The organism is Pseudomonas sp. GW823-FHT02C02, from assembly GCF_058797635.1.
Window position 1 is genome coordinate 1 of record NZ_JBXAJV010000017.1, and the last position, 164,035, is coordinate 164,035.

The window sequence follows — 164,035 nt, forward strand, 5'->3', positions numbered from 1 at the left end:
CCGGATTGGCAAGGTGGTTATTGCTTCTTCGAACATATCGCGAAGGCCCTTGCGGGAGGATCCGGGAATCCCGGTACACCAAAACAGTTCGCGACCCATCCCTGACTATCTGCACTATCTATCGGGGCCGACATGTGGATATAACCGCGGGTGGGATCAGAACAGTCTGCTCCTCCTCCTAGGACAATCTCGTCTGAGTTACAAAAAGCGACGCCTCCGTCTCCTCCGATGTTCCCGAAAGTCCCGTAAACTACTCTAGGACGCTCCAATTTGAATCCTTTTGCCCACACACCGGATTGGCAAGAGGGTCAATACGCACAGTTTAACTTATTGGCGCTAGACCAGGCAGTGGTTGGCGGACTTACCTCTGACACCCATCCCATTTTGAATCCGCGCTGAATACACGCTCGATCGCCACACACTGCTTTCCAATCCGCTGAATTGATGGCGTGGTTATCCACGCATGCGCCGACTCCTCCATCTCCAACAGCAAGACTAACATCCGCATTCGTTAGATAAAGAATCTCGATGCGTTTTGTCGAGGCTTCCTTCCACACACCGGATTGGCAATGAGGTTATAAACCTTCACCGTATGCCGTCCATTGAACCGTGGTGGTTCCCGCATAATTATCACCTCCACCACAATAGCCGAATATTGGTGAGGCCCACCCCCAGATAACAGCACCATAAGAAGTCACATTACCTGATCCTGTGGAGAATCCTCTTGCAGAGTTTCCCATGCAAGGGGATTCCGGGCCGACAGCTGTTACTGATGTGACAATTCTCGGAGCCGTAGCGAAAACTTTCTCGAAGTTGACCACCGCGAATTGAGAGTCTTTGCAAATCTTGTTACCGGGGTCAACCCAGATAGTAGAGCATTGATTGGGGACCACATACCCAGTAAGTATCAACGTCTTCCCTAATTTGGCCCACACACCGGATTGGCAAAGCAGTCAGAACTGACAACAAAATATCGTCGCGTAATCGTTCTGGCCAATGATGACACCGGCCGTACTACTGTTCCGCCATCCTGATCCAGTTGTGTCCCAGCCGACTTTCGCATAACCAAACGGGCAGGCATATGTGGTTACATCGTTTGTTGAATAGCCTGGTATGGTAATCGCTATGCATGACGCCGGACGGCTGTTTGATTTCCAAACACCGGATTGGCAAGACTACTGCAGCACGCTCAGTGAATAAAGTACATTCCAATTTGCCACTTGCTTTCCCCAAACACATAGTTTGATGGGAACGAATCCCTGCGCGGCGGATTCCGAGACGGATGACGAGACAGAAAACCCGCCTCCGGACTGAATCGCAACTTGATAATCAAGTCCGACTGTTCGATTGTTTATTACAATTTCTGTCGACAGTTGAGATACATTTTGATTTTGCGAGATTGCACTCGTTTGTATATTTGCAATTATTAATGCATCAGATTTCAAAGTTTGATTGTACAACTTGCAATACACATCTCCGTTAGGCGATGGATACATAAAGCTCATAACGCCAATTACTGGTCCAGTCTGTACGTCTTTCCCGGTCAACTCTAAACTAACTTTCGACCACACACCGGATTGGCAAGCTAGTCAATACATGTAACCCATAAATCCATTGTTGCGCCATAGCCTTTGTAATAGGCCTGAAAGAAATAGCGGCCTTGTGCGTCGGGTGGCAAATTGGACCTAAAAACATACCCGTGGGGCCGCTCACCGCCTAGTCCAGAGATTGAACAGAATTTATAATAACCAAGATCAATTGACCCCTCGCCACCTGCAATGTTCACCACCTGACGTTCTTCAAATTTAAAACCTCCGAATTGCTGGGCCCACACACCGGATTGGCAAGGCACGCGCTTCGTACGATACCTTTGACACGATTTCTATCGAGCAATTGTTGATGCCTTTTTTCGCGGCTTAGCCAAGCAGGCCGGGCGTCTCGTCAGTTATCTAGGTCAATATTCCTAATACTTTATTGAAAATTTTGGTTGTTCAAGCAGCCGCTAAAGGATCAATCATCACTACGCTTGTTTCCTCAATCAATTCCAGGTACTGATCTGGTGCCGGTATGGGTGTAGCGTCCCTGAGTGCCGTCATCAGTCGTCGAAGTAGCCTGTCCTGGGCGAGCGCGAGCGTGGAATCTCTGCAGGATCCCGTGATCAGGAGCTCATCAAAGTCCAGGAACCGAACCGTTACGTGATTCTCCGTCTGCAGGAGAATGGCGGGGTAGGGGATCAGGTGATTGATTACGACCTGTCGACCCTTGCTCTTTCCGCCCTCAAGTTTCTTGACCAGGCGCTGTGCCTTCAAGTGCGTGTAGCGCTTAAGCATGCTGAGCGACTTGTGGCCACTGATGGCTGCAACTTCCATCATGTCCAGCGTGCCCAGTTCAAACAGCCTGCTGATGGCTTCATGGCGTAAGTCATGGAAATGGAGGTCCACGATCGCCAGGCGCTGCAGCATCACGCGCCAGGTCGATTTGAGGCCCTGCGATCCATACTTGAAGACCTGCCCGGTGTTTTCGACACCCATCCTGATGATGGCATCACGCGCCTTCAACGAGAGCGGCACGTCGCGACGCGTGCCGTTTTTGGTGTCTGGCAGATGCGCCACTCGCGCCTTGAGGTTGATGTTCTCCCAGCGCAGGCCGAGGATCTCGCCCTGGCGCATTGCTGTCTCAAGCGCAACGACGATGATCGAATAGAGAGATTCGTTACCGTGGTTGTGGGCATATCGCAAAATCAGGCGCTCTTCGCGCGCAGTGAGTCTTCGCTCGCGCCCAGGGGGACTTTTTGGCTTCCGAACTTTCAGGACAGGGTTGTCGTCACAAATCCCCCATTCAATACGACCGAGCTCGAACAGATTCGATAGCAACGACATTTCAAGCCTGACTGTCGCGGGAGACAGAAGCTTGCCGGTTTTCTGGTTTTTCTGGAGGAGGCGCTCATCACGATAGGTCGCGATGTCTACTGAGGTGACAGCCCGGGCGGTCATTGGGCCTAAGAACGATCTGGACAACTGCTCGACGCGATAACACTCTTGAACGTAGCCTTTTTTGAGGATCGAAACCCTTGTCTTGTAGTGATCAAGGGCCTGGGCCATGGTCATTTCGGTCATTTTGAGATTCGTCCAGATCTTGCGCTCTAACGGCCAACTCGACCAACGAGATGCCAAGTACTTCGCAGAGGGAAATTAGCGTGTCGATCGTTGGGGAACGCCGGCCGAGTTCCAGGACGGAAATGTAGGTGCGATCCAAGCCGGCCTCGAACGCGAGAGTTTCCTGCGTGAGGCACCTTTTTTTCCTGAACTCACGAAGAGCCTTTCCGAAGGCCTGGTTGTGCGTGCGGATGATTTTGCGTTCCCGGCTTGATCATTTGAAGGGCCGGGATTTTCAGCGGTTCCGACTATAGTCGTCTTCCGTTTAAAAGCGGAATTGAGGAGCAACGGCAAATCCTATGCCGACATCGAAGGCTCTATCTCAGGGTTCCCGGAGGGGGCAGCAGGGTATATGAATCAGCTGTTTTTTTCAGTCGTGGCGAAAGGCAAACTGCCATCACAAGTTGCCGGTTGTAGGCACAAGTGCCTATAATCGGTGATCAGACTAGCAGTGGCCGTACCGAACGACAGGCAATGAGCTAAGACTGGAAGGTTTCCTTGAGAGAGGAATGTACGAATGGAGAAGCTGGGTTAGAATAGGCACAAGTGCATTATGAGGTGTTGAATGTCGAACCAAGAAACATTGCGATCCTTGATCGATCGTGCCTCGATAACCCAGGGAGAGGCCGCTGCTCTCATCGCTGAGGAGACAAAGCGTCCCTGCAGCATTCGGAGTATCAGATCGTGGTTAGCGGCAAGCGTCCTCAAGAGCGCCCGACCATGTCCGAAATGGGCACTGGATGCTCTGGAGGCTATCCTCAGGCGACAAAACAAGATCCAGTAGCTCCGACAGCGTGAGCCTGGGGCAACACAACTACGCTCAGTGCTGGGTGCTGCTCAATCAGATCTAGCAGCAGTTCCCGAATTGTGAACATACCGGCGGACGGGTCTTCTCCGACGCGTAACCGGTCAAGGGTCTCCAATACCGGCGCGGGGACAACTGTGTTTTTGGTGGCTCCAGTACCATCACTCCATGCAGATCCCACGGTCAGCGCCCGCTCGATCACTGCCAAGTAGGGGGAGGAATAGGTCAACTCAGTCATGTCTCGTTCCTTTCACTTGCTCGCTATGGTTCAGGCCCATACATACCTCCGCAACCGATATGCTTGAGAACCCTGGTGCACATCTCCAAGGTTGGTACACCGCTAAACCCACCTGGTACGCCATACGGATTGTCCATCCAGGTGATGCCATCAGCTTTGTCGTAACTGAATGAATGCCCGTCCACATCAACACTTTCGCCTGCAGTCAGTTGCTGCAGGAATTCATCAGGGCTCGGCAGGTTGAGTTCACCCCATCGCCCAGCTTCCATGGAAACTAAAGCCTGCGTGCGCCTGGCTTGGCGTTGTTGCTCATTGGCTGCTTCTAATCTTTCTTCCTCCCATCGCGCCTCTTCTTCAGCATTCAGTTGCTCAGCGAGCTCCCGTTCCTGGACGAACGCGGAGAGGTAGTGGTCAGCCAGTTCTGGGGCGTCCACGAGAAGAGGCGGGAGGTGCTCCCCATAGACGGGGTTGCACCGATTTGCCTCTAGCTCAGCAAGACAGGCCACTATTTCAAATGCGCGCAGCCTGGCCGCGGCGACGGTTTTCTCACCCCCGGTGATTGAGCGCCAGACAACCACATCGATCCATTGAAGTCTTGCGGAAAGGCATAGTTCGAAGGACTGGTTCATGCGGGCCAATGCTCCTCGTTTGAATGGTGTGCGTATCTAATCACAATTGCGATAGTATCACCGTGATCAAATTCTATAAGGACTTGCTCGCATGCTCAGGCGACGCAGCTCACCAGATGTAAATGCAGAGCTTCTTAAATGCGCAGTGTTCGACGGCTTCGACTATGGATTGTCGTTTGCTTATGTCGAGGGATTGGGCCGGGTGCTGAGCAGCCTCAAAGCTCGTTGCTTCAGAAAACCCGGGCACCCGCTTCACAACACTTGGCGCATCGCGAAGAATCTTGTTCACGAGGAAACCCAAGAATTTTTTGCGACCCTCAAAGCGGCCGCGGGTGAAGCGTTCGTAGAAACCTACGAAACCTTTACACGCAAGCTCGACGTTTCCCGGGCGAAGCCATTACTGGCGGCGTACACGACCGATATCCAGGTCAGAATCGCAGTGATGGCCGACGGAAAGGTTCTCGCACGGGGTGATTACCACCCTGGATTGATAGCGATCTACCGGCGAATGGGTGGGGTATATCTGGGACCCAGCAAAGCCTGGAAAATCGTCTGCACTGCCGAAGCGTTGCGCAGCAATCTCATTGACGGACTGGGACTCAGCGAAGAGCAGGTGCAGATTCTCGAAGGTCAGCACGAGCTGCTTGAAGATGGCGCCTTGGTGCAGGCTCGCGAATGGGAGAGCATCGCCGTAGGTGGTGAACGTCCGGACCCTACGGGGGAAAGCGAGGATTCTGTAAACGAGGTGTACCTGGCCAGCATTCCCCAGATTACCCCGATCTCTTGGACTCCACAGGCACTTGAGGAGGCTCTCAACCAGTACCAGCTCTATGACTATCAGCGCGCCGGAGTTGCTCACCTGGTGCAGCGCAGCAGCGCTTTGCTGGCTGACGATATGGGCCTCGGCAAAACACGGCAGTCGATCGTTGCTGCACACATCCAGGCGAAGGGGCGGCCGATCCTGATTATTTGCCTGGCCAGCCTCATCATCAACTGGAGCCGCGAGATCCAGGCGGTGTGCCCGGATGCAAAAATTTCGATGCAGGCCGCTGACCCTTCGGCCCAATGGGTGATCATCAATTACGAAAGGCTGGGACAATTTGTCACGACGGCGTCCCTGTACAACGTCATGGTGATCGATGAGGCGCACCGTCTCAAAGAGCCAACGGCGGAATGGACGCGTCACGCGTTCGACATCGCCTCAAAAGTCCCCAATCGATATCTGCTGACCGGGACGCCTGTGCTGAACCGGGAAAGCGAACTGCACACGCTGCTTCGTCTGTCGGGCCATCCGATTGGCCTCATGTCCCTCAAGGCGTTTTGTGAGCAATTCGCTGGAAGTAGCGAGTTCCGTGCGTCGCTTCGGACTCTTCTCTCAGACTGGATGCTTCGCCGTACCAAAGACGTCCTGGTCAATTTGAAGGGTAAGCAACGCCAGACCTTCGCCTCGCAGATGTCGCCGGCAGAACGTCGGCAGTACCAGGAGGTGTTTTACAGCGACAGGTCCCCTCTGGCCCGAATTGGCGTCCTGCGTTCGATGCTGGAGCGCTTTAAGGCCAGGACCATTGTCGATATGGTCAGAGAGCTCGACACCCAGGATAAAGTGATTATCTTTTGCGAGTTCATTGAGACGGTCGAGTGGCTCAACAGCGAGCTGGCCAACGAGGGCATCAATTGTGTGACGTTGACTGGTAAGCACTCAGGCGCCCGGCGGCAGAAGGCCGTCGATCAGTTCCAAGAGGACGAAAATATTCGTGCATTTATTGGCACCACTGCAGCGGCGGGGACAGGTATCAATCTGACAGCTGCTAATTACGTGTTTTTCGCCAGTCTACCTTGGACACCGGCCCTGCAGGATCAAGCGGAAGATCGTGCATACCGCAATGGTCAGCTGCGCTTGGTGATCGTAAAAATCCCGCTTATTGACGACTCCATCGACCAAGGATTGTGGAGCATGCTCGCAGCGAAGCGGGCAGTAGCTCGCGATTTGATTGAGCCTGAAGACGCATCGGAAAAAGCGCAACTGGAGCTGGCTTCGTTACTGTTACAAGCGGCTTAATTTGAACCGCGCTATTGGTGAATAGCGCGGTTTGATGTCCAACTCTAATAACTATTCGTCATCGAAGTTGTAACTGCCTGGTGCGAGGTTTTCGAATCGGGTGTATTTACCGATAAACGCCAATCGCGATGTACCAATCGGGCCGTTTCGCTGTTTTCCGATGATAATCTCAGCGATGCCTTTGTGTTCGGTTTCAGGGTGGTACACCTCGTCGCGGTACACGAACATGATGACGTCGGCATCCTGCTCGATCGCTCCGGACTCTCGCAAGTCGGAGTTTACCGGTCGCTTGTTTGGACGCTGCTCCAGAGAACGGTTGAGCTGTGACAGCGCGACCACTGGGCAATTGAACTCCTTGGCCAGCGCCTTCAGAGAGCGCGAGATCTCCGAGATCTCATTGGTTCGGTTATCGCCTCCAGAGCCTGGAATCTGCATTAGCTGCAGGTAGTCGATCATGATCAGCCCAATGTCACCGTGTTCACGGACCAGGCGCCGGGTGCGGGCGCGCATTTCTGACGGGCTGATGCCGGCGGTATCGTCGATGAACAGTTTGCGATCGTTGAGCAAGTTGACAGCGGCAGTCAGCCGCGGCCAGTCATCGTCTTCCAAGCGGCCAGCACGTACCTTGGTTTGGTCAATGCGGCCCAGGGAAGACAGCATACGCATGATCAATGATTCGCCGGGCATCTCCAACGAGTAAACCAGAACCGCTTTGTCGCTACGCAGGACAGCGTTCTCTACCAGGTTCATCGCAAAGGTGGTTTTGCCCATAGATGGGCGGCCGGCGACGATGATCAGATCTGAGGGCTGAAGGCCGCTGGTCTTCTCGTCGAGGTCGGTGTAGCCGGTGGACAAGCCGGTGATGGCATTGTCAGTGTTGAACAAGGTATCGATACGGTCGATGGCCTTGGTCAACAGGTCGTTCACGCTCACCGCGCCCCCCGTCTTCGGCCGCGCCTCGGCGATCTGGAAGATCTGGCGCTCCGCTTCGTCGAGAATCTCATTGGCAGTGCGACCTTCAGGATTGAAGGCGCTGTCGGCGATCTCGGTGCTGATGCCGATCAACTGGCGCAGAGTGGCTCGTTCACGGACGATCTGGGCGTAGGCCTTGATGTTGGCCACCGACGGTGTATTTTTCGCCAGCTCGCCCAGGTACGCCAAACCACCGACTTGGGTTGTTTGGCCCTCTTTATCCAACTGTTCTGCCAGTGTCACGACGTCGATCGGTGAGTTCTGGTCAGCGAGCCGGGCGATCGCACGGAAGATGAGGCGGTGGTCGTGTCGGTAGAAATCGCCATCGGATACCTGATCAAGTACACGCTCCCACGCGTTATTGTCCAGCATCAGTCCTCCCAACACCGCCTGCTCTGCTTCAATCGAGTGCGGTGGCACCTTCAGGGAAGCGGTTTGCAGGTCGTACTGTTCGGGAGCGGCGAAATCGTTCATGTCTTCTTCCTCGGCCGGAATGGGCCTTTGGCATAGTTTTTAGTCTGCGGGTCGTATTTACGAAATTTTTCGATGTGCACCAGCTCCGATGCGATGGCTCTCCCAACCCGCGGATCTTTGGGTTTGGGGACGTTGCCAAGCTCCGAATCGGAGAAAGCATGTGCACCTGGTACGAGGTTTTCAAAGCGGGTCAATCGGTCGACAAAAGCAAGTCTTGAAAAGCCGGTTTCACCCTCTCGCTGTTTGCCAATGATGATCTCTGCAGTTCCTTTGAAGCGGGAATCGGGGTAATAGATTTCGTCGCGATAGACAAACATGATCACGTCCGCGTCCTGCTCGATCGCGCCGGACTCGCGGAGATCCGAATTCAATGGCCGTTTGTTTGGGCGCTGCTCAACGGTTCGATTGAGCTGTGACAATGCGATCACTGGGCAATTGAATTCCTTGGCCAAGGCCTTCAGAGAGCGCGAAATTTCGGAGATTTCGTTGGTCCGATTCTTGCCGCTGGCCCCCGGGATCTGCATTAACTGCAGGTAGTCGACCATGATCAAGGCAAGCGGCCCGTGCTGCCGAACTACTCGGCGAGTCCTCGATCGCATCTCCGACGGACTGATGCCGGCGGTGTCATCGATGAACAGCTTGCGGTCGGTAAGGCGTCTGACGGCGTTAGTCAGCTTTGGCCAGTCCTCATTCAACAGGCGTCCTGAGCGGATCTTGCTGTGGTCGATACTCCCAAGAGACGACAGCATTCTCATGATGAGCGACTCGCCTGGCATCTCAAGTGAGTAGACCAGCACCGCCTTCTCGCTATGCAGGACGGCGTTCTCGACCATGTTCATGGCGAACGTTGTTTTACCCATCGACGGCCGTCCTGCGACGATGATCAGGTCTGCCGGGCGCAGTCCATCCAGTTTCTGGTCTAGATCGGCATAACCAGTTGATAGTCCGGTCACCAGATCGCCGGACTTTGACCGCGCACCGATTTTTTCGGTGGCCTTGGTTAACAGCGTGCTGATGCCAACTGGGCCACCGGCCTTCGGCCGAGCGGAGGAGAGGATCAGTATTTGGCGTTCCGCGTCCTCGATCAGATCCTCTGCCGACATTCCGGCAGGGCTTTGTGCCTGGTCATTGATACTGATGCAGGTGGAGATGATCTTTCTCAACTGAGAGCGTTCGCGAACCACCCGGGCGTACGCTTCAATGTTCGCAGTCGACGGCGTATTTTTCGCGAGCTCGCTTACATAGCCCTGGGTGAACCCCACGAGTTCGCTTTCTCCTGAGAGATTCAACACTTCCTGCAGCGTCACGGCGTCAAACGGTTTCTGGCGCTCGGCCAGTTCAAGAATGGCTCGGAAGATCGAGCGGTGTTCTTGCAGGAAAAAATCATCGGGGGAGAGCAGGTACTGGAGTGAATCCAGGGTGGCGTTGTCCAGCATCAAACCACCGAGCACGCCCTGCTCAGCCTCTACCGAATGGGGAGGGACGCGAGGCGCTGCAGTTCCTGCAGCACCTTCTTCCGCGGCGGCGATCGTACTCAAAGCGTTAGTAATCCGCAGCGAAGCGGGCTTCTTGGAAGCGCGATGTCCGACCAGTCGTGCTGCGTCGTTTTTGTAGAGATCAAATACACCTGCAGTTCTCCAATAAATTACTGATCCAAGGCTAGGCACATGTGCCTATCTAGTCAAGCATTTTTGCTACCCATCCCTCAGTCCCTCCCTGCCATCCAAATCCGTCGCTGAATCGGCCAGCGTCCACTGGCCGATCGGAGCGTCGCTCAGGTTAACGAGCGCTCTCGGATCTGCAAGGCGTCGAGGCTGTCTGTCCGCGCGTTTCGCACACTTCAACCCTAGCTACTGCTGAGCGAGAGGCGCCCTACTCTGGCTTAATGCTGATCGCTGATAACTAAGGTTATCAGCGATAAACGACATTCTATCATTGCATATGTAACAGGTATCCTCATTGCATATGTTCGCGAGCTGCAGATAAACCTCAGTAAATGCCGTTGCATACTGCAATTCATCGTGAGTGAGCCAAGGTGGGTGTGTTGCAGTTGTCGTTATCGACGATCGTCAACACTGCGCGAGCGGCACACGGCGAGCGCTTCAGGGGGGGGGATCTGCGAGACGCCCAACGCGAGGTGGCGGCAGCGGTTCGCAAGCCGGCATCCGCCAGGCAAAATTTCCTTGGAGCAGCCTTGCGTGACGATTGACGGCGCATAAGGCCTGTTGCTTAATGTTGTTCTATTGAATCTACATTAGGATGTGATACATGGAGCGATTTAAGGACCGGCTTTCTCGCCTGGAAAAATGCGCAGCGGCCGTTGCAAACAGCAAGGAGACTGACGCGGCAAAAACCGAAGTTGCCGGTCAGGTGGCGGTGTATGCCGCAATCCTTCTGGATCTGGGCGCTACGCCACGGTCAAACGAGAGCGAGGTTCTGGGACCTATCGACCAGTTTTGCGTGCTGGTGGAAAGGACGTTTCCGCAAGCCATAGGAGTCGCGCAATGAGCATTCCAGCAGCACCTGGTGAAAGTCTGTTTCAACAACTATCGCGCAACATCTACACCAAGTGTACGGACGCGCTGCGGCGCATCGGGGCCAACGAACTCTTCGGTCTTGCCTCATTCGTTCCTGCTGCAATGACAATGATTGGAGCGGCATCTGGCGCCTCGTACGGCGCCGATATGGCGCATCAAGGCCATGCGGTCTACCAGGCATATCTTGACGCAACCAGGGTCGATAGCTTGGGTGAGGGTGTTGCCAGAGCGCTTACCGGTGGATTCGAAAGCACCGGTGTCGCGGCATTTTGGGCTGGGAGTGCGGGCATGATCGCATTCCCTTCGCTTGCGATGGCTGCCAAAGCCGTCGTTCATGCTTTTGACCTCGGAAAGCCCAAGCCGGATCGCGACGTCAACATACAGATTGAGCACGAACATTCTGGGCCATCGATGTAGCGCCGTATTTGGCACCGATATCAGAAGACTGCTGGTCCGTAGTGATGCGCCCATAACCAGATGAGCGCATCACCTCCCCCGCTCCTCCCTCCATCGTCCCTCCCTGTCCGACTCTCGGCCTGCCCTCCAGCACCTCACTTAAAGGTTCTTGCTCGAAGCGAAATCTTGTGTTGACAGAAAAAATATCAAGTTATAGTTTGGCGATTACAAAAGCACGTCGCGAGGCTATTATGCGCTCTCCTAAAATGTCTACTCCAAGCTCGCCCGCTGAGCATCGCAGCAATCTCGTCAAGCTCTTGCGGGCTAATGCGGGGCGACACAACCTTTGGGACGTGTTCGGCGACTTCATTGAGATGTCCGCTCTGGCCATTGCCAACAAAGTGGACCTTGCCCAATTTGAGGAGCGCGAAAAGCGCTATCTATCGATCGTCCGGCGCTATGAGCCACACGAAGTGGCACGCTTTCCTCAGATGTATGCAGAACTTGTGAATGCTCTGGAGTACGGGCCTGACGACGTTTTGGGGAAAGTGTTCAGCGAATTGGAGCTGCACAACGCTTCCCGCGGCCAGTTTTTCACCCCCTATTCCTTGTGCACGCTCATGGCCAACATGCAGGTCCAGGACGGGAGCGGTTTTCGAGAGAAAATCGAACAACGCGGATTTGTTAGTGTGAGCGAACCTGCCTGTGGTGCCGGTGCGATGGTTATTGCAACCGCCGAAGCCATGCTCGGCGCCGGCATCAACTATCAGCAACATCTGCACGTCATCGCCCAAGACATCGACTCCAGGGCAGTACATATGGCTTTCATTCAGCTGAGCCTTCTCCACATCCCTGCGGTCGTGATTCTCGGCAACACCCTGATGATGGAGGAGCGGGAGCACTGGTACACGCCGGCGCACGTCTTAGGCGGGTGGCAGCGTAAGTTGGACCGCGGATACGCCTTGGGCAGCAGCATCGATCCTCATCGCGACAACGAACGAGATCAAATGACCTCTGCAGAACCTTATCAGGAAGAGACTCTGCCGCGGGAGCTCGTCGCATGAATGACCATCATGACTCATCAGCTCAGCGAGCTCTGGCTCGACTATGCGACTTTTGCTCGAAGCAGCGCTTGAACATGGCGCTTGAAAAAAGGGCGCAGGCGGATCTCGAAACAGCCTTGGACGAGGCTGGCTTCGAGTTCAAGCGGGAGCAGGAACTTTCGAAACGTGACATTCCAGACTTTGTGGTGACTATCGACGGTCACGCCATTGTTCTGGAGCTAAAGACCCGCGCACAGCGCAAGGCAATTTATAGGCAGCTGGAGCGTTACGCCGAGCATGAATCGGTTGATGGTTTGCTGCTAATGACGGGCACGGCCATGGGACTTCCATCTCACATTAACAACAAGCCTTCACGGGTGGTATCAATGGGCGGGGGCTGGTTATGAGCACTCGATACGGGCAATTGAGCCTGGAAAACGGCACCCAGTGGGTAATGCGCAATATCGCGCCTCACATCGCGATCCGACTCAAGCAGATATTCCCGCGGGTGCCGAAGTGGCAGACCGACGAGTACGTCTTTCCAAACGACCTTGCGCACTGCGCTGACATCGCCTGGTTCACCTCTCGCTATCCCCTGGCCATCACTCCGACCGACGCGCAGGCCCTTGATTGGGGTCGTCAAAGCTTCGAGCGCGAACAGTCGCGGATGGAAGAAATTCTTCGTCCGGAGTACACCCCGCTGGCCGCCATCGGCCTGAAACCAGGCTGTGTCATTCGTCACTATCAAAGCCAGGCTGTTGACCTGACACTGGCGCGGCGATCGTTGCTTTTGGGCGATGATGTCGGTTTGGGCAAGACCTACACCGCCGCTGCTTTGATCCTGCACATGCAAACACGGCCGGCGGCCATTGTTGTGCAAACCCATCTGCAGCAGCAGTGGTTTGAAAAGCTTAGCGAATTCACGGACCTGAAGCTTCACTGCATCAAGGGCACCCGGCCTTACGAGTTGCCGCCGGCTGATGCGTACATCTTCAAATACAGCCAACTGCTTGGCTGGATCGATACTTTTAGCGATGGCTTTTTCAAGGCAGCAATCTTTGACGAAGTTCAGGAACTGCGCACCGGCACCGACAGCGGTAAGGGGAAAGCAGCCCAGGCGTTGGCCAGCAAAGCAGATTACCGTCTGGGCTTGAGTGCGACGCCCATTTATAACTACGGCATCGAGATTTGGAACATTGTCGAAGTCATCGAACCAGGGCTCTTGGGCAGTCACGGGGACTTCCTCAGGGAATGGACCGATGGCGACAAAAAAGTCACCGATCCTCAGGCTCTAGGAACCTTTCTGCGGGAGCAGATGGTGTTCCTGCGCAGGACTAAACGTGACGTTGGGCAGCAGATGCCGCCGCTGAACGTCATTGTTGAGGAGGTGGGTTCAGATGACGAAACACTCCGCTCTGTAGAACTGCTCGCTAGACAGCTGGCTATCCGAACCACCGAAGGGACGTTCATGGAGCGCGGTCGCGCCGGGCGCGAGTTGGATCTGTTGATGCGTCGTATCACCGGCGTGGCCAAGGCACGCTTTGTTGCCCAGTACGCACGCCTTCTGCTTGAAGCCGACATTCCGATCATATTGATGGGCTGGCACCGGGATGTGTATGACATCTGGCTAAAGGAGTTGGCGGACTACAATCCTGCGATGTACACCGGGTCAGAAGGCGACAAGCAGAAGATTGATTCAAAAGAAGCGTTTATTTCCGGGAAGACGAATCTTTTCATCATGAGCCTGCGCTCTGGTGCGGGACTGGATGGCCTACAGCACCGCTGTTCTACCGTCATTTTCGGTGAGCTCGATTGGTCTCCGAAGATCCATGAACAGGTCATCGGCCGCCTTGAACGCGAGGGTCAGGAGGAACAAGTTACAGCGATCTACCTGAACAGCGACGATGGCAGCGATCCACCGATGGTCGAACTACTCGGACTCAAAGCATCGCAGGCCCTTGGCATCATCGATCCGAATGCCCCGCTCACGCAGCGGCACTCCGATAAATCGCGGATCCAGGCACTGGCTGCGCAGTTCCTGAAACGAAAGGCTGCGGCTTAGTGGCGCTCAATTCAATTTTTGCAATCCAAGGGCAAGCCAATGACTGATCGACTGAGCGCACTGATTGCCCTGGGGTGGCTACCAGGAGTTGGGGCTGCAACGCTTCGAAAAGCTGCAGTCCATGATGAGCTTGAGCACATGTCCACGGAGGACCTCGGCGCTATTGACTCTCGTATCTCAAGGGCGCTTGCGGAAGCAGGTGCCTGGGATGCCGCGCTGCGAGCCGCCGACGCCGATCGCGAGCAGGCTCTGAAAGCTGGGGTGCACCTCTTCATCCATGGCGACCCTGGCTTCCCGAGGATTTTGGCGCGGGCGTCAGAGGTGCCATTCTTCCTGTATGTCAAAGGGACACTGCAGGAGCAGAACACCTTGGCAGTGGTTGGGACCCGGGCGCCGACGCCCCGCGGAGCAGTTGTGGCCACCAAGATCGCGACGCACTTCGCAGCCTCAGGCGTTTCGATCGTCGGGGGGTTGGCGTTTGGCATCGACGCGGCCGCGCACGTCGCTGCACTCGACGCCGGCGGCCACACGGTAGCGGTGCTGGGCCACGGCTTACAAACCATCTACCCCAGAGAACACGCCGCACTAGCTGGACGCATTCTCGACCAGGGCGGAGCTCTGGTAAGCGAGTACCCTTTTGGAACACCGCTTGTTCCGGCCCGCCTGATCGAGAGAGATCGCATCCAGGCCGGCCTGAGTCAGGCTGTGATCATGGTTCAGAGTAAATCCGATGGTGGCAGCATGCATGCCGCCAAGGCGGCGTTGCGTTACGGTCGCCGGCTGTATGTACCAGCACCTCTTGACGCCGATCTGGCCGGCGACAATCCCGCCATCGAAGTTCCTCGAATGCTTACCCAGGCTTCTGCAGAGGAGATCTGCGCACTTTTTCGTTGTGACGAAGAAAAGTTGGCCGAGATTCAGATGATATCTGGACGGGATGATTATCTGGGGGTGACTCAGTACCTGCAGGGCAGTGCTCTTTCGACAGCAACCCCTATTCTGCAAACGCAACTGCAGGAGACAGCCTTCATGCCCGACAGTCACGCCTCCGCGCCTGATCCCGTGTGGATTAACCCTGGTCCTACTAAAGCTCTGCAAACGGAGTCACAGTCACCAGAGCTGGAGATAAAAATTTCTCTACTCCAGGAACAATCGCAGCAACCTCAGGACCTGGATGCGCTTGCTGAAATTCACTGCTTCCACGATGAAATCACCGGGCTGGAAAAAGTCCTGGATGAGATGCGCCGTGGAAACAGAGCATATAGCCTGGCTCGCAAGCACATTGTTCAGTACTACGGGTTTGACGGTACGACCCATGAGCAGGACATGCTTCAGGTAATCCTTGATGGCATGGACGCTAGCCCGGTCTACCGGCGTACGATCAACGAGGAGGCAACCAGCGATCTTGACTTTGCACTGCTGGCTGCAGCGGTGGTGCGCGATCGGGCGATCGTTGCAAAAGAGATGGGGCAAGATGCGGACATGCATCTCTCTGACGCAGAACCGGCGCCGGAATACGAGTTCCAATTCTAACCGTCTGAGGTTTCTGACCAGGCCCCGTCGCCTTACGGAGCTGATCGCGCGACGAACTGCGCCCTTGCACGAATAGGCACATGTGCCTATTATGCTGAACATCACCAAGGAGCCTCCTATGAATCACCCCATTCAGCCCCTGGAAGCGGATGAGCAACATTCGTTTCGTTTCAAGCAAAACAAAATCGTTACGCACCTGCTGGACAACGGCGGCATCGACATGAACGCTCTTGCGATGCTCGATTTTAGCGTGGAAGATCGCGAGCAATTTGCGCAGCTCATTGGTTACAGCCTGGCTGGTTTTGGTGAGCTGAGCTACGTGCGCGCCGACACCTATGCAGTCGCGGCAACCATGGCAGGCACCGGCCAAACGGAGGTCGAAAGCCGTATCGCCTATCTTGAGGCGGAATTGAAAGCACTAAGAGCTGCCCTGCTTGAACCCGTTTCAAGGCTGTACGGTATTCACCCCGATGACCTCACATCTTCGATCTGATGTACACCTCCTCGCCGCCTGTAAGGGCCGCACTGTGAATCGCCTACAGGGATAAAGTTTGGAGCATCCTCAATGATTAAGCCTTACAGCCAGCAGACTTACGCCGCGGTGATGGATCTCCTGCGTGCTGGCCAGACCCCATCATGGAGGCGAGTGCGCGAGATTACCGGCACAGGATCAAGCAACGACCTACTGCGTGAAATTCGGCAGATCGTGATAGAGGTCGCCGAACGTGCGTCCGCCGGCGACTACCCCAAACAGGCTCAGGACGCTTTCTGGTCGCTTTGGATGGAACTTAAAGGCATCGCGTCCCGTGAGCTGGATACGATGCGCGAGCAATTGTTGGAACAGAACCGTCTGGCACAGCATGCCGCAACGGACGCGCAGATAGATGCCGCCCAGGCGAAGCAACAACTTGCGGAGCGTGAGCGCCAGGTTCAATTGCTGGAAAATCAGCTTAGCCTGGCTGGAGCGCGTGAGCAGAAACTGAGTGACAATATCGAAGAACTCAACGGCCGGATCGTCCAAGAACAGGAAAAATTGGCCGTTTTGCATCAGGCTCATCAATCAGCGATCGAGGCGAAGGATCAGGATATCCGCACCTGGCAAGGCAAACTGGAAACTGAAACGCAACTCCGTCACCAGGTGCTGGCCGAGACAGTTTCAGAGCATCAGGCCAAAGTGTCGCGCCTTGAGCAGGAAATCAAAAACGAGCTGGACCGCTATGACAAGGACACCGCGAAGCTGATGCGTCAACTGGATGCGGATAGAACCGAGCATCGCAAAGAGCAGCTGGTCGTCAATGGCGAGCTCAAGCTCGTCCGCGAGCAGTTGGCAGATTCACGACAGCAGAGCGCTGCTGTTGCCGGCGAGAACTCCGCACTGCTCCGACAAATCGGCGACCTGACAAGCCAGAGGCAAGCGCTTGAACAGCGCAATCAGGCGCTCCAGGATGAAACCCGGGCATTGTCCAGCCAGGTTGCTGAGCTCTCTGGAACGTTGAGGTCCTTGGAAAAATTGAACTTAGATGCCGATCGCAAAACGGAGTGAGCATCTAATCAAATGCGCTTCCATTCGGTCGCCGCGGACTTAATGGCGATTCATCGGTGGCTGACCCTGAATACGCAAGCAAGCCGTAATCCCGAAGTGGAGAGATTGGGTAGCCGTTAGACTGGACAAAACATGTGCACCTGGTAATGCGCATCAACGATGCCGTGCTGGGTTTGCAACCCTGTCAGGTCATCCACCAGTGGCTCGCCCCCCCATCTCCCCCCATCTCCCCCTACCTCCCCCTTGAGAGTGAGCCGCGCGCGTGGCTCGCAATTTCATGTCAGCTATCACTCTCCCCAGTTTTCTCGATCTCTGCCGTTCACCACAACTCATGCTGATCTGGCTATTATTTTGTCGTTGACACGAAATTCACATAAGTATAATTTCGAGACTACGAAACAAAACTTACAAGGATCATTGCATGTTCAACCAACCCTTCAATGGCGTTTCCAGTGCGCTGCGTCGCGTGTTTAAACATTTCCACTTCTGCTGCGGGCTGGGTAGCGGCGCTGCAGGGTTCAACGATTCAAAGGCCGTGGTCTCTGGAGTGCAGGCTGAATGGGAATGCCTCGGTGGGATCGATGTTGACCCAGCAGGCCTTCGCGACTTTGAAATGCTCACCGGTGTGAAAGGCACGCTGATGGACCTTTTCACGCGTGAGCAGTACACAGCGTTCCACGGCAAGGAGCCGCCCTCGGGGTGGCGTGAGGCGACACCCGATGATGTGCGCCGGGCTGCTCGCAACGAAAATCCTGATGCGGTGTTCATCAGCAGTCCGTGTAAAGGTGCCTCTGGACTGCTGTCTGAAACCATGAGCCAGACACCGAAGTACCAGGCTCTCAATGAGTTGACGTTGCGCTGCGTTTGGCTGATGTGTGAGGCCTGGAAGCACAAGCCTGTGAAGCTCATCGTATTTGAGAACGTGCCACGTCTTGCGAGTCGTGGTCGCCACCTGCTTGATCAGATCAACAAGCTACTCACCTACTATGGTTACGCAGTTGCCGAAACCACTCACGACTGCGGCGAAATCGGCGGCCTGGCCCAGAGCCGGAAACGTTTCCTGTTGGTGGCCCGGCACGTTGAGCAAGTGCCCGCGTTTCTTTATGAGCCTGAAAAACGCAGTTTACGCGCGGTTGGGGACGTGCTGAGTCGCATGCCGTTGGCGGGCGATATCGAACAAGCCGGCCCTATGCACCGGGTTCCTGCCTGTCAATGGAAAACCTGGGTACGCCTTGCCCTGGTAGAGGCAGGGAAAGACTGGCGCAGCCTGAGTCGCTTTGCGATCGAGGATGGTCATCTGCGCGATTTTGTAATCGTGCCAGAGTACCGGGCCGGCTACCTGGGAGTTCATCAATGGCAGGACACTGCCGGCACGGTTGCAGGACGATCGACTCCCACGAACGGCAAGTTTTCAGTAGCCGATCCACGACCAACCAGTAACGCCGAATATACCCAGTATGGCGTGCTGCCTTATGACCGCCATTGTGGTGTGGTCACCGGACAACGGAGTCCTGGCCAAGGGACGTTTAGCGTTGCTGATCCGCGCATGTCTGGTGAACGACACAAGAATGTCTTTCGCGTAGTGCCAATGGAGCAGGCCGCGGGCACCGTTACTTCTGGGCACGGCCCAAGCTCTGGCGGGCAGTCTGTGGCCGACCCTCGCCAGCCAACAAAGGGCTTTGGCAAATACCTTGTCACCGACTATTCCAAACCAGCAGGGACAGTGATCGCGGGTAGCACCACCGGGCAAGGCGCATTCGCGGTAGCTGATCCGGCGTACAAGAACTGGCATCCCAGCGCGAGTACTCAGAAGTTGCGTATCACGCCGTGGAGCGATCCGGCAGGAACTGTGACAGGGTCCCAACAAGTCGCAAGCGGCGCCCTGTCGATCGCCGATCCTCGTACTGGCATGTCGCGGAAAAAAGGAGACGCCTATCTCACCGGTGGCCATTACGGGGTGGTTAATTGGAATGAACCGGCCGGGGCTGTTTCTGCCAGTGCCTGCCACGACAACGGCCGCTGGTCCATCGCCGATCAAAGGATGCCGGCTCCCAATGACCGCCTCACTTGCATGATCACCAGCCTGGACGGCACCTGGCACCGTCCCTTCACGACACTGGAATTGGCCGCCCTGCAGTCGTTGTTCGATCCGGACGAAATGTGGTCGAGCGACCCGAAAACAGCACTGGAAATCCAGAAAGAGCAGCACATGCGGAAATTGGAACAGGCGCGGTACTTTCAGTTGGACGGCATCAACGACGGTTACCACCGCGAGCGTATCGGAAATGCTGTTCCTCGCGCTGCAGCCAGAGCGATGGCCGACGTGTTTGCCACAACACTTCTCCTGGCTGAAGCCGGTGAAACATTCATGCTCAGCAGCGTACCGGTTTGGGTGCAGCCAGTGGCCATTGCACTGAGCGTCTCACAATTGAGCAGCGCCGATTAATCACTCTACCCAACCGCCGGATACAGCTACACAGGAGTCAGCATGTCGCACCAAGAAGAGAAGCATCCACTGGACCTGGCCATCCCTGATCGTTCGAAAGTCACAACGGCTGCCTCTCCAACCGCGGGGAATAGCCCTGTGTCCACGGAGCCCCATATCGACTGCCCAGCACTGCGCAAGCGCAGCAGTAGCTACCCGTTTGGCGACCGAGTGCCGCGCGCGGTCCGAATGCTCAAAACCGTCACCGCCGATCCTATGCCAGGCATAGGGCTCGCCTACATCAAGGGTGATGCACCGGTGGCAAAAGCTGGCCAGACGTATCTGGCGTGGACGAATAGTCACGGCGCCGTCGCAGCGGTGATGCCAGACGGTAGCCACCTTGGCCTGCGCCCTGCCGAGTTCGAGGTCGACGCCTGGCACGACCTCTCGCCGGCTCCAGGAGGATCAGGAACGGCGCTGCATACTGAGCGCTCGACCGTGACAAAGCTGGTAATCACGGGCGCGCCGAGGCTCGACCCGATCACCGTTTTCCTTGAGGACTTCGGCCGCCGCGCCGTCCCAACCGACGACAACCCGAACTACGAAACTGCCCAGGGCAAGATCACCATCAACTGCTGGGACAAGAGTTGGAGCGCGTACTGGGGTGGCATGGGGCCGCGCACCGTGGCGGAGTTTGTCGCCGACTGCGGCTGGGACTACGTCCTCAACTGCCTGGATCGGGGCATCAGTCCCACGGTATTCAGTGGCAACGCGCTGCACGCCCTTGCAAAGAAGTGCATCGTTCAGCGTCGGCGGCAACAGACCGGACGCCACGATTGGGAACTTGGCGATCTGAGCAAAAGCGAAGCCCGACAGCTTTGGGATGACATCGACGTTCTGCTCAGCATCGAAAGCCCAAGCGAGTGCTGGCATCAGAGCGCGCTGCTGACCTTGCTGTTCGGGGACGAATGGCATTATCCCCTCGACGGGAAGGCCGTCGAGGAGAACCACGATTACACCTACCTGCGCCTGATTGTTGAAGCTGTGCAGCAAGCACTGCGCCAACAAAAAGCGGCGCCGGCATTCGAGCCTAGTTACCAGCGCATGTTCATGACGGCAATTGAGAGCCTGGCTGTGATCGACAAAGCCCTGGGCATCTCCGAGGAAACGCACATCGTAGGCGGAGCGGGCCCGGCGCTGCACGAAATCAAGAAGTTGAAGGACGAAAACCAGCGACTCACGGGCGAGCGCGACGCCCTGCAGCAGCGCCTGAACGCAGCGGATCAGCGGGTTGATGAGTTGGGGTCCCAACCGCTCGAAAGCCGCAAGATCACGCTGTCAGGTTGTGAGTTCAGCGAGCATGAGTTGGTCGGTCAAGCTGTTAGAGCTGCGACCGGAACTCACCGGCGCGGCACTCAGCGCTGGGTAGCGATAATGGACGCTTTCTGTTGCGGGTCTGGAGTCGCGCATGCACTCTGCCGTCGATTCGGATTCGATCCTGACGAAATGGTGAAGCCATGATCGATCTCAACAGTCTGTCGCCCGCCGCGCGCTCTGCGGCGATGCGCGGCGGAACCTCTGGCTGGGGTCAGGTTGGCGGTCTCCCTGAACAGGTACGGTACATGGAGCTGCGGCCAAGACGCCCGGGGCGAAAGCCGAAATGCCATTGCGGCTGCGGTACGCCGAAAACGCACCTCGGCATGGCCAATGGTGTCTGCTTAACGAGCGGCTGCGAGCTATCCATTCGACGCTGGATCAAGACGGGCGAACGCCGGGCGGTGACGCCATGATCGCCCTCCCCGCCGCAAGACAACGATCCGAGGGCGGCCGATGAAGCCGCTCGAACTCCTTCAAAGTCAGCCGCTACAGCGGCAAAGGAACAGTCATGCCTGAAATTAAGGATCGGCCGATATTGTTCTCGGCCCCGATGGTGCGCGCCATCCTGGAAGGGCGGAAGACGGTCACGCGGCGGACGGTGAAAGTGCAACCCTTCGACCTGACCTGGTCGAGTCGCGATCATCGCTTCGAGTACGTGTCTGGTCGCAATGAAAACGGCGATGAGGTTGATGGGTTTCACGCCTACACCACCCGCAACGGCGGTGAGTGGAGTGCGAAATGTCCATACGGCCAGCCCGGCGACCGACTTTGGGTGCGCGAAAGCTGGTGGCAGGCCGGCGACTGGCAGGCCACCTACCCAGAGGACGACACGGGCGCCTGGTTCGGCAGTCGGCGGGTTGTTTACTCGGCTGACGGCACACCGCCGAACGAGCCCAATACCAGTTACCCGAACGGATTGCGCAATGGCGCTTACTCTGCAGCAGCACCGAACAAGATATGGCGCCATCGGCCGAGCATCCACATGAACCGCTGGGCCAGCCGCATCTTGCTGGAGATCACCGACGTGCGCATCGAGCGGTTGCAGGAAATCAGCGAGGAGCAGGCCGCGGCCGAAGGCGTAAGTGATCAGGTCGTCGAATCGTTCCGCGTCACCGGCGTTGACCAACCCGCCGGTTTCGCTTTCCGGGATATCTGGACTTCGATCAACGGTGACGAGAGTTGGTCAGCGAACCCATGGGTTTGGGTGATTCAGTTCAAGCAGGTTGCAAGCACTGTCTCTGTCCCAAATCGGCCAACCCTGTTAAAAGCTGAAGTCGCGTAACAGGGCGAGCAAACCCAGGTGCATGGGGTAAAAAAGATACCCCCAGCGGCCAACAGGTTTGATGGTCAAGGTCAGCTTTTTGCTGACCAACCAAAACCCAGCCGCTGGTGCAAAAAAAGCAGCGACGGCGACAAATACCGCTCCGATATCTCCCGACAGCAACACCGTCCTGACCTCCGGGACAAGCATGTTGGCCAGGCAGCACAGCGCACAGCTTGCTGCGACCCAGGCCCAATGTGTGGTTCCCTTACTTCGCAATGCCAGCACCATCACAGCAGGGATCAGTACCCCGACTGCGTGATAGCCGAGCTGGTCATGAAACACGATGGCGAGCGCAGCCCCAAGCGCTCCCAAAAGCAGCGCGGCAGGTGTGCGGTGGTGCACTGCGAGGGCAATGGCCAACGCCGATGACAGCAGCCAGAAAATGTTGAGGTCCTGCCCAAACACTGCGTAGAACATCGGCTGGCTGATCACCCCAAAAAACAGCAGTGACCCCAGATACCTAACGTTGCCCGGGCTATTTAAGGAACCGCGTTGCTGACGAGCAACGTTGCATGCCATCACCAGGCAGAACAGGGGGAACGCCAATCGCCCTGGAATGGTTAGCACCTGCAGTGACGGCCAGATGGCTCGCGAGTGGTCCATGACCATCGTCGCGATCGCCAGCCACTTGATGAGGTCCAGTATAGGAATACGCTTACCGATCGCCTGTGTCTCGGCCGCGATTTGACTCTCGGATCGATCGGATTTTGTGAGGGAGGTATGGTGCATGCGCGTGCCAGTCACCGATGAGTGAGAATCTTGACCACTGGTATTGCAGTAGAATAGCAAGTCATCTATAGCCAGACTAACTTTACCGTGTTGGCCTTGCTCGCTGTAGAGCGGATTGGCCCTATTACCACCGGATCTCCGACGAGATCGAGAGGAGCTTCAGTATGTTGTTACAACTCGCACGCCCGACAAGAATCGTCATGTGGCATGGCGGCCGTCAATGGGACGGGGCGTCGGAAATTCGCCCAGGGCGCAAAGGAGGAACAGAACAGGGCCCAGGCATCTACTGCACGAACCACTATCTCGCAGCCAGAAGATATGCCAAGGAAGAAGGCCAGGTTCGCAAGCTTGAGCTTGAGCCTCGCTTACTGCTCGAATCTGCAGCGTTACCTTTGCAAACCGTTGAAAGATTTGTCCGGGACAACACGCCCAAACGCGTGCACAAGCAGCTGCTCGGTGAGTTGCGCAAAGCAAGTTCAGAAACCGATCTAAGCAAGCGCATTTTGATTGGAGACGCGCCGCACTGCCCTGCCGAGTCAATTTTGAATCTTTGTGTGGCGGCGGAGCTTGCGCACGGAGCACGAGGGCTCGCACTGGCTACTCTTTTCATCGTGAACGGAATTGACGCCAGTCTGCAGCGCATAAACGGTAATGAGGTATGGGGCGTGATTTTCAATCCGGCCTGTATCAAGAGCAACACGCCGGCGGATCCCGATCAAGTCGATGCAGAACAGTATCAGTTGCCGGATCCCTTGCAGTCGCTGGAACAAGGCGCCTGACTGCATGTTGATTTTTGGCATTGCAAACGCATATAGTTCGCCGAGGACCAATTGGAAATCTTGATGAAAGTCGATTTAGCGCAATGCGAACGAGTGCGTGTTACAGCCGATGGCCAGAACGTCCTTGCCTTTATGGACCGGTGCGGCCCCGCCTGCGTAGAGCTTACTTTGGTTGACCAGGATACGCGCAAAGCCTGGTACGCCAAATTCGTTAGTAACTACTCCCCTCGGCTCTATTTTGCCGCGCAGTCGGCCAACTTTATTGCGGAACAGTTCTCCATCAGTGGGGAAGCTGATCGGGTACTGATATCCCGTGTAGCTCAACAACAAACCATTGCGCAACGCAGGGTGAGAGCCTTGAGCCAGGAGAAAGCACGGGCGTTGTTCGACGCGGCATCCACCATTCCAGACATCGAACTGGAAGATGATTGGCCTGAAGCAGTTCTTGAACTGGCCTACGGAGTTGACTGGAGAGCGCGCTATCCAAAACTTCGCGATCCTGCGTTTGAGACACTGCTTCGGCATGTGAAATTACTTCAGCAAGCGCTTGATGCTTGTCCTACCTAATGCCGTGGAACCACCGCCTGGCACCTCGGCATCAGGCGAGTCGAAGGTTCGCCCGGGCGCCCATCACACGCAGGCCCCTTCCTGCCCCGAGCGACAAAACGATCTCTCGCATCCGGCGCTCCAGTCTTTCAACGAATTGAAGGTTATCGATTTCAAACAGCCGCGACACACTGCGGGCGTTCTGATGAGACCACCACTCGTTGCGCACCAGGTTCACGCTCAGCAGATGCACGGGAGCACTTTCCGAATGGATCGCGTGCACCACTGTGACACGCTCGCCAAAGGTAAATGCTTCCGGTGCAACAGGCAACGCAATCACGCACTCCTTGCCGGTTTCGTCATCCAGGAGCTTGACGCCGATGCCGTGTTCGTCTGGTTTAGAAACCCAGATGATCACCCCAGTAATAGCGGCAAACCGAATGACGGTTTCACCATCGTGAAGCGACCGGTCGACAGGTGAGGAGTGGAATTGCAGAACATTGCCGCACGCATTGATTGATGCGTTTGCGGGCGCCGAACCGACCCAATGATTCTTAGACGTTACGCGTGCAGCGCAGAGATGATTGGAGGTGAAATGCGTTTTAGCTGTATTTCGCCAAGCCCTGGTGCTCACCGGTAGAACTTTATCCATAAAGAGGCGCTTTAACTGCTGGTAGCGGAAGAATGATGGCTCGTTGCCATCTGTGAACTGTCGCACAGTTTACGCATCGGAGGAATCAAATATTTCGATGGATAGCGAACTTTTGACGTTAGAAAATTGTCATATCACGCCTTGAAATTTGGATCCAACGAAATTTTCCGCTTATAGTCAGAGAAAGATAGCGATTTTCAATCTAATAGATCGGTCTATCTGATGGAGCTGTGAATGGCTTGAGTTTCCAACAATGGTGCCTCGGCGTACTTTACGTCCGATCGGCGCCGCCGCTTGGCGTGGCCGGAGTTTGACAGAGGGGGAATGTCCGGACCTTCACCGCAGATGAATAAAGGCAGGGATGTCTTCACCTTAAGCCTCGCTCCGTCGTTCCACGCCAGGTTGACATGGTAGATGTACCCGCCGCGGTAGATGTATGCCAAATCTGGGACAGGGCTCAAACGCATGAGCGAGGAGAGTCTCGATATGTCACGTTGCGCCGCGGCGTGCCGCTCCCCCTCATCCTCCATAATTTTTCCAAGGGCCTCGATCAGGATTGAAGGGTGGCGCTTTTTCACGATGTGCTGGATGGTTTTGCAGAAGGAGATCTTGCGAGGCGGACTTCCCTGGGCGCCCTCAAGCATTAGGGGGCGAACGGCGTACCGAATGCGAATGCGTGGTTCCCCTAGTGTCGCTGAAACGGCGTTCCAGATACCGTCTTTAGGGCGAAGGGATTTCCAGTGTACGAGCTGGCCACCTCCCAACTCCATACCAGTCGGCAGTCTCGACAAATCCGCGCGCTTCAGTTTCCGCAATGGCAGGCTGACGGCATCAAGCTGCGCCCGGGCGGCCTGCGCCGCGGAAACGATTGAAGCGGCTTCCGCCGGCAAGAAAATGGCTCCGGTCACGCGAAATGCGGCTTCATCCTCAACGTCCAGGGAGCACAACGCGCGCCGGAGTTCGGTTGGGGGCTCTGAACTTCGCTGAAAAGTCTTAAGGCCGAATTCGCCAAAGAGCCAGCCGCCCGCATGATGCTCTTCGCAACATTTCAGCAAGGCTTCCTGGGCGCCTTTCCACTGGTCAAGTGCAGCGCGCAGATCACCGATCTGAGCCAGCAAGAGTGAAATGGCGATCGAGGTTCCGGAACTATTGTCGGCCATTTTGCTTTCATTCTTCGTCCTAGGCGATCTGAGGCAGATTACATGCGAACGAAGAACCAGGCCACTTTGACCTGGTTCGAGCGCCGATCCCGAACTCTGTTCGACAATCAGGACGCCAGTGAGGACTGGCAGATTTCTGCCACCCAGCAGACTGGGTCAAAATCCCAGGGCGCCCCGGGGTAGCGTTGATTCCAGTGAAAGGCATATTCCGTCCAGTTCTCGTAGCCTTCGGCACGGATAGTGGTGTCCGAAATCAACTCAAGAGGCTCGACTTTAACGGCTGCAATTCGAGCCTTGCCCACTGGTTTCGAGCGACTGAAGCCCTGCAGCAGATTCACGTCGACACAATCGCCAGCCTGGCCAATCGGGCATTGCGCAACCAATTCCTGCGATGTGACGAAGACCCCAGATCCTGCAGGCCATTCGTAGCCTCTTTCGGTTGGTGCCAGGTCAAACAGCGACTGCTGTTCCCCGCGGGCCACCATTTGACGCTGCGCAAGGCCCACGCCGATTGGAATCCGCAGAATGATGCGACCAGCGCTGTCTAACTGTCGGGCACGTTGCTCGTCCAAAACAACAGGCAGGCTCACGATACTGCCTCCCCTGCGACCAGCCGGCGGCTGCCGTCAGTGTGCATCTTGCTGACGACACCACGCAGTTCCAATTCCTCAAGGATACGGGCAGCCCTGTTGTAGGCAATTTTAAAGTGCCGCTGTAGCGCACTTGTGCTCGGACGATCCTGGCTGCGTACAAACTCCACCGCGGCCGGGTAGAGCTCGTCGCTTTCGTCAGAAGCGGCGCCAAAATCGGTATCGACACCAACATCGACATTTGTTGCCGGATCCATCGCCTCCTGCGGAAGCTCCTCCCCCCCCAAGGCGCCGAGGAGCAGCGGCAGAAAATCGCTCAAGGTCAGCATCATCAATGCAAAACTTGCCGCCAACTGGCCCAGCGCGTCATCACCGCCATCCTGCTCAGCCTGATCCTGAAGCAAGTCTTCAAACTTCAGACGCTTGATCACCATTTTGTCGTCGAGGACAAAAGACAACTTGTCCTGCCATGCCACAGCCAGCTGAGTGACGACCTTGCCGGTGTTCAGGTGCATCTGCAGCTCTTCGCTCGTCAGGTCCTGGCGTTTGCACCGGACGATCCCACCATCCTCGTGCGTATCGCGCAATTCGCATTCATCGAGCACGAAAAAGTCTTCGGCGGCCTTCTGGGTCTTTAACCAGTCGGTCATGGTTGCTGAGGGCGAAATCTTCACTGTCGCCGGCCGCACCGGCAGCGTGCCCAAGACCTCACGAAGTGTGGACAGCAGGTCCTCGGCACGTTTCGGGCTTGGCGAATTGACCAGGATCAGACCCAGCTTGGGTGCGATCGCGGCGAACGTTGACGATCGGCGAATAAAGGCGCGAGGAAGAAACGCTTGCACGATCTCGTCTTTGATTTGGTCGCGCTCCTTTTTGTAGACCTTTCGCATCTGCTCCGTCTCGATCTCCTCTACCTTTTCGGCCACCGCGTCACGGACCACACTACCGGGGAGAATGCGCTCCTCTTTGCGCGCACCCACCAGCAGAAAGTCGCCACCGACATGCACGAGAGGGGCATCGGCGCCTTTCCCGAAGGGGGCAACGAAACCGTAGGTTGTCAGCTCCTGGCTTTCGCATGCGCGGGCGCGTTTGGAGGCGAGCGCCTGTTCCAGCGTCTCGGCGTCGAAAGCCAGGTTTTGGGTGAGGCGGTAAATGAGGAGATTTTTAAACCACATGGCCATGTCCTGAGTTGGTAAGTTTGCTAACGCAATATCAATAGCAAAACATTAGACTAAATAGCAAGCCAAGAGTAAATTTGCTGTTATCCCCTCCCTGAGAGCGTTCACATGCGATCACCCAATCAAAACGCAGGCCACCAGCCACAAAAATGGCTTGATCAACTCCCGCATGACTTTCTGACCCACCGCAACGCCTGGCGCCAGGCGTTTGAACGCCTGATCGAACTGGAGCCGGAAAGTCATCTGCCTGACCAGGATGAAAAAGGGTTCTGGAAACACGAGTTGAACGCGCTCGATATCGCCTATCGAGAGCTAGATCTTCTCGCCGAAGAGGTGCAGGCCGATGGAGCCTGGGTTGAACGGTTGCCCCATGATTTCTTGAGCCACCGCAATACTTGGCGCCAGGGGCTGGAGCGCCTTATAGAACTCGAACCCGAAAGCCACCGACCTGACGAGGATGAAAAGGGGTTCTGGAAGCACGAGCTCAACGCGTTTGATGTCGCGTATCAGGAGCTCGATTGCGTCTTGGCCGAGCCAATTGGCATGGCGCCCTCACCCGCTATTCCCCAGTAGCCTTTCCTGAAGCGTGGAGATCGCACCATGAAGAAGCTCATTCCCCCGGCCCTGATCCTGACGATTCTCACCGGGTGTTCCAGCATTCCGCCGCAATACCAATACACGACCCGATACGGTGGCGTGGGCGCGCTAGCAGGCGCGGCCGCCGGAGCAGTCATCAACCATGATAATCGCGGGCAAGGCGCAATCGTTGGCGGTGCGCTCGGCGCCGCCGGCGGCGCCGGATACGGTTATTACGTTGATCAGCAGGAATCAGAACTGCGATCGAAGATGCTGGGCAGCGGCATCACGGTTAAACGCGACGGTGACAAAATCAATCTCATCCTGCCTGAGAACATAGCGTTCCAACCTGGTGGCTACCGCCTCACCGCCCAAGCCCAGCGCGCACTTGATGAGGTGGCCACATCGCTCCAACGCTACCCGGGTAGCTCCCTGGTCGTCACCAGTTCGACAAACGCAAGCAAACCGCATGCAGGTGCAGATCAACTGTTCGGGCAACGTGCCGCTGCACTCACAAGCTACCTGATGGCCAAGGGGGTTGAGCCATCCCGGGTCAGCATTCAAGCGAGTGTTGAGCACGAGACAAGCCGCACGATCGCTCGCAACTCAACATACCAGGTGCAGCCGGCTAACATTCAGCAACAGGTGCAGATGCAGCAGGCCCAACTGGCGCAACAGCGGCGCCAGTATCAGTACACGCCGACGCCGGTGTACCAGGCCCCCTATACCGCAAGCGCGTCGACGCGCGTTTTAAGCAACACCATCATGCAAGGCATCTCGCAGGCCATTTCGAATGGACCGGCCGCAGGATTGAGATCCGGTGCGGCCACCGCGGCTCGCGGCGCAAGCCAGGAGCTCAACCGCGGAATCAACGGCGCTGTTCGTGACTTCCAGTACAACAGTTTCGATCGTTAACCCCTCGCCCCTGCCGGGGCGGCGCGCGGCCGCGTCCGGCATAGTTATGCCAAACAATGCCTGTCCTCTCCAAAGTATGGGTAATTACCACTAATCCAGATTCCGCCTGTTGACCTAATCACCCTCCTGCGCGAGGTTCATGGGTGGACAGGAGCACGAGAATTTATGGGTTAGTGGTAATTGAAACTCCGCGCACACCAGGCTTTATAATTTGATTGTCAATTATTTACGCTGCTATATTATCGCAATGATGTTGTTAAATTTATTTGCGTAAGGTGTGCCATGAGACAACCCAACTTCCAAGGGAATGCGCGCCCTGACGCGCTTGATCTGACTTCACTCTATGAATTCGATGAACTGGTCATCATCGGCGATAACGACCAGGTCATCGGGCTTCAACTCGCCCCTGAGGCAGTCGCCCACGGCATCGACCCGATCACCCTGTCTGGACGGTTCATCTATGCCGACCTCAAAAACAATCGTGCGTACCCAATCACCATGGGGCCCCTGCCAGAATTTGTAGTCCAACTGCCGACCTACGAGGTTCACGAGATTTCGTACTGTCTCGCCGGCAAGACGCACGCCAACAGCGAGCTGTCCCTGGGCAGTTACCACTCGCCGGCAGCAAGACACCAGGTTTCGAATGCACTACGTGCCGTCAATCAACCTAGCCAACCGCAACTATCAAGTGCCCTCGCCTCCGTTTTCCGAACACGCCATGGTGACCGTGTACTCACCGAGTTGACCTCTGACCTCGCGGAGGGTCTGCCTGGCTCTACCGCCTCCGGTCGAGTTCGCCACCTCGTGGTTTCTGCCCTGGAAAGCCTGTGCTCCCATCTGGATGCGATCACCCCACTGGCTCCACGGCTTGCCGCGGCGAATATCGAAGATGCAGACCATTACCCACAAACCGGCCCCGGCCACTGACCAGGAGCATCAGATGCAAATTCAACCATCTGCTGCCGGCGCTGATGCCGGCACTGCCGTCATCACAACGGAACAACTCCTCGGCATGCCTGAGGACCAGTACATGTCCATTCCACAGTTGCAGTTTTTCGAATCGCTCCTGCAACGCGAGCTCGGCGAGGCCCGCGAACGCCACGGCCAAGCACGTCAAACCATTCAAGACAGACCTGCGATCAGTGACGTTTCTGACTGGGCCAGCGCTGAAGAAGAGCGAGCGTCCGCATTGAGCCATGCCGAACGAAATCAGCAGCTGTGCCGCAAAATCGCCAGGGCACTTGAGCGTATCCGCGAAGGCTCGTACGGCTGGTGTGAAGTAACTGGCGAGCCGATCGGACTCAAACGCTTGTTGCTGCGTCCCACCGCTTCACTGTGCATTGAAGAGAAGCAGCGCCAGGAAGCCAAAGAGCAGCATCACTACAAGGCACGCGGTGCCGCTTAACCATCCCCCAACCGCATGGAGCACGTCATGCTTATCGAAACCAGCAATCGCTTGCAGCGCCTTGAGCGCTGCGCCCAGGCTCTTCAACTCAGTCCTGAACCCGACGAGTCAAAGGCCGAACTTTTGACTCACATTGCCGGCTACACCACGGTACTGAAGGGTGTGGAAGCCGAGCAGACCACAATCGGAAATGCGGACGTCGTTGCCGCCGTCGTTACCATCGACGAGTTCTGCGAACTCGTCGAAAAACACACGCAGCCGGAGGCCTGAAATGTCGGTTTCTAAAACAGTTCTTCAAGGCGGTGCCCGGGCGCTTTTCAAAAAGGTGACCGACCTGTTTCACGGCAGTAGCACCCTGCAGGGTGTGGTGAGCAGCGGCGCCAAGTCGCTCAGCAAAGACTCCCCCGACAAGGCATCTACCGTCGGCGCCCTGGTCGACATGTTCAAGGACAAAGGCATCGCAATGGTCCAGGACAAACTCCTCGGCGAAACGAAATCGGGACTGTTGCGTTCCCTGCTCTCCTCAAGCTCAACCTCCGGCGGAATGTTCAGCAAAGTGGTAGGCCCGGCGCTGGCCGGCGCCGTCGCACTTCTGACCAAGGTGACGTCAGTGCTGCAGGGCCTGGGTTCAACGCCGGAGCAGAAAGCCCAGGGCACACCTCTCGCCTCGCTAATTCAACCTGCCACGGCGCCGATGCCAGTGCCTGCAGCGGGCACGCCCTTGACCGGATTGATCACTGCGGGATCAACCGTGACCATGCCTGCGGTTGACCCTGCATACACAGCCTGGGCTAAACGCGATCGACAATCTTTGTCGGAATTCACCCACACCGAAACCCAGCTACGCGAAAAAACCAACGTGATGCGCCTGCTCGAAACAGATGTGCGCAACGACCCCCACAATGCCGAGGCGAAACGATTGCTTGACGTCGTGTCGCGAGACGTCACCAAGGCGCAGGAGATGCATCACAAATCGATCGATGATCGAGTGGCCGTCGAACAGGCAGGCAAACAGTTCAATCTTCCCGAGCGCTCCGCGCAGCTCTCCTCGCCAATTCCAGCCGACTGGAACCGGCCGAAGGAGGATGCCTATATCCCTCCGTCCTGGGATCAAAACGACGGCCCTGGCCGCTAATCAGGTTGGATCGCGCGGTGGCAGCACCGCGCGTCAAACCCAAGCATCAAGTGGAGGAAGCATCGTGCGCAAGGACCCTTTAGAACACGTCAATGAAGGCGTAGAACACCAACAGGAGCCTGAGTTTGCCCCGGAAGTGGTGGCATTGCTGGAACAGGATAAGGCCCTTAATGCTGGCCAGCACTCGATCATGGACACATGGCTGGCATTAAAGGCCGAAGCCGAGCGCCATGGGTATGTCGCCCGACTCGTCCTGCCGTATGACATGGACAATCTGGAGATTGAATACACCGACCCGCAAGGCGTGCGGACCAACATATTTTCGATGCTGTTCGCCGCAGGAGAAGTGCGTACCACTCAGGATGGACTCGTGCTTTTTAACATGCCTGACGACCTCCCTGACGACATCGAAGATCCGCTGAGCTTGGTGCCCGACAGGGACACATCTAACAACATGAAAGACCAGACCGCTTTTCTACGAAGCTCAATTGAGTGGCACAAAAGAAAAGGGGAAAGACTTGGCAATGAACAGGATTTCCAAAGTGAAGATCCTCAGTTGGATCACGAGGGGCCTTGATTGGCCTCTTTTTTTGCCAATGATTAAGGACCCATCATGAGTTTCGAACAACCTTGGTTACTCACACCTGTTCAGTTCAGCGAGATCGCTTTGTTCCACGGGAGTTGCGAACCTTGGCGTACTCCAGAGCCACAAGGTGGCGGCTACGATGAGGTTTTTTGGACCGCCGAAGATCCGTTGACGGCTCAGATTTACATTCCAACATGGCACGGCGAGATGCTGTTTAGCATCGATGAATATCGGCTGGCCGAATCCATCATTCCCGATACCAGCAGTTTTCTCTGGGGTATCGCTGAGCAGCTTGGCGCGCGCGCGGTGATTCACCGCAGTGACGCCCTTGGCCGAGCAGAAAGCTGGAGCTCAACCGGGAAAGACATCACCTACGGCGATATCAAGGCACATTTGCACAGCCTGGGTTACACCGGGGCCGGCTACAGCAACGAAAATTTTCGTGTGAAAGACGCGTACAAAGCTCAGCCGGACGGTTCAAAGATCAAAGTGCCGATTCCGGCGGCGACATTCCCTCTCGGGCGCCTGGTGATGATCCCCAGACCACCACAACAGGACGATATCGACTTCAGGGAAGGCCGAGATCCAGATCTCACAGAAAAGCAGTACCACATGATCGACAGGTTCCGGGCCGCTTTCGCCCAGGGAGCACAGTCGATTCGAATCAACGATTTTTGTCAGTCACCTTACATGGGCAACGTTGGCCACACCTCGATCGGCTTTCATAGCGACACCATGAAATCGCTCAGCGACGCCGGTCTGGTCCGTATCATCCCAGCCACGCATCGAGACTTTGCGGGCAGCTGGTCGAAATATCCCGATGACTTCCTTACTGAAGACTTCCTACAGTGGCATTTCGGCGAAACAGTCAGGGCGTTAGCGCTAGGCCAGGAAGTACCGGCTGAAGTTATCGACGCTCACCAGGTCCGTCTTGATCAAGTGCTCGCCACTGCCCAGGGCGAAGATCCCTTTCTAATCACGGTTGGGCTCGACAGCCTTAATCTCCCGCAGCCTGCTGCAGGGCTGAACGATGCTCGGATCGCCGAACTGACCTGGGAGATAGAGACCAACAGTTGGCAGCAAGGCGGGAGTTTCAGCGTTAACAGCTTGGGTGGTCTTCACTATTGCGGTGAGCCCGAATTTATTGAGGCTGTAAGGCAGAAGGGTTACTGCGTCCCCGTCAAGGCGACCATGCTGGACGGTGATGGCCGCACGGTAACGTGCGCAATGATCGCCGATGCCACTGCCCTGGCACGCGAGCCGGCAGTTGTCGATCTGTCGTACCCATGATCTTTAATCGAGGAGAATCTCTGGCGACAGATCGAGGCAGCGCGGCAGGACATCGCCTGAACCGTTTCAACCTTCGTGCTGAATGCCGACAGCGAGCTTGTCGTCCCGTAGGCCGAGGAACACAGCGTGTCGCACTTTTCCGGAGGGGGTGATTTCTGCGAATTTGACCTCGCACAGTAACCGTGGCTCCAACCACACCACGCTCAAGCCCTTGCGGATCACTGGCACCCGGGTCAGCGGACAGGTGTCGCGCTGCAGCTCGACCAGGCGTACGCGCAGACCGGCCAACTTGCGGCTGCCCAGTCCGGACTGCACCCGGCCGGCATACAGAAGAACATCATCCTCATCGTGTAATGCGAGCAACAGTGATCCTATGCCCCCAGCGGCACGGGTGAAGCCCACGATGACGAACTCCTGACGGTTCGCACATTTGAGCTTGATCCAGGAGCCATCCCTTTCAGGGTTGTAGGCACTGCCTGCACGCTTGCCGACCACCCCCTCCATGCCCATCGCGCAAACATTAGCCAGAAGGTCGCGGGGATCCACATCGAAGGCTTCGGAAAAGCGCACATGCTCCAAGGGAACGCGCCCGATCAGCTGCTGCAGCAGTGAGCGGCGCCGCTCGACAGGTGCGTCGCGCAGGTCGCGCCCGTTGTGATACATCAGGTCGAACACAAAGAACACCAAGTCATCAGTCTTCCCGGAGCTGAACGCACCTTGCAATGGATGAAATATCGGGCGGCCGTCTTCGTCCTGGGCCACTACTTCACCGTCCAGCCAGGCCGTGTCCAGTTCAAGCTGGCTCAGTTCTGCGGCAATGCGGCGCAGCCGCTTTGTCCAGTCGTGGCCATTGCGAGTGAACAAGGTGACTTGGTCTCGTATCCGTGCGGTGAAACGGTAACCGTCGAATTTTATTTCGTATAGCCATTCGCCGGCAGGGGGAGCGCTGGCCAGCGCAACCAATTTAGGGGTGATCTGTTCGGGCATTGGATCAGTGCCCGATAGTTTCCGCTTGGCCATGCCCGGCTCCCATCTGCTGTCATCATCAGTGTAGATGCAACGTATAGAGCCTAGACTTCAGCGTTCTTGCAGGACTTCGATTTGGTGGCTGTGCGCAGCGTCGGCCAGCTCGCGCAGTTCCCGCGCCTCGCCGGCATCGATCAGACCTTCGGTTTTCATCATGTCGACACCACGTCGCAGTTCCTTGTGCCAGGCGTCGAGATTCCCACCAAGAATCGTGCCCGCCAGCAGTTCGTGCCAGTCGGCCAGGCGCTGGGCTTTTTCGTCGATGACGGTCATACAGGCGTTCCTTGTGGAGACGGTTGGGTAGATCGGGCCGCAGGTCTTGCTGCCGGTACAAAACCATCGCCGCCACAAACCTCACACGCCGGTTCAAGGCGCCGCGGTGCCCGGCCGTTACACCAGCAGCCATCGAACGGGGATGCGTCAACCAGCACACGAAGCGGTCGGGCTAGCGTGTGATTGCCTTCTGTTTCGGCCTTCACACAGGCCTCAAGCACGGCCCGGTATTCTTCGACGTCAGTAATCGGTGGAATCGTCATGGTTTGCATTCTCCTAATCATAAAGGGGATTTACCCTCTACCGCGCCGAGCTACATAATAGCGGTATGCGTTGCTCGACCTGGAACCACTCCCCTTTGGGCTCGTACATCGAGAACGGCAAATAAGTGTCTTCGAGCAACAAGTGCTTGAAGGCTGGGAATGCCATGTGAGGATCAAAGATCGCCAGGTCGAGTGTCGGATGCCTGAACGCAACGACCCAATGCCACTTGTTGAACGCGCCGCGCCAGTCGTCACGCACCTTGAGCACGCCCAGCCCGTGAAACTGGTCCCAACCATTCCAACGCTTCGCGTCAGAAAGCAGTCCCACACTGGCGATGGCCATGTGCATCTCCCGGGACGACGTGGAGAAAGCCGCCCTGTGCGATCGCCGTATGCCCAGTCCAATATTGATGAATTGAGCACGCGCCTCAGCAAAGCTCATTCCACTGACCATGGCCAAACACGCAACACCACAGCCGTAAGGATCGCTCTCGGTCTGCGTCAGCTTCTGAATGCCGCAGTGCAATTGCCACTGGCCAGGATCAGGGATCAACGAACAACCATTGCCCGCGAGTGGCCGCATCACCTCAGCTTGCTCTCGCAATAGGGTCATGCTCTGCAGAGAAGTATCGCCCATTATTCGCCTCCAGCGCTCTTCCGTCGCGTGGGCGCCAAATGAACGTCAGTCCAAAGTCCATGGCGAAGCCGCGAAGGTACTCCAGCGGTACGCCGGCGCTGTACTTTACCCCCTGTTCGCCAAAGTGTTTTATGACCACGGCCTTGACGCCGCCTGTGGCGGAATAAAGCCGTTCGGTAATCGCCAGCGGACCTTCAACCTTGAACATGAATTCGTTGAGAAGGCCTTCTGGGACGCCATTGGCCTCTGCCTGAATCTCTGTATCAAACCAGCCAATCATTTGGTCATCTTTGTCGAACATCTGTGATTCCCCTGGTACTCGAATAAGGTCACGATTTATTTGATATGAAGCCCATTCCCGCAGCTTGTCGACCTCGTAAAACAAGAGGGCCGGTCTACTGCCAAAGCTGTCACGGCCGATCACATAATGACCTTGCGAATCTTGGCCTGAACCCTCGTACCAATGTTGCCCTTTCGCCCAAAGAACCTGGTCAGAGGTCATGCTCTTGCACCTTCTAACTTCGAGAGTATTGTCAGTCCCAGTCATCACCCACCTCGGCCCCCATTTTCACAGCCAGCCACTCAATCATCCTGGTGCTTATGAGCTGTTCCCTCAAACGCATACGAGTCGGTCTGCTGGTGTAGGGCACTTTTGGCCACTCCACGTTGATTACGACTTTCCGCGAGGCAATCTGCTTTTTGAGCCAGGCATGCGCACGACCGACTTCACTGGAGGCTGGGATAGACGCATTCCTGTAGCCCTTCAATTGACGAAGATACAGATGGTGAATGGTTGGCTTTTTTAACCACTTGGTCAGCCCGAATTCAGCGGTAGCCAGGGAGGCACCGTTTTTCCTGAACGACACTATTCGGCTGTGTCCGCTGTAGCAATTCCCGCTGTAACCACTGACGCAATGCGACATGGCTTTGCCCTCAAGCCCCAGCTCATCAGGCAACAAAAGCTCCACTATTTCGATACCCGTGGGCTCATGCAGAAGCGCACCAGGCAGCATCGAAATCCAAGGTCGATCGCCTTCGTCCGGATTTGCTTCGTCGTCCTTTGACAGCTCCAGACTCAACCGCGCCTGAACCTCGTGCCACTCCGCACTGACATTCAGCAGACGCTTGAGGGTCCACTTGGAAGCCGGGGCGCTATCAAAGCGCAACTTATGCAATTCCAAGTCACGGAGATCGGCGGTTCGCCCGCAAATCTCTGTCCACTCACTTGCCGACCAAGCGGGCAATCCCGCAAGAAACGGGACAATCTGCTCCCGACCGAACATCCACCCAAGATCAGTTGGCAGACGCCAGAATAACTCGCGCCAGGCTGACCACTCAGACTTCCCGCTTGGTCGGCGATTACCCAGTTCAAACCCGCGAAGCACCACCTGCAGCGGATTAATCCAACCGTTACTTCCGATATGCGTGAGAGCGGAACCTACATGCCGAGGAGACATGCGGCCGGCTGATTTGATGAACGACTCAGAGCGCTCATAAAACAATGCCAGCTGAGGGGCGATGCTCTTACCCTCATCCACACCCACCCCCACCGATTCAGCAAAGGCTCTCCCCTCAGCGATCTCACTTATCCCGTGTCGGAACTCATTATTGTGGCTGCTGAGCACCACGATCGGGAGGATGACCGGATACGCCCGGATTGCCTGGATTCTCCGTTCCACGTCACCGGCGGTGATCCAGTTGTACACGGTCGCCGTTGGGCATCCTATTCCACGAATTGCGCGCAGAGCATCTGGGTTGAGAAAGCTGCAGAAGCGTTTCAATACGCCTGCACTCATCCTCATGTAGTACGCCCTGCGCGGTCGCGCATAACGCATGTCCCGTGTCGGCCCCTCATTGATCCCTACGCACACGTCTCCGTACATTGCTCGATAAGCCAGCTCGCCGAAGGCCTTGCTGTAGGTCGTCAGACTGTCAAATGAGTTGACGGGCTCAATGACCTCCTCGCATGCCTTCTTGATTTTTCTGATGATCCTCTCAGGCCCGAACTCATCGGGATTCGACATAGGCAAATCAATGAAGGCCTCGCCGTACTTCATTCGGTTGCGCCTAACCTTTTTCGGGATCAATTTTCGGGAGTGGATCCGCTTGCCATCGAACAGGTACACAACGTCCTCAAACCGACACGCCGCGTGCACCACCCCTTTGATCTCGGCCGAGATACACCAGAATCGCCATTCGCGGCAGCGCGTCACGTACCGAAGTATGAAGCGTTCCCTCGCAGGCCCTTTCACCTTGAAGTGGTCTGCCCAGGTTCGGGCCACCGCTGCGATCTTATCTTCCGGCTGCGTGGCAACACCGTTGAAGCTCGACTCGAACTGCGGGGTAAGACCGCCCGATACATCCATCATTTCTTGATCGCCCTCAGAAGTGACCAGGCCACTCACCACGACCAAGTCCGTGTCATCGAAGAGAAGGACTGTGTTCGTACGCGACTGCCATCACGAAATCATAATTTTAGATAGTCGATGCTATATTATCGACACTATCAAATAATTATTTTGGTGACCAGCGATGGCGGTGTACGTCGACGACATGCGAGCGCCCTTTGGGCGGATGGTGATGTGCCACATGGTGGCCACGACTGACGAAGAGCTTCATGCAATGGCCGCCGCGATCGGCGTCGCTCGCCGCTGGCACCAGGCCCCACCCAGGCACGCGAGTCACTACGACATTGCACTGAGCAAAAGGCAGCTCGCCATCAAAGCCGGCGCGATCGAGATAACCTGGAGGGAGGCAGGGACGATGATGATGCGACGGCGGATTACCGGATCGATGGGGGAACCGCATGAGGCCTATGAGTGGTGCATGAACTATCGCCATACAACTGCCACAGCCCCCGCATTGCAGAGTCCATCCCCAGAACAGTTATAGGTAACCCGGTTTTGAGGCTTTGTTTTTTACTATTTCATCGCACTCATATCATGATTTTTCCGGCTAGGCCGATCAGTAGGGCTTGTATCGGAAACCATTATCCAGAAAGGCAAACTCAATTGAATTCACCCGAGTACTTCAACCCAACAACCAATCAGAATCTCAAGTCCAATCGCTTCGCCGAGCATTGGAGTATTCTGTGCCTACTACTAGCTCCGCTGGCCTATTTTGGCTATCGATATATCGCTGATCATGTTTCCGTGCTAGCAGGCGCGATGCTTTATTACGCATACAGCATCCCTATTGTGTACGCACCCGCCCTTGTGTTTCTAGGAATGATGTTCTTCATCCAAAAGAAAGTCCTATTTCGCGAGTTAACTCTTGTTGGCAATTTCTGTTGGAAGGACCTTGTTTACGGTCTTTCGGCGGTGACCATCCTTTATGTCGCGGTGTATCTAACGGCGCACCTGCTGGGCAATCCCCGAGAGCCGAGCATGGTTTTGTTATACGCCTTCAAAACCAATTCTCAGATTGCCATTCTGCTGTTCACCGTCTTATTGCTTCCCCCCATTGTTGAAGAATTACTGTACCGGCACTTCATTCTGACGAGTGTTCCGGTATTCAAGGGAAAAGTCACACCAGCACTCGCGATACTGATCACCGCCGCATTGTTTTCTCTGGTGCACAAGTATGAGTACCAACTAACTTACATTTCCCTATTTCTGGTGGGCATTATATTTGGAGTCGCCAGAGTTCGTTCGAAGGGCTTGCTCCTACCGATTATGCTTCACATGTACGCCATCGGATTCGTGCTGCTGGGCGACCAGGTTGCCAAACATATCGAGATCGCTCAACAACTGGGCCGCTGATCCCGCCCCGAACACACGCAGGACTAGGACGGCGCAAAGAACCGCGGGTGTTTAGCGTTGAGCACAACACGACACAAGGATTATCCTCCACTTAGCCCTGCAGCATCCCGCTGAAAGGGCTGACCAATGAGGCCTTAAACATGATGAAAGATGGCGTAATTGAACACTGCGAAGCCGGTATCAACACGGTGTGCGACACGATATTGCTGCTAACCGCAGCCGGCCAGAAAGTCGAGCACGCTGTGGAAGCAGCCCGGATTCTCACCCTGCAGTCGGTGAAAGATACCCTGGAAGAGAAACTCGGCAACCGAAGCGCATCGGAGATCACCCACACCCTGGCGAAGGAAACCGCTCAGGCTCCCGCACCAACCCCTCAGCCCCAGACCGTAGATTGATCTGCAGCACCGGCCGGGAGATCACAGATTGCAGGCGATCTTCCGAGCCGACCATCGCCTAACCTCATGATTCTGGGCGTGCAACCAATTTGAGAAGAAGTAAACCCCCGCTTTTGCCTTGATCACCCTCCGGCCGCGTAGCGGCGCGTTACATGGCCTGGCGCAGCCAGGCGACTACACATACCAAAAAATACAATGTGGTCTGGGCAACCTTTTTAGGTCGGTCTGGACAACCTCATTTGGGCATTGAAATCAATCCAGCTCTCCTGATCGACTGGGGCAACCTCTACCTGGTCTTCATCGACAAACCAGAATGCATGCCGCGGGGGACGGCCAAAAGTAAAGTGCACACGCGCACGCCCTTCGATCATCTCAGCCTTCATCACGCTCACCTCTGGCCACAGTACCTGGGCGATCTCTGCGGCCTCATCCAGGACAGCCTGCACCAAGGCCCGATTGCCGGTGAATTTTTCCTCGCAGGCAGATGTGCAAAACACTTCACTGCCGCTGACAACCAACTTATCGACGGCTGTGATCATCTCTCGGCAGCAGAAGCACTGCGCGCTGAGTCCATGCTCCACCATGACCGACCAAGGAATCCGGCCAGACTGCGCATATTGATCAGCCCAAGGCGCTCGCTTGCATTCGGCTGAACCGTCCGGGCCCGAACAGACCAACGCAGAGAGCATCTCACGAGCTTGGTTTGTTGAAATGGCGAACACCACTTCGCGCTGCTGGCCCGTAGCCTCGTAGGCGAGGAGCAGGCTTTTTGATTTAGCCATGGACGAAACTCGCGGGGGGCGATGAGAGCGGCGACGATCCAAGGATCCGGGCTGAGTGTACCGACATAGTGTCTCCAATGGGCCTAACGGGAATTTTGGCGGCTACGCCTATCCATGCCAATGCTTTCGTGTATGCTAAAGCATATACGTTATTTTGTCCGCCCGTAAGAGCAAGTCCGTGAGATCCGAGGAGACAACGATGGCCACAAAGGCCCAGTTTGACGACGCCGCCAAACGTTTACTTGGCGAAGAAAAGTATTCCAACCTGCTCAACTCAGGATTTACACGCCCAGATTTCTGCCGGGAAATTGCCCAGGATGAATTCGTGGCCAACTTGTTCGAAACCCCAACGAAGCAGGTTGATCTTGAAACTATTCGCTACGTTGCTGATCGCCTCTGGAAAGGTGATGGCTGCACCGGGCTAACTGAATAGGGAATAATCCCCTGCACACAGTGCCGTGACCACTAGGAATACCCTCATGAGCAAGCAGCCTCCTCCGCTATCGTGGCGCATTACACCCGAACAGGTACTGGAAGCGTTGCGCTTTTACGGCGGCAAAGAGCTACAGGCAGAACAGACCAAGCTTTCCAGTACGGCCACGCAGCTTGAAAAGCTCAACACCGGAAAACTTGCCCAGTTTCTCGATCAAGATGAACGAGAAACTATCCAGCGCGCCGCGAAGCTGGTTCGCGAGTTGAATATTCGCGTGGAGCATGCCAAGGAGATCAAGGTTCGCGAGGAGAAACGCCTGGAGCGTGAGCGCGAAGCCTATTACGCCGCGGCCACCCGAGCAGTCAATGGACGCTTCCCGGGAATACCCACAGATGCCGTGGATTTACCGGAAAGGTTACTGGTCATCATCGAGCTTCACCTGGGCCTGTTCGAATGCAACTTTCTGGATGGTTACTATGCAGGCGATTTGACTGCACGCTTTGTTAGAAACTTTGACCGCTGGCAAAACGGACGCGACTCACTGCTTTATTTGGTAAATACATCCCTCTCCGAGATCAAGCGCGACCTTGAGGATCGCTTGCATTACGTGCGGTCCCGAACGCCTGATCCAGCTTTAGCGTTACAGGAAATGCTGGAGGCTGCGAGAGCGAAGCGTGACCAGGTACGCGCAAAGAATCTCGCATTGTTTGACCGCATCGAGCATTTGCTGGCCATCGAAAAAGCAGACAACGTGGAACGGCTACCAATGCGAAACAAACCTGGCGGTCGGGGTGCATGATCAGTCCGTAGTCAATGACGCCCGCCGGCAGATAACTCACCAGGCAGATGACCCTTTCAATTCTCCATCTGGTGATCAAGGGCCATGAATTGGTCCGCCGTTGACTCCAGGAAGCACGACTGGCGGAAAAAACCTTCAAGGCTGTGCAACGCATAGTCTGCCTCAAAGTGTGTATCAACCCCGAGCTCCAGGCGATGAAGAACGGCCTCGGCAGTGCGCAGCGTGACCAGCTCGAACTCACCTGCAGGGCTCTTGTCCTTAACTGAGTCGACCAGGTCCTGGACTTTCTGTCGAACTCCTCTGTATTGCCCGGCGCGGGCTTCCATCACCGCAACTTCCTCGCTCCCGTTAAATCTTCGAAAAAACTCGTCCGAAGTAGCCGCCGATAGTCCGGGCAATGCGCGGCCGAGGGCTTTCTTGGCCATGGCCATGCCGTAACCCGCCTCCTGCGCCGTGAAGTTCTCTCGAAAGGTGAACCCGTGCAATGTTGCAGCGCCAATCAGCAAAATACTGTGCGCCAAGTGCCCATAAATCCCTTCCGTGCTGAGCGCTCCGCCATTCGAGCGTCGGTCCAGACGAAATGACTGGCCGCGCTCACTATCAACGCCGTTCAACTCGATCGCTACAGGCAGCGCGTCAAACCCATCTCCAAGCCCCGGAGGCAGTGTCCGGTCAAAGGCTTCCTCTGCTTCCATCCGTCGCCCGCCGCAGTCCCCCACGGGAATCGATGGGCTATGCGTGAGAAGCAACGAAACGCCAAAACAGAAGGCGTTCCACTCCGCCGGCCGGATCGGCTGATTAAAGGACCAGCTCATGCTCACGTTCATACCCCTCCTAAAATCTTCTTTCGCAATTGCAATAGGATAACTAAGCAACTATAGTTTCGAAGCATAGCGCTGGCATGAAAAAAACGGAAGAATGGCCCGGGCGATTTTCAGCCCATCATCTGGAGTAAGGCATGTTCAACACCCCCAACGATTCGGGCGTACCAGAAAAAACGGATGACAAGGCGGTCATGCACTCTCCGCCCCGGAACGATATCGCCACTGCCCGCAACGAAGCGTTCGAACTGGCTATCCAGTACCTCGAAGAAATGCGCCGCGGCTTTCTCGCCCATGCAGAACACATCAAGTCTTCCAACATGAGCCCGGAATTTCATTCTTCGGCCATGGCTTCAGCAACCAAACATGCTGAATTCGCTGAGGATATTCGCCGCATCAGTCGCGGCGAACTGCCGGTGTATGGCTCGCCGAAATACAAAGCAGATCTCCAGACCAAACTGATGAGCAAAACTTCATGAAAGGCTTAATCCCCCTACTCATCCTCTTTTTTTACGCGGTGTCCGCCGAGGCGCAGGCAAACGCGTACAACCCTACTTCGCAAGTCGAGGACCTGGCACTGCAGTACGCACAAGCGCGTTGCGGAGAGATCCAGGCCGGTTCTGGCGAAATCCGGGCTAACAACAACGACAAACTGCACTGCCAGTATTTGCAGGAGATGCTCGTATCCCCCTGCAGCAACCAAGGTGCCTGTGCTGACTACAGCACTTGGGTTAATCAGTTGAACCCCGCCATTTCGCCGAATGACCGAAACTTTGATGAACTCCTGAAACAACGCGGGACTGACTTTCGTCGCTCCCTCTCCCCCCACAAACGCTGATAGCGGCTTTCGCCAAAGGAATTTCTATGCCTCTTCGTCACGCAATCGTCCACTTTATCGACAAGAAACCAGACGGCTCACCAGCGGTGCTGCATGCGGCGCCGAGCGAGCTGGCTGAAAGCCAAGCGACCGAGAACCTGTTGAATGACCTCAACGAGAGCTACAACGCCAAACAAGGCAAGGCCTGGGGCCTGTTTCATGCAGAATCCGGCGCGCACCCGTTCAGCGGCTGGTTAAGGGAATACCTGGCGCAGACCACTGATTTCACCGCTTTCAGTCACATCGCAGTCGAGCATCTGCAAAAGCTGATGGAAGAATCCAACCTCTCGGTCGGTGGCCATGTACTGTTCGCGCATTACCAGCAAGGCATGACCGATTACCTGGCCATCGCCCTGCTGCACCACAGCGAAGGCGTGGCGGTGACCGATCAGTTGGACGTGACCCCGTCGCGACATCTGGACCTTGGCCAGTTGCACCTGGCTGCGCGCATCAACCTCTCCGAGTGGCAGAACAACAAGCAGTCCAAACAGTACATCTCGTTCATCAAGGGCAAAAACGGCAAGAAGGTTTCGGAGTATTTCCGCGACTTCATCGGCTGCCAGGAAGGTGTCGACGGCCCGGGCGAAACCCGCACCCTGCTCAAGGCCTTCAGTGACTTCGTCGAAAGCGAAGACCTGCCGGAAGAGTCCGCCCGGGAGAAAACCAAGACCCTGGTGGATTACGCCAGCAGCCAGTCCAAACTCGGCGAACCGATGGGCCTTGAAGAACTCTCGGAGCTTATCGACGAGGATCGTCCGAAAGCCTTTTACGATCACATCCGCAACAAGGACTACGGTCTATCACCGGAAATCCCCGCGGACAAACGCACCATGAACCAATTCTGCCGATTCACCGGGCGCACGAATGGCTTATCCCTCAGCTTCGAGGCGCACCTGCTGGGCAACACCATCCAGTTCAATGAAGAGGGTGGCACCTTGACCCTGCGTAACCTGCCGACGCAACTCATCGACCAGCTGCGCCGCGCCAAGGCCTGACCAGTGCGCCCCGGCCATGGGGCGCCCCTCTCTAACACTCTGAAGCGGTGAATCTATGGGAATTTCAATCGGGGGCGTAATCCTCAACCAGCGTCAGCTTGACGCTATCACACCGGTCATGAATGACCTGCTGCAAGGCAAAGTGAAGCAAGTCAACCTCGACGCTGCGTGTCTCGCAGCCATGGCGGACGCAGGATGCCCAGTGGGCTATGACCAGGGCCTGGATAAAACGTTGTCGCTGGACGATCGTGCCCGACGTTGGATCGTCGACGGCCGGGTTGGAATGTCATCGAAAGCCATCTGGGCGCACATGACGGGCACCCCGAGTGAGTGCATGTCCGCACCTTCTGACCCTGACGATCTGAATCGCTGCCTTCTGCTGCTGGACCTGATCCCGGAATGGACTGCACGCATGGGCGAAATGGCTACGCACGGCAACGAATGGCAGGCGCTTTCGCCTATTTGGACCGACCTTGCGAGCACCTTCATCGCTGAAGCTGGTCTGGACTGGTGCAAGGGCAAATCCGCACCAAAAACTTACCAGATGATGAAATCCGCTATTGGCGGCATGGGGGTGAATCGTGGCTGACGCTCAACGGAATGCCGAAGCCGGATCTGTAGGTAACCCTCCACATGCGTTCCCATGGCAGTACGGCGGCATGAACTTCCGTTCCCGCGGTGAACTTGAGCGCATCGTCGAGCAGCTGGCCAACGGCCCAACCCGTCAGCATACAAAGGCCGCAGCTGAGCTGGCACATGAGGACAAGCCGCGCGCGTGATCAGCAACGACCAGGCCACGGAACTGAAGGCAAGGCTATACCTGTAAGCGCCGGTATCAGTCCACGCGGTACACCCAAAAATCAACAGGAAGCGCACATGTCTGCCCACCTCATTGATGACCGTTTTGTTTTGCCACACCTACGGGGGCTCGCTGGGCTTAACTCCAACTCGGGCAAGCGCTACTTCTCGGCAGCGGAAGTTGACCTGGATAGCTACGATTCGATCATCGTCTGCGCGTCCGGCGGCAAGGACTCAATCGCGTGTCACCTCCGCCTGCTTGAGTTGGGTGTTGATCTGTCGCGGGTGGAGTTCTGGCACCACGACGTCGATGGGAATGAAGGCAGCCAGCTTATGGATTGGACGTTCATGCGCGACTACAACCGCAAGCTTGCTCAGGCGCTGAATGTCCCGCTGTATTTCTCCTGGCTCGACGGTGGCTTCGAAGGCGAAATGTTAAAGGAGCAAAGTTATAGCCGTCCACATAAGGTCGAAACCCCGGATGGCCTTATCACCCTGGAGCGTGACAGCCGCCGCGCTCAACCAGGCACTCGCCTTCGCTTTCCTCAGTTGTCGCCTTCGCTGCAGACTCGTTGGTGTTCAGCCGCCCTGAAGATTGACGTCGGCCGGCGCGCCCTCAACAACCAATCACGATTCGAGAACAAACGCACGCTGTTCATCACTGGCGAGCGGCGAGAAGAAAGCTCGAACCGCGCGAAATATAACCAGTTTGAGCCCCATGCATGTGACCGGCGGACGGGTCGCCTCGGTCGAAGTGTGGATTCATGGCGGCCAATCCTTCACTGGTCAGAGGAAGACGTTTGGGCCATCCTGGAGAGACATAGAGTGGCACCGCCGGTGCCCTACCGTCTTGGCTGGTCCCGCAGCAGCTGCATGACCTGCATCTATAACAGCCCCCGGGTCTGGGCCACGATCGCCAAATATTTTCCCGAGCGCTCTCGGGAGATCGCTGACCATGAAGATCGTTTTGGGGTGACCATTTCACGGAGCCGGATCAACGTGATTGATCTCGGTGCCACCGCACAAGCCTTGATCATTGATGACCAGGAAGCGTTGCGCCAGGCCGCCGAGTCAACCTACCAGTTACCGGTTATTCTTCCCGCCGGCACGCAATGGCAATTACCGATCGGAGCGTTCAACGGAGAAAAGTGCGGTTCCGACTGAAGCACCGGAGCAGACCAGGTACGTGCACGGCCGGATACACACTCACCATAAATTGGCCGCTGGACCTACGTCCCGCGGCCTTTTTTTGCCACCAACTATACTGACCCATAGCGCCCAACAACTATGGGGATCGAAATGAACAAGGTGATGTTCTTCCTGTGGATAGCGAGCCTCAGCGCCGGCATCCTTTGCACTCAGGCAAATGCAGAAACGAAGTCCGCGCCCCGGAGCACTCCTGCTCCCACGTTCAATCAGCCAAACGCTCCGGTGAGACCTCAGTTCAAGAGTCCCCAGCAAGCAGTGCCAAAACCACCGCAAGCCATCCCCAGTCAGGGCCGGTTCGGTAGCTCAACATGGAACCAGGTTGAACCTGTTCCAGAGGGCACGACTCGCTTCGGGAGCCCTCCACTTGATCCGCCCAAGAAAGGACAGACGCCCTAATTCAAAAGCGTCGTAGCAACCTCACGGACGAAATGCCCCCACATCAGCGAGATCCAGCCCATCACCGCCAGACAAGGGCCGAAGGGCATCATCCTGCTCGCGCCGTTACTGTTACTCCCTGGGTTCAACGCTTGGAGGGCGAAGAACGCACAGCCAAGCAGGCAGGCGCCGTACAAGATGACGGGCACCAGCTGCCAGCCACACCAGGCCCCCAGCGCGGCGAGCAATTTGAAGTCCCCATGCCCCATCGCCTGCTTGCCGCTGAGCCGCGTAAACACCGCGCTGATTGACCACAATCCGGCATACCCAATCACTGTGCCCCATAATGCATCGTCCAACGTGGCGAACACTCCCGTGGAGTTGAGTACAAGCCCAATCCAAAGTAGCGGCTGTACCAGGCAATCAGGGATCAACTGGTGTTTCGAATCGATCAGACTGATCGACATCAGCAGCCCTGTCAGAGCGAGTAATCCCGCCGTTTGGACGGTGAGTCCAAAACGCCATGCCACAACGGCGAACAAAATGCCGGTGACCAGTTCCACCAGTGGGTAACGGATGCTGATCGGAGTGCGACACGACGAGCACTTCCCTCGCAGAGCCAAATAACTGAGGACCGGGATATTTTCCCAAACTGCTATTGGGTGGTTGCAGGCAGGGCAGCATGACCTGGGAACCGAAAGATTCAATCGGGGGACCTCGGCCGCCGCCGGCAGACCCAATTCGGTTCGGGCGGCGGCGGTCCATTGCCTTGAAAGCATCACCGGCAGGCGATGTACCACAACGTTGATAAAGCTACCAATGATCAACCCCAGAATAAATGCATAGCTCACCACCAGCGATAGCGGGCCTTGAAATGACAGCGCCTGCATTCAAATTTCCCTCCCGGCCCGGGCAAGTGCTGGGTTCATCCAGAACCCCTGGAAAGGCCTGAAAAGCTCAGCGCCTCCCCGAAGATATTCCAGCATGATCTCAACGCATAGCCAGCGTCGCTCGTTGAGCTCCGCCGCCAATCCCGTAATGATTCGACCTCCGAACAAGTCCACGACCAAATCACCTGGCTCGGTAAGAAACCGAATAAAAAACTCCGGAATCGCCAATGGCCAACCGGCACCGTGAGTAGGAAGTTCAAGGGCCTGCAGGACCTTCCGATGCTCTCGACCGATCGAGCAAGCGTGTCCCGCCTGCAGAATATTGCGCGGGATCCGGCCTGCAGTGAGATTGCCGAAACTCCCTTTGCGAATTCGGTAAGCCCCATCGCCGTAGACCGCTTCGCGGTTTTCCCCGCCCTGGTTCATCAACTTCAGATGACGCTCCGTGTGAGGTTCCAACACTCGGCGGTTATCCGCTTTGCATTTGAGCGGGTCGCGGGCGAACCAGAGACAAGGTTCCCAACACACGTTGAGCTGATTACGCGCCTTGGAGGCCCACTGAATAGGACCTGGCGCCTTGCTCGGATTTTGCCAAATGACGCGATCCATCAGGGAAAGCCCAAGACGATCTTCCAAGGCGATAGTCACCCGTTCCAGATAGGTCGAGCGCGCTGGCGAGCGCTCCAAAAAAACGTCGTTCGAAAGATTCAGGACCAATGAGCCCGATTCAGCCATGCAGGGAATGATTGGCTCCAGAACGCGGCAAATGAAATCGACATACTCTGCGCAGGTGGGATTACCGTATGCCCGGGGAATTCGAAGCGGGTACGGCGCGGAGGTCAAAAGCAGTTCGATAGGCTGTTCCAGGCCTTCAAGAGCGTCAGGACTCGTTCCCCACAGTGCCATCCCGAGATCAGTACTGAACCCCAGCAGCGTCACCCCTGGCCGAGCCTTGTGAAGGCCTTGTCTCGTGCGTTCAGTAAGCCGCCAAGCTCCGCGCATTCCGGGGACTTTCTCGATCACCCCAAGATTCTTGAGTGTCTGCTGCTGCCAGCGAATAGCGCGCTTGGTGGGGCTTCGCAGGCTGCCGGCGGAACCAATGGGCATGCGGTGGTTCAACGTCGCCTCATTGATGCCGGCGCGCTTTGCCACCATCTCGTAAAGCCTGGAATTGGCTACTGGTGTATCGGGATCATCCCGATACGCTTCCATCACATGGGTGAACAAAGTCAATTGCGAACAGGTGGCAGTGCCGACGCAGGACATTGCGAAGATCCTTTTGGGTGAGGTTTGCCCGGACCGCGCGGGACAGAAATGTAGCCCCACTCTATAGTTCATATGGATAAAAAAAAAGACTGCTGATATTCTTTTGAGACTATTAATTTATACAGGTATCAGCCATGTCGCTCTCTGAAGCCGCCCCTCGCGTCAATTACGTCTACCTTGTGATATCAATCATCACCGCGGTGCTCATGGGCTACAAATTCGGTCCCGTATATGCTCTGGTCGGTCTCCCGGCTTACCCCCTGATCGCGTTTCTTGAGCAGCTGTATGAAAAACTGCCTCAACGACTTCACTCAATCGCTCCCTGGGCGACACTGCTCCTGCTGTTCATCCTCTGCGCAACACTGATGATTCTCGCCGGCAAAGCCATGGCCGAGACCATCGAACCAACCGAGACGAAGGCAACGGGATCCGTAAATCCGTTTTCCGCAGGCGACGAAACGGTCGCCTCGGTTGGCCGCATCTACGTGATGTTTCAACAACAGCTCGCAGAGCGGGCCGGCAACCAGAAGTTCGACAAACTTGCCTGGATGAAGGCCATGCAAGATTGCTCCACCCAATCGGCAGAGCCCAAGATCACAGAATGGGCCATGGCGGAATTAGCAGCCTGCGCCGATGCGCGCGCTGCAAAATACGCAGGCGGCCGGGCCGCTGCAGAATGATGAAAAGGCTCCTCATTGCCAGCGCCCTCCTCGGACTGCTGTCACCGGTGGCCCAGGGCGATCCGCTCACCGCGAAAGATATGCCCTACCTGCATGTGATGCTGCTCCGGGCACAAGCTGCCCCGGAGCAAATCGCGACGGCGCTATCTCAATTAAGCCTGGCGTCCAGTGGCACTGCGTACCTGCTTCCCGCGGGGCATGCTCAGGCCGAACAACTGCTTCAGATACTGGCCTCCATTCATCCCAAAGTCCTTGCTGATACCGACGTGAAGCCATCCCTGGCCGCAAATACGGCGATGGATGCGGTTGTGGAAAATGAAGGCCTGCGCATCCGAACGAAAACAACCAGCATCAGTGGCGAGCGGCTTAAATTGTGGTTGGGCATCGAGCGCTCCACGGCCGACGGCGGACCTACAAACATTGTCGATCGAACAAGCATCCCGGCTGAGATTGCCTACGGGGAGGCCTTCGTGACCACTACCGATTCCGGGTTGATCGTGGCAATCATCCCTGGTGCATTCGACTCTGTTGAAGAACCTCCCGAACCTGATACCTCTCCAGCCGCCGAGGGCCGGAGAGTTGACCAGACACTGGATGAACCACATCGAATTATTTGGGATACCGCGGCACCCGATGACGCCAGGTCATCGGATCCATCCTGATAGGAAAGAAGTCGAGGACATTGCCATGACCACAGCAGAGATAAGCACCGGCAGTAACATTGCACTAGGTACGTGGATTGGCGATCTGTTGAGCGCGATTGCCCCAAAGAACTCACCCGCGTTCTCGGCCAACCTGCATCGCTGGATGCGAAGTCACGGTCGAGTAGGAGACACCGTTTACCGCCTTGATGCCGGTGGCAAGTTGTCTAGGGTCTACGGCGCCGGAACACTGTTCCTCGGTCAGCCATACGCTGATTACCGGGGCGATACCGACTTTTCAGGTGTTCTGCTTATGGGAGTGCTGTGCAACGGCTCCAGGGCGACGCGAGTGTGCCTTGGCGGCGCTGCGCCGTCGCTGGTAGAAGTTGGGAACTTTTGGGACCAGTACAAGCAAATAGGTCGGTGCGCTATCGATGTGACTCACTCTGTCGGGTTCAGAGATGAAGCCCGGCGGTTCCACCTTGTTGACGGTCAACGGACCTGCAAATGGTGCGCTGCGCCGACAATGAACACGTCTAAGTAAGAAGTGCAGCGCGCTTCTCGTATCCACATAAACGAAGGAATGAGTAATGACAACATTGACATCCAGATCTGTGACCATCCCGCTTCCAGCTCTGTTAATCGCAGTGTTTGCTGCCGGCATATTCATTGGAATGATGGCTGGGGTTGCAGCTTACTCTTATGGCTACAACAAGTCTCAGGAACAAGCTCGGGTCGACCGCGCTGCCGATCCTGTTCACTCAATTAGTGCTTATTGCCCACCTCCGCCGCCGCAATAACTGGAAACGGAAAACATGGCATGCGCCAAGTACCACTGACCCCAGAGCAAAGCAAGATTGCCTTGCTCCAACTGCCGGACGAAATTGATGCTCCAGCAAATGTCTGGTTTGACCGGCTACTGGCCGCTGATAACTTCCTGGCCGCACGGGAAATGCGCGACGGTGGCCATGCTTTTGCCAATGAGCTGCAGCGAGACGGGCGTATCACTCCGGCCGAGGCGAATCTGATGCGCCTGACTTTCGATAACCAGTGGTACAAGCGAATTGACGCCTTGGACGCTAGCCAAAATGGCTTAAACGATGAAAGCCTGGGTTAGAACACATCGACTCAAAAAGCTGTTTCCCAGCGGTTACAGGCAACGCGGATAGCGGATGGACTAGTCAATGATTATCACAAAGCGCAAACACGATTCGCAGATCGCATTGCTTGAAGCCAAGTTGGCCGGCAGCGCCACGCTCATCGCCCAACTCGAAGCCAGGGCCATCCTGGCAGAGCAATCAGCCCTTAAGCTGGTAGAGCAATCAAAGCAGAGCCTGCGGCAGGCGTCTGCGTTCAGTTCTGCAGGAGAAGCTGCATATGCCTACGCGGATGAGTTTGAAGAGTGCAAGGGAGAGTGGGCCAGCGCTAACCAGGACCTATGGGAGTACGCCGCGTGCGGGGCGATCCTCTTCGGTCAGCAGCACGCCGCCAATGCTCAGATTGCCTTCTTCAAATTGGGCGCCTGTGTGCCCTACTACATTGATGTCGACAATCAAAACAAGGTGATGGCAGCGGAACTGACTGATCGCGTAAACGGCGGTATCACGATCACAGTGGACGGCGAATATTTGAGGCACCTGGAAATTGAAGGACTTGAGAACACCATTCAATGGTTTTCAAATCTGGTCACATCCCCGCCGGGTTGGCTTGGCGTATAAATTGTCGTCACCGAGCATGCCGAAAAAGGCCCGCAGGTGCGGGCCTTACCATTTCACATGGTTAGCTGCGTCGATCGGGGCGGTTAGGGCCCATCAAAACCGAGTCCCTGGTCCCGAAACGCATCGCGCGCCAACGCCGCCTCGGGATAGACCTCTTTCAGTTGCTTCAGGTCCGATACAGCGTGACGTAGCCAGGCTGCAGCAAAGTTCGGATTCTTGGTAAACATCGAGGCCATCCGACTGTCAACAAAACGCGCCATTTCGCTGCTGAATTTGTCCTGGGCATCGGGCGCCTGCATCCGCAGGATCGCCGTGTCTACTCCCGCTAGAAAGTCCTCGTCTGTTCGGCCGTAATCGGCGACCTTTTGAGCCACCCACTCGTAGTTCGGTTTGATACCCTTTTCGGACAAAAACCGGACATCCCACACATCCCGGGCTTTCAAGTGAGTTCGAAGACCTAAGGCGACGAGCTTGTCTGAGTAGATCTCCTCCTGACTCTCGGCGATCACAACGATGCCCTGCAGCCCTTGCTGATGCTCATAGGGACTCCGGATCACCACCGGGGTGGGATCGATGGAGGGGACGTTGCAGACCTCAAAATTGATGCGCTGCATCTGAGCTTCCCAGGGCACCTTGATTTTGAACGTCCAGCGCTTGACGTCTATTCCATCACCCAGCTCTGTATTGGGCCCAGCCACGGCATCAAACCCGATCCCGTAACGAGCATTCATCGCCTTTTCCAGAATGCTGGTCAGATGCACGACATTCAGTGGCTCTGGCGAGCCGGAGCCGCAGACAAAATCCAAATCCTCAGAAAGACGTGTACCGGCGTAGCAAGCTCTGAGTGCTGTCCCGCCCTGGAAGATCAAACGATCGCCCAGGTCTGAATTGGAAAGCGCGTTCAAAATCTCGTAGTGCAGAATTTCCTTGAGTACTACTGGTTGAGCCAGTTGATTGTCCGTCTGACGCATCGCCTGCGCGACATGGTCCTTCAAAGTGTGAACGCTCAAAGGCGGTGCTCCTCGATCAGGTGGTCATAATTGCGCTCGTCTACCGGGCGCACCAGGTCAATATTTCGTCCAATCGCGAGCAAGTCCGAAAGCGCCAGCTCCGGGGGCGCCACCCTGATTTGTCTCTCTGGGTCCAATTTTGTGAGGCAATATCGCTCCTCAAAAAATTTATCACCGGATACTCGATTGAACTCAATCATCCCCAACGGGGTCTCATAGAGGGCTGAACGCCCGGTGGTTACGAAGGTGAAGCGGTTAGGAATTTGGCTGATCCAGTCGACTTCGTGGAGAACCGATTCCAACGAGAGGTAAGAGGGTGAGTTGGGGCGCAGGATCGCTGACAGTTGTACGAGGGCATGAATAGGCTTTTCCGCCCGCTCGTTAAGGTAAAAGCCGCGGAAAATCTGCCGCACACCCAGCAGCTCTGCGTTTCTGCCCAGGTAAACATTCAAGGAGTGCTCCGCCAGACCGCTCAGCCTGGCCAGCGACTTGATGTTGAAAACCCACACTCGCTTAGACGCGAATGCTTCAAGGGCTTTGATGATGACCGATCGGGTCGACTGTCTCATGTAATCGTTACCTGAAATCCATGCAGTTACATTATCGCATCACCCAAACAAAATCGACTTCACTATACGCTTAGACCCCGCGCTTCTCTTGCAATCGCGAAATGCAAGCGATGGACATAATAGCGCCGGGATCAGCTATAATCGGTGCATCTCGATGACTCTCAATCGACACGATATTGCCCGGAAAGAGGCTCTCCATGATCATAAGCAGTTACACCGCACAGTTGTGTCTGGATGACAACAAGGCACCCGTTTGCGCGATGCTCGTCCTGGATGGCCTGGTAAAAACCGCTCCCGAGAAGGACCAGGTGATCACCGCAGCGCTGAGTAGCGACCACCAGCTCACCATCGAATATGGCGGCGAATCGATTTCGCTTCAGCAGCTTCACACCGATGTCTGCAAATCCCTTCGGGACGGGACGCCCTTACTCATCAAGCACGAGGGTTCCGGTTACGAAATCCTCGTGCCAGTGACCTTGTGAGTAGGTAGACAAACATGCGTAAGCCTCAGAAAAATATTTTGCAAAGCTTGGGTGCCACCTCAGCAGTCAGTTACTGGCACGGCGAAATTTCGCTGAAACGAGCAATTCAAGCAGCAGTGGTTGCGGGCCTTGCAGGTTTGGCCATCGGCCATTTTAATGCAGATCACTCCACCGATCTTCTGCAAGCCCAGACGGCGCCCGGCAGCCTGACGTTTCATGATGCAGGCATCAGCCGCATCTCCAATATCAACCTGACTGTCGATACCAGGCAGGGGGTGACCGGTTACTTTCAGCGAGACACCTACGCACTTGATGGGGAGTTTCGCAAAGCACTGGAAAATGAGATCAATACCGTAATCGCTCAAGCTGAAGTTGCGGGCTCATGGGACATCTACATGGCTGCTCGCCTGACGCTGCTCTACATGAGTGAGGATCCGTTCGAACGCCAAGTGGGGAACGCCACGCTCACCTACATCCAGAGCAACCAGCACGCGGCGGCCGGCGAGCTTCCGCGAGCGAGCTATTACACACGAGTAAAAGCGACCGAGATCGAGGCCGATCGACAGATCTTTGCAATGGCCGACCAAATGGCTGAGGCGCTTCGCAACGGTGGCAAAACGCCGATCACCCGCCGTGCGGCAGAAAATGCGCTCCTCTCGTTTTGTCACGATCCTGACCGACTGCTTGCTGCTTTCAACGTGGCCAAGGGCGTTGAGGAAGGACCGCCGAATATTCGCAACATCCTGCCATTGGTTCAAACGGCCATCCAGGTTGAGACGACCCGCCTTTCGTTGACCAGCATGTCAGGCCAAATGCTTCGCAACACTGAAGTTGCCACCAACCCTGCTGTCCAGGCATTGACCCTGAGTCGCCGGCTGAACATTCCAGTCGCTGTTCGCTCCTACAGCGGTGAGTTTGCAGATCACTACATCCAGGGAAACATCGAGCCCACAGAGCAGACGCTGAACTCGAAGATCAAGACTGGTTTTGATCTGAGCGATGGGCTGGCAATTACCGGGCGAGGGGTGATTCTGAACCAGGTTCCTCTTGAGCATGAACAGTCAGTGCAGGTTCCAGAAATTCGGTACTCCGTTCTGAAGGTGATTGAGAACGAAAATCTTCTGGATCACGACGACCCCTCCTACACAGCAGACTTCAAAGTCTCGATGTAACCCCCATAAAAAAGGCCGCACTTTAGCGGCCTTTTTTATTGCCCAGAATCCCTTAAATCGGTCAATGCCGCTGTTATGCCAGCATTGCCCCGCGCGTCTCCACACCTCAAAATTCAAAACGTCATGTCTGTTCAGGGAACGTTCAGCAACTCTGCCGAATTTTTTCGTGAATTTCCGTGAATTTGTAAACTTTTTGTAAGCTGCACAGTACATGTGAGCTTCCGTACATGACCGGGGAATGAGAAAATTGCTCGCCAGACAGACAGGACGTCCATCTTCACCGAGCTAGGAGCGCTCTTCAAAGAGGTCATCGAGCAACTCGACCTCGTTAAAAAGGATGCTCCGCTGAAAATCACGGCGGCAGGCGAGACGAACTGGAACACGCATTGGATCTTCCACGCATGGCTTGTCACATACCACTCCCTCCGTTGTCCCTTTGCCCATCGGCACTCGTACACGCGTGCCTTTTGGGAATGCCGCGGCCACAGCCTTCGCCAGTGCGGCAGAGGTCTTACGATGGTCACTGCTGGCCTTTTCGATGTCCAAAAGCCGAGCTTCATCCAGGGGCTTAATCACTCAGCGCACTCCATTTGTTTACTAACGCATACTCACGAGAATACACTTACCACACCTAACAGGCAAGGCGTGGCACCCTGCTCGTGATGTGCTATTTTTATATATGTTTTCCTATTGCAGTCTCAATTGAAGAAGGCCGCGTACAATGAAGAATCCGGCACTGACTTGGTCATTCCCATTTGAGCACGGAACGGCTCTCCCAAAAGATCGGGATATCCACCCGAGTGAGTTTGATATTCCCCATGGTCACCAATCCTTATACCCCGTGGTCGATGCAGGGCGGCAACTCTACCTCTCAATCACCCTGCAGGGCGAACCAGAGTACTTTTTGAGCCCGCGGTCTGGTAGCCCGGTGAATTTGGATCGAGAGCGCAGCGAAAAACAACTGCTTGCTGGCCTGCTGGTAGGTCTCCCACCGCGGATCAACTCCATCACCTTTTTCAGCCGGGTCATGGCTTTGCCGGAATACCTACACGAAGCCGCGATCAGCTCCCTGGAACACCGACGGATCGACACCATTCACGAGTCTCCAGCCGATCTGGTCACAGCCCTGCGCAGTATGAACAGCACCATGGGCGCTGCCGTGCAGCGGGCGATGAGCATTTCAAAAATGGCAAGAGAAGTCAGTCTCGCTCCGGCGGAAGAACGGGTTCGCCTTTGGAAGGGATTTCGTAAAGACCACTCAGAAGCGTGGATTGAAGACGCGCGCCCAGTGGCGGAAAGAATGATCCAGCGCGCAGCACAAAAACTGCGCGAGACCCCACCGGCTGCTGAATATGAATTCAAATTCTGAGGCCAGCCCTTTATAGGCTGGCGCGCTCGCCTAGAAGGTCGTGGCCCTCACGATCGGGGGCCTGGTGTGTGTGTCGACTCTTCGACCAGCTCATCGGCTGCGTGAGTTTCAGTCGAAGTCGGCGAGAGGTTCGCTTCGACCCTTGGGAAGGCCTGGTCAAACTCGTACTCCGCGAAGTCGGCCCATTCCTGAATCTGGTTACCGTACTTTTCAGCAAAGCGATCCGATAGCTCGGATCTGTTCTCGTTGACCCACTCGCGCAAAGACGGCTTTCTCATTATTCAAGCTCACAATTATGTAAACGGGCACCGACTGCAGTCGATGATTCTGTCTGTCGCTGCTTGCGCGGCCCAGAAATTTGGCAGCGCTGGAGCCGCAATACCAGGTCGGCCCCCAGCTCATAGTGGATGACTGGTCGCATCATTACGCGTGCGCCATGATACTGTTTACATGTACAGCATCAGGTATCAATCATGGCCCACAAACTACCGCCGTTCCGTCCGGTCACACAGGCCGAGTTACGCGCAATCTGGTCGCAGCATGCCGACTCTGACATACGACGATTGGTACTTGAGATCGTCAGGTATCGCAACGTGATCGCGGACATCGACAAACTCTACAAAACCACACATCAAGCCTGGCGTGACAGTTTCGGCGGTAACCTGGTTGCACTGCATCTGTTCCAGCAGCTGATGACTTTAGAGCGCGAGCGTCTGCCTTAGCGACGACACGCTCAGCTGCAGATAGGTAGCGTCGACCCTCAATGACCCTTTTGAAAAAGGCGCCAGTAATAGTTCGCGAAAATTCGATCAACAACGTTCGTCGGCGGATTTATGTCCGGGCCTCCGCCCTCCTCGATCACATCCAGGTTCAGAGGCACGTCGATGTTCCAAATCAGTGCCCGCGGGTACTTTTCAGTCGGGAGACTGAAGAGATCGAAGCGCAAGGACTGACCACGGTAGCGCTCCGCGAACGATGTCAGCTCTACCGTTTCGTTGTTCACGTTGGCCAGACTGACGACCTGACGACGGCGACCTTCGCCGTCATAGAGATACACCAGGAGGAACGATTTCTGCCCTTTGTCGATGTAGCCTCGGTATGTCTTGCCTACCTCCCCCTGGACTGATCGGCCAGTGGAAGCGCGGTACTCCCAAAACAGTGCATTGCCCATCATCTGAATACGGTACTTCACTTCGGCCAGGCCCGACGCCCGGCCAAATCCCGTATCAGCTCCAACCCACCCCACAATGAGCAGCACCGACAGACAACCGGCGGCGACCGATAACCGCTGCTTGCGGCTGCCTTCTTCAAAGGGGTTGAGGAGACCCAGTAGTGCCCAGTTGAAATTCATCGCGTGAACTCAATGCGATGGGAATACTCACCAGCGACCAGGGTGACCGAAGACCCGGTGACGCGGGCGATTACCGATACTGGCTGCCCTCCAGGAGCAGTAACCGTCATGCCAATGGCGCCGCCAGAGCGGACAAACCGGTCGTTAATAAAGGCTCCACCGGTTGTGATGCCACCAAGCCTTACCGAGGCCAACTGATTCCTCAACTGCTGCTCAGCTGCTGCGGTCTTCAGTGCGGTCTCATCCTCCTGAGGAGCGGACGCCGGAACGAAGATATCGTCCAGCAAAGCCAGGTCTGGCTCGGCCGGATCGTTGCTTACCGCCGGCGACGCCATCGCTCCTGGTAAAGCCTGGGGATTACCTGTCACGGTTACGCTCGGGGCAATCTCGTTGACATACCCCTTGATCGACAGATGAGAGAACTTGCCTGCAAGCGGCGGCGCTCCGTACACCGCGACCAGCAGCGCAAAAGCGACCGTTGCACCTTGCATCAACAACACATGGTTCGAGGAAATTCGATTTCCAACCTGACCAAAACTGCTCATTTGCTTTACCCCTCCTGGCGAACCAGTACGCAAAGCCCGCCAAGAGTCGCCATAGGCTTCCCGTTCAACGAGGTGATGTCCAATCGATTGAGTTCAATATCATGCCGCACGAGACTGTTGATGCCCCTCAGCATGGCCCTCATTGAATCAGCAGACACTTGCAGGCCGGTTTGATCGCCGCCGGCGACACACGTTCGAAGCAACCCAACGGGACTGCCCTCGAACACAACAGCTTCTACACGATCGCTTCGCAGTGTGTTGATGTTGAACTGAAGGCCGGTGCTGCCGAGACGCAGGGACTGACCAATGCCGACCAGATCCTGTCGGCCGGGTTCGGCCGCTACTAAAAAGGCTTCTTTCCACCGCTCACGAACAGGCAAAAGGGCCTGGTACGCAGCCTTCCATGTTCGAAGATTTTCTAACGCCTTGGCTTGTGCCGACACGGCTTGGCCGATGCCGGTGGAGGCTTTCCAACCGCCCAATCCAATGGCTAGGGCCACGATCACGCCGGCGACCACACCCACAACACGTTCATTGGACATTCCAAACCCCCTCAACTTCGATGATCCGCGCGCCTTCTGCAGAACGGGTTTCGCCTGGACGCAGCCACATCTCGTATCCGGACTCCTCGGCCAACTTAGTGAGCAACTGCTTGGCGAAAACACGGTCTGGAATCGTGGGGTCGAGCGGTACTTTCAAATCCATCTCGAAATCAGTGGCACGACCACCCAAACCATGATTCGAAGCACCAGGGCCGAACACCAGGATCCTTTTGACTTCGGCGCCGCTCTTTACAGACGCAGCCGCCAATGTTGTCCAGCGACGGATCAAATCGCCCTGTATCGGCGGCTTATCAAGCATTCGCTGTTGGCTCGATAGTGTGTTGAGCATCGCCGAACCCTGTTCGTAAATGCCGCTCACGCCCTGCACTTCAAGATCAAACGTTTTCTGCAGGTCGGTGTAGCGCACCCACTGATAGCCAACCAATGCCGCGGCGACCAAGCCCCCAAAAACAAGACCTACCAACGGATAGGCCAGGGCCCTCAGCGGGCTCTCCTTTGCACTGCCCGACCTCAGTGCGCGCAGTCTCAGTCGCTTGAGATTCAGCTTCTCAACCGGGACAGGGATTATCCTGAAACTGTCCATCAGTCGTTCGGGTAGCTCCAGCGGGAACGCCCAGTAGACCGGCAGGTCGTCCTTGGTGCCGCTGCGATTCAATACGTCGTTCAAAGCCAGCAAGAACTGCGATGGGAAGTCCCCAGAGCCCATGGCCGGTAAACGCTTGTCGACCACCTGGACGACGCGACCATCCGCTACCAGAAAAAATTCAAGGTTGGTGTCAGTTTCGGTTGCCGCTCCACCGACAAAAAGAAAATTCCCCCTCAGCTTGCGCATGTAATGAAGGTAGGCATCGGCCAGCAGGTAAAACTTCACCCGCGGCTGCGCCGCAACCTCCGCCATGATTGCGTTCGGCACCCCGACGTGAAGGCTTGCACCGTCGCCTAGGAGCCTGAAACTCGCCGGACGAGGCGGCTGCATTTGCATGTCAGCAAACACGGGGGATGTAGCATCCAACGTGACATAAGCCGCTTCTCCTGCAAGGTAGACAATCTCACCAGGGCGATATTCGGCCGTTATCAGTGAACGAGCCTCAGAAATGACGCGCATGTTGCTCCCCTATCTCATGTGGCCCGACAATGTGTTACCGACCATGGTGACCACTTCGAACATGTACGCGATGATTGGTAGCGCAGCCGAGCCGGCTACGAGAACCAGAACGAAAATTTTCGAGAACTCAACCATCCTGTTGATGGTGGTTTCGGCATCCTCAAGCAGGTAAACGCTCGCCGTAGTCAGCTGGTCGTCCGTCTCCATGGTCTGTTCAGAAATCTGCAGGGCAACCTGCAGAAAAACTGGCCACTGCTGCCGCGGATCGCTCGGATCCAGGCGCTCCGGATCGCAGGCCGCACCCAACCCTTTACCCAGCACCATATCCGCCTGGTATCTCACGACACCCTCGCGAAAAACTGCAGGTATCGACTTCATGGTGATCCCGATCGCCTTCGGCATGTCGGAATAACCTGCTCGCCACATTAGCGCGAGATAGCGAGCCCAAAGGGCGAAGGAAATGTTCTTGATCGCGCTTCCCAAAAACGGGACTTTGAGGACCCAGGAAAACATCGTCATCCGCCCCTGGGGAGTGCGCCCGTAAACGATCAGGACAACGATAACGATCGCCAGCAATGCCATGAGATACGGCCCGCTGTTACGCAAGAACTCCGAAAGATTGACCAGTCCCTCCATCAACATGCCTCGCTCGGTTTGACGGCCGCGCGGTTGGAGCTTCGATGAGGTTTCAGACAGGATCGGGATCACTCCCAGGATAAATCCAATAAACACGGTGATGCCCATCAGAAGCATCACTGCAGGCTGCACCAGTGATTGTGCGGTTTTGATCATCCGCACCTTCATCATCAACGTGTCACGGATCTCGAACATCACCGGCACCATCTTCCCGGACTGCTCACCGACGACAATGGCCGCAATGATTTCCTCAGGCAAAAGCCCCTGACAGGTGTGGGATAGATATCGCCCCGATGCCACCTGCTGGGACATCTCCGCGAGCTTGTCTTTCTGCTTGGGTAGCAGCGATGAGAGTCGGGTTAGCGCACTAGCCATCGGTATGCCGGCACTGAGCAAGGCCCCGAGGTTCCGCGCGAACATAATCTGCTGACGCAAGCTGAGCATTTTTATCTTGCTGGCCATTAGGTACTGACTCCCGACAAATCGATTAGGCCGGCATGCAGGGCGTCGATGGCTTGCCGCTCAAGCGTAAATGCCTGTTTCTCAGCGGCTTCCTCAAACTGCCCTTGGCGCAGAAGCTTTTTGACTTCCTTCGTAAAGTCGAGGATGCCGTGGACCGGATACACACCAACGAAACCCGTTGCGTTGCATTTGTCACAACTGTGCCCAGGCCTTTCCCGGCTCGTAGTCGGAAAGCGAATCTTATTTTTTTTGATATCCAACCCATCCACGTCCATGCCGCGCAAGGCCATGCTGTACCGAAACTTGGACCACTCCGATTCAGTGGGGACCCGCTCTACAGAACAGATAGGGCACAGCCGCGGCACCAATCGCTGGGTGATGATCATCACGAGTGCCTGAAGCAAGTCGTTCTGTCGCTCCTCACTCAGTAAGTGGGCCAGCGATGTGTAACCTTCCACCGGTTCCGTGGCGTGGAACGTCGACAGCACCAGGTGACCTGTAAGCGCCGCCCGGGTGGCGACCTCCGCGCTTGCCCTGGAGCGGATTTCGGACAACAAGATGACGTCCGGGTCATGGCGCAGGAAGCCTTCCAAATACGGCTCGTAGACGTCCGAACTCGGCAAACTGAACTGTTCGACACCGATCAAAGTCCGCTCTTTCGGGTCCTCCAGCGACAGGCGCTTTAGCGTGTCGCCGAAGATGAGATAGTGCTGTCCCAGAAACGCAGCCAGAGTCGTTGACTTACCGGAGTTCGTCGGGCCGACCAGGAGGATAATCCCCCTCTTCACGTTCAGGGCCGATATCAAGTGTTCCTTGACCTCAGGTACAAAACTCAGCCCATCGATATCGACGAAACCATCTCCATCTTCGTTGGGCAGATACCGCATCGAGATGGACACGACCTGGTCGTCGTCATTAAAGGCGGTTGAGTTGTCGCCCGGGATGAACGAACAACGCATTTCAAACGAAAGGTTCTGCCCTTTATAAAACATCCGCCCTGTTTTGGGCTTCATCAGGCGAGTACCGGAAGGGTTCGCTCCCGACAGTTGCATCAGATAGTTTGTGACTTCAATCCGGTCCTGCAGGGTGATCCGGTAGGTGTAAAGTCGTATGCCGTTTTCGCGGTAATAAATCTCGCCTTCACCTGTTTCAAGAACACGTAAAGACAGGTCTGTTGCCTTGCGTGAAATACCTGTTTCCAACAGGTCGATGGCGGTGTTGCGTTCAGGCCCGCGAGTACGGTCGGCGTAGTAAAGTCGACCGACCTTGGCACCCGTGTCCGCCCCGCTACTGTCTTTGCGCGCATTGCGCAGGGGAGTAATGACCTCGGCCCGCGGCGCGAATGCAAAACGTAATACCCGGCGCTCGGTTTTCAACCCGGTGGCCAGAGGGCTTACAGCCTCCTCGGAAACACCGCGCTGCCGGTAACGCAGCATCTCTTCATAGCTTGAAAAAATCAGGCAGTTGTCGCCAGACGGCATGCTCGTGAGCAAGCCAGCGATCTTCTCGCACTCATCACGAACAGCATCACTCGCAATGAGGGGGTGAGGCACCAGGGTGTCTGGAAGCTTGGCGTAATATGGCAAGCGGTCCTTGACTGCCATTACCTCAACTTCGTATCGACTCAGCTGAGGGAACAGGCGAGTCAGATACTGGAAATAGGGCTCCCGGGCATTCGGTTTTTCGTGGCTCCGGGACTCCACCTGCTCTTCGGTGATATGGCCGAGAAGGCACACGATCTTGCCTGTCAGTTGTCCTCCAGTTGGGTTCAATCGAGCGACAGTCAGTGCAAATTGCCGCACCGGCTCGGGTGCGTCATTCGGCCATCCCCAATCACGAAGAAAGCCATTGGCGATACGCTGAAGAACATCATCATCTTGTGACATCAGGGAACCCTTAATTCGCGAGCTATTTGCCGCGACGTACCGGCTGCACGGCGCACCGTCGTCGCTGTTGATACAAGAGCCACATGCTTCGCAGTAAGCACGTTCAACACCACGGGCTGTCCCCATCGTGAAAACTGGTCGGAACAGTCCAGTGGCGTCTGATTGAGCATCACGGGCGACACACACGAAGTGTTGACACAAGGTCCACCGCCGGCTGCACAAATGGTGTTCGCGTTGCCGATCGCAATTGGCCCTCGTGGAAACGTGTTGTGCTCCATGACCGAGAACCCGCGGCCTAACTTCTGCAGCGTTACCTGCATTCGCATGGCTTCATCCGTGAGCAAAGCCAGATAGGTTTCTCGGGTCTCAATCAGGTCATAGGCAACGCCGGTCGAAGGGCCGCACCATGAAGCCGATGTTGCAAACCCCTCCGTGGCAGAGCAGGTATTGCTGGAAACAGCGAGCGGATCCCATGAAAGGTCGCCGTTATCATCCAGCGAATACACCAGGGCCCGATCAAAACGCCAGACACCATCGGAGACGTTGGTAGCACTTGCAAAATACAAACGGTCCGGATTTGCGCTTTTGAGACGAAACCCCTCATCCGTGGACGTAATATCAGTCAGCGAAACAGTCCCCAGCCCGCCGGTGCGCGCGAGGCGCATCCGGAGAGCGTCTGACGCCTGTTCGACGTAATAACTGTCCAGTCTGGCCCGGTGCTCGTAGATATTTTCCTGAAGAATCCAGGCCCAGCCGGTCATTCCGGCCATCAAGGCGCCAAATAGGAACACGACCACCATAACCAGCATGATCAGTCCTTACAGGTCATAAACAAGGGTCAGCGTTGGGTGAGTAGTACCCGACACTGCTGTGTAACGGACAACACCAGTTGTACGAGTTGTAGCCGGGTCAAACGTGATACTCCCCTCCCGATTCTGGAAGATCTCCTGCACCATATCCGTCGGAACGTTGGTTAACACCACCCCGATTTGGCGAGAGTTGATATTGACCAGGCTCATGACGCTGTCGCCGATCATGTACACGCCAGGCGAACCGGCACTTGGCTGGGTGACAACGATGACCGCGTCGGACATGTTTCGAATGCCGGACGTTTGATAGCGCGGCGCGTAGGTCGCTGAAATGATGCCGGCGACTTTGTCACCCATGATCACCGCATCCAAAATCGTGTTTCCCGATGCCGTCAGCGGGTTGGAAGTCACGGTGGTTGGCGATCGCATTGTCTGGTTCATCAACGCGATCGATCGCACCACGTTTTGCGAAACGGACATCATCTTCTGCGCGTTGGACTTACCCGTGATGCCGTTGTTGATCAGCGGATAGACGATGGCTGCGACAATGCCGATGATGATGATCACGATGAGCATCTCAACGAGGGTGAAACCCTTTTGTTTACCGCGGCGGTTGGCTGTATGAATCATGTTTCTTCCTCTTCGTTTTTCGCTCAAAACCATCACTAGAAGGTGATGACCAGATCACTGGCCAATACCCCGGTGGGGGCTTGACCAAGACTCACAGACCCATTGATTCGCAAGGCCCCGTAGTGCGGCTCTGCGTTCGCACCGTTGGTGCCCAAGGGGTCATAATCTCTGCAGTACTGAATTCGTCCGCCCCACGGGGTTACGCCGTACTCGGCTTGTGGCAGAGCAAGCTTGCTCAAGACATCAACGTTCGCGGCGTCAAGGCTGTACCAACCATCCCGGCATCCCATATTCGAGGCAGGGTTACCGCCGGCCAGGTTCACGGCCGTCGCAGCGGGATAGAAATTGTTCGTCGCCGTCGGCGCGGCGCTGATACGCATCAAGTTGAAGTACCGCACCAGCTCATTGGTGATTTTCCGCATCCGCTCGGCAGTCATGTCGAGCCTGCTGCGTTGTAGGCCAAGCGTCGAAACATAGACCGCCCCGAGGTCTGGGTCCGTTACATCCCAGGTCTGCCGGTTCGCCAGCGTCAAGACCGGACTTTGACCAGGGATTCCAAGCGCCGCGTTGGGATTGCAGACGCTACCGGTGCGGGTGCAAGCCGTTGTGTACAGGACACCAAGTTGATAAGTCAGGGTCGCACTTGGACCAGTGCTTCGAAACAGCGGGACGGCTTCGGTAAGCCCGGTCAGGCGCTGATAAACCCTCACGTTGTGCATCGCCGAGGCGTCATCAACAAAGCTGGAAGGGTCGACGCGTGACCGCCTGATCAGATCCATGAGCGCAAGATCCGTGACCGCCGCGCTATTGGGGTCGAGTGGCGCATTCGTCAAGCCGGCGCCGGTGTAGGGCACTGGCAGTTGACCCAAAGGGCTTTGCGACGCCGCCCAGGACTCCATTGCGGCTCCGATGGCCGCATTGGTCACTTTCTGCCGGTCCGAGTACTCAATCTGGCTCAGCCCACCCAGTAGCGGGAACAGCGACGACAGCGCCTGCGCAATGATGCCCAGGATAACGACGGTGATAAGCAGTTCTGGGATTGTGAACCCGCTCTGCCGAGCGCGTGAAATACGCATTAAATTGTCTCGCAATGTTTTTCTTTAGACTACACATTATAAAATCATTGCGCAACGTAAGGAGGGCTTATAAAGCCTCTAAAGGCCTTTCTATGCATGGCGTTGTTGGCTACCATAGGCACATTGAAACAATCCACAGTTTTGGAGCATGTTATGCAATCAAATTTCAGCTTGAGCGACGCGGACGTCCGCCGGCTTGTTGACGATGCTCAGCACAGTCTCAACATCGACCTGCTCCGAAGCCACATTTACCGGTTTGTCAGCCTGCGCAAGGAAATGGCCGTGGCCATCCACAACGCCGCGCAGGAGCGAAGCGATCTGGTAAGAATCGTAGAGACGGCGAACAAGGTCCTGACGGAAGACCGGAGCACAGGACTGCTAAGCCTGCTCGATCGCAAAGGGCTTATCAGTGGCCACCGGGAAAAGCTGCGCGTTCAGCTGCAAACCAACCAACAGCTCGCCGAGCAAAATGCTGACTTCCGGCAGCGGCTTTCTGCGAGCCAACACTCGGCCGCACCCACACAAGCACTGCGCGAGCAAGTGACCAAGCTCACCACCCAGCTAACCGACCTCTCCGCTCGGCACGAACAGACGCTTCAGGACCTTGAACAGATCCGGCACGAAAAGGCAGTGGCCCCGTCGTTCGAACCAGTCTCGGCTCCGGCCACAGGGCAATCTGAAGACCTGCTGGCCAAAGTTGCCCTGCAGGCAGAAGAAATTGAGCGTCTTCAAAACGAGCTCAACGGCGTCCGGGGCGCATTGAACGAGCGCCGGCAAAATGAACTGGCTGTGGCTGTCACTACACAGGCCGCGGAAACCCCAGAACTGGAAAAAATCCAGACGATGTTCCGGGATCAGGTCAGTGGCTACCTGGCTGAAAACTTGCAACTGAACCAGGCATTGCGCACCAACAAGGAGGCTCTGGAGACACTGACGAGCTCACTCCGACACGTTGAAGGCCTTCTTGAAGCTGCAAATCAGGCCAACAACGAATCATCGTTGACGATCCAGGACCTGCGCTCCCAGATCACCACGGCCGAGGGCTTGATCCAGCGACTGCAGGACGACCTTGCTGCCCGGGACAACACCATCGGTCAACTGCAAGCAGAAATCCTCAAGTCACAACAAGCACTGACCCTTATTCAAAAAAATGAAACCCAACTGAAGGAACAGCTCGGTGCGGCGCAAGGTACAATTGCAGACCAATCCGGCCGTATCGACGCGCTGACGCTGACCCAGGGCAACCTTAGCGAACAAGTTGTTCAGCTCACTCAGCAGAATGGGGAAAGCGAACAACAAGTGCAGTCGCTGCAACACAGCATCCAACAACACATCGATCAAATTGAAGGGATACAGCGTCAGCTCGACGAAGCCGTCACCAACTGGCAGAACCAGCAATCGTCAAGCGCAGAGCAACTGGCTCAGCGTGACGAATTGATCAGCCGCCAGCGCGCTGAAATGGCTGCCCTCGAAGCCAGCAAGTCCGCGCTTGAGCGGACAGTGATCGCGCTGACTGAACATACCCAGAACCTGGTTCAAGTAAAACAGGCATTGGAGGGAGCCTTGAAAGCCACCTCGGCAGAGCGGCGTCGCGTTACCTCGCTCGCCAAAGACACCGCCCTCGACCTGTGCAGCGCGCTGCAGGCCAATAAAGCCTTGGAGTCCCAGGTCAATGACCTGCAGGCTACAGTCAACGAGTTAAACTCACGACTGCAGACCGCGAGCAAGGTGATCCACTTTTCTGGGCCTGCCTCCCGGCGGGAGGCCCCCGCCGAGGAAGTGCCGAACTTCGAGGAGGAATCTTCGATCGAACATAACGGCCCGGGCAACTCGATGTAGTTGATCAAATAACGATCAGGCAGCCACAGCTGCCTGGTAGCTGCATCTGGTGATGCAACCCACAGAGTTTTCCACAGGAGCAGTGGATAAGTATGCAACGCAACCCCGTCGACCAGATGGCTGAAAAGATCCTCGCCGGGACTGAGGTTGCCCTTGCGCCTGCAACGGTAGAACGCGAACTCAACTCCGTTGAAATGGAGCTGAACGCGATCGGCAAATTTTTTTATAAGTGGCGTAACTCCCCCCACACCCTTCGCCGATATCAGACAGAGATCGCCCGGCTGTGGCTCTGGGCCTCCGACCAGCACCTGCTGATTTCTCAGCTGACCGACAACGACCTGGAACGGTACGAAGAATTTCTGGCGGATCCGCAGCCACGTAGCCGCTGGTGCTCTGGGAGAAAGTATCCGCGCGGCTCAGTTGAATGGCGCCCCTTCGTTTCGGGGCTATCAATCACCTCCACAAACCATGCCTTCAACGCCATACGCGCGATGTTTACCGTTTGGTTGAAATCGGGATACATCCACAGCGACCCGATGGCAAACAAGGCACGAATCGGCTCATCCATGAATGATGGGGTGGACACCAGTTCATCTGCGGCCGTCGAATCGAAGGATCGCTGGTTCGATGACAAGATGGCACGGGCCATCAAACAAGCCTTGGCGGCGATGCCTGACACGTCCCCAAGCCTCCTGGCCAAACGTTCACAGTACACGCTCATTATTCGAACGCTGACAGTTACTGGGGCTCGGGTGAGCGAACTGGTGCACGCCAAACAATCACAGGTCTATGAAGATCGATCCGGATGGTGGATCAAACTCCGCGGGAAGGGGGGCAAGCTCAGGACCGTGCCGCTGCCAGTCGATTACATCACCGGTGTTCTGATGCCTTGGCGCGAAAGCCACGGCCTGCCGCGCATACCAGCAGCAGACGAGCTCACGCCGTTGTGTCCACCCAGAAAGTGGGTCGAAGGGAAGTCGGGGTTAAACAGCCGAATGGTCCTCGATATCGTCAAGAGTACCGCCAAATTGGCGGCTACCCTGATGCCGCCCGAGGCGCAGCGCGCGACCGCACTGCTGCAAAAGGCAAGCAACCACTGGTTTCGTCACACGTTCATCACAGCCCTGATCGATGACAACGTACCAGTCAAGACCATCCTTACTACCGTTGGGCAATCCTCAGAACAAACCCTGAGGATCTATGACCATAAGCAAGATAACGACCGCCATGTCGACGTCACTCGCGTCGCATCCAAGCTCTGAGGCCCACCGTGAATACTCCTTACCAATTGGAATCCCTCTACAGCGAACGGTACGTCAAAAGCGACCTCTATCGGTTTCTCCAGTCTCAGTCGGCCAACAACGCTCGCGGAGTGATCATCCCGTTGAACGAGCGCGGGACCAGAGCCTGTTTGATGCTCGACTCTCCTACACGTCGGGAAACCTTGGTCAGCACGGGTTGGTCAAACCAGTTTCTCGTAATACCGGCATTCCACTGGCGATTGATCACGAAAAAATTCAATCTCACCGTCATTGAAAGTGATGAGTTTCCAGCCACGCTGCAGCCAGCTCAACTTTATCAAGTGGCCAGGAACGCCTGGAAGAAAGAAGCTGTGACAACCCCAGCTTAATCGGACAGGTCAATCTTTCGCTTCGCGTTACATGGGCCCAAGCGAAGCTTGGGCAGACAATCACATAAAAAAAATACAATAAAAAATACACATGACCGCGCAGCGTTGATCACCCCCCTCACCCCCGAGATCACCTTGTAGCAATAAGTCCACCCCCACCCGATGACTACCAGCCCGAATTTGCCAAAGTCCATCTCTGCAATTCCGGGAAGCCAATCTGAATTTTTACGCTACGGTGACCGATATGCTAAAAAGAAGCCCCCCTCCCTCCTCCAGCATCGTTCATCTACCCCTGAATGTTCACGGTAGGGATTTCGGTTGCGGTGACATACATGGCGCCTACGACCTGGTAATCCAAGGAATGAGGCAGGCCCAGTTTGATCCCAAAGTTGACCGACTATTCGCTGTCGGCGACCTTATCGATCGGGGCTCGGGCTCCCACCGTACAGCTCGCTTCCTTGCCCAGCCATACGTGCATGCTGTCCGAGGTAATCACGAAGACATGCTGATGCAGCTCTATTCCGACCCGCTGGTAGATCGGCCAATTGAGGTCGTGGAGTGGGCAGCCAAACGCAATGGACTGAACTGGTGGTTGGACACACCTGCAGATGCGCAAAAGGACATTCTCAAATCAATTCGCCGGCTCCCCCTGGTTATCCAGATCGAGACCACCCGGGGGACCGTTGGACTGGTCCATGCGGACGTCCCCGCGGGCATGACCTGGCAAACATTCCTGCAGCAGCTCGACGAAGGGAACGAACAGGTGATCGAGACCGCGCTGTGGGGCCGCACCAGGCTTAATTCGAAGGACGACTCAGGAGTGGTAGGAGTTGGCCGTTTGTTTGTAGGGCACACCCCTCAATGGGAAGGGCTGCAGAAACTTGGAAACGTTTACGCTCTCGACACCGGCGCGGTGTTTGCCCAGTTGAATCACCGAGACAAACCCGGCGCCCGGCTGACATTCGCGAATCTCGCCATGAAAACGATGGATCTGACGAACGTTCGCCACACTCCTGCAGATCCTGTGGATGTACGCGACGGAATTGTCGATGACAGCCCTTTCGGCAATTATACGCGCTAACCAACCCCCGGCCGGCGAACTAGGGCGCGTCTACTGATCAAGCCCCGCACAGGGCAGGGCTTGTGGTGTACCTGGTGCGAGTATTCTCCGAGCTACAGCTTCTTGGCTTCAACGCGATAAATCGAAGCTTCAGCGATCAGCTCGCCTCCATCGAACCTAAAGTACATCCGCTCTCCGTAATTCAGGCTCGCTAAGTCGATTTGCGACATTGGCTCCTGATCAACTTTGTCAGCCACCAACCAGCCGAGGATCACGCTCTGACCATCAACCTTACCAGCGCACAACTTCTGGGTAACCTTCGCGTCGAATCCCTGCATTGAGACGATTTTCGATATGCCAGATCGGCACTCTCCCGAGGGGATATCGAAGGTCATCACCTCAACGTGGGTACTGACACCTGGCTTCACGATATAGCCAGCAGTCACCTTTACCCGCCATGTAGTGTTATCCGACGTCATCTTCGGAACAATAGTTTCAATGACCAACGGGGCCGCCTTGGCAACCTCAGTTGCTTGAGCCGATGTAGTGATCAAGATCATCGCCGCAGCAAAAATAAACTTCATAGATTCCTCGTTTTCGCGGACGTGAGAATGGGCGTCCTTCTACGTCCGCAGCCCAGCGATGGCTGGGCTTGTTGAATACCAGGGCGGGATCTCCGTTGAGGCTACTGCTCGGCGGCAACAACAGGTGTGCATTTCTTTGTCGCATTCAACCCGTCGAAATGGCCGACAACGCCAGGGATGTCCGGGTAGTCAAAGCGCCTTTGAGGGCCTGGCACGCCAAAGCCATGGAAAATCCTGTAATGCTGATTTTTGGCGAACCAGCACACGCTTTTGTCGCCAAACACTGCCAACGGCACCCCCCGGGCTGAGCTGAAGAAGCGGCCACCTGGTAACGCATCCAGGACAGCCCTCACACGCTGCTCGGCGTTCAACTTGCGCATATCCCTCTCCATCGGTTTATTCCAACGCGCTGCGACCGGTACGGTCGGCCAACTCACTTCTAATGGCCTTTAGCTCAACCACATGTTGCTCCAGCGCATCGACGGAAGCATGAGGCGAGTTAACCGCCAGCTTGCGAATCAGTGAGCTGGCTTTGGCTGAACTGTTCAGGGCACGTTGTTCAAGTTTCTTCAAATCGTGGTCCACGGATGTTTACCCCCTTACTCGCTGAGTGAAGCTTGTCCAGCAACGAGTAGTGTCACAGGGGATCGCAGTTCACCCGAGTTGTGCATAGCATCGGCGCACGCATTCAAAAGTTGCTGCGCTAAACGCATGGCCTCTTGGGCATCGCTGATCTGAACCTGCAGATAGTCAGGGTATGACACCTTGCCTTCGATCACCTGGCGCCCTTCACCTTGGTCAAAGAGGATCTGGCTATCCTTTCCCGCAACGTTGAAAACCGATTCAAGCAATAGGGGAGTGACCGTCGGAATAGCATCGCAGATCTGGGCGGTTATCTCTTCGCTTACCTTCATGGTGTCCTCGACTCTCTATTTAGTGAAGCATCGCTAATCTGTTCATAATTTCCCATATCTCGCAACTGCAGTAGAACTCAGCTACATCCAAGTTCACGCGGACCGGCAAGACGAGCACAATATGTTGTCCTGGGGACTCTACGAAGATCGTTTTCCTTGGCACAGCTTTCGGCGCCGTCACCAGTCCTGGCACGGACATACATCGTATGGATGATCTTTCTTTTCTTGCCGGATCCGGTGACCAGATCCACTGCAAAAGTCTTCCACTCTTTGTCCTTCCAGAACGAGTGAGCCTCGGCTTCATCGCCGAACAAAATCCGCTGCTGCAACTGGTTACCCTCTGTCTTCAGACGCAAAGGAGCGTCGATTGACAATCATATTAGGCACATGTGCCTATCAATTCAAGTAGCCATCAGTATCGAGTCACACGTTATTCTCGACCGACCAACGATGTACTTAGCGGAGAGGCTGACCCGTGGAAGTAGCGCGAAGCGGTTATCGCATGCTGGGGACCGAACCGAAATCGAGATCGTAGTCGAGCGTCTGCTCGCTCACAGGAGACTTCGGGGTCAACTCGGCGACCAGGGCATCGGTCAATCCCTCAGCTTCGTACTCGTTGCGCAAAATCGCGTGTCGGTGCCGATCGAATTCATCGACCTGGAAGACGGCCGCTATTTGCAGGAAGACCAGAGCCTGGTCAGATCCCCGCGTCCCAGTGACATCCACCAAAAGCACCGCACCCACCCTCCGGCCTTCGATCACCAGGCGAAAACTGTAGCCCAAAACCGGCCGGCCACGAGACCCCTGGACCACCCGATCGCAATGACGCGCCGAATGGAGGATGAGGTTTTCCACCAAGCCGGACGGGATCAACGGCAACTGAACCTGGTTGTCGCCACAGAGAAGCCCGTCTACGGCCCTGCTGAGCCCCTGCGCAAAAGGTTCGACCGACAGCTCGGGATCTGGCCAACACGATATGAAGAGATCACTCAGCGCATCCAGCAAAGGCGCACGCAAGGACTCTGGATGAACCAGCCTCGAACGAGGACTGGCTTTTTCTTTCATGACGGCTTGTTGGCCTGCTGGCTCAACACGCTCTGCAGCAAATCCAACACAACGAAATCATCCGTGGAGATGAGCGGGATCGCCCCGGTTTTGAAGTTCTCGCTCAACCACCGCCCATCCTTCAATGCGCGAGCCTGCACATGAATGGAGACGCCGTCAGCCCTGCCACTTTTGAACGGATTGCGTTGATCTCGGTGAGTGACCACAAGCGTGGCACCCCTGTCAGCATTTGAAGCAGAGACGAGGTACAGCGCGAACGTCCCCACAGATCTGGAGGCAAGCGGAGGATGCTTGGTCTTGACCTCAGGATTTTCAGCGAATCCTTTTTCAACAGCGGCCTGGCCGATTTGGGTAAGCCAAGCGGTTACCTCTTCCGTGAAGCGCAGATTGCCTTCACGCGTCCCGAGACCGAGAACACCGTAATCTTGGCGCATTCCTATCTCCATCACAGCTTGAACGACTCACCCATCTTGTTCAGGGACTGGTTCGCGACCCTGCGCTCACGAACACTCTGCGTTGCGCGATGCCGCTCATCTGGAGAGACGGAAACGTTCGACGAAGAATCGTTCTTGGCAGCGTGCGGAGCCGGTTTGAGCACACTGCTCAAATCAAAGCCTCGGGTAGCCCTGGCCAAACTGGCCTGTGGAACCAGGCTCAATACTTCATTGAAAAGCATGGCATTGGTGGAAGCAGTATCGGTTCGGCGCTGCGATGGGGTTTCCTTGCGCAGACTCCATTCCAGAAAGCTGAAACGCACCAGGTCGGCGAGCATCTCCTCACCGTTCAGGACTGGAAGGTTACCGTCGATGATGTTCAAGGACTGGCGGATCAGCCACAGCAGATGAATGACCACCTTGTGTGGCTCACGCTCAGCACTCCATTGACGAACACTGATCTCCTGACGACCGACAAGCAGACCGAACGCTGCCGGCGAGAGGTTCAGCCGGCCGCGCAGTTCTTCAGCCGTTTCCGTCGTGTAGAACGGCATCAATTCCGGATAGGCCGAGTAGAAACGCACGAGAACGGCCTTCGGCACGTTCACTACTTCGTCGGCCTTTTTCACCGTCATGTCGTACCAAGAGCGCCGGGACGGGATGGCGAACACCGCCTCCATCAAGTTGATGTCCAGGTGAAAACGCTCCAGGAACTCCTGCACATCTCCGCCGGTCACCGGACGATCTTCCGGCGGCCATGGCGCAGAAGATTCTGTGTGGGCATTCCGAGCTTGAGTTGCAGTCATGTGTCCTCCAACTGATATCTACTTTTGTCTATTCAATAGCATACACGATTTACGCTGATAAATTTAAGAGGGGTCGATAATTTTGAGCGCGTATTTTGCTTGGAAATCCACGAAAGGCACGTACACCGCTGCGTCCAGGTCCTCCAACATCGCGACCATTCCGGCCGGTGTGACGAACATGTACTTGCGCCAAAGCACATGCCGCCGGAGCTGGAAGTACTGCCCCTTCGTCATTTCCAGTTTGATGGCCAGAAACTCGTTCCAGAACAGGAAACAGGCCTCCGCTTCCAGAAGGGTAACGAACGAAAAGTGGGCTTGAGCTTCAGGTATCAGACTCAGAACACAGATCGCGTCGTCAGCCTCCATGCGGGGCCGGCGAATGAAATGAATCTGCGGCAGATCAACCGAGGCCTTGATCCCGAGGTACGCGGAGATTTCACAAACGGCCAACTATCACCTCCTGGCGCTCACCATCTACGATGGCGAATAGGTTGAAATCGGTCGTCAGGATCTTCAGAGCATCCGCCCAGTAGGTCTGGGTGCGCAGCCGGATACGCTCATTCTCGACGTTGGGTGACGAGTAGCGGACCTGCCAGCCGGCAGGCAAGATCCTGGCAAGGGCATCGCTCAAGGACGAATCTTTGATGTCTGCATTGACTACATAGGCCTCAGTCGGAGCCAGTGGCCGATTCAGAACAAACAGCCCGCGGGTGTTCTGGCAGTTGACCAGCCTGGTCGACCCGTCATTCACGACAACGGCATCATGGACCACCAACTCGCCCGCCTGGGCCATCGCTAAAAGCCCTTGACCGATCAGGACGACTCCGAGACCGAACGCACATTTACTTCTCATGACCTGCTCCTGAAAGGTTTTCGGCTGTTCCCAACAGTCCATCGGCGAAAGCGACGAACCATGTCGAACAGAGTGGCGTTTTGTTGCTTTGCGTAAATGATGAAGCCGATACCCAGTGCACAGAGGAGCTGAATCAACCAGAAATTCAGGAAGATCGCGATCAAGACCAACATGATCCACGATGGGTGATAGCCTAAAGCTTCCGGCTCGCCGCAAGCCCTCACGTAACTCGACGCGTCGCCCGCGACTTGGTAGACCTGAACCTGGCTCATTGAAAAGCGGCCCTCTCTTTCGAGTCCATGAACTCAATTCGGTCCAACTCGGCTTTGGCCAGGCGACCGTCCTTGTAGACCTCACGGGCCTCGTCAACCATCAAACGCCCGTGAGACTCCATCACCTTGCGCAGTTCATGACTCAGGTTCTTCGCCGAGCGAAGCCGGTCTTTGATCTGCCCATCAAAAATCAGTCTTTCACGCAAGGCCACACGGCGGCCATCCGGCCCCTGCCGAAGCAGCTGACTAACGATCATCGAAAGGTTGTCCACCAAGTCGTACTGGACGGCAGGAATTTCCTCGGGAGTGAACGCCTGCAGGATCCGCGTCACGGTCTGTACCGCGGTCGACGTATGCAGTGTGGATAGTCCGCCGTGCCCCGTAAGACTGATTTCGATCGCAGCTTTCATGGTTGCTTTGTCGCGCATCTCACCAACCAGCACCAGGTCAGGGTCGCAGCGCAGTGCAGTTTCCACGGCGTAGGAGAAACTGGACAGCATCCTGGGTACTTCCCATTGAGTCACCTCCGAGAACGGACGCGGATACTCCGAATGCAGGTACTCGATTGGAGATTCGATGGTGATCAGATGATCGCTGTGGAGCGGCGACTGCAACCGATGTCGCAATAGGGCAGCCAACGAAGTGGACTTCCCTGAACCGGTGGGGCCAGTGACCAGTATCAAACCACGGTCCAGCTTCATCACGCTGTCGACGATGTCATCCTGCAGATAGACTTCTGCCACCGTCGGCGGGTCAATGGTGATGCGGCGCATCACGATGCGAAACCCAATACCGTCATAACTGCCACGCAGCGTCACACATACCCGCCAACGGGAGCCCATTTTGGAGCCCTGACGGCAGGTGTAGGCAAAGTCGCGCCGCTCACCGCCCAGCACAGAGGTGACGATCGAGGATGAGTGATACAACACACTCATCACTGTCCGCACTTCGTCGTTTGTGAGGGCACGATGAGTGAGCCGGTAGATGGTTCCCTGGACACGCATTGTGAGGGGTTCACCATCACCGAACTTGAGATCCGCGGTTTCTTTATCGTGCACGTAGGCAAGCAGATCATCCACATCTTGCTGCGACTTGAATGATTCGGGTGGGGTATACAGCTGCCCCCTGCTCAAAGTGTCAGGCAGCATGTCTTCTGCGCGGCGCCGGCGATCCTGGAGCCGCTGCATGTCATCACTGACCAGATGCTGGAGATCGCGCGCAGCTTCAGGGTTTCGCTCTACCATCGTCTCGTAGAATTGGCGCTGCTCATCCTGATTGAAACCACCAGAGGCTAAGGTGTCATCGTTCATTTTTCACCTGGTGCCTTGAAGCCATAGTCAAGGGCCTTCCAACGCCCGGGTTCAGACACGAAGTAAGCATCTTTCGAGATGATTTCCTCGCGAACACCGATCAACAATTCATCGCCACTTTCCGAGGTGATGACCTCACCCGGGCGGCGCTCGATAACCTGCGGAGGATCAATCATCCCGTGGAGCGCCAAGAGCCGGTAAAGGACCATGCCGCGGAAGCCGCGCTGCAGGGCTTCCAGCCGCAGATCAGCTTCGTCTATGGCCATGCTTCGACCTTCCTCCCACCCCTCGCGCATTGCCTTGTCCCAGCGCTCACTTTCTTCACTGGTGCGGGGAAGCAATGTTTCCCGGGGAAGCGGCGGTTTGGCCATGTCATCCGGCAAAAGAAAATCACGCCACGTCAGCGCCGTGTTGCGAAACCTTGCCTGAACCATGGTTCGAAAATTTTTGTCGACCAGTTTTCGCAACCGGCCGTCATCTTCGATCGCGCGATAATCTTCAGCTGAGTCCAAGATTGGCGGTTGGAGTGTCCCGGACCTCAAATACAAGCGGCCGAACGGGAAGCTTTGATCGAGCTGCACGGACTGATTGTCCAGCAGCCGTGCCTGTGCCAGCCAGCGGTTATACCGGCCCAGTTGCACACCGTAGTTACGACCGGCCTCGCTCATTAACTGAATACGCGCGAGCTCTTGTCGCTTGTCGTCGTCCATTGTCGGGCTGGGTGCTTCCTTGGCCTTTTTCTTCACTTCCACCAGCGCCTGCTCCGGCGATATCGCCTCTTCTTGAGCGATGCTGTCACCCAGCACATGGAAGCTGGCCATCCCCAGCATTAGGCCCAGCAGCACGGTTTTCATTTTCAGGATCCCCATCGTCAAAGCTGCCTTGCAGCCAAGACTACGGTCTTGGTTGCTGCATAGACGTGAAGCTTCATGTCCGTGGGCACCTGGTCCATAACCTGAGCCATCACTTCTTTCAAGGTTCGCCCCTTGCCCTCAATGTTCACCATCGGCGGATTGCTTGGGAGCGTGACTGCAGGGACAAACTTGTACCCGGCCAGGTTTGCTACCCGCTCAATGGCTTTCGGATAAGGCAGCGTGAAGACCTCTTGGGTCGTACGGTCGAAGCCAGGCACAACCGCTGCCACGGAGACGGCTTCACGCTGGCGATCCAAAGCAGTGCGCTTTTGATCGGCGATCGCATTTTCTGCACGGGAGAGGCGTTCGAGGTCGCGCTGCGCTAGTTCTGCCGCGGCTGCCAAGCGACCCACAAAGGGGTCATTGTTCAAGTTCTCCGCCGGCGGAGGTTTTGTGACACAGCCTGCCAGGCACAGGACGAACGAAATGGTGAGACTTTTTTTCATGCAATTACTCTCCGCCGCTAACTTCAACTTGGGGCAATGATCAGAGGCAATGTGAATTTCCTGCCCTGCATTTCGAATTCGGCCATGCCATCTTTTTCGCCGATGAAACGGCAGTTCACGCCGTACACCTGCTCGCTAGCAGAAACCACACGCACAACGCCATCAGCCGCCAAATACACAAGGGCGCCGTTCTCACGAAACCTGATCGGTGACAGCAACATGCGTCCCTGAGCTTCGCTTTTCCCTTTCGGGTCCGACTCCTTTTTTGATGGATCAGTTGGACCAGGAGCGGCAGCGCCGCTAAAAAACGCCTGCAGGCTCGTTGGAACCGGTAATGGCGCATCAACCCGGGGAGGTGTCGGCAGGGGCGGCAGAAATGACTCCACCTTTGTCACCCCCTCCTCCCGCGCTGGACCAAAATTCACAGCACTGACGACAGCGCTCAGCGCCGCATTCGTTGCGCGCAGCCGGTCGACCTCATCAAGCTTTTTCTGAACAGCGATCGGAAGCTCCACGGCAGACTGAGGTTCATTCCCCAACGCGTCCAAGGCTGCGGAGACATTGAGGCTCGACTGATACATCTGGACATTGAGACCAAGTAGGGAGCCCAGGATCGAAATTTGCAGCCAAGGTAGTTTCTGCATCATAGGTCGGATGCCAATAGGATTTCGTTCAATATAGTAATCTCAAAACTATACTTTTCCAAGTTTGTATTTTGGTATAAATTTTATCAGACTAGGCCCATCAACCCATACAAGGCCCCTGTTCATGAATGATCCATTGCACCAGGCACTCGCGCTTGAACGGCGGGCAGCCGACCGCACTGCTTCGAAGGCGAGCAACCTTTCTCTGGAGCTTTTTGCCCAAGGCGACCTGCTTCCCCCGGTCGCTGAATTTGATAACAATGCACTGCCGGAGTGGAGCGACAGCGTTAGAGGCGTTCCCAATGCGATCATCCGCGGGGCGCTCTTCGCGGCAATTCAGGGCAAGACACGGCGTTATATGAAGGGTGAGGTCATCGAGCAAGGCGATGGGATGACGATTCGGTTCACCGGCATGCAGTTGGATCAGTCTGACCTCGACGTATGGGAAACACTGATCCACATCTCTCGACACACCCCAAAGGGAGAAAAGTTCTATGTCCATGCCGGGGCCATTCTTTCCTATCTTGGCCGGCCGCGGGGTGGGGACCATTACCGCTGGCTTAACGAGTCCATCGATCGAATGGTTTCCGGAGCGGTAAGAATCACTTTTGATGATCGATACAGCTACTCGTCGACGATGCTCAAGACATGGAAAGATGGTCTGACGCAGGAGTATTTCATCCAACTCGACGAACAACTCTTGTCGCTGTACTCCCTGGGCTGGACCCAAATCAACTGGGCACAGCGAGACGCACTCCGCGGCAAACCCGTCGCGCTTTGGCTGCATGGCTGGTATTGCAGTCACACCTCTCCTGAAGACATTTCCATTGCCCGCATCCAACAATTGTGCGGCTCAAGCAATCGCAACCGTGACTCTTTTAAAACCAAGGTGCGTGCCGCATTGGAAGAAATTAAGAACATTGGCGCGATCGCAAACTTCAATATTTCTCGTAACGGCGTGGTGCACGTTGAGCGATACCCTCTCAATACCCTTCCAGGGTTTTAACCCGGCTGCAGCGCATTGATCGTCAAGGCAGGAATAAACATGGCCCACGAAACCGCACTCACCAGCTTGAACCTCACACAACGTATCCTGCGCAAGGCGAGTCGACTGCTATCGCCTAAAAGCCTCCAGAACCAGGAGCCGCATCCAAGCTTGATGGGACAGCAGCTGCACGGCGCGCTGACCTTGCTTCATACACAGAACGATGCGTTTCGCAGAGCCCTGAGCAATCCGCAGATGACGCTTGTAATTTGGTTTGAAGACCGAACAGGTTGTCAGGTAAGCGCAGCGCAGTGTGACGATCGCACCTCAAGAGGAATGCCTGAGACCGCGCTTGAGATGATCCTGGGCGTAACCACGACTCTCGAACGACGCTACATCGCAAACGGGGTATTGCACGGGATCAAAGTCACACTCCCAGAGTCCATCTGCGAGCACTTCTCTTCCGTTCTCCGCGACGTCGGTCAGCGCCACGGAACCCGCGCGTGGATTAGAAACTATTCCGAACCCGCCTATGCAAAAGCCTGGGACGGGAAGGTAGATTTCTTCAGCTGACTGTACGCCTCACAGCGCAGCACTTCTCGAACGGCCCGGGTTCGCGTTGAGTCAAGCGGCCACTGCCTACCCGCCTCTCTGAAAGCAGCTGCAGCACCACTGATCTGACGGATCCGCGAGCGGAGCCAGTTTGCATCGGCAGTGTACTGCGCTGCTGGATTGTTCTGCAGCAGAGCGCAGAGCTTCAATCTCAACTCACTTGTCAGCCTGACTCTTCCCAAGATGTGGAAGTCATGATGGCGCAAAGTGGAGCAATCCTCCGGGCTCATCGCCTCAAGGTTCGATGGAATGCCGGCACATATGCGGTCGGTCCCAAAGATTCGCACGGCCCGCTCCAGCATTTGCCCGGCCGACAGCCACCCTCTTTGAAGAGGCACGATTACGCGAGCCCCCGCCTGGGCCCAGATCCGCACCTTTGCGGCGTGTTCAGCCCAGAGCGCCAGGCTCGCAGCCTGGTCCCCGATCACATCTGGCGCAACGATACTGACCCCTTCAGGCCTTTCGGTATGCCCGAGAACGGTATCGTAAACGCTGAAGACCTTGGCCCAATCCACTTCGACCCCCTTCTGAAACGCAGTGAAAGCGCCGGAGTCGATAAACACCGCTCCCCCGCCATCGAGATATCGCGGCAGGACCAGGATCTGCTGCGACAGGTTCAGGAGCGTGGCCACCACACCTACCGGCGCGAGCTCCTCAACTGCGGCACGAAGATCGCTTTTTGAAGACATTCCAGAATGAAACGCAATATGCCAATTATGGTCCACCAGCCATCCCTCAGGCACCAAACTGCCATGAACAAATAGACCTCAATTTTACTAACGTATACCTGATTGTAAATCGTAGAAATAATTAATTTTTATAACAGCATTCCTTGTTGGCTCGCATGACTAAACATGAATGAAACTAATCATAATCGACGCAGCACACCTAATTCTGCGGTACTAATGGCCAATGTTTACTGGGAACGCCAATATTACGTCTCCGTTAAAATGAGCGAACATCATCATCGAGTCACTTATCCACAACCATCGTCATCCGAGGTGGTTTGAGCCGACCTCTCTACGTCATGCGAGATAGGTTGCGAACACTCAGGCTGAACGCTGTCGTCACGCGAGGTAGGGAGTCGTCATGCGAGGTAAGGACCTCGTCATACGAGGTAGAAATCCTTCGTCATGCGAGGTAGGTCGAACTCGTCATGCGAGGTGGTTTCTGTCGCCATCGCACGACATAACTATCTGTTTTTGTTGATATTTTTAGTTTTCGCTATTCGCCCTATATGTTTAATAAAAAGATATATATATGTAAAAAGGCCATGCACCCTGGTCACCAGCAAAGCGACCGTCGTGACAGCCTTTCGACTGCCACCTTTCCAATGACAAAACTGTCGACTCAGGCCTAGAATGTTGAACATACGGTTTTGTTTCGCGATTACGGTGTTAACACAATGAGTGAAATGGTAGTGGTCATCGAAGCGCCCGGGAAAATTCGACCACTTCGAAAAATCTTGGCCGAACTACGCATCAACGCCCAGGTCCACGCTACCGGAGGCGCGCTGTACGACATGCCCCAAGATGTACTGGGGCTTGATCCTAACGACCTGACCCCCGAGCGCTGGACCCCAACCTCCTCGCGTACCATCCAACACCTGACGAAACAATTCAAAGACGCCAAGCGCATTGTCGTTATGACCGACGGCGATCCAGACGGTGAATTGATCTCTGCGCAGGTGAATAGCGTCATGGTCGCCTCTGGGTCAGAGGCAATTGTCGAACGTGTGACAACGTCCGCACTGAATGCTGAAGCCGTCAAAATCGCGCTGCAGTCACCCCGGGCGATTGATCGCAAGGTGTGTGTTGCAGTGATGGCCCGTCGAGCAATCGACAGAGCAATCGGTTTTCTCTGCAGCAACCCGAATGCATCTGGTCAAGTCGCAGGGCGGGTGAGCAGCAAAATCATCAGCACCATCGATCGAGCACCATTGAAAACGATCAAAGTTGCAGGGACACACCCTGCGCAACCAGGCTGGCGTATTTGGGGTAAAGGCACGTCGACCAAGCGGGAGTCACTGAAAGCAATAGAAACGGCGTTCCGAAACATGGACCCCGAATTGATGGGCTTCAGTCGAGAAACCACCATCAGCAAACCGGCGCCGGCAATGCTCAATGGTGCGGATGCACTCACACTTGTAGCCAACCAACTCAACATCCCTCTAGCGGAAGCCGAGAAGCTTATGCAAACGGCTTATGAGCGCGGAGCGATTAGTTACCCAAGAACCGATTCCAGGGACATTTCTCCGCGGACCAGGACGATGCTCGAAGACGCGATGCGCACCTTCGGGCGTCGCGTGGGGCGTTCCAAACCCGGCAGCGAGGGCTTCAGCGGGTCCATAGCGGCGCACGAGGCTGTTTATCCATGCTCTCCCATCAAATTCAACTCATCGAGCCTGACAGGGCTCTCCAGGCTCGACTCGACAATTGCCATCATTACTCGCCGCGCCTTCGCATCGCTGTCGCCTGATGCCAGGGTTAAAACGATCGAAATCGAACCGGACGCTATTTCTTCATTCCTCTCGAAAAAAGGCCTTCCGCCTGTGCAAGTCCGCATTTGGAAGGACATCCCTGAGACCGCCGGTTGGTTAACAGTGGAGAGGGAGTTCTTGAGACCAGTGCAACTCACCAACATCCCGCTCGACAGCGCGATCATGGAGCGAATGGTTGAACAGAATATCGGGAGGCCGTCCACGATCGTGGGGCACATAGGTAAAGCGCTGAACCGTGGTTGGGTTCATGAAAACGGGACACTTTCCGGCAAGGGCCAGACGGTACATGCATACTTGCAGCAGAATTATCCGGAACTTCTGATCCCGCATGAACTGGATCGATTCCTTGCCCAGGCTGGTTTCGACCAGGTGAATCAGGCGGTGCTGGCTGGCATAAATGACGTTGGATTGGATTTCAAGATGCTGCAGCACTTGGCAAGAGAGGCTTCGATGGGAGTCGGCACATCGTTCCGACCGGATGCCGATGCCGATGAGAGCGGCTTGCCGACTTACGCTCCCGAGGAAGATGTCGAAATGGCAATCGGGGCACCATAGGCATGTACGCAAAGTCACATATTTGTGATTATCTGTACATCACGGCACTGAAACGATAGTGTCCCGCGTCTACCCCATAAAAAAAGGAGCCTACGAGGGCTCCTTTTTACGTTGCAACCAGGTCAGCTCAGATCGATGCGCAGGACAAAGTCCAGGACCACTTCCATCGCTTCCTCGCTGAAAATCGCCCAAGCCCGGCTCACAGGATCCTCAGCATTGACCGGAACGCCCAGAACCTGTTTGCCATCTATCCAGTAGCAGTGGATATCGAGTGCTGCAAACAGGACGGCAACTCTCCTGAAGAGCTGTATCCGGGCATCATCTTCAGGGTCGTAGCGGTAGGCGAACGGAATGTCGTACTCCTGGGGCAAGGCCTGACCAGGTGTCGCAGGTAGTTTGTGCTTTTCCGCTACAGCCAGCACCTGCCTGGCGACCTCGCCAATCACTGGATCATTGGTCCAGACATTGAGTGAATCGTAGGTGTTCATTTTAAGGTGGCTCCCCCGCCGGTGATTTCCGTCACAATGTCTTTAAGGATCTGATAGCGCGCAATCATCCTCGCACGCTGCCAGATAACGCTGCAGTTTTCATCATGACGAAAATTTTGGTGCGCGTGCTCCAGCAATGCGTACGGCAGTTCGAAAGACCTTTCGCCTAACCATTCGAAAAATTTGGATGATGCCGAACAAGGCAACGCCGCGGCCGCCGCGGTGAGCTGCGAAACACCCTCCTGAACCAATGCATTCTCCAGTCCATTGCTTTGCTCGAACGTGTGCAGCAACTGCGCTATGTCGGAATATAGGGTGCTCAATCCATGATCGACATCCTGCAGTGACCAGTGCTCCTTGTTGTCCATTTCTTGAAAGAACGACAGCAGTTTTGGTTCACGCTCGGCCCAAAACGCCTGGACTGCACCAGGCGTAAGGTCAACCCCATGACGGGAGGTCATGCACCTGGTCTCCGCTCGTTGCCGCGCTCATAAACACGAGCGGTCAACACGAAATAATAGGTCGAGACGCGGTTCTGACTTTTGGTCGAACCAATCAGGCCGGCCAATGGCCCAGCTTTTTCATACCCTGTCACGCCAGATCCGGAGTTGGTCTCGTCAGTTTCCATTTGGCCACCGATGATGATGGTGTCGCCATCCCGAAGCAGTGCTTCACCGTTGTAATCGATGTTTGCAGGAAGCGTGATTTGTGTCGGTACTTTCGTCGTCCCGTTTGCGTCGGTCAGGTACTGATCAATCGTTTTAACCTGCGATCGCACCGCAACGTTGAGGGTCAACTGTGTCCGGATGATGCCAGTTTCCAAATCGATTTTTGGATTGACCCGGAGCAAGGTCCCGAAACGAATCGGAATCTGCGTGTTGGTCGTCGCCACAGAACTGCTCTGTGTGCCGGCGACCGCGCTCTGACTGACCTGGCTGAACAAATCCGTTTCAATACGACGAAACTCCGCCGGCGCGCCCGACGTGGTCGCGATGGCAGGACGCTGAGTAACGGTTACGTCACCGATCGAGGACAGGTAATTCACAAAAAGATTTGCCGGGTTCCCCTTCAGGACCGACAGACCCAACCCAGTCGAGCCAATCACGCTACCACCTGGTGTCATCACGGGTGGACTACCTGGCGTTCCCGGCATGCTCGGCGAAATGGTGATACCGCCGGCTGGGTTGTTGTTGATGATCATGCCAAGCTTGCCATTGGCGAACGAAGCAAAGGCGGTGAGATCGAGGCCTTCTGACTTGTCTTTCGTAGTCGATACGAGGATCAATCGACCCTCAAAGTGAATCGCTGTATTGAACTCGCGCGATACGCCCTTGATGTACTCGTCGATTTCATTCTGCAGCCACTTCGGAGCCTGCACAGTAATCGTGCCGGTATCTGGGTTGACGCTGACGGTGCCCAGTTTTTGCGAGCGATACATGTCCGTGGACCTGGACGCGTCTGCTGCGGCCATCGGCTCCATGTTGCCAACCGGCAGCGGCGGCATCCCGTTGATGGGCATGCCGGCCGCAGTGTTGATGACACCTGGCACCACCGTGTTGCTGCTGACCGGAACCAGAACAGAAACCCGGTTTTCGAGCTCCTCTTTCATTGACTTCCAAAAGTCGGATTTCGATTCCAACTTCGAGGTGCCAGAACGCTCACCCTCAGAGCCTTCACCGCCGTTGCCAGATCCTGAGCTTTGCGGGATACCACCCAAGCCGCCGCCGCCCATGCCGGAAGAGCCATTGGCACTCGACGCAGAGTTGAGCGAGCTGGCCAGCGAAGCGCCGACATCGAGCGTGCCGCTCAGGGAAGCAGACGTGAAGTTGGTGGAGCGCTGGGAGTTGATGTTCAGCGTCCACTGCTTGGCCCGCATTGGCACGATGGTGACAATGCGGCGGTCGTTGTCGACCACATAATCGAGCCCCATTGAAGGAAAAATAAGGCGCATCGCGGTTTCGGCATCGACATTGGTAAAACCGTACCCGGCGTAGGTGTAGGTATCCAGTGGCATCGTACTGGTGATATTCAGGCCTTGGCTGAGCAGCGATTTGGCCAGCTCATTGCCATTGACCGGTTTGTTGATGGCCAGCGAGATCCGTTTGTCCTGGAGCCATGGTGAGCGGACCAGGGGCATAGTCTTGCCGGTCATCAAAGGACCGTTGGTGATCTTGATGCGTTGATTACGTTGCGACTGCTCGCTTTGCGCCTTCAACTCTGCAAGTTCATCCATCATCTTGCTGTAACTGCCCCCCTCTGCCCCCTTGGGGATATTCTGCAGACACCCCGAGAGGGTCGCACCGATAACGCTTGCCAGCATAAGTTTTGCGAAATTGTTCATTGGGCGATCTCTCGTTAGTGAAGCCAAACTTTCTTTTCGAGTGGGCTGATTTCTACGTTGAACCGGTAGGGATCCGCGTAGGGTTCAAGGAACTTGGCCACTGCCTCTTGCGGTGTTGCGGCGCTGATGACATAGCCGCCTTGAATTTCCTTGTCCTGTTCACCCAGGTCCCACAGCGGCGTTTTCCAGTTGAGTTCCTGTGTCATTCGGAAGAGGTTTTCGTAAAGGCCACCGCTGCGAACGTTGAACGTCACACCCGGTGCCGTTGGCGCTGCGGCCGCGGTTGGGGTAGCCACTGTGGCAACAGGTACGATCGCCGGCGGAAGAACTTTGGTGGCCGCGGTACTGGCTGCGACAGTCGAAGAGCCCGTCGAGAATGTTTTGGTTGTCAGCGGTTTATCCGCTGCAGGCGTACCCACGCTTACACCAGGTGCTGGTTGATTCGGAACTGGCGGGACGGGACGACTGCGGTGCGTAGCTTCAATAAGGCGTGCTGCAGCATCCTTGTTCAGACTCAAGTCACTCACGATCTGAACACGGTTCGCACGTACACCCTTGCCGTCGAAGGATTCGTAAGTGGCACTCGTTTCCTGGCGGCCCGACGCGCCCGGGTTGATTTTTTGAACGCGATCCCGGCCTACCAGCCCCAGTGGTTCGTCAAAAGGCAAAGCGCTATCCATCGGCGGCCTAGCCGGTGAGGTGCGCTTGACAGTCATGGTCTTTGACCCGTCACGTCCGGCAAGAATGTCTGCTGGGTTTTCGAGCGACACCGAGTACTCGACTCCCGCGGCATCCCGTGTGCGGATCATCAACGGGATAGGTTTTCGATAGCGGTATACCCGCGAAACCCCGTCGGGATCACGAGTCTCGGTCAACCAGTCTGGTCCGACCATCGACGCGCCACGCAGGCGAATGATCGCGTCATCGCGATTTGGTGATAACCAATAGCTGACGCTGAAGGGCAAATTCGCAGTATCGCTGACCTTCAACGTGGTCCAGTTTTTCCCAGGAGACTGTCCCAGAGCGTTCATCAACTGGTGATCAATAGCGACGCGGTTGGGCTGCAGCAAGGGCGAGCTGCCCTTCGGTACGCCGTCAACAATCAGTTTTAGGCTGTCCTTCACACCGTCGGTGGGATCGGCCGAGACCTTAACGTAGAGCTTGATTGCCTCATTACGGTCTTTGAGATACAGAATTACGTTGGTGTTGACCCAGGGCTTCTGCGGGTGAATTTCCACCGCACCAGAGTCTTCAACCAGCTGAACGTCGATCACCGAATCATCCCCTGCGCGGGCTCGGCGAATCGGCCATGGCGCGCCGTTCTCTCCCACCACCATGACGGAGGTCAGATAGCCGAGCTGTAGGGTGACCGACTTGGTCTTTCCTCCATCGGTCAAGTCAATGATTTGCTCCGGGCTAGTGGCCGTAGCTCCGGCGGGCAATTGCGGCGCCAAACTTTTTCGTTCGTTACGCAGGTACTCTTCCACCGCAGCTTGTTGCTTTACCGTCATTGGGCTATTGCGCTTGAGGACGGTGTCTACGAGTGGATCGCCTGTACGGGGGGCATCACTGAAGGCTGGCTCTCCGTCCGCATGAGCCGTCGAAGCAAACGCTGCGAGAAACATCAAAGTCCAGGTATTGATATTCATGTCTTGTTGACCTTCACTCGAATTGCATGCACTGCAAGACCGTCAGCGCGGTTGGCCTGGTCAATGCGTAAGAGGTCGACTTCGATGGACCCACGGCGCGGCTGGTTTACGTTGCCGTTGAAAACGATGTCGATTGGATGGGTGATGGTGTAGGACTGCCGTGCTACCCCGTCGGTGACCTTCACTGACTTGTCCACGAACTCGCCAGGACCAGGCGTAGCAGCGAGCACGAGGCGAGTTTTAGGATCTCTCAAGAGCTCCATCAAACCGGCCCGTTCGAACGCGGCCAAGTAGCTGCTGTAGCCGGGATCAGTAAAACAGGTGCGTTGAGCTTCTGCCTGCTGACGTCTGTAGTTCACATAGTCGAGCTGGAACATCCGAATGACGCAGGTGGAACTGAAGTTCAGCGCCTTCTCCTCCCCACCGATAGGGGAATCTAGCGGGGTCAACTGAAACAGGGAGCCGTTGTGAGTCGTAGCGAAATACTCTCGCTTGATCGATTCGATTTTATTTTTTGCGTACCAGATGGTGCCCCCCAGTCCTACACTCAAACCAACCACCAAGGCGATCAGCACGCAAATGAGGTACAGAAAAATCTTACTTTTGAAAACGATTGCGCCGACCAGCTGATCGTCATTGACGTTGTTCATGTCGCACTTCCTTTGGATGTTGATTCAGACCAGGCCAGACTCGAAGCCAAGGGATGGCGAACGCCTTTTTCTACCGGGGCCACAGGTGCTGAACCAATCAACTGCTCCTGCCAACTTGGCTGACTAGACGCTATTTCATTTGAACGAGCCGGCTCCACCGGCTCGCTCGTCTGCGGCAGATCGACCTCAACAGCAACAGCCTGGGGGGTTAAAGGTTGGGAGATATCTGCTGCCTGCTGGGCAATGTGCGTCTCTCTGACGTGCACAGGCGCAGGGATGATTGCTGCAGGTGCAGGTGAGGGGCCGGCCGCCGGTGCTAGTGCCGCCGGCGCCGGAGTGGCTTCCTGCACCGGTTTCGGGTGCATTTGCAATTCCACCGGCCGCTCTTTTAGAAGACCGAGCAAGACACGCTTGAAGGCGTATCGATCAGCTTCGTCTTCCGAAATTTCTTCAAAGAGTTCCTTGGCCTCTTCTGCGATCTTGTCGATCAGACGGAGTGCTTCACCTTCCACGGGATCCATAGGATCCAGTGAGAAGCGAAACTGGCGACGCTTTAACGAACGCTTCGCGCGTGCCATGGCAGTTACTCCTGAGTCGCTGCCAGGTGCCGGGCAAGCTTGTAGTTGCCCTTGGCATTAGCGTACTGAGGGTCATCAACCACGATGGACTGCGCGCGGCCGATTTCGACACCTTTCAGGTCATCCCGGAGCATTTCGGTGGTGCCGCCGGCGAATAGCACGCGGCGCAATTCGTCACGGCGCCGGGAGACGATCTTCTCAACACGAGGGACGATTTCGTTCACGATGGCGCGCGTTTCGATGGCGACGATGTCGCGAATGTTTTCCTCGCTGTTACCAATCTTCAGTCTCGAACCGTTTTCACGGATTGCCTGCTCAACAGCATACAAAGGCGGTGTGCGCATCAACCCCATGCGATCCTTCACGGTATTGGCAACACGCTCGTACAGGTGAAGCGCGCCGACCTCGAACGAATCAGAGTTGCCGCCGAAGACCAGAACCCCGTTTTCAAACAGCGCGAGGTCCGTGGTGTTGCCACCGATATCGACCACAACGTCCAGGCCCTCAGGCTCAACCTGAAACATCCCCTCCTCGTCCATCATGTAGTCGAGGTAAACAGCGACCCCTTCCGCCGTGCCATTGAGATTGGCGAAAACCGATCCACCCCGGGGCAATTGCAACCCTTCGCGCCCGGCTGACAGTACGGACGCTGGCTGTCGCCAAGCCTTCACCCGGGCCTTGATAAGATCGGAATTGACTTCCCCGCGGGAGTTGTAAAAAACATTGAGTGGCATGCCGAAAACTGCATCGACCTCGGCGTTTGAAAGATCGCCGAACTCCTGCACCAGGATCGCCAGCACGAGTGCAGCGTTCATGTCGGAGCTGTAGTAGCTGCCGAAGCGAGTATCGAGAGGTGACTCGACCCGCGGGCCAACCGCATAAACACTGCTGCCGACCTGAATGACGATTTCGTCAGGACCCTTTGTCGCGCCGCCCAGACTGATACCGACCTGTGGTTTGGTGGAAACTGTGCTGCGGATGGAGATTTTCCGTCCGTTGCCGGCGTAAAGCTTGGCGTGGTTGCAACCGATATCTGCACCCACCGTAATCTTCTGAATCATGCTTTCTCTCCACAAAAATAGAATCGTATCGGCTTTATCTTTTTGTTTTACCGTCGCACTCTCGAATGCAAACAAATCTTAGCCGTTTGCTGCGATCAGCACAACTGCGAAGACGCAGGAATAAGATTTATATGAAAGAAAATTTTTGTTGGTTATAGAATCGAATAGTTATGCAGAAAGCGCCGGAGTGAGCTCAGTCGATGAGTAGGCAAAAAAAACCCCGCTCAAGGCGGGGTTTTCTCTTAAACGACTGGATCAGTTGTCGAAGCCTGGCGCATTGTCAAACTGATCCGGCTCTGGCAGTGGCTGCGGCTGAGGATCAACAGACTTGTCAGCAGGCTTGGCCGCATCGATACCGGCTTCCTTCAACAGATCTTCGCTGTAGGCCGGCGCCGGGAACTTCTCGGACGGGACCAGGAGCGGGTCGAAACGATCTTTCGGGGTCACGGACAGGTGGCTGATGTAGTTGAACTCGTCGGAAGGAGCTCGACGGATGTAGCATTCAGCGGCATAGACCTGCTTGTCGTCCTGGAAACGCTTGGCCAAGGCCACGTAGTTGGCCCCGCGCGGCGAGTTCATCATTTTCTTCGACATCTCGATCGACATGACCGGAATCATTTCGATGACACCTTGGCCGGCCGCGGCCATTTCCAGCATCTTGGTCAGGCGCGTGTTTTTCTTCAGACCTTCGACGACCTGCGCACCATTCTCGGCGCGCTTGACCTTTTCGCCGTCCACTTCAACTTCCGCAACACCCTGGCGGATCGAAGTGAAATCGATGACTTCACCGGCTTCGCTCATCAGACGGACGATCGGGCGGGCACGGGAACGATCAGATGCGCATTTGTCGGCCAGCGCCGCGACTGCGCCAGGGAACTGCTCGGGAGTCAGAGTCAGTGGCTTACCCAGGCGATCCAGCGCACCCCAGTTGGTTTCTTTGGTGCCTTCCACGTTGGTGCCGGCGCGGTACATCGCGTTACCGATGGAGAGCTCATTGCGGCTATGACCGAAGAACTCAGCCCAGCGAGCGATACCTGTGGTTGGCTCACCTTCTGTCTCAGGCTCGCGCACCCAGACGGTGCTGAACAGAATCATTCCGCCGACGGGGACGTAGTGATTGCTCTTTTCTTTGGAGAAGGAGAGGAGGTCATTGCGTTTGGTGTTTTCGGCCGCGTCACCAGAAGTGGTCAGAATTACGGAGTAAGGCTTTCCGTTCAGATCACGACCGATGACAGTGTCGATGTCTTTACTGCCCTCGGAAGCCACATAGGCCTCGACCTGCAGCATCAGGCTTTGTTCGGGTTTGTTTTTCTCTTGGCTTTTGCGCTTGAACATGACGTGCTCCTGGGACTTGGCTGGCGTTAATGCCATCGACACAAACCATAGACACACGTCAATAATTTTTCAAGCATATTTTACTATCGACACTCATTTAGTAAAATTAAAGCCAGTTCATGATCCTGCCCACGCCATTTACCTGCGCGCCTTGACCTGGATGAAAGCCCAGCGCAACAAGTATCTGTCCTACGGATTGGTCAGTCATCGACAGCGGGTGATTCCATAACCCGGCAGGGACGTGGTTAAACGCGCCATGCCGGTCAACCAGGGCCGCTACGGACGCTGCAATGACATGAGTTTTTTCGTCAGCAGCTTCCAGGCTGATCATTGGCCAGTCGGTTCCGACGTCGTCACCGCGCAGTTGCCAGGCTGTGTCCAGTGTCATGGCTTCCATTTCAACGATCGAGGAAGGCACGGCGATCTCCGCGCTCGCGAATCCGAGCAACTGGCGAACCTGGTCCCAATCCAACACGTTTCCTTTAACCAATTTCATTGTTGCTCCTCCTTTTCACCCGTTGTGCTGGCTTGGCCAGTTGTTTTCAGTGAGTCCGTCATCTTGCCTTTGAGATCAGAAAGCGCACCGCGAAGTGAGTTGGCCGAAAAATTCTTTGGCACCGGGCTTTCTGGGTAGGTGTTGTTTGGGTCATCCGGCATAGCGTTTTTGACGGCCGTGTTCGCACTTAAGCGCGCTTCCGGTAACGTGCCTGACCACTGGGAATCACTGCCGGTCTGCTGCATCTGTTTCACTTCTTGCATCACCGCAGCACTGAGGGCGGTTCGTGAAATCATGGCTTGCGTTGCTGTATCCGGCGCGTGATCGTCCATGCTGAATGAAAAATCTGCAGGGTGGATCAGCGGTTGGTCTTCCTTCATTTTCACTTCAGCCTGCGGCGCGGGCGCAACACTGATAGGCAACTCCGGCAGCAGCGATTCATCGAAGGTAAAAAGCGGCTGCGAAGGCGCGACAGTCGGCTGCTGCAAAAGCGCTTTCTCAAGCAAGTCCAGGGAGTCTGATTTTGCAAAATCGACCTTGCCGTCACCTGCATCCACCGTCGTCGCCGGCGGGGCAGTTTTCGCAGGTTGTGACGCAGTGGCCACGACCGGCTTCGATTGAACCGGCTGAGGGTAAGCCAATCCAGGTGTCCCTTTTCGATCACCTTTGAAAATCTGCTCAGCTGCTTTCTGCATGGAACTAAAGAGCTCGCCACCACGAGTCTGGCTGCCCTCGATTGCATTTTTGCACCACAGATGAAACTCATCGCCGAGGTCGATAACAGCGGGTTCAGTGGTTGGCAGGTACGTCTTTACCGCGCCCTGGATTTTGTCCAGATGTTTACGCATTGCGATAAGTCGTTCAGCGTCTTCTACGACACCGCTTACCCCAACAGGGGTCCTCATCCGGACGAAACTGTTCACCTGCGACTGCGAACTTTGCTGGATGGCTGGGTAGAACATCTTCACCTTGGTCCAGAGTTTTCCGCCAAAGTAGATGTGCGCCATACCTGGATCTTGCGACGCCATTTGGTCAATGCGAGCACGGTCTACTTCCTGCACTTGAAGCGCATCCACCGACTGGAAATTCGTTCGCATGTCAGGGCGGCCGCCATTAGGTCGATCTCCCCAGGTGCCAGCAACCGACACAAGTTTCTTCCCGCACGTATCGACCAGCAGCTTGACGGTGTTCACATCGAAAGTTTTCAAGAAAATTTTCGTACTGGTGTTGGCGTTCACCCGATCCGCTTCGACCTCGGAGCCCTTCTTGAAACTGGCCCAGTCTTGACCGCTAAAGCAGGCAAAAACGCCCATGGATCGGATTTGAGCTACGACATCGCCGAAGCCCTCCACGCAATAGCTTCCGTATTCATCAAGGAACAGGCCGTAAGGAATCTGCTTGCCGATCGGGCGGCCATCAATCAGGATTTTCTTCAGACCGGTGAGCTGGCCACCGCCGATGATTGGCAGCATTGCGTTACGCATGCTGGTCACTACCATCCGGCCGAGTTGCTTCAGGGACTCAGGAGACTTTTCCAGGGCCGGGAGCATGATGTAGACGGTGCGGCGCTGGTTAATTACATCGATCCAGTCGATCTCCGAAATGTCAGTGCCAGTGATGTACCCGTAGGTCCCCGATAACAGCGACAGCACCCGGGTGAACTGCATCTGCAGGAAGCCCAACTGCTCGGACATCCGGCCCATCGACGTTTCTTTCGCCTGAGGCTGGGTTGCTTTCTGCCAGGCTGAATACCCTGGCAAATCATTCAGGAACAGCTGCGCTTCATCCCGCACGCGCTGTGAATAGATCATGTTCTGAGGAAGCTCAATCAGCTTTTGCAGCGTCATGCGCCGACGCAGGTCATCGGCAACGATTGTCTCACTGCGCAGATCTCGGTCTTCGCAAGCGGCACGGATGATCAAGCCGAACAACGCTTCGGCACGACCACGCCACATGTCGTCATTGCCGCCGCCGGAGCCGCCCCCCATCATGGAAGAGACCATTTCCGACAAACTGTCCGCGGAAGCGATCTCGAAAATGTTCGTTGTGTTCGAACGTTTGGTGTTCGCTCCGCCAGACGTCAGGTAGTTGATCACCAGTAACTGGCGTTCGAGACCAAAGTGGCGGGCAAGCGTGTAGAGCATGAACCAAGTGGTGATGTCGGCCTTGCCGTCACAAAAAATTCCGCCCGACCCCTGGGCCATAAGTTGGGCAATCATTCCCAAGATGGCCTGGGTCTTGCCGCTCCCTGTGGTTCCGATCAGGAGCAGGTGTCTAACCAGCAGGTCCATGGAGGACCAGATCTGTGCCCCGCCATTGTCCATGTCGGAGCCCAAAAGCATAATGCCGTCCCCCATCATTTCCTTGGGGTCCTTCAGGAACAGCAGGTTGCCCAGGATGGGAACGTGCTTGAGCGGCGTAACCTTTTTCACCACGCCAAAAATGTCCCTCACCACTGGGGCTTGCTGCAGCTTGAACAACTTCTTGTGCAGCGGGGTCGCTTTACAAACGAAGGACGGCCTCGATAACGGCCATGCGTGTTCCTGGCGGGTCGCCGCGAAGGCGCCGAATGCACTCACACCAATACTGGCGGAAATCTCAAAAAAACCAGGCGCAGCCAGCGCCAAGAGCCCCGTCCCCATCATCAAGGGGGGAGCGTACTCCTGGATGGCGTAATTCATCCGCTCAGCAGCGGTGAGGTTCTCTCGAATATAGCGGTTGTAATCGAGCTCTTTCGCCGCGTCGCTATGACGGTTGTTCGGCTTGGTTGCCAGTGCCATGTTGCCCCCTTAAAGCCACGGATCGAAGGATGCCCAAATGTCGTCGCTTTCGACCCAAGGGCGTTCGTAGGGGTCTTTGCGTAGAGCTTCTTCCAGCCACGCTGCGGCCCATCGGCCGCCGGCATCGAGTTCTGGTTTCATCGTTCCTTTGGAGGTGTTGTAAATTTCAACTTCATGCCGGAACTGGCCCATGATTCCGGAGCCGGCGACAAAGCTGGTCCTGCGTCCACAGCTGCAGACAGCATCAAAAAAGGCGACATCCTGATAGCGCAAGAATGACAGCGGGCCAAATTCGACGATCATGAGTCTGCCCATCATTCGAATCAGGCCGATGATTACCGTCTTTTCGTATAGGTGCCCTTTCGTGGCGGCGATCGCGGCGTTCTCGCGATCTTGTGGCGGGATTTGCTTGATCAAAGTGTTCCAGGCGCGGCCGTACTTGCCCTTTTCCAATGCCTCGATCGTCGTGAAAAGTGGACCCAGCGTCAGATTGAAAACCGCCGCGGCTTTCTCGGTTTCGAAGCGAACCAACTGTTTTTTGTCATCAACCTCGCAGAGGTTGTAAATCTCTGCCATACGCCATGGTGTAAGGGGAGCCTGTAGCGCGATCTTTCCACCAAACAGATCCATCTTGCTGGCATCAACCACATCGTTCATCCACTCTCGCCCGGGCATTTGTTTGATCAACTGAACGATGCTAGGAATCCCTACGACGACCCTGAACATCTGTGGATCCTGCATGCGAGAGTGCTTGAAACACCGGTAGCCGGCGTAGATCAAAATGGGACTGAAAATAAGCGTCGTGAACCTGTGAACATAGTCCCCATAGCGCTTCGCTTCGACGTAGCCCATCGCTTTCAATTGCGCCGGCTGCAGACTGGCCAAGTACTCGGGGATCTTGTGAACGGTAACTGGATCACGTTTGAGCAACGGCATGAGTTGCTGGCCGATCTCTGTAGTGGCCAACCATCCCCAAACTTGCGAGACGGGGACGATCAACCATTGCCAGATTCCGAGAATACGATCTGAGAAATGATAAAGAAGGAATATGAGTGCTGCGAAAGCAATCAGCACAGAAATTGCCCCCGCGTCATCGCTACCATTATTGCCGTTCATGGGTGTGTTCTCGGAACTGGAGTTCAGGGATTGGGGCTGGATTCTTGATCGAGCTGGCTATCGAGCAATTGCTGCATCGTGGCGGCCATTTCAATGCACAGAGTCATCGCTTCGGAGACCCGACGGAAAAAATCGTCTAGCGGCCAGATCTTCAGTCGTTCAACTTCAATGCGAAATTTTTCCGGGTCACCGCTCAAGGCGGAGAACTTGCGTGTGGCAGCCATAATTTCCCCATCCCACAACACGGGATAAAACCCTGCGCACACCTGGATCAACGATTGAATTTGCGGCGCTTGATTTTGGCTGCGCATGCGAGCCGCTTGATCAACAACGAGCTTGGCCATGTGCCCCGTGATTTCCTTGCACAGATCGACCGCATCGTGCCCAAGACAAGCCTTGTCACGCATCGCCAAAATCACTTGGGCCGAAGCAGCCACCGCGCTGCTCAGTCGCTCCGCAGAATCATCACCTGGGCGAACTACTTCCTGACTGAGTTCGGAAACCAATTTCATGCCACTGGCGACAGCGTGTTCGGCCAGGGCAGCCAAATCGGCGGCGGTGAGCGTGCTGCCGTCCCGCCAATGCGCAGCGATGAGCCCAACAATCTCACGAACGATAATGTGTCGGCTGAACGGTGCGCGCTCTGGGTTTTCCAGCAACCGTTTCTGGATCCGGTCACACAGGTCGATCGTGCGAAACAGGAGCGTCGATTGTGCCTTCACAATCTGCTCACTGGTAACGCCTTCACCCAACCCAGGGCGGTGGAGAGAAGCAAGCATCAATGGCTCGACCAGTTGCAGACTGACTAGTTTGCGTTGGCCTGTAGATGAATCGTCTGCGCTTGGAAGTCTTTCATCGCGCAGGAGCATAACCAGCCTCCGGTGCGAGATCTCGCTGAGCAGCAGGTGAACGTAGCCAGGCGCCATTCATCAAGTTGATCGCCCAATGCCCCGCTGCATCTGGGGAAATCATCTGGCCTGGTTCAGCGAAAGCAACCTCAGGACAGGCTTTCATAACGGCTTCGATAGCATCAGCGCGCCATGCGCCGTTATCCACCAGTTTGCTCTTTGCATAGCGCAGGGCGAGCAGTACCAGGGCTGGAGGAGCCAAGGCTGTATCCCCTGCACCACTTGGTACAACAGTCAGCCCTTTATCAGACTTTTGAAAGCCGTCTGAAATGGCATTGGCCTCGACCAATAATTGGCAGGTGCTGTTGACGAGATAGGCAAGCAATACCGAGTTACCGGATCGCACGCGCATGTCCAATGCCCAGGGTTGTCCGCCGCTAGTCATCATGCAGAGGTCTGCAAAGTTCGAATAATTTCGTTCCATCAAGTTGGACTCCCCAGCCTTTGTTTCATGACCGACACCCAAAATTTCCTACGGTCCAGTTCCAGCGACTCTGGCGCTTTAGCTGGATTGAGATCCTGCATGCGACGGTGGACCAATCGAACATCAGCAAACAAAGTTTCTCTTTTCGAGTACTCCTCGTTGCTCATGCTCGAAAGAATTTCAGCAACGTCGTTCAGTTCAGAGGACCCAAAAACGCGCTCGGCGGCGCCGATGCAATTGGTCAGGTACTCTTCGAAGTTGTAGGCCCACTGGACGTACGTCGGCTTTGCGTTTTGATGGGCACAGATCCAATCGTAAAATCGAGTTGCCTGGTTCAAAAACGCCTGAGGGGGTAGGGGTTTGCTTCGGTCCGTCGAGATTCCCACATACCCCAGTTCGTAAACGCCTGCGAGCCCGATGTGGTGACAGCGGTGACACCAGGCACACAAAGTGATGATGTTGGCCGGATTGTTGTTGGTGTGGTCATCATCTTTATGATGACCCTCCTGATAACGGTCAGCCTGCCAACTGCACTCCTGGCATGTTGAATGGTCACGACTGATGGCTTTGCTGCGGGCGTCGAGGTACACCTTGTCATTGTGAATTTCCTCTTCACGCCAGTTACCGCGTTTAACCCCTAGCAACAAAGCCATCGTCGTCAGTCCTCATACGCCAGGGAGCAAAGTCGCGCCGCCCATACCGAGCATGGAAGGCAGAAAGTAGGCGCCGACACCCGCAATGGCGTAACCAGCGGTTTTGGCAGGCTTGGCTTCAGGGTCATTGCCTTTTTGAACTTTCGACCAGTTGTCCCAGCCCTTATAAGCGAAGAAGATGCCCGCGATCTGACTGACGTTCAGCAGCAACAACGGGAGGCCAGAGATGTTGCTGTTCAGGTTAGTGATGCTCTCACCCAATTGGGCGGAGGTGTTTGCTCCGATTGGGTTTGATGTTGTTGCCTCAGCCATGCCAGCCACCAACATCGAGCCGACGGCCATTTGGGTTTTCCAGTACAGATCGGAAGACAACGCTTTAAAGTTTTTCATCTTGAGCTCCAGGTTATGTCATCAAACCCAACATCAAATCGGCGTCATACAAGAGCCGACCAAAGTCAGGAATCATTGGGACCGTGTTGTGCACGATCGCGAAAAAGTAGCGGGAGTGATAGGCAATGACTCCGGCCAAAAAATGAGAGGCGACGGCGCCCATATTGTCCTGCTGGCCAGCGCCTCGTCCTGAGACGACCCGCGCATAAATCAGCATGGATTTCACGGCGTAATAGATACCGAAAATGGTCACCAACGATTCGGCCAACGCGCCAATAGCGGTGACCATTGCTGCGCTACTCCCGCTCGAACCAGAGGACCCGCCACCGATGGCCCCGCCGTTCAACAACGGATCAGCGAATGTCGGCATGACAAAAAAACAAAGCACAATCAGAAGGCCGAGTGACATAAGTGCACGGCTTTCTCGGTTAGCGGTATTCACGGCCATTTACGGATGCTCCAGTTGCTGAAACGTTGCTGATGGACATGCCAGCGATTTTCTGCCCTGAACTGACTTCGTAAACGTTGCCGCCGATGATCATGTGGGCATGCCAATTGTCCTGGACCAAAAACGACCCCAGGTATTGGACGTCTGCTTTGGGGGCTTCGGCAGCAGGAGCCGCCGGCTTGGTCGAAACAACCTTCTGGACAGGTTTCTCAACCGGTGTTTTTGGCTTTACGATCGGCGCGACGGCTGTCTTCGTAGGTTCTGCTGGTCTCGACTTCGGCTGGTTTTTTTCCGCTTCCAAAGCACGGTGTTTCCAGTCGTCGCGCTCCTTGCTCACCAGTGCCAGTTGTTCTTTGACGGCGTTCAACTCAATTGACGTAGGTGACGACGGCTCGACCGGGAGCGCAGCTTCCTTCGGCGCAACAACTGATGCCGGTGGAAGAGTCGCGGGGGCAGCTACTTCGGCATTGATCGGCGCTTTCACATCCGATGGTTGAGTACTGGAAGCGAACAGCTTGTCGTCATCACTGCTGCCGTTGAAGAGTTCGTCGCCGGCACTTTTAGCTGCGGCTGCATCGAGGGCGGCCCCAGCGTCTGTTGCACCTAAGTGTGAGACGTTGTCAGCCCCAGCCTGAAGGTTCTGGATAGCCGCTTCATAGGGCGCAACTTGTGTAATAGGGGCTGTCGCTGCGGCGGTGGTTTCAGCTTTATGTTTTTTGTACTGGTTCCATCCGATTACGGCGAGTACCAGGACACCGATAATCAATTTCGGCTTGTGCTTTTCAAAGAACGAAATCGGTTTATTGCGACTTTCCGCCGCCACCGCCTCACTCGAAGGGCTCACTGGGGGAAGTGCTTCAGTGAAACCGACATGCTCTGGATCGGCTTGAACGAGTGTGAGTTCATCCAGGCTCATCGCAGGGGTGTGACGAACAAACTCAGGTTCGTTGATCGAGGAATAAGTCGAATCAAGCGGTGCTACTGACAGGGAAGCAGGCGCTACATGAGGATCCGTCGTAGACGGCGAATGGCTGTCGCCAATCGTCGGCATGGGCGGTAAGTCGGCCAGCATGTCAGCGCTCGAAACTGGAACAGGGGCTTCTGCAGACGATGGCGCGCTGTTGATGAGCAAATCATCAACACTCAGCATATCTGCCGCAGGAGGGAGCACGAGCTCATTCATATCCCCAGTAGCGTGCTCATCGTCCTTGGTGCGACGCTCGCTTCGGGGGAGGTCTTCAAAAAACTGCTCTGTCATTTCAAATGTCCTCAGCGAGCATCAGGCCGATGATTTGCATTGGTGGAACTTTGGCTTGAGGTTTGATTTCCCCTGCCATTTTTTGGGCTTCTTTCAGTAGAGGCTCAGTGGCTTTACCTGCTGCATAAATGGCCAGATCGCTGCCGGACAGTTTGTCCTGAGTTGAAGTGGTGCCACCGTTCGACACGACGGTGGTGCCGCCGCGGCTTAAGCCATCTGCGTACGCAGCAGGGAATGCAACAAGAAAAAGTGCGCCGGCCCGCTGGATATAGCGGCCGTTGAATTCGGCTTTGACGTTAGGCATCTGGTCGGCCCCGACCGCGACCATCTTGATGGGGATGGACTCCTTGTCGAGTTGGACGGCGAAACACTCAAGGTTGAGATATTCACGACTTGGCCAGGTGAAGTTGCACAGAGCCTTGCGACCTGCAAACGGGCCTTGTTCGATGTCCGCTTGAATCGTCCCGGGACGATCGGTGTCGGCACCACCAGGTAATACTGCGGTCCAGACGGTTCCCATCGGATAACCAAGCTTGGTCGAAGATTTGCCGGTGCCACCCAGCCCGGTTCGCGACGATGAATCCAGACCGTCGACAAGGGCCTCATCCAGTTTTTTCTGATCGAGAACGTGCGCCGTGGAGACCACCCGGGCAGGGCCATCAACGCGCTCTGATATACGGGCCAACTGGATGGCCAAAGCTTTTTCCATCGCGTCAGCACGCTTCTGATCGGCCTGAGCTTGCTGTGCATTCGCGGTCTTGTTTGATTGACCATCACCAGCTGGAGGCTGCGGTGGCAATGGAGGCTTAGGCGCGGCATCAACCTTTGGTGCAAGCGGCGCTGTCGGTCCAGCCAGAGGCGGCACATACGTGCCATTGCTCTGCTTGGCCTCTTCCAGTGCTGCGACCTCGACCTTGCCATCCAAACCTTGGACGCGAGGATCATTACCTGCTCGCCCCTCACCCTTTGCCGGCGGAGCAACGTTAACGATGGTGTTTGGTGTAGCTGCTGTTGTCTGACGGGCCTTGCCATAGGCGTACACGCCAACTCCTACCGCCAGTGCGAGAGCAATCAACAGCGCCGGCCGGTTGTTAGCCAACGACGACGCCACCCCACTCCAGGACTGCTTGCTACGCAGCCCTTCGTCAGCTGGCTGCTCTGTCCGATCCATGTCTTCCAGAGTTTGAGATTCACCCAGCGTACTTATGGTGGGCTCTGATTTTTCCGCCATCGTTTATCGCTCCAAAAATATGCACAGAAATATATCAGCGCAATTCCTTTAGCACAAGGAAATGGCCTCTCATGCAGTGGTTGTTGACGTGTTTTGATCCATCAGATAGCCTCCGGTCCAACAGGCTCGGTTGGCTTATACTATTATTGTATTGTCATACTATATAAAATATATATGGTTTACCATTGTATTGTCATAGTATTATAGTCTCGAAAGCATCACATAGGCTTTCATTCTGAACGGTTTTAGGCTTAGCTTGATTCCGAATCGCATTGCCCAGAATTGAGTCGCATAGCTATGCGAATGAACGCCAGATCAATTTCCTCAAGTGATCCCCTCTTCCCAGGGATCAAATCGCTTCGCACGGTTTTAACGACGACTGAAGAGCCGACGGGCCCTATCAGGCGCTTTCTGCTGCGCGAAAAAGCGAGGGTATGCCGGTCATGGCGATAACTTGAGATTCAAGGACAAACAATGCTTAACAATGCAAAGAATGAGGTGGGTTAATGGCTATTCCGGCGTTGGGCGTCGTCATCCTCGATGACAAGCGGTATCCCGCGACCTCTGCGGGCTATGCAGTAACGGCCGAGGGCGGCCGTCGGATCAATCGACTTTCAGACCTGGCGTCCGGAGTGGTCTGGTACACCAGTGTTGGATACGTCGAGTTCAAAAGGGGGCAGCTCTACAAGCAGTCGAACCTGCGTGGTGATCAGCTGCTGCGTTGCAGCATGTCCAGCATCATTCATGAGATCGGCCTCGAATACGCACCGATACCGGAACAGGCTGAAGCTGTATTCAAGGTGTTCCAGGAAATTGCGGGCTACCTGGAAGCGAATCTGGGCTGGAACGGCAAGGTGTTTGGCAGGCTTGATTGGTATCTGAACAACTTCCTGGGTATCGCCGCCCGCCAAACAGCTGGGTCACCCCTCATTACCGCTGCTCGGAATGCGCACGAGTACATGACCCCCGCGATGGTCCAGTCCAACCCCGATGCGACATCCCGGACCTACATCGCCCCGCGAATCCCATATCTGCAGGCGTTGATGACTTTGCCTGTTCCTCATCTGCGAGCTGACTGGACCTATCAGCCATTGTCCGGTCAAGCCGACAGCAACAGGTTGGTCACCGAAGGCGGGTTGGGATCTTTTTTCGAGGTCAGCATCAGCGATATCGACCCAGACCTCGCTGTAGTCGCGCCGTTTGCTGCTCGGCAGTCCACTGACTCTGATCCGCGAGTGTGGTGCGCGCTGCCGGAGGCAATGTTCTATGCGGATCGGTCGAACCTGGTGGTGCGGGGTGTATGGAAGCCAAGCCGCGTGGAAAGCCTTGGCGAACAACTCGCCGCAGCTTCCAACGGAATGAAACTGGTCCCGGATTGTGACTTCTCATATTCCGCTGGGCTTATCGCGGAGTCCTTGCTCTACGCCATTCTGGGAACAACATCGGGCGACAAGCCTGCCACAGGCAGGGAGCCGGTAGCCGCTTACGTCGCCGCGCATGATCGCCTGATGATGATTCGTCACGCCCAAAAGGTGTACGACGCGGGCTACACGCCGATGTCCAGCGCCTGCGGCGGACGCCTGGTGGTGTCCCTTCCCGCTATGGCCATCGCTGATCTGGACAGCCTTTGCCAGGAGATGGGGTTAGAGGCGCCCATGACCGGCTCATGACTGCTGAGTAACACCGCGTCATGCGAGGTAGGTTTGTCGTCATGCGAGGTGGGTTGCCTGGACTCGGGACTGTCGCATTGGACTCTGGGCAGGCATTTTGAGTGGTGGTTCGGCCCCCCACCCTGCCCCCTCCGTACCTGGCTCAAGAGGGTTGAGTCGCTGCGTCATACGAGGTTGTTTCTATCTGTTTTCAGTGTTTTTTCAAGAATTTAGCTGGATTTACGCGTTTCGTAGCGCTGCGAGTGGTAGAGGCGCTTTGTTGGCCTTTGAATCTCCATGGCGAGCATTGAATCGCATAGATATGCAAAAAATGTATTTACGTGGCATTAAGTGCCGAAAGAGAGGGTTATATCGTGAGCGATCTGACAGAGGCTTCATCCACAAATAAGCTTGAGCGCGCCATGCGTGAATGGATTTCGGCAACCACTCTGGGCTCTAATTTTCTTTCCAAGGTGAAAGGTTATCGCGACCCCGCGTTGCTGCTTCAATTCAACGCGCTGACCAACGAACCTAGCGAGAAGGCGATCGCCAAAATCGATGAGATTGTCGCAGGGCTCGACCAATGAGCCTGCTCTATGGGTTGAATGAGTTGTTCGGGAAATACTCATCCTCCCGTCTGCCAGTCATCTCTGTGGTCGACGCCAAGACAATCCAGCTGCAGGCAGGGTTGGGTTACATGAGTGGGATCCGAATGTCCGGTGCATACAGGATGTTCGGTAACGCCGAGCGCCACGACGCATTGCGCTCTCTGTTCACCCTCCTCGCCGCCCAACTGCAACAACCTGGCTGCCAGATCCAATGGGTGACCGAGGTCAACCCAGATCAGGCTCGACAGGATTTGCGGATGCTCACCGATGTTTCGCGCGAAACATGGCGGCGACTGAACGTCGACATGGTCACGATTGAGGCGTTAATCACCTCGCGTGAGGAAATGTTGGCCGGACGCGCGGTTCGGGAAAACAACATAGCGACAGTGACCACGTCTATGCAGTCATTGGGCGACCCAAAGCAAGTTGCGTTGGACTCTCGCGGCGCGCAGCGGCTGCTGGGGGGGCTGCCCCGTTCGTTGAGCGCGTTTACTCAGATACTGGGCAGCAAGATGCAAACGCTTTACCAGCGGCATCACAGCAACGTCAACGCGTTCACCGCAGCGATGAAATCGCCCGATGTGACCCAGATCTGTGAGCCCATCGATAGCAACGCCCTCATGCGCGAGATTCGGCGGCTTTACCTGCCGGATTCGACTCCGATGAACTGGGCGCCGGCGGTTCAGGGGGACCGTGCGTACTTCAATGTGAATAGCCCTGCCGATGACCATACGCGGCTACCTCACCTGCGAGACCAGATCCTTCCTGAAATGATGGACGTTTTCGATGACGGTGTGGTTCGTATTGGGAGCCGCGGAGGGCGCTTTTTCGCGGTCGCTTACATGTATGTCCACCCGCTCACCTGGCTTGACTCCGATCAGCTGGTGAACGAAATGCCTCGTAACTTCCACTGGTGGACGTCGATGTGCTTCCTTTCCGGCGCCGAAAAGTGGCGCAGTTACGTTCGGTCGCACAAGGGTGTTGCTCAAGCAGTAAAAATCCTGTCCAGTAAAAACGGCGATATTTCGACTCATGCGGATACGCTGCTGGAAATTGCCAAAACTGAAAACCTCTGTGGTTTCCGCATGCAGGTGTGCACGCAGGCAAAGACGCGAGAAGAGGCCCAGCACCAGATCTATACGCTCATCAGTCAGCTGCAGGCCTGGGGTGGGAGTCAATGGCGACAGGATACGGACGATCCTGATGAACTGCTGAAACATGCCGTTCCAGGATGCGATCGGGCGACTACCTATGCTGGGTCGACGTTCGCGGTCCCCTCGAAGCATGCCCTGGTCACCTTGCCGTTTTCGCGGCCAGGCTCGATCTGGCAACGGCACATGCAGGGCGCATTGCTGATGTTGACCGAAGCCAAGCGCCTTTACCCTTTCAAGCATCAAGCCGCCGGCATACAGAAATTCGTTTCGGATCTGTTCGTTGCCCCCATGGGTGGCGGTAAATCGGTGCTGCTGCAGGCGATTCGCGCAGCGTACATTGAAGCGTATGCGTCGGCTGGACTGCTTCCAAGAGGCGTTACGCTGGATATCGGCCCTTCGTCCAGCGGAATGATCCTTTTGCTGCAGTCGATCTTGCCGAAGGAGCACTTGTGGCAAGCGTCCTATCGACGGATCACGGACTCACCAGATTGCTGCATGAATTTTTTCGACACTCAGTTGTGCGTTTGGCATCCGACGACGGTGGAACGGGTATTCCAAACGAACTTCCTCATCCAATTGTTCACATCTGCCGGTAAGAACATCCCGCCTGAAGGGGTTTCCACCGTTGTGCCGATGTTGATCGAGCATGCTTACAAGATGTATTTGGGGGAAAACAGCTCGCGACTGAAGCGTTATACGCCGGGTCTCGCGGGTTACGAGGATATCGACGAGATTGTCAGCCGCGAACGCTGGAACCGGGAAGAAGATCTCACATGGAAGCACCTCACGCGACTGCTCTTCGATCAGGGGAAATACATCCTGGCTGAATATGCACAATGGCGGGCCATGCCAACGTTGCCTGACCTGGCGGATGTGCTTCATTCGACGCAGGAAATTACAGACTTCTACGGTGAGCAGGTCGTACCTGGGCTGGGAATCTCGCTGCTTAAATACATGACCAGTGTCCTGCAGAGCTGGACGCGGTCCCATATCTTCAGCGGACCCACCACGTTTAGGACCAACGCTCGGATCCTGGCGCTTAACCTCGAAGATGTGGTGAAAGCGGGTGGTGTTTCGGGCGAGCAGCAAGGTGCTCTCATCATGCTGCTCGCGCGCCACGCGACGACGCGCAAATGGTGGATCAATGATGACGTGTTGAAGGAGCTGATATGCGCCCCGGAGGTGCGTGAGTTCCATCGTCGCGCCATGGACCGCGAAAAGAGCATGCCCTCTCGACTTGATATCGATGAATACCATCGTACCAAGAAGTTCACTAAGGTCCGGGAGCAGTTCTCTCAGGATCGCCGTGAGATTCGCAAATTCAACATCCACTACGGGATGGCGTCGCAAAGCGATGAGGACTTTGATGGTGACGACATTGAACTGGCCAGCTCGATTTTCTTCCTCGGTTCACCTGGTGAGCAAGGTATTGTCCGGTGCGAAACCAAGTTCGGCCTGCCAAAATCAGCCGTTGAAGCCCTGAGGAGCAAGGTGCGTGGTGCGGATTCCGAGGGGGCTCATATGTTGCTGATTGCCGAGACGTCCAAAGGGCGGCTTATTCAGTACCTCACCTATCCCCTTCCGAGCATGTACTTGTGGGCATTTTCGTCAACGCCGAATGATGTCAACGTCAGGCAAAAACTGGCCCTTGCCCTCGGTTACCTGACCGCACTCAAGGGGCTGGTAAAGCTTTTCCCTGGTGGATCAGTTGAGCGTCGGATTGATGAATTGAAAGTCATGCATCCCAACCTCGCTCCGGACGAGATTATCAATCACCTGGTGCAGGAAGTGATTCGCCAAACAAAACCTGACTGAATTTGTCATTAGGTAAGGCCTTGCTGCAGCGTTGCACCCGCCAATTGAGCGGGTGTTTTTTTGCCTGTCAAAAACCTGATTATCGAATTCCAAGATTGATTTGTATGTGCAGGACAGGCCATTAATTGGATAAAGCATCATTGAATAGCATAACAATGCGAATCAATTGGCCCATGCAAAAAAAAACCGCATCCAGAAGGAATGCGGTGTGGAAAGTGAGGAATACATAATCTATCGAGTGCATGCCGATTATATTACTATTGAGACTGTGTAACCACAGTAAAATGGAGAATCGATATGCGCCGACTTGAACCCGCCAACCCACCATCCGCAGCTGCGACACCTGCAGCCCCAGCGGGGCAAACCCCGTTGTGGGCTCTCGATGATGACGACATCTCCAGCCTCCTCTTGAAAGGGGCCAACGAAGGTGTTCAGGACATTCCCTCCCCGGTCCTGAAGGAGGAACCGATGCCCGAGCCTGAACCGCTGCTGCAGAAGCAAGCTCAACAAGCAATCGCAGACGTTCAGACAGAGCAGATCTTCGAGGCCGGTGGTCCGGGTTATTCTCCTGCGGAATTGGTTGAAAGCCAGCTTCAGGAGGCCGGTGGAATTGCAACGCCGGCGGATTTGGATCAAACCCGCCGGACTGATGCGAAGAAGCGTGCAGATGCGCTTGCTGCACTCCTTTCCGAAGCTTACTGGGCTGATGCCAAGGCGCTGCTGCTGCGTCCGATCTCGAAAGGTGGGTTGCGATCGAGTTTTTCAGTTTCTGGGGATGAAATCACTTTCAAAACTGATGGTGGCTTGATCCGTTCCAGCCAGATCAGTATGGATCTTTCCAGTGGCAAACTAAGTTGCAAAGCGCGAGGAACATCGGATCAGGAAGTGGCTCAGGCCTTTGTTGAATGCGGTAAAGCCGCGGGCTGGAAAACCATGTGGTTCAAGGGATCCCCGGAATTCATGCACCTGGTGACCGCCTTAGCCAAAGCCGAGGGTATCCAAGTAGTCAGCCAGAGCGATATCCAGCGCTTGCAGAAGGCTGCCCAGCCAACACTACTGAACAGCTTAATCAGTAATGCCGCGTCGATCCTGCCTCGCAAGCTTGATACTGGGGGAGATAAATCTGCTGAAACTCGACCAGGGGCTGATGATTTGGGCCGGGTTGAGCCAGTGTTGTCCGATGAGCCTGATCTGAGTTTTGATCGTTAAGGGGGTGTGAGCATGGTCAAGAAAATTGGTGTGTTTGTCTTGCTGTCGTCGTTCACTCTTCTGGCGGTTGCCGCAGGTGGTAGCTCGATGAACGAAATTCAAACCGACCCCAAGTCGTTTGATGGGCCCGATGGGGTGACTTCCGAGCTGATGGCGGAGGGCGGCAGCAAGCAGCCTGGTGCGACCACTGGTGGTGCTGCAGCTGATAAAACTGAGCGACTGAAGGCGCAGCTTTATAAGGATCTCAATGCTGATCCAGCAGCTGAGAAGCTCGGCCGGTATCTGTGGCGGCAATAGTGACTTGCTTGTCACCTGCCGTGTTCAGGCGAGTTTCACGATCTTGTTTTGAGCCTTCTCATAAAAGAATGAAGGAGAAGGATAAAAGCAAAAGAAGGGAGCTCGCCTGAAACCCTTGAGTTTGCTGGGGACGAGCCTGAATAAGCGGCGTTCTGTCTCCCAATTAACCTGCTGCGCATCTCCCGGTAATACGGTGAATGATCTCCCGGGCCTTCAGAATATCGAGTGATTTATCTCCCGGATTTGAGCGGGTTGACGGCGTTTTCCGGTATGTCCTCATGGATAAACGCTTCTTCGTCTCCCGGGTATTCAGTATTAAGCAACGGTCTATCTCCCGGGTTTTGCCAGCAACACTCTTTTTTTGGGAATTATGTTGGTCAATAAACGAACAAAAAAGGCATAAAACGCCTTCTGTCTCCCGCTTTAATGCTGGTTTATCTCCCGGGCCTTTAATGAGCTACTGGCTGGAAGTGATCGTTGCTGTGTAAACCGTAGCATAGCCGCCACTCAAGCACGATGGGGACCAGGTGCCTGGTGAATAAGACGGGATATATCTCCCGCTGACGCGTGCTGGTCTGTCATTCGGGATTAAAACCATATCTGTCTCCCGCCAACCCCTAGGTGTCGGTTGCGGTCCAGGCTTTGATGATCGTCGTTGTGGGTGAATAAAAACCAATCTGTCTCCCATGTTGGCGAGCCCGCGGTTTGTGCCCCTGGAGGATCTTCCTCCTTTGGATTGGCGGGCGACGAACGGTCCTCCGTTGGCCATTATTGGTATTAACTGCCGATCGATCTCCCGCCCGAGCGGTGGTGTGAAGCGGGTTTAACCGGGGGGCTATCCCTCAACACCACTTGTGCAAGGCGTGCGTAGATGGCTGGAACAATTAAAGTTGATTCTGTCTCCCGCGCATAACCTGCTGATAATGTGAGGCTTTACACGATTTCAAGACCCGGAATACCTCCTGTTTCTGGGTATTAAACGGCTATTTGTCTCCCGCGGGTAGGTTGTCGAGCAACGCAATAAAACCAATAAAATTAGATAGTTAGTGATTAAAGCTAGATTTGTCTCCCGTGAGGTTTTCGATTTAAGAGCGCTTCATCTCCCGGGGACTCATGTGGAATATGCCAAATAAAAGCCGATTGATCTCCCACGTAGCCTGGTTTGGACAGGCGAGGTTTGACGGCCTGCCAAGCCAGGCGGTTCGGAAAACACGGGCTTACAGATCGAGGAGAAAACGAGATATCCGACTCTTTTCCGGAATAAATGGCGTTGCATCTCCCGATTATCGCGGGGTTTATCTCCCGCGCCGGTTGCGCACGTATTAAGCAGCCGTCTATCGTTCGCACATTCAGGCGTTGAACGACGTCATCATCCATTCAAAGGAGCAACCGGATGGCCTCTACTACACCAGTTCAGGAAGAGAAGCTGCTTTTCTTCGGACCCGAGGGCACCTTCAGTCCTGCGCCGGTCACCCCTGAACGGAGGCCGGCTGAGGCACTGAGATTATTCCAGGGGTTCCTCTGCAACAGTGATGGAGAGAGGGCTGAGCTGTCGAACGTGATCATGCTCTGGGAACAGATCCCAAAGTTTTCAGGCGACTTTCTCAACAACCCTTCCGGCATTGTCCCAAACGATCATCAGATTGACTTCAACATTGGCGGGAAGGAAGCCAAGGTCACGCTGTTTCCAGGCACTTTTTACCCGAAAACCAAAAATGCCAAGCCACAACGGCGTTTCCCGGGTGTTAAAGAGCAGGCAGTCGAGCAGGCCTTGATTCATCATGCGTGCGCGCAGGCAGAGGCCCACTCCGACAACGGCGAAGTTTCCTATTACGTCAAATTTTCCATCAGGGATCTCGCGCGGATTCTCAAATCCATGGGCAGCACATTGAGTCACGGGCAGATCCGTGAAGCGCTTGAGGTTCTCTCGTCCTCTATCATGACCATCGGCTCCAACAATGATAAGCGTGATCAGCGTGAAGCCATTTTGCCAGGATTCGAGCGCAACAAAGAACAAGCGGACGTGGCCATCGGTAGTGATGTCTGGTCGGTAAAGCTTCATCCATTAATTGCTCATGCCATTCAGAATGTCACCTACCGCCAGTTCCCGATGGGAATCACCAAGGGCTATACGCCACCTGGTGCTTATCTCATTCGGCTAATGCATTACCTGGTGCCGAATATTTCCTCTCAACTGCCATTTACCTTCAGGCTGCTCGATCTCAAGAGGCTCACTGCAGGGCTCTCACACGTAAAGCTCAGCGGGAGTCTCCAGGCGATCTGCAAGGAGCTGGACAAGATGAAAGTGGATGGCTTGTTAGAGGATTATAAAGTCGAAGAACTGTATCCGGCTCGCCGCCCCCGCGGCCGGCCGTCGATCATTGACGCTGAGTTTACCCTCTACCCAGGCAAGGAATGGATCAAGCAAGTAATGGCGGGATCCAAGCGAATGGCGGCTTCTGAGCAGTCCTTGGGCTTGCCACGCAGCCAGCGTAAGGATCGCCAGATGACCTTGCCCAATATGTAACCGCGGTAATGTAAGGTGGCCTGCTTGGCTGGCCACCTCGCCAGACCAGATAAGTGGGTGTTGATCTCCCACGCCATCCTAGCTCCCCTCCCCTCCCCCTTCTGCATCATGGCTCTAGGCGTAAAATGGCTTTGAATATACGGTTTAATGCCAAAAAAGCGCTTTTAACCATATATTTCTTTGACATGAATTTTCTTTCGTATACGGTAATAGGACATATCCACCCAAAAAGGTGTTAGCGATGGCCTACGATGCGACTCAAGAAAATTACCCCTACGCTGATTTTAGCTCGCTGTATCTCCCGCCTCAGTTTGCGGCCGAGGCGCTTGGTCTGAACATTCAGACGTTAAAGGCTGTGGAGCGTGACCATGGACTGGACATCCGCCGAGTGCCGCGCGGAGCCATTTCCGCTCGTGCCTACACAGTCGATGACATTTGCAAGATCGCCTTTTTGCGTCGTGAGAAGGGACTGACAAAGGGGTTGTCGAGGCCGATCACCATTTCGATGTTTGTGCAAAAGGGTGGGACCGGAAAGACTACCTGCTCCGTCAATCTGCCTATGGAATTAGCGTTCCAAGGCTTGAGGGTCCTTTTGATTGACAACGATCCGCAAGCCGATGCGTCTAGTATGTTGGGGTACGATCCCGACCTTACGCCGGAAGAACTGGAAGAAATGGGGATTTCTGGTGATCGTGCGATCAATGGTCATTTCGGCAACCTGCTGGGCATCAACAATATGTTCCCGCCCATGACGCTGGAGCAGGTCATCAAAAAGCCATTCGGTGAGTACGGACCGCATTTGATCCCTGCCGAAGAGTCGTTGGACGATTTGGATATTGCACTCGGCGCAGCCAATAACTCAGATTTCAGGTATGCGGCTCATATCGAGAAGGCACGTAAGGGCCTGTTGCCACATTGCGATTTTTCCGGGTATGACGTGATTATTTTCGACAACGCGCCGTCGGGCTCACTCATCACGCGCAACAGCATGGTTGCCAGCGATTTTCTCGTCTGCCCTGTCCGCATGGATCGGTTTTCCTTTCGGGCTCTTTCTCGTCTTGCTGGAAAGCTGGCTGCTTTCAAGGAGGACTTCCAGCGATCCCCTGAGATCATTGCGATCCCAACCATGTTTATCAAAAATCGCCCTCGCATTCTCGCAAACCTCACACGCTTGTCTGAGCTGTTCCCTGGTCGCGTCACAGACGGAAGGCTTTTTTTCTCTGAAGATTATTCGAAAGCATTGGAAGAAGGCGTGCCGATTATGGCTTGGAAGTCTGGGTCAGAAAATTCCCTGGGAGCTATGCGTGGCGTTTTCTCGGAAGTTCTAAGCCGTATCCGGAGCACGGTGGGTCAGGGATAAAACTATGCACGGTGCATAGCTGGTTAATTTTTGACCTATGCACGGTGCATAATCGGTGTTATAGGTTTTGAACAGATTGGGAGCTATGCACGGTGCATAGGTACTCCAGATTGCGAGGTGGTGAGAATGGTTAAGCAAGTGCGGCCATTGGGGCAGGACAGGCATATTCCCGAGCAGAACCCGGCCGCTGCAGCGCCGGCCCACATTCAGGGTGTTCGAGCGCCTTCCGTTCTACCTGATAAAAAGCTGGATGTCGGCCTCGACGTCATTTTGGCTGAGCGCGGCCTGCTCAACGATGATGCGCAGGTGAAACCCACTGCTATCAATCCGCCTGAGACAGCGGCTACTGACGCCGCCGCCGGCAATGGCGCTCTCGTGAAATCCGAACCTGACGACGTGTTGGTAAGCCTTATCGACCCATCACCGTATCAGCCTCGGCTTGTCATCGATGAGGTTGAGCTTGATCTGCTCGCAGTCTCGATCCGCGAGGCGGGTGAGTTGCGCAGGCCGATCATCTTGCGAAAGAAAAGCGATGGCCGATATGAGTTGGTCGGTGGCGAGCGTCGGTGGCGAGCGCACCTCCTGTTGGGCTGGGAGAAAATCCGGGCCAGGGTCTGTGAGCTTTCCGACGCTGAAGCGAAGATCGAGGCGCTGGCCGACAATCAGGGCGAAGCCGGTCTGTCTGACTTTGAATTGGGCAAGGCCTATCGAAGCATCATGAACGACAACCCCAGCATGTCGGCGAGTGCCTTGGCGCGTCGCGTGGGTGTCAACCAGTCGACCGTGAGTCGTTGCCTCGGCTTCTTGAGTCTTCCTGAAAGCATCCAGGACTACCTGAAAAAGAAGCCGCGCTTGATTGGTACGAAGAATGTTTTGAAGTTCGTCGAGCTGTCCAAGCGCGATGAGAGCGTCGTCCTTCAGGCGGTCTCCAGCATGAGCGAAGGAAAGCTTGCTCAGCAGGGCGCGATTCGTTGGATTATGGATCAATTGAATGCTGGCAAGGAGCCGCCGAGAACCGAGCCGCGGGCGTTGTATTCAAAGGCGCGTCCGATCGGAACAATCAAAGTGGTGAAGGGGAAAATAGAAGTTTCCTGTGATCACGAAAGCGACGCAGAACGAATCGCCACACTGGTGGCTGAGTATCTTCAGACTGTTGAAGGTATCTAACGACTGCGAGAGAAAGAGCATAAGGGCCAGGCCGGCAGAAAGGGATTTTCCTTGATGCCCGCCTGGCTTTTTTGTTTTCGGTGATTATTAATCGTGCTTGCCTCTGTTATATTATCGGCATTGCATAATGATCATTCGAGGCCTTTTGCACCATGACAACCGTCGTCCTATGCGAGAAACCGACTCAGTCAAAAGTTCATGCATCGCTGTTCGGCATCGCCGAAAGCGGGGCTGGCTACCACAAGGCGAAAAATGGCTGGATCTTCACCCATTCAATCGGTCATATGGTAGAGATGGTTGAGCCGGGCGACCTGGAGCCGCGCTGGAAAAACTGGGACTTGGAGAATCTGCCGATCATTCCCAAGACCTGGAAAATGGCCGCATACAAGGACAAGGCAGAGCAGCTGAAAACCGTGCTGCGCCTTCTCAAGTCGGCGGACGAGATCATTATCGCGACCGACTGTGGACGTGAGGGCGAGTTGATCGGAAGAGAGCTCATCGATCTCTCTGGTAACTCCAAATACCGCTTGCTGCGGTTCTGGTCGTCGTCTCTCGACGAAGCGAGTTTGAGGGCTGCCTGGAACAAGCTGCGTGACGGCCGTGAGTTTGATACGTTGCACCAAGCTGCTTTGGTGCGCTCACGATTCGACTACATGTGGGGAATGACCAACAGTCGAGGTGCTACGCTAACATTCGCACCGTCGGGCACGGTGTTCCCAATTGGCCGAGTTCAGACACCAGTGTTGAATCTGGTGGTGATTCGCCATTTGGCGATCGTCAACTTCACACCTCAGGTGTTTTTCACCTTGGCCGCGCTGGTGAACACCAGTGCGGGCGATGTCGTGATGACTTTTGCTCCGAAAGGGCATGAGCACCGTCTGTGGGAAAAGTCCAAAGCCGATGCTCTGGCTGCCTCCATTCAAGGCACCCGCGGACAGTTGGCCGTCGAGTCGAATGACAAACGGGAATCGCCCCCGAAATTCCCAAGTCAATCCGATCTGCAGAAAGAATGCAGCCGCCGCTGGAAATGGACTCTGGATCACACCCTCGATATTGGTCAGTCACTGTACGACGCCAAGTACATTTCCTACCCGCGCACGGGCTGCAATTTGATGCCCGAGGAACAGATCCCGGACGTGCCAGGTATCCTTGCCGGCCTGGAAGGCGCGGGCTGGGTGCCCTCTCTGTCTATCACCGGCACCCCATCGCCCATCTACCGGAAAGACCGCATTCAGCCTGACTCGGAGATTCAAAAGAACTTCGACCACCATGCAATCTTGCCAACTACGTCGATCCCAACTGGGCTGTCCGGGGACGAGAAGCTCCTGTACCAATTGATCGTGCTCTATTACATCCGTGCCCTTTCGCCTGACTACGAATACAACCAGGTCGACGCCACGCTGCCCGCCGGCGGCATTCTCCTGAAGGCGTCAGGGGTAACTCCGCTGAAGCTGGGGTTCAAGGCGCTGGAGCCCAAAGCCGCGGAATCCACCCAGGATGACAGCGAAAAGGGAACGAAGCAGCTTCCACCCTTAAAGGACGGGATGGATGCGCTCGTTCAGCGGGTGGACGTCAAGCAGGGTGTCACCAAAGCACCGCCTTATTACACCGAAGGTACGTTGCTTGATGACATGATCAACGTGCACAAGTTTGTAACATCCCCTGAGCAGCGTGCACGGTTGAAAGAGACGTCTGGCCTTGGCACTGAAGCCACGCGGGCCAACATGGTCAAAGAACTTCGCAATCGCAAACTGATTATCCCTGGGCCCAAAAAAGGGGATATCGATTGCTCTGAAAAGTCCCTTCTCTTGATCCAGTCCATTCCAGACATCCTCAAAGATCCAGGTCAGACCGCGATCTGGGAGGACTACATGGACCATGTGCGGTTCGAAAGGATTTCGTTCGAAAAAGCCATGGATGCCGCCAACAACGCTGTCGAACGATGCGCACTGTTCTATAAGCAGAAAGGCATGAACCAAGAGCGAGCTGACGCCATGAAGCCCATCTTCGAGTTTAATGGCTTTGCGACCAATTGCCCGACGTGCTCCAAGCCGATGGCGTACTTGAAGAACGGAAAATTCGGACCCTACTGGGCCTGCAGCGATCGCGAGTGCAAAACCAGCCTGAAGGCTGCCCAAGACGGCAAGCCGATCCCCAAAGCGGACGCGGTAGTTGGCGAACTGTGTGAGAAGTGCAAGAAGAAGCACCTGGTCTTGCGCCAGAGCTCTAAGGGACCCTTCTGGGCATGCTCCGGTTTTCCGAAGTGCAAACACACGGCCAAGTTCGAAGCATAAACCGGGATCGGGAGCATAAAATTGGACATTCAAGAACTCTTATCGTTCTGCTTGACGCAGGGCGCTTCGGATCTGCACCTGTCGGCTGGCCTTCCGCCAATGATCAGGATCGATGGCGACATGCGGCGAATCAATCTGCCGGTGTTCCCGGACGAAGCTATTCGGGAATGGATCATGGCAACCATGACGGATGCCCAAAAAACAGCCTATGAGGCTGACCTCGAAATAGACTATGCCTACGAAATTCCAGGTGTTTCTCGCTTTCGAGTCAATGCATTTACACAGAGCCGAGGTGCCGGTGCTGTGTTCCGCGTGATCCCAGACAAAGTGCAGACACTGGAACAGCTTGGTATGGGCGAAGTCTTTCGAAAAATCGTCGAAGCTCCGCGCGGCCTGATACTTGTCACCGGACCAACGGGTTCCGGAAAGTCTACGACCTTGGCTGCTATGATCGATTTCATAAACCAGCATCGGCACTTGCACATTCTCACCATTGAAGATCCGATTGAGTTTGTGCACGAGTCCAAGAAGTGCCTGATCAACCAGCGCGAAGTTCATCGGGACACCCATAGTTTTTCAACAGCGTTGCGCTCTGCCCTTCGTGAAGATCCAGACGTGATTATGGTGGGGGAGTTACGTGATCTTGAGACGGTACGCCTGGCGCTCACCGCTGCGGAGACTGGTCATCTGGTGCTTGGGACGTTACACACCACCTCGGCTGCAAAAACCGTGGATCGGGTGATTGATGTGTTCCCGGCTGCAGAGAAGTCGATGGTGAGATCGATGCTTTCTGAGTCACTTCATGCAGTGGTATCACAGACCCTGGTGAAGAAGACGGGGGGAGGGCGGGTTGCTGCTCATGAAGTGATGCTCGGGACGCCTGGGGTCCGAAACCTTATTCGCGAAGACAAAGTCGCGCAGCTCCATGCCTCAATTCAAACCGGCGGCGCGCTCGGTATGCAGACGCTCGACATGTGTCTCAAGGGCCTGATATCGAAGGGAGTCATTACCCGAGAAAGCGCAATGGAGAAGGCTTTTGCACGGGAGGATTTCTAGAAAAAGTTTGCTGAGGCTGGCCATGTGCCTATAGTGCTTGCGTCCGGCGGTACAGGTATAGCGCTTTATCAGCAAATGCAGGGGACAGCTCAGAATGAGTTGGTGAAGCGCTCTACCTGTACAGCCGCGCCGTTAGCGCCGGTGCGTTCATCGCGATCATGGAAAATCCAGCCCCGACCAGGTGATCTGCTGGTAAAGGATACGGTGACCAAAGCTCGTGCCCCGGGGCAAACTTTCAAGACGCGGCATCTTTTATGAGAGATTTTCCATCAGTGCTTGACTGTGGGGCTTTCTTTTTTTTACCGAGCCTTTGAACTTATCGAAATATATGCTTTCATATCTACAAAGGCACAACGAATGTGCAGTCGCCCAAGTGATGGGCAAGGAGCAAAACCATGAAAAAGATCAAACTGATGAGCGTTCTGGGCGCACTGCTGGTTGCCGCTGCTGTGGTCGTGGGCTGTGGTGGCCAAAAGAATGGCGAGGTCTGGCCTGCTAAATGGGACGCGGATGCCACCGCCTATTTTAACCAGAACGTCCCACCGCTGAAAAACCTGCCTGGCAAGGTCTACCACTACCAGGTGACCAAGGTCGCCGATGATGTCTATGTGAATGCCCTGTACATCGATGGCAAATTCATCGAGAACCTGAAACCTAACGCGGCTCAGAAGATAGGTGGCGTAGCTGCAGGTCAACTGGATGGCGTGCACATAGTCTACTCGGCTGGCGATGGCTACAAGGTCGCCACCAGGTATGAGTTCGGTCGCACCATACACCAGGCGTTGGCCAACAACTTCCCAGTGTTCTTCAAGAACTATCTCTGACAGGTTTGCGGGTATCGAGTATGAATGTGGCACAAGCTGCAATAGAAGGGCGCACCGAATGGGCGCCCTTTTTTTCGCCTGCAATTTCAGACAGAAAAAACCCCGGCCGTGACCAGGGTTCTTCGTTCGATCTCGCGGTTTATACACCGCCTCCGCCGGGTGCCCCAGGTGCACCACCAGGAGTAACAAACCTGCGCATAAGGGTGTTGCTCGCGATCGACAGCGGAGCTTTGACCATCCCGCTGATGCCGCCCATGACTCCCTGGGCCGTATTTTCATACGGATTAAGGCCAGGTTCCGAGAAAGAGATCATGTTCAGCACGGTCCTTGGAAAGTTGGTGATCAGCGAAGCGGAGGTGATGCACACCGACCAGAAAAGCAAGCAGGTCAACAACACCATCATTACCGAGCCGATCAATACGCCCGCAAGTGCGTCAAAGGGCTGACTAAGGTCCGCAACGCCGTTGTCCATCATTCCCCAAAGTCCGGACATGATGGTATTGACGATCGGCAGGCCGATGCTGGTAATGGTCACTGCCGCGGCGAGCCCGCCTACCGCAAGTGCCGGATAAAAACCGATGAAGATCAGAGTGTTCCAGCCCTTGCCAGCCATTTGCGAGGTATGTTCTTCACCCTTCGGCGCCGCTTGGGCGGCCCCCCAAAGCGTGACCCCGAAAAAGGCAGAGGCGACGAAGGTCAACCAACTGATTACGCCCATTAGCCCGAAAATAGCGAAGACGACAGGCAATACGTAGCCAATCAGCGCGCCACCGATCAATAGGACGATGCCGATCAGAAACAGAGCCTTGGTAAAGCCCTTACTCTGGTTGGTCAGCCAGGACAGACCACTCCCACTGACAAACATCATGCCGGTGCCGGCGAGCTCCCGGCCGAAAGCCGCAACGGTATAAAGGTTGGCCTTGGATGGGTCGGTGCCCAGGATCTTGAGTCCGAACAGTTCCTTGAAGTTGGTCGAGGTGCCCTTACCCTGTAGCTCCCGATCGACCTGATTCATGGTCAGCTTGGTCAGATCGTCGCCTACCGTGAGGTCGGCCAGGCTGCTGGTAGGGTAAAGCTTGGACGTGCCTTCGGATGCATATCCCTGCGCCCGGGTGAAGTCGTTTGCTGCACGTAACACAAAGGTTCCTCCCATCATCCAGCCCCATTCCTGCAGCGACTCAAAGTAGCTTTCGGATTCGGCGAGGAGGTTGCCGGCGATGGTCTGGCGGATCACGTCCTTCGCGGTGGTGGTGTACCAGTCAACCTCTTGTTCAAGGTACGTCTGAGCAGAGGTAGAGAGTGCAGCTGCCTGCGCCGCGGAAGCGTTGTTCTTGACACTCAGGTGACGGCTCAGTTGTGTTTGTACGAGTCGTTGCCACATCTGCCGTTGTGCAGAGGCCAGTCCTTGGGAAATGGATTTGTCATTGGCCACGCGCAGCGCAATCTGCTCGTCGGAGCAGACGATCGACGCCGCGAACCCACTGGCCCCGGTGTAGCTGCAGAGGAAGTTCTCAGACCCCATCTCATGCCCAACAGTGCCTTCTCCGGCGCCCTCGGCGACTGTGGGATCGCTGTGCTTGATCGCGGCAGCGATAGCGTCGGTAGGGGGGATCAAGGGGATCGAGGTGTTGTTGAGAATCTCGTTGATGAACTGATCCGTCGACGATGCTGGTCCGTAGTAACCAGGTTTCGAGCTGTCCGTGTACTGTCGGCGCCAGGCGCCCTCCATCAGCTTGGTGGCCAGGTCAGTTGCACTGATGCCGGCCAAGTGGTCCTGAGGGTTCTTGTGGACGTAGTAGCCGGTGGCCGACGTTGCCAGGGTAAGCCAGTTGCCAATCATGCCCTTCGCTTCAGGCTTGCTGATGGAGACCTCATAGCTGGGCTCGTTGAAGAGGTTGTAAGTGTGCATCAGTTTGAAGCTTTGGGTCTGCGCATCATCTCCCCAACGGCTGCCACTTTTGGCAATGCCACCAATTAGGTGGTGCCCTGGAGTAAGCACAATGTCTGAACCACCGACGCTTGAGACCGGAATAACGGGAGCGCAGAGGGTCAGTGCAAGGATCACTCGCAGTGGGTAGAAAAACGCCTCATTGCCGTCCCGTTGACCAAAAAAGTTACCGTTCTGCCGGAGGCGGAAAATCCCGAGAAACATGGCCCACGACGAAAGGATCCCGAATCCTGCCAGGCCGACGATCGAAAAGTAACTGGCGAAAATCGTGAGCGGCGTAACTTCGGTAGCGTGTACGCTACCAAGGCTTGAAAGCTCGCCGGCATCGAACATCCAGGTGCCAAACAGCCACACCAGGACAAGTGCGGAGAAGGAGTTCATGGGGTTTCTCCTTTAGGCGGGGCGGCGATCCGAAGTTTGAAGTCCTTCGGAAGCGGTATAGGGAACAGCAGGCCTGGGTTTTTGATGATTTGCTTGATGAACGCCGGAATGGTGATCACCTTCTGCTCCCGGGCGGTGTACAGCTTGTGCAGATTGGATATGTAGATGATCAACAACACATTGAGCAGCATGACGTTGCCGATCAAGGCCATTGGGATGGAGTAGATGGTGGCAACCATGCCGATCCCGCCGGCGAGGCCGGTGAAGAGGAGGTAACTGAACCAGTAGGCGAGTGCATACCGCATGCGCAAGGACTTATCCGTAATGTTGGCACTGACCACCAGTTCATCCCAAAACCGTTCAGGTGCTTTTCTCGCGCTTTCAGCATCGTCCTTCGCCTGCGCGCGGTTGAAGCTGATCATTCCCTTCAAACTTGCGAGAGCCCAACCCGAGATCCGGGCCATGGAGCTGACTTCCTGAATCGCCATTTTGGTTGGGGTGACTCCAGTGAGCCAGCCAAGTCCGGTAAGGGCTTTGGAGCGTCTGGATCTTTGTGGGGCTTCCGGCGCGGCCGGCGGTTGATGCTCTGTCGTCATGGGAGGCATTCCTTACTGGCGGCCGGAGTTGCTAATGAGTGCACCGATCTGTTTGCGGTGGTCCTCTTCGCGTTGCGATACAAGGATCGCGAGCAGGCGCTGCTGCTCGACAGACTGCTTGAAGATGTTCAGGAGTAACTGATTCTGCAGTTGCTGCTGCACCAGGGCGTCGCGGGAAATCCCGCCGGTGCCGCTCATGGCATTGATCTCTTCAATGGTGGGAGAGGCGAATAGCCGTTGATAAGCATCAAGCTTGGCATCCATCTCTTCGCTCATCGACGAACCAATCGCACCTTCTACGGCTGACATCCGGAAGTTGTAGGTATCAATCTCTTGCTGCAGCACTTCACCGACGTCGGTTTCTTTCAGCGCGTCTGGTGGCTGCGGAGCAGGTTTTCTGCCGCTTGCCACGGAGGTGGCGAGCTCGATTTGGGTTTCCGTGCAGCTCATTGGGGAGGGCCCGTTGTCGAGGTCCTTCTTGCCAACCGGAGGCAGGACCCTGGGATCGCAGGCTTCGGTCACGTTGGACTTCACGTCGCGGTTCAGCTTCGCGGTGAATTTCGCGGGCTCGCGCACGGCATCCACAGCGTTGTACTTGTTGTACAGACTGGTTTGGCGGCTATAGGTTTTCTGGGTAACTGCTTTGCCGAGTTGAGTCGGCAGAACCTGATCTTCCTGGCAGAACGTCGAGGCCTGCTGATCCTTTTGGTTCTGTTGGTTGTAGACGCTTACCTGGCCGTTGACGATCGCTCGGGCGTTCTGTTCCGACTCTTGCTTGATGGTCTGCTCCGTGGATTTAACTGCGCCCTCGACGTTGCCCAGCCCGTCATCGATAGTGGTGTTGATTGTTTGTTGTTGGATCAGCTGCGCGATGGCTTGCTGCAAGATTGCGGCAAGCAGCGCCGTGTCGTAAGCAGCGTATGCCTTTGTCGAGGCAAGCATCGGCGTGAGCGAGAGGGCCGTGGCAATGGCGATGGTTTTTATGCGCATAGAGGTGTTCCTTCCAAGAGCGGCTGAGGCTGCCTGTAAATGCTATCGTCAGTTCAATAGTACAATATTTTGTATGTGTAAAATCTATTGTTTACGCCGTGCCGGCGCTATGTAACGAAAAGCGGGTTGGCAAAACCGATCTAAGATTTGCGCGCTATGTTCCATAAAGGAATAAGGATTGTGGTGTTTAGTCGGCTTGGACATATGTTTGGCCGATGTTATAGTACTGAGTATTCAACACGATAGAAGTTGTGGCGCTCCGGCTGCTGCGCTCAACTGAGGTTGTTTACAGGGCTAATCGACAACGCGTTTATGTGTTGTACGAAGCACAGAATTCGAAATCCCAGCACTTTATGGAGGTTAGCGATGAAGCCGATCCGGTGGCTTAACCTTGAGGCCTACGGGGCTGCGCTTGAGATGTGGCGCAATTCCGAGGGAAAGTTTTTTTTCGTCGCCTTAGGGGGCACTGAAGCTGCCAAACAGGCATTGCTTGAGCTTGGGGGCAAGCAAGGCTATTTCTTTGAGAGAAAGATTCTTGCCATCCATTTCCCACCACTGGCAGATCAGGCATCAGCTGCTGCCTGGTTGGTGAAGCTGCCTAAGGCCTTCCTTGAGGACCGTGATCGGTCGACGGTGTTGCTGGTCAGTCCGGATGCTGAGGGCAAATTCCCCGAGCAGCTGATCGACGGTGCCGTTGATCGTTTCAATCAATGGACTGCTAAAGCTCGTGAGCTCGACCTGCAGGAAGCCCAAGACGAAGAGCTGTTTATTCCCGGGTTCCTCGACGATGTAGCGCCTGCTGTCGAGCAGCCTTCGGCGGACTCACCACAGACTGTTGCTGTTGAACTTGCCACTGAGTCGTCAGCCACCACTACCCCAGCTCCAGTTGAGCCAGCGGTCAACCCTAAGTCGGCCATTGAGCAGTTCGTGGACGCGATCCACGCTGGAGATGATCGCCCCATCCTGCAGGCGGCTTACCAGTCGATGCCTGACGCAAAAGAGTTTGAGCGTATTCAGGCAATGGGCCCCTCCGCGGCGATTTTGATGTCCCCATGGGTGGACGTATTCCGCGAGGTGCTTCAGCGCATGCCTGAGGATTCGCAGGCTGTCTTGATGGTGTTGGGTAATTCGCAAGAACGCCTGATCGCCGGGGTGAACCGCTTCCTCGCTGAAAATACGGACTTCCCGGTTGTCGCGGCGGTTTGGGGGAGTTCGAAAGGGGATACGCACCGCCTGGTGCTTTTTGTTGATTCGACCTTGCCAGTGGAACGACGCTTGGCAAGCCTGAGTGATGCGTTGCTTGCAAGTGTCACTAATGAACCGCAAATGGGTTCGTTCCTGAATGGTGTGTGGAGAGACGTTTATGGGCAAGAAGGTGAAGTTGTTTCGGTTGCTGCCGGTGTTCGAGAACCAGGAGATGCTGCTGACGTTCGGCCTGGTGCTGAACGAGACAGAGCACAACGAGTTCATGGAGCGACCGAGCTGGAGCAAGTGGAAAGAGCTGCTCCAGCGGGATCTGGCAGCCCAGTTGGAGCGGGCGTTGAACCAGGGCCTGATGCGACAGAGCGATCTGGAAGAGTTCGCAGCGCAGAGCCTGGGCCGCAGCGTGCTGGCCTTTCTGCCGGGGAGTCAATTGACGCCGGCGATGCTGGCCGAGGCGATGCTGGCCAGAGATCTGGTGCCGGACAGTCCCTTGGCGCTGATCGAGAGCTATCTGTACGCAGCGATGAACGCGGACGCGTCGCAGATGGCCCAGATAGTCGAGGCGGCGTTGGAGCGGTATCCGAAGGGCGAGATGGACGTCGAGAAACTGGCGACGCTGTCGCCCGTGGAACGGCTGCAGCGACTGGACGCGGCGCTGGCGTAACCCCGGCAGAAGAGCCTGCGGCAGCTGATGCTCCTGCAGACGTCAACCTTGCAGGTACGGATCTTTCCGTGGCCGACGAGCAGCGGGTGCGTGCTGAGATCGAGGAGCGCCGCGCCGATCGCCGTCGTGGCTTGGATTTGAACATGGAGGAGACCGCTGGTCGTCTCCAATATGTGGCTCGCAGCAATCTGCGTTCTCAAGGGACGATGGTCCCTGCCAACATGGCCACAGCTGTATCGTCGGCACTCGACCGCTTGGTAGAGCGGCACGGCGATGTTGATGCTTTTGTCGCGCGTCAGCTGGGATTTGATTCGCCGGCGGACCTTGATGGCCGTTTGTACGCCGAACAGGTGGATGCGGTTGCTCTGGCGTTGGATTCGTTCGGTCGCGATCGCAACATGGTGCTCGGTGACTTGACGGGGATTGGCAAGGGCAGGGTGCTGGCCAGCATCATCCGTTTCGCGCATCTGAATGATATGCCCGCCATTTTCGTTACGAAGGATCAGACGCTCTACAATTCCATGGCTCGCGAAATGGCAGTCCTGGGCATGAGTGAACTGGTTGACCGGACCCGCATGCTGATTACCAGCACCGGCGTCGGTATCGAAAACGACCAGGGCGAGCAAATGTTCTCCGGCCGTACCAGTGACGAGCTGAACGAGGTGTATGCCACGGGTGAATTGCCGGCAGGTATCAGGGTGGTGTTTACCTGCCACTCTCAATTGATGACCAAAGCCGATGCCCCGCGGGTTGACTGGCTTCGATCCGTAGCGGCCGACGCGTTAGTACTTGTCGACGAGTCTCATTTGTCTGCAGGCGTCGATAGCCTGTGTGGCATGAATTTGCGCGCCATCTCCGAAGCGTCCCGCCACACCTTGTTCAGTTCCGCGACATCGGCAAAAGAGGGGAAAAACCTCAGCCTTTATGCCGGTACGGACTTGTCCTTGCTGGGCAACTCTCACCAGATTCAGGAAATCCTGCGCAAGGGTGGTGCCGCCGCGATGGAGGCCGTGCCGATGATGCTCGCGCAGCAGGGGCAATACATTCGACGCGAGCACGATATGTCGCGTGCTGAATACAGCTCGCCGGAGGTGCCGGAGCAGTATGTGGCTGGCATCCGAGCCAACATGGACGCTCTTTCCGCCGCGCTCCGGGCACTGCTGGAACTGCAGGTCGTGGTGGTGGGCTACACGCAGGACGTAAATCGCAACGACTATTTTACCCGCCAACGTGAAGCCCAGGAGCGCCGCCGCCGCGGTCGCGAACAACTTGGCCTGAGCAGCATGCATTTCAGTTCCACCCTTCACCATTTCAGTCAGCAAGCCCTGCTCGCCGTTCATGCTGACTTCTACGCCGAGATGGCGATTGAGTCCGCTCGAAGCGGCAACAAGCCGACGCTCGTGCTGCAAAGCACCATGGAGTCTCTTCTGACCGAAGTGGTCAAGGTGCTGGTTGAAAACGATGTTCAGCCTGACGGTGCTGAGGTTGAGATGAACTTTGCCAGCGTCCTGCGGCGTATGGCCCGTAAAATCACCGAGATCAACATTGCATTCGGCGGCGCGAACCATCCGTTTAACCTGCAGGATCCGATCTTGAATCTCCAGGGGAGAGGATTGCCGGAGCAAATGCAACTGCTGCTGGCCGGGCGTCAACTGGAAGCGAACATGAACGTTCGCGGCGTCATGGCAGAGTTCGAAGCGGCGCTGAACCGAATCCCCAACACCATTCCTGTCTCGCCGATCGATTACATCAGCGACAAGCTGCGGGCAGCGGGGTATGAAATGGGCGAGCTGACTGGCCGGCGCTGGAAGGCCGAACAAATTCGCCCAGGGGTTTATCAGATTCAACGTCGCCGTGATTCGTCCAAGCGCGATCGGCAGCGTGTGATGAATGATTTCAACGGTGGACAGACGACGGGCATCATCATCAACAAGGCCGGTGCCACGGGTATCGACTTGCATGCTGATTATCGATTCGCGGACCAGCGCAAGCGGGACATGATCGTGCTCCAGGCGGACGACGACATTTATGTCTTCCAGCAGTCTCTGGGCCGTGTTTTCCGCGCCAATATGGTCGTCCCTCCTCGCTATACATTGCCCGGATCGGCAGTCCCGGTTGCCGTGCGCTCGATGGCGATCATGCGTCGACGCTTGAGTAACATGATGTCGCTGACCCGCGGGTCCCGCGAAGCAGAAGTCGGCGGTGGCATGCCGGACCTGTTCAACTGGGTCGGCTGCGAAGCAGCGATGTCCTATCTCCAGGACAACCAGGAAGTGGCGGAGGTCATGTGCATCAACCTGGCAACCGAGGCTGCCAAACTGCAGGAGCATGGCGGTGATACCGGTCTGGCGTCCCGGGTGACGGCCATGGGCCTGTTGCTGCCTTGTGACGTGCAGGACACGATGATGGACGGGCTGATCAGGGCCTACGAAAGCAAGTTGGAGGATCTGGAGCGCCGCGGCATCAATCCGTTCCGCAGCCGGCACCTGGACATCAAGGCGCAGGTGGTGAATGAAGTGATCCTGCTTCCGGCTACCGGCGACTCTGTTTTCCAAGGGGCTGTCGTCCTGAAGGAGCTGTCTTATCATGAGGAGCTCCCGGCGCTGACCCCAGACACCGTGCGTACATTGATCAATGACGGCCGGGAGGCGTTGAGCATGGCGCATGGTGCGTCGCGAAACTGGTCAAGACAGCCTCTGGCCGAGGTGATGCCGGAAATCACCCAGCGTATGCAAACGCGGATGAACAACGTTCGAGATCTCTTCGCGGAGCGCAACGACGGTGAAACGCTCGAAGATCTGGCCAACGCACGCCATGAATCGTTCAGTACTCGGGCCGCCCGGGACTACATGGGGCTGTTTTCCATCGCTGAGAGAATCAAGATCGGAGCGCATCTGTCGCTGCGTCTTGAGTCGGACACCCCGATCGATTTCCATGTGGTCGGTATCGAGCCTCCTACATGGGCCCAAGAGCTGCACAGCCCCTATGAATGGCGTTTGATGCTGGTCAGTAAAGACCAGCACATGCGACAAGCCCGTGTTCCGGTGAGCCTGCTGCTGAACGAGGCTCGCCAGGTTCAGAGAGATCAGTACCTGGCGGGAGCCGACGCCGACCCTCAGGAGTTCAAAGTTGATTGGGCTCAGCTGGCTCTTACGGTTGGAGATCCAGCGCGCGACCTGATTGACCAGGAAGGGCAGCTGCGTGCCGAAGTGCTGCGAGAGTACGAAGACCTTCCGCGCGGCTCGATCGAAATGCGCCGGCATGTTCTTTCAGGAAACTTGCTGAAAGCCATCATGATGGCCGGTGAGCTTCACAAAGGGCTGCCTGCCACCTACACACTGGCGAACGGCACTCGCGAGTTCGGAGTGGTGATGCCTTCGAACTTTGACCAGATCCAGCTCTTGCGGATGCCGATGACGCTGACACAGGTGGACGAGGTTCAGGATTACCTGGTTCACCGGTTGCAGACCCTGGTGCGCGTCAGCACCTACATGAACCTGAAAGATGTGCAAATTGCCGGTATTCCAGCCAAGGATGTCGAGCAGGCGCGCAATGATCTTCACTGCAGCTATTTCCTTGAGGCCAGTCGGGTGCGCGACGGCGCCGAGGTGAAAATCGTTGTACCGCGTGCGAAGGGTCGCTCCGGGTGGCTTCTCGGAGACGAGGCCCTACAGGGACTCACCGCCGGCCGCGAATGGGTTCGTGCCGCCAATGACTTGACCATGACCTTCCCGCTGCGTGAGGGCCGATTCCCAGAGGAGCTGCGTGTTGTTGTGCAGCACCTTCTCGATATCGGTGCGTCGTTCCGTACGCCGGCGACTGACAGTCGGGCTCGTGAGTGGAGTTTGGCCCGGGCCGGCGCCCAGGAACAGGCACGTCGGACTGAGTTGCTGCAGGACGGGAGGGCGTTGGCATGAACGGCCAGTCTATCTTCAAGCTGATGATCGGCTCGCCGCGGCTTCCCAAGCCATGGGAGCCGCTTTATGAGGAAGCCCAGGCCTTCATAGCCTGGGCCGACGCAATCCCCGAGAGTACCTCTCGGGGGCTGCTGCCCATGGTGTGGAGCGTACGTGAAAAGCTCACGTACCAGGACGGTGGTGGGCTCAATGGGTATCTCAAAGAACGTGGAATGACCAAAAAGGGCTGGAAGGCGTTGAACAGCCTTTCGGTAGAGCAGACCGCCGAAGTGTTCACTTTTTACCGTGCCCGGGGCGAACAATCCTGGCCTGCGCGTCTGGTTACCCCAGCGGAGACCGCCCGCGACGCGTCAGTCGAAGTCAGCGCATCGTTGCTGGTGGTGTTGGCCGAAGCCGAAATCTCGTTGGAGGGCATCGGCGCGCCATACGACGAAGATTGGAAGTTGATGATTCGTGCACTCTCCAGAGAGATTGCCGGCAAATCCTTGGCCGAGTGTCAGGACGTCGCCGGCGATGCGATCTTGGTGCGCGATTTCCTAACCGGCGGTGACGTCGACATCGTTCCATCGACGACATGGGACGATCTGAAAGTTCAAGCGCGGCAATGGACCGAGGAGCTCGTTCTTGATGGTGATGACGCAGCACCGGCCGCCGCTCTTCCGGCGGAAATCACCGCCCGGCCGGTGATGACGCCTGGTGGTGAAGATCGCCTTGTCGACGGCCAGAGCGGCCTGGTGGTGGTGCGTCTGATCGAACTGTCCGATTTTCGCCGTGAGTCAGAGCTCATGTCCCACTGTATTGGCCACGGCAACGGCTACTTCAACAAGCACCTGAACGGTACAGGAGCCTTCTACAGCTTCCGTAGAGAAGGTGTTGAGAGGCCAGTCGCGACATTGGAGTTGGCGGTCAACGATGGCGACTGGCGAATCTGCCAGTGCCGTGGTCCGTTTAACCAGGATCCCGGCGTAGAGAGCGCCGATCTGTCAAACCGGTTGCGGGAGGCTCACCAACTCGGTGGGGAGATCCGCAAAGCCAGTTATGAGGTTCTGGCGCAGGTCGTGGGTCAGACCATGGAACTGGATCACACGTCGTCGCGATACTTCTAATTCAATCCTGTAAAAGCAATCCATCGAAAAATTTCGATGGATTGCCATCCCTTAGTGCATACGGATCGATCTGGAGTCTCCGGCGACCCACGCTTTAATCGTTACAGACCGAACCGTCTCCCTAAATTTTGCATTAGCGCGTACTTGGGGTCCTGAGTTCGTCGCTTGCCCTGTTAGGCACATGTGCCTATACTTCCTTTGCGGTAATGAATTTTTATTCCAGTGCCCAGGGCGCTATCACGCTCCAGAAGTCGAGGAAATGAAATGCGCGCACATCCTGTTCAGTTATCTATGCCGAAAGGCTTTTCTTGTGTCGCGGATCATTCCAGTCCGCTCCTAAGCAATGAGGCATATCTTGCCGTTGGTTTCGACGGTGTGGTTGATGGGGGCTGTTTCACAGAGTCTCCTGAAACACCCGCCTGGTTCCGCGCTGCGGCAGATGTTGGTGCGCGGATTTTGCGTGGGCCCCGGGAATCCGCTAACAAAATGCTAGGGGTTTCCCTTGCGTTCCAGGGAATGCTTCTGGCATCAAAGAACGGCAATATCTCTGCGTCCAAATTGTTGAACGAAACAGATAAGGCCTGGACTCTGGAAGTGGAAAAGCGGTCGGTGCGAGTGAGCAAATCTGATACTCATCAACGAGCGTTCAAACTGATGAGCGACGCACTGACTTGGGCTGGTGGGGACCAGGATCTGATCGATCACTTTCGTGCTCTTGAGGCTGAAAAGTCATTGGTTAGCCAGGCAGGCACGGTCGCCGTGGGGTGCCAAGCATGAGTGATACGACAGTCGAAGTCTCGATATCCCTGACCGAGCAGCAGTCGAAGGATCTCCAGCGTTTTTATGAGACGACCGAAGATGGTCAGGGTTATGACGTGCCGGCCGACCGCATGAAGTCGCTTGCCCGGGTTGGCTTGGTTCGTTCGCTGGGGTTCTCTCGCTTCGAATTTACCGACGTAGGCGATTCGCTCGTGGAACAGTTGCGCGCCGGGATCGGTTCTTCGGATAAAAAACGCTAAACGCTACAAGTTTTCTCGTCAGCTTACATATCAGGAACCAGATCCATGGATACGACACAGTCGCGCAACGATTACATCGAGAAACGTCGGCAGGAAGAAGCCTTGCGTAAATCCCGCGCCGCCGAAAAGCTGAAGGATCACCAGTACACTTGCCTCGTGCAGACCAGTGACGTCGAAGTTTGGCGTTGCAAGGCGGATAAGACTACCGCTTACGCATTCGACATCATGATGACGCGCTACGGTATTGCCATCGTCGGCGATATCGACAACCTGACCTTCAGCGTCGGTTTGGGCTACGGTATGAAGTTCCTGGCGGGGGATGACGTCACCTACTACCTGCACACCAAGCTCAGTGAATCCCACAAAAAACGGGTTTTCAGCGAAAACTTGTTCCGCCAGGTATTGGTAAAGAGCATCTGTAGCGAGCTTCGGGAAGACTGCTCGGAAGCAATCTGGGACACGCTACCGGATTGGGCCAAAGATGTGGACCTAATCGAAAGCGGGCACTGGGACGAGTTCCGTCAGTTGGTATTGGTCAATCGCCGGGATCTGACTAACGGCGACGACCGCTGGATGCACTGGGACGACTTGCTCAGCACGGCCGAAGGTGTTGGTTTCACTGAGGAAGCGCAGGAGTTTATGCGCGAGAACGCCAAGGTCCTGTGCTTGGGTGAAGAATGGTACGAGCACAGTATCACTGAGGTGTGTGGGGGACTGATCAGCGAGCTTTACCTGATCAACCATGCAGCCAAGGCGATAATGGCCAAAGCAGTGGTGCCAGAAGCCGCCTGACTGAATTGAGTTGGAGGAGTTGGCCATGTCATGGGCAGATGCGGCGGCACCCATCGTTGGAGAAGTTATCCGTCGGGTAGGTCGGAAAGATATGCGTGTTTTGCGTAAGGCGCTTGTAGATGCATACCCTTTCGGCGAGCGAGCCAATACGCCATACAAGGCGTGGCTGGCTGAGGTGCGTCGCCAGTTAGGGCATCCATTGAATGTGCCAAGGGCAGACCCACAAAGCCAGCAGACTGAAATGTTCAGTCAGCGTTAGAAAGAGCCACGCTACTATCTGCAGTGGATGGGAAGACGAGAAAAATCATGATTAAAGGTATCGAAGGCATTCTCGCATTCGCCTTGATGGGAATGGCAATAGGTGGCGTCATCGGGGGGCGCGATAGCGTGGCCGAATTGTTTCAGCCGGAATGGTTCACGCCGGTCGTCTCCTCGCTCTATGCTGGTTGCAACATCCTCGCTCTCTGGGCGCTGGTCCAATCAGCAGAAAGTTGGGAGATTAAGGCTATGTACGCACTTGCCTTAATCGGAGCGTGGTTTTCACCTGCATTGGTCGTGGTATTGGGCAATGATCCCGAGCCATGGATGTCCCATATGATTTGGGGGTTCATGCTGTGCGTCCCGGTAGCCATTATTGTCGAATTGAAGCTGCGCAAGCGAGGAAAGCCCAACGCTTCCACAATCGCAAGTGCGTAGGAAAGTCGGCACGAACTGGCTGCAACCGGCCAACCACAACAGTTTTCATCACGCGATTGCGGCGATCTACTCCAAGGGCAAAACCATGACTGACAAGCAAATCACCGTCCCATCTGAATTCACCGAATCCTTGCTGGCTATGATCGAAAATCGTATCCGCGAAATCGGCAAAAATTACCAAGCAAATGGTCGGAGCTACCATGACGACCTCGAAATTACTGGGTTGCGTGCTATGGCTCGGCAGTTGGGATTTGATTATCAGGTGTCATCTGTGGCAGCAGGGTTTGAGGTTACCCGCTATGAAGTCGCTTAAAGAGAAAGAGTTGGAGTTGCTTCAATCGGTTGCGTTACCTCAAGCAGACGATTGGCAATTGCTTAGCGACATGCCAGAAGTGGTCACAGAGTTGAACAATATTCTTGTTAATGCTCTGGCGTTCGCGAAAAACAAACCTAGTGATTTGACTTGGGGGCAGATTGCGGATCAGATTTTTCCATTCATTAAAGTGCTTGCAGAAAAACATCCCAATCTCGGCATCATCGATTCTGAGGGATTTTTGACAGTTGCTCGGTTCTTTGGGGTCAACTACTCACCGGCGATTTACGACTACTTCAGGTACTACGGGGCTGAACCGGAATTCAGTACCGGTCCAGAGTGTTCGCCATAACACTGGACCAATGCCATGAGCGTGATAGACCAGTGGCGCGAATTCCGCCCCAGCAGTTGGACCCGCAGTGATATGGCAGGTGCTGCGCAGCCCCATGGGCCTGATGATGAGCCGGAGGCGAATTACTGGTTGGCCTGGCCCCCTTACATCACTGGTGATAGACAGGATCCTGGCCACCCAAGCCAGGTGATGCGCCGACGCTTCAAGACCAAAGAGGCCGCCATGGCACATGCCGATAAGGCATGGCCATTGGGGCGGTGGGAAGAAAAGTAGATTCTGGAAAAGTCGCTCAGCTGCACCCCAAGCCCTGGCCTAAAAAACCGGGGCCGAGGACGAGGTGAAGTCTTGCAAGGGGGGGCGGCAGATGCCTCTGTGATGAGTTCCGAGGATCAGTGATAGAGGTCGAGCTGGAGATCCCTCTGGAGGGGAAATGAAGCGGCTGCCGAAGCCTTCAACGACGCTTAGCAAAGGAAAACGATCATGGCTAACGAACCAAGCGATAGCGGCATCAGCGGCATCAGCGGCATCAGCGGCGACGCAATGTGCCCCAAAGCGCCGATGTGGGAAAGAACGTTAACGGAAGCTGAATGGCGGCCATTGTTGGAGTCGAAAGCATTCGTTACTGATCTGGTCGAAGGCATTGAAGGGATGATCGGCGCCGAGTTGCTGCCTGGAGAATCCTTGCTCATTGAAAACTGGCCTAAAGAGGCCCATGAAAAGCTGTTGTCAATGGTGTCTGAGCGCCACGCCAGTTCCTTTGATCTTTCGGTTTTCCGCACCGACGGATCATGCCCCGATTTAGATGAGACAGAGGGTTTCCGGGCACTGATTTACTGTGAGGTCGCAGGACCGGCAGGTTTCGACGAAAGCCGATTTACGCCCTACGGGAGCTACCAACCACTCGGCCCCTATGCGGACATTGCCTCCATCTTACGTGTACCGCTACCCATTCGCCTTGACCGAACCATTTCCCGTGTGCGGGTCATGCCGGACGAAGGCGATTTGATTCTCATGGTCGGCCAATTTCGTTGTGGGCAAGCCTTAAAGCTTGACGATGGCTCTTTTCGCGTCGAAGAAGAGACCGATGGCGGTAAGGCTACGCGGACACTGGCTGTTGGAGTGTCGCAAGATACTGCCGCTGATCTGCTGTTAGAAGCTGGCCGGTGCCAGGCGGTTGAATTAGGTACGCTGGCCCGGTAGGGAAAATCGGCTTGCGCGCCCATGGGCTTACTGGCTGCTGCCATCCTGGGCAACAAGAACCAGGAATAGGAAGGAAAAGAGCATGAGCAAGCGCAGAGCGTTCGGTGACGTTGTTCAGGTGCAGGACGATGAGGGAGAGCCCCCGTATCCGGTGAAACTGATCCCGACAGTGGACGGTGCAGAACCGGACTATTGCATGTACGAATGCGGTGATCCTGACTGCCGTGAGTGGCGCATTGCAGAAGTTCTTGGCGACCAGGCACAACCGACCGGCCAGCTGATCTACCACGTCACTGAATGCAACATGAGTGACCCAACCAGTTAACGGACAAGTCGCAACCCGTCCTGGGCTGTATTGGAGAGTGACCTGGAGTACCGATTGCCCGCGAGAGATCGTTGCTCAAAAGGAAATCAAACGTCAGACCAGGTCGCTCCCCAATGCAGCACAATTGAGGAGCTATCATGCTTGTCGAGCGCAGCGAAGACATGAGTCCAGATGGGCGGCTTTCCCTATACAGAGATGTCGACGGCGATGTCCATGTGAAGGTGATCCCACCGATGGATCGAAAGGACGATTATGCCCCTTCGGTCGAGTTCGTTACCCACTGCGCGCGAAGTCCCCGGACAGTCGCCGCGCTTCAAGCGCTGATCGAGGCGATGCGCCTGGACAATGAGGAGAACCCTCTGTCGGGTTCGTTCACCCTGGATTAGCAACCTCCGAGTAACTGAGCATGAACGATCAATCTGATTCTGCGGACCGTTTGCCGAGTACTGATGAAGCAGCTGGCATGGCCTGGTGGAATGGCCTGGACGAGGATGGGCGTCGCTTCTGGTTGTGTCTCACAGGCAGTGGAGTGGTTGCCGATGCCTGGATGGTCCACAAGCGCGCCGAGATTGACCCGGCGAACTATCACAACATCAACTTCTGGAACGATCGGCTCGCGGAGCTGCAACAGGTAACAGCGAGCGCGCCCAATGACGCCAGAGCACTGGCTGACCTTGAAAGCGTTGAAAGTCTGTTAGCGATCGAGGCCCGCGAGAAAAACCTGCCCATGCAGGCCTGGAGGATCGGTGACGATCACGTTGTTGTCGCTCGATCGGCCGAGCAGGCGCTTGCGGTGTCCTATGCGGAAGGACTCGAAATGAGTGGGGGAGGCTGGCTGGATCTGAACATTATTGCTGCAATCGACAACCCCCAGGATTGTCGGCCCATCAAATTCGAGGAAGAGGCTGAGGTAATGGCCCTCGACGTGATGCTAAAGCGGTTTGTGATACCGCGGCACATCTGGACCAGCTGGTGGGCTGACTAGCTTATTTGGTCGCGATGTTCGAGGCGTTGGGATTTGTCAGCCACTGCTGGAAACTGGGGCCGTACCGCAAACCTTTTTGTTGGATCTTGCTTGCGTAGTCATACATGCGACGAACGTGAGTGTCTGTTTTCGGGTTCTCGCCCGTGTGATAACAGCCGATGGCCATCCAGGCATTGTTGTTGAATTTGTTCAGACACCTTCGCATGATCCAGGCGCTGACCCACAAATTCATGCAGGCATTCCACTGGAGATCTTTGGCGGAAACACCGTAAGGTCGCAGGGCTGTTAGCCAGGAGCTATTCACCTGGGCTGGGCCGTAATCAGTGGATCCGTTGCTGTTCTTGCTGGCAGTACCAAGCCTGCCATTTTCCTGCCCCAGGACACCGACGAGAAGATTGGGCGGAAGTTGATAACGCTGAATGGTCTCCACCACACATTGGCGTGGTATCTCGCCGTAGGCGATTGAGGGAGGTAGATCAAGCATCGGTGTTAGGTGTGGCTGCTGGTAGTGAAAACAGCGGAATGCTTTTGCGAGCTGCAGCGACCGCCTCCTCCAGTGAGCGGTAGGGGTATGCGTCGGCGGAGAACAAACGGTAGAAGCTGGCCGCAACTTCCCAGGCAGGCATCTCGACAACGATCGCTCGCCGTAGATCGACGGTGATATAGCCGCCTTCCAAGAATTCGTGAACAAAAAACCGTTCGCCCCACGCCCAGCCACCAGTACCCGTACCAATCAGTAAAGTGCCAGCAGGCAGCAGCGGATAGGTTCCCCACATGTCCAACTCGACAGGTGGGATGCCTGTGAATGTCAACCCGAGAGCATTCAGCTTGATCTCGGTGGGCATGTCCTCTGGACTCAGTTCAGGGATAGGCATCTGTACAACCGATTTAATAGAGTGATTGCGCCAATATAGCGCAGTCGAAAGTTACGAGCAAAGATTTGGATGTATTTGACGGATGAAGCTTCAGAACGGATACTTTTGATCATAAATGGCGTATGTATTCCATTGAGTATTCAAAAGAAAACCGGGAGGCACGAAAATGCGTGTGACACGACAAGACTTTGCAGATGCACTGGAGCAGGTCAGAACGGCTTTCAACGCCGAGGCCGTTGCCCAGCTTCTGGAGCACGATATGTTTCCCGGTGAGCTTCACGGCCTGTTGGACGAGCAAGGCGCCAATGGTGAACCTGAGGCGCTGCTTCGGGCGATCGCGGGCGCGGTAGCGGTGATCAATATTGCTCAGCGCAATGATCGCGCGGCTGGACTGGACTCGACCTTTCTCTCGCAGGCGAACCTGATTCGCGCTGGGCACGTCCGTGGGTCGCTGATGGACGATGCAGCCTTGGCTGATCTCTTTCCGCAACTGGTCGACCAGTACGGTCCGGATAGCGCCCGCGAGTTGCGGGGGGGCATTGCCTTTCACCTGGCTTCGCGTTTTTTCCTGCCCGAAGGTCAGGAGAGCGGCATTCATCAACAATTGCTCCGCGTCGCGGTGATGAGGTCGGCTGAGGTTGAAGGTGAGCTGCAGCCACTGACGCAAATCGCCGTACGTGAGGACGTGGTGGGTGTTGATCAAATGCTGGTCGCGGTCAATGCGATCCAGGACGTCACCCGCGGCGCGGGTTTGCCGCTGTCCCAAGGGCTGATGATGATCGGGCACGGGGCATGTGAGTTCAACGTTGGTTTGGCGCCGATCCATCAAGTGATCCGGGAATTGCACCCAGGTGTCGATGACATGCAGGTATCCTTGTTGACCGAGCGTACTTTGGGTTATCTGCACCAGTTCAATGGCCAGGTGGTGAACCAGGTGCTGCAGGAGATCGGTAACGAATGGCTGGCCGAAAACGCAGAAGCCTACCTGGCTGGGCAATACCATGACCTAGACCAGGATGATGACCTGGACATGGACGATGAGGCTGCCCAGCGACTGCTGATCGAAGTTATGGCCGGCCATGAAGATGTAAACCCAGTGGAGCCGTCGGTCGAGATCCCAAGTGCTTCCTTAGATTTCAAGATGTAAGACCCAGGGGCAAAGAGAATGAATGCCAACATCAGATCCGGGGCCAATACCGACCAGTTCGCAATGGTCAAACAAGTGTTCATGGAGCCCGGTGAGCGACTGCAGGATGCGCTCTCGGCTGCGCTTGCGCATAAAGGTGAAGTCGTAGACTTTCAACTTACGCCTAAGGCTGGGTACGCGGCAGTGAAGACGGCAGGGGGGCAGGTCGAAGCGTTCGTGTTGCCTTACGCTGTCGATTTCCATCAGCCGGCGCCCAGAGCCATTCAATTTGGCATCCAGAGCGAGCGCGACAATCCACGCTTGGCCTTTGCACCGCAAACGCTGATCGAGCAACTGTCGCCGGCGCTGGACGGCGGTGCCTCGGCTTGGCGTCAGCGGTGCTGGGCGAATTTTGTGGGGCATCAGGCCGCACTGAGCGTGATGAAGCCTGGGGATGTGGTGATGCTGGCTCGCGAGATCGCCGGCAACCATGGGCCGTTGCGCCCCGATTATTACGCCGTGCGCGCGTCCGATCGCGGATTTACGGTGATTGAAGCGCTCCGCACGGGGAAATCTTCGTTGGTCCATAACCTGGCGGCAGACGCCGTCAATGTAAATCTGGATCCTGATCCGATGCTGCGTTTGAGTCAGCACCCAAGCATCGTCAAGTTCGGGTTGCAGCGGGTCGCGCACAACGATGAACAAGAGCACTACCTGCTGGTCGGTAGAACCGCTTCCGGTCTACCGGTGCCGCTGGCTAAAGCCACAGGCGTGGAGGAGCGCGACTACATGCTGCAGCGCGTTTGGGAAATCTCCAAGCTGCGACAGGAATCCCTCCGCAGTCTCAATGACTCTCCGGTGTTTTCCTACATGGCCAAGCAGAACTTGATTGACGCAGTGGTCGAGCAAGCCAAAGGCGAGGAGCCGGTACTCTTGCAAGATCTGCAGATCGAAATTGTGCCACTGGCGCCGGAATACATCCCAGAGGGTCCGGCCCTCTAAGTACGGCCTTGATTGTGCCCTCCCGGTCCGCCTGGAGGGTTTTTCCCCGCAAGTCTTAGTCCCATCGTCACCACGTACTACACTAAATGGGCCCAGCGTCGAGGATGCCGCACATCGTTGCAGGCGTCCCGCTCCAAGGAGCCCCGCCCATGAATACGCGCGACGAAACCCCCAATCCCGCTCCGGTAGAGCTGAACGGCCCGCAAATTATCAACCTGCACCTGCCGGAAGCGGTGGAGGCGCTGAACGCTTACCGTCAGGCGCAGCACCTGGTGGCAGGCATTAGTGAAGAAACTAACCCGCCCGATCTGGCGGCGAAGATTCTCGCTGTGTATGCCGAAGCGGCACACGAGTTGGCGGGTCATGTGAGCGCAGCGGTATGCGCTCAGCGCGGCGAAACGCACCTACCGCACCTCGCCCATGAGAAATCCTGACGAATTTCTGCGCGTCTACGCGGACCAATTAGAGCGCGAGCACGGGCGTTGCCTGCACGGACGGGCGGCGCTGCTTGATTGGCTGAATCAACTGATTGACCGCCTGGCGCTCCTGCAGGTGCCCGGCCACGCCGCGATGGACATGATCAGTAGTGAGTACCTGCGCTGGCAGTGCGAGGCCCTGGGGCTGGATCCGGACGACGGTGCATAGGGGACGGCTGTTGGGTGCCGGTGCTTAAGAGATTTCGTTACCGTGTAAATAGAAAGGCCCGCGCAAGGCGGGCCTTTGTCGGCGTGCATCCGTGACTACGAGTAGCCCTCCGCCTTTCCCATTGCACGGGGTGGTGATATTGCGGAACCGATGTAAATTCAAGCGCTAAACAGGGTACGAGTCAACCGACTAATCGAGAGCACCCCGGCGCACCTGTCTGCTACTTGATTCAATAGGCACATGTGCCTATTATGGTGCTCATTGAGTATGAATGCCTCGGCCTAACCATTCGTTGGGCCGAGGCAGTACCAGATAGCTGGTTTTCGAGCCTCGCGAAAAGGATATTGACCCGTGCATCTAACGTTCCCCACTACATCCGCCGCCGACAAGGAACCGCTGCCGCTCACCAAGGACCAGCAGGCCGATATCCGTGCGACCGCGAAGAAGATCCAGCAGCACCTGCAAATGATCCCGTTTTTTTTCGATAACGAAGGCCTGTCACGGGAGATGGCCAGTAGTGTGCTGAATCTGGCCGAGAGCGACCTGGCCGCTTTGGGCAAGCTGATGGGTGTGGCCACCGAGTCGGCAGAGCGCATCGAGCAGCGCCATGGCGATATCCGTCGCGCTAACCTGCGCGTGCACGAGCTGGAGCGCCTGCTGGGCCAGGCGCAGCCCATTGAGGCTATCCAGCCGGTGCTGCGCACTCTGTGCGAGCAGCTTAATGGTTGGTGGGATCTGGAGGGCTTCGGCCATATCAGTGAGATTGCCTTTGGCGAGTACAACGTCAAAGTCAGCTTTTCCTGTCAGTTCATTGGCTGCAAGCCGCACCTGGTAGCGCCCGAAGGGGCCACGCACAAGGAACGGAAGGCGCTGTGGCTGGCCAGCCTTCAGGCTCGTGGCTTCGTGCTGCTGGACGATGACGGCGACAAGGGCGTGAAGGATTGCCCCGAGAGCCGCGACGCTATGCGCGCACTGTTCGCCCAGCGCTTGGGCAATGCTTGGATCAGCCAGTTTGTCAGCCGCGAGAGCCGCGCTAATGGTTCCCAGCTGGTGTCGGTCGAGGTCATCATCCGCGACTTGGCGTTGATTCGTGCGCTGCCGGTGCCACCTGCCGACGCAGAGGAAATTGACCAATGACTGCCAACCACGAAGACGGAAGTTTAGGATTGGTAGCCGGTTTGGCCCTCGCGGCAAGTGCTACCGCTGGCTTGCTTGGGTATCAGACCGTTGCGGCCGTTTTGGGTGTGATTGGCATCGCTTTCGCGGTTGCCCTTGGGTTGTCCAAGCGCGCTAAGAACAGGGCCCAGTCGAAGAACTGATCAAATTAGCCAGCTTTGCGGCAAGTGCCGCGAGTTGAGGGAAACTCAGCATGAAAAGCGAAAATGATCGCTGCGCACCCTGGCCCTTGATTGGGCCTTTGGCGGTGCCAGGACGCGGCTTTTCGCGTGCGTGAGATTAAGGACACTCAGAATGACCCGATTAGAAACCACCATCATCGAGCAGGCCCGTCACGAACTTTGTAACTTACGCAATGCGTTGTTGATGCCCGAGGGCGAGGAACGTGTCTCGGCAATCTCGGCTTCTTTCTGGATGCTTAATGGTTTGACAATGTTGGCCAGCCTCGCAGATAGCGGGCTGTGCGAGAACGCAATAGCCGTGCTGAATGCTATCGACTCCGAGGCCGGTCAGGCGACCGCCGCTGCAAGCCTTGTTGGAATGATCAAGAAAGATATGCGTAGTTAAAAGGATTATCCAGCAAGGGCAATCTGATCCACCAGCTTGATCAACTTGATCGGATCTTCCAGCTGATTTGTTTGGGTGGACTGCAGTGTTATTTCTTGGCTGCGAAGTAATTCACGCAGCCGCATCAACTTAGAGCGTAGGGTGGCCTGTTCCATCCCTACTGGTACGAAACTATGGGAGAGCCAGGTGACGGCCGCCGCGGTGTCGGGCAGCAGCATATCGATGTCTGGTTGACCGGCAGATGGCCATTTCCATTGGTACAGTCCGAGCCCGCTGGCGAGCAGCGCCTCGCGGGTGGCGATTGAGTCACCCATCTTGATTTGCACCGCAACGAGCAACTGAGCAAGCAAAGCTCTTTCGAGTGGAAGAGCTTTGATTCTTTGAATCAGCGGGCCCGTGTTCTGGTCGGCTGTGTTCAGCGTTTCGAGATTCCCATACAGCGCCAGGTAATTTGTGAGGCAACCCAATTCCGGCGCGTCTTTGCCGGCGTGCTCGATCGCGAAGTCGACCAATGCGTAGCCGCTTTCTGGAGCACCTTCGGCGAGAAATGTCAGTGCAACCGTCCACAGCGCTTCCGGTCCGGATCGGGCGAGTGTTTTCTGGGCAAGCGCGAGGCTGTTTGTCGGTCTGGACAGACTTGTCACAAATTCTCGTTGTGCGAGTTCACGCGATTTACGGCCGAGCATTTGCAAGGCGTTGTTGGCCACCCAGGCGGGCTCAGTGATGGGCTTCCAGGTTCGCAAAATGTGTGGGTCAGGGCTCAGCCGGCACGGCCGCCACGCCTCATCAGAGAAATACCTCCCCACCATGAGCGCGCGAGGTTGCTCGCCTCTCGCAGGTGGGTGAGGGATGACGATGTACGACGGGCTCCAATGCGGAGAGTAAGCTGCCGTCATCGCCCGGGTGCCGGTTGTGTTGCTGCGCCTGCATCCCGATCGTTGTTGGCATGCGTCGCGGCCGTCTGTGTGAGGCTGCTAATTGTGTCGACCAGGCTGGGCAGCAGGGTGGAGTTAGAGCCCGCAGATGCCCGAAGGATCGATGAAAGGTCCAGCTTGCTGAGCGTTGAGAGGAAAGCACCTGAATTTTGGGTGGTCGTGAACGTGTCCGCCGCTTTTTTTGCGAACTCAATGGCCTGCATTGCAGGTGCAAGACCAGGTACGGCCATTCCCACCAGTTTTGGGCCAAACTCAACGAGGGCTCTGCCGGCAAGATCGTTGATGATGTCGGCCTTTCCCAGCAATTTGCCCAGCTCCAAAGGGCTTGTCCCCATGCCTGTGCCTTTTGAAAGGGTGCCGGTGCCGGGAATGAAGTTTTCCCCGCGAGCTAGGGCTTGTCCGAGCATGGGCATCGCTCGACTGGCCAGCGCGCTTTCAGCCAGGCCGAACACCTCCTTGGCGGCAAGGTGGCGCAAAACCTGTGGGCCGAGGAGTCGAATGCCCTGGCCGGCGATCAGAGGGAGTAGTGGCAGCATTTAATACCCCTTCGTCACCGGTTGTAATTGGTAGCCCGAGGCGCTCTGTTGCGATGCGGCGTTTCGGTTCGGGCACACAGGCATACCGCCGCTGGCGGTGGGCTGTGTCTTGTAGACCCTGTTCATTTGTGCGTTTGGATTGAAACTGGGCGAGGTGTAGGTCGTTTTGACGGGCGCCAGGATGTTGGACGGCGTGCTGCCGCCGACGCTTGAACTGAATGAATCGAAAAGACCGGAAACGTTCCAGTCAGCAGCAATAGCCGGCTTCGCGAAAAGCAAGGCCAGCACGAAAAAACAGGATCTGTTCATTGTCTCTCCATTCAGCAAATGTTTTGTTACCGAGATTATAATGGTAAAATTACCGCAGTTCCTAATTGAGGTTCAAGGATGTCTTCAAGTCTAGTAGAAGGCCTACCTCACGGCATGTCCTGGCGCACACCCGGGCTGAAGATGCTCAGACCCGATCAGCTGGTGCCTGGCCGCTTCCAGCCGCGATCGCATTTCAACCAGAAGGCGTTACTGGAGCTGGCACAGAGCTTTTTGGAAAACGATCTTGGGATCATCGAACCCATCGTCGTTCGACCCAAGGCCGGGGACGTTGAGCTTTATGAAATTGTCGCCGGTGAGCGCCGGTGGCGTGCGGGATCGCTGGTCAAATTAGAGCTGCTGCCGTGCCTGGTGCGTAACTTCACGGACCTTCAGGCATTGCAAGCCGGGCTTGTTGAAAACGATCAGCGTGAGGATCTCAACAGTTTGGAGCGGGCCCGTGGGTATCAAATGGCGATCGATGAGTTCGAGCTGACCCATGATGCGCTGGGCCAGATGCTGGGGGCCAGCCGAGTGGTGATTACCAACCACCTGCGCCTTTTCTCGTTGCCTCTCGCAGTTCAAGAGCTGCTCGAAGACGGCCAGCTCAGCGAATCGAAGGTCCGCTGCCTGTACGGGCTCAACGCAGCGGCTGCAGTGCGCATTGCGCGTGTGGCAGCTGAACAGCGTCTGGGGTACAGGCAGATTGAATTGCTGGCTCGCGCAGAAAAGAAACCTGCCAAGCCAACCGCTACGCCGGCTCGTGACGACCCTGATGAGCGGCGATGGCTCGACGTTATGTCGCAACGGCTGGGACATGAAACGACGCTGGAAAAGGCAACCAAGGGGAAGGGCGGTTATTTGAGGATCAGGTACACCACGATGGACGACCTGAGCTCAATAACCAAAAAACTGCTGAAGGGTCATGATTGAAGAGGCGTCGAGATGAACAGTTTGGTGGCGTTGGGGTCGTCCTCATATTCAATGCCCGGCGGTGGAGGGCGTTTCGGTTTGCTCGACTTTGTCGCGAAGGCGCCAGTTACCAATAAGGGGTGGAGCGTTGTCCATTTGGACATAGCTAATTTCAGCCTCCTCAACAAGTTACTCGGGCACGAGAGCGGCGACAAAATCCTTGGTGTCATTGGTGCTGCCCTTTGTGAGGACGGTCGACATCATTGGTTTCATGTCGCCGGCGACGCTTGGGTGGGGGTTTCTGAACGACGTGATCCTTACCTGGTGGAGCAGCAGATCAACCAACTGCGTAAAACGGTACGCGCGCGGGTGATGGAGGCGATCAGTAAGCCTATTCGAATCGATGCTGCTGTTGGCCTGGCCTCATGTCCTGATCTTTCACATGCCGTTGCCCGTGCCGAAGGTGCCTGTCGGAAGGCGAAGTCTTCGGGCCGCGGGTTGATTGCCGTGGACTCTGTAAAGGACGACTGGGAATCCACCGACTTGATCGATCGGTTTATCCTCGGTGGTGATCTTGAAACCATCGTTGAACTCTATCGTCAACGCATCCAGTACCTGGATGGGAAGCACCATTTCGAAATCCTGTCCCGTATCGGCGGTGAGTCCGTCGGAACCGCGATGGTGATGATCGAGCAGCTGGGACTGGTTCAGGAATACGACCTGATGCTGCTCCGCATGGCGTTGAAAGCCATTCCAGAAGATGCTCCGGTTCACACCGTCAACTTCTCAAGCCTTACAGCGTGTGATTCGGGAGCAATGCTTGAGGCGATCTCCATATTGAGAGGTCGGAGCAACATTGCAATTGAGATCACTGAAACGGCAGAGATTCAAAACCTTGCCCTGGTAAAGCAGACAGTCGACATGCTGGCCTCTGCCGGCGTGGCTGTGTACCTGGACGATTTTGGTGAAGGCGCCGCTTCCCTCGGCATGATTGATCTGCCATGGAAAGCGGTGAAGTTGAGCCGGAGCATCTGTGGTGAAGATGCCCCGCGGGATGTGCTGGAGGCGGTGATCAAGCTAGCCAAAAATCGTGGCATGGTGGTTATCGCGGAGTGCATTGAAACGAAAAAGCATCTGGACTATCTCGCGTCCTGCGGTGTCGATGCATTCCAAGGCTATTACATCCATAGGCCCGAGGCCTTTAAGTTCGCGTGATTCTGGCAAACCATTTGTATCGGAGAGTACTTCGCTAGATCCAGCGCTGACGCTGTCTGAGTGCTCTACTCATGCAAATAGTTTTGCTGTTTCGCCAGGTAAAAGAAAAGGCCACGGAGTCTGATCAAGATCCGTGGCCTTTTCTTTTACCTGGTGGCTGTGTCAGCCGGTTCTTTCTTTGGTGCCAACAGGATCTGTTCGGGATCAACTATAGGTTTTGTTGATGTAGCCGATCGCTTGACCGTTCTCATCCAATTTAAGCCGAGCGCCGCACTCGTCCTCCCGACAGTGGAAGTAGCCCCACTGGTCAAGGGTCAGATCATCCCCCGTCGGCACATTAGCACCGCAATAAGGGCATCCATGAGGGTGGGCTACGGTTTGGAAGCTTGACCGCCAGGTCTCCCAGCCCACCATCACATAGGCTTTCAGCTGGATTTGCTTGTCGAACGACACAACACTGGCAGCCTCCAGCGCTGACAGATACACCTCCAGTTCGCCCAAAGCTTCACTGAATGGGCCAGGCGCCTGTGCCTTCAGAACCGCATTCAGCATTTCGTGCAACTCCTCGCCCACTGCTCGTGGCAGCTCTTGCAGCAGTTGGAATACCTGCGTCACGCTCAGGAGCTGCGAACACTCTCTGTTTGGGTTGTTCATATACGGTTCCAGGAGCTGCGAACCCTCTCTGTTTATCGTGTTCTTCATATACGGTTCCTTGTTTTCGCGGACGTGAAATTGGCGTCTTTTCTCTTTGCAACTAGTCGACTTAAGGTTGCCGCATGGTGCTCAGTGACGGGCGCCACCTTCCAAACCAGCCGCGGCTTTAAGTCTGAAAATCTCCCGCAGTGCCGGCGCAATCCCATTCGACATGTGTAGGTCTTCACCAGTGATGCCCAGGGACTCATTGATGTATGCCATGGCAAGGGCGTACTCCGCGTACAGCCGGCGGTAATTTGGCTCTTCCGTTGCCGGTGTAACCGCACCACTACGGGGCTGATCCGGGCGTGGTGTCGGTTTGATTTCGGCGCCGATGGCCACGAGTTGCTCAATCAGGAAGTCCAGGGATTGAACGCCGATCAGTTTTGCCCGACGGCCGTTCAGATGAATGTACAGGGCCCCATCACTGACCTCGATCTGATCATCAGTGCCGACGGCTTCAGGGTAAGCGCAGGGCGCATCAATTGGGTAAAACCTGGTGTTAGGTGTCATGAGTACGGTCCTTGTTGGGGTGTATGCGGGTCGAAATACGAAGTCGCGCAGGAGCTTGCGGCGGCCAAAAGCCAGCAGTTTCACAAGCATGGTATGCTCATAAATCAATTCGTGCTATAATTTAATATGACATACACAAAAGAATACATCAACAAGGAGAGAGCATCGTGAGCGACCTACGCCAAGATTACCCCTGGCTGGATGGTTTTTCTGACGAGCAGGTCAAGGCCGCCACGCATGCCAGTCGACATGGCTTAGTTTCGGCTGCGCCTGGTTCAGGGAAAACGAAAATGGTAATCGGATATTGCGGTTACCTGCTGTCGAACAAGGTGAAGCCCGATGAGGTATTAGGGCTTGCCTTCAACGTGGACGCGATCAAAGAGGTCAACGCCCGGCTCGCCTCACTGCCGTTGCCGAATGCCAGCAAATTGAAGTTCCGCACAATCCATTCCTTTTGCAAAGAAGTGCTGCAGGTCGCGGAGGAGGAGGGGCTGCTGCCTGTTCGTCAATTGCTCGGCGAGCCTGAGGCAGCCACGCTTGCCCGCCGCGCCCTGGCAGGTCCATCTGGCAACAGTGGCGTTTACGACGTCGATGAGTTGAAAGTCGGACTGCTGCGCCAAGGCTTGACGATGGTGAAGGCGGGTCTGGTACGGCTGGAACAGATCGATAATCACGAAGATTTGCTCGCCTATGCCGAAGATGATGAAGAAGTGGCCATGGCCATTCTGGAACATGAGCGCATTCGTCAGGAGGAGGGGCTCAGGACCTTCGACGACCTGATTTTTGACCTGGCTTGCTTGTTCCGTGACTCACCAGCTGCCGCAAAATGGGCTGGCAACGAATTTGAGCACATCATCGTCGACGAATACCAGGACGTCGACGATGCTCAGCAGGAAGTGATTATTGCCCTGTTGGGCACGCGCGGAAACCTGATGGTCGTGGGTGACGAGGACCAGTGCATCTACGGCTGGCGTGGTGCGAACCTGTCCTACATGATGAGCGGGCTCGAAGAGCGATTGGGCAAGGAAAATGTCACCCGCTACCAGCTAAGTGAGACCTTCCGCTATGGTCATGAAGTAGCGGTGGCGGCCAATAGCCTGATTCGTAACAACGAGGACCGCCCGCAAAAGCTCTGCATCTCCAACACCGGCACCCCAAGGACCTCCGTGCAGATGCGGATGGCGTCGACTAAGACTGGCGATCGCTACTGGCCCCACGCAATCATGCAGGACCTCAAGGAGTGGAAGGATTCCGGCCGCAAAATGCGAGAGGCAGCCGTGCTGGTTCGCACCTATGAGCTGGCAGCACCGCTGGAAATGCATCTGATCCGTGAGGGCGTACCCTATCTGCTCGAAGGGCGCGGCATCATGGGGATGCCTGAGGTCAAGGCGATCAATGCGTACGCCGTAATGAGCGATGCAGAGTTGTTCCGTGATTGTGGGTTCGAAGGGCGGCAGGAGATGCTTGCTTCTGTCCTGAGCTCGCCGGGTATCTTTCTGACGCGTCCACTTATCAAAAAATTGTCAGGTAGCCTGGCAAAACTGGAGCTCGGCGATATTCCGAAAATGATTCGGTCGTTGACTGAGAACGACGGCATCAAGCCAGGGCAATTGAACGGACTGCGTCGTCGCGCCGATGTGCTTGAGCGTTTGACCGCGGCTGGCCCCGACATGTCTGAACTGGCCAGCATCATCTGGAAGCAGTTGGACTGGCGATCGGACGTTCAGCGGCGCATTGCAAATCCGTTGAAGCAGGCCGATCGCCTGAACGTTATCAACCTGATGTCCCGAGAGGTGTCCCGCTACGAAACCGCGGGAGGCATGCTGGATGCTTTCTCCGAGCGAATGGACCAACAGGATCAGCCGGAGGTTATGCGCGACCCGCTCCTGATCACCTCCGTACACAAGTCAAAGGGCCTGGAATTTCCGCTGGTGATCGTCCCGGGTATGATTGAAGGGCAATTCCCCCACTTCATGCCGGACCGTCCCGTCGATATGGAGTCCGAGCGGCGTTTAGCCTATGTCGCGTACACCCGGGTAAAAGAAAAACTGATTCTGGTTGCGCCGAATGATCTCGCGCTGGCAAATCGTTGGAAAATTCCGGTCAACCCAAAAGAATCCCGCACGCCTGAGGAGGCGGCCGGCATCACCAGCCGTTTCCTGACGGAGATGGATCCTGCAGCGATACGTGCGGCGAGAACCTGGTTCTACGGGGAGGGCAATCATCCGATGGTGGACTCCCTGGGTGATTATGTCGTGAAGGTTGGAGCCATAGGCGCCTCAACCCAGTCCCTGCCGCCGCTGACCGCGGATCTGACCGTTGCCGAACTGGTGGAAATAGCGGCAGAACCTGAACCCGCACCCGAATACGAATTTCAGTTTTGATAGCTTGAGGATCCCCCATTGAGTACCCCAGAAGAAACCCAGGCGCGAACCGGAGCTACGGTGCTTACTGAACTGTTCCGACGGCACGCCAAGATTGAAACTGCTCAAGAGCAACTGTCTGGGGTCACGGGCCGCCGGCACAGTTTGGCCAGCAGTCTCGCGTCGGCGGTGCAGCAGCTGACTGTGCTTCAAACGGAGATCGCTCGCCTGGAGTCGGAAGACGCCACGCTTTCTGCAGAGCAGGCGAAGCTTGAGGCCTGGTTGAGCGCGAACGCTCCTAGCGACGGTGTGTCGCTCGATGATCAGGTCCTTGAGGTGGTTGAGTCGCTGGTGCCGGCGGATGCGGCTCCCCACGTCGAAAAGACGCCAGGCCGCGGTCGATTTGACGCGATCGAATCTGAACTCCAGCGTTCAGGGTGGGCAGACGACGGCATGGGACTGATTGTGCGAAATTTTTCGGCGGTCGAGAGCAGTCCTCCTGCAGGCTACGTCTACGTGCAGTTCAAGGCCAATGAGTCTGGACCAATTCTGACCGAGGCCGGCGAGCAAACACTGGTTGTCGGGGTTGCGATGGCCACCGACGGCAACGACCACGAATTGCGCACCGATCTGCGCCGCAAGGTGCTGGATGACTTGAGTGGTTCGGTTGCCGAGATCGTGTCCAAACTCAACGCCAAAGCCGACGAGTTGATTCAGGCGGCTCTCGTTGCCGAGAGCAGAGCGGTGCGTGATCTGCGTAGCCCGTCAGACGATCTTCGCGACGTTTTTGAAGAGGCGAACTGCGATAGTGACTTTGTAGCGCCGGCCGTATTCCCTTCGGGCACGGATGCGCATGAAGTCGTAACGGGGCACCTTGACGACATGCCCGGTTTTGATGACTCAGGCGTTGTGGCAAATGAGATTGATGAGGTGCAGGGTTTTGGTGGTCCCGAACTCATCCCTGAAGCCGTTTACGAAGAAATTCCTGGCTTTGCTGACGATCTTGATCCACTACCGGCGCCGGTCGTCCAAGAGCCTGCATCGGCCGAATATCACTTCGGTTTTTAGACTCAAGCTTCTTGGTGTTGTTTGCTTTGGTGATTTCAATAGTATAAAGTCTTCATCGTGTATTTTGTATTTGTTGTAAGGCATATAGCGTTCCCCTTCCGTTACCTGTGCCTGCCCAGCAACCACGAATTACACCCTTGAGCCTGCCCTTCGGCGGGCATTTTTTTAACCAAGGGGTGACCGATGAGAGTTTCCTGGGGTCTCGATGCCGCGCAATTGAAAGCGCAAAAACAGGTAGAGGTTTGCCTCGACACAAGCCAGGCCATTAACGGGCACGCGCTGCTGGTCGGGATGAGTGGAGTCGGTAAAACCTTCCAACTGCGCAAGATGATCCGGCAGATGACCGACTCTGCCGCCGCGGCCAATGAACCACTGCCGCGCTTCCACGTTTTCGATGTGCACGGGGACATTGATATCCCGGATGCTTCCATGGTGCTCTTTAGTGAGCAGACCCAGTGGGGGATGAATCCCCTTCGCATAAATCCGGACCCGCATTACGGTGGCGTGCGAAAGCGTGTCCAGGGTTTCGTCTCGACCATCAACCGTGTGATGCGTGCTTTGGGACCTAAGCAAGAAGCGGCGCTGCGCAATATTTTGCAGGACGTATACGCCAAACACGGTTTCAACCAGAACGAGCCGTCCACCTGGTTGATTGACGAGACCGTTGGCCAGCTGATGTCGGAAGGCGGAGATAACCGTTTTTACATCGATGTTCCGATCGACGAAAAAGACGATGCCAAGGCATTGGGTGCTCGCTGGGACGGCAACCTGAAAAGCTGGTTTATTCCATCAGGCGAATACCAGGGCGCGATCACACGCTGGTCTCCCAAAATGACGGCAAGATCACATCCGTCGATCAGCGATGTGTTGCGCATGGCTCGTAACGTCCTGCAGCAGCTGTTCCTCGGCACGGGGATGAAGGCTATTACCAATCTTGAGCTTGCCAACAAGGCGGCCGCGGCGTACCAGCGCAAGCTGCTGGAGGCGTTGCGCCGGGGTGAGAAGGCTTTCGAAGATGAGAAGCTTCAGGCCGATCTGGAGAAAGCCAAAGCCAAAGCGGTAGAAACGTTCGCTGAATATGCCAACTCGATCGTCACGGGGCGCGAGCTCGAAAGCATCATGAAGTACGACAGCACCGAGGTGCTGAAGTCTGTCGTCGATCGCCTGGAAAATCTCGACGGCATTGGTATCTTCAAAGCCACACCTCCGCCATTCGATCCACATGCCAGGGTCTGGCGTTACAACATCAAGCCGCTCTCGATGGAAGAGAGGAAGCTGTTCGTGTTGTTCCGGTTGGAGGAACTGTTTCTCCTGGCTGTCCAGCGCGGCGAGCAGAAGAACATCCTGGATGTGCTGATGCTCGACGAGGCGCACATCTATGCCGATGACGATCCGGACAACATCATGAACACCATCGCCAAAGAGGCGAGGAAGTTTGGCATTGCGATGATTTGCGCCAGTCAGTCCCCCACTCACTTCCCCGACGATTTTATCGCCTCCGTGGCCACCAAGGTTGTGCTGGGTATCGACGAAATGTACTGGCGAAGCTCGGCGACCAAGATGCGATTGACAGAGGACGCACTCAAGTGGATTCGTCCGAAAAGGTCGATGCTTGTTCAGCTGAAAACCCATGGCGAAACTCGCAATGACTGGAAGTGGGTGGTGATCCCGCCGGACACTGTTGGCTCGTAAACGATCACTCAGCATCTCCTGCATCTAAACGATAATTTTCGAGAGAGTTCTGATGAACGAATACACCCTATTTCCATTTTTGCGTACCAATGAGCTATCCGGGTCAATTAAAAAATATGCTTTAGCAGTCGACCAATATATAAACGTTGATTATTTTGAAAATCTGCTGGAGGCGTTCGAATCGGGTTTGTTAGAACGAGGATTCAGGTTTTGCCATAAGGGCGTTGACGATGATCAATATAAAGTCCATCTCACGTCCGCGATGAGAGCTGAACTGGGTGAACTTGTCTTGATTGCTCGGTGGCGATACATGTCACCTAATAAACCACTTTCAGAAATCCGTGAGCGGATTGCTCAAGACAGGGATGACGGTGATGCACTGGCGTGGGCGGACGGGTTTATTGCAGCGCTCGAACATAAGGGGCTTTATGTGGCTCATTCAGATAATCTGCCGCCCTTTGAACAACCGTCAGTCGAACTCCCGGAAGCCCGGCAGGAGGAGTCAACCGGTAAAAATGGGGTGGATTGGTCCAGCTGGAAGGTATGGGGCGTGATATCGATCGTCTCGTTGGTCATCGGCGGGTTTATCGCCGCAGCACCCACCATTATCGACAACTTTCAGCGTCGTCATGAGCTTACCCTCGATAATTGGCGCGCTGATCCATATCTAACCCTTGAGGCGCTCCCCAAGATAGAGGCGTCTAATCAAGGCGCTGTTCGTTATTCAAGTTCTACAGACTACTGGTGTACTGGGGATGAGGTGTTTTGCTCAGCCACTTATACTGGCAATCTTAAAGAGACGTTAAGGGATATGATTTCAGCAATCCCGAAAAGTGACGCGAAGCAATTCAAAGTGCGGCTGGCGATTGTTCCAGTAGAGAGCTACGAAGATAGTAACTAGACGTTCCTGCCGTAAGATTCTCCAATGGCTGCTACGCAGCCATTGGCTTTCCGATTATTGAGCCTAATTAGTTGCTGTATAATTTGAAGCGCTACTCAGTGCTTTGGATACCAGGTCGGCAGAACTTCCTGATTGGGAACGACCATCGTTGAAAAGGATGTGCGGAGTACCCTGGAGCTGGGTCTGGCGGCCGAAGTCCTGGTAGCGTTCAAGCACAGTCTCGCCACACTCCTGCCTTTCCAGCTTCTTGCCTGTCATTGCCTCGTCCAGCAGCAATTTTCTGTCGCCGGCGGAGCACCAGACATTGCTCATGGTGTTCCAGGCTGATCCCTGCCGGCCGCTGCGAACATACGGCAGATACCTCACTTCAATCCCTGCCTTGTTCAAGTCGGGGATCTCTTTGTGAAGCTTGCGGCAGTAAGCACAATCCACGTCAGTCATGACGTAGATGAAAGCCTTGGCTGGCTGGCTGGGCGAGTAGGCAACGTAGTCGTCTTTCTTGATGTTCTTCAGCAAGGACTGGTTAGTCGCTTCGAGGGAGGTTTGCGTCAGGTCGACAATGGAATCGCCGGATACACCATAAAGCCGCCCAACCATGATCGTTTTGTCGCCTGGCCGGCTATAGACCAAGTTGCCGCTCTCCAACCGCACTTCGCACAATGACAGCGCGTTGGCTGAGGTGACTGCCTGAATGTGTGCGGGTTGCCCACTGGATTTACCCAAGGCGTCGGCCAGCCACTGAAAATCAGCTGGGGCACCACAGTTCAGGGCGGGAGTTGTGTTGTCGTTTGCCATTGCGCAGTTTGTGATTCCAGCGAAGGCGCCGGCGAGTATCAAAGCGACTTTTTTCGTGGCCATGGAGCTTCCTCGGAAATGGTGGTTTGATTGCATTTTGCAATCACCTGATTGATTTGCTAACGTGTATATGGAAATATAACATTTCAATCGTTTGTGTCGCAATGGTCCGGCAAGGTGCTGGACCGGCTCAGTCAAATCACCGGAGCAAGGTTATGGAATCGAAGAGCGGGTCTGCATATCGGGGTCTGGCAATGACGCTGATTGCGCTGCAGTTGGCCGGGTGCGCTGCCACGGGGCAGCTTTCGTCTGGTATTGGTGGTGTGTTCTCGACAGATGAACCTGCGTATAAAGGTCAGATGAGTGCACAGGATCAGGCTGCAGCCCGCACAGCCCGTTCGATCTTCAGAAGCACCTCGACAGGCGTCATCGGGTATACGCAACCCGAATACCAGCGCCGTCTTGCCCGGTTTCACGCTGCCCGCGATGTGATCAAAGCCGCCGGCAACAGCTACTCCAAGGAGCAGTTTGTCGAGTTCTCGTCCGCCTTGACTGACTTGTTGTCGTATGTGGACCAAATTGAAACTGGCGTCAGTGCCAAGAAGTCTGCAGGAAACCAGCAGCGTATTCAGGCGAGCTATCAAATTCAGCCCGGGCAAACAGTCACCCTCAACTTCAACGGTTACTGCATGAAAGCCGGTCCCGATCGTCCATACGTCGGTGAGGGGATGCAATTGATCGGTGTAAACGATGTTTGGTCGCCGGCCTACGCCGGCGTGTACCGTAAGGTGATGCAGCAAGGCCGGCTGGGAGAGCCGACTCCTACACGGGTCTACCGAGGCGATCAGGCGGACCAGCAAGTTGCGCTCTGGGCCCTGCAGGGCCTGAATGATGGTGAACTGAATCCGAAGGTGGCTAGCTCGATGACGGCGAAGCAGCGTCAGGTGCTTTACAGCGCCGGACTTTCACCGGTTGAGCTCGAAGCCAAAATTCAGTCGGCCAACTACCTGAATGCATCCCAGCCGGCCCTGTCAGGGCTGTTGGGCGGGCAGGGCGTAAACGGTTTGATCAGTGGCGCGGTCAAATCTGCGGGTTTGGGGTCAGGCTTTGGTAATGGTGAGGTCGCGAAAGCTGCGCGCAATCTGCAGCAATTCGTCGATATCCCGAAACTGCTGACGAATCCTCAGGTCCTCAGTGATCCCGCGGCCCTAGCGGCCGGCTTGAGCAACTGGGCTGGTGCACCGTCCGAGCGAACCGTGGTGGAAAACCCGGACTCGCTGGGTCAATACAGTTTGCTTGCACCTGGTGTAGCGGCGCAGACGATATCGAGTGGCCAATTATCGGGGCAGTTCAAAGTGACGAACCATTCGAGCTCGGCATTCAGTCTGCGCCCAGCGGATTACATCGCCAATGCCAGGTCTGACACTCAACCAGTGGGCCTCGCTAACTGGGCGCTGTCCGACACCGCTCCTGCAGCACGAGTCGAACACACGGCCGCAGATGACGCGATCAAAAACGCGCTGAAGGATGACCTTGAAAAATTGGCGTTGGATAAGTCGTTTGCCGCCTTCACTAACCCCAACCCGGCCTTCATGGCATTCGCAAAAAGTGTGTTCAAGTCGAAACTCACTCAGGACCTGGTCACCTCCCTGCCAGTCGTTGGCAACATCGTCAGCATGGGGATGCTGCTAAGCGGCAAAAACCTTGATGGGTCCGACATGAACGGCTACGACTATGCATCAGCTGCAATCGGCATGGTTCCTGTGGTGGGGAATGTGGCCAAGGCTCTCGGCGGAAGCGCGAAAATAGCTGCGCAAGAACTTGCTCATCTGGGCACTCGTTTCCCGGCAGGCACCCTGGATGCAGTAGACCTTGGGCTGAACGTAATTGGCTCGAATACGGCCGACGCTGTGTCAGACAGTGCGCCTGGCTGGTTGGGTCGGGAGTTTGATTCGATCGCCGGAAAAACCATTTCCTATCTGCCACAGACGTCGCAGGCAGTTGCAGCGCGCGGTTCGATTCTGTGAGACCAGGCCCCAAAAAAGGAGGCCTGCTTGCAGGCCTTTTTTTACTCTCCGCCGCTGCAGGGGCTTGGGCAGACGGCGTCGTTCTGATCGATCGAGGAACTGTGCCGACGTCCCAGGTACAGGTTGGCGATCGAGCAGACCTCACAATCAAGCAGTCATTCAAGACTTACCCGGTTTCGGGTAGCTCGTGGCAGGAGGTGATGCAGTCACTGGCCACCTCACCCCTTGATGTCAAAGGCGAAAAAGCCTACGGCATCACCAATGCGACATGGGACTGGCGTTATGAGGTCGTGAGCGACGAAGCCAGTTGCTGGCCATCCCGGTTTTCGCTGACGGTTGAGGTCGTAGTCATTGTTCCGGAATTGGTGGGATCGACCCTGAGGGAAGTGGAAATGAGCCTCTGGCGGCAATACGCCAATGGGGTGGCTACTCATGAGCGCATTCACGCCCAGGACGCACTCGATCTCAGCATGAGGGTAGTCAACAAGGTCGTAGGACTGCCCCCTTTGAACAGCTGCAGCGAGGTGGAAAGCATGATCAAGACCATCTACCAGGACGAAAGAACGTGGTACGAGCAGCGTGCGGCCTTTGTCGATTCCCAGGCCCTTGGGTTTCCGCGAGATTTCCGCTTCATTCGGGACTGACTGTGGAGAGATTTAGCGGTAAACTCACAGCAGCGTATATCCGAAAATAAACTATCAGGTGATCTTAATGCGGCTTATCAAATCAACGTTTGCACTGGTTGCGTTTGTGCTTTCGACGCCGGTGATGGCCTTTGCGGCGCCGCTTGATTGGCAATGGAACGATCCAGGTTCAGCTGGCTTCTATTCGGGGAGTATTGGCCTGAATGCCGGTGCCGGCGCGAGTGCCTTCTCGCGCTACGATGTGGGTTCGACTCCCAACATGACCAATGACACCGTCTCCACGCCGCCTATTCTCTTGATGGCGGGAGGCGTGGATGTGGATTTCTCCATCAGCAACACGGGCGTTGCGATCGCCAAAAAAACGTGTACTCCTCCAGCGGCCCTTGAGGTCTACGCAACCCCTGTCACCGTTTGTGACAGCGGAACCGCAAGCAACATCCAGGGCTTCCATGTGACAGCGACAAACACGCCAACTACCTTTACGCCTCAGCTCTGGATCTATGTTGCTGGCACTGGGTGGAAGCAAGTGGCTGTGAACAATGCATGTGGCCGACTGGAAGTGAAGCAGCTCTGTAAATAAGCCTCGGGGCGTTACTGCGGTGCGCCGAATGCCAGGCGGGCTCATCGCGGCTCAGGGGCTAAGTTAGCAAGTTGCGGTTCCATGATGTGCACCTGGTCTGAGTTGTACGCGATAATTTCCTGAGAGCCGTCCTGGTATTGGACAATAAGTCCGTCGAAGCCTCTTGCTTCAAGTTCCGCTTGAATCTCTCTACCGAATGCCGCGTCTGTAGCCATCGCTGTCTGCAGGAGGCCTTCTGCCGCCTCCTGGGGGAAAAGCCCGCGGACCAGATCGACTGCAGGCGAATCGAGGTCGACATCGTGGTCGAAGCTTGCTCGATAGTAGTAGGGGGAGCGAAGGGTGACCTGTGCTGTCAGTACGACCCCTTCTTCGCCGGCGTACTGCTGTGCGGCAAAATAATCAGCCAGGTATATCCCTGGACCAAACGTCCCCCGCATTGAGGGCTTCAGCACGCTGAGGTGCTGTTTCGTGCCGTGGAAAGCCTTGAGGACGACGGAGCCAGGCGATTTACGGTGGCGCTTCCTCATGGCTCAAAACCGCCAGGTGCATACCCGTAATCCTCATTCTCGCAAGGCAGGTTCACAAGGTCCGCGGTGGATAACGGGGCAACTGGGAAAATACCCCAATCCATTGCGTGCGCAATCTCGTTGTGGGGAATGAGTGGGCTCACTACCGCATGACCCGAGACGCCGAGGATGCCATCGATCCGGATACCGTCCTCAGTCACAATGATTGTGGAATGGATGAGCGGCTCCCCATACGCACATTCGAGATCATCAACGGACATGTCGACCTTTGTTGTGCGCGAGTCGGGGCTGGTGATCATGTCCCGCAGTACGGAAATTTCGTGCAATAAAACGCTGGTCAACGGCACCACTGACGCGACGGTCTCAGGCGCAGACTCTGGCGGCAGTTTGGTTTTGAACGGAACGTAAAGTTGAACCGGTTTTAGATCTGAGCGGTGGTTCAAAGTGATGCCCTCGCCGGAGTTGTCCATTGCTGCTCCTTCAATATAAAAGCCGCGCGCCGGTGACTCGTCCCAGCTCACCTCATCAATGGTGATGCCCTGATGCTGCTCGTGGGTCATTCGCCGGGTGAGCAAGCGGTGTAGGTCGATGCTGCGCTCTGCTTTTAGGGCAGCCTCTTGCGGTGACGTCGCCCATATGCCCGAGGTGGCCACGCGAGCCGTGGTGTAAAGGTTGACGCGATACTCCCTCAGTTCCTGAGGCGTTTCCTGCAGAAGCGCTCGCTCATAACCGGCGCGCAGCGGTGTGGTCACCACGGCGTGGCCGTCCATTTCCTCGAAGCGAATAATTTCGCCGGTGTCGCCCATGTGACCGGCGACCAGGTTGTCGACCACGATGGTGACAACTCCGCTGCGGAACTCGATCGCGCGCGCCTGAGCGACATTGAGCGCTGTTGTGAGATTGCTGAAGCTGTCCGCGCGGGGATCGTTGAGTGCGGTCCCTGGGGTGGCGCTCAACCAGCATTTGACTGAAAAGGTCATGGTGTTCTCTCGCGAGATTGCAATAGTAAATCGATTCGAATTATAGGGTGAAATTCGAACGCAAGTCTCGCGCGGGCTTGTATTTCTGATAATCGTTCGAAATAATCGAGTATTGATTTATTTTGCAATTGCTTCAGAATAAATTTATCAGTTCATATTTGTTTTCTCACACAGGGCGTTTTTATGACCAAATCGGATATTGTCGACGTCGTTGCAGCCTCGACGAAACTTTCCAAAGCAGATGCTGGACGCGCTCTCGCGTCCGTTCTGGAGTCGATCGCGGAAGCGTTGAAGCGCGGCGAAAGCGTGTCGATCATCGGCTTCGGGACTTTTTCCGTGAAGCACCGCGCCGCGCGCGTCGGGCGCAATCCGCAAAATGGCCAGGCCATGGATATTCAGGCGAGCCGCAACCCGAGCTTCAAGCCTGGGAAAAGCCTGCAGGAAGCTGTGAATGCGTAGTTGACTGTGTCGGTGGTTTCAGCCCCTCTTTTTCGGAGGGGTTTTTTTTGGGTGTGGGGGGGCGAAAGCGAGGCGAGGAATTGCGAAGAGTAAATTGACATTGCCAGTAATTGTTTGGCGTGAAATCGCATAGTTATGCAGGGCTAGCTTGACCAGCTCCGCACGGAGCCCTTGTCGACGTGAATGAAGCCACGTTTTGCGTAGAGGCCCACGCCGCCCAGTCCGAGCATTTTCCCCATGTTGGCCAGCAACACTGGGGATACCCCAGGCATGTAGATGTCGGAAGCACGCCCATACAGGTGCATCGAATTTTTAGCCGCGCCTTCCAGGGTGGAGTTGTGGTGCGGAGTCCGATATCCGGAAAGAACGTGGATATCGTGTTTCTGGCCATAGGTGGCCAACCACATCTGCATGATGAAGAGGGTGTCGAGTAATCCAGTGTCCATATTGACCGCGGCGCTGTACTTCACATCGCGCAAAAGCCAGCACGCCTGGCGATAGCCCTCGACATTCCAGCCCCCTCGTTGCGTCCAATAACAAAGTGTGGCTTTTTCCTTGCTGTCCGGGCGGATCAGGCTCAGGTTGCGGTCACGATTCAGCGCCAGGGCGCGCCAGTCAGGACTCGCTGCGCTCCCGATCGTTGGGAAAGCCAGTGCTGCTGACGCGCCCAATGAGAGCTGGATAAAGTTTCTTCGAGTCAGCATGGCTGGCCTCCAGTGCTTGGGCTCAAGGTGTGATTTGTGGTTCCGAAGATTTTTCAGTAATCGCCCAGTAAGCCAGCTCCAGGGCGGATATCTGCGCCCGGGTTTCTCGGTAGATTTCTTTGGGGTCGACACTCAATCGAGAGGCTAAGCCGCTCACAAAAGGCGCGTCCGTAGGTTTGATACCGATGCCGTCGATGTTCATCTGGCGATACTGACTGGCAGCCGAGAATGCGGGCTGGATGACGCCCTGGAGCATTCCCAGTTCCGGTCTGGCAGCGATCCAGTCGATAGAGGCTAAACCCAGGTGGTATAGCGTGGCGCTGAGCGACTCAAAGGTCTGTGTTTTCAGTTGCTCTATCGGGCAGGCGTGGGGTGGGTTACCCGCGGTCGCTCCTGCAGCAGGCGTCATCGTCTGCTGCAGCTTCTGCAGGCATGTTTTGTACGTCCTGATGCTGGACTGGAGTGCGTCATGAATGTCGGGGTGCTTTTTCATAAACCGCACACGAGTCGATGGTTAAAGTTGAGAAACAGCCTGCTCGCAAGGCTAATGACTTGCTAGAGCAATTACAATAGAATAAATCTACACGTCTCTTATTTGAGTGTTGGCTATGCGAAAGCCTGTCGACGACCCCTATGGTTTCGAATTGCCTGTGCCGGCGCCAAGGGTGGTCGTCACCCAAAAAAAGCAACGGACAGGCAGCTTTCATCTGTTTGTCGACCTGGTGCCGACTTCGGCGTGGTTCTCGAATCTAAGGGCAGAGCTGTCACCTGGTGAATGGAAATCCTGCGCTGCCTTCGTTGCAAAGCGAGCCGGCTACTGCTGCGAGATTTGTGAGGGCCGCGGTCCGAAATGGCCGGTTGAATGCCATGAGCGCTGGGCATTTGATGAAGCTACGGGGGTACAAAAACTGGTGGCGCTCGAAGCCTTATGCCCTGATTGTCATGAGGCCACGCATATCGGGCTGGCTCAAGCCCGAGGGCACTATGAGCGTGCTGCGAGCCATTTAATGCGGGTAAACGGGTGGTCTGCGGAAGAGGTAAAAAGTCATCTGCGAGAAGCGGTGACTGTGTTCAAGAGGCGAAGCGATCGCCCGTGGCAGCTGGATGCGAGCCTCCTTATCCAGCTTCCCATTCGGTTGAGCGAAAAAAGCAGGGCGCTGATCGAGCGACACGCCAGTGCCGCAAAAATACTTCCCGGGACGTCAACCAGGGATCAACTTATTGAGCAAACACTTGGCCGATGAGCGCCAAAGGGGAGTCATGGATGTTCGTTCCGAATAAATACGCACCTGCAGAGCGGATTGTGCTTTTGGTGGTCGGGGTATCTCTTGCCTGGTGGGGGCTTGGTGGCTACGTGACTGGCGAGCTGTACCTTCCGGGGCGTAAAGACGGAATCTATCTGCGCGACGGGTTGAGCCTTATTCTCGGGGTTGTCGGAATGCTCTCCGGCGCGATCGCCTGTTTCGCCGGCATCGTCGATCATTATGATGAGAGAGACAACGAGCAGAAGTACTCAGTATTTTTCAAGCGCTGCAAGTTCGCAGCCATTGTCTGCCTTACATCAGCTGTTGCTCTGCAGTTACGCTCCTAGTTATTAAGTAGTATCAATAGTAAAACATTAGAAATTATCGCTAGTTGGGCTATAATTTTGCGGTCTATCAAGAGGAATTCTGGATGCGACCTTACCAAAAGCCGGTCAAAAGTGCGTCAGAGCAGCTTAGCGAGTTGTTTTCAAGACCTAACGCCTTCCTGATCGAAGCGTACCCTCATCAAGCGTTAATGCGGCTGCCTTTTTTTCAGCGTATTGAAGTCATGCGCCGACAGTTAACAACCCCTAGACCGAGCTCACGCAAACACCCGACGAAATTGGCAGACGCCGCTGGTCATCAGAGTCAAGTCAAAGCTCGGATCAACGCTGCAGCCAGCGATCGGATCCTGAACGAGCTGAACCCGCTGAGTTTGGGCGTTGAGCTCCTTGAAGAGGCGCTGGAAGAGGTTGTTGAGTCTAACGACGCTGCTTTGTCGGATGATGGCGAGCTGATCGGCAGTGACCTGCTTGCCGCGATGGCAGTGTCGGAGATCGGCGCCGCCGGGGAGATCATGGCTCACGTTCTGGACGACGCCATTTACTCCGGTGGATCACATATCAACCCGTGGTAGGGGAATCCCTGAATGACTGGTGTTTCCCCTTACAAAATTTCAGATTACCCAGTGGCCGAAATCCCATTTCCCGTGGGTGCTGATCGCCTTGTCGGTGTTTCGCTCACGCGAAAACGCAACCTTGGCCTGGTGCTTGGAAGTGGTGGAGTTGAGACATTGCAGCTCGTGCTGCAGGCGTTACACCTTGCGCTGGCGATCGAGGTCGAAAGAGTTTTGTGGTGCTCAGGATTAAATGCTGAAGGCAGGTCGCAGGTTGAGCCTACGTGGGACCTGCTCGCCGCAGATTTTCCGGATAGGGTCAGTCGGTATGACGATTCGGTTGCTGGCTACCCTTGCCTTGACGAGCGTCATTTCAAAAGCGGGACAGTCCTTTTGATGGATGAGGGCTTTATCGCAGCCGGTGGTGGGTTGGTTGAAGTGCCCGAGGACGTGGTTTCCATCCGCCTGATTTCGGCCGGGACGCCGTACGTGGGTTCTGCCTCACACAAAGCGGTGTCGTTCGTGCTGAGTCCGTGGCCAGGTCAGCACGGCTTGGTCACACGTTACGTGCTCACCCTGCCTAACCGGACCTCCCACTTTGTGGATTTTGAACGATGGCAAGGCTGGTTGGCCACAGCAGTCCGCAAGTGCCGAGAGCATCGCTCTTCGTCCATACGCTACGTCCAGGAGCGCTGGGGCGCCCAGACTGCACTAGGGCTCGGTGAGCCACCGATCCCGCTGGCTACTGATGCTTCCTGGGCAAGTTTGTGCAAATGGGCGCGAAAGGGTGGGACTGGAGGCGTTGGGGAATGATGGGGCGGGCTGACTGCTCAGCCTGCCCCAGAGCTTTCAATGTCTGAAACCTGGCTCCCACTCTGGAATATGGGCGCGCGCCTGCTCCGTCCCTGCTGATGCATCAATAAGAGCGTCTCGCTCCGATCTCCACTCCTGCTCCTCGCGTTGAGCGTCAATTTCCTTCCTGGAAAAATCGGCTTCAGCCCATCCCTCATCCCAAGCCTTCAGCAGGTAGGGAATTTCCTTCAGTAGAAGCGGTGCTTTGGGAGGATCACCCTGGTTCCAGCGCTCAGGCGACGTAAACCCGCTGGAGAAAGCACTCTGGGCCGCAGATTCAAGATGTTCTACGTCATCGGTAAAGGGGAAGCGTTCGTGAAGGCCGCGCGCTGACAGTGCGTGCTGGAATGATTCTTCACCAGCGCTGAACGCCCTCTTCAGATCTGAGAGGGTCGGGGAATCGGCGCGGTAGGTAACTACCAGGTCAGAAGCAGAACCCAGCTCAACATCGATCGCAGCAAGCCCTTCCTCCAACGCCATGGCCAGGTCACCGCATTGGATTTGGTTGGTCATCTTATGCATGGACTGAACCCTCGGTAATTCGCCTTTCAATCGCGGGCAGTGATTCGCCCGCCAGTGACAAATGGCGGACAAGAATCGAAGAGGCTGCCGCGAGGCAGCTGGAGTCGCCAGCGTTACGCGCCTCAATGGCCAGGCGGGTTGAGAGGGCGATCCTGTCAATCAACCTGGTGATTCCATTGATGAGTCGATCGCGCTGCGAGGGCGCGAGCTTCGGACAGCTGCCGACTTTTGCAATGACGGCCGTACCGTCCCTCAGCGCGGTTTCCGCCTTGATGAACAGGTCATCCTGAAGAATTTCCATAATGGGCCTTCATAAGAGGTTTGTGTTTATCGGTACAATTTCGATAATACAACCCATTTAGCTGTCGAGCAAATCGCTGCTGGCGAGTGACTTTTTGTAAAGTCAATGTTATTCTTTCAGCACTGCAATCGCGTTTGACTGCAAATTCTTACAGGTGCTCCGCCATGCTGAAGCTGACCAGCGTCCTAGTCCTCTCGGCCCTTTCCCTTGCAGCACAAGCAGCGGATCTGCTCACTGCATCGGCGGCGCCGCCGGCAATGTCTATTGGGTACGTCTCAGAAGGAGCCGCGTGCCCTGGCCCCGGGGCAACCGGCTTTGCCACCTCCGGTCTGCTACTTTCTTGCCAATCCGGTGTGTGGGCAAAAGGATTCAAACCGTTCCCAAAAACCCAAGTTCTGCAGTTCAGCGAGTACCAGGGTGCTGATGTCGTCAGATATTGTCCAGCCGGCTTTATGGCTGTGAGTTCAATTGCCGTGAGCTTACCAACGGGGCAAGTATTGTGCACAACTCAGATCGGTAACGACGATGTAGCGCAACTGGGGTGGTCATACAAACCGGGAGGATGCACCTCTGGCCCACCTGATAATGGTTGGTGGCTACATACCTTGACGTGTTCAAAATTTTATTGATGGTATTGCCAATCCGGTATGTGGCAAACGCAGTATTCGGCATTAAAATTCAAAACGTTCACCACCGGATATATGGAACCTGGCGACGGTCGATTTAATAGCTATCGTTATTGCCCACAGGGGTACGATCTTTCAGCATCCAAAGCATACGAGATTGGTGGAGCATTTTGTGGTACGCAAATTGTGGACTCTGGATCAGTCATGAATGCTTGTATTGGTGGGCCTTACTATCACGAACTCACTTGCGTAATGCTTAAATAGTATTGCCAATCCGGTGTGTGGCGAATGATGGGCATTATGAGCGCTGAGCGTATATCTCAGTACGCTTTTATTAGCGGACTGCCTTTACCTAGGCTAGTTGACGTCAGCGCCAACTGCCCTAGCGGAAAGCGAATAGTAAGTGGCGGATGCAATTTCAATGGATATTCTACTCAAGTGAATTTGGACGACTCTTCGCCAAACTCTACAGCTACCGGATGGAATTGCTCTGTGAGAGTCATGTCCATCGATCAACCTGATCCCTGGACCGGGGTCGAAGCATCAGCGATTTGCGCTTACTACGGCGGTTAGATGTTAAAGCTCTTCATCTTGCCAATCCGGCGTTTGGAAAGCGATCTCTTCTGACCGCTGGGGAGGCTCGTTCTGGACCGCTACTCATACCGCAGGGGGGTGCGCTACCGCGAACTCTTACACTGGCTCTTGCAGTTGTCCGAGCGGCTACACGGCCACTACATCTTTTGCTGTTCAAGTGGGCGGGTGTGGACCTTGCGTTGCTTATAACTGTTTCAAGCCTTAGTCATACGACCTTGCCAATCCGGTGTGTGGCGAGAGCCAGAGAAAACCACGATTCAAAGTGGCAGGGCCTACACTTCCGTTTGTAGCGCTGGCTGGTCAAACGCCGGGCAATCACTCTGCTCGGCGTTCCCCTACGTAGATATTGTATTTGAAACACCAATGCAGGAAACTCCTCAAATTCTTGTGTCCGCAGAGTTCCTATTTCCATTCACCCCTTGCGCTCAGGGCGCTACTGACGCCATCGATTATCAAGTTACTAATTTGTCAAAAACAGGTTTTAGACTGTACGGAGGTGCCAGTCCGGCATCTACGGCAATTGCTTCATGTGGCGATATAGCGTCCTCCGGCCGTGCAATTAGTCTGTTCTCATGGATCGCGATTTCCAAGAAGGTCTAATTGCCAATCCGGTATGTGGCAAAAACAGTGGGCTACCTCGATGCTTACTGTATCTTCGCCGGCTGCGTCATGTGGAACTCAGATACCGGTATATAACGGAGCCTTCGTTACTGCAACATGCCCGACAGGCTACCAAGTGACTGGTGGTGGCTACCAGTTGGCGTGGTGGGGCCCGTTTAATGAGTACTCGTCTAATGCTCCAGACTATAGTGCGCCATCTGGAAATGGCTGGGGAGTAATTGCGGGCGCAAAATCAGCCAACTCATGCTTTATGGCATTCGCCGTTTGCATCAAGTGAACTATTGAACTAGCCCAACCGAATAGTTGGTGGTCGCGCCTGAAATATTGCTTCCTCGTACGCACAACGCAAAATCAGTAGTGCCAACTGGCAGCGTTTCAGTTATAGCTGCAGAGACGCCGAAGTTCTGTGTGAAATTTTCTACAGTCGCAAAATTTACACCCGACAATCGGTTGCCGACGTATACCATCGTATCGATATAGGAATAACTGCTCCCATTTCCGAAAGCAGCCTGTTGAAGATTGATTGTTAGAAGTGCAGTCGAGTCGACTGTTTGAGAGTAGCGCCTGCAGTACCTGTCCAAACCGCTTGGTTCTTTGCCTTCATACGTCATTACAAGTCCGACTGGGCCGCTTTGAATTTCTTTACCTTGCAGACTCAAACTCACTTTGCGCCACATACCGGATTGGCAATACGCTCAGAACTTTGCACATGTCAGTTGATGATACCAAGCGATATCATGCGCGGGTAACAAGCATGAGTCACCGTACATTACCGCACCAGATGAACCCGTCATAGGATCGCCAAATGTATAGCTTGGACAATTCACAACCCCGCTCGGGCTGCTTATTGCAATTGACGACATCGCGAACGTGCCAGCCGGACAGTATTCCTTCGCTAGTAATCCCGGGGTCTCGTTCCAGACAAATGTCAGTATTTGAGGCGAAGTTTTGAACTGCTTTGCCCACACACCGGATTGGCAAGGTGGTTATTGCTTCTTCGAACATATCGCGAAGGCCCTTGCGGGAGGATCCGGGAATCCCGGTAC

At 55.6% G+C, this 164,035-nt stretch carries 176 protein-coding genes and 2 pseudogenes; 94 read left to right on the top strand and 84 right to left on the bottom strand.

Translation table 11 applies throughout. The features are described 5' to 3' along the window. Window positions 1-953: 953 nt before the first annotated feature. From AC1ROI_RS25630 to AC1ROI_RS25650, 5 genes and pseudogenes are all read right to left on the bottom strand, one after another. Window positions 954-1,175: pseudogene (locus tag AC1ROI_RS25630) on the bottom strand (shufflon system plasmid conjugative transfer pilus tip adhesin PilV); the annotation flags it as partial. An 816-nt stretch (window positions 1,176-1,991) separates the two neighbouring features. Then, on the bottom strand, window positions 1,992-3,116 hold the full coding sequence (locus AC1ROI_RS25635; protein ID WP_102616873.1) for a site-specific integrase: 1,125 nt from the start codon (window positions 3,114-3,116) through the stop codon (window positions 1,992-1,994). Next, on the bottom strand, window positions 3,085-3,351 hold the full coding sequence (locus AC1ROI_RS25640; RefSeq protein ID WP_102595745.1) for a helix-turn-helix domain-containing protein: 267 nt from the start codon (window positions 3,349-3,351) through the stop codon (window positions 3,085-3,087). Before AC1ROI_RS25640 ends, AC1ROI_RS25635 begins: the two co-directional genes overlap by 32 nt. A gap of 562 nt (window positions 3,352-3,913) precedes the next feature. Next, a complete protein-coding gene (locus AC1ROI_RS25645) occupies window positions 3,914-4,198 on the bottom strand; it encodes a hypothetical protein (RefSeq protein ID WP_102595743.1) in 285 nt (94 codons plus the stop codon). Between the two features lie 23 nt (window positions 4,199-4,221). After that, window positions 4,222-4,827, bottom strand: coding sequence for a hypothetical protein (locus AC1ROI_RS25650; protein ID WP_102595742.1), 606 nt, complete (start codon window positions 4,825-4,827; stop codon window positions 4,222-4,224). Window positions 4,828-4,918: 91 nt separating this feature from the next. Between AC1ROI_RS25650 and AC1ROI_RS25655 the strand changes: the two genes are divergently transcribed. Continuing rightward, a complete protein-coding gene (locus AC1ROI_RS25655; RefSeq protein WP_102595741.1) occupies window positions 4,919-6,886 on the top strand; it encodes a DEAD/DEAH box helicase in 1,968 nt (655 codons plus the stop codon). Between the two features lie 51 nt (window positions 6,887-6,937). Here AC1ROI_RS25655 and dnaB (AC1ROI_RS25660) read toward each other — a convergent pair whose 3' ends face one another. Both dnaB (AC1ROI_RS25660) and dnaB (AC1ROI_RS25665) read right to left on the bottom strand, forming a co-directional pair. Then, on the bottom strand, window positions 6,938-8,332 hold the full coding sequence (gene dnaB, locus AC1ROI_RS25660) for a replicative DNA helicase (RefSeq protein ID WP_054078420.1): 1,395 nt from the start codon (window positions 8,330-8,332) through the stop codon (window positions 6,938-6,940). Continuing rightward, window positions 8,329-9,870, bottom strand: a complete 1,542-nt coding sequence (gene dnaB / locus AC1ROI_RS25665; protein WP_102595740.1) for a replicative DNA helicase — start codon at window positions 9,868-9,870, stop codon at window positions 8,329-8,331. Before dnaB (AC1ROI_RS25665) ends, dnaB (AC1ROI_RS25660) begins: the two co-directional genes overlap by 4 nt. A 730-nt stretch (window positions 9,871-10,600) precedes the next feature. Here dnaB (AC1ROI_RS25665) and AC1ROI_RS25670 point away from each other — a divergent pair. The 12 genes from AC1ROI_RS25670 to AC1ROI_RS25725 all read left to right on the top strand — a co-directional run bounded on the left by AC1ROI_RS25670 (window position 10,601) and on the right by AC1ROI_RS25725 (window position 22,530). Next, window positions 10,601-10,840 (top strand): hypothetical protein, encoded by a 240-nt coding sequence (locus AC1ROI_RS25670; RefSeq protein WP_102595739.1) that lies wholly within the window; start codon window positions 10,601-10,603, stop codon window positions 10,838-10,840. Next, window positions 10,837-11,286 carry a hypothetical protein gene (locus AC1ROI_RS25675; RefSeq protein WP_102595738.1) on the top strand — a complete coding sequence of 150 codons (450 nt, stop codon included), beginning with the start codon at window positions 10,837-10,839 and terminating at the stop codon, window positions 11,284-11,286. The genes AC1ROI_RS25670 and AC1ROI_RS25675 overlap by 4 nt, the downstream gene beginning before the upstream one ends. Before the next feature lie 230 nt (window positions 11,287-11,516). Then, window positions 11,517-12,329 (top strand): N-6 DNA methylase, encoded by an 813-nt coding sequence (locus AC1ROI_RS25680; RefSeq protein ID WP_102616874.1) that lies wholly within the window; start codon window positions 11,517-11,519, stop codon window positions 12,327-12,329. Further along, window positions 12,326-12,715, top strand: a complete 390-nt coding sequence (locus tag AC1ROI_RS25685) for a hypothetical protein (protein ID WP_102595736.1) — start codon at window positions 12,326-12,328, stop codon at window positions 12,713-12,715. Before AC1ROI_RS25680 ends, AC1ROI_RS25685 begins: the two co-directional genes overlap by 4 nt. Further along, window positions 12,712-14,370 carry an SNF2-related protein gene (locus AC1ROI_RS25690; protein WP_102595735.1) on the top strand — a complete coding sequence of 553 codons (1,659 nt, stop codon included), beginning with the start codon at window positions 12,712-12,714 and terminating at the stop codon, window positions 14,368-14,370. Before AC1ROI_RS25685 ends, AC1ROI_RS25690 begins: the two co-directional genes overlap by 4 nt. Before the next feature lie 39 nt (window positions 14,371-14,409). Continuing rightward, window positions 14,410-15,903 carry a DNA-processing protein DprA gene (locus AC1ROI_RS25695; RefSeq protein WP_102595734.1) on the top strand — a complete coding sequence of 498 codons (1,494 nt, stop codon included), beginning with the start codon at window positions 14,410-14,412 and terminating at the stop codon, window positions 15,901-15,903. Between the two features lie 118 nt (window positions 15,904-16,021). Further along, the gene (locus AC1ROI_RS25700; protein ID WP_177426694.1) at window positions 16,022-16,396 is read left to right on the top strand and encodes a hypothetical protein; all 375 of its coding nucleotides are present in this window, start codon (window positions 16,022-16,024) and stop codon (window positions 16,394-16,396) included. A gap of 72 nt (window positions 16,397-16,468) precedes the next feature. Then, complete coding sequence (locus AC1ROI_RS25705) at window positions 16,469-17,446, top strand: DNA-binding protein (protein ID WP_102595733.1); 978 nt, start codon at window positions 16,469-16,471, stop codon at window positions 17,444-17,446. Window positions 17,447-17,867: 421 nt separating this feature from the next. Continuing rightward, window positions 17,868-19,892 (top strand): DNA cytosine methyltransferase, encoded by a 2,025-nt coding sequence (locus AC1ROI_RS25710; protein ID WP_102594736.1) that lies wholly within the window; start codon window positions 17,868-17,870, stop codon window positions 19,890-19,892. A gap of 42 nt (window positions 19,893-19,934) precedes the next feature. After that, window positions 19,935-21,392, top strand: coding sequence for a phiTE_072 family protein (locus tag AC1ROI_RS25715; protein ID WP_256580224.1), 1,458 nt, complete (start codon window positions 19,935-19,937; stop codon window positions 21,390-21,392). Continuing rightward, on the top strand, window positions 21,389-21,661 hold the full coding sequence (locus AC1ROI_RS25720) for a hypothetical protein (protein WP_102594737.1): 273 nt from the start codon (window positions 21,389-21,391) through the stop codon (window positions 21,659-21,661). Before AC1ROI_RS25715 ends, AC1ROI_RS25720 begins: the two co-directional genes overlap by 4 nt. A gap of 95 nt (window positions 21,662-21,756) precedes the next feature. Further along, window positions 21,757-22,530 (top strand): ASCH domain-containing protein, encoded by a 774-nt coding sequence (locus AC1ROI_RS25725; protein WP_102594738.1) that lies wholly within the window; start codon window positions 21,757-21,759, stop codon window positions 22,528-22,530. Here the strand turns inward: AC1ROI_RS25725 and AC1ROI_RS25730 are convergent. Next, window positions 22,510-23,301: a TraX family protein gene (locus AC1ROI_RS25730; protein WP_102594739.1), complete on the bottom strand. Its 792-nt coding sequence runs from the start codon at window positions 23,299-23,301 to the stop codon at window positions 22,510-22,512. The two genes, AC1ROI_RS25725 and AC1ROI_RS25730, sit on opposite strands and share 21 nt — an antisense overlap. 164 nt (window positions 23,302-23,465) lie before the next feature. Between AC1ROI_RS25730 and AC1ROI_RS25735 the strand changes: the two genes are divergently transcribed. Both AC1ROI_RS25735 and AC1ROI_RS25740 read left to right on the top strand, forming a co-directional pair. Further along, window positions 23,466-24,080: a hypothetical protein gene (locus AC1ROI_RS25735; protein WP_102594740.1), complete on the top strand. Its 615-nt coding sequence runs from the start codon at window positions 23,466-23,468 to the stop codon at window positions 24,078-24,080. Window positions 24,081-24,143: 63 nt separating this feature from the next. Next, the gene (locus tag AC1ROI_RS25740) at window positions 24,144-24,647 is read left to right on the top strand and encodes a hypothetical protein (protein ID WP_102594741.1); all 504 of its coding nucleotides are present in this window, start codon (window positions 24,144-24,146) and stop codon (window positions 24,645-24,647) included. A 31-nt stretch (window positions 24,648-24,678) separates the two neighbouring features. On the opposite strand, the gene AC1ROI_RS25745 is transcribed toward AC1ROI_RS25740, so the two are convergent. The 5 genes and pseudogenes from AC1ROI_RS25745 to rdgC all read right to left on the bottom strand — a co-directional run. Continuing rightward, on the bottom strand, window positions 24,679-25,278 hold the full coding sequence (locus tag AC1ROI_RS25745) for a hypothetical protein (RefSeq protein WP_146012981.1): 600 nt from the start codon (window positions 25,276-25,278) through the stop codon (window positions 24,679-24,681). A gap of 215 nt (window positions 25,279-25,493) precedes the next feature. Beyond that, window positions 25,494-26,438: a hypothetical protein gene (locus AC1ROI_RS25750; protein WP_102594743.1), complete on the bottom strand. Its 945-nt coding sequence runs from the start codon at window positions 26,436-26,438 to the stop codon at window positions 25,494-25,496. A gap of 107 nt (window positions 26,439-26,545) precedes the next feature. Next, on the bottom strand, window positions 26,546-27,028 hold the full coding sequence (locus tag AC1ROI_RS25755; protein ID WP_102594744.1) for an ASCH domain-containing protein: 483 nt from the start codon (window positions 27,026-27,028) through the stop codon (window positions 26,546-26,548). Beyond that, window positions 27,025-27,285 (bottom strand): DNA translocase FtsK, encoded by a 261-nt coding sequence (locus tag AC1ROI_RS25760; RefSeq protein WP_256580228.1) that lies wholly within the window; start codon window positions 27,283-27,285, stop codon window positions 27,025-27,027. Before AC1ROI_RS25760 ends, AC1ROI_RS25755 begins: the two co-directional genes overlap by 4 nt. Before the next feature lie 6 nt (window positions 27,286-27,291). Beyond that, window positions 27,292-28,203, bottom strand: a pseudogene (gene rdgC, locus AC1ROI_RS25765) (recombination-associated protein RdgC); the annotation flags it as partial. Window positions 28,204-28,314: 111 nt separating this feature from the next. On the opposite strand from rdgC, the gene AC1ROI_RS25770 reads away from it, so the two are divergent. The 8 genes from AC1ROI_RS25770 to AC1ROI_RS25805 all read left to right on the top strand — a co-directional run bounded on the left by AC1ROI_RS25770 (window position 28,315) and on the right by AC1ROI_RS25805 (window position 34,113). Further along, the gene (locus AC1ROI_RS25770) at window positions 28,315-28,779 is read left to right on the top strand and encodes a hypothetical protein (protein ID WP_102594746.1); all 465 of its coding nucleotides are present in this window, start codon (window positions 28,315-28,317) and stop codon (window positions 28,777-28,779) included. Window positions 28,780-28,806: 27 nt separating this feature from the next. Next, window positions 28,807-29,697: an OmpA family protein gene (locus AC1ROI_RS25775; protein WP_102594747.1), complete on the top strand. Its 891-nt coding sequence runs from the start codon at window positions 28,807-28,809 to the stop codon at window positions 29,695-29,697. 282 nt (window positions 29,698-29,979) lie between these two features. Beyond that, the gene (locus tag AC1ROI_RS25780; RefSeq protein WP_102594748.1) at window positions 29,980-30,624 is read left to right on the top strand and encodes a hypothetical protein; all 645 of its coding nucleotides are present in this window, start codon (window positions 29,980-29,982) and stop codon (window positions 30,622-30,624) included. A 13-nt stretch (window positions 30,625-30,637) separates the two neighbouring features. After that, entirely contained in the window at window positions 30,638-31,102 is a 465-nt protein-coding gene (locus AC1ROI_RS25785) for a TraR/DksA family transcriptional regulator (protein WP_102594749.1), read from the top strand. 27 nt (window positions 31,103-31,129) lie between these two features. Further along, entirely contained in the window at window positions 31,130-31,372 is a 243-nt protein-coding gene (locus AC1ROI_RS25790; RefSeq protein ID WP_102594750.1) for a hypothetical protein, read from the top strand. A gap of 1 nt (window position 31,373) precedes the next feature. Further along, on the top strand, window positions 31,374-32,237 hold the full coding sequence (locus AC1ROI_RS25795) for a hypothetical protein (RefSeq protein WP_102594751.1): 864 nt from the start codon (window positions 31,374-31,376) through the stop codon (window positions 32,235-32,237). A gap of 64 nt (window positions 32,238-32,301) precedes the next feature. Beyond that, window positions 32,302-32,814: a hypothetical protein gene (locus AC1ROI_RS25800; RefSeq protein WP_102594752.1), complete on the top strand. Its 513-nt coding sequence runs from the start codon at window positions 32,302-32,304 to the stop codon at window positions 32,812-32,814. Between the two features lie 36 nt (window positions 32,815-32,850). Next, window positions 32,851-34,113, top strand: coding sequence for a hypothetical protein (locus AC1ROI_RS25805; protein ID WP_102594753.1), 1,263 nt, complete (start codon window positions 32,851-32,853; stop codon window positions 34,111-34,113). 66 nt (window positions 34,114-34,179) lie between these two features. On the opposite strand, the gene ligD is transcribed toward AC1ROI_RS25805, so the two are convergent. From ligD to AC1ROI_RS25830, 5 genes are all read right to left on the bottom strand, one after another. Beyond that, on the bottom strand, window positions 34,180-35,133 hold the full coding sequence (gene ligD, locus AC1ROI_RS25810) for a non-homologous end-joining DNA ligase (protein WP_102594754.1): 954 nt from the start codon (window positions 35,131-35,133) through the stop codon (window positions 34,180-34,182). Between the two features lie 57 nt (window positions 35,134-35,190). Continuing rightward, window positions 35,191-35,412, bottom strand: a complete 222-nt coding sequence (locus tag AC1ROI_RS25815; protein WP_102594755.1) for a hypothetical protein — start codon at window positions 35,410-35,412, stop codon at window positions 35,191-35,193. A 300-nt stretch (window positions 35,413-35,712) separates the two neighbouring features. Beyond that, window positions 35,713-36,312 carry a hypothetical protein gene (locus AC1ROI_RS25820; RefSeq protein ID WP_256580226.1) on the bottom strand — a complete coding sequence of 200 codons (600 nt, stop codon included), beginning with the start codon at window positions 36,310-36,312 and terminating at the stop codon, window positions 35,713-35,715. After that, the gene (locus tag AC1ROI_RS25825) at window positions 36,263-36,814 is read right to left on the bottom strand and encodes a hypothetical protein (RefSeq protein ID WP_102616862.1); all 552 of its coding nucleotides are present in this window, start codon (window positions 36,812-36,814) and stop codon (window positions 36,263-36,265) included. Before AC1ROI_RS25825 ends, AC1ROI_RS25820 begins: the two co-directional genes overlap by 50 nt. Before the next feature lie 31 nt (window positions 36,815-36,845). Further along, window positions 36,846-38,717 carry a PcfJ domain-containing protein gene (locus AC1ROI_RS25830; protein ID WP_146012982.1) on the bottom strand — a complete coding sequence of 624 codons (1,872 nt, stop codon included), beginning with the start codon at window positions 38,715-38,717 and terminating at the stop codon, window positions 36,846-36,848. 127 nt (window positions 38,718-38,844) lie between these two features. Between AC1ROI_RS25830 and AC1ROI_RS25835 the strand changes: the two genes are divergently transcribed. From AC1ROI_RS25835 to AC1ROI_RS25845, 3 genes are all read left to right on the top strand, one after another. Continuing rightward, entirely contained in the window at window positions 38,845-39,204 is a 360-nt protein-coding gene (locus AC1ROI_RS25835; protein ID WP_102594758.1) for a DUF4031 domain-containing protein, read from the top strand. A 119-nt stretch (window positions 39,205-39,323) separates the two neighbouring features. After that, window positions 39,324-40,073, top strand: a complete 750-nt coding sequence (locus AC1ROI_RS25840) for a CPBP family intramembrane glutamic endopeptidase (protein ID WP_158243830.1) — start codon at window positions 39,324-39,326, stop codon at window positions 40,071-40,073. A gap of 140 nt (window positions 40,074-40,213) precedes the next feature. Next, a complete protein-coding gene (locus AC1ROI_RS25845) occupies window positions 40,214-40,468 on the top strand; it encodes a hypothetical protein (RefSeq protein ID WP_102594760.1) in 255 nt (84 codons plus the stop codon). A gap of 215 nt (window positions 40,469-40,683) precedes the next feature. Here the strand turns inward: AC1ROI_RS25845 and AC1ROI_RS25850 are convergent, their stop codons facing one another. Continuing rightward, complete coding sequence (locus AC1ROI_RS25850) at window positions 40,684-41,250, bottom strand: hypothetical protein (protein WP_102594761.1); 567 nt, start codon at window positions 41,248-41,250, stop codon at window positions 40,684-40,686. 199 nt (window positions 41,251-41,449) lie between these two features. On the opposite strand from AC1ROI_RS25850, the gene AC1ROI_RS25855 reads away from it, so the two are divergent. Beyond that, window positions 41,450-41,683, top strand: coding sequence for a hypothetical protein (locus tag AC1ROI_RS25855; RefSeq protein ID WP_102594762.1), 234 nt, complete (start codon window positions 41,450-41,452; stop codon window positions 41,681-41,683). Window positions 41,684-41,729: 46 nt separating this feature from the next. Then, window positions 41,730-42,482 (top strand): hypothetical protein, encoded by a 753-nt coding sequence (locus AC1ROI_RS25860; protein ID WP_102594763.1) that lies wholly within the window; start codon window positions 41,730-41,732, stop codon window positions 42,480-42,482. Window positions 42,483-42,538: 56 nt separating this feature from the next. On the opposite strand, the gene AC1ROI_RS25865 is transcribed toward AC1ROI_RS25860, so the two are convergent. Further along, entirely contained in the window at window positions 42,539-43,309 is a 771-nt protein-coding gene (locus tag AC1ROI_RS25865) for a hypothetical protein (RefSeq protein ID WP_102594764.1), read from the bottom strand. A gap of 131 nt (window positions 43,310-43,440) precedes the next feature. On the opposite strand from AC1ROI_RS25865, the gene AC1ROI_RS25870 reads away from it, so the two are divergent. The 5 genes from AC1ROI_RS25870 to AC1ROI_RS25890 all read left to right on the top strand — a co-directional run bounded on the left by AC1ROI_RS25870 (window position 43,441) and on the right by AC1ROI_RS25890 (window position 47,137). After that, window positions 43,441-43,782 (top strand): hypothetical protein, encoded by a 342-nt coding sequence (locus AC1ROI_RS25870; RefSeq protein ID WP_102594765.1) that lies wholly within the window; start codon window positions 43,441-43,443, stop codon window positions 43,780-43,782. Beyond that, window positions 43,779-44,141: a hypothetical protein gene (locus tag AC1ROI_RS25875; RefSeq protein WP_102594766.1), complete on the top strand. Its 363-nt coding sequence runs from the start codon at window positions 43,779-43,781 to the stop codon at window positions 44,139-44,141. The genes AC1ROI_RS25870 and AC1ROI_RS25875 overlap by 4 nt, the downstream gene beginning before the upstream one ends. Before the next feature lie 26 nt (window positions 44,142-44,167). Continuing rightward, the gene (gene yejK / locus AC1ROI_RS25880) at window positions 44,168-45,175 is read left to right on the top strand and encodes a nucleoid-associated protein YejK (protein ID WP_102594767.1); all 1,008 of its coding nucleotides are present in this window, start codon (window positions 44,168-44,170) and stop codon (window positions 45,173-45,175) included. A 55-nt stretch (window positions 45,176-45,230) separates the two neighbouring features. Further along, entirely contained in the window at window positions 45,231-45,764 is a 534-nt protein-coding gene (locus AC1ROI_RS25885) for a hypothetical protein (RefSeq protein WP_102616863.1), read from the top strand. A gap of 287 nt (window positions 45,765-46,051) precedes the next feature. Further along, a complete protein-coding gene (locus AC1ROI_RS25890) occupies window positions 46,052-47,137 on the top strand; it encodes a phosphoadenosine phosphosulfate reductase domain-containing protein (protein WP_102594769.1) in 1,086 nt (361 codons plus the stop codon). A gap of 437 nt (window positions 47,138-47,574) precedes the next feature. Here AC1ROI_RS25890 and AC1ROI_RS25895 read toward each other — a convergent pair whose 3' ends face one another. Then, window positions 47,575-48,447, bottom strand: a complete 873-nt coding sequence (locus AC1ROI_RS25895) for a prepilin peptidase (protein ID WP_102594770.1) — start codon at window positions 48,445-48,447, stop codon at window positions 47,575-47,577. Further along, window positions 48,448-49,713: a DNA methyltransferase gene (locus AC1ROI_RS25900; protein ID WP_102594771.1), complete on the bottom strand. Its 1,266-nt coding sequence runs from the start codon at window positions 49,711-49,713 to the stop codon at window positions 48,448-48,450. Window positions 49,714-49,847: 134 nt separating this feature from the next. On the opposite strand from AC1ROI_RS25900, the gene AC1ROI_RS25905 reads away from it, so the two are divergent. Both AC1ROI_RS25905 and AC1ROI_RS25910 read left to right on the top strand, forming a co-directional pair. Beyond that, window positions 49,848-50,393 (top strand): hypothetical protein, encoded by a 546-nt coding sequence (locus tag AC1ROI_RS25905; protein ID WP_102594772.1) that lies wholly within the window; start codon window positions 49,848-49,850, stop codon window positions 50,391-50,393. Further along, window positions 50,390-51,055, top strand: coding sequence for a hypothetical protein (locus tag AC1ROI_RS25910; RefSeq protein WP_102594773.1), 666 nt, complete (start codon window positions 50,390-50,392; stop codon window positions 51,053-51,055). Before AC1ROI_RS25905 ends, AC1ROI_RS25910 begins: the two co-directional genes overlap by 4 nt. A 277-nt stretch (window positions 51,056-51,332) precedes the next feature. Here AC1ROI_RS25910 and AC1ROI_RS25915 read toward each other — a convergent pair whose 3' ends face one another. Then, window positions 51,333-51,656 (bottom strand): hypothetical protein, encoded by a 324-nt coding sequence (locus AC1ROI_RS25915; protein ID WP_146012983.1) that lies wholly within the window; start codon window positions 51,654-51,656, stop codon window positions 51,333-51,335. 198 nt (window positions 51,657-51,854) lie between these two features. On the opposite strand from AC1ROI_RS25915, the gene AC1ROI_RS25920 reads away from it, so the two are divergent. Both AC1ROI_RS25920 and AC1ROI_RS25925 read left to right on the top strand, forming a co-directional pair. Beyond that, the gene (locus AC1ROI_RS25920) at window positions 51,855-52,151 is read left to right on the top strand and encodes a hypothetical protein (RefSeq protein WP_102594775.1); all 297 of its coding nucleotides are present in this window, start codon (window positions 51,855-51,857) and stop codon (window positions 52,149-52,151) included. A 67-nt stretch (window positions 52,152-52,218) separates the two neighbouring features. Continuing rightward, entirely contained in the window at window positions 52,219-52,752 is a 534-nt protein-coding gene (locus tag AC1ROI_RS25925) for a hypothetical protein (RefSeq protein WP_102594776.1), read from the top strand. Window positions 52,753-52,835: 83 nt separating this feature from the next. On the opposite strand, the gene AC1ROI_RS25930 is transcribed toward AC1ROI_RS25925, so the two are convergent. Both AC1ROI_RS25930 and AC1ROI_RS25935 read right to left on the bottom strand, forming a co-directional pair. Next, the gene (locus tag AC1ROI_RS25930) at window positions 52,836-53,762 is read right to left on the bottom strand and encodes a nucleotidyl transferase AbiEii/AbiGii toxin family protein (RefSeq protein ID WP_102594777.1); all 927 of its coding nucleotides are present in this window, start codon (window positions 53,760-53,762) and stop codon (window positions 52,836-52,838) included. After that, window positions 53,759-54,331, bottom strand: a complete 573-nt coding sequence (locus AC1ROI_RS25935) for a hypothetical protein (protein ID WP_102594778.1) — start codon at window positions 54,329-54,331, stop codon at window positions 53,759-53,761. The genes AC1ROI_RS25930 and AC1ROI_RS25935 overlap by 4 nt, the downstream gene beginning before the upstream one ends. A gap of 197 nt (window positions 54,332-54,528) precedes the next feature. On the opposite strand from AC1ROI_RS25935, the gene AC1ROI_RS25940 reads away from it, so the two are divergent. After that, on the top strand, window positions 54,529-54,813 hold the full coding sequence (locus tag AC1ROI_RS25940) for a hypothetical protein (RefSeq protein WP_102594779.1): 285 nt from the start codon (window positions 54,529-54,531) through the stop codon (window positions 54,811-54,813). Window positions 54,814-54,827: 14 nt separating this feature from the next. Continuing rightward, window positions 54,828-55,985, top strand: a complete 1,158-nt coding sequence (locus AC1ROI_RS25945) for a hypothetical protein (RefSeq protein WP_102594780.1) — start codon at window positions 54,828-54,830, stop codon at window positions 55,983-55,985. 285 nt (window positions 55,986-56,270) lie between these two features. Here AC1ROI_RS25945 and AC1ROI_RS25950 read toward each other — a convergent pair whose 3' ends face one another. Beyond that, window positions 56,271-56,561: a hypothetical protein gene (locus tag AC1ROI_RS25950; protein WP_102594781.1), complete on the bottom strand. Its 291-nt coding sequence runs from the start codon at window positions 56,559-56,561 to the stop codon at window positions 56,271-56,273. Window positions 56,562-56,706: 145 nt separating this feature from the next. Between AC1ROI_RS25950 and AC1ROI_RS25955 the strand changes: the two genes are divergently transcribed. Together AC1ROI_RS25955 and AC1ROI_RS25960 are read left to right on the top strand one after the other, a co-directional pair. Then, window positions 56,707-57,354 (top strand): hypothetical protein, encoded by a 648-nt coding sequence (locus tag AC1ROI_RS25955; protein ID WP_102642669.1) that lies wholly within the window; start codon window positions 56,707-56,709, stop codon window positions 57,352-57,354. A 473-nt stretch (window positions 57,355-57,827) separates the two neighbouring features. After that, window positions 57,828-58,076 carry a hypothetical protein gene (locus tag AC1ROI_RS25960; RefSeq protein WP_173677535.1) on the top strand — a complete coding sequence of 83 codons (249 nt, stop codon included), beginning with the start codon at window positions 57,828-57,830 and terminating at the stop codon, window positions 58,074-58,076. Window positions 58,077-58,114: 38 nt separating this feature from the next. Here AC1ROI_RS25960 and AC1ROI_RS25965 read toward each other — a convergent pair whose 3' ends face one another. Genes AC1ROI_RS25965 through AC1ROI_RS26005 form a run of 9 tightly spaced genes read right to left on the bottom strand, consistent with a single transcriptional unit; the run spans window position 58,115 to window position 66,417 of the window. Further along, on the bottom strand, window positions 58,115-58,705 hold the full coding sequence (locus AC1ROI_RS25965) for a hypothetical protein (protein ID WP_102594785.1): 591 nt from the start codon (window positions 58,703-58,705) through the stop codon (window positions 58,115-58,117). Further along, window positions 58,702-59,250 carry a hypothetical protein gene (locus tag AC1ROI_RS25970; RefSeq protein ID WP_102594786.1) on the bottom strand — a complete coding sequence of 183 codons (549 nt, stop codon included), beginning with the start codon at window positions 59,248-59,250 and terminating at the stop codon, window positions 58,702-58,704. Before AC1ROI_RS25970 ends, AC1ROI_RS25965 begins: the two co-directional genes overlap by 4 nt. A 5-nt stretch (window positions 59,251-59,255) precedes the next feature. After that, window positions 59,256-59,792 (bottom strand): hypothetical protein, encoded by a 537-nt coding sequence (locus tag AC1ROI_RS25975; protein ID WP_146012984.1) that lies wholly within the window; start codon window positions 59,790-59,792, stop codon window positions 59,256-59,258. After that, window positions 59,782-60,918, bottom strand: a complete 1,137-nt coding sequence (locus AC1ROI_RS25980) for a hypothetical protein (RefSeq protein ID WP_102594788.1) — start codon at window positions 60,916-60,918, stop codon at window positions 59,782-59,784. The genes AC1ROI_RS25975 and AC1ROI_RS25980 overlap by 11 nt, the downstream gene beginning before the upstream one ends. A gap of 9 nt (window positions 60,919-60,927) precedes the next feature. Continuing rightward, window positions 60,928-62,016 (bottom strand): type II secretion system F family protein, encoded by a 1,089-nt coding sequence (locus tag AC1ROI_RS25985; RefSeq protein ID WP_102594789.1) that lies wholly within the window; start codon window positions 62,014-62,016, stop codon window positions 60,928-60,930. Further along, window positions 62,016-63,902: a GspE/PulE family protein gene (locus AC1ROI_RS25990; RefSeq protein WP_158243831.1), complete on the bottom strand. Its 1,887-nt coding sequence runs from the start codon at window positions 63,900-63,902 to the stop codon at window positions 62,016-62,018. The genes AC1ROI_RS25985 and AC1ROI_RS25990 overlap by 1 nt, the downstream gene beginning before the upstream one ends. Further along, on the bottom strand, window positions 63,902-64,711 hold the full coding sequence (locus AC1ROI_RS25995; RefSeq protein WP_158243832.1) for a hypothetical protein: 810 nt from the start codon (window positions 64,709-64,711) through the stop codon (window positions 63,902-63,904). Before AC1ROI_RS25995 ends, AC1ROI_RS25990 begins: the two co-directional genes overlap by 1 nt. A gap of 9 nt (window positions 64,712-64,720) precedes the next feature. Next, entirely contained in the window at window positions 64,721-65,341 is a 621-nt protein-coding gene (locus AC1ROI_RS26000) for a prepilin-type N-terminal cleavage/methylation domain-containing protein (protein ID WP_102594791.1), read from the bottom strand. Between the two features lie 35 nt (window positions 65,342-65,376). Then, complete coding sequence (locus tag AC1ROI_RS26005; RefSeq protein WP_102594792.1) at window positions 65,377-66,417, bottom strand: type II secretion system protein; 1,041 nt, start codon at window positions 66,415-66,417, stop codon at window positions 65,377-65,379. A gap of 153 nt (window positions 66,418-66,570) precedes the next feature. On the opposite strand from AC1ROI_RS26005, the gene AC1ROI_RS26010 reads away from it, so the two are divergent. The 4 genes from AC1ROI_RS26010 (at window position 66,571) to AC1ROI_RS26025 (ending at window position 70,967) form a co-directional block, all read left to right on the top strand. Beyond that, complete coding sequence (locus AC1ROI_RS26010) at window positions 66,571-68,256, top strand: coiled-coil domain-containing protein (protein WP_102594793.1); 1,686 nt, start codon at window positions 66,571-66,573, stop codon at window positions 68,254-68,256. 92 nt (window positions 68,257-68,348) lie between these two features. Beyond that, a complete protein-coding gene (locus AC1ROI_RS26015) occupies window positions 68,349-69,518 on the top strand; it encodes a tyrosine-type recombinase/integrase (RefSeq protein ID WP_102594794.1) in 1,170 nt (389 codons plus the stop codon). Between the two features lie 8 nt (window positions 69,519-69,526). Continuing rightward, window positions 69,527-69,886 (top strand): hypothetical protein, encoded by a 360-nt coding sequence (locus tag AC1ROI_RS26020; RefSeq protein WP_102594795.1) that lies wholly within the window; start codon window positions 69,527-69,529, stop codon window positions 69,884-69,886. Window positions 69,887-70,130: 244 nt separating this feature from the next. Beyond that, window positions 70,131-70,967 (top strand): metallophosphoesterase, encoded by an 837-nt coding sequence (locus AC1ROI_RS26025; protein WP_102595600.1) that lies wholly within the window; start codon window positions 70,131-70,133, stop codon window positions 70,965-70,967. Window positions 70,968-71,059: 92 nt separating this feature from the next. On the opposite strand, the gene AC1ROI_RS26030 is transcribed toward AC1ROI_RS26025, so the two are convergent. The 4 genes from AC1ROI_RS26030 to AC1ROI_RS26045 form a co-directional block, all read right to left on the bottom strand. After that, entirely contained in the window at window positions 71,060-71,530 is a 471-nt protein-coding gene (locus AC1ROI_RS26030) for a hypothetical protein (protein WP_102595601.1), read from the bottom strand. A 101-nt stretch (window positions 71,531-71,631) separates the two neighbouring features. Continuing rightward, window positions 71,632-71,910 carry a hypothetical protein gene (locus tag AC1ROI_RS26035; protein WP_146012967.1) on the bottom strand — a complete coding sequence of 93 codons (279 nt, stop codon included), beginning with the start codon at window positions 71,908-71,910 and terminating at the stop codon, window positions 71,632-71,634. A gap of 16 nt (window positions 71,911-71,926) precedes the next feature. Next, the gene (locus tag AC1ROI_RS26040; protein WP_102595603.1) at window positions 71,927-72,115 is read right to left on the bottom strand and encodes a hypothetical protein; all 189 of its coding nucleotides are present in this window, start codon (window positions 72,113-72,115) and stop codon (window positions 71,927-71,929) included. A gap of 14 nt (window positions 72,116-72,129) precedes the next feature. Further along, window positions 72,130-72,444 carry a hypothetical protein gene (locus tag AC1ROI_RS26045; RefSeq protein WP_102595604.1) on the bottom strand — a complete coding sequence of 105 codons (315 nt, stop codon included), beginning with the start codon at window positions 72,442-72,444 and terminating at the stop codon, window positions 72,130-72,132. 206 nt (window positions 72,445-72,650) lie between these two features. Between AC1ROI_RS26045 and AC1ROI_RS26050 the strand changes: the two genes are divergently transcribed. Then, on the top strand, window positions 72,651-72,815 hold the full coding sequence (locus tag AC1ROI_RS26050; protein WP_158243836.1) for a hypothetical protein: 165 nt from the start codon (window positions 72,651-72,653) through the stop codon (window positions 72,813-72,815). Between the two features lie 124 nt (window positions 72,816-72,939). Here AC1ROI_RS26050 and AC1ROI_RS26055 read toward each other — a convergent pair whose 3' ends face one another. The 9 genes from AC1ROI_RS26055 to AC1ROI_RS26095 form a co-directional block, all read right to left on the bottom strand. After that, the gene (locus AC1ROI_RS26055) at window positions 72,940-73,509 is read right to left on the bottom strand and encodes a hypothetical protein (protein ID WP_102595605.1); all 570 of its coding nucleotides are present in this window, start codon (window positions 73,507-73,509) and stop codon (window positions 72,940-72,942) included. Next, a complete protein-coding gene (locus AC1ROI_RS26060; RefSeq protein ID WP_102595606.1) occupies window positions 73,506-73,943 on the bottom strand; it encodes a hypothetical protein in 438 nt (145 codons plus the stop codon). The genes AC1ROI_RS26055 and AC1ROI_RS26060 overlap by 4 nt, the downstream gene beginning before the upstream one ends. An 11-nt stretch (window positions 73,944-73,954) precedes the next feature. Then, the gene (locus AC1ROI_RS26065; RefSeq protein WP_146012966.1) at window positions 73,955-74,749 is read right to left on the bottom strand and encodes a hypothetical protein; all 795 of its coding nucleotides are present in this window, start codon (window positions 74,747-74,749) and stop codon (window positions 73,955-73,957) included. Between the two features lie 63 nt (window positions 74,750-74,812). Beyond that, window positions 74,813-75,199, bottom strand: coding sequence for a hypothetical protein (locus AC1ROI_RS26070; protein ID WP_102595608.1), 387 nt, complete (start codon window positions 75,197-75,199; stop codon window positions 74,813-74,815). Then, entirely contained in the window at window positions 75,186-75,602 is a 417-nt protein-coding gene (locus AC1ROI_RS26075; RefSeq protein ID WP_054076249.1) for a hypothetical protein, read from the bottom strand. The genes AC1ROI_RS26070 and AC1ROI_RS26075 overlap by 14 nt, the downstream gene beginning before the upstream one ends. 268 nt (window positions 75,603-75,870) lie before the next feature. Then, window positions 75,871-77,184, bottom strand: coding sequence for a type IV pilus twitching motility protein PilT (locus AC1ROI_RS26080; protein ID WP_102595609.1), 1,314 nt, complete (start codon window positions 77,182-77,184; stop codon window positions 75,871-75,873). Continuing rightward, window positions 77,181-78,038, bottom strand: a complete 858-nt coding sequence (locus tag AC1ROI_RS26085; protein WP_102595622.1) for a type IV secretory system conjugative DNA transfer family protein — start codon at window positions 78,036-78,038, stop codon at window positions 77,181-77,183. The genes AC1ROI_RS26080 and AC1ROI_RS26085 overlap by 4 nt, the downstream gene beginning before the upstream one ends. 17 nt (window positions 78,039-78,055) lie before the next feature. After that, entirely contained in the window at window positions 78,056-78,544 is a 489-nt protein-coding gene (locus AC1ROI_RS26090; RefSeq protein WP_054076295.1) for a DotD/TraH family lipoprotein, read from the bottom strand. Window positions 78,545-78,567: 23 nt separating this feature from the next. Further along, window positions 78,568-79,191, bottom strand: coding sequence for a hypothetical protein (locus AC1ROI_RS26095; RefSeq protein ID WP_102595610.1), 624 nt, complete (start codon window positions 79,189-79,191; stop codon window positions 78,568-78,570). Between the two features lie 121 nt (window positions 79,192-79,312). On the opposite strand from AC1ROI_RS26095, the gene trfA reads away from it, so the two are divergent. After that, window positions 79,313-80,194, top strand: a complete 882-nt coding sequence (gene trfA / locus AC1ROI_RS26100; protein WP_102595611.1) for a plasmid replication initiator TrfA — start codon at window positions 79,313-79,315, stop codon at window positions 80,192-80,194. 39 nt (window positions 80,195-80,233) lie between these two features. Beyond that, window positions 80,234-80,746, top strand: a complete 513-nt coding sequence (locus tag AC1ROI_RS26105) for a hypothetical protein (RefSeq protein WP_102595612.1) — start codon at window positions 80,234-80,236, stop codon at window positions 80,744-80,746. On the opposite strand, the gene AC1ROI_RS26110 is transcribed toward AC1ROI_RS26105, so the two are convergent. Beyond that, window positions 80,704-81,510, bottom strand: a complete 807-nt coding sequence (locus AC1ROI_RS26110; RefSeq protein WP_256580240.1) for a hypothetical protein — start codon at window positions 81,508-81,510, stop codon at window positions 80,704-80,706. The genes AC1ROI_RS26105 and AC1ROI_RS26110 overlap by 43 nt on opposite strands. A gap of 680 nt (window positions 81,511-82,190) precedes the next feature. On the opposite strand from AC1ROI_RS26110, the gene AC1ROI_RS26115 reads away from it, so the two are divergent. Then, window positions 82,191-83,840, top strand: a complete 1,650-nt coding sequence (locus AC1ROI_RS26115; protein ID WP_102595614.1) for a DNA topoisomerase — start codon at window positions 82,191-82,193, stop codon at window positions 83,838-83,840. Between the two features lie 122 nt (window positions 83,841-83,962). Here the strand turns inward: AC1ROI_RS26115 and AC1ROI_RS26120 are convergent, their stop codons facing one another. The 18 genes from AC1ROI_RS26120 to AC1ROI_RS26205 all read right to left on the bottom strand — a co-directional run bounded on the left by AC1ROI_RS26120 (window position 83,963) and on the right by AC1ROI_RS26205 (window position 101,646). Beyond that, the gene (locus AC1ROI_RS26120; RefSeq protein WP_102595615.1) at window positions 83,963-84,328 is read right to left on the bottom strand and encodes a hypothetical protein; all 366 of its coding nucleotides are present in this window, start codon (window positions 84,326-84,328) and stop codon (window positions 83,963-83,965) included. Continuing rightward, window positions 84,325-84,789 carry a type IVB secretion system protein IcmW gene (locus AC1ROI_RS26125; RefSeq protein ID WP_102595616.1) on the bottom strand — a complete coding sequence of 155 codons (465 nt, stop codon included), beginning with the start codon at window positions 84,787-84,789 and terminating at the stop codon, window positions 84,325-84,327. The genes AC1ROI_RS26120 and AC1ROI_RS26125 overlap by 4 nt, the downstream gene beginning before the upstream one ends. Continuing rightward, a complete protein-coding gene (locus AC1ROI_RS26130) occupies window positions 84,786-86,669 on the bottom strand; it encodes a secretin GspD/PilQ domain-containing protein (RefSeq protein ID WP_173677534.1) in 1,884 nt (627 codons plus the stop codon). Before AC1ROI_RS26130 ends, AC1ROI_RS26125 begins: the two co-directional genes overlap by 4 nt. Window positions 86,670-86,683: 14 nt before the next feature. Continuing rightward, the gene (locus AC1ROI_RS26135) at window positions 86,684-88,318 is read right to left on the bottom strand and encodes a DotH/IcmK family type IV secretion protein (protein ID WP_102595617.1); all 1,635 of its coding nucleotides are present in this window, start codon (window positions 88,316-88,318) and stop codon (window positions 86,684-86,686) included. Beyond that, entirely contained in the window at window positions 88,315-88,968 is a 654-nt protein-coding gene (locus tag AC1ROI_RS26140) for a DotI/IcmL family type IV secretion protein (protein ID WP_102595618.1), read from the bottom strand. The genes AC1ROI_RS26135 and AC1ROI_RS26140 overlap by 4 nt, the downstream gene beginning before the upstream one ends. After that, window positions 88,965-89,546, bottom strand: a complete 582-nt coding sequence (locus tag AC1ROI_RS26145; RefSeq protein WP_102595619.1) for a hypothetical protein — start codon at window positions 89,544-89,546, stop codon at window positions 88,965-88,967. The genes AC1ROI_RS26140 and AC1ROI_RS26145 overlap by 4 nt, the downstream gene beginning before the upstream one ends. Before the next feature lie 5 nt (window positions 89,547-89,551). Continuing rightward, complete coding sequence (locus AC1ROI_RS26150) at window positions 89,552-90,607, bottom strand: ParM/StbA family protein (protein ID WP_102595620.1); 1,056 nt, start codon at window positions 90,605-90,607, stop codon at window positions 89,552-89,554. A 255-nt stretch (window positions 90,608-90,862) separates the two neighbouring features. Beyond that, window positions 90,863-91,942 (bottom strand): hypothetical protein, encoded by a 1,080-nt coding sequence (locus AC1ROI_RS26155; RefSeq protein ID WP_102595680.1) that lies wholly within the window; start codon window positions 91,940-91,942, stop codon window positions 90,863-90,865. Between the two features lie 106 nt (window positions 91,943-92,048). Further along, window positions 92,049-92,438: a hypothetical protein gene (locus AC1ROI_RS26160; RefSeq protein WP_102595679.1), complete on the bottom strand. Its 390-nt coding sequence runs from the start codon at window positions 92,436-92,438 to the stop codon at window positions 92,049-92,051. After that, a complete protein-coding gene (locus AC1ROI_RS26165) occupies window positions 92,435-95,218 on the bottom strand; it encodes a type IV secretory system conjugative DNA transfer family protein (protein ID WP_102595678.1) in 2,784 nt (927 codons plus the stop codon). The genes AC1ROI_RS26160 and AC1ROI_RS26165 overlap by 4 nt, the downstream gene beginning before the upstream one ends. Window positions 95,219-95,227: 9 nt before the next feature. Next, window positions 95,228-96,334 (bottom strand): hypothetical protein, encoded by a 1,107-nt coding sequence (locus tag AC1ROI_RS26170; RefSeq protein WP_102595677.1) that lies wholly within the window; start codon window positions 96,332-96,334, stop codon window positions 95,228-95,230. Window positions 96,335-96,357: 23 nt separating this feature from the next. After that, window positions 96,358-97,203, bottom strand: a complete 846-nt coding sequence (locus tag AC1ROI_RS26175) for a hypothetical protein (protein WP_102616852.1) — start codon at window positions 97,201-97,203, stop codon at window positions 96,358-96,360. Then, window positions 97,187-97,666, bottom strand: a complete 480-nt coding sequence (locus tag AC1ROI_RS26180) for a hypothetical protein (RefSeq protein ID WP_102595675.1) — start codon at window positions 97,664-97,666, stop codon at window positions 97,187-97,189. The genes AC1ROI_RS26175 and AC1ROI_RS26180 overlap by 17 nt, the downstream gene beginning before the upstream one ends. After that, the gene (locus AC1ROI_RS26185) at window positions 97,666-98,319 is read right to left on the bottom strand and encodes an HNH endonuclease (protein WP_102595674.1); all 654 of its coding nucleotides are present in this window, start codon (window positions 98,317-98,319) and stop codon (window positions 97,666-97,668) included. Before AC1ROI_RS26185 ends, AC1ROI_RS26180 begins: the two co-directional genes overlap by 1 nt. 12 nt (window positions 98,320-98,331) lie before the next feature. After that, window positions 98,332-98,709, bottom strand: a complete 378-nt coding sequence (locus tag AC1ROI_RS26190) for a hypothetical protein (protein ID WP_102595673.1) — start codon at window positions 98,707-98,709, stop codon at window positions 98,332-98,334. 13 nt (window positions 98,710-98,722) lie between these two features. Next, complete coding sequence (locus AC1ROI_RS26195; protein ID WP_102664761.1) at window positions 98,723-99,157, bottom strand: hypothetical protein; 435 nt, start codon at window positions 99,155-99,157, stop codon at window positions 98,723-98,725. Further along, window positions 99,138-100,415: a hypothetical protein gene (locus tag AC1ROI_RS26200; protein ID WP_102595671.1), complete on the bottom strand. Its 1,278-nt coding sequence runs from the start codon at window positions 100,413-100,415 to the stop codon at window positions 99,138-99,140. The genes AC1ROI_RS26195 and AC1ROI_RS26200 overlap by 20 nt, the downstream gene beginning before the upstream one ends. 1 nt (window position 100,416) lies before the next feature. Then, complete coding sequence (locus AC1ROI_RS26205) at window positions 100,417-101,646, bottom strand: TraB/TrbI/VirB10 family type IV secretion system protein (protein WP_102595670.1); 1,230 nt, start codon at window positions 101,644-101,646, stop codon at window positions 100,417-100,419. A 506-nt stretch (window positions 101,647-102,152) separates the two neighbouring features. Between AC1ROI_RS26205 and AC1ROI_RS26210 the strand changes: the two genes are divergently transcribed. The 12 genes from AC1ROI_RS26210 (at window position 102,153) to AC1ROI_RS26265 (ending at window position 117,606) form a co-directional block, all read left to right on the top strand. Next, a complete protein-coding gene (locus AC1ROI_RS26210) occupies window positions 102,153-103,316 on the top strand; it encodes a transposase (protein ID WP_102595669.1) in 1,164 nt (387 codons plus the stop codon). 353 nt (window positions 103,317-103,669) lie between these two features. Then, the gene (locus tag AC1ROI_RS26215) at window positions 103,670-103,882 is read left to right on the top strand and encodes a hypothetical protein (protein WP_146012965.1); all 213 of its coding nucleotides are present in this window, start codon (window positions 103,670-103,672) and stop codon (window positions 103,880-103,882) included. After that, window positions 103,879-106,872 (top strand): putative type IV secretion/conjugal transfer ATPase, encoded by a 2,994-nt coding sequence (locus tag AC1ROI_RS26220; protein ID WP_102595668.1) that lies wholly within the window; start codon window positions 103,879-103,881, stop codon window positions 106,870-106,872. Before AC1ROI_RS26215 ends, AC1ROI_RS26220 begins: the two co-directional genes overlap by 4 nt. Before the next feature lie 297 nt (window positions 106,873-107,169). After that, window positions 107,170-108,081, top strand: coding sequence for a hypothetical protein (locus AC1ROI_RS26225; protein WP_102595667.1), 912 nt, complete (start codon window positions 107,170-107,172; stop codon window positions 108,079-108,081). Between the two features lie 12 nt (window positions 108,082-108,093). Beyond that, window positions 108,094-108,378 carry a hypothetical protein gene (locus AC1ROI_RS26230; protein WP_102595666.1) on the top strand — a complete coding sequence of 95 codons (285 nt, stop codon included), beginning with the start codon at window positions 108,094-108,096 and terminating at the stop codon, window positions 108,376-108,378. 278 nt (window positions 108,379-108,656) lie between these two features. Next, window positions 108,657-108,866 (top strand): hypothetical protein, encoded by a 210-nt coding sequence (locus tag AC1ROI_RS26235; RefSeq protein WP_146013455.1) that lies wholly within the window; start codon window positions 108,657-108,659, stop codon window positions 108,864-108,866. A 905-nt stretch (window positions 108,867-109,771) separates the two neighbouring features. After that, a complete protein-coding gene (locus AC1ROI_RS26240) occupies window positions 109,772-110,905 on the top strand; it encodes a hypothetical protein (RefSeq protein WP_102594948.1) in 1,134 nt (377 codons plus the stop codon). A 241-nt stretch (window positions 110,906-111,146) separates the two neighbouring features. Next, window positions 111,147-112,265 (top strand): AAA family ATPase, encoded by a 1,119-nt coding sequence (locus AC1ROI_RS26245; RefSeq protein WP_054076219.1) that lies wholly within the window; start codon window positions 111,147-111,149, stop codon window positions 112,263-112,265. Between the two features lie 126 nt (window positions 112,266-112,391). Further along, window positions 112,392-113,432 carry a ParB/RepB/Spo0J family partition protein gene (locus tag AC1ROI_RS26250; protein WP_102594949.1) on the top strand — a complete coding sequence of 347 codons (1,041 nt, stop codon included), beginning with the start codon at window positions 112,392-112,394 and terminating at the stop codon, window positions 113,430-113,432. Window positions 113,433-113,584: 152 nt separating this feature from the next. Then, window positions 113,585-115,726, top strand: a complete 2,142-nt coding sequence (locus tag AC1ROI_RS26255) for a DNA topoisomerase (protein ID WP_102594950.1) — start codon at window positions 113,585-113,587, stop codon at window positions 115,724-115,726. 21 nt (window positions 115,727-115,747) lie between these two features. Next, window positions 115,748-116,782 (top strand): type IV pilus twitching motility protein PilT, encoded by a 1,035-nt coding sequence (locus AC1ROI_RS26260; RefSeq protein ID WP_102594951.1) that lies wholly within the window; start codon window positions 115,748-115,750, stop codon window positions 116,780-116,782. A 395-nt stretch (window positions 116,783-117,177) separates the two neighbouring features. After that, window positions 117,178-117,606: a hypothetical protein gene (locus tag AC1ROI_RS26265; RefSeq protein WP_102594952.1), complete on the top strand. Its 429-nt coding sequence runs from the start codon at window positions 117,178-117,180 to the stop codon at window positions 117,604-117,606. Window positions 117,607-117,745: 139 nt separating this feature from the next. Here the strand turns inward: AC1ROI_RS26265 and AC1ROI_RS26270 are convergent, their stop codons facing one another. From AC1ROI_RS26270 to AC1ROI_RS26280, 3 genes are read right to left on the bottom strand one after another with little or no spacing between them, the layout of a single operon-like run. Next, on the bottom strand, window positions 117,746-119,935 hold the full coding sequence (locus tag AC1ROI_RS26270; RefSeq protein ID WP_102594953.1) for a hypothetical protein: 2,190 nt from the start codon (window positions 119,933-119,935) through the stop codon (window positions 117,746-117,748). Further along, window positions 119,932-120,531 (bottom strand): hypothetical protein, encoded by a 600-nt coding sequence (locus AC1ROI_RS26275; RefSeq protein ID WP_146012964.1) that lies wholly within the window; start codon window positions 120,529-120,531, stop codon window positions 119,932-119,934. The genes AC1ROI_RS26270 and AC1ROI_RS26275 overlap by 4 nt, the downstream gene beginning before the upstream one ends. A 12-nt stretch (window positions 120,532-120,543) precedes the next feature. Beyond that, window positions 120,544-121,521 (bottom strand): hypothetical protein, encoded by a 978-nt coding sequence (locus AC1ROI_RS26280; RefSeq protein ID WP_102594955.1) that lies wholly within the window; start codon window positions 121,519-121,521, stop codon window positions 120,544-120,546. A gap of 1,363 nt (window positions 121,522-122,884) precedes the next feature. On the opposite strand from AC1ROI_RS26280, the gene AC1ROI_RS26285 reads away from it, so the two are divergent. From AC1ROI_RS26285 to AC1ROI_RS26345, 13 genes are all read left to right on the top strand, one after another. After that, entirely contained in the window at window positions 122,885-123,388 is a 504-nt protein-coding gene (locus tag AC1ROI_RS26285; protein ID WP_054076208.1) for a hypothetical protein, read from the top strand. Between the two features lie 68 nt (window positions 123,389-123,456). Beyond that, window positions 123,457-127,305 carry a strawberry notch C-terminal domain-containing protein gene (locus AC1ROI_RS26290; protein WP_158243833.1) on the top strand — a complete coding sequence of 1,283 codons (3,849 nt, stop codon included), beginning with the start codon at window positions 123,457-123,459 and terminating at the stop codon, window positions 127,303-127,305. After that, the gene (locus AC1ROI_RS26295; protein WP_102594957.1) at window positions 127,302-128,411 is read left to right on the top strand and encodes a PcfJ domain-containing protein; all 1,110 of its coding nucleotides are present in this window, start codon (window positions 127,302-127,304) and stop codon (window positions 128,409-128,411) included. The genes AC1ROI_RS26290 and AC1ROI_RS26295 overlap by 4 nt, the downstream gene beginning before the upstream one ends. A gap of 264 nt (window positions 128,412-128,675) precedes the next feature. Then, window positions 128,676-129,188 carry a hypothetical protein gene (locus AC1ROI_RS26300; RefSeq protein ID WP_177426695.1) on the top strand — a complete coding sequence of 171 codons (513 nt, stop codon included), beginning with the start codon at window positions 128,676-128,678 and terminating at the stop codon, window positions 129,186-129,188. Further along, window positions 129,185-129,430, top strand: a complete 246-nt coding sequence (locus AC1ROI_RS26305) for a hypothetical protein (RefSeq protein WP_102594958.1) — start codon at window positions 129,185-129,187, stop codon at window positions 129,428-129,430. Before AC1ROI_RS26300 ends, AC1ROI_RS26305 begins: the two co-directional genes overlap by 4 nt. A 45-nt stretch (window positions 129,431-129,475) precedes the next feature. Further along, window positions 129,476-130,222, top strand: coding sequence for a hypothetical protein (locus AC1ROI_RS26310; protein WP_102594959.1), 747 nt, complete (start codon window positions 129,476-129,478; stop codon window positions 130,220-130,222). A gap of 306 nt (window positions 130,223-130,528) precedes the next feature. Beyond that, complete coding sequence (locus AC1ROI_RS26315) at window positions 130,529-130,918, top strand: hypothetical protein (protein WP_102594961.1); 390 nt, start codon at window positions 130,529-130,531, stop codon at window positions 130,916-130,918. An 85-nt stretch (window positions 130,919-131,003) separates the two neighbouring features. Next, window positions 131,004-131,231 (top strand): hypothetical protein, encoded by a 228-nt coding sequence (locus tag AC1ROI_RS26320; RefSeq protein ID WP_146012963.1) that lies wholly within the window; start codon window positions 131,004-131,006, stop codon window positions 131,229-131,231. Then, window positions 131,218-131,583, top strand: a complete 366-nt coding sequence (locus tag AC1ROI_RS26325) for a hypothetical protein (protein ID WP_102594963.1) — start codon at window positions 131,218-131,220, stop codon at window positions 131,581-131,583. Before AC1ROI_RS26320 ends, AC1ROI_RS26325 begins: the two co-directional genes overlap by 14 nt. 480 nt (window positions 131,584-132,063) lie before the next feature. Then, window positions 132,064-132,783, top strand: a complete 720-nt coding sequence (locus tag AC1ROI_RS26330; protein WP_102594965.1) for a hypothetical protein — start codon at window positions 132,064-132,066, stop codon at window positions 132,781-132,783. Window positions 132,784-132,865: 82 nt separating this feature from the next. After that, window positions 132,866-133,108 (top strand): hypothetical protein, encoded by a 243-nt coding sequence (locus AC1ROI_RS26335; protein ID WP_102594966.1) that lies wholly within the window; start codon window positions 132,866-132,868, stop codon window positions 133,106-133,108. A 137-nt stretch (window positions 133,109-133,245) separates the two neighbouring features. After that, window positions 133,246-133,494, top strand: coding sequence for a hypothetical protein (locus AC1ROI_RS26340; protein WP_102594967.1), 249 nt, complete (start codon window positions 133,246-133,248; stop codon window positions 133,492-133,494). A gap of 20 nt (window positions 133,495-133,514) precedes the next feature. After that, on the top strand, window positions 133,515-134,093 hold the full coding sequence (locus AC1ROI_RS26345; protein WP_146012962.1) for a hypothetical protein: 579 nt from the start codon (window positions 133,515-133,517) through the stop codon (window positions 134,091-134,093). A gap of 1 nt (window position 134,094) precedes the next feature. Here the strand turns inward: AC1ROI_RS26345 and AC1ROI_RS26350 are convergent, their stop codons facing one another. After that, the gene (locus tag AC1ROI_RS26350; protein ID WP_102594969.1) at window positions 134,095-134,577 is read right to left on the bottom strand and encodes a lytic transglycosylase domain-containing protein; all 483 of its coding nucleotides are present in this window, start codon (window positions 134,575-134,577) and stop codon (window positions 134,095-134,097) included. Further along, entirely contained in the window at window positions 134,570-134,938 is a 369-nt protein-coding gene (locus AC1ROI_RS26355) for a hypothetical protein (RefSeq protein WP_102594970.1), read from the bottom strand. Before AC1ROI_RS26355 ends, AC1ROI_RS26350 begins: the two co-directional genes overlap by 8 nt. 196 nt (window positions 134,939-135,134) lie before the next feature. Here AC1ROI_RS26355 and AC1ROI_RS26360 point away from each other — a divergent pair, with 196 nt between their 5' ends. The 6 genes from AC1ROI_RS26360 (at window position 135,135) to AC1ROI_RS26385 (ending at window position 139,484) form a co-directional block, all read left to right on the top strand. Beyond that, window positions 135,135-136,115, top strand: a complete 981-nt coding sequence (locus AC1ROI_RS26360; RefSeq protein WP_102594971.1) for a hypothetical protein — start codon at window positions 135,135-135,137, stop codon at window positions 136,113-136,115. 18 nt (window positions 136,116-136,133) lie between these two features. Beyond that, the gene (locus AC1ROI_RS26365; protein ID WP_102594972.1) at window positions 136,134-137,096 is read left to right on the top strand and encodes a hypothetical protein; all 963 of its coding nucleotides are present in this window, start codon (window positions 136,134-136,136) and stop codon (window positions 137,094-137,096) included. Window positions 137,097-137,245: 149 nt separating this feature from the next. After that, entirely contained in the window at window positions 137,246-137,530 is a 285-nt protein-coding gene (locus AC1ROI_RS26370; RefSeq protein WP_102594973.1) for a hypothetical protein, read from the top strand. Beyond that, entirely contained in the window at window positions 137,517-137,741 is a 225-nt protein-coding gene (locus tag AC1ROI_RS26375; RefSeq protein WP_102594974.1) for a hypothetical protein, read from the top strand. Before AC1ROI_RS26370 ends, AC1ROI_RS26375 begins: the two co-directional genes overlap by 14 nt. Before the next feature lie 351 nt (window positions 137,742-138,092). Continuing rightward, window positions 138,093-138,878: a hypothetical protein gene (locus AC1ROI_RS26380; RefSeq protein ID WP_102594975.1), complete on the top strand. Its 786-nt coding sequence runs from the start codon at window positions 138,093-138,095 to the stop codon at window positions 138,876-138,878. 333 nt (window positions 138,879-139,211) lie between these two features. Further along, on the top strand, window positions 139,212-139,484 hold the full coding sequence (locus AC1ROI_RS26385) for a hypothetical protein (RefSeq protein ID WP_102594977.1): 273 nt from the start codon (window positions 139,212-139,214) through the stop codon (window positions 139,482-139,484). A 5-nt stretch (window positions 139,485-139,489) separates the two neighbouring features. Here the strand turns inward: AC1ROI_RS26385 and AC1ROI_RS26390 are convergent, their stop codons facing one another. The 3 genes from AC1ROI_RS26390 to AC1ROI_RS26400 form a co-directional block, all read right to left on the bottom strand. After that, a complete protein-coding gene (locus AC1ROI_RS26390) occupies window positions 139,490-140,191 on the bottom strand; it encodes a hypothetical protein (RefSeq protein ID WP_102594978.1) in 702 nt (233 codons plus the stop codon). A 185-nt stretch (window positions 140,192-140,376) separates the two neighbouring features. After that, on the bottom strand, window positions 140,377-140,955 hold the full coding sequence (locus tag AC1ROI_RS26395) for a hypothetical protein (protein ID WP_102594979.1): 579 nt from the start codon (window positions 140,953-140,955) through the stop codon (window positions 140,377-140,379). Continuing rightward, window positions 140,956-141,264 (bottom strand): hypothetical protein, encoded by a 309-nt coding sequence (locus tag AC1ROI_RS26400; protein WP_102594980.1) that lies wholly within the window; start codon window positions 141,262-141,264, stop codon window positions 140,956-140,958. Window positions 141,265-141,378: 114 nt separating this feature from the next. Here AC1ROI_RS26400 and AC1ROI_RS26405 point away from each other — a divergent pair, with 114 nt between their 5' ends. Together AC1ROI_RS26405 and AC1ROI_RS26410 are read left to right on the top strand one after the other, a co-directional pair. Then, window positions 141,379-142,194 (top strand): ParB/RepB/Spo0J family partition protein, encoded by an 816-nt coding sequence (locus tag AC1ROI_RS26405; RefSeq protein WP_158243834.1) that lies wholly within the window; start codon window positions 141,379-141,381, stop codon window positions 142,192-142,194. Between the two features lie 12 nt (window positions 142,195-142,206). Continuing rightward, entirely contained in the window at window positions 142,207-143,388 is a 1,182-nt protein-coding gene (locus AC1ROI_RS26410; protein ID WP_102594982.1) for an EAL domain-containing protein, read from the top strand. A gap of 204 nt (window positions 143,389-143,592) precedes the next feature. Here the strand turns inward: AC1ROI_RS26410 and AC1ROI_RS26415 are convergent, their stop codons facing one another. Beyond that, window positions 143,593-144,090 (bottom strand): hypothetical protein, encoded by a 498-nt coding sequence (locus tag AC1ROI_RS26415; RefSeq protein WP_102594983.1) that lies wholly within the window; start codon window positions 144,088-144,090, stop codon window positions 143,593-143,595. Between the two features lie 81 nt (window positions 144,091-144,171). Further along, window positions 144,172-144,684 (bottom strand): hypothetical protein, encoded by a 513-nt coding sequence (locus AC1ROI_RS26420; protein WP_102594984.1) that lies wholly within the window; start codon window positions 144,682-144,684, stop codon window positions 144,172-144,174. A gap of 77 nt (window positions 144,685-144,761) precedes the next feature. Between AC1ROI_RS26420 and AC1ROI_RS26425 the strand changes: the two genes are divergently transcribed. The 4 genes from AC1ROI_RS26425 to AC1ROI_RS26440 all read left to right on the top strand — a co-directional run bounded on the left by AC1ROI_RS26425 (window position 144,762) and on the right by AC1ROI_RS26440 (window position 150,618). After that, window positions 144,762-146,978, top strand: a complete 2,217-nt coding sequence (locus AC1ROI_RS26425; RefSeq protein ID WP_102594985.1) for an ATP-dependent helicase — start codon at window positions 144,762-144,764, stop codon at window positions 146,976-146,978. Window positions 146,979-146,996: 18 nt separating this feature from the next. Next, the gene (locus tag AC1ROI_RS26430) at window positions 146,997-148,025 is read left to right on the top strand and encodes a hypothetical protein (RefSeq protein ID WP_146012961.1); all 1,029 of its coding nucleotides are present in this window, start codon (window positions 146,997-146,999) and stop codon (window positions 148,023-148,025) included. A 183-nt stretch (window positions 148,026-148,208) separates the two neighbouring features. After that, window positions 148,209-149,717 (top strand): DUF5710 domain-containing protein, encoded by a 1,509-nt coding sequence (locus tag AC1ROI_RS26435; protein ID WP_102594987.1) that lies wholly within the window; start codon window positions 148,209-148,211, stop codon window positions 149,715-149,717. Between the two features lie 52 nt (window positions 149,718-149,769). After that, window positions 149,770-150,618: a hypothetical protein gene (locus tag AC1ROI_RS26440; protein ID WP_102594988.1), complete on the top strand. Its 849-nt coding sequence runs from the start codon at window positions 149,770-149,772 to the stop codon at window positions 150,616-150,618. 63 nt (window positions 150,619-150,681) lie between these two features. Here AC1ROI_RS26440 and AC1ROI_RS26445 read toward each other — a convergent pair whose 3' ends face one another. Further along, window positions 150,682-151,476, bottom strand: coding sequence for a thioredoxin fold domain-containing protein (locus AC1ROI_RS26445; RefSeq protein ID WP_158243835.1), 795 nt, complete (start codon window positions 151,474-151,476; stop codon window positions 150,682-150,684). 152 nt (window positions 151,477-151,628) lie between these two features. Between AC1ROI_RS26445 and AC1ROI_RS26450 the strand changes: the two genes are divergently transcribed. The 3 genes from AC1ROI_RS26450 (at window position 151,629) to AC1ROI_RS26460 (ending at window position 154,664) form a co-directional block, all read left to right on the top strand. After that, complete coding sequence (locus AC1ROI_RS26450; RefSeq protein WP_146012960.1) at window positions 151,629-153,440, top strand: hypothetical protein; 1,812 nt, start codon at window positions 151,629-151,631, stop codon at window positions 153,438-153,440. 101 nt (window positions 153,441-153,541) lie between these two features. Then, complete coding sequence (locus tag AC1ROI_RS26455) at window positions 153,542-154,084, top strand: DUF922 domain-containing protein (protein ID WP_102594991.1); 543 nt, start codon at window positions 153,542-153,544, stop codon at window positions 154,082-154,084. A 67-nt stretch (window positions 154,085-154,151) separates the two neighbouring features. Continuing rightward, window positions 154,152-154,664 carry a hypothetical protein gene (locus tag AC1ROI_RS26460; RefSeq protein WP_102594992.1) on the top strand — a complete coding sequence of 171 codons (513 nt, stop codon included), beginning with the start codon at window positions 154,152-154,154 and terminating at the stop codon, window positions 154,662-154,664. A gap of 41 nt (window positions 154,665-154,705) precedes the next feature. On the opposite strand, the gene AC1ROI_RS26465 is transcribed toward AC1ROI_RS26460, so the two are convergent. Together AC1ROI_RS26465 and AC1ROI_RS26470 are read right to left on the bottom strand one after the other, a co-directional pair. Continuing rightward, window positions 154,706-155,191 (bottom strand): ADP-ribosyltransferase-containing protein, encoded by a 486-nt coding sequence (locus tag AC1ROI_RS26465; RefSeq protein ID WP_102594993.1) that lies wholly within the window; start codon window positions 155,189-155,191, stop codon window positions 154,706-154,708. Then, the gene (locus tag AC1ROI_RS26470; protein WP_102594994.1) at window positions 155,188-156,171 is read right to left on the bottom strand and encodes a hypothetical protein; all 984 of its coding nucleotides are present in this window, start codon (window positions 156,169-156,171) and stop codon (window positions 155,188-155,190) included. Before AC1ROI_RS26470 ends, AC1ROI_RS26465 begins: the two co-directional genes overlap by 4 nt. 183 nt (window positions 156,172-156,354) lie before the next feature. On the opposite strand from AC1ROI_RS26470, the gene AC1ROI_RS26475 reads away from it, so the two are divergent. After that, window positions 156,355-156,630: an HU family DNA-binding protein gene (locus AC1ROI_RS26475; RefSeq protein WP_054078408.1), complete on the top strand. Its 276-nt coding sequence runs from the start codon at window positions 156,355-156,357 to the stop codon at window positions 156,628-156,630. A gap of 143 nt (window positions 156,631-156,773) precedes the next feature. On the opposite strand, the gene AC1ROI_RS26480 is transcribed toward AC1ROI_RS26475, so the two are convergent. Both AC1ROI_RS26480 and AC1ROI_RS26485 read right to left on the bottom strand, forming a co-directional pair. Then, complete coding sequence (locus AC1ROI_RS26480; RefSeq protein ID WP_102595879.1) at window positions 156,774-157,334, bottom strand: YcbK family protein; 561 nt, start codon at window positions 157,332-157,334, stop codon at window positions 156,774-156,776. 22 nt (window positions 157,335-157,356) lie between these two features. Further along, window positions 157,357-157,827, bottom strand: a complete 471-nt coding sequence (locus tag AC1ROI_RS26485; RefSeq protein WP_102595880.1) for a hypothetical protein — start codon at window positions 157,825-157,827, stop codon at window positions 157,357-157,359. Between the two features lie 115 nt (window positions 157,828-157,942). Between AC1ROI_RS26485 and AC1ROI_RS26490 the strand changes: the two genes are divergently transcribed. The 4 genes from AC1ROI_RS26490 to AC1ROI_RS26505 all read left to right on the top strand — a co-directional run bounded on the left by AC1ROI_RS26490 (window position 157,943) and on the right by AC1ROI_RS26505 (window position 160,286). Next, a complete protein-coding gene (locus AC1ROI_RS26490; protein ID WP_102595881.1) occupies window positions 157,943-158,578 on the top strand; it encodes a DNA primase in 636 nt (211 codons plus the stop codon). 20 nt (window positions 158,579-158,598) lie between these two features. After that, window positions 158,599-158,925 carry a hypothetical protein gene (locus tag AC1ROI_RS26495; RefSeq protein WP_146012959.1) on the top strand — a complete coding sequence of 109 codons (327 nt, stop codon included), beginning with the start codon at window positions 158,599-158,601 and terminating at the stop codon, window positions 158,923-158,925. 83 nt (window positions 158,926-159,008) lie between these two features. Next, on the top strand, window positions 159,009-159,494 hold the full coding sequence (locus tag AC1ROI_RS26500) for a hypothetical protein (protein WP_102595883.1): 486 nt from the start codon (window positions 159,009-159,011) through the stop codon (window positions 159,492-159,494). A 12-nt stretch (window positions 159,495-159,506) separates the two neighbouring features. Continuing rightward, window positions 159,507-160,286, top strand: coding sequence for a hypothetical protein (locus tag AC1ROI_RS26505; RefSeq protein WP_102595884.1), 780 nt, complete (start codon window positions 159,507-159,509; stop codon window positions 160,284-160,286). Window positions 160,287-160,322: 36 nt separating this feature from the next. On the opposite strand, the gene AC1ROI_RS26510 is transcribed toward AC1ROI_RS26505, so the two are convergent. Both AC1ROI_RS26510 and AC1ROI_RS26515 read right to left on the bottom strand, forming a co-directional pair. Next, window positions 160,323-160,847 carry a hypothetical protein gene (locus AC1ROI_RS26510; protein WP_146012958.1) on the bottom strand — a complete coding sequence of 175 codons (525 nt, stop codon included), beginning with the start codon at window positions 160,845-160,847 and terminating at the stop codon, window positions 160,323-160,325. Beyond that, entirely contained in the window at window positions 160,840-161,148 is a 309-nt protein-coding gene (locus tag AC1ROI_RS26515; protein WP_102595886.1) for a hypothetical protein, read from the bottom strand. The genes AC1ROI_RS26510 and AC1ROI_RS26515 overlap by 8 nt, the downstream gene beginning before the upstream one ends. Window positions 161,149-164,035 lie beyond the last annotated feature (2,887 nt).

What these genes read in the sequence shown, in the direction of transcription:
- AC1ROI_RS25960 (WP_173677535.1), top strand. Translation starts at nt 57,828, where the DNA reads ATGGCCCACAAACTACCGCCGTTCCGTCCGGTCACACAGGCCGAGTTA.
- AC1ROI_RS25760 (WP_256580228.1), bottom strand. Translation starts at nt 27,285, where the DNA reads ATGGATCCGGCAACAAATGTCGATGTTGGTGTCGATACCGATTTTGGC.
- AC1ROI_RS26185 (WP_102595674.1), bottom strand. Translation starts at nt 98,319, where the DNA reads ATGGCTTTGTTGCTAGGGGTTAAACGCGGTAACTGGCGTGAAGAGGAA.
- yejK (WP_102594767.1), top strand. Translation starts at nt 44,168, where the DNA reads ATGCCTCTTCGTCACGCAATCGTCCACTTTATCGACAAGAAACCAGAC.
- AC1ROI_RS25785 (WP_102594749.1), top strand. Translation starts at nt 30,638, where the DNA reads ATGCAAATTCAACCATCTGCTGCCGGCGCTGATGCCGGCACTGCCGTC.
- AC1ROI_RS25805 (WP_102594753.1), top strand. Translation starts at nt 32,851, where the DNA reads ATGAGTTTCGAACAACCTTGGTTACTCACACCTGTTCAGTTCAGCGAG.
- AC1ROI_RS26155 (WP_102595680.1), bottom strand. Translation starts at nt 91,942, where the DNA reads ATGTTCAAGCGCAAAAGCCAAGAGAAAAACAAACCCGAACAAAGCCTG.
- AC1ROI_RS26225 (WP_102595667.1), top strand. Translation starts at nt 107,170, where the DNA reads ATGCGCCGACTTGAACCCGCCAACCCACCATCCGCAGCTGCGACACCT.
- AC1ROI_RS26000 (WP_102594791.1), bottom strand. Translation starts at nt 65,341, where the DNA reads ATGATTCATACAGCCAACCGCCGCGGTAAACAAAAGGGTTTCACCCTC.
- AC1ROI_RS26125 (WP_102595616.1), bottom strand. Translation starts at nt 84,789, where the DNA reads ATGACCTCCCGTCATGGGGTTGACCTTACGCCTGGTGCAGTCCAGGCG.
- AC1ROI_RS26235 (WP_146013455.1), top strand. Translation starts at nt 108,657, where the DNA reads ATGGATAAACGCTTCTTCGTCTCCCGGGTATTCAGTATTAAGCAACGG.
- AC1ROI_RS26250 (WP_102594949.1), top strand. Translation starts at nt 112,392, where the DNA reads ATGGTTAAGCAAGTGCGGCCATTGGGGCAGGACAGGCATATTCCCGAG.
- AC1ROI_RS26245 (WP_054076219.1), top strand. Translation starts at nt 111,147, where the DNA reads ATGGCCTACGATGCGACTCAAGAAAATTACCCCTACGCTGATTTTAGC.
- AC1ROI_RS26475 (WP_054078408.1), top strand. Translation starts at nt 156,355, where the DNA reads ATGACCAAATCGGATATTGTCGACGTCGTTGCAGCCTCGACGAAACTT.
- AC1ROI_RS26405 (WP_158243834.1), top strand. Translation starts at nt 141,379, where the DNA reads ATGTCCTGGCGCACACCCGGGCTGAAGATGCTCAGACCCGATCAGCTG.
- AC1ROI_RS26025 (WP_102595600.1), top strand. Translation starts at nt 70,131, where the DNA reads ATGCTAAAAAGAAGCCCCCCTCCCTCCTCCAGCATCGTTCATCTACCC.
- AC1ROI_RS26135 (WP_102595617.1), bottom strand. Translation starts at nt 88,318, where the DNA reads ATGAATATCAATACCTGGACTTTGATGTTTCTCGCAGCGTTTGCTTCG.
- AC1ROI_RS25720 (WP_102594737.1), top strand. Translation starts at nt 21,389, where the DNA reads ATGATCGATCTCAACAGTCTGTCGCCCGCCGCGCGCTCTGCGGCGATG.
- AC1ROI_RS26010 (WP_102594793.1), top strand. Translation starts at nt 66,571, where the DNA reads ATGCAATCAAATTTCAGCTTGAGCGACGCGGACGTCCGCCGGCTTGTT.
- AC1ROI_RS26140 (WP_102595618.1), bottom strand. Translation starts at nt 88,968, where the DNA reads ATGAACAACGTCAATGACGATCAGCTGGTCGGCGCAATCGTTTTCAAA.
- AC1ROI_RS26075 (WP_054076249.1), bottom strand. Translation starts at nt 75,602, where the DNA reads ATGAGAAGTAAATGTGCGTTCGGTCTCGGAGTCGTCCTGATCGGTCAA.
- AC1ROI_RS25910 (WP_102594773.1), top strand. Translation starts at nt 50,390, where the DNA reads ATGATGAAAAGGCTCCTCATTGCCAGCGCCCTCCTCGGACTGCTGTCA.
- AC1ROI_RS25775 (WP_102594747.1), top strand. Translation starts at nt 28,807, where the DNA reads ATGAAGAAGCTCATTCCCCCGGCCCTGATCCTGACGATTCTCACCGGG.
- AC1ROI_RS26115 (WP_102595614.1), top strand. Translation starts at nt 82,191, where the DNA reads ATGAGTGAAATGGTAGTGGTCATCGAAGCGCCCGGGAAAATTCGACCA.
- AC1ROI_RS25915 (WP_146012983.1), bottom strand. Translation starts at nt 51,656, where the DNA reads ATGGTCACAGATCTGGATGTCAATGTTGTCATTACTCATTCCTTCGTT.
- AC1ROI_RS25885 (WP_102616863.1), top strand. Translation starts at nt 45,231, where the DNA reads ATGGGAATTTCAATCGGGGGCGTAATCCTCAACCAGCGTCAGCTTGAC.
- AC1ROI_RS25895 (WP_102594770.1), bottom strand. Translation starts at nt 48,447, where the DNA reads ATGCAGGCGCTGTCATTTCAAGGCCCGCTATCGCTGGTGGTGAGCTAT.
- AC1ROI_RS26165 (WP_102595678.1), bottom strand. Translation starts at nt 95,218, where the DNA reads ATGGCACTGGCAACCAAGCCGAACAACCGTCATAGCGACGCGGCGAAA.
- AC1ROI_RS26205 (WP_102595670.1), bottom strand. Translation starts at nt 101,646, where the DNA reads ATGGCGGAAAAATCAGAGCCCACCATAAGTACGCTGGGTGAATCTCAA.
- AC1ROI_RS26295 (WP_102594957.1), top strand. Translation starts at nt 127,302, where the DNA reads ATGAACGGCCAGTCTATCTTCAAGCTGATGATCGGCTCGCCGCGGCTT.
- AC1ROI_RS26005 (WP_102594792.1), bottom strand. Translation starts at nt 66,417, where the DNA reads ATGCGTATTTCACGCGCTCGGCAGAGCGGGTTCACAATCCCAGAACTG.
- AC1ROI_RS25705 (WP_102595733.1), top strand. Translation starts at nt 16,469, where the DNA reads ATGATTAAGCCTTACAGCCAGCAGACTTACGCCGCGGTGATGGATCTC.
- AC1ROI_RS25980 (WP_102594788.1), bottom strand. Translation starts at nt 60,918, where the DNA reads ATGCGCGTCATTTCTGAGGCTCGTTCACTGATAACGGCCGAATATCGC.
- AC1ROI_RS25635 (WP_102616873.1), bottom strand. Translation starts at nt 3,116, where the DNA reads ATGACCGAAATGACCATGGCCCAGGCCCTTGATCACTACAAGACAAGG.
- AC1ROI_RS25825 (WP_102616862.1), bottom strand. Translation starts at nt 36,814, where the DNA reads ATGACCTCTGACCAGGTTCTTTGGGCGAAAGGGCAACATTGGTACGAG.
- AC1ROI_RS25835 (WP_102594758.1), top strand. Translation starts at nt 38,845, where the DNA reads ATGGCGGTGTACGTCGACGACATGCGAGCGCCCTTTGGGCGGATGGTG.
- AC1ROI_RS25745 (WP_146012981.1), bottom strand. Translation starts at nt 25,278, where the DNA reads ATGGATAAAGTTCTACCGGTGAGCACCAGGGCTTGGCGAAATACAGCT.
- AC1ROI_RS25715 (WP_256580224.1), top strand. Translation starts at nt 19,935, where the DNA reads ATGTCGCACCAAGAAGAGAAGCATCCACTGGACCTGGCCATCCCTGAT.
- trfA (WP_102595611.1), top strand. Translation starts at nt 79,313, where the DNA reads ATGAATGATCCATTGCACCAGGCACTCGCGCTTGAACGGCGGGCAGCC.
- AC1ROI_RS26300 (WP_177426695.1), top strand. Translation starts at nt 128,676, where the DNA reads ATGCGCGCACATCCTGTTCAGTTATCTATGCCGAAAGGCTTTTCTTGT.
- AC1ROI_RS26420 (WP_102594984.1), bottom strand. Translation starts at nt 144,684, where the DNA reads ATGCTTGTGAAACTGCTGGCTTTTGGCCGCCGCAAGCTCCTGCGCGAC.
- AC1ROI_RS26255 (WP_102594950.1), top strand. Translation starts at nt 113,585, where the DNA reads ATGACAACCGTCGTCCTATGCGAGAAACCGACTCAGTCAAAAGTTCAT.
- AC1ROI_RS25890 (WP_102594769.1), top strand. Translation starts at nt 46,052, where the DNA reads ATGTCTGCCCACCTCATTGATGACCGTTTTGTTTTGCCACACCTACGG.
- AC1ROI_RS25735 (WP_102594740.1), top strand. Translation starts at nt 23,466, where the DNA reads ATGTTGTTACAACTCGCACGCCCGACAAGAATCGTCATGTGGCATGGC.
- AC1ROI_RS25855 (WP_102594762.1), top strand. Translation starts at nt 41,450, where the DNA reads ATGGCCACAAAGGCCCAGTTTGACGACGCCGCCAAACGTTTACTTGGC.
- AC1ROI_RS25875 (WP_102594766.1), top strand. Translation starts at nt 43,779, where the DNA reads ATGAAAGGCTTAATCCCCCTACTCATCCTCTTTTTTTACGCGGTGTCC.
- AC1ROI_RS26375 (WP_102594974.1), top strand. Translation starts at nt 137,517, where the DNA reads ATGAGAAATCCTGACGAATTTCTGCGCGTCTACGCGGACCAATTAGAG.
- AC1ROI_RS25730 (WP_102594739.1), bottom strand. Translation starts at nt 23,301, where the DNA reads ATGCACCATACCTCCCTCACAAAATCCGATCGATCCGAGAGTCAAATC.
- AC1ROI_RS25685 (WP_102595736.1), top strand. Translation starts at nt 12,326, where the DNA reads ATGAATGACCATCATGACTCATCAGCTCAGCGAGCTCTGGCTCGACTA.
- AC1ROI_RS26320 (WP_146012963.1), top strand. Translation starts at nt 131,004, where the DNA reads ATGACTGACAAGCAAATCACCGTCCCATCTGAATTCACCGAATCCTTG.
- AC1ROI_RS26090 (WP_054076295.1), bottom strand. Translation starts at nt 78,544, where the DNA reads ATGAAAAAAAGTCTCACCATTTCGTTCGTCCTGTGCCTGGCAGGCTGT.
- AC1ROI_RS25990 (WP_158243831.1), bottom strand. Translation starts at nt 63,902, where the DNA reads ATGTCACAAGATGATGATGTTCTTCAGCGTATCGCCAATGGCTTTCTT.
- AC1ROI_RS25935 (WP_102594778.1), bottom strand. Translation starts at nt 54,331, where the DNA reads ATGAGACAGTCGACCCGATCGGTCATCATCAAAGCCCTTGAAGCATTC.
- AC1ROI_RS25780 (WP_102594748.1), top strand. Translation starts at nt 29,980, where the DNA reads ATGAGACAACCCAACTTCCAAGGGAATGCGCGCCCTGACGCGCTTGAT.
- AC1ROI_RS26170 (WP_102595677.1), bottom strand. Translation starts at nt 96,334, where the DNA reads ATGAACGGCAATAATGGTAGCGATGACGCGGGGGCAATTTCTGTGCTG.
- AC1ROI_RS26515 (WP_102595886.1), bottom strand. Translation starts at nt 161,148, where the DNA reads ATGGAAATTCTTCAGGATGACCTGTTCATCAAGGCGGAAACCGCGCTG.
- AC1ROI_RS26485 (WP_102595880.1), bottom strand. Translation starts at nt 157,827, where the DNA reads ATGAAAAAGCACCCCGACATTCATGACGCACTCCAGTCCAGCATCAGG.
- AC1ROI_RS25925 (WP_102594776.1), top strand. Translation starts at nt 52,219, where the DNA reads ATGATTATCACAAAGCGCAAACACGATTCGCAGATCGCATTGCTTGAA.
- AC1ROI_RS26330 (WP_102594965.1), top strand. Translation starts at nt 132,064, where the DNA reads ATGGCTAACGAACCAAGCGATAGCGGCATCAGCGGCATCAGCGGCATC.
- AC1ROI_RS25695 (WP_102595734.1), top strand. Translation starts at nt 14,410, where the DNA reads ATGACTGATCGACTGAGCGCACTGATTGCCCTGGGGTGGCTACCAGGA.
- AC1ROI_RS26435 (WP_102594987.1), top strand. Translation starts at nt 148,209, where the DNA reads ATGAGAGTTTCCTGGGGTCTCGATGCCGCGCAATTGAAAGCGCAAAAA.
- AC1ROI_RS25795 (WP_102594751.1), top strand. Translation starts at nt 31,374, where the DNA reads ATGTCGGTTTCTAAAACAGTTCTTCAAGGCGGTGCCCGGGCGCTTTTC.
- AC1ROI_RS26230 (WP_102595666.1), top strand. Translation starts at nt 108,094, where the DNA reads ATGGTCAAGAAAATTGGTGTGTTTGTCTTGCTGTCGTCGTTCACTCTT.
- AC1ROI_RS25995 (WP_158243832.1), bottom strand. Translation starts at nt 64,711, where the DNA reads ATGCTGGTTATGGTGGTCGTGTTCCTATTTGGCGCCTTGATGGCCGGA.
- AC1ROI_RS26350 (WP_102594969.1), bottom strand. Translation starts at nt 134,577, where the DNA reads ATGCTTGATCTACCTCCCTCAATCGCCTACGGCGAGATACCACGCCAA.
- AC1ROI_RS25900 (WP_102594771.1), bottom strand. Translation starts at nt 49,713, where the DNA reads ATGTCCTGCGTCGGCACTGCCACCTGTTCGCAATTGACTTTGTTCACC.
- AC1ROI_RS26270 (WP_102594953.1), bottom strand. Translation starts at nt 119,935, where the DNA reads ATGAACTCCTTCTCCGCACTTGTCCTGGTGTGGCTGTTTGGCACCTGG.
- AC1ROI_RS25815 (WP_102594755.1), bottom strand. Translation starts at nt 35,412, where the DNA reads ATGACCGTCATCGACGAAAAAGCCCAGCGCCTGGCCGACTGGCACGAA.
- AC1ROI_RS25680 (WP_102616874.1), top strand. Translation starts at nt 11,517, where the DNA reads ATGCGCTCTCCTAAAATGTCTACTCCAAGCTCGCCCGCTGAGCATCGC.
- AC1ROI_RS25690 (WP_102595735.1), top strand. Translation starts at nt 12,712, where the DNA reads ATGAGCACTCGATACGGGCAATTGAGCCTGGAAAACGGCACCCAGTGG.
- AC1ROI_RS26505 (WP_102595884.1), top strand. Translation starts at nt 159,507, where the DNA reads ATGACTGGTGTTTCCCCTTACAAAATTTCAGATTACCCAGTGGCCGAA.
- AC1ROI_RS26370 (WP_102594973.1), top strand. Translation starts at nt 137,246, where the DNA reads ATGAATACGCGCGACGAAACCCCCAATCCCGCTCCGGTAGAGCTGAAC.
- AC1ROI_RS26355 (WP_102594970.1), bottom strand. Translation starts at nt 134,938, where the DNA reads ATGCCCACCGAGATCAAGCTGAATGCTCTCGGGTTGACATTCACAGGC.
- AC1ROI_RS26310 (WP_102594959.1), top strand. Translation starts at nt 129,476, where the DNA reads ATGGATACGACACAGTCGCGCAACGATTACATCGAGAAACGTCGGCAG.
- AC1ROI_RS26465 (WP_102594993.1), bottom strand. Translation starts at nt 155,191, where the DNA reads ATGAGGAAGCGCCACCGTAAATCGCCTGGCTCCGTCGTCCTCAAGGCT.
- AC1ROI_RS26365 (WP_102594972.1), top strand. Translation starts at nt 136,134, where the DNA reads ATGAATGCCAACATCAGATCCGGGGCCAATACCGACCAGTTCGCAATG.
- AC1ROI_RS25940 (WP_102594779.1), top strand. Translation starts at nt 54,529, where the DNA reads ATGATCATAAGCAGTTACACCGCACAGTTGTGTCTGGATGACAACAAG.
- AC1ROI_RS26085 (WP_102595622.1), bottom strand. Translation starts at nt 78,038, where the DNA reads ATGAAAACCGTGCTGCTGGGCCTAATGCTGGGGATGGCCAGCTTCCAT.
- AC1ROI_RS25670 (WP_102595739.1), top strand. Translation starts at nt 10,601, where the DNA reads ATGGAGCGATTTAAGGACCGGCTTTCTCGCCTGGAAAAATGCGCAGCG.
- AC1ROI_RS25870 (WP_102594765.1), top strand. Translation starts at nt 43,441, where the DNA reads ATGTTCAACACCCCCAACGATTCGGGCGTACCAGAAAAAACGGATGAC.
- AC1ROI_RS26055 (WP_102595605.1), bottom strand. Translation starts at nt 73,509, where the DNA reads ATGAAAGAAAAAGCCAGTCCTCGTTCGAGGCTGGTTCATCCAGAGTCC.
- ligD (WP_102594754.1), bottom strand. Translation starts at nt 35,133, where the DNA reads ATGGCCAAGCGGAAACTATCGGGCACTGATCCAATGCCCGAACAGATC.
- AC1ROI_RS26280 (WP_102594955.1), bottom strand. Translation starts at nt 121,521, where the DNA reads ATGCGCATAAAAACCATCGCCATTGCCACGGCCCTCTCGCTCACGCCG.
- AC1ROI_RS25675 (WP_102595738.1), top strand. Translation starts at nt 10,837, where the DNA reads ATGAGCATTCCAGCAGCACCTGGTGAAAGTCTGTTTCAACAACTATCG.
- AC1ROI_RS26335 (WP_102594966.1), top strand. Translation starts at nt 132,866, where the DNA reads ATGAGCAAGCGCAGAGCGTTCGGTGACGTTGTTCAGGTGCAGGACGAT.
- AC1ROI_RS26360 (WP_102594971.1), top strand. Translation starts at nt 135,135, where the DNA reads ATGCGTGTGACACGACAAGACTTTGCAGATGCACTGGAGCAGGTCAGA.
- AC1ROI_RS26400 (WP_102594980.1), bottom strand. Translation starts at nt 141,264, where the DNA reads ATGAACAGATCCTGTTTTTTCGTGCTGGCCTTGCTTTTCGCGAAGCCG.
- AC1ROI_RS26495 (WP_146012959.1), top strand. Translation starts at nt 158,599, where the DNA reads ATGTTCGTTCCGAATAAATACGCACCTGCAGAGCGGATTGTGCTTTTG.
- AC1ROI_RS26385 (WP_102594977.1), top strand. Translation starts at nt 139,212, where the DNA reads ATGACCCGATTAGAAACCACCATCATCGAGCAGGCCCGTCACGAACTT.
- AC1ROI_RS25820 (WP_256580226.1), bottom strand. Translation starts at nt 36,312, where the DNA reads ATGGGCGATACTTCTCTGCAGAGCATGACCCTATTGCGAGAGCAAGCT.
- AC1ROI_RS26035 (WP_146012967.1), bottom strand. Translation starts at nt 71,910, where the DNA reads ATGCGCAAGTTGAACGCCGAGCAGCGTGTGAGGGCTGTCCTGGATGCG.
- AC1ROI_RS26080 (WP_102595609.1), bottom strand. Translation starts at nt 77,184, where the DNA reads ATGAACGATGACACCTTAGCCTCTGGTGGTTTCAATCAGGATGAGCAG.
- AC1ROI_RS26285 (WP_054076208.1), top strand. Translation starts at nt 122,885, where the DNA reads ATGGGCAAGAAGGTGAAGTTGTTTCGGTTGCTGCCGGTGTTCGAGAAC.
- AC1ROI_RS25700 (WP_177426694.1), top strand. Translation starts at nt 16,022, where the DNA reads ATGAATCACCCCATTCAGCCCCTGGAAGCGGATGAGCAACATTCGTTT.
- AC1ROI_RS26415 (WP_102594983.1), bottom strand. Translation starts at nt 144,090, where the DNA reads ATGAAGAACACGATAAACAGAGAGGGTTCGCAGCTCCTGGAACCGTAT.
- AC1ROI_RS26510 (WP_146012958.1), bottom strand. Translation starts at nt 160,847, where the DNA reads ATGCATAAGATGACCAACCAAATCCAATGCGGTGACCTGGCCATGGCG.
- AC1ROI_RS25920 (WP_102594775.1), top strand. Translation starts at nt 51,855, where the DNA reads ATGCGCCAAGTACCACTGACCCCAGAGCAAAGCAAGATTGCCTTGCTC.
- AC1ROI_RS26045 (WP_102595604.1), bottom strand. Translation starts at nt 72,444, where the DNA reads ATGAAGGTAAGCGAAGAGATAACCGCCCAGATCTGCGATGCTATTCCG.
- AC1ROI_RS25750 (WP_102594743.1), bottom strand. Translation starts at nt 26,438, where the DNA reads ATGGCCGACAATAGTTCCGGAACCTCGATCGCCATTTCACTCTTGCTG.
- AC1ROI_RS25655 (WP_102595741.1), top strand. Translation starts at nt 4,919, where the DNA reads ATGCTCAGGCGACGCAGCTCACCAGATGTAAATGCAGAGCTTCTTAAA.
- AC1ROI_RS26240 (WP_102594948.1), top strand. Translation starts at nt 109,772, where the DNA reads ATGGCCTCTACTACACCAGTTCAGGAAGAGAAGCTGCTTTTCTTCGGA.
- AC1ROI_RS25790 (WP_102594750.1), top strand. Translation starts at nt 31,130, where the DNA reads ATGCTTATCGAAACCAGCAATCGCTTGCAGCGCCTTGAGCGCTGCGCC.
- AC1ROI_RS25850 (WP_102594761.1), bottom strand. Translation starts at nt 41,250, where the DNA reads ATGGCTAAATCAAAAAGCCTGCTCCTCGCCTACGAGGCTACGGGCCAG.
- AC1ROI_RS26440 (WP_102594988.1), top strand. Translation starts at nt 149,770, where the DNA reads ATGAACGAATACACCCTATTTCCATTTTTGCGTACCAATGAGCTATCC.
- AC1ROI_RS25945 (WP_102594780.1), top strand. Translation starts at nt 54,828, where the DNA reads ATGCGTAAGCCTCAGAAAAATATTTTGCAAAGCTTGGGTGCCACCTCA.
- AC1ROI_RS26175 (WP_102616852.1), bottom strand. Translation starts at nt 97,203, where the DNA reads ATGCTCCTGCGCGATGAAAGACTTCCAAGCGCAGACGATTCATCTACA.
- AC1ROI_RS25965 (WP_102594785.1), bottom strand. Translation starts at nt 58,705, where the DNA reads ATGAATTTCAACTGGGCACTACTGGGTCTCCTCAACCCCTTTGAAGAA.
- AC1ROI_RS25860 (WP_102594763.1), top strand. Translation starts at nt 41,730, where the DNA reads ATGAGCAAGCAGCCTCCTCCGCTATCGTGGCGCATTACACCCGAACAG.
- AC1ROI_RS25905 (WP_102594772.1), top strand. Translation starts at nt 49,848, where the DNA reads ATGTCGCTCTCTGAAGCCGCCCCTCGCGTCAATTACGTCTACCTTGTG.
- AC1ROI_RS26190 (WP_102595673.1), bottom strand. Translation starts at nt 98,709, where the DNA reads ATGAAAAACTTTAAAGCGTTGTCTTCCGATCTGTACTGGAAAACCCAA.
- AC1ROI_RS25955 (WP_102642669.1), top strand. Translation starts at nt 56,707, where the DNA reads ATGAAGAATCCGGCACTGACTTGGTCATTCCCATTTGAGCACGGAACG.
- AC1ROI_RS25770 (WP_102594746.1), top strand. Translation starts at nt 28,315, where the DNA reads ATGCGATCACCCAATCAAAACGCAGGCCACCAGCCACAAAAATGGCTT.
- AC1ROI_RS26145 (WP_102595619.1), bottom strand. Translation starts at nt 89,546, where the DNA reads ATGGCACGCGCGAAGCGTTCGTTAAAGCGTCGCCAGTTTCGCTTCTCA.
- AC1ROI_RS26105 (WP_102595612.1), top strand. Translation starts at nt 80,234, where the DNA reads ATGGCCCACGAAACCGCACTCACCAGCTTGAACCTCACACAACGTATC.
- AC1ROI_RS26340 (WP_102594967.1), top strand. Translation starts at nt 133,246, where the DNA reads ATGCTTGTCGAGCGCAGCGAAGACATGAGTCCAGATGGGCGGCTTTCC.
- AC1ROI_RS26445 (WP_158243835.1), bottom strand. Translation starts at nt 151,476, where the DNA reads ATGGCCACGAAAAAAGTCGCTTTGATACTCGCCGGCGCCTTCGCTGGA.
- AC1ROI_RS26395 (WP_102594979.1), bottom strand. Translation starts at nt 140,955, where the DNA reads ATGCTGCCACTACTCCCTCTGATCGCCGGCCAGGGCATTCGACTCCTC.
- AC1ROI_RS26030 (WP_102595601.1), bottom strand. Translation starts at nt 71,530, where the DNA reads ATGAAGTTTATTTTTGCTGCGGCGATGATCTTGATCACTACATCGGCT.
- AC1ROI_RS26500 (WP_102595883.1), top strand. Translation starts at nt 159,009, where the DNA reads ATGCGACCTTACCAAAAGCCGGTCAAAAGTGCGTCAGAGCAGCTTAGC.
- AC1ROI_RS26060 (WP_102595606.1), bottom strand. Translation starts at nt 73,943, where the DNA reads ATGCGCCAAGATTACGGTGTTCTCGGTCTCGGGACGCGTGAAGGCAAT.
- AC1ROI_RS26015 (WP_102594794.1), top strand. Translation starts at nt 68,349, where the DNA reads ATGCAACGCAACCCCGTCGACCAGATGGCTGAAAAGATCCTCGCCGGG.
- AC1ROI_RS26210 (WP_102595669.1), top strand. Translation starts at nt 102,153, where the DNA reads ATGGCTATTCCGGCGTTGGGCGTCGTCATCCTCGATGACAAGCGGTAT.
- AC1ROI_RS26450 (WP_146012960.1), top strand. Translation starts at nt 151,629, where the DNA reads ATGGAATCGAAGAGCGGGTCTGCATATCGGGGTCTGGCAATGACGCTG.
- AC1ROI_RS26050 (WP_158243836.1), top strand. Translation starts at nt 72,651, where the DNA reads ATGGATGATCTTTCTTTTCTTGCCGGATCCGGTGACCAGATCCACTGC.
- AC1ROI_RS25710 (WP_102594736.1), top strand. Translation starts at nt 17,868, where the DNA reads ATGTTCAACCAACCCTTCAATGGCGTTTCCAGTGCGCTGCGTCGCGTG.
- AC1ROI_RS26200 (WP_102595671.1), bottom strand. Translation starts at nt 100,415, where the DNA reads ATGACAGAGCAGTTTTTTGAAGACCTCCCCCGAAGCGAGCGTCGCACC.
- AC1ROI_RS26410 (WP_102594982.1), top strand. Translation starts at nt 142,207, where the DNA reads ATGAACAGTTTGGTGGCGTTGGGGTCGTCCTCATATTCAATGCCCGGC.
- AC1ROI_RS25650 (WP_102595742.1), bottom strand. Translation starts at nt 4,827, where the DNA reads ATGAACCAGTCCTTCGAACTATGCCTTTCCGCAAGACTTCAATGGATC.
- AC1ROI_RS26305 (WP_102594958.1), top strand. Translation starts at nt 129,185, where the DNA reads ATGAGTGATACGACAGTCGAAGTCTCGATATCCCTGACCGAGCAGCAG.
- AC1ROI_RS25845 (WP_102594760.1), top strand. Translation starts at nt 40,214, where the DNA reads ATGATGAAAGATGGCGTAATTGAACACTGCGAAGCCGGTATCAACACG.
- AC1ROI_RS26275 (WP_146012964.1), bottom strand. Translation starts at nt 120,531, where the DNA reads ATGACGACAGAGCATCAACCGCCGGCCGCGCCGGAAGCCCCACAAAGA.
- AC1ROI_RS25970 (WP_102594786.1), bottom strand. Translation starts at nt 59,250, where the DNA reads ATGAGCAGTTTTGGTCAGGTTGGAAATCGAATTTCCTCGAACCATGTG.
- dnaB (WP_054078420.1), bottom strand. Translation starts at nt 8,332, where the DNA reads ATGAACGATTTCGCCGCTCCCGAACAGTACGACCTGCAAACCGCTTCC.
- AC1ROI_RS26120 (WP_102595615.1), bottom strand. Translation starts at nt 84,328, where the DNA reads ATGAACACCTACGATTCACTCAATGTCTGGACCAATGATCCAGTGATT.
- AC1ROI_RS26480 (WP_102595879.1), bottom strand. Translation starts at nt 157,334, where the DNA reads ATGCTGACTCGAAGAAACTTTATCCAGCTCTCATTGGGCGCGTCAGCA.
- AC1ROI_RS26460 (WP_102594992.1), top strand. Translation starts at nt 154,152, where the DNA reads ATGCGGCTTATCAAATCAACGTTTGCACTGGTTGCGTTTGTGCTTTCG.
- AC1ROI_RS25645 (WP_102595743.1), bottom strand. Translation starts at nt 4,198, where the DNA reads ATGACTGAGTTGACCTATTCCTCCCCCTACTTGGCAGTGATCGAGCGG.
- AC1ROI_RS26095 (WP_102595610.1), bottom strand. Translation starts at nt 79,191, where the DNA reads ATGATGCAGAAACTACCTTGGCTGCAAATTTCGATCCTGGGCTCCCTA.
- AC1ROI_RS26160 (WP_102595679.1), bottom strand. Translation starts at nt 92,438, where the DNA reads ATGAAATTGGTTAAAGGAAACGTGTTGGATTGGGACCAGGTTCGCCAG.
- AC1ROI_RS25975 (WP_146012984.1), bottom strand. Translation starts at nt 59,792, where the DNA reads ATGTCCAATGAACGTGTTGTGGGTGTGGTCGCCGGCGTGATCGTGGCC.
- AC1ROI_RS26470 (WP_102594994.1), bottom strand. Translation starts at nt 156,171, where the DNA reads ATGACCTTTTCAGTCAAATGCTGGTTGAGCGCCACCCCAGGGACCGCA.
- AC1ROI_RS26490 (WP_102595881.1), top strand. Translation starts at nt 157,943, where the DNA reads ATGCGAAAGCCTGTCGACGACCCCTATGGTTTCGAATTGCCTGTGCCG.
- AC1ROI_RS25865 (WP_102594764.1), bottom strand. Translation starts at nt 43,309, where the DNA reads ATGAACGTGAGCATGAGCTGGTCCTTTAATCAGCCGATCCGGCCGGCG.
- AC1ROI_RS26130 (WP_173677534.1), bottom strand. Translation starts at nt 86,669, where the DNA reads ATGAACAATTTCGCAAAACTTATGCTGGCAAGCGTTATCGGTGCGACC.
- AC1ROI_RS26180 (WP_102595675.1), bottom strand. Translation starts at nt 97,666, where the DNA reads ATGGAACGAAATTATTCGAACTTTGCAGACCTCTGCATGATGACTAGC.
- AC1ROI_RS26265 (WP_102594952.1), top strand. Translation starts at nt 117,178, where the DNA reads ATGAAAAAGATCAAACTGATGAGCGTTCTGGGCGCACTGCTGGTTGCC.
- AC1ROI_RS26150 (WP_102595620.1), bottom strand. Translation starts at nt 90,607, where the DNA reads ATGATTCAGAAGATTACGGTGGGTGCAGATATCGGTTGCAACCACGCC.
- AC1ROI_RS26220 (WP_102595668.1), top strand. Translation starts at nt 103,879, where the DNA reads ATGAGCCTGCTCTATGGGTTGAATGAGTTGTTCGGGAAATACTCATCC.
- AC1ROI_RS25985 (WP_102594789.1), bottom strand. Translation starts at nt 62,016, where the DNA reads ATGGCCAGCAAGATAAAAATGCTCAGCTTGCGTCAGCAGATTATGTTC.
- AC1ROI_RS26345 (WP_146012962.1), top strand. Translation starts at nt 133,515, where the DNA reads ATGAACGATCAATCTGATTCTGCGGACCGTTTGCCGAGTACTGATGAA.
- AC1ROI_RS25740 (WP_102594741.1), top strand. Translation starts at nt 24,144, where the DNA reads ATGAAAGTCGATTTAGCGCAATGCGAACGAGTGCGTGTTACAGCCGAT.
- AC1ROI_RS26065 (WP_146012966.1), bottom strand. Translation starts at nt 74,749, where the DNA reads ATGACTGCAACTCAAGCTCGGAATGCCCACACAGAATCTTCTGCGCCA.
- AC1ROI_RS26195 (WP_102664761.1), bottom strand. Translation starts at nt 99,157, where the DNA reads ATGGCCGTGAATACCGCTAACCGAGAAAGCCGTGCACTTATGTCACTC.
- AC1ROI_RS26315 (WP_102594961.1), top strand. Translation starts at nt 130,529, where the DNA reads ATGATTAAAGGTATCGAAGGCATTCTCGCATTCGCCTTGATGGGAATG.
- AC1ROI_RS25725 (WP_102594738.1), top strand. Translation starts at nt 21,757, where the DNA reads ATGCCTGAAATTAAGGATCGGCCGATATTGTTCTCGGCCCCGATGGTG.
- AC1ROI_RS26325 (WP_102594963.1), top strand. Translation starts at nt 131,218, where the DNA reads ATGAAGTCGCTTAAAGAGAAAGAGTTGGAGTTGCTTCAATCGGTTGCG.